The sequence below is a fragment of the Pseudomonas sp. MLB6B genome, from assembly GCF_054508135.1.
Map to the genome: position 1 here is coordinate 1,146,913 of NZ_CP199313.1, position 225,727 is coordinate 1,372,639.

The 225,727-nt window shown below is 62.4% G+C and carries 209 protein-coding genes, 7 tRNA genes, 3 rRNA genes, 3 pseudogenes and 1 riboswitch (2 of these 223 running past the window's edge); of the genes and pseudogenes, 139 read left to right on the top strand and 83 right to left on the bottom strand.

What is annotated here, in order from left to right:
• Positions 1-51: the 5' end (the start) of a betaine-aldehyde dehydrogenase gene (betB, locus tag ACSMEV_RS04850; protein WP_459207476.1), read on the bottom strand. It extends 1,422 nt beyond the left edge of the window; only the first 51 of its 1,473 coding nucleotides appear in the window; the start codon lies at positions 49-51; the stop codon falls past the left edge of the window.
• A gap of 30 nt (positions 52-81) precedes the next feature.
• Complete coding sequence (betI, locus tag ACSMEV_RS04855; protein WP_459207477.1) at positions 82-747, bottom strand: transcriptional regulator BetI; 666 nt, start codon at positions 745-747, stop codon at positions 82-84.
• A 424-nt stretch (positions 748-1,171) separates the two neighbouring features.
• Between betI and ACSMEV_RS04860 the strand changes: the two genes are divergently transcribed.
• The gene (locus tag ACSMEV_RS04860; RefSeq protein WP_459207478.1) at positions 1,172-3,175 is read left to right on the top strand and encodes a BCCT family transporter; all 2,004 of its coding nucleotides are present in this window, start codon (positions 1,172-1,174) and stop codon (positions 3,173-3,175) included.
• A 138-nt stretch (positions 3,176-3,313) separates the two neighbouring features.
• Positions 3,314-7,954: a dermonecrotic toxin domain-containing protein gene (locus ACSMEV_RS04865; protein WP_459207479.1), complete on the top strand. Its 4,641-nt coding sequence runs from the start codon at positions 3,314-3,316 to the stop codon at positions 7,952-7,954.
• A gap of 15 nt (positions 7,955-7,969) precedes the next feature.
• Here the strand turns inward: ACSMEV_RS04865 and ACSMEV_RS04870 are convergent, their stop codons facing one another.
• The 4 genes from ACSMEV_RS04870 to gpmI all read right to left on the bottom strand — a co-directional run bounded on the left by ACSMEV_RS04870 (position 7,970) and on the right by gpmI (position 13,162).
• Positions 7,970-8,743 (bottom strand): divergent polysaccharide deacetylase family protein, encoded by a 774-nt coding sequence (locus ACSMEV_RS04870; RefSeq protein WP_459207480.1) that lies wholly within the window; start codon positions 8,741-8,743, stop codon positions 7,970-7,972.
• 7 nt (positions 8,744-8,750) lie between these two features.
• Entirely contained in the window at positions 8,751-10,076 is a 1,326-nt protein-coding gene (locus ACSMEV_RS04875; RefSeq protein ID WP_459207481.1) for a S41 family peptidase, read from the bottom strand.
• A gap of 95 nt (positions 10,077-10,171) precedes the next feature.
• A complete protein-coding gene (locus ACSMEV_RS04880; RefSeq protein WP_459207482.1) occupies positions 10,172-11,503 on the bottom strand; it encodes a murein hydrolase activator EnvC family protein in 1,332 nt (443 codons plus the stop codon).
• Positions 11,504-11,626: 123 nt separating this feature from the next.
• Entirely contained in the window at positions 11,627-13,162 is a 1,536-nt protein-coding gene (gpmI, locus tag ACSMEV_RS04885; RefSeq protein ID WP_459207483.1) for a 2,3-bisphosphoglycerate-independent phosphoglycerate mutase, read from the bottom strand.
• A gap of 205 nt (positions 13,163-13,367) precedes the next feature.
• Here gpmI and ACSMEV_RS04890 point away from each other — a divergent pair, with 205 nt between their 5' ends.
• Genes ACSMEV_RS04890 through secB form a run of 3 tightly spaced genes read left to right on the top strand, consistent with a single transcriptional unit; the run spans position 13,368 to position 14,565 of the window.
• Complete coding sequence (locus ACSMEV_RS04890; protein WP_459207484.1) at positions 13,368-13,781, top strand: rhodanese-like domain-containing protein; 414 nt, start codon at positions 13,368-13,370, stop codon at positions 13,779-13,781.
• Between the two features lie 2 nt (positions 13,782-13,783).
• Entirely contained in the window at positions 13,784-14,038 is a 255-nt protein-coding gene (gene grxC, locus ACSMEV_RS04895) for a glutaredoxin 3 (protein ID WP_296269097.1), read from the top strand.
• Positions 14,039-14,079: 41 nt separating this feature from the next.
• Complete coding sequence (secB, locus tag ACSMEV_RS04900; RefSeq protein WP_296269096.1) at positions 14,080-14,565, top strand: protein-export chaperone SecB; 486 nt, start codon at positions 14,080-14,082, stop codon at positions 14,563-14,565.
• A 57-nt stretch (positions 14,566-14,622) separates the two neighbouring features.
• On the opposite strand, the gene trmL is transcribed toward secB, so the two are convergent.
• Positions 14,623-15,078: a tRNA (uridine(34)/cytosine(34)/5-carboxymethylaminomethyluridine(34)-2'-O)-methyltransferase TrmL gene (gene trmL / locus ACSMEV_RS04905; RefSeq protein ID WP_459207485.1), complete on the bottom strand. Its 456-nt coding sequence runs from the start codon at positions 15,076-15,078 to the stop codon at positions 14,623-14,625.
• On the opposite strand from trmL, the gene ACSMEV_RS04910 reads away from it, so the two are divergent.
• Positions 15,077-15,520: a hypothetical protein gene (locus ACSMEV_RS04910; protein WP_459207486.1), complete on the top strand. Its 444-nt coding sequence runs from the start codon at positions 15,077-15,079 to the stop codon at positions 15,518-15,520. The two genes, trmL and ACSMEV_RS04910, sit on opposite strands and share 2 nt — an antisense overlap.
• Positions 15,521-15,709: 189 nt before the next feature.
• Here the strand turns inward: ACSMEV_RS04910 and ACSMEV_RS04915 are convergent, their stop codons facing one another.
• The 5 genes from ACSMEV_RS04915 to ACSMEV_RS04935 all read right to left on the bottom strand — a co-directional run bounded on the left by ACSMEV_RS04915 (position 15,710) and on the right by ACSMEV_RS04935 (position 20,734).
• Positions 15,710-16,501, bottom strand: coding sequence for a carbon-nitrogen hydrolase family protein (locus ACSMEV_RS04915; protein ID WP_459207487.1), 792 nt, complete (start codon positions 16,499-16,501; stop codon positions 15,710-15,712).
• 13 nt (positions 16,502-16,514) lie between these two features.
• The gene (locus ACSMEV_RS04920) at positions 16,515-18,197 is read right to left on the bottom strand and encodes a flavin monoamine oxidase family protein (protein WP_459207488.1); all 1,683 of its coding nucleotides are present in this window, start codon (positions 18,195-18,197) and stop codon (positions 16,515-16,517) included.
• A gap of 238 nt (positions 18,198-18,435) precedes the next feature.
• Positions 18,436-18,897, bottom strand: coding sequence for an Lrp/AsnC family transcriptional regulator (locus tag ACSMEV_RS04925; protein ID WP_459207489.1), 462 nt, complete (start codon positions 18,895-18,897; stop codon positions 18,436-18,438).
• Positions 18,898-19,040: 143 nt separating this feature from the next.
• Positions 19,041-19,835, bottom strand: a complete 795-nt coding sequence (locus ACSMEV_RS04930; RefSeq protein WP_459207490.1) for an OBAP family protein — start codon at positions 19,833-19,835, stop codon at positions 19,041-19,043.
• 131 nt (positions 19,836-19,966) lie between these two features.
• Positions 19,967-20,734 (bottom strand): NAD(P)-binding domain-containing protein, encoded by a 768-nt coding sequence (locus tag ACSMEV_RS04935; protein ID WP_459207491.1) that lies wholly within the window; start codon positions 20,732-20,734, stop codon positions 19,967-19,969.
• A gap of 195 nt (positions 20,735-20,929) precedes the next feature.
• Here ACSMEV_RS04935 and ACSMEV_RS04940 point away from each other — a divergent pair, with 195 nt between their 5' ends.
• From ACSMEV_RS04940 to ACSMEV_RS04950, 3 genes are all read left to right on the top strand, one after another.
• Complete coding sequence (locus ACSMEV_RS04940; RefSeq protein ID WP_459207492.1) at positions 20,930-21,430, top strand: sigma-70 family RNA polymerase sigma factor; 501 nt, start codon at positions 20,930-20,932, stop codon at positions 21,428-21,430.
• Positions 21,427-22,416 carry a FecR family protein gene (locus ACSMEV_RS04945; protein ID WP_459207493.1) on the top strand — a complete coding sequence of 330 codons (990 nt, stop codon included), beginning with the start codon at positions 21,427-21,429 and terminating at the stop codon, positions 22,414-22,416. The genes ACSMEV_RS04940 and ACSMEV_RS04945 overlap by 4 nt, the downstream gene beginning before the upstream one ends.
• 78 nt (positions 22,417-22,494) lie before the next feature.
• A complete protein-coding gene (locus ACSMEV_RS04950) occupies positions 22,495-25,014 on the top strand; it encodes a TonB-dependent siderophore receptor (RefSeq protein ID WP_459207494.1) in 2,520 nt (839 codons plus the stop codon).
• A gap of 5 nt (positions 25,015-25,019) precedes the next feature.
• On the opposite strand, the gene ACSMEV_RS04955 is transcribed toward ACSMEV_RS04950, so the two are convergent.
• Positions 25,020-25,745 carry an SMI1/KNR4 family protein gene (locus ACSMEV_RS04955; protein ID WP_459207495.1) on the bottom strand — a complete coding sequence of 242 codons (726 nt, stop codon included), beginning with the start codon at positions 25,743-25,745 and terminating at the stop codon, positions 25,020-25,022.
• A 480-nt stretch (positions 25,746-26,225) separates the two neighbouring features.
• Between ACSMEV_RS04955 and ACSMEV_RS04960 the strand changes: the two genes are divergently transcribed.
• The 4 genes from ACSMEV_RS04960 to ACSMEV_RS04975 all read left to right on the top strand — a co-directional run bounded on the left by ACSMEV_RS04960 (position 26,226) and on the right by ACSMEV_RS04975 (position 29,570).
• Positions 26,226-26,678 carry a hypothetical protein gene (locus ACSMEV_RS04960; RefSeq protein WP_459207496.1) on the top strand — a complete coding sequence of 151 codons (453 nt, stop codon included), beginning with the start codon at positions 26,226-26,228 and terminating at the stop codon, positions 26,676-26,678.
• Complete coding sequence (locus ACSMEV_RS04965) at positions 26,675-27,286, top strand: Nmad2 family putative nucleotide modification protein (protein WP_459207497.1); 612 nt, start codon at positions 26,675-26,677, stop codon at positions 27,284-27,286. The genes ACSMEV_RS04960 and ACSMEV_RS04965 overlap by 4 nt, the downstream gene beginning before the upstream one ends.
• 399 nt (positions 27,287-27,685) lie before the next feature.
• The gene (locus ACSMEV_RS04970; RefSeq protein ID WP_459207498.1) at positions 27,686-28,891 is read left to right on the top strand and encodes a nucleoside triphosphate pyrophosphohydrolase family protein; all 1,206 of its coding nucleotides are present in this window, start codon (positions 27,686-27,688) and stop codon (positions 28,889-28,891) included.
• Positions 28,892-28,895: 4 nt separating this feature from the next.
• Complete coding sequence (locus tag ACSMEV_RS04975; protein WP_459207499.1) at positions 28,896-29,570, top strand: uracil-DNA glycosylase; 675 nt, start codon at positions 28,896-28,898, stop codon at positions 29,568-29,570.
• Between the two features lie 209 nt (positions 29,571-29,779).
• On the opposite strand, the gene ACSMEV_RS04980 is transcribed toward ACSMEV_RS04975, so the two are convergent.
• The gene (locus tag ACSMEV_RS04980; protein ID WP_459207500.1) at positions 29,780-30,760 is read right to left on the bottom strand and encodes an IS5 family transposase; all 981 of its coding nucleotides are present in this window, start codon (positions 30,758-30,760) and stop codon (positions 29,780-29,782) included.
• A 65-nt stretch (positions 30,761-30,825) separates the two neighbouring features.
• Complete coding sequence (locus ACSMEV_RS04985; RefSeq protein ID WP_459207501.1) at positions 30,826-31,296, bottom strand: GIY-YIG nuclease family protein; 471 nt, start codon at positions 31,294-31,296, stop codon at positions 30,826-30,828.
• A 652-nt stretch (positions 31,297-31,948) separates the two neighbouring features.
• On the opposite strand from ACSMEV_RS04985, the gene ACSMEV_RS04990 reads away from it, so the two are divergent.
• The gene (locus ACSMEV_RS04990; RefSeq protein WP_459207502.1) at positions 31,949-32,914 is read left to right on the top strand and encodes a tetratricopeptide repeat protein; all 966 of its coding nucleotides are present in this window, start codon (positions 31,949-31,951) and stop codon (positions 32,912-32,914) included.
• 130 nt (positions 32,915-33,044) lie between these two features.
• Here the strand turns inward: ACSMEV_RS04990 and ACSMEV_RS04995 are convergent.
• From ACSMEV_RS04995 to rpsU, 5 genes are all read right to left on the bottom strand, one after another.
• A tRNA-Ile gene (locus tag ACSMEV_RS04995) sits at positions 33,045-33,121 on the bottom strand.
• 16 nt (positions 33,122-33,137) lie between these two features.
• Positions 33,138-36,884, bottom strand: coding sequence for a bifunctional diguanylate cyclase/phosphodiesterase (locus ACSMEV_RS05000; protein ID WP_459207503.1), 3,747 nt, complete (start codon positions 36,882-36,884; stop codon positions 33,138-33,140).
• 172 nt (positions 36,885-37,056) lie between these two features.
• Positions 37,057-38,910: an RNA polymerase sigma factor RpoD gene (gene rpoD / locus ACSMEV_RS05005; RefSeq protein WP_459207504.1), complete on the bottom strand. Its 1,854-nt coding sequence runs from the start codon at positions 38,908-38,910 to the stop codon at positions 37,057-37,059.
• 67 nt (positions 38,911-38,977) lie between these two features.
• Positions 38,978-40,975 carry a DNA primase gene (gene dnaG, locus ACSMEV_RS05010; protein WP_459207505.1) on the bottom strand — a complete coding sequence of 666 codons (1,998 nt, stop codon included), beginning with the start codon at positions 40,973-40,975 and terminating at the stop codon, positions 38,978-38,980.
• A gap of 296 nt (positions 40,976-41,271) precedes the next feature.
• Entirely contained in the window at positions 41,272-41,487 is a 216-nt protein-coding gene (gene rpsU, locus ACSMEV_RS05015; RefSeq protein WP_002551877.1) for a 30S ribosomal protein S21, read from the bottom strand.
• A gap of 203 nt (positions 41,488-41,690) precedes the next feature.
• Between rpsU and tsaD the strand changes: the two genes are divergently transcribed.
• On the top strand, positions 41,691-42,716 hold the full coding sequence (gene tsaD / locus ACSMEV_RS05020) for a tRNA (adenosine(37)-N6)-threonylcarbamoyltransferase complex transferase subunit TsaD (protein WP_459207506.1): 1,026 nt from the start codon (positions 41,691-41,693) through the stop codon (positions 42,714-42,716).
• Positions 42,717-42,747: 31 nt separating this feature from the next.
• On the opposite strand, the gene plsY is transcribed toward tsaD, so the two are convergent.
• Positions 42,748-43,317 carry a glycerol-3-phosphate 1-O-acyltransferase PlsY gene (gene plsY, locus ACSMEV_RS05025; protein ID WP_459207507.1) on the bottom strand — a complete coding sequence of 190 codons (570 nt, stop codon included), beginning with the start codon at positions 43,315-43,317 and terminating at the stop codon, positions 42,748-42,750.
• 74 nt (positions 43,318-43,391) lie between these two features.
• On the opposite strand from plsY, the gene folB reads away from it, so the two are divergent.
• The gene (gene folB, locus ACSMEV_RS05030) at positions 43,392-43,748 is read left to right on the top strand and encodes a dihydroneopterin aldolase (RefSeq protein WP_296269076.1); all 357 of its coding nucleotides are present in this window, start codon (positions 43,392-43,394) and stop codon (positions 43,746-43,748) included.
• Positions 43,739-44,248, top strand: coding sequence for a 2-amino-4-hydroxy-6-hydroxymethyldihydropteridine diphosphokinase (gene folK / locus ACSMEV_RS05035; protein ID WP_459207508.1), 510 nt, complete (start codon positions 43,739-43,741; stop codon positions 44,246-44,248). The genes folB and folK overlap by 10 nt, the downstream gene beginning before the upstream one ends.
• Positions 44,249-44,293: 45 nt before the next feature.
• On the opposite strand, the gene ACSMEV_RS05040 is transcribed toward folK, so the two are convergent.
• The 11 genes from ACSMEV_RS05040 to ACSMEV_RS05090 all read right to left on the bottom strand — a co-directional run bounded on the left by ACSMEV_RS05040 (position 44,294) and on the right by ACSMEV_RS05090 (position 58,385).
• Positions 44,294-45,532 carry a multifunctional CCA addition/repair protein gene (locus ACSMEV_RS05040; RefSeq protein ID WP_459207509.1) on the bottom strand — a complete coding sequence of 413 codons (1,239 nt, stop codon included), beginning with the start codon at positions 45,530-45,532 and terminating at the stop codon, positions 44,294-44,296.
• Positions 45,533-45,591: 59 nt separating this feature from the next.
• Positions 45,592-47,157: a SpoVR family protein gene (locus ACSMEV_RS05045; protein ID WP_459207510.1), complete on the bottom strand. Its 1,566-nt coding sequence runs from the start codon at positions 47,155-47,157 to the stop codon at positions 45,592-45,594.
• Positions 47,154-48,428, bottom strand: a complete 1,275-nt coding sequence (locus ACSMEV_RS05050; RefSeq protein WP_459207511.1) for a YeaH/YhbH family protein — start codon at positions 48,426-48,428, stop codon at positions 47,154-47,156. Before ACSMEV_RS05050 ends, ACSMEV_RS05045 begins: the two co-directional genes overlap by 4 nt.
• A 139-nt stretch (positions 48,429-48,567) precedes the next feature.
• Positions 48,568-50,490, bottom strand: a complete 1,923-nt coding sequence (locus ACSMEV_RS05055; protein ID WP_459207512.1) for a PrkA family serine protein kinase — start codon at positions 50,488-50,490, stop codon at positions 48,568-48,570.
• Between the two features lie 280 nt (positions 50,491-50,770).
• Positions 50,771-51,100 carry a thiosulfate sulfurtransferase GlpE gene (gene glpE / locus ACSMEV_RS05060; RefSeq protein WP_459207513.1) on the bottom strand — a complete coding sequence of 110 codons (330 nt, stop codon included), beginning with the start codon at positions 51,098-51,100 and terminating at the stop codon, positions 50,771-50,773.
• Positions 51,101-51,111: 11 nt separating this feature from the next.
• Positions 51,112-51,978 carry a symmetrical bis(5'-nucleosyl)-tetraphosphatase gene (locus tag ACSMEV_RS05065; RefSeq protein WP_459207514.1) on the bottom strand — a complete coding sequence of 289 codons (867 nt, stop codon included), beginning with the start codon at positions 51,976-51,978 and terminating at the stop codon, positions 51,112-51,114.
• On the bottom strand, positions 51,978-52,358 hold the full coding sequence (apaG, locus tag ACSMEV_RS05070) for a Co2+/Mg2+ efflux protein ApaG (protein WP_459207515.1): 381 nt from the start codon (positions 52,356-52,358) through the stop codon (positions 51,978-51,980). The genes ACSMEV_RS05065 and apaG overlap by 1 nt, the downstream gene beginning before the upstream one ends.
• Positions 52,359-52,479: 121 nt before the next feature.
• Entirely contained in the window at positions 52,480-53,286 is an 807-nt protein-coding gene (gene rsmA / locus ACSMEV_RS05075) for a 16S rRNA (adenine(1518)-N(6)/adenine(1519)-N(6))-dimethyltransferase RsmA (RefSeq protein ID WP_459207516.1), read from the bottom strand.
• Entirely contained in the window at positions 53,283-54,272 is a 990-nt protein-coding gene (pdxA, locus tag ACSMEV_RS05080; protein ID WP_459207517.1) for a 4-hydroxythreonine-4-phosphate dehydrogenase PdxA, read from the bottom strand. Before pdxA ends, rsmA begins: the two co-directional genes overlap by 4 nt.
• Positions 54,269-55,588 (bottom strand): peptidylprolyl isomerase, encoded by a 1,320-nt coding sequence (locus ACSMEV_RS05085; protein WP_459207518.1) that lies wholly within the window; start codon positions 55,586-55,588, stop codon positions 54,269-54,271. The genes pdxA and ACSMEV_RS05085 overlap by 4 nt, the downstream gene beginning before the upstream one ends.
• The gene (locus ACSMEV_RS05090) at positions 55,569-58,385 is read right to left on the bottom strand and encodes an LPS-assembly protein LptD (protein ID WP_459207519.1); all 2,817 of its coding nucleotides are present in this window, start codon (positions 58,383-58,385) and stop codon (positions 55,569-55,571) included. Before ACSMEV_RS05090 ends, ACSMEV_RS05085 begins: the two co-directional genes overlap by 20 nt.
• 131 nt (positions 58,386-58,516) lie before the next feature.
• On the opposite strand from ACSMEV_RS05090, the gene ACSMEV_RS05095 reads away from it, so the two are divergent.
• Genes ACSMEV_RS05095 through ACSMEV_RS05105 form a run of 3 tightly spaced genes read left to right on the top strand, consistent with a single transcriptional unit; the run spans position 58,517 to position 60,980 of the window.
• Positions 58,517-59,536 carry an aminoglycoside phosphotransferase family protein gene (locus ACSMEV_RS05095; protein WP_459207520.1) on the top strand — a complete coding sequence of 340 codons (1,020 nt, stop codon included), beginning with the start codon at positions 58,517-58,519 and terminating at the stop codon, positions 59,534-59,536.
• On the top strand, positions 59,533-60,204 hold the full coding sequence (gene murU, locus ACSMEV_RS05100; protein ID WP_459207521.1) for an N-acetylmuramate alpha-1-phosphate uridylyltransferase MurU: 672 nt from the start codon (positions 59,533-59,535) through the stop codon (positions 60,202-60,204). Before ACSMEV_RS05095 ends, murU begins: the two co-directional genes overlap by 4 nt.
• 2 nt (positions 60,205-60,206) lie before the next feature.
• Positions 60,207-60,980, top strand: a complete 774-nt coding sequence (locus tag ACSMEV_RS05105; RefSeq protein ID WP_459207522.1) for a TerB family tellurite resistance protein — start codon at positions 60,207-60,209, stop codon at positions 60,978-60,980.
• Between the two features lie 110 nt (positions 60,981-61,090).
• Here ACSMEV_RS05105 and ACSMEV_RS05110 read toward each other — a convergent pair whose 3' ends face one another.
• A complete protein-coding gene (locus ACSMEV_RS05110; RefSeq protein ID WP_459207523.1) occupies positions 61,091-62,098 on the bottom strand; it encodes an alpha/beta hydrolase family protein in 1,008 nt (335 codons plus the stop codon).
• Between the two features lie 98 nt (positions 62,099-62,196).
• Between ACSMEV_RS05110 and ACSMEV_RS05115 the strand changes: the two genes are divergently transcribed.
• From ACSMEV_RS05115 to trpE, 9 genes are all read left to right on the top strand, one after another.
• Positions 62,197-64,590, top strand: a complete 2,394-nt coding sequence (locus ACSMEV_RS05115) for a PAS domain-containing sensor histidine kinase (protein ID WP_459207524.1) — start codon at positions 62,197-62,199, stop codon at positions 64,588-64,590.
• A complete protein-coding gene (locus ACSMEV_RS05120) occupies positions 64,587-65,216 on the top strand; it encodes a response regulator (RefSeq protein WP_459207525.1) in 630 nt (209 codons plus the stop codon). Before ACSMEV_RS05115 ends, ACSMEV_RS05120 begins: the two co-directional genes overlap by 4 nt.
• 184 nt (positions 65,217-65,400) lie before the next feature.
• On the top strand, positions 65,401-66,525 hold the full coding sequence (locus ACSMEV_RS05125; RefSeq protein ID WP_459207526.1) for an ABC transporter ATP-binding protein: 1,125 nt from the start codon (positions 65,401-65,403) through the stop codon (positions 66,523-66,525).
• Positions 66,526-66,565: 40 nt separating this feature from the next.
• A complete protein-coding gene (locus tag ACSMEV_RS05130) occupies positions 66,566-67,600 on the top strand; it encodes an ABC transporter substrate-binding protein (protein ID WP_413049161.1) in 1,035 nt (344 codons plus the stop codon).
• Positions 67,601-67,663: 63 nt separating this feature from the next.
• On the top strand, positions 67,664-68,911 hold the full coding sequence (locus ACSMEV_RS05135) for an ABC transporter permease (protein WP_459207527.1): 1,248 nt from the start codon (positions 67,664-67,666) through the stop codon (positions 68,909-68,911).
• Between the two features lie 12 nt (positions 68,912-68,923).
• The gene (locus ACSMEV_RS05140; protein WP_296269055.1) at positions 68,924-69,751 is read left to right on the top strand and encodes an ABC transporter permease; all 828 of its coding nucleotides are present in this window, start codon (positions 68,924-68,926) and stop codon (positions 69,749-69,751) included.
• A gap of 131 nt (positions 69,752-69,882) precedes the next feature.
• Positions 69,883-70,557: a ribulose-phosphate 3-epimerase gene (gene rpe, locus ACSMEV_RS05145; protein ID WP_296269054.1), complete on the top strand. Its 675-nt coding sequence runs from the start codon at positions 69,883-69,885 to the stop codon at positions 70,555-70,557.
• Complete coding sequence (locus ACSMEV_RS05150; RefSeq protein WP_459207528.1) at positions 70,554-71,372, top strand: phosphoglycolate phosphatase; 819 nt, start codon at positions 70,554-70,556, stop codon at positions 71,370-71,372. The genes rpe and ACSMEV_RS05150 overlap by 4 nt, the downstream gene beginning before the upstream one ends.
• 71 nt (positions 71,373-71,443) lie before the next feature.
• Complete coding sequence (gene trpE, locus ACSMEV_RS05155; RefSeq protein WP_459207529.1) at positions 71,444-72,925, top strand: anthranilate synthase component I; 1,482 nt, start codon at positions 71,444-71,446, stop codon at positions 72,923-72,925.
• A 60-nt stretch (positions 72,926-72,985) separates the two neighbouring features.
• Here the strand turns inward: trpE and estP are convergent.
• Positions 72,986-74,892, bottom strand: a pseudogene (gene estP / locus ACSMEV_RS05160) (esterase EstP).
• Between the two features lie 84 nt (positions 74,893-74,976).
• Entirely contained in the window at positions 74,977-75,282 is a 306-nt protein-coding gene (locus ACSMEV_RS05165) for a hypothetical protein (protein WP_459208395.1), read from the bottom strand.
• Here ACSMEV_RS05165 and ACSMEV_RS05170 point away from each other — a divergent pair.
• Genes ACSMEV_RS05170 through ACSMEV_RS05185 form a run of 4 tightly spaced genes read left to right on the top strand, consistent with a single transcriptional unit; the run spans position 75,263 to position 78,487 of the window.
• Complete coding sequence (locus ACSMEV_RS05170) at positions 75,263-75,856, top strand: aminodeoxychorismate/anthranilate synthase component II (protein ID WP_459207530.1); 594 nt, start codon at positions 75,263-75,265, stop codon at positions 75,854-75,856. The genes ACSMEV_RS05165 and ACSMEV_RS05170 overlap by 20 nt on opposite strands.
• 16 nt (positions 75,857-75,872) lie before the next feature.
• On the top strand, positions 75,873-76,922 hold the full coding sequence (trpD, locus tag ACSMEV_RS05175; protein WP_459207531.1) for an anthranilate phosphoribosyltransferase: 1,050 nt from the start codon (positions 75,873-75,875) through the stop codon (positions 76,920-76,922).
• Positions 76,919-77,752 carry an indole-3-glycerol phosphate synthase TrpC gene (gene trpC / locus ACSMEV_RS05180; protein WP_459207532.1) on the top strand — a complete coding sequence of 278 codons (834 nt, stop codon included), beginning with the start codon at positions 76,919-76,921 and terminating at the stop codon, positions 77,750-77,752. Before trpD ends, trpC begins: the two co-directional genes overlap by 4 nt.
• A gap of 30 nt (positions 77,753-77,782) precedes the next feature.
• Positions 77,783-78,487 carry a lipoate--protein ligase family protein gene (locus ACSMEV_RS05185; RefSeq protein WP_459207533.1) on the top strand — a complete coding sequence of 235 codons (705 nt, stop codon included), beginning with the start codon at positions 77,783-77,785 and terminating at the stop codon, positions 78,485-78,487.
• Here the strand turns inward: ACSMEV_RS05185 and crp are convergent.
• A complete protein-coding gene (crp, locus tag ACSMEV_RS05190; RefSeq protein ID WP_459207534.1) occupies positions 78,484-79,128 on the bottom strand; it encodes a cAMP-activated global transcriptional regulator CRP in 645 nt (214 codons plus the stop codon). The genes ACSMEV_RS05185 and crp overlap by 4 nt on opposite strands.
• A gap of 184 nt (positions 79,129-79,312) precedes the next feature.
• Between crp and ACSMEV_RS05195 the strand changes: the two genes are divergently transcribed.
• Positions 79,313-79,735 (top strand): OsmC family protein, encoded by a 423-nt coding sequence (locus ACSMEV_RS05195; RefSeq protein WP_459207535.1) that lies wholly within the window; start codon positions 79,313-79,315, stop codon positions 79,733-79,735.
• A 47-nt stretch (positions 79,736-79,782) separates the two neighbouring features.
• Here the strand turns inward: ACSMEV_RS05195 and ACSMEV_RS05200 are convergent, their stop codons facing one another.
• From ACSMEV_RS05200 to hemJ, 5 genes are all read right to left on the bottom strand, one after another.
• On the bottom strand, positions 79,783-80,826 hold the full coding sequence (locus ACSMEV_RS05200; protein ID WP_459207536.1) for a DUF2157 domain-containing protein: 1,044 nt from the start codon (positions 80,824-80,826) through the stop codon (positions 79,783-79,785).
• Between the two features lie 23 nt (positions 80,827-80,849).
• Positions 80,850-81,497, bottom strand: a complete 648-nt coding sequence (gene coq7 / locus ACSMEV_RS05205; RefSeq protein ID WP_459207537.1) for a 2-polyprenyl-3-methyl-6-methoxy-1,4-benzoquinone monooxygenase — start codon at positions 81,495-81,497, stop codon at positions 80,850-80,852.
• 94 nt (positions 81,498-81,591) lie between these two features.
• On the bottom strand, positions 81,592-81,930 hold the full coding sequence (locus ACSMEV_RS05210; RefSeq protein WP_313740977.1) for a histidine triad nucleotide-binding protein: 339 nt from the start codon (positions 81,928-81,930) through the stop codon (positions 81,592-81,594).
• 78 nt (positions 81,931-82,008) lie between these two features.
• On the bottom strand, positions 82,009-82,791 hold the full coding sequence (locus ACSMEV_RS05215) for an SDR family NAD(P)-dependent oxidoreductase (RefSeq protein ID WP_459207538.1): 783 nt from the start codon (positions 82,789-82,791) through the stop codon (positions 82,009-82,011).
• 80 nt (positions 82,792-82,871) lie between these two features.
• Positions 82,872-83,294: a protoporphyrinogen oxidase HemJ gene (gene hemJ, locus ACSMEV_RS05220; protein WP_459208292.1), complete on the bottom strand. Its 423-nt coding sequence runs from the start codon at positions 83,292-83,294 to the stop codon at positions 82,872-82,874.
• Positions 83,295-83,439: 145 nt separating this feature from the next.
• Here hemJ and argC point away from each other — a divergent pair, with 145 nt between their 5' ends.
• Both argC and erpA read left to right on the top strand, forming a co-directional pair.
• Positions 83,440-84,474 carry an N-acetyl-gamma-glutamyl-phosphate reductase gene (gene argC / locus ACSMEV_RS05225; RefSeq protein WP_459207539.1) on the top strand — a complete coding sequence of 345 codons (1,035 nt, stop codon included), beginning with the start codon at positions 83,440-83,442 and terminating at the stop codon, positions 84,472-84,474.
• 149 nt (positions 84,475-84,623) lie between these two features.
• Positions 84,624-84,974: an iron-sulfur cluster insertion protein ErpA gene (gene erpA, locus ACSMEV_RS05230; protein WP_296269039.1), complete on the top strand. Its 351-nt coding sequence runs from the start codon at positions 84,624-84,626 to the stop codon at positions 84,972-84,974.
• Between the two features lie 61 nt (positions 84,975-85,035).
• Here erpA and ACSMEV_RS05235 read toward each other — a convergent pair whose 3' ends face one another.
• The gene (locus ACSMEV_RS05235) at positions 85,036-86,127 is read right to left on the bottom strand and encodes an anhydro-N-acetylmuramic acid kinase (RefSeq protein ID WP_459207540.1); all 1,092 of its coding nucleotides are present in this window, start codon (positions 86,125-86,127) and stop codon (positions 85,036-85,038) included.
• Positions 86,128-86,130: 3 nt separating this feature from the next.
• Complete coding sequence (locus ACSMEV_RS05240; protein WP_459207541.1) at positions 86,131-87,540, bottom strand: peptidoglycan DD-metalloendopeptidase family protein; 1,410 nt, start codon at positions 87,538-87,540, stop codon at positions 86,131-86,133.
• Positions 87,541-87,751: 211 nt separating this feature from the next.
• Between ACSMEV_RS05240 and tyrS the strand changes: the two genes are divergently transcribed.
• The 55 genes from tyrS (at position 87,752) to bfr (ending at position 130,215) form a co-directional block, all read left to right on the top strand.
• The gene (tyrS, locus tag ACSMEV_RS05245; protein WP_459207542.1) at positions 87,752-88,945 is read left to right on the top strand and encodes a tyrosine--tRNA ligase; all 1,194 of its coding nucleotides are present in this window, start codon (positions 87,752-87,754) and stop codon (positions 88,943-88,945) included.
• A gap of 566 nt (positions 88,946-89,511) precedes the next feature.
• A 16S ribosomal RNA gene (locus ACSMEV_RS05250) occupies positions 89,512-91,048 on the top strand.
• Positions 91,049-91,134: 86 nt separating this feature from the next.
• Positions 91,135-91,211 (top strand) — tRNA-Ile (locus ACSMEV_RS05255).
• Between the two features lie 31 nt (positions 91,212-91,242).
• Positions 91,243-91,318: transfer RNA gene (locus tag ACSMEV_RS05260), tRNA-Ala, on the top strand.
• Positions 91,319-91,575: 257 nt separating this feature from the next.
• A 23S ribosomal RNA gene (locus tag ACSMEV_RS05265) occupies positions 91,576-94,468 on the top strand.
• 125 nt (positions 94,469-94,593) lie between these two features.
• Positions 94,594-94,709, top strand: a 5S ribosomal RNA gene (gene rrf, locus ACSMEV_RS05270).
• Together the 16S, 23S and 5S rRNA genes with 2 tRNA genes alongside form the textbook arrangement of a ribosomal RNA operon.
• 149 nt (positions 94,710-94,858) lie before the next feature.
• Positions 94,859-95,818, top strand: a complete 960-nt coding sequence (gene birA / locus ACSMEV_RS05275; RefSeq protein WP_459207543.1) for a bifunctional biotin--[acetyl-CoA-carboxylase] ligase/biotin operon repressor BirA — start codon at positions 94,859-94,861, stop codon at positions 95,816-95,818.
• Positions 95,808-96,560: a pantothenate kinase gene (locus ACSMEV_RS05280; protein ID WP_459207544.1), complete on the top strand. Its 753-nt coding sequence runs from the start codon at positions 95,808-95,810 to the stop codon at positions 96,558-96,560. Before birA ends, ACSMEV_RS05280 begins: the two co-directional genes overlap by 11 nt.
• Positions 96,561-96,567: 7 nt before the next feature.
• Complete coding sequence (locus ACSMEV_RS05285; protein WP_459207545.1) at positions 96,568-96,993, top strand: hypothetical protein; 426 nt, start codon at positions 96,568-96,570, stop codon at positions 96,991-96,993.
• A gap of 144 nt (positions 96,994-97,137) precedes the next feature.
• A tRNA-Tyr gene (locus ACSMEV_RS05290) sits at positions 97,138-97,222 on the top strand.
• Between the two features lie 22 nt (positions 97,223-97,244).
• Positions 97,245-97,318, top strand: a tRNA-Gly gene (locus ACSMEV_RS05295).
• Between the two features lie 23 nt (positions 97,319-97,341).
• Positions 97,342-97,417: transfer RNA gene (locus ACSMEV_RS05300), tRNA-Thr, on the top strand.
• Between the two features lie 193 nt (positions 97,418-97,610).
• Positions 97,611-97,686, top strand: a tRNA-Trp gene (locus ACSMEV_RS05305).
• Positions 97,687-97,730: 44 nt separating this feature from the next.
• A complete protein-coding gene (gene secE / locus ACSMEV_RS05310) occupies positions 97,731-98,099 on the top strand; it encodes a preprotein translocase subunit SecE (protein WP_459207546.1) in 369 nt (122 codons plus the stop codon).
• A 9-nt stretch (positions 98,100-98,108) separates the two neighbouring features.
• Positions 98,109-98,642, top strand: a complete 534-nt coding sequence (gene nusG, locus ACSMEV_RS05315) for a transcription termination/antitermination protein NusG (RefSeq protein ID WP_296269191.1) — start codon at positions 98,109-98,111, stop codon at positions 98,640-98,642.
• A 119-nt stretch (positions 98,643-98,761) separates the two neighbouring features.
• Positions 98,762-99,193: a 50S ribosomal protein L11 gene (rplK, locus tag ACSMEV_RS05320; protein WP_028633698.1), complete on the top strand. Its 432-nt coding sequence runs from the start codon at positions 98,762-98,764 to the stop codon at positions 99,191-99,193.
• Positions 99,193-99,888 carry a 50S ribosomal protein L1 gene (gene rplA, locus ACSMEV_RS05325; RefSeq protein WP_296269192.1) on the top strand — a complete coding sequence of 232 codons (696 nt, stop codon included), beginning with the start codon at positions 99,193-99,195 and terminating at the stop codon, positions 99,886-99,888. Before rplK ends, rplA begins: the two co-directional genes overlap by 1 nt.
• A gap of 201 nt (positions 99,889-100,089) precedes the next feature.
• The gene (rplJ, locus tag ACSMEV_RS05330; protein ID WP_296269193.1) at positions 100,090-100,590 is read left to right on the top strand and encodes a 50S ribosomal protein L10; all 501 of its coding nucleotides are present in this window, start codon (positions 100,090-100,092) and stop codon (positions 100,588-100,590) included.
• A 78-nt stretch (positions 100,591-100,668) separates the two neighbouring features.
• Positions 100,669-101,034, top strand: a complete 366-nt coding sequence (gene rplL / locus ACSMEV_RS05335) for a 50S ribosomal protein L7/L12 (RefSeq protein WP_296269194.1) — start codon at positions 100,669-100,671, stop codon at positions 101,032-101,034.
• 220 nt (positions 101,035-101,254) lie between these two features.
• The gene (gene rpoB, locus ACSMEV_RS05340; RefSeq protein ID WP_313740365.1) at positions 101,255-105,328 is read left to right on the top strand and encodes a DNA-directed RNA polymerase subunit beta; all 4,074 of its coding nucleotides are present in this window, start codon (positions 101,255-101,257) and stop codon (positions 105,326-105,328) included.
• Positions 105,329-105,392: 64 nt separating this feature from the next.
• A complete protein-coding gene (rpoC, locus tag ACSMEV_RS05345; protein ID WP_296269196.1) occupies positions 105,393-109,592 on the top strand; it encodes a DNA-directed RNA polymerase subunit beta' in 4,200 nt (1,399 codons plus the stop codon).
• Positions 109,593-109,802: 210 nt separating this feature from the next.
• Entirely contained in the window at positions 109,803-110,174 is a 372-nt protein-coding gene (rpsL, locus tag ACSMEV_RS05350) for a 30S ribosomal protein S12 (RefSeq protein ID WP_003257088.1), read from the top strand.
• 106 nt (positions 110,175-110,280) lie between these two features.
• Positions 110,281-110,751, top strand: a complete 471-nt coding sequence (rpsG, locus tag ACSMEV_RS05355) for a 30S ribosomal protein S7 (protein WP_003246741.1) — start codon at positions 110,281-110,283, stop codon at positions 110,749-110,751.
• 30 nt (positions 110,752-110,781) lie between these two features.
• Entirely contained in the window at positions 110,782-112,926 is a 2,145-nt protein-coding gene (gene fusA / locus ACSMEV_RS05360) for an elongation factor G (RefSeq protein WP_459207547.1), read from the top strand.
• Between the two features lie 27 nt (positions 112,927-112,953).
• On the top strand, positions 112,954-114,147 hold the full coding sequence (gene tuf, locus ACSMEV_RS05365) for an elongation factor Tu (RefSeq protein ID WP_313740364.1): 1,194 nt from the start codon (positions 112,954-112,956) through the stop codon (positions 114,145-114,147).
• A gap of 141 nt (positions 114,148-114,288) precedes the next feature.
• Positions 114,289-114,600 (top strand): 30S ribosomal protein S10, encoded by a 312-nt coding sequence (gene rpsJ, locus ACSMEV_RS05370; protein WP_003186070.1) that lies wholly within the window; start codon positions 114,289-114,291, stop codon positions 114,598-114,600.
• Positions 114,601-114,680: 80 nt separating this feature from the next.
• Positions 114,681-115,316 carry a 50S ribosomal protein L3 gene (gene rplC, locus ACSMEV_RS05375; RefSeq protein ID WP_296269199.1) on the top strand — a complete coding sequence of 212 codons (636 nt, stop codon included), beginning with the start codon at positions 114,681-114,683 and terminating at the stop codon, positions 115,314-115,316.
• Positions 115,317-115,328: 12 nt separating this feature from the next.
• Positions 115,329-115,931, top strand: a complete 603-nt coding sequence (gene rplD, locus ACSMEV_RS05380) for a 50S ribosomal protein L4 (protein ID WP_296269200.1) — start codon at positions 115,329-115,331, stop codon at positions 115,929-115,931.
• Positions 115,928-116,227: a 50S ribosomal protein L23 gene (gene rplW / locus ACSMEV_RS05385; RefSeq protein ID WP_296269201.1), complete on the top strand. Its 300-nt coding sequence runs from the start codon at positions 115,928-115,930 to the stop codon at positions 116,225-116,227. The genes rplD and rplW overlap by 4 nt, the downstream gene beginning before the upstream one ends.
• Positions 116,228-116,241: 14 nt before the next feature.
• A complete protein-coding gene (gene rplB, locus ACSMEV_RS05390; RefSeq protein WP_296269202.1) occupies positions 116,242-117,066 on the top strand; it encodes a 50S ribosomal protein L2 in 825 nt (274 codons plus the stop codon).
• A 16-nt stretch (positions 117,067-117,082) separates the two neighbouring features.
• Positions 117,083-117,358, top strand: a complete 276-nt coding sequence (gene rpsS, locus ACSMEV_RS05395) for a 30S ribosomal protein S19 (RefSeq protein ID WP_013789761.1) — start codon at positions 117,083-117,085, stop codon at positions 117,356-117,358.
• A gap of 11 nt (positions 117,359-117,369) precedes the next feature.
• Positions 117,370-117,702 (top strand): 50S ribosomal protein L22, encoded by a 333-nt coding sequence (gene rplV, locus ACSMEV_RS05400; protein ID WP_003103908.1) that lies wholly within the window; start codon positions 117,370-117,372, stop codon positions 117,700-117,702.
• A gap of 13 nt (positions 117,703-117,715) precedes the next feature.
• Positions 117,716-118,402, top strand: a complete 687-nt coding sequence (gene rpsC, locus ACSMEV_RS05405; protein ID WP_003255481.1) for a 30S ribosomal protein S3 — start codon at positions 117,716-117,718, stop codon at positions 118,400-118,402.
• Positions 118,403-118,414: 12 nt separating this feature from the next.
• Entirely contained in the window at positions 118,415-118,828 is a 414-nt protein-coding gene (gene rplP, locus ACSMEV_RS05410; protein ID WP_009397508.1) for a 50S ribosomal protein L16, read from the top strand.
• Positions 118,828-119,019 (top strand): 50S ribosomal protein L29, encoded by a 192-nt coding sequence (gene rpmC / locus ACSMEV_RS05415; RefSeq protein WP_002555481.1) that lies wholly within the window; start codon positions 118,828-118,830, stop codon positions 119,017-119,019. The genes rplP and rpmC overlap by 1 nt, the downstream gene beginning before the upstream one ends.
• A gap of 2 nt (positions 119,020-119,021) precedes the next feature.
• A complete protein-coding gene (gene rpsQ / locus ACSMEV_RS05420) occupies positions 119,022-119,288 on the top strand; it encodes a 30S ribosomal protein S17 (protein ID WP_023534981.1) in 267 nt (88 codons plus the stop codon).
• Positions 119,289-119,311: 23 nt separating this feature from the next.
• On the top strand, positions 119,312-119,680 hold the full coding sequence (gene rplN / locus ACSMEV_RS05425) for a 50S ribosomal protein L14 (protein WP_011063774.1): 369 nt from the start codon (positions 119,312-119,314) through the stop codon (positions 119,678-119,680).
• Between the two features lie 11 nt (positions 119,681-119,691).
• Positions 119,692-120,006 carry a 50S ribosomal protein L24 gene (rplX, locus tag ACSMEV_RS05430; protein ID WP_003255476.1) on the top strand — a complete coding sequence of 105 codons (315 nt, stop codon included), beginning with the start codon at positions 119,692-119,694 and terminating at the stop codon, positions 120,004-120,006.
• 20 nt (positions 120,007-120,026) lie between these two features.
• Positions 120,027-120,566: a 50S ribosomal protein L5 gene (gene rplE / locus ACSMEV_RS05435; RefSeq protein WP_296269203.1), complete on the top strand. Its 540-nt coding sequence runs from the start codon at positions 120,027-120,029 to the stop codon at positions 120,564-120,566.
• 13 nt (positions 120,567-120,579) lie between these two features.
• Positions 120,580-120,885, top strand: coding sequence for a 30S ribosomal protein S14 (gene rpsN, locus ACSMEV_RS05440; RefSeq protein WP_296269204.1), 306 nt, complete (start codon positions 120,580-120,582; stop codon positions 120,883-120,885).
• Between the two features lie 209 nt (positions 120,886-121,094).
• Positions 121,095-121,487, top strand: coding sequence for a 30S ribosomal protein S8 (rpsH, locus tag ACSMEV_RS05445; RefSeq protein WP_296269205.1), 393 nt, complete (start codon positions 121,095-121,097; stop codon positions 121,485-121,487).
• Between the two features lie 12 nt (positions 121,488-121,499).
• Positions 121,500-122,033, top strand: a complete 534-nt coding sequence (gene rplF, locus ACSMEV_RS05450) for a 50S ribosomal protein L6 (RefSeq protein ID WP_060478898.1) — start codon at positions 121,500-121,502, stop codon at positions 122,031-122,033.
• 10 nt (positions 122,034-122,043) lie between these two features.
• Positions 122,044-122,394: a 50S ribosomal protein L18 gene (gene rplR / locus ACSMEV_RS05455; protein ID WP_003255467.1), complete on the top strand. Its 351-nt coding sequence runs from the start codon at positions 122,044-122,046 to the stop codon at positions 122,392-122,394.
• A 3-nt stretch (positions 122,395-122,397) separates the two neighbouring features.
• Positions 122,398-122,898 carry a 30S ribosomal protein S5 gene (gene rpsE, locus ACSMEV_RS05460; protein WP_003255465.1) on the top strand — a complete coding sequence of 167 codons (501 nt, stop codon included), beginning with the start codon at positions 122,398-122,400 and terminating at the stop codon, positions 122,896-122,898.
• A 2-nt stretch (positions 122,899-122,900) separates the two neighbouring features.
• Positions 122,901-123,077, top strand: coding sequence for a 50S ribosomal protein L30 (gene rpmD, locus ACSMEV_RS05465; protein ID WP_029614570.1), 177 nt, complete (start codon positions 122,901-122,903; stop codon positions 123,075-123,077).
• 3 nt (positions 123,078-123,080) lie between these two features.
• Positions 123,081-123,515 (top strand): 50S ribosomal protein L15, encoded by a 435-nt coding sequence (gene rplO / locus ACSMEV_RS05470; RefSeq protein WP_043192539.1) that lies wholly within the window; start codon positions 123,081-123,083, stop codon positions 123,513-123,515.
• Entirely contained in the window at positions 123,516-124,847 is a 1,332-nt protein-coding gene (secY, locus tag ACSMEV_RS05475; RefSeq protein ID WP_028695413.1) for a preprotein translocase subunit SecY, read from the top strand.
• Between the two features lie 27 nt (positions 124,848-124,874).
• A complete protein-coding gene (rpmJ, locus tag ACSMEV_RS05480) occupies positions 124,875-124,991 on the top strand; it encodes a 50S ribosomal protein L36 (RefSeq protein WP_002555468.1) in 117 nt (38 codons plus the stop codon).
• A gap of 130 nt (positions 124,992-125,121) precedes the next feature.
• Positions 125,122-125,478, top strand: a complete 357-nt coding sequence (gene rpsM / locus ACSMEV_RS05485) for a 30S ribosomal protein S13 (protein ID WP_003255457.1) — start codon at positions 125,122-125,124, stop codon at positions 125,476-125,478.
• 18 nt (positions 125,479-125,496) lie between these two features.
• Positions 125,497-125,886, top strand: a complete 390-nt coding sequence (rpsK, locus tag ACSMEV_RS05490; protein ID WP_003255454.1) for a 30S ribosomal protein S11 — start codon at positions 125,497-125,499, stop codon at positions 125,884-125,886.
• A 15-nt stretch (positions 125,887-125,901) separates the two neighbouring features.
• Positions 125,902-126,522 carry a 30S ribosomal protein S4 gene (gene rpsD / locus ACSMEV_RS05495; RefSeq protein ID WP_028695415.1) on the top strand — a complete coding sequence of 207 codons (621 nt, stop codon included), beginning with the start codon at positions 125,902-125,904 and terminating at the stop codon, positions 126,520-126,522.
• Positions 126,523-126,544: 22 nt separating this feature from the next.
• Positions 126,545-127,546, top strand: a complete 1,002-nt coding sequence (locus ACSMEV_RS05500) for a DNA-directed RNA polymerase subunit alpha (RefSeq protein WP_296269207.1) — start codon at positions 126,545-126,547, stop codon at positions 127,544-127,546.
• Between the two features lie 42 nt (positions 127,547-127,588).
• A complete protein-coding gene (gene rplQ, locus ACSMEV_RS05505) occupies positions 127,589-127,975 on the top strand; it encodes a 50S ribosomal protein L17 (RefSeq protein ID WP_028695417.1) in 387 nt (128 codons plus the stop codon).
• 172 nt (positions 127,976-128,147) lie between these two features.
• A complete protein-coding gene (locus ACSMEV_RS05510) occupies positions 128,148-129,587 on the top strand; it encodes a catalase (RefSeq protein WP_459207548.1) in 1,440 nt (479 codons plus the stop codon).
• A 163-nt stretch (positions 129,588-129,750) separates the two neighbouring features.
• Entirely contained in the window at positions 129,751-130,215 is a 465-nt protein-coding gene (gene bfr / locus ACSMEV_RS05515; RefSeq protein WP_296269209.1) for a bacterioferritin, read from the top strand.
• A 72-nt stretch (positions 130,216-130,287) separates the two neighbouring features.
• Here the strand turns inward: bfr and uvrA are convergent, their stop codons facing one another.
• Positions 130,288-133,122 (bottom strand): excinuclease ABC subunit UvrA, encoded by a 2,835-nt coding sequence (gene uvrA / locus ACSMEV_RS05520; protein WP_459207549.1) that lies wholly within the window; start codon positions 133,120-133,122, stop codon positions 130,288-130,290.
• Between the two features lie 129 nt (positions 133,123-133,251).
• Here uvrA and ACSMEV_RS05525 point away from each other — a divergent pair, with 129 nt between their 5' ends.
• Complete coding sequence (locus ACSMEV_RS05525) at positions 133,252-134,643, top strand: MFS transporter (protein ID WP_459207550.1); 1,392 nt, start codon at positions 133,252-133,254, stop codon at positions 134,641-134,643.
• A gap of 9 nt (positions 134,644-134,652) precedes the next feature.
• Positions 134,653-135,219, top strand: coding sequence for a single-stranded DNA-binding protein (locus tag ACSMEV_RS05530; RefSeq protein ID WP_413045560.1), 567 nt, complete (start codon positions 134,653-134,655; stop codon positions 135,217-135,219).
• Between the two features lie 219 nt (positions 135,220-135,438).
• On the opposite strand, the gene ACSMEV_RS05535 is transcribed toward ACSMEV_RS05530, so the two are convergent.
• Positions 135,439-135,942: a hypothetical protein gene (locus ACSMEV_RS05535; protein WP_459207551.1), complete on the bottom strand. Its 504-nt coding sequence runs from the start codon at positions 135,940-135,942 to the stop codon at positions 135,439-135,441.
• A 4-nt stretch (positions 135,943-135,946) separates the two neighbouring features.
• Positions 135,947-136,135, bottom strand: a complete 189-nt coding sequence (locus ACSMEV_RS05540) for a hypothetical protein (protein ID WP_459207552.1) — start codon at positions 136,133-136,135, stop codon at positions 135,947-135,949.
• 161 nt (positions 136,136-136,296) lie between these two features.
• Here ACSMEV_RS05540 and ACSMEV_RS05545 point away from each other — a divergent pair, with 161 nt between their 5' ends.
• Both ACSMEV_RS05545 and ACSMEV_RS05550 read left to right on the top strand, forming a co-directional pair.
• Positions 136,297-137,190 carry a LysR substrate-binding domain-containing protein gene (locus ACSMEV_RS05545; protein WP_459207553.1) on the top strand — a complete coding sequence of 298 codons (894 nt, stop codon included), beginning with the start codon at positions 136,297-136,299 and terminating at the stop codon, positions 137,188-137,190.
• Positions 137,191-137,286: 96 nt separating this feature from the next.
• Entirely contained in the window at positions 137,287-137,991 is a 705-nt protein-coding gene (locus tag ACSMEV_RS05550; RefSeq protein ID WP_459207554.1) for an SDR family oxidoreductase, read from the top strand.
• Positions 137,992-138,116: 125 nt separating this feature from the next.
• Here ACSMEV_RS05550 and ACSMEV_RS05555 read toward each other — a convergent pair whose 3' ends face one another.
• Positions 138,117-139,106, bottom strand: a complete 990-nt coding sequence (locus ACSMEV_RS05555) for an asparaginase (protein WP_459207555.1) — start codon at positions 139,104-139,106, stop codon at positions 138,117-138,119.
• Between the two features lie 142 nt (positions 139,107-139,248).
• A complete protein-coding gene (locus ACSMEV_RS05560) occupies positions 139,249-140,691 on the bottom strand; it encodes an alanine/glycine:cation symporter family protein (protein WP_459207556.1) in 1,443 nt (480 codons plus the stop codon).
• On the opposite strand from ACSMEV_RS05560, the gene ACSMEV_RS05565 reads away from it, so the two are divergent.
• From ACSMEV_RS05565 to ACSMEV_RS05580, 4 genes are all read left to right on the top strand, one after another.
• The gene (locus ACSMEV_RS05565; protein WP_296269217.1) at positions 140,690-140,875 is read left to right on the top strand and encodes a hypothetical protein; all 186 of its coding nucleotides are present in this window, start codon (positions 140,690-140,692) and stop codon (positions 140,873-140,875) included. The genes ACSMEV_RS05560 and ACSMEV_RS05565 overlap by 2 nt on opposite strands.
• Complete coding sequence (locus ACSMEV_RS05570; protein WP_459207557.1) at positions 140,868-141,686, top strand: XRE family transcriptional regulator; 819 nt, start codon at positions 140,868-140,870, stop codon at positions 141,684-141,686. Before ACSMEV_RS05565 ends, ACSMEV_RS05570 begins: the two co-directional genes overlap by 8 nt.
• 188 nt (positions 141,687-141,874) lie before the next feature.
• Positions 141,875-142,759: a sugar nucleotide-binding protein gene (locus ACSMEV_RS05575; RefSeq protein ID WP_459207558.1), complete on the top strand. Its 885-nt coding sequence runs from the start codon at positions 141,875-141,877 to the stop codon at positions 142,757-142,759.
• Positions 142,752-143,684, top strand: coding sequence for an NAD-dependent epimerase/dehydratase family protein (locus ACSMEV_RS05580; protein ID WP_459207559.1), 933 nt, complete (start codon positions 142,752-142,754; stop codon positions 143,682-143,684). The genes ACSMEV_RS05575 and ACSMEV_RS05580 overlap by 8 nt, the downstream gene beginning before the upstream one ends.
• A gap of 73 nt (positions 143,685-143,757) precedes the next feature.
• Here ACSMEV_RS05580 and ACSMEV_RS05585 read toward each other — a convergent pair whose 3' ends face one another.
• The 5 genes from ACSMEV_RS05585 to ACSMEV_RS05605 all read right to left on the bottom strand — a co-directional run bounded on the left by ACSMEV_RS05585 (position 143,758) and on the right by ACSMEV_RS05605 (position 147,672).
• Positions 143,758-144,441, bottom strand: a complete 684-nt coding sequence (locus ACSMEV_RS05585; protein ID WP_459207560.1) for an OmpW/AlkL family protein — start codon at positions 144,439-144,441, stop codon at positions 143,758-143,760.
• Between the two features lie 104 nt (positions 144,442-144,545).
• Positions 144,546-145,115 carry a DUF3299 domain-containing protein gene (locus ACSMEV_RS05590; RefSeq protein ID WP_459207561.1) on the bottom strand — a complete coding sequence of 190 codons (570 nt, stop codon included), beginning with the start codon at positions 145,113-145,115 and terminating at the stop codon, positions 144,546-144,548.
• Positions 145,112-146,377 carry an ABC transporter permease gene (locus ACSMEV_RS05595; RefSeq protein WP_459207562.1) on the bottom strand — a complete coding sequence of 422 codons (1,266 nt, stop codon included), beginning with the start codon at positions 146,375-146,377 and terminating at the stop codon, positions 145,112-145,114. Before ACSMEV_RS05595 ends, ACSMEV_RS05590 begins: the two co-directional genes overlap by 4 nt.
• Positions 146,377-147,087, bottom strand: a complete 711-nt coding sequence (locus tag ACSMEV_RS05600) for an ABC transporter ATP-binding protein (protein WP_459207563.1) — start codon at positions 147,085-147,087, stop codon at positions 146,377-146,379. Before ACSMEV_RS05600 ends, ACSMEV_RS05595 begins: the two co-directional genes overlap by 1 nt.
• Entirely contained in the window at positions 147,088-147,672 is a 585-nt protein-coding gene (locus ACSMEV_RS05605) for a DUF2796 domain-containing protein (RefSeq protein ID WP_459207564.1), read from the bottom strand.
• Between the two features lie 131 nt (positions 147,673-147,803).
• Between ACSMEV_RS05605 and ACSMEV_RS05610 the strand changes: the two genes are divergently transcribed.
• Positions 147,804-148,169, top strand: coding sequence for a hypothetical protein (locus ACSMEV_RS05610; protein ID WP_459207565.1), 366 nt, complete (start codon positions 147,804-147,806; stop codon positions 148,167-148,169).
• A gap of 84 nt (positions 148,170-148,253) precedes the next feature.
• Here the strand turns inward: ACSMEV_RS05610 and trxA are convergent, their stop codons facing one another.
• From trxA to ACSMEV_RS05625, 3 genes are read right to left on the bottom strand one after another with little or no spacing between them, the layout of a single operon-like run.
• Positions 148,254-149,129: a thioredoxin gene (gene trxA / locus ACSMEV_RS05615; protein WP_459208293.1), complete on the bottom strand. Its 876-nt coding sequence runs from the start codon at positions 149,127-149,129 to the stop codon at positions 148,254-148,256.
• A 29-nt stretch (positions 149,130-149,158) separates the two neighbouring features.
• Entirely contained in the window at positions 149,159-149,818 is a 660-nt protein-coding gene (locus tag ACSMEV_RS05620; RefSeq protein ID WP_459207566.1) for a class I SAM-dependent methyltransferase, read from the bottom strand.
• A 1-nt stretch (position 149,819) separates the two neighbouring features.
• The gene (locus ACSMEV_RS05625; RefSeq protein WP_459207567.1) at positions 149,820-150,275 is read right to left on the bottom strand and encodes a YbaY family lipoprotein; all 456 of its coding nucleotides are present in this window, start codon (positions 150,273-150,275) and stop codon (positions 149,820-149,822) included.
• Between the two features lie 106 nt (positions 150,276-150,381).
• Between ACSMEV_RS05625 and nrdR the strand changes: the two genes are divergently transcribed.
• The 10 genes from nrdR (at position 150,382) to ACSMEV_RS05675 (ending at position 158,501) form a co-directional block, all read left to right on the top strand.
• Complete coding sequence (nrdR, locus tag ACSMEV_RS05630; RefSeq protein ID WP_413045543.1) at positions 150,382-150,846, top strand: transcriptional regulator NrdR; 465 nt, start codon at positions 150,382-150,384, stop codon at positions 150,844-150,846.
• A 2-nt stretch (positions 150,847-150,848) separates the two neighbouring features.
• Positions 150,849-151,979 (top strand): bifunctional diaminohydroxyphosphoribosylaminopyrimidine deaminase/5-amino-6-(5-phosphoribosylamino)uracil reductase RibD, encoded by a 1,131-nt coding sequence (gene ribD / locus ACSMEV_RS05635; protein ID WP_459207568.1) that lies wholly within the window; start codon positions 150,849-150,851, stop codon positions 151,977-151,979.
• Between the two features lie 43 nt (positions 151,980-152,022).
• Positions 152,023-152,688, top strand: a complete 666-nt coding sequence (locus tag ACSMEV_RS05640; protein WP_459207569.1) for a riboflavin synthase — start codon at positions 152,023-152,025, stop codon at positions 152,686-152,688.
• Positions 152,689-152,711: 23 nt separating this feature from the next.
• On the top strand, positions 152,712-153,803 hold the full coding sequence (gene ribBA / locus ACSMEV_RS05645) for a bifunctional 3,4-dihydroxy-2-butanone-4-phosphate synthase/GTP cyclohydrolase II (protein ID WP_459207570.1): 1,092 nt from the start codon (positions 152,712-152,714) through the stop codon (positions 153,801-153,803).
• Between the two features lie 91 nt (positions 153,804-153,894).
• Positions 153,895-154,371 (top strand): 6,7-dimethyl-8-ribityllumazine synthase, encoded by a 477-nt coding sequence (gene ribH, locus ACSMEV_RS05650; protein WP_313740934.1) that lies wholly within the window; start codon positions 153,895-153,897, stop codon positions 154,369-154,371.
• A complete protein-coding gene (gene nusB / locus ACSMEV_RS05655) occupies positions 154,368-154,868 on the top strand; it encodes a transcription antitermination factor NusB (protein ID WP_459207571.1) in 501 nt (166 codons plus the stop codon). Before ribH ends, nusB begins: the two co-directional genes overlap by 4 nt.
• An 18-nt stretch (positions 154,869-154,886) precedes the next feature.
• A complete protein-coding gene (gene thiL / locus ACSMEV_RS05660; RefSeq protein WP_459207572.1) occupies positions 154,887-155,852 on the top strand; it encodes a thiamine-phosphate kinase in 966 nt (321 codons plus the stop codon).
• A 283-nt stretch (positions 155,853-156,135) separates the two neighbouring features.
• Positions 156,136-156,876 (top strand): substrate-binding periplasmic protein, encoded by a 741-nt coding sequence (locus ACSMEV_RS05665; protein WP_459207573.1) that lies wholly within the window; start codon positions 156,136-156,138, stop codon positions 156,874-156,876.
• A gap of 90 nt (positions 156,877-156,966) precedes the next feature.
• Positions 156,967-157,584, top strand: a complete 618-nt coding sequence (gene ribA / locus ACSMEV_RS05670) for a GTP cyclohydrolase II (RefSeq protein ID WP_296269238.1) — start codon at positions 156,967-156,969, stop codon at positions 157,582-157,584.
• A gap of 98 nt (positions 157,585-157,682) precedes the next feature.
• Entirely contained in the window at positions 157,683-158,501 is an 819-nt protein-coding gene (locus ACSMEV_RS05675; protein WP_459207574.1) for a cobalamin-binding protein, read from the top strand.
• A 312-nt stretch (positions 158,502-158,813) separates the two neighbouring features.
• Here ACSMEV_RS05675 and dxs read toward each other — a convergent pair whose 3' ends face one another.
• The 5 genes from dxs to pobA all read right to left on the bottom strand — a co-directional run bounded on the left by dxs (position 158,814) and on the right by pobA (position 164,451).
• Entirely contained in the window at positions 158,814-160,709 is a 1,896-nt protein-coding gene (gene dxs / locus ACSMEV_RS05680; RefSeq protein ID WP_459207575.1) for a 1-deoxy-D-xylulose-5-phosphate synthase, read from the bottom strand.
• Positions 160,710-160,872: 163 nt separating this feature from the next.
• Positions 160,873-161,760, bottom strand: coding sequence for a farnesyl diphosphate synthase (locus ACSMEV_RS05685; protein WP_459207576.1), 888 nt, complete (start codon positions 161,758-161,760; stop codon positions 160,873-160,875).
• Positions 161,757-162,002: an exodeoxyribonuclease VII small subunit gene (locus ACSMEV_RS05690; protein ID WP_296269242.1), complete on the bottom strand. Its 246-nt coding sequence runs from the start codon at positions 162,000-162,002 to the stop codon at positions 161,757-161,759. The genes ACSMEV_RS05685 and ACSMEV_RS05690 overlap by 4 nt, the downstream gene beginning before the upstream one ends.
• A gap of 323 nt (positions 162,003-162,325) precedes the next feature.
• Entirely contained in the window at positions 162,326-162,967 is a 642-nt protein-coding gene (ribB, locus tag ACSMEV_RS05695) for a 3,4-dihydroxy-2-butanone-4-phosphate synthase (protein ID WP_413045531.1), read from the bottom strand.
• Between the two features lie 79 nt (positions 162,968-163,046).
• A riboswitch (FMN riboswitch) is annotated at positions 163,047-163,188 on the bottom strand.
• 78 nt (positions 163,189-163,266) lie between these two features.
• Positions 163,267-164,451: a 4-hydroxybenzoate 3-monooxygenase gene (pobA, locus tag ACSMEV_RS05700; protein WP_459207577.1), complete on the bottom strand. Its 1,185-nt coding sequence runs from the start codon at positions 164,449-164,451 to the stop codon at positions 163,267-163,269.
• A 125-nt stretch (positions 164,452-164,576) separates the two neighbouring features.
• Here pobA and ACSMEV_RS05705 point away from each other — a divergent pair, with 125 nt between their 5' ends.
• From ACSMEV_RS05705 to ACSMEV_RS05770, 14 genes are all read left to right on the top strand, one after another.
• Positions 164,577-165,452, top strand: a complete 876-nt coding sequence (locus tag ACSMEV_RS05705; RefSeq protein ID WP_459207578.1) for a helix-turn-helix domain-containing protein — start codon at positions 164,577-164,579, stop codon at positions 165,450-165,452.
• A gap of 210 nt (positions 165,453-165,662) precedes the next feature.
• Complete coding sequence (locus ACSMEV_RS05710; protein WP_459207579.1) at positions 165,663-166,646, top strand: DUF1852 domain-containing protein; 984 nt, start codon at positions 165,663-165,665, stop codon at positions 166,644-166,646.
• Positions 166,647-166,674: 28 nt separating this feature from the next.
• On the top strand, positions 166,675-167,703 hold the full coding sequence (locus ACSMEV_RS05715) for a methionine synthase (RefSeq protein ID WP_459207580.1): 1,029 nt from the start codon (positions 166,675-166,677) through the stop codon (positions 167,701-167,703).
• A 198-nt stretch (positions 167,704-167,901) separates the two neighbouring features.
• Positions 167,902-168,345 carry a hypothetical protein gene (locus ACSMEV_RS05720; RefSeq protein ID WP_459207581.1) on the top strand — a complete coding sequence of 148 codons (444 nt, stop codon included), beginning with the start codon at positions 167,902-167,904 and terminating at the stop codon, positions 168,343-168,345.
• Between the two features lie 118 nt (positions 168,346-168,463).
• Entirely contained in the window at positions 168,464-168,748 is a 285-nt protein-coding gene (locus tag ACSMEV_RS05725) for a hypothetical protein (RefSeq protein ID WP_459207582.1), read from the top strand.
• 295 nt (positions 168,749-169,043) lie between these two features.
• Positions 169,044-169,589: a fimbrial protein gene (locus ACSMEV_RS05730; protein WP_296269255.1), complete on the top strand. Its 546-nt coding sequence runs from the start codon at positions 169,044-169,046 to the stop codon at positions 169,587-169,589.
• An 86-nt stretch (positions 169,590-169,675) separates the two neighbouring features.
• Complete coding sequence (locus ACSMEV_RS05735) at positions 169,676-170,431, top strand: fimbrial biogenesis chaperone (protein WP_459207583.1); 756 nt, start codon at positions 169,676-169,678, stop codon at positions 170,429-170,431.
• On the top strand, positions 170,415-173,006 hold the full coding sequence (locus ACSMEV_RS05740; protein WP_459207584.1) for a fimbria/pilus outer membrane usher protein: 2,592 nt from the start codon (positions 170,415-170,417) through the stop codon (positions 173,004-173,006). Before ACSMEV_RS05735 ends, ACSMEV_RS05740 begins: the two co-directional genes overlap by 17 nt.
• Positions 173,003-174,355, top strand: a complete 1,353-nt coding sequence (locus ACSMEV_RS05745; RefSeq protein WP_459207585.1) for a fimbrial protein — start codon at positions 173,003-173,005, stop codon at positions 174,353-174,355. The genes ACSMEV_RS05740 and ACSMEV_RS05745 overlap by 4 nt, the downstream gene beginning before the upstream one ends.
• The gene (locus tag ACSMEV_RS05750; RefSeq protein ID WP_459207586.1) at positions 174,345-175,064 is read left to right on the top strand and encodes a fimbrial biogenesis chaperone; all 720 of its coding nucleotides are present in this window, start codon (positions 174,345-174,347) and stop codon (positions 175,062-175,064) included. The genes ACSMEV_RS05745 and ACSMEV_RS05750 overlap by 11 nt, the downstream gene beginning before the upstream one ends.
• Positions 175,065-175,146: 82 nt before the next feature.
• The gene (locus ACSMEV_RS05755) at positions 175,147-177,981 is read left to right on the top strand and encodes an ATP-binding protein (protein ID WP_459207587.1); all 2,835 of its coding nucleotides are present in this window, start codon (positions 175,147-175,149) and stop codon (positions 177,979-177,981) included.
• Positions 177,978-179,177: an EAL domain-containing response regulator gene (locus tag ACSMEV_RS05760; RefSeq protein ID WP_459207588.1), complete on the top strand. Its 1,200-nt coding sequence runs from the start codon at positions 177,978-177,980 to the stop codon at positions 179,175-179,177. The genes ACSMEV_RS05755 and ACSMEV_RS05760 overlap by 4 nt, the downstream gene beginning before the upstream one ends.
• Positions 179,178-179,286: 109 nt before the next feature.
• On the top strand, positions 179,287-182,211 hold the full coding sequence (locus ACSMEV_RS05765) for a hybrid sensor histidine kinase/response regulator (RefSeq protein ID WP_459207589.1): 2,925 nt from the start codon (positions 179,287-179,289) through the stop codon (positions 182,209-182,211).
• A gap of 14 nt (positions 182,212-182,225) precedes the next feature.
• The gene (locus tag ACSMEV_RS05770) at positions 182,226-182,873 is read left to right on the top strand and encodes a response regulator (RefSeq protein ID WP_459208294.1); all 648 of its coding nucleotides are present in this window, start codon (positions 182,226-182,228) and stop codon (positions 182,871-182,873) included.
• Between the two features lie 91 nt (positions 182,874-182,964).
• Here the strand turns inward: ACSMEV_RS05770 and ACSMEV_RS05775 are convergent, their stop codons facing one another.
• The 17 genes from ACSMEV_RS05775 to exaC all read right to left on the bottom strand — a co-directional run bounded on the left by ACSMEV_RS05775 (position 182,965) and on the right by exaC (position 207,476).
• Positions 182,965-183,798: a hypothetical protein gene (locus ACSMEV_RS05775; RefSeq protein WP_459207590.1), complete on the bottom strand. Its 834-nt coding sequence runs from the start codon at positions 183,796-183,798 to the stop codon at positions 182,965-182,967.
• Between the two features lie 55 nt (positions 183,799-183,853).
• Positions 183,854-185,686: a hypothetical protein gene (locus ACSMEV_RS05780; protein WP_459207591.1), complete on the bottom strand. Its 1,833-nt coding sequence runs from the start codon at positions 185,684-185,686 to the stop codon at positions 183,854-183,856.
• A gap of 12 nt (positions 185,687-185,698) precedes the next feature.
• The gene (locus ACSMEV_RS05785) at positions 185,699-187,267 is read right to left on the bottom strand and encodes an OmpA family protein (RefSeq protein ID WP_459207592.1); all 1,569 of its coding nucleotides are present in this window, start codon (positions 187,265-187,267) and stop codon (positions 185,699-185,701) included.
• A 491-nt stretch (positions 187,268-187,758) separates the two neighbouring features.
• Positions 187,759-189,483, bottom strand: a complete 1,725-nt coding sequence (gene poxB, locus ACSMEV_RS05790) for a ubiquinone-dependent pyruvate dehydrogenase (protein ID WP_459207593.1) — start codon at positions 189,481-189,483, stop codon at positions 187,759-187,761.
• Positions 189,484-189,700: 217 nt separating this feature from the next.
• Positions 189,701-191,674, bottom strand: coding sequence for a methyl-accepting chemotaxis protein (locus ACSMEV_RS05795; protein WP_459207594.1), 1,974 nt, complete (start codon positions 191,672-191,674; stop codon positions 189,701-189,703).
• Positions 191,675-192,383: 709 nt separating this feature from the next.
• Positions 192,384-193,237, bottom strand: a protein-coding gene (locus ACSMEV_RS05800) for an IS5 family transposase (RefSeq protein ID WP_459207595.1) whose coding sequence is annotated in 2 segments (ribosomal slippage) — positions 192,384-192,883 and positions 192,883-193,237 — 855 coding nt in all. Because the reading frame shifts where the segments join, the coding sequence is not laid out codon by codon here.
• Positions 193,238-193,303: 66 nt separating this feature from the next.
• Positions 193,304-193,819, bottom strand: coding sequence for a DUF1643 domain-containing protein (locus ACSMEV_RS05805; protein ID WP_459207596.1), 516 nt, complete (start codon positions 193,817-193,819; stop codon positions 193,304-193,306).
• 43 nt (positions 193,820-193,862) lie between these two features.
• The gene (locus ACSMEV_RS05810) at positions 193,863-194,789 is read right to left on the bottom strand and encodes a DUF5655 domain-containing protein (protein ID WP_459207597.1); all 927 of its coding nucleotides are present in this window, start codon (positions 194,787-194,789) and stop codon (positions 193,863-193,865) included.
• A gap of 152 nt (positions 194,790-194,941) precedes the next feature.
• Complete coding sequence (locus ACSMEV_RS05815) at positions 194,942-198,424, bottom strand: class I SAM-dependent DNA methyltransferase (RefSeq protein WP_459207598.1); 3,483 nt, start codon at positions 198,422-198,424, stop codon at positions 194,942-194,944.
• A 408-nt stretch (positions 198,425-198,832) separates the two neighbouring features.
• On the bottom strand, positions 198,833-199,534 hold the full coding sequence (locus tag ACSMEV_RS05820) for a LexA family transcriptional regulator (protein ID WP_459207599.1): 702 nt from the start codon (positions 199,532-199,534) through the stop codon (positions 198,833-198,835).
• A gap of 189 nt (positions 199,535-199,723) precedes the next feature.
• Positions 199,724-200,251 (bottom strand): inorganic diphosphatase, encoded by a 528-nt coding sequence (ppa, locus tag ACSMEV_RS05825; RefSeq protein ID WP_296269267.1) that lies wholly within the window; start codon positions 200,249-200,251, stop codon positions 199,724-199,726.
• 92 nt (positions 200,252-200,343) lie between these two features.
• The gene (locus ACSMEV_RS05830) at positions 200,344-201,159 is read right to left on the bottom strand and encodes a M90 family metallopeptidase (protein WP_459207600.1); all 816 of its coding nucleotides are present in this window, start codon (positions 201,157-201,159) and stop codon (positions 200,344-200,346) included.
• A gap of 9 nt (positions 201,160-201,168) precedes the next feature.
• Positions 201,169-201,816 carry a DedA family protein gene (locus ACSMEV_RS05835; protein WP_459207601.1) on the bottom strand — a complete coding sequence of 216 codons (648 nt, stop codon included), beginning with the start codon at positions 201,814-201,816 and terminating at the stop codon, positions 201,169-201,171.
• A gap of 186 nt (positions 201,817-202,002) precedes the next feature.
• On the bottom strand, positions 202,003-202,863 hold the full coding sequence (eutC, locus tag ACSMEV_RS05840) for an ethanolamine ammonia-lyase subunit EutC (protein WP_459207602.1): 861 nt from the start codon (positions 202,861-202,863) through the stop codon (positions 202,003-202,005).
• A 9-nt stretch (positions 202,864-202,872) separates the two neighbouring features.
• A complete protein-coding gene (locus ACSMEV_RS05845; RefSeq protein WP_459207603.1) occupies positions 202,873-204,267 on the bottom strand; it encodes an ethanolamine ammonia-lyase subunit EutB in 1,395 nt (464 codons plus the stop codon).
• Between the two features lie 48 nt (positions 204,268-204,315).
• Positions 204,316-205,764: an ethanolamine permease gene (eat, locus tag ACSMEV_RS05850; RefSeq protein ID WP_459207604.1), complete on the bottom strand. Its 1,449-nt coding sequence runs from the start codon at positions 205,762-205,764 to the stop codon at positions 204,316-204,318.
• 191 nt (positions 205,765-205,955) lie between these two features.
• On the bottom strand, positions 205,956-207,476 hold the full coding sequence (exaC, locus tag ACSMEV_RS05855) for an acetaldehyde dehydrogenase ExaC (RefSeq protein WP_296269273.1): 1,521 nt from the start codon (positions 207,474-207,476) through the stop codon (positions 205,956-205,958).
• Positions 207,477-207,742: 266 nt separating this feature from the next.
• Here exaC and ACSMEV_RS05860 point away from each other — a divergent pair, with 266 nt between their 5' ends.
• The 4 genes from ACSMEV_RS05860 to ACSMEV_RS05875 all read left to right on the top strand — a co-directional run bounded on the left by ACSMEV_RS05860 (position 207,743) and on the right by ACSMEV_RS05875 (position 211,994).
• A complete protein-coding gene (locus ACSMEV_RS05860; RefSeq protein WP_459207605.1) occupies positions 207,743-209,674 on the top strand; it encodes a sigma-54-dependent Fis family transcriptional regulator in 1,932 nt (643 codons plus the stop codon).
• 66 nt (positions 209,675-209,740) lie between these two features.
• Entirely contained in the window at positions 209,741-211,090 is a 1,350-nt protein-coding gene (gene mpl / locus ACSMEV_RS05865) for a UDP-N-acetylmuramate:L-alanyl-gamma-D-glutamyl-meso-diaminopimelate ligase (protein WP_459207606.1), read from the top strand.
• Positions 211,087-211,716: a flavin prenyltransferase UbiX gene (gene ubiX, locus ACSMEV_RS05870; protein WP_413045494.1), complete on the top strand. Its 630-nt coding sequence runs from the start codon at positions 211,087-211,089 to the stop codon at positions 211,714-211,716. Before mpl ends, ubiX begins: the two co-directional genes overlap by 4 nt.
• On the top strand, positions 211,713-211,994 hold the full coding sequence (locus ACSMEV_RS05875) for a YceK/YidQ family lipoprotein (RefSeq protein ID WP_459207607.1): 282 nt from the start codon (positions 211,713-211,715) through the stop codon (positions 211,992-211,994). The genes ubiX and ACSMEV_RS05875 overlap by 4 nt, the downstream gene beginning before the upstream one ends.
• A gap of 5 nt (positions 211,995-211,999) precedes the next feature.
• Here the strand turns inward: ACSMEV_RS05875 and ACSMEV_RS05880 are convergent, their stop codons facing one another.
• The 3 genes and pseudogenes from ACSMEV_RS05880 to ACSMEV_RS05890 all read right to left on the bottom strand — a co-directional run.
• Positions 212,000-212,641: an oxidoreductase gene (locus ACSMEV_RS05880; protein WP_459207608.1), complete on the bottom strand. Its 642-nt coding sequence runs from the start codon at positions 212,639-212,641 to the stop codon at positions 212,000-212,002.
• Between the two features lie 43 nt (positions 212,642-212,684).
• Positions 212,685-213,374, bottom strand: a pseudogene (locus ACSMEV_RS05885) (C13 family peptidase); the annotation flags it as partial.
• A gap of 96 nt (positions 213,375-213,470) precedes the next feature.
• Positions 213,471-214,451 (bottom strand): annotated as a pseudogene (locus ACSMEV_RS05890) (MORN repeat-containing protein); the annotation flags it as partial.
• A 267-nt stretch (positions 214,452-214,718) separates the two neighbouring features.
• Here ACSMEV_RS05890 and ACSMEV_RS05895 point away from each other — a divergent pair.
• Genes ACSMEV_RS05895 through ACSMEV_RS05905 form a run of 3 tightly spaced genes read left to right on the top strand, consistent with a single transcriptional unit; the run spans position 214,719 to position 216,394 of the window.
• The gene (locus ACSMEV_RS05895; RefSeq protein ID WP_459207609.1) at positions 214,719-215,081 is read left to right on the top strand and encodes a CidA/LrgA family protein; all 363 of its coding nucleotides are present in this window, start codon (positions 214,719-214,721) and stop codon (positions 215,079-215,081) included.
• Positions 215,078-215,794, top strand: coding sequence for an LrgB family protein (locus ACSMEV_RS05900; RefSeq protein WP_459207610.1), 717 nt, complete (start codon positions 215,078-215,080; stop codon positions 215,792-215,794). Before ACSMEV_RS05895 ends, ACSMEV_RS05900 begins: the two co-directional genes overlap by 4 nt.
• 9 nt (positions 215,795-215,803) lie before the next feature.
• Complete coding sequence (locus ACSMEV_RS05905; protein ID WP_459207611.1) at positions 215,804-216,394, top strand: LON peptidase substrate-binding domain-containing protein; 591 nt, start codon at positions 215,804-215,806, stop codon at positions 216,392-216,394.
• Between the two features lie 28 nt (positions 216,395-216,422).
• Here the strand turns inward: ACSMEV_RS05905 and ACSMEV_RS05910 are convergent, their stop codons facing one another.
• Positions 216,423-217,739, bottom strand: a complete 1,317-nt coding sequence (locus ACSMEV_RS05910; protein ID WP_459207612.1) for a bifunctional DedA family/phosphatase PAP2 family protein — start codon at positions 217,737-217,739, stop codon at positions 216,423-216,425.
• 18 nt (positions 217,740-217,757) lie between these two features.
• A complete protein-coding gene (locus ACSMEV_RS05915) occupies positions 217,758-218,453 on the bottom strand; it encodes a DNA-3-methyladenine glycosylase (RefSeq protein ID WP_459207613.1) in 696 nt (231 codons plus the stop codon).
• Positions 218,454-218,758: 305 nt separating this feature from the next.
• Between ACSMEV_RS05915 and ACSMEV_RS05920 the strand changes: the two genes are divergently transcribed.
• The 8 genes in view from ACSMEV_RS05920 to ACSMEV_RS05955 are tightly spaced (at most 43 nt apart) and all read left to right on the top strand, a layout consistent with a single transcriptional unit that may run on beyond the window.
• Positions 218,759-220,030 (top strand): glutamate-5-semialdehyde dehydrogenase, encoded by a 1,272-nt coding sequence (locus ACSMEV_RS05920; RefSeq protein WP_459207614.1) that lies wholly within the window; start codon positions 218,759-218,761, stop codon positions 220,028-220,030.
• A 1-nt stretch (position 220,031) separates the two neighbouring features.
• A complete protein-coding gene (nadD, locus tag ACSMEV_RS05925) occupies positions 220,032-220,691 on the top strand; it encodes a nicotinate-nucleotide adenylyltransferase (protein WP_459207615.1) in 660 nt (219 codons plus the stop codon).
• Positions 220,692-220,734: 43 nt separating this feature from the next.
• Positions 220,735-221,157 (top strand): ribosome silencing factor, encoded by a 423-nt coding sequence (gene rsfS, locus ACSMEV_RS05930; RefSeq protein WP_296269286.1) that lies wholly within the window; start codon positions 220,735-220,737, stop codon positions 221,155-221,157.
• 9 nt (positions 221,158-221,166) lie between these two features.
• Positions 221,167-221,634: a 23S rRNA (pseudouridine(1915)-N(3))-methyltransferase RlmH gene (gene rlmH, locus ACSMEV_RS05935; RefSeq protein WP_028695508.1), complete on the top strand. Its 468-nt coding sequence runs from the start codon at positions 221,167-221,169 to the stop codon at positions 221,632-221,634.
• Between the two features lie 16 nt (positions 221,635-221,650).
• Entirely contained in the window at positions 221,651-223,543 is a 1,893-nt protein-coding gene (gene mrdA / locus ACSMEV_RS05940; RefSeq protein WP_459207616.1) for a penicillin-binding protein 2, read from the top strand.
• A 38-nt stretch (positions 223,544-223,581) separates the two neighbouring features.
• Positions 223,582-224,685, top strand: a complete 1,104-nt coding sequence (rodA, locus tag ACSMEV_RS05945; RefSeq protein WP_296269390.1) for a rod shape-determining protein RodA — start codon at positions 223,582-223,584, stop codon at positions 224,683-224,685.
• A gap of 17 nt (positions 224,686-224,702) precedes the next feature.
• Positions 224,703-225,713, top strand: coding sequence for a lytic murein transglycosylase B (gene mltB, locus ACSMEV_RS05950; RefSeq protein ID WP_459207617.1), 1,011 nt, complete (start codon positions 224,703-224,705; stop codon positions 225,711-225,713).
• On the top strand, positions 225,714-225,727 hold the start of the coding sequence (locus ACSMEV_RS05955) for a septal ring lytic transglycosylase RlpA family protein (protein ID WP_459207618.1). 1,000 nt of this gene lie beyond the right edge of the window; only the first 14 of its 1,014 coding nucleotides appear in the window; it begins with the start codon at positions 225,714-225,716; the stop codon falls past the right edge of the window.

Consider the following 225,727-nt stretch of genomic DNA (forward strand, 5'->3'; position numbering starts at 1 on the left):
GTCCACGTAACCGCCGTCGATGTAGAGTTTTTGCGTTCCGAAACGGGCCATAGTGTCCTCGCAAGTGCAGTTTGAATGTGGCTATGCGCGTCGCGCCTGTGCCGATTGGGCAGTGGTCGTGCGCGCTTGTTCAGAAACTCGGGCGTCGTTGCCCGTGGGTCGCTGCTTAGCCAGTTGTAGATCCATGTATTCGTAAGCGATGCGTACCGCTTGGTCGGTGTCGAAAGCGTCACCCGACAGCGCGCCGCGCAACCACAGACCGTCGATCAACGCTGCCAGGCCGCGGGCCGCGCTACGCGCCTGGTCGGCCGGTAGCGCGCGGCGGAACTGGTAGCACAGGTTGGAATACAGGCGGTGGTCGTTGATCCGCTGCAACCTGTGCAAAGACGGCTGATGCATGCTGGAGGCCCAGAAGGCCAACCAGGTTTTCATTGCCGGGCCGGTGACCTGGCTGGCGTCGAAGTTGCCTTCGATGATCACTTGCAGCTGGGCACGGGGACTGGTGTCGGTCAGTGCCTGGCGCCGGGCGATCACGCCATCGTTGAGCATGTTCATGATGTGTCGCATGGTCGCTGCGATCAGGCCGTTCTTGTCCCGAAAGTAGTGACTGATGATACCGTTCGACACGCCGGCCAGGCGGGCAATCAGCGCAATGCTGGCATCTCCCAGGCCTACTTGATCGACCGCTTGCAGCGTGGCGTCGATCAATTGCTGACGGCGAATGGGTTGCATACCGACCTTGGGCATCGTGCGTTCTCCTCAGGCCTGGCGAGCGGACGAGCAGCGTCCGACTCGGCGAAGGCCAGTCTATTTTGTTTTGATTGAACGTTCAATCAATAAAGAATAAGCTCTGCGACAATTTGTGCCATTGACAGCATTTAAGCGGCTCTTGGCGGCGCAGATTGCGTACCTCAGAAAAGCGTGGAACCCCCGGAAAAAAAGGCGTTGACGGGCGAGAGCGATGGCAGGGACAGATTCCGCCGCAGACTGCGACAGCCATGCGGCCAGCCTTCGCAGCGGAGGCCGAGCCTGTGTTTTTTGCAACGATTCGAACCGGGTACACGATTTCCAAGGTGCTTTTATAACACCTGAAGCAGTAGGGCTATTGCACCAATTGCTCGGGAAAAGACTGATTAGCCTCCACTGCCGCACCCCCTGGAGCCTTCGTGCAATGAGTTCTGCCTCCCTTACCCAAGCCCCCGCCGAGAGGGTCCGGGTCAACCGCGTGGTGTTCTGCACCTCGGCGCTGTTGATCCTCGTCCTGACCGCCCTGCTGATCGCCGCGCCCGATGTCGCCGGCCGCGTGCTGGGCGTCGCCCAGTCATGGCTGACCCGTACGTTCGGCTGGTATTACATGCTGGTCATCTGCAGTTACCTGGTGTTCGTCATCTACCTGGCGTTTTCCGATTTCGGCAAGCTCAAGCTCGGTGGCAAGGACGACACGCCCGATTTCAGCTACGGCGCCTGGGCCGGCATGCTGTTTTCCTCCGGCATCGGCATTTCGCTGCTGTACTTCGGCGCCTCCGAGCCGCTGGACCACTACTTCAACCCGCCCGAAGGCACCTCGGCCAGCCTGGCCGCCGCGCGCGAGGGGCTGCAACTGACCTTCCTGCACTGGGGCCTGCACGGCTGGGCGATCTACGCCCTGGTGGGCCTGGCCGTGGGTTACTTCGCCTATCGCCACAACCAGCCGCTGGCACTGCGCTCGGCGCTGTACCCGCTGGTGGGCGAGCGCTGGGTCAAGGGCGCTGGTGGCAACGCCGTGGACATCTTCGGCATGTTCGTCACTCTGCTGGGCCTGGTGACCAACCTGGGCATCGGCGCGATGCAAGTGGCTTCGGGGCTGGAATACCTGTTCGGCATGGACCACAGCAAGACCAACCTGCTGGTGGTGATCCTGACCATGGCCTCGGTCGCCACCGTGGCGGCCGTCTCGGGTGTGGAAAACGGCATTCGCCGCCTGTCCAACCTGAACATCTGCCTGTTCAGCGGCCTGCTGATCTTCGTCCTGCTGGGTGGCGAGACCCTGCACCTGCTCAACGCCTTCGTGCAGAACATGGGCGACTACCTCAACGGTTTCGTGCTCAAGACCTTCGACCTCTACGTCTATGAGGGCGCCGGCGACAAGTCCGAGCGCTGGCTGGGCCTGTGGACAGTGTTCTATTGGGCCTGGTGGATTTCCTGGGGCCCGTTCGTGGGCATGTTCATCGCCCGTATCTCCAAGGGCCGCACGGTACGCCAGCTGGTCTGCGGCGTGCTGCTGATCCCTCTGGGCTTCACCCTGGCGTGGCTGTCGATCTTCGGCAACACCGCGTTGGACCTGGTGATGAACCATGGCGCGGTGGAGTTGGGCAAGACGGCGGTCGAGCAGCCGTCGATGGCGATCTACCAGCTGCTCGAATACTTCCCAGCGGCGAAAATCGTCATCGGTGTGGCCATCTTCGTCGGCTTCGTGCTGTTCCTCACACCGGCCGACTCCGGCGCGGTGATGATGGCCAACCTGTCGTGCAAGGGCGGCAAGGTCGACGAAGACGCGCCGCATTGGATGGTGGTGTTCTGGTCGGTCGTGATCACCCTGGTGACCATCGGCCTGCTGCTGGCGGGTAACTTCGAAGCCATGCAGACCATGGTGGTGCTGGCCGGGCTGCCATTCTCTGTGGTGCTGGTGCTGTTCATGTTCGGTCTGCACAAGGCCATGAAACAGGACATGGCCACCGAGCAGGAACGTGCCGAGCTGGCCGCCCGCGGCCGACGCGGCTTCAGCGAACGGCTCACCCAGTTGGAACTGCAACCGACCCAGGCCGTGGTCCAGCGGTTCATGGACAGGAAGGTCAGCCCGGCGCTGCGCGAGGCGGCTGAGCTGCTGCGCTCGCAGGGCTTCGAGGTGGAAAGCCGTCTGGGCCAATCGCGCGACATGATGGGGCTGCGCGTGCTCATGGAAGAAGGCAACCCGTTCGTCTACGAAGTGAGCCTGGACGGTTACCTCGCCGCGCCCAGCGAAGCGCCGGTGGAAGGTGAGGCCGATGTGCGCCAGCGCTTCTACCGCGCCGAGGTGTACCTGCACGACGGCAGCCAGGAATACGACCTGATGGGCTTTACCCCCGAGCAGATCGTACGCGACGTGCTCGACCAGTTCGAAAGCCACCGCCAGGTATTGGCGCGCGTGTACAGCTGACGATCGCCATGGCCCGCTCGTCCGAGCGGGCTTTGGCGCGTGGGTCCGGCGATTGCCCACCTGCGCGTGTCTTATATACCGCTGACTGGCGGGATGCGTTTCGTAGCCTGTGTCGCTTCTTTCGACGGAGCCGTACACATGCCCCTCCCAACGAACGTTGCATTCGATTACCGAAGCGCCGTGGCTGCCGAGTTCGCCGCGCGCCCCTCCATGCGCCAACTGCTGGCCCACCAGGCACTGAGCGTACTCAGCCAAGCCCATCAAACCGTGGCGGCAGCCGCTATGCCTGACGCAGAGTCGCTCATTCTGGTGATTCCCCAGCATCAGCACTGGGTACAGCGGCCTCTCGTCGAATCGTTGTTCGAGGCGATGCGGCAAGGCACCTCATTGCAGGCCTTGGGTATCGAGGGTGGTGAGTTTCTGGTTGCGGCGAAGCCCGACTGCCCGTTCAAGGACTCCGAAGGCAACGTGCTCGACGAGGCCGTCGCCATCGGCCCGCAATTGCCAGCGCTCGACGCCGTGCTGCAAGCGCTCGTCGACACCTTCGTCCAGGCGCAACTCGATTACTGGACGGCACCCAGTAGCCTGGGCGAGAACCGTGACCGCTGGTTGCAACTGATGATCAAGTCGGCGCTGCTGCAGAACCTGCCGCTGCAAGCGCTCGATGCCCAACAAATGGCTTGCATCCAAGGCATGCTCAAAGGTGGCGCAGGAAGACCCAGCGTTTTTGCGCTCGAGGTCGAGCTGGAATGCGAGGGGGAAAAGCAGCGCGTGCTTTCTCCCAACCTGTTGCTCCAAGCCGAGTACGACGAGCGCCTGATTCTGTTGTGGTGTGCTCCGTCCAGTCGAGTGCACGCGTTCGATGCCTACGACACCTTTGCCCGAGGGGTGCGCGACGAATTGGCCGAACGGTATCGTTTTGATGCTCTGACCTTGCATCGCTATGAGCTCGAAGGCGATCCCTTCGCGCAACAGAGCGCGTTCGTTCTCGAAGGCATCGTGCAGGCCATTCACCGTGCACAGGATTGGCGAACCGCCGATGTCGCGGCCATCGACGCACTGTTTACGCAACTGAGCGACCCTGCGCCCTTATTCATCGAGGGGTATGCCGTCGCATCCTCCCACACGCTGACCGTACCGCCTGGCTTGCGCGCCGTGAAAGAGGCAGACAGTTTCGCGTGCCAGGAGGCGCTGTTCGAACTGGCGTTGGCCCAGGCCGAGTCTGCGGGGCTCACCTCGCGTGATGCAGTCCAGAGCCTGCAGGACTATGCCCGCCAACAATTGCGCCAGGCGTTGCTGGACGACCATCCGGACGATGCCAATTATTTTCCTGACGATCTTTTGTTGACCCTGCGCCTCGTCTATGGAGTCCCAGGCGGGGGAGGCATAGGGCCGGGCGATGGCGTCATCGAGACGACTGAAATGACCTTGACCGAGTACGCCGTCGGGCGCCTGGGCGCGTTCGAGCAGGCCTCGCTCAGCGCCATTCGCCATCGCGACGACCAACTGATCATGCCGTGGTTGACGTTGGCGTATGTGCAGGATCTGGTCGATCGGGTCGATATCGGCGGGCACCCGGCTCATGTGGCGCGCGTCATGGATGCCCCCCACGGAAAGAGCGAGCGCATTGCCTGCTTCGCACGTGAGTGGCGCAGTGCTTTGCTGTTCAGTGCGCTCGCGGCGAGGTTGGCAGGCACCCTTGAGGCATCGGCCTTGCAATGCGTCATCGATTATTGCCGTGGCCAGGTCGATGCCGACGACCCGGCGATAACCCTCATGCCCTTGGCCTTCAAGCCCGATCCGGAAAACGATGAGGTCGATGAGGTGCGTGGCATGTACGTGCTGCTCTCATCCGAGCCTGCCTGCGTGCTGTTGTACCGGCCTCTTCATGCGCAGGCGCCGTTGATGGCATTCGCCAGTCTGGAGGCGTTGAGGCTGGCGATCAGCGTGTCGGGTCCGTTGCAGGCGAGCGTCCTGGACTGGCTTCCAGACCGCGCGCGACGCATTTATGACAATGGTGGGTTCCTCGAGCCGCATCGGTTGACCCCCATCCTCGACGAGGCCGGGTTCCTCTTGCCCGTCAAACCGGTCGAGTTGCACATCGCACCTTGGACGAGCGATGTGGACGGCCGGCTGTATACGGCCAATCGCGACCTGATAGTGGCGTTGGCAAGCAGAGCGTCGGTCTCGACTGCACAAAGGCGTTGGTCTCGCTTGGTGCAAGGGGCCTGGTTGCTATTCGACGTGGTCAGCCTGACGCTGCGGGGGCCGGTTGCAACGATTGCCTGGCTGGTGCAGGGCATTGCAGCGTTGGACAAGGATCTGCCTGTGCTCACGCAAGGTACCGCCTTCGAACGCTCGGCCGCAGTCGTCGACCTGATCATCAATTTGAGTTTGGGCATCGCGCATGCCAGGTTGCCTGCCGAGGCGCCCGCCGAGAGTCCTGCCATCGCGTCGTCGGCCCCTAGCGATCCTCTGGCCAGGCCTGCGTTTGCGTGGCCGTACAGCGAGGCGGTACCCGCGCCGACGCGGGTCGAACCCTTGCAAGCGTTGGCGACGAGGCCCCAGACGTGCCTTGCGTTCTCCTGGCGCGGCGCTCAAGGCTACAACGTGCTGACGGAGGCGCAGCGTGCTCAGCTAGCGCGCTTGCAGGCGACCGTCGATCTGCAGGGCGCACCTGGGCAAGGAGGGCTGCACCAGATCGAAGGGCAGTACTACGTATCGATGCAGGGCGATAGCTACCGCGTAGAGGTGTCGGAAGAGGGCGTGCGTATCGTCGGTGCGCAGGGTGAAAAGGGACCCTGGCTGGAAAGGCGCTTCGGTGCCTGGCGCCTCGACATGGCACTGCGTCTGCGCGGTGGGATGCCCAAAAGCCGGATCGAACTCAGACGCGAAGAGAATCGCGCACGCTTGAGCGCGCTCAAGGATCAGGATGAGCACCTCACGGCGCAGCACAACGAACAGTCCGTAACGTTCAACAGACGCCGCAAATTCTTGGCGGACAAGGAAGCTCAAGTTCTCGAGTTGGAAGCGCTCGAACACCCCGATGAATTGCAGGTGAGCGAGTTGACCATGCTCAGGACACTGCGCAAGCGCATCAAGCAGACGGTCGTCTATGACTTGAAAGGGCTGATCGATACGGCTCTGGCGCATGATCGACTGATGACCCAAATCTTCGACCTTCGACATGCCAATGCCAGCTTGGATGAAGCTGTCAGGACCCAGCGCCAAGCCATACGGCAGGAGCTGATCGAATACTGCAAAACGTTTTATAACGAAATGGCAGCACTGATTAACGAGGAAAGCGCGCAGGAGCTCAGCGACATGGTCGCTGTCCTGCCGGAGAGCGAGCAAGAGATAGACCAATACAAGCGTCTGTGCGAGGCGCTGGAAAACGTCGTGAAATGGGAGGCCGATCTCATCGAGGTAGCCTTGCACTTCGACCGACTTCTGGAGGCTACGCTCGACGACTCGACCATCACCTTCCATGATCCTGAAACCGAAGTTGTGATGGACAAAGTTGCCTACCTCAAAGAGATCGTCGAGAAGCGCAGGATCAATGCCATCGATCTGGAATTCCGTATGCTGATGGACCTGGGCGAGCTGAGCATAGATCGCTTGGCGGGCGGCGACGAAGACACCCTCAGAACGATACGTGCTCACTTGGCCGGCGAGGCGATGCAAAGCGCGGGGGCGGCCCACGGCGATCTGGCCGGTAGCGAATTGAGCACGGATGAGCGGATCAGCGTGTTGACCGGTGTACTGGAAGCCTATGAAGAAACAGCGGCATCAGTGGATTACCTGATCAGCACGGCGCCCGTGAGCATTCGAAGCGACAAGCTGCAACAGTACGGCCAGGTGTTGAGCAGGCTCAAGTCGCTGGCCGAGCAGACGTTGGAGCAGACGGTGCGCGAGCAGGAGCTGTCCGCGCCTCCTGTGCGCGCCCGCGCTGTCTATGCCAGCCGAGGCGGCAAGCGCCGAGTGGTCAAGACCCAGCGCGGGCGCAGCGTGGTCGGTACCGAGGTCGAGATCGACGGCGTGCCGGTGCTTCAGCAGCGCGACAGCCGTAACGACCAGGTGATCAAGACGTTCAAGCGACAAGGTTCGCAGTGGCTGGAAGACGTGAAAAGCAGTGAGCCGCCTGCAGAGCCCGTACAGAAGCCAGAAGCCTTGCGCCGACGCGGACAGAAATTGCTCGACGAAGTCGAGTCCGTGATCCGGTTGGCCCGTCAGTACGTCAAGTCGGACGAGCCTCAAGGGTTGTCTTCGATCATCGACCTGCATGTCGAAAAACTCGTGGACGTTCAAGCCAAATTGCCTCGCACCGATCAGGACCAGGGGCTGCACGCGGCGCTGACCGATGGCATCGAACGCCTGCAGGCCACCTGTCAGGATCTGTTGGTCGGCCTTTATCTGGCCACCAGCCATCCCACGGCGGCGAGCCTCAGGTTTCTGGTCGAGCATGACGCCGTGCGTGTCGAGCGCGCCGGGCCGCGAAAGCGGCTATCGGAGCATGACTACCTGGAGGTCTACGAAATTCGACGCGCACCCGTCGCCGGCCAGGTGAGGGGTATCGGATTGTGGGAGGCGCACTTCCATTATCCGGATGCGACAGTACCGGGGGCTGCGTTCAGCAAAGGGCACTTGAAGCTATGGTCTCAGCGCAAACTGGGGCGTGAAGCGCAATTGCGCGCGGCTGCCACGGGCCGGGATTTGTTGGCAATCTACAGAGGCGACGTGAAGCCTGAGGACGTCGCAGGCCTGATTCCATTCGAATAAAGCGTTACCGCCAAGTCACCGACCTGGATAGACACCATGCCGACCATGGGCCGGCATGGCCAGGTTGCTGCGCTGTCCGATCATCTGATGGATATCGATCCATTCCACACCCTGATGCTTGAGCGAGGGCAGCGCACGCTCGAGCACCTCGAGGGTTTGCGGGTAGGGATGGCCGATCACCACCACCGATCCTTGCTTGCGCGCCAGTTCGACGGCCACGTGCAGCTGCCCGGCGATGGCCTCCGGGGTGCGCACATCGTCCAGAAACACATCCCGCGACACGTTGGCCAAGCCGATTTCCTGGGCTTTGGCCGCCGCCACCGTCGCCGCGCTGGTACGGCTATCGACGAAGAACAGGCCGCGCTGTTGCAGCTCGCCCATCAGCCAGGCCATGGGCGCAGGCTGGGCGGTCATGCGGCTACCCATGTGGTTGTTGACCCCGGCGGCGAACGGCACCTTCAGCAAGGCGGCATTCAAGCGCTCGGCCAGGGTGGCGATGGGCAGTTCCGGATGCCAGGCGTACGGGCCGGTGGCCGGGTCCATCGGCATGTGCAGGATCACGGTCTTTCCGGCCTTGTGCGCCTGGCGGGCGAAATCGCTGGCATGGGGCGTGTCGGGCATGATCGCCAGGGTCACCGGGCCGGGCAGGGCCAGGGTGCGGCTGTCGCGTTCGGTGTTTTGGCCGAGGTCGTCGATGATCAGGCTCAGGTAGGCTTTGGACGGCTGGGCCGACGCTGTGGAAGCGACGCCGGCCAGCAGGCAGAACAGGGCGGTGGGCAGAAAACGCATGGGGCCGTCAGTTGCGCTTGGTGACGTTCAGCCCCTTGAGCAGGCTCAAGGCCTGGCTCAATTGGAAGTCGCCGTCTTGCGGGCGCTCCTTGCCGGCCGTGCGCGGCGTGGCCACGGTCGGCCGGTCGGCGCCGCCGTTGCCGTTGCCCAGGTGGCCCTTGAGGTCGGCTTCCTTGAGGTTCTCGCTGTCGTCGTCGGCGGTGAGCTTGCCCGAGCGTACTTCGATGTCCGGCACGATACCTTGGGCTTGGATCGAACGCCCGTTGGGGGTGTAGTACAGCGCAGTGGTGAGCTTCAGCGCGCGGTCGTTGTTCAGCGGCAGCACGGTCTGCACCGAGCCCTTGCCGAAGCTGTCGGTGCCCATCAGTACGCCGCGTTTCTGGTCTTGCAGGGCGCCGGCGACGATCTCCGAGGCCGAGGCGCTGCCGCCGTTGATCAGCACTACCAGCGGTACGCCCTCGCTGGCATCGGCCGGATCGGCGGAGAAGCGCAGCTCGGAGTTGGCGATACGGCCTTTGGTGTAGACGATCAAACCCTTCGTCAGGAAGTGGTCGGCCACTTCCACGGCCGACTGCAACACGCCACCGGGGTTGTTGCGCAGGTCCAGCACCAGGCCCTGGAGCTTCTTGCCGTTGTCCTTGCGCAGCTTGGCCAGGGCCTTGGCGACTTCTTCGCCGGTCTTGACCTGGAACTGGGTGATGCGGATATAGCCGTAGCCACTTTCCAGCAGTTGGCTCTTGACGCTTTTGACCTGGATCACGGCGCGCGCCAGGGTCACGTCGAAGGGATTGCTGCCATCGCGGATCAGCGACAGGGTGATCTTCTGGCCGATCTTGCCGCGCATCTTGTCCACGGCTTCGGACATGCTCTGGCCGCGGGTCGGCGCACCGTTGATCTTGACGATCAGATCGCCCGCCTGGATGCCCGCACGCGAGGCCGGGGTTTCGTCGATGGGCGACACCACCTTCAGGAAGCCGTCGTCCATGCCTACTTCGATGCCCAGGCCGCCGAACTCGCCGCTGGTGCTTTCCTGCAACTCCTGGAAGTCTTCCGGGCCCAGGTAGGCCGAGTGCGGGTCGAGGTTGCTGAGCATGCCCTTGATGGCGTTTTCCAGCAGGGTCTTGTCATCCACGGGTTCGACGTAGGCGGCCTTGATGCGGTCCATCACCTCGGCGAACGTGCGCAGTTCGTCCAGCGGCAGCGGCGCGTTGGCGGTCACCTCCGTGGCCGGCACCGCAGTGCCCGGGGCAGGCTGCGCGGCCGAGGCCAAAGGGGCGCCGACGACCAAGGCGATGGTCAGGGCCAACTGGGTGAGGCGGGGCGAGTGCAGCATGTCGAACGAACTCCTGATCCTGGTCCTTGTGACGCTCCGCTGGGAGCCTTTGGGGCAGCCTGTGCGAGCGCCACGTCGTATAGACGCAAACGAGCTTAACCGCGACACCACTGCGACGGATCGGCAGGGCGACCTTGCTGGCGGATGGCGAAATACAGACCGGCACTTTCCTGGCCGCCGCTGTCGCCAACGGTGGAAACGGCCTCACCGGCCTTCACGATGTCTCCGGCATGCTTCAACAGACTCTGGTTATGGCCGTACAGGCTCAGGTAACCGTTGCCGTGGTCGAGGATGACCAGTAGCCCGGCACCGCGCAACCAGTCGGCGAACACCACGCGGCCACCATGCACCGCCCGCACCTGGGTACCGGGCGAGGCGCCGATCAACACCCCGTCCCATTTGGCGCGCGCATCGTTGCCGCGCGCATCGCCGAAGCGTGCCAGTAGTCGACCATTGACCGGCCAAGGAAGTTTTCCGCGGGCCGCAGAAAAAGCCCCGCCATAGCTGGCGCCATCGCTCGACACCACTGGCCCCAGTGGTTGCCGCGGGCGGGCGGGGGCTTCCTCGACCGGCTCCGGCTCCGGCTCGCTGCGGGCCGCATCGCGGGCCTTCTCGGCCTCGGCCCGGGCCAGGGCTTCCTGCTGCCGGCGCTTTTGCGCCTCCTGCTCGGCCAACAGCGCCCGCTGCCGCGCTTCTTCGGCCTCGCGGGCCTGGCGAGCGAGGGTCTCCTCGATGGTCTTGAGCACCTGGTTGAGGTCGGCCTGGTCCTGCTGGCGCGCCTGCAAGGCCTGGTTGCGCTGCTTGAGGTCGCCGTTGATCTTGGCCAGCACTTGCTGGCGCTCGCTGCGCACCGCTTCGAGGTCGTGCTTGCGGCTGTCGAGGTTGCCGCGCTCGGCCAGCAACTGTGCCTGCTGGCGCGAGATGTCCTGCTCGACGCCGGCCAGCTGGCTCAAGGTCTGGTTGAAGGCGCGCAACTGCTCCAGGCGCGCCTTGCTCAGGTAGTCGTAGTAGGTGAGGGTGCGGGCGAACTTCTCGGGGTTCTGCTGGTTGAGCAGCAGCTTGAGGTATTCCTCTCGACCGCTCTGGTAGGCGGCACGGGCCTGGATGGCGATCAGCCGCTGCTGTTCAACGCGGGCGCTCTGGAGTTTTTTTTTCTCTTTATCGAGGCGCTCCAGCTCGCCTTCGGTCTTTTTTAGTTGCTGTTGCAGGGCCTCCACCTGCTTCTCCAGCGTACCGATTTGGGTTTCGGTGGTTTGCAGGTCTTTCTGCACACCGGCCTTTTCCGCCTGGACCTTACCGAGCGCGCTCTGCAGCTCGGCGATGTCCTTGCGGGTGGCTTCCAGTTGTTGCTGGGTCTGCGCGCGCTCGTCGGCAAAGGCCGGACTGAGCAGGCACGACAAGGCGAGGGGAAGGAGTGCACGGAGCATGGGGAAGGCGTACCAGGTTGGAGAACGACCTAGTATGCCCGCCCATGCCAGCAAAAAAAACGCCCCGCCGGATTTACGGCAGGGCGTTGGCCAGCAATGCCCGACATTGGGCCCGGCTCGCCGTCAGGCGTCGAGCAGGATCGAAGTGCCGGTCATCTCTTTGGGGATGTCCATGCCCAGCAAGGTCAGCATGGTCGGGGCCACGTCGGCCAGCACGCCACCTTCGCGCACCTTGAGCGGACGCTTGCCGATATAGATGAACGGCACGGGTTCTGTGGTGTGCGCCGTGTGCGCCTGGCCGGTGGACTCGTCTTCCATCTGCTCGACGTTGCCATGGTCGGCGGTCAGCAGCGCCTCGCCGCCCACCTTCTCCAGCGCATCGACCAAGCGTCCGACGCAGGTGTCCAGCGCTTCCACAGCCTTGACCGCCGCGTCGAACACGCCGGTGTGGCCGACCATGTCACCGTTGGCGTAGTTGACCACGATCACGTCGAAGCGCTGTTGCTCGATGGCTTCGACGATGCGGTCGGTCACTTCGGGTGCGTTCATTTCCGGCTGCAAGTCATAGGTGGCGACTTTGGGCGACGGAATGAGGATGCGCTCTTCGCCTTCGAACGGCTCTTCGCGCCCGCCGGAGAAGAAGAAGGTGACGTGCGCGTACTTCTCGGTCTCGGCGATGCGCAGCTGGGTCTTGCCGTGCTTGGCCAGGTACTCGCCCAGCACGTTGTTCAGGCTGGCCGGGCCGAAGGCGGCCGGTGCCGGAATTTTTGCCGAATATTGGGTCAGGCCGATGAAGGCCGCCACCTTGGGCAGGCGCGCGCGCGGGAACTCGTTGAAGTCCGGCTCCACGAACACCCGCGACAGTTCACGGGCGCGGTCGGCGCGGAAGTTCATGAACACCACCGCGTCGCCGTCTTCGACCGTCACCGGCGCGCCGATGCGCGTGGCCTTGACGAATTCGTCGCTCTCGTCGCGGGCATAGGCTGCCTGCAAACCGGCCACGGCGCTGTCGGCGCTGTAGTCGGCGGTGCTGTCGACGATCAGGTTGTAGGCGGCGCTGACGCGGTCCCAGCGGTTGTCGCGGTCCATGGCGAAGTAGCGGCCGATGAGGCTGGCGATGCGGCCCTTGCCGAGCTTGGCGAAGGTGGCGTCGAGCAGCTCAAGGGAGGCCTGGGCGCTGCGCGGTGGGGTGTCGCGGCCGTCGAGGAAGGCGTGCAGGTAGATCTTCTCGGCGCCGCGCTGGGCGGCCAGCTCGGCCATGGCGACCAGGTGGTCCTGATGGCTGTGTACGCCGCCGTCCGACAGCAAGCCGAGAATGTGCACTGCCTTGCCGGCGCCAACGGCCTTGTCCACCGCGCCGGTGAGCACCGGGTTGCTGAAGAACTCGCCGTCGCGAATGGCCTTGGTCACGCGGGTGAAGTCCTGGTACACCACGCGGCCGGCGCCGAGGTTCATGTGCCCGACTTCAGAGTTGCCCATCTGCCCGTCGGGCAGGCCGACGTCCATGCCCGAACCTGAGATCAGGCCGTGCGGCTGGGTGGCACGCAGGCGGTCGTAGACCGGCGTCTTGGCGGCGGCAATGGCGTTGTATTCAGGGCTTTCGCTATGACCGAAACCATCGAGGATGATCAGGACCAGGGGTTTGGGCGTGCTCGTCATCAATCCTACTCACGGTTGCTTGAAGGTGATAAAGACCCGCATTTTAGGGCAAATCTCCCACTGACTGCGAATAATCCTCCGGCTGGTCAGGCAGGGCGCCGACAGGCTGCTCGGCGAAGCGTGCCGCCGCCTGCCGGCCGGGCTGTGGCGGGTGCGGGGCGGTGTGTATACTGGCCGGCATTTTCACTCGCTTGGAACAGCCCTGATGGTTGAGAAACTGCTTCAATTTGCCTCAGAAAACCTTCTTTTGGTCACCGTCTTCGTTGTTCTGCTGGTGCTGCTGTTGCTCAACGAACTGCGTCGCGGCGGCAAGAGCCTGAGCACCGGCCAGCTGACCGCGCTGGTCAACGCCGACAAGGCCGTGGTGGTCGATGTGCGCACCAACAAGGAATACGCCGGTGGCCACATCGTCGGCGCCGTGAACATTCCCCACGACAAACTGCTGGGCCGCACTGCGGAGCTGGAAAAGCACAAGGGCAAGACCTTGATCCTGGTCGATGCCATGGGTCAGCAGGCCGGTACCCTGTGCCGCGAGCTGCTCAAGTCCGGCTTCGACGCCGCCCGCCTGAGCGGCGGAGTGTCCAGCTGGAAAGCCGACAACCTGCCATTGGTGAAGTGACCATGAAGAGCGTCATCGTCTACTCCAGCGACTATTGCCCCTATTGCATGCGGGCCAAGCACCTGCTGCAGAGCAAGGGTGTGGCCTTCGAGGAGATCCGCGTCGACGGCAAACCGCAGCTGCGCGCCGAAATGAGCCAGAAGGCCGGCCGCACTTCGGTTCCGCAGATCTGGATCGGCGCCACGCACGTGGGCGGTTGCGATGAGCTGCATGCCCTGGAGCGCGCCGGCAAGCTCGACGCCTTGCTGCAATCCTGACTTCACGTCTCGTTCAATTTCACTGGAAAAAAGGACCCGTCATGACCGAACAACAGAACACCGGCGCTGCCGCCGAAGACACCTCCCCGCAGTTCTCCATGCAGCGCATCTACGTGCGTGACCTGTCGTTCGAGGCTCCGAAAAGCCCGGCGATCTTCCGTCAGCAGTGGGAACCGAGCGTCGGCCTGGACTTGAACACCAAGCAGAAAGCCCTGGACGGCGACTTCCACGAAGTCGTGCTGACCCTGTCGGTCACCGTCAAGAACGGCGAAGAAGTGGCGTTCATCGCCGAAGTGCAGCAGGCCGGTATCTTCCTGATCAAGAACCTCGACGCCGCTTCCATGAGCCACACCCTCGGCGCGTTCTGCCCGAACATCCTGTTCCCGTACGCTCGCGAAACCCTGGACAGCCTGGTCACCCGTGGCTCGTTCCCGGCCCTGATGCTCTCGCCGGTGAACTTCGACGCGCTGTACGCGCAAGAAATGCAGCGCATGCAAGAAGCTGGCGAAGCGCCTTCGCTGCAATAAGCGAAAGCGGGTCCGCCCGAGTAGGAGCGCCATCCTGGCTGCTCCTACCTCCCTTCCTCAGGCAAAACCCTGTTGCCGCCACGCCTCGTAAACCGTCACCGCTACCGTATCGGACAGATTCAAGCTGCGACAGCCCGCACGCATGGGCAGGCGCAAGCGCTGTTCGGGCGGCAGGCTGTCCAGCACCTCGGCTGGCAGTCCACGGCTTTCCGGGCCGAACACGAAGGCATCGCCTGGCTGATACGCCACCTCGTGGAACGGGCGCGACGCCTTGGTGGTGAACGCGAACAGCCGCGGTTGTCCAAGGCTTTCCAGGCATGCTTGAAGGCTGGTGTGGCGCTGCAAGGTCGCATATTCGTGGTAGTCCAGCCCGGCTCGACGCAGGCGCTTGTCGTCCAGCTCGAAACCCAAGGGCTCGATCAGGTGCAGGTGGCAGCCGCTGTTGGCGCACAGGCGGATGATGTTGCCCGTGTTCGGCGGGATCTCAGGTTGAAAGAGGATGACGTGAAACATGCACGGCTCCAGGCAGGCACAGGAAAATGACGCGCATTCTACCCTCGAACCGGACCCACGTCCGAAGGCGCGGCGGCACATGCTGCTGGCACTGGCGTTGTTCGGCACCTTGGTGGGGCTGATGATCGGCCGCCTCACCACGCCCACCCCCAGCACGCTGGAGCGAATCGAGGTAGTCGACGGTGGTCTGGACCTGTGGTTCGACAACGAACCCAAGCTGCATGGGGAAACCGTTCAGGGTACGGTGGCGCTGCTGTTCGATGCGCGGGGCAAGCCCGCACGGGGCCAGCTGCGCCTGGCCGGAAAGCCGGTCGGTTGGCGTGTGCAGCACAGTGACAAGGGCTTGTTGCTGACGGTGGTGGCCGCGCGCCCTCTGCGCGGTGACTGGACTGGCGCAGAGGACGCGGGACGCTGGCGGGTGCAGGTGAAACTGCACGAATAAAAGAGGGGATATCTCGGCCTGCCTGTACCAAGGTCCCCGAAACTGGAGGTACCAAGGTTATTGCAGGTGTCGTGCCAAGTTGTGATACGCCGTATAAACAGGATGTTTACCGGGTTTCATGCGCTTTCAGCCACTTTCCAGGCTTCCCTATGGTGCAGTCGGCACAGGATCGGTGCACGCAGCTGCTGGTTACCCCCTTACGCGTAGATCACGCCGCAGATCATCGAGATAGGGATAGGCCGCCCGGCCATGCAGTAGCTGTTCGCGATCGATATCGGCCAGCAATTGGCAGGGCGCTCGCCCGCCCATGGCCAGCAAGCTACCGTCGGGGCCGACGACGCTGCTCTGCCCGCAATAGGCGATGTCGTCTTCCTTCCCGCAGTAGTTGGCGTAGGCCAGGTAGCACTGGTTTTCCTGGGCCCTGGCCCGCACGGTGACCTGGCAGATGAAGTCGTAGGGCGCCATGTTGGCCGTGGGTACCAGAATCAGCTCGGCCCCGGCCAGCGCCAGGTGCCGGGAATTTTCCGGAAACTCGATGTCGTAGCAGATCAGCAGGCCGAGCTTCCAGCCGTGCAGCTCGACGATCGGGCAAGGCGCGTCGCCGGCGCTGAACTGGGCACGGTCCAATTCACCGAACAAATGGGTCTTGCGGTAATTGACCAGGCGCTGGCCTGTGGCATCGATCAGCTGCACGCTGTTGTACACGCGGCCATCGGTACCGCGCTCGGCGTAGCCGTAGACCACGGCGAGGGCATGGGCCTGGCAGAGCCGGGCTATGGCCTGGGCCGAGGGGCCGTCGGCGGTCTCGGCCAAACGCTCCACCGCCATACGGCCGATGGCGTAGCCGCTGAGAAACATTTCCGGACCCACCAGCAATTGCGCGCCACAGGCTGCGGCGCGCTGCATCTGCTCGCCCAGGCGTTGCAGGTTGCCTGAGACGTCCAGAGGCTGCGGGGTGGTTTGTAGAACGGCGATACGCATGTTGGCTCCTGGATCAGTCGGGCAGGGCAATCGGGCCGATTTCATGGAACACGTCGCCCGGCCCTGGGTTCTCGCTGTGGGTCTGCCCGCCGTAATGGGCGAGGATGCCCCACACCGCGTTCAACGACGTCTGTACCGCGCCTTCGACCCAAGCCGGTGTCCACGACACGTCATCCCCGGCGAGGAAGATGCCGCGCTGCTCGCTGGGCAGGTCGGCCTGCATGAAGTGCGCGTACATGCGCTGGTTGTAGCGGTAGTGCCCAGGCAGCGCGCCTTTGAAAGCACCGAGGAAATACGGATCGGCTTCCCAGGAAATGCTGATCGGGTCGCCGATGATGTGTCCGGCGATGTCGGTGCGTGGGTAGATCTTCTTCAGGGCTTCCAGCGCCAGTTGCACACGCTTTTCGGTGGGATGCGGCAGCATCTTCAGCGCATCGCTCATCCAGGCGTAGGACAGGCAGATGACCCCGGGTTTGTCGTCGCCGTTGTCGAACAGGTAAGTGCCGCGGGTCAGGCGGTCGGTAAGGGTCATGCTCATCAGGTCGCGGCCGGTGTCCGGGTCTTTGTCCTTCCAGAACGGCCGGTCGACCATGACGAAGGTTTTCGAGGCCTGCATGTAGCGCGTGCGGTCCAGGGCCATCCACAGCTTTTGCGAGAACAGCGCTTCTTCGCAGTCGATCTGTGTGGTTAGCAGCCAGCTCTGGCAGGTGACCAGCACCGCCGCGTAGTGCCGGGCATTGCCCCAACTGTCGGTCACCGCCAGCAGGCCGTCGGCGGCGCGAGCGATGCGCTTGACCCCACTGCGCGGCGCGCCGCCATGCAGGGCGCTGAGGCTGGTGCCGCTGGGCCAGTGCGCGCACCGCTCCGGCACGTGCCGCCAGAGCCCCTGCGGCACCTGCTCGACGCCACCGACCACCAAATGTTGATGGTCGTCGCAATTGGTCATCACCACACGGAAGATTTCCAGCATCGAATTGGGAAAGTCCGAGTCCCAGCCGCCGGTACCGAAGCCGACCTGGCCGAACACCTCGCGGTGCAGGAAGCTCAACTTGGCGAAGGATTTCGAGGTGGCGACGAAGTCGTAGAAGGTGCGGTCGTCCCACAGCGGCACGAGTTGGTCCCACAGCTGTTTGAGCCGCGGCACGTCACGGTCGCGAATGGCCTGCTGGATGTCGCCGAAGCTGGCCCGCTCCTCCAGCGCGTCGGCCCAGGCCTCGGCCACTTCGTTGAACAGGGCGGGCAGGTCGGCGGCGTTCTGCGCGTAGTAGGTCTGCCCCTCCAGATCGATGACCGTGCTGCCGGAGGCCGGCGTCAGCGGGTTGGGGAACGGACGCGTCTCCAGCCCCAACTTGTCGACATAGTGGTAGAAGGCCGTGGACGACACCGGAAAGCGCATCCCCCCCAGTTCGGCGACGATGCCGTCGGTGCCGTTGAAGGCTTGCGAACGTAGGCGCCCGCCCAGTTTGGAGGCCTCGTAGACCACGGGTTTCAAACCCAGCTTCATCAACTCGTAGGCCGCGACCAAGCCAGCGATACCCGCACCGACGATCGCCACCTCCTCGCCGTGCCGTTCGGCCGGAATGCTCCCCAACCCTGCCGGGTGCTCCAACCAATCGTCGAACGCGAACGGGAAGTCCGGGCCGAAGATGGTGATGGGGGCCTTGCCGTCAGCGGGGTGGCGGTTGTGCTTGTTCATGACCTGACCTTACCGGTGGGGCTGCGCGGGACGGAGCCTGAGTATAGGAAGTGCATCCAAAGTGACCAGGTGCCGGGGTTCGCTTCCGTGTGTAGGAAGCATTGCCTCCGGACCCGCGGCCTGGAAGATGCCTGAGGGTCAGTTTAGAGAGGGCAACGCTCGTAGATAAGACGCAATTCGTCAGCGTTTCGCCCAGTTTTCGAACAAAACGACGAAGCCTACGGAGCTTTCGGCGAAGTCAGCGTCGCTCGCTGCGATCGAGCTTGTTGCTGAGGATGATCGAGGTGGTGGTCTTTTCGACCCCTTCCACCCCACCGATCAGGTCCAACGACCGGTCGAGCTGCTCGGGCGAGTCGGTGCGCAGCCAGGCCACGTAATCGAACTCTCCGCTCACCGCACACAGCTGCTGCACTTGGCCCATGGCGCTCAGGCGCTTGACCACGTCCTTGCCCGAACGTGGACGCACCTTGATGCCGACGTAGGCCTGCAAGCCGCCTTCGAGCAAACCTTGCCCGAGGCGCACGCCATAACCGGTGATGAACTGGGCCTTCTCCAGGCGGGCCAGGCGCGAGTTCACCGTGGTGCGCGCAATGCCCAGCTCCCGCGCCAAGGTAGCGACGCTGGCGCGGGCGTTGATTTGCAGCAGCGAAATCAAGTGACGGTCGGTGTCATCCAACGTGACGGGGCGTGCAGGTGACATGGCGAGTCTCTATAGGCGGGGAAAGCAGACTAGCTATCGGCAACGGCGGTCGGCAAGCCCGAGACTCTTAGTTAGACCTGCCGACATCCGTGGCGCTGGGCCGTCTTGCTACCTACGCAAGCATGGCACTCGGCGTAGCGCCTTCACTGGCTCGAACGGCTATTCCTCTGTTCGGGCGTCGAAGTGGCAGGTTGGTGCAAGTGGCCACCGGTCGGGTCCTCGATCTGGTACGCCTTGCCGTGTCGTCCGCCGTCGGCAGCGGGATCGGGGCGGGGGATGGCGATGTCCGCGCGTTGCTGTCTGGTCTTCGCGGTGTCGATGCCCAGCCGCGCGTTACGCTGCTCGACCATCGCTGCGTCCGCCTGGCCATCGGCGGTGAAGCCCATCATCAGTTGCGGCACGCCCACCGGCAGGTTCTTGTCCTGGTCGGTATGCCAGGTGTGCCAGGTCTTGCCGTAGGTATGCGCCAGGCGCTCCATCAACGCATGCTCCGCAGGCGCCGGAATCCCCGGCGCGACCAATTGGCCCGAGGACACTTCGTAGCCGTGGCTGTGCCACAAGGCTTTCTCTTTGGTTGGCAAACCGGCGAACAGCTTCTCGTCGATGATGTACTCCACACCCATGATCTTCGCGTCCTCACGGTTGCCGTCGAAGATGACGCACTGGATCACGTCCTCGTTGAGGATCGAGCAGTAGTGGTGCGCTTCCATCTGCACGTGCGGATGGCCATTGTAGAAGTGGAAGCCGTCGAGGTAGGCGTTGATCTTGGAAATCGGCGTCTTGGCCTGCAAGGTGGCGGCGCCGGCTTCGAGCAGTTGGGTCTTGGCGGATTCGGGACGGCCCGGCGCGTCGACCGCCGATTCGGTTTTCGGCGCGGCGCAGCCCCCGATCAGGGCGCAGGCGAGGGGAAGGGCGGCAAGCAGGTGAGGCGGGCGCATGGCGGTGGTCTCTTGGCGTGTGTGCTGCAGAGGACCACCTCGCCCAGGTGCCTGTTCAGCGTGTATGGGGGGGAAGGGGCATAGAGGTGCCAAGCCCGTCACAGTCTTCGAACGAATCGATTCGAATGGGCTCAACCGTCGCGCCCGAGCGTGAGCAGTACGCTGTCGAACGCCGCCGTCCAAGGGGCAGACACCTGTCGCTCACGAAGCACATCCAGCCCTTGTCGGGTGAAGGTGCCAGGCGTAGCGATGGCGTCTCCCAGCGCTTGGAGGTCCGTATCCGGGGCGTGGCGGGCACTGGCGAGGCAATCCTGCAGGTTGCTCAACACCAATTGCCTGGCCTGCGCGTGCGGCAGGCCCTGTTCGACGAACCAGCGCTGCAGGTCTTGCAGCCAGAAGTAGAACCAGCCGTTCATGCAGGCTGCGACGGTGGCTGCTTCGAAGGCGCTTTCCGCTTGCAGCGCGATGAGCGTGCCCAAGGGCGCCAGCAGTTGCCGGGCAGCCTCGTTGTCGGGGTAGGTCACGACGGTCGTGGCGTTGATTTCGGCCGCGTAGGACAGCATGGCCCTGACGATGGTGGCTTCGGGAAAGTGCCGAGCCAGCGTGCTCGACGGCATGCCCGCCACCAGCGAGATCAGCGTCTGGTCGGCGCCTAGCGACACTTCGCCAGCCAACTGCGCGACGACGTCCGGACGCACGCCCAGTATCAGCACGCTCGACCGCTCGACCACCGTTTGATTGTCGGGCATTACCCGGCAATCGAACCCGTCGCGCAGCGCCGATGCGCGTTGCCGATTGCGTGGGGAGAGATGAATGGCGCCGGTATGACCGCCATGACGTAGACCGCGTACGACTTTCTCCGTCAGTTCGCCTACGCCCAGGATGCCTATGCTCTGCATGCTCGCTCCGTGTCTTTGGGGGAAGGTGGGCAGTGTGGCATAGCTGCGCTTGGCAAATAGACCGATCAGACACCCGCGGTTTGCGACTAGGCGAAAGCGATACCGGCATCTCTATCCGCATCACGATTGCAAATCCCCTGGCACTTGCCCACAATGCGACCAATTATCATTTACGCAGCGCTCGGACGCGCCCTAATGTCTTCCCATCACCCGAGCTTGACCACCCTCTACGTCGACCATCACCGCTGGCTGCAGGCCTGGTTGCACAGCAAGCTGGACAACGCCGCCGACGCGGCCGACCTCGTCCAGGACACCTTCATCCGCCTGCTCAACCGTCGCGAGCGGCTGGAGCTGAAAACCCCTCGCGCCTTCCTGCGCACCGTCGCCAAGGGCCTGGTGATCGACCATTGGCGGCGTGGTGAAATCGAGCGTGCCTACCTGGAAGCCCTGGCCCTGCGGCCGGAGCTAGAGTCGCCTTCGCCCGAATCCCGCGAGCTCATCCTCGAATTGCTCGAAAGCATCGCGCGCATGCTCGACGGCTTGAAACCCAAGGTGCGGCAGGCATTTCTGCTGGCGCAATGCGAAGGCCTGTCCCATCAGCAGATCGCCGCGCGGATGGGCGTTTCGCTGCGGTCGGTGGAGCGCTACGTCGCCGATGCGCTGTACCACTGCTACCTGCTGCGATACGGCGCATGAACCGTGCCCCGAGGGCCGAGGCGCCTTGCGAGACGGTGGTCAGGCAGGCCATCCAGTGGTCGTTGCGCTTGCAGGTCCACCCGCGCGATTCGCGGCTCTACCAGCAATGCCAGCATTGGCGGGCGCAGACGGACGAGCATGAGCGGGCCTGGCAGCGGGTACAGGCGCTCAACGGTGAGTTGAACGCGCAATTCGCGGCGCTGCCCGCGCCCGCCGTGGCGGTCGAAGCGCTGGAGCAGAGCCGGCAGCGGCTGGACCGACGCCAGGCTTTGAAGCTGTTGTCGGGCGTGGCAGTGCTCGGTTCCACTGCCTGGTTCGCCCGCGACCTGTCGCCCGTGCAGGCATGGCGCGCCGACTACGCCACGGGTGTCGGCGAGCGCGGCAGCTTCCGCCTGGCCGACGGCACCCGGCTGCAACTCAACACCGACAGCGCGGTGGACCAGCACTTCACCGCTCGCCACCGCTCGATCAGCCTCACACGTGGGGAGATTCAGCTGGAGACCGAGCCCCGGCCATCGGCCGACAACCGGTGGCCGTTGCAGGTGCGTAGCGAGCACGGCGTGTTCGAAACCTTGGGCGGGCGGTTCGTGCTGCGCCAGGGCAAGGACCAGACCCGGTTGAGCGTGACGGCTGGGCAAGTGCTGATCCGCCCGTTCAACGCCAACCCGATCGAAGTCCACCCCGGCCAGGATTACCGAATCAGCGCCACGCGAGTGCTGCGCGTGGCGCAGCCGGACATGGACGCGGCCGCCTGGGTCGACGGCCTGATCGTCACCCGCGGCATGCGCTTGCACGACTTCCTGGCCGAGGTGGCGCGCTACCGCCGGGGGCGTGTGGCTTGCACCGACGACATCGCCGACCTGCGGCTGTCCGGCGTGTTTCGCCTGCAGGATACGGACAAGCTACTGGCCGTCCTGGCGCAGACGCTGCCCGTGCGCGTGGAGTACCGCACGCGCTGGTGGGTCACCCTGCGGCGCCAGGCCTGATCTTTTTTGGCGGGTTTTGCGCAGTCGTCCGGCTAAGAGGGAATCACCCCCTCGACTCCACCCCTTACGGAACTCCCGATGACCCGGCAACTGACCTCTTCCCAAGCGCGCTCGTCCGTCGACCGCGCCGGCGCACGACGCAACCGTCTGAGCAGTGCGGTTCGGCTCGCGACCCTGACCACGGCGCTGGGCGTCGGCGTCCTGTCTGCGCAGAGCCAGGCCCAGGAAACCACGGCCGTCGCCGCCAGCACGCGGGCCTATGCCATTGCACCCGCACCGCTGGGCGAGGCGCTGAACCAGTTCGCACGCCAGGCGGGGATCACCCTGTCGGTCACCCCACAGCAGACGACCGGCGCGCAGTCCCCCGGTTTGCAGGGTCAGTACTCGGTCGAGCAGGCCCTGGCGCTGCTGCTGAGCGGCAGCGGTCTGCAGGCCGTGGCCACCGACACGGGCAGTTACGTGCTGCGCCCTGCGCAGGAGGGCGACGTCTTGTCCCTGTCGGCGACGGATGTACGCGGCTTCACCCTGGGTAACGCCCTGGGCAGCGTCGACGGCTACACCGCGACCCACAGCCAGGTGGCGACCAAGACCAGTACCGCGCTGGTGGAAACCTCGCAATCGGTCTCGGTCGTGACCCGCCAGCAGATGGACGACCAAGGCGCACAGACCGTCGCCCAGACCATGCGCTACACCCCCGGTGTGCTGACCAACCCCTACGGCGCCACCCACCGCTACGACTACGTGGCCATGCGCGGCTTCAACGACGGCGCGGTGGACAACATCTATCTCGACGGTCTGAAGTCGATGGGCGACAGCGGCACCTTCAGCACCATGCAGGTCGATCCGTACTTCCTCGAGCGCGTCGACATCCTCAAAGGCCCGTCGTCGGTGCTCTATGGGCGCAGCTCCCCCGGCGGCCTGGTGGCGCTGACCAGCAAGAAGCCGCTGTACACGCCGTACCACCAGATCCAGGCCACCGTAGGCACCCAGGGCCAACGCGGCATGGGCTTCGACTTCAGCGGGCCGGTCGATGACGACAAACGCATTGCCTACCGTCTGATCGGCCTGGCAGACAAATCCGACACGCAATTCGACCACGTCGAGGAAAAGCGCTACGCCATCTCGCCTACCGTCAGCATCGACTTTTCCGAAGACACCTCGTTGACGTTGCAGGCCTACCTCCAGCACGACCCGGAGGGTGGCTACCATGGCGGCGTACCGGCCGACGGCAGCCTGCACCAGCGCAACGGCCGGCGCATTTCCGAGCACTTCTTCGATGGCGAGCCGAACGTCGATGGCTACAGCCGGGACCAGCAGTCCTTCAGCTACCAGTTCGAGCACCGCTTCAACGATGTCTTCACGGCCCGTCAGAACTTTCGCTATCAAGACTCGAAAGTCGAGCTCGACCAGATCTACGGCTATGGCTGGACCACACCGACCAGCAACGAGCTGAACCGCTACTACTCGGGCGGCAAAGAGCGCCTGCACGCCTTCATCGTCGACAACATGCTGCAAGCCGACTTCTTCACCGGCAGTGCCAAGCACACGCTGCTGCTGGGCGCCGACTACCAGCGGCGCAAGACGGTGGTGGACTGGAGCAGCGGCGCGGTCGCCTCGCTCGATGCCTTCGATCCGGTCTACGGCAAAGACGCGATCGACTACTACAGCCCTACCAGCTACCTGCGCCGCCTGGAGCAGACCGGGGTCTATGCCCAGGACCTGATCGAATGGGACCAATGGCGCTTCTCCCTGGGCCTGCGCAACGACTGGGTCACCACCTCGGACGAGAACCGCATCGCCGAGTTCGGGCGTCCGGAAGGCACCGAAATCGAGGACAAGCGCACCAAGACCACTGGCCGCGCCGGCGTGCTCTATCTGTTCGAAAACGGCATTGCGCCCTACCTGAGCTATTCGGAGTCCTTCAACCCCAATTCCTACTCCGACAATACCGGCAGCCCGCTGGCGCCTACCGACGGCACGCAGTGGGAAGCCGGGATCAAGTACCAGCCGCCGGGCACGGACGATCTGTTCACCGCCTCGGTATTCCACATCGAGCAGGAAAACCTGGCCTCCAAACTGCCGCAAGAGAACTTCTACCGCCCCGTTGGCGCCGTGCGTTCCCAAGGGCTGGAACTCGAAGCGCACATGCAGGTGACCGACAGCTTCAAACTGCTGGGCAGTTACACCCTGACCGACATCGAGTATTCGAAGTCGATGCCCAGCACTTTCAGTACGGCCGGCAACGTCATCGACAACAAGGGCAATTCGCCGACCCAGGCGCCGAAGCATATGGCTTCGTTGTGGGGCGACTACGCGTTTAACAGCGGCGCGCTGGACGGTCTGCGGGTCGGCGGTGGGGTGCGGTATGTCGGGTACAGCTGGGCCGACGCCGAGAACACCATGAAGGTGCCGTCGTACACGTTGTTCGACGCGTCGGTGGGCTACGACTTGGGCAAGGTGGGGCTCAAAGGTGTGGATGTGCGGGTCAATGCCAACAACCTGACGAACGAATCCTACGTCGCCTCGTGCGCAAGCCTGAGCTATTGCTACCTGGGTGAAGAGCGCAATGTGAATGCGACGGTGAGTTACCAGTTCTAAGGGGGTTAGGGCTGCGTCTTCTGGAATCGGGTTCGTGCGCCTAGCGCGTTGAGCCGTTCTTCCAGAGTCCGCAGCCGTTTGCGCACGCCGCTCGCTGCTTTCAGCGGCGGCGTGTCGGCGAGCGCCAGGGTTTCTTTTAGCGGTATGCCCAGGTGTTTGCTGACCAGCTGAACGACGCGCAGTTTCTGTGGGCCGAGGTCGGTGACAGTCAGATCGCCTGACTCGAAATCGCTCGGGTCGTAGGGGGGAGGGTCGAGCGATCGCTCTTCCTCCAGGTCCGCAGGTTGCTTGCGCGCGTCGATGACCTCTTCCCAGAACGCATTCGCAGGGCCGGTTTCGGCTTCGATCAAGGTTTGCCATTGGCCGGCGTCTGGCGTGTCTGCCAGTGCCTGCAACAGCCGGGCAAAGGTCTCCAAACTCGGCGCGATCTCCAGCGCATCCCAACGTCCGGCGCCATGCGGGGCGTAATAGACCGGGTAGCCGCGGTCGGCCTGGTCTGCGGCGATGAAGATGGGGTCGTCGAGCCCGGTTTGGGCGATGGCGTACCAATCGGGATGCCATGCGCCGTCCGCTTCGCTTACCAGGCTTTCGCCGGTGTGGCCGTGGGTGCGTATGCCTACCTGGAAGACTTCCAGGGTGTCGAAGTGCGCATAGCGCGTGGGCAGGAGCAGGTCGCCTACGACGATGGGGTGGGCCAGGAAGGTGTGCAGTAAGGGGGTAAAGCGTGGCATGGCGTCGGGTTCTGGCCAGGTTTTAGTCTTTATCCTATTAAGGGAGTCTTGGGGCTGCAATGACGGATACAGGCAGCAAAGCCGGCTCGCATATGGGGTGGACTACCCGCTGCCGAAGGTGCTTTGTGCAGAAACGCAAAAAGCTGCGCAATGCACGGCTTTCAACAAGATGGTGGGCCAACAAGGATTCCAATTATGGGCATTTTCTGCCAAACGGTCGGTCTTCGCTTGTGGCAAATTGGCATCATGTTGTAGATTCAGTAAGCCAATGTGCTGGAGCGAACGAAACCAAGTGGTGTTTGGTCAACACGCCCGTCAACCTTGCCGATCAGTGTACGGAGATGTGTCAATCGGTGCGGTTGACATTTCGTAGGCCAGGTGATGTCGAAATGTAGACGGGGTACGTTGGCAATTACCGTCGAGCGCTTTGGCAAGACGATATTTTCAAATTTTAAATTTGAGTCATAAAAAGGAAAATTTATGTCTAACGCGAAGGCATGCGTTGTGTTTACTACTGGGCTAGAAAATGAGGCTTCGCAAATTTTTTCTCAGCTTACCGCCGAAGGCTTCAAAGTATGTACGGCTGGGGCTGATCAAGAAATTGTGGAAGCCGCTCAGTCTGGGGGGGCTAGCCTCCCTGAAGCTGTAAAAAACTGCATCGATAGTGCGGCAATTTGTGTGTTTTTAATACCTAAAGAAGATCATGATGGCTTGACGGCTGCCGCTGGTTATGCTGGCGGTTCGGGTAAGGCGATCGTCGCTGTTGTTGAAGACATCAATTTCATCCCCCAGATATTTGATGATCTAGCTAGCTCTATCGTTTGTGTGGGTAGTCCTCAGTTAGCCGATGTTATTAAAGGGAAGCCGGTGTGGGAAAGTCCGAATGGATCTGCTGATGGGAAACGCGTTATTCCCAGGATCAAATGCCAATGAACGATATTCCTAGAGTCTATTCCTATAAGCTTTCCAGAGATTACGGATTCGCGCCAAATCCATTTCATGGCATATGCACTCTTGCGACATGCAAGCCTCAAATCAGAAAAGGCGCGCAGGTTGGTGACATAGTAGTTGGCTGCGGAAGCAAAGAACTGAAGATGCTAGGGAAGATCATCTTTGCTATGCGGATTTCTGAGAAACTGACTTTTCAGGAATACTGGAATGATCCTAGATTTTCCGTAAAAAAAGCCAATTTTTTCTCTAGCAATGCCGCAGCGTACGGGGACAATATCTATCATATGGGGGATGATGGCTGGATCCAAGAGGATTCTCATCACAGTTATGAGGGTGGGATAGTGAACAAAGGCAATCTAGAAAGAGATATTGGTTCGGACAATGTCTTAGTCGGTACGGATTTTGTTTACTGGGGTTCGAATGCTCCCGTAATGCCCCTTAATTTACGAGATCTGGATGGCGATGATTTACTTCCTAATGGTAGGAATTTCCGGTCAATTTTTTCAGAAAAATTCAGAGCTGAAGTAGTAGCCTGGTTTGATTCCTTGCCAAAGAGAGGGAACTTAGGTCGTCCTGCATCTTGGCGGTAAGTTCTTGAAATCTGGGCTCTGTCTGGAGATTCCGAACACTCGTCCATGCTGCGTTGGAAACTGTTGGGGTGCCCAAGTAGGCGCTTTCAACAGTTTTTCCTGGGCCGCCACTGGCCTTGCCTGACCCTCATTCCATGGGTTATCAGACAGCGTGTAGGGTAGATGTATAATGGATTGATGTGAGTTACTTTCAGCTAAGGTGAATGAAAGAGCATACCGCGGGATATTATTGTTTTATGTGATTTTTAATATTGCATGGATTTACCCTTAGCCATTTTTTGTTCTGTTAATGTTGTGTGTCGCGCTTTCGTCACGAGAGATAGTTTTATCAGTGCAAAAGAGAGGTGGTTTTGGGAAGTGTTGCAAGTGTATTGTAAATAATGGATAAAAGGAATTTCCATGTCAAAGCCTGTTCCTCAAGCTGTACCCGTCTCACTTTTCGATTACGAAGTCAAAGCTTTATTAACTAACCAGTTTCAACAGGATGAAAGCGGTTTTCAGAAAATCGTATTTGGCTATTTTGGAGAGATTGGCGGGTTGTTATCAGCCCTTAAAAAGTCTGTGAGAGACAAACTCGCATCTACCGAGACAGAGCTGGCTGGGGAAGAGCTAGGTGATGCTTTGTGGTATCTCGTCAACGTTGCGGGATTTCTGAAGGTAGATGCCAATAGCATGGGTGATCAATGTATCAGGTTGCTGCGCACAAAATATGGCGAGTCCGAACAAGATCCCGTACACCCTGTTACCTTCCGGCACATCGATAGTTTGATGGAGATTCGCAGAGTACCAGCATCCATAAGTCGATCATTCCAGCTAGGTAACTTGGCATATCACGCTGGTGCCATGGCTAAAACGACTTTGTCGGAATACCAGTTGATGAGCCCTCAAGCCCGCGCCCAAGGTATGGGGCTGCACCTCGCCGAGCTTGCTATAGCATGCGCCAGCTTTGATCTAAGGCTTGAAGATGTAGCACGCTCCAACCTTGCAAAGATTCATAGCCGGTGGCCTGGGGAAGAAGGTAAATATCCCAATCCGTTTGATGCTGATTATCCTCAGCATGAGCAGTTCCCTCCTACCCTTGAAATAACTTTCATCGAAAGAGGTACCCGCGAAAAGGGACATGTAGTTCAAAGTCTCAACGGTGTGTTCATAGGTGATCGCCTTACGGACAATAGCAACGAACCCGATGACTATCGATTTCACGACGTTTTCCATCTTGCCTACTTGGCTTTTCTGGGTTGGTCTCCAGTACTTCGGGGACTACTGAAACGTAAGCGCAAATCGAATTCTAGAACAGACGAGAACGAAGATGGCGCCCGGGCGATGATCATTGAAGAAGGGATCGCTACTTGGATTTTTAATCATGCAAATCACCAGAGCTCTTATGCCGACGATCGGCAGCGTGGCCTGGATTATGGCGTCCTGAAGCAGATTTGCAGCATGGTGCAGGGCTACGAGGTGGAAAAATGTCAAATCTGGCAGTGGGAAAAGGCTATAGTGGCCGGCTTTGAAATTTTCCGAAAGCTGCAAGAGAACCGTGGAGGCACCGTTGTGGTCGATGTGCTTAAACACACCATGGATTTTATCCCCCCTATCAAGAACTGATCCTATGACTCCTACAGCTTTTGTGAACGCCTTGTCCGAGCTTAAGCTAGACAATGTTTTCAATCCATACGCCGACACCTGCCCAGTCCACGACCGCACCGATGCGGCATCCTCACGCCGACGCAATCTCCGAGGCTACCTTACGGCGGCGCTAGACATTGGTGTGGATACAATTTGGATGGGGCGAGATTTAGGTTACCGCGGTGGCCGCCGAACCGGCCTTGCTTTGACGGACGAATACCACCTGCCCGAGATGGCGCATCGCTATCCGGGTTCGAATTTCAAGCAGGCAACGCTAGGCCCGGCTGTTGCTGAGCGTACTGCCTCTGAAATCTGGTCAGTATTGCGTTCCGTCGCACTGCCACCACTATTGTGGAATGTTTTTCCGTTCCATCCCCATGAGCCAGGTAGCCCGTTTACTAACCGTAAATTTACTGCCAAGGAGCTTCAAGCCGTCGCGAGACTGAATGAAGTATTAATCAAGTGGCTCAAAGTCCGTAGGGTAGTTGCGATCGGTCAGGACGCTTTTAATTACGCAAATCGCTTTGGAGTTGAAGTCGTTGCTATTCGCCACCCTAGCTATGGCGGGATCAAAGATTTTCGTAATGGTATGAGTGCTCTCTACGATATACCAATCGAAATCTTGAATGCTAAGCAGCATCAAAGCTCTTTGTTTTAACTGGTCTGGGACACTCTTGGAATATCGACATAGCCAGGTTTTTTCTGAAGGTCGCTTTAGCTGAAATGACGCACTATGGTGTTAGGGATGCCCCGAACAACTTACCGCGCGGCAGCGATAATTCAAAAATCCGCTCAGCAATCGGCGCTTTTCACTGAAAATAACCTAATGCAGCCTGCGCTGAGGGCATTCTCGCCCGATTCTCCGTGTTAAGCGCGCAACTCACCCATACCCATCAGCTGTTTTCGAACCATCCACAGATTCGACAGGGCGAACAGCGTGGTCAACTGAGCTGTATTTTTCACCAGCCCGCGAAAGCGCACTTTCACGTAACCAAATTGACGCTTGATCACCCGAAACGGGTGCTCGACCTTGGCCCGTGTCTGAGCTTTGCAGTACTCGATCTTGCGCTTGGCCTTGTAGAGCACGCTGCGCTTATTGAGCCTGGAATACGTGCTGCGCCGCGCCGCGATTTGCCCGATGAACTCACGATTTTCATGCTCTTCACGCTTCTCAATACCGGTGTACCCAGCGTCTGCGTAAACCGCATTTTCTTCGCCATGCAACAGCGCGGCGACCTGCATGACATCGGCCACATTGGCCGCCGTGCCATGAACATGATGAACCAGTCCCGACTGGGCATCGGCGCCGATATGCGCCTTCATGCCGAAGAAGTATTGGTTACCTTTCTTGGTCTGATGCATCTCGGGATCGCGCTTTCCTTCCTCGTTCTTGGTCGAGCAAGGGGCGTGAGTGATGGTGGCATCGACGATGGTGCCTGGGCGCAGAGGCAGGCCCTTCTCTTGCAGATAACCGTTGATGACCGCAAGGATTGCAGGCGCCAGTTGATGCTTTTCCAGCAGGTGCCGGAAGTTCATGATCGTGGTGTCTTCAGGTATCGGAGCGCTCAAGGTCAGGCGTGCAAACTGGCGCATGGGCGTGATTTCGTTGAGCGCTTCTTCCATGGCCGGGTCGCTCAGGGAGAACCAGTTTTGCAGCAGATGAATGCGCAGCATGGTGTCCAGAGGATAAGGTTTTCTACCGCCGCCGGTTTTGGGGTAGAACGGCTCGATCAGGCCCAGTAGACCTGCCCAAGACACGACCTGATCCATCTCGGCGAGGAAGCGTTCACGGCGTGTCTGCTTGCGCTTGCCGGCATATTCGAAATCGGAAAAGCTCATCTGGCTCATGAGCGGCTCGAATCAGGTGGTCAGGCGATTTTCGCATACCTGGGACTTGTTCGGAGAATCCCTAGCTATGTGTTCCTTCGCCGCGTAAGCGGGAAGACAAATGGCTTTTCTTGAGTTAAATTTATTTCGTTCAGCTTGTATTTAAATCTAATGTTGCTACAACTAAATCTTTGAATTAGATTTTTCACTTCAGTATCGCTTAGTTCGTAGTCCCAGGGCTTGATTATAGAGCCACCCCTGACTTTTTCGAAACCATACTTTTGCCCCAGGGCTACGGTGATAGTATTTTCTATCTCTGTAACCCACGCGCAATCTCCAATTGATCTAAAGGCTGCGTGCAAATGAGTTGCTTTTCTCTTTCCCGTAAGGCCGCTTTCCATATATTTGAAAGCGCCCTTTTTCTTTAACGTGGAATAAGGGCTTTTCTTGCCATGACTTCGCAGCCTTGATCTCAATCCCTTAGCTGTGCCCACGTACCATGAGTTCAATTCAAGCTTCAAAATATAAATATACCAATTTCTAATTTCTTCACTCATTTCTCAGAGTCAAATTGTGCATAACGATTAAGCTAATTTGGCTGAGACACTACTCGATTCACACTGAGCGTGTCTATCGCGCGTGGATTACGCCGTACGGCAGGAATATGTTTGCTGAGGTCGAAGAGCCTTATGCGAGCGTCTACCGGGGCAAGGGATAGCCCAAAGCGTCCGCTTATGGCCGAGAGCTGTCATCCGTGAAAGCAAGCCTTCGACGAATTCTTAGCTATGGCTATAGGCGGTTATCGAGGCACTCTCTGTCGAGTTGCATCGACTTATCGAATACCTACAGAGGTTGCCCAACGTATGGATGAAACGATGGTTCGGTCTGTTGCCCTGCCGTGCCTGCATGTCAGCAAAGGTACCTTGGAGATATTGAAGTAGCTCGCCCTGGTATTGATGATTGGCGATCTGCACGCGGGAGTAACTGATAGGGTAGAACGGCGCGCATCGCTGGCGCTCTTTTCATCCACCCGCGATGCTGCTGCGTCCGCTGCGCAACGCCGCTGATGCTCAGGGCACGCGCCAGTGCGTCGTGCCGCTGCAACCTGGGTATGGCTGGTATGGTTCGAACCTGCCCAGCAGAGCCATTGCCTTGTTGGCTTCCATACACGCCTTTAAAATGGCCGGCCCTCACAAGGTAGGAAGCACCATGTGGTTCATGAAGAAAAAAACGCTCAGTGACGAGCAGGCGACTGCGCTCCATGAGCAGGCCTGGACGGCGTTTCGCGCGCAGGATCTGGACACCGCGCAGAAGTGCTTCCAGGACCTTGCCAAGGCGTGTCCCGCCGACGCTCGCTGGATGAATGGCATCGGTGCGGTGAATTTGGCGCGTGAGGAGCGCGCCGATGCCCGTCGACACTTCCAGATGGCCGCCGATCGTGACTACCCCGGCAGCCACTACAACCTTGGCATCATGGCCTACCAGGACGGTAACAACGACGTCGCCCGCCGACACTTTCAGAGGGCTGCCGAGCACGATTACCCAGGCAGCCACTACAACCTCGGCAGTTTGGCCTTCCATGAGGGTGATCACGACACCGCCCGCCACCACTTCCAGAAAGCCGCCGAGTCGGATTGCCCGCGCAGCCACTTCTACCTTGGCAGCATGGCCTACCAGGATGGCGATCACGATGCCGCCGTCGAGCACCTCAACAACGCCGTGCGCCACGATCATCCGGAGGCGCTGAACCTGCTCGGCGACGTCCATCTGGATGCCGAGCGCTACCCGCAGGCTGAGCAGGCCTACCGGCGCGCGGCCGAGTTGGGCAATGTCGACGGCTACAACAATCTTGGCCTGCTGTACTTGCAGCTCGAAGACTATCAGCAGGCCAAGCAGGCGTTGTTGCAGGCCCTGGAATCCGACCACGTCTTCGCCCAGCACAACCTGGCTGTGGCCTATCATCGCCTGGGCGAGCTCGAGGCGGCCGAGCGCTGGTACCTGATCTCCTTCTCTCTGCACGGCAACTTGCAGTCGCTGGAGAACCTTGGGCACGTATATGGCGACAGTGGGCGTGAGGTCGAGGGCCAGGCGCTGGTCACGGCCTCCAACAAGCTCTGCGAGGAGCAGCCTCTCAACGATTACGAGCAGGCGTTGATCGAACGGTTGCTGGCCTGAGCCACGATGACCTTGCGCAGAATGCTCAACGACTCTTGAGAGAGGCGCTGGGGTACAGCAGCATAGGACTGTGTCTGAGGTGTGCCCACCAGAAACGCAAAAGCCGCGCAATGCGCGGCTTTCGACAAGTTGGTGGGCCCACACGGACTCGAACCGTGGACCAAAGGATTATGAGTCCTCTGCTCTAACCAACTGAGCTATAGGCCCTCAGAAGGAGGCCGGATTATAACGAGGGATCACCCTCACTGCCATCCGAAAGATCCGAAAGTGCTATACGAAGAAACACTCCCTCGAATTCCCGTGCCGGCAACGGCAGGCTGACGATGTACCCCTGGATCTGCTCGCACCCCTCGGCCGCCAGGAACTGTTGCTGGGCCTGGGTCTCCACGCCCTCGGCGATGATGGTCAACTGCATGCTGCGCCCTAGGGCGATGATGGCGCGGGCGATGGCGGCGTCGTGGGCGTCTTCGGGCAGGCCGCGGATGAAGGATTGGTCGATCTTGAGGATGTCCAACGGCAGGCGCTTGAGGTAGCTCAGCGAAGAGTAGCCCGTGCCGAAATCGTCGATGGCCAGTTGCACACCCAGCTGCTTGAGCTGGTCGAGCACGGCCAGGGCCTCTTCGGCCTGGCTCATGATGAAGTTTTCGGTGATCTCCAACTGCAGGTCGCCGGCATCGAGCTGGTAGGTGTGCAGCAGTTGCTCGATGCGTTTGGCCAGGTTGGGTTGGCGCAGCTGGGCGCCGGCCAGGTTGACGGACAGCGGCCCGAACGCCTGGTACTGGCTTTTCCATTGCTGCATCTGCTTGCAGGCTTGCTCGAGCACCCAGTCGCCGATCTGCAAAATGCTGCCGTTGTCTTCGGCCAGGTTGATGAAGTGCTCGGGCGGTACTTCGCCGAAGACCGGGTGGTTCCAGCGTACCAATGCTTCGGCGCCGACCAAGGCTTGAGTCTTGAGGCTGAGCTTGGGTTGATAGCACAGGCTCAGCTCGTTGCGTTCGATGGCGCGGCGCAGCTCGTGCTCCAAAGCGATGCGCTCGTTCGCCTGGGCGGTAAGGTCGCTGGTATAGGCTTCGACGCGGTTGCGGCCCTTGGCCTTGGAACGGTACATGGCCGCGTCGGCATTGCGGATCAGGCTCGCGACGTCGGTGCCGTCCTGTGGGTACAGGCTGATGCCGATGCTGGCACTGGTGAAGAACTCGTGTTCGCCTGCCTGGAATGGTGCGACGAAACACGCCAGCAGCTTGCCGGCGATGGTACTCGCGTCGCTGGGGCGGTGCAGGCCCGGCAGCAGGATGATGAACTCGTCGCCGCCCAGTCGCGCCACGGTGTCGACGTCGCGCACCTGCTCCTTGAGCCGATGGGCGATCCCCTTGAGCAACAAGTCGCCCACGGGATGGCCGAGGCTGTCGTTGATGTGCTTGAAACGGTCGAGATCGAGGAACAGCACCGCACCTTGGCGGCTGGTGCCATTGGCGTCGGCGAGGGCGATTTGCAGGCGGTTTTCGAACAGGGCGCGGTTGGGCAGGCCGGTGAGCGGGTCGTGGTGGGCCTGGTAGTCGAGCTTGGCCTGGGCGTGCTTGAGGCTGGAGATGTCGGCGAACACCGATACGAAATGGGTGATCTCGCGCTCGTGGTTGCGCACCACGCTGATGGTGACCCAGCCGGGGTACATCTCGCCGTTCTTGCGCCGGTTGTAGATCTCGCCCTGCCAATGGCCTTCGGCGGTGAGTTGATGCCACATAGCGGCATAGAAGGCGCTGTCGTGATGCCCGGAGGCCAGCAGCCGCGGTGTCTGGCCCAATGCCTCGATCTCGCTGTAACCGGTGATCTCGCTGAACGCCCGGTTGACCGCGCTGATGTGCTGGTCGGTGTCGGTGATCAGCACGGCTTCGGCCGTATTTTCGAATACGGTGGCGGCCAGTTGCAGCTTTTCCTGCATCAGGTGGCGCTCGGTGATGTCGCGGGCGATGGTCAGCATGCAGTCGACGCCGGCGATCGGCAACGGTCTGACCGACAGCTCGCACAAGCGAATCTGGCCGTCGCTACGGCGGATCAGACAGCTGAAGTCGCGTACGAAACCGTCGCGCTTGAGCAGCTCGACGAGCCGATGGCGCTCTTCCAGGTCGGCCCAGATGTTCAGGTCCACGGCTCTCTGGCTGCGTTGTTTAGGGTTGAGGTCGTAACCTGTCAGGCGGCAGAAGCCTTCGTTCGCCTCGATCATCAGGCCATCGCTCTGCCTCGACAGCAGCAGGCCATCAGGCGATGCATGGAACGCCTTGGCGAACTTTTCCTCGGAGGTTTGCAATTGTTGCTGGGTCTGCTTCAGCTGGCTGATGTCGCGTACGGCCACGACCAAGGCCAAGACGCCGTCGAGGTCGAAGGTCTCGGCGGACGTCAGACCGGTGAAGCGCTGGCCATCGCTGCGCAGAAAGGTCATTTCCAGATTGCGAATTCCGCCATGGTGCAGGCGCTCCAACAGCCCCGGGGCGTTGTCTTCGACCTCCCACAGGCCCAGCTCGGTGGCAGTGTGGCCGAGGACCTCGCTGCGCTTCAGACCGGTTTGCGTCTCGAAGGCCTCGTTGACCTCCAGCAGCCGACCATCGCTGTGGCGGGCGATGACCAGGATGTCGGGGCATTGCTCGAACACCGAGGCGAACTTCTGTTCCGAGAGCCGTAGGGCATGCTCGGTGCGCTTGGTCTCGCTGATGTCGATCATCAGGCCGCGCATCAGCGGGGCATGGCCCTGCCTGATCATGCTGACGATATTGCGCACCCACAGCGTGCGGCCATCGGCGCAGATCACTCGGTAGTCGAGGCTGTGGTGGCGGCTGGCTGCGGTTTCGCGCTCGCAATAGGACTGGGCGCGCAGAGCGTCGTCAGGATGCAGGATGCCGCGCCAGAACCCGGGTTTGAGCCAGTCCTTGAGCGGATAGCCCAACAGCCCTTCGGCATGGGGCGAAACGTAGCTGAACGTGAAGTCCTTGGCATTGGCTTCCCAGGCCACCGCCGAAAGGCTTTCGACCAAACTGCGGTAGTGGTACTCGCTGCTGCGCAGTTCCTGCTCCAGGGCCATGCGCCGGGATATTTCCGAACTCAGCCGGCGGTTGATGCGCATGGCCATGGCCAGCCCGGCGATGAGCAACAGCAGCGCCGGCAGGCCGTAGACCAATACGTCGTGCCACAGACTGCGCTGGTCGAGCACATCGGCCACCCAGCGACGTTGGATCTCGCTCACCTCGTTTGCGGAGAGGTCGGCCAGGACCTTGTCCAGGATCGTCACCAAAATCGCATTTTCCCGCGGCACCGCCATCGCCAGTTGGTAGCGATAGGGCGTTTGGCCGCTGATGTGCAGGCCATCGAGCTTGGTTTCGCGCAAGCTCCAGATGCTCGAGGCCAGATCGCTTACCACCGCATCCACCTGCCCGGTAGCCAAGGCCTGCAAGACCGAATTGACGTTGGGCAGGGTCACCAGGTTCAAGTCCGGATGGTGGGTGCGCAGCAGTTCGTGGGGGGCGTAGTCTTCCACTACGGCGACCTTCAAGCCATACAGGTCGTGCAGGGTGCGCGGCTGCGGGCCGCCTTTGCGCGCCAGGATGACGATGGGAAAGTCCAGATAGGGACGGGTGAACGACAGGTACTCCTGACGCTCGGGTGTGGACATGATGGCTGCGAGCAGGTCGACGCGCTGGGTGCGGGCCTGGTCGAGCATGTGTGTCCAGTCGCCAGATGCGACAGGCTGCATGGCGACGCGCAGGCGCCGTTGGATCAGCTCGACGTAGTCGGCCGACAGGCCTTGGAACGGGCCTTCGCCGCTGCGGAATTCGAAAGGCGGCCAGGCACCATCACCACCCAGGCGCAACTGCGGATGGGCCCTGAGCCAGGCGTTTTCTTCTTTGGTAAGGGTGAGGGCGCCGGCAGTTGCCGTCCAGGTGGCAAGAAACAGTGTGAGCAGGGCCAGCGACAAACGCATGAAGGGGTCTCGATCCAGGAACATGTCAATCGAGTGTAGACCGGCATTGCGGGTGCGCTCGGCTACGGGGAATTTCGCTTGGCGGGAGGTGTTGCTAGGGGTAAAAGCTGCGATTTAGACGTGCTGCTGCATAAGGGCCAAAAAAAACCCCGGCCTGGGCCGGGGTTGATCGTCACTCGTCGAGGAAGGAGCGCAGATGCTCGCTCCGCGTCGGGTGGCGCAGCTTGCGCAGCGCTTTGGCTTCTATCTGACGGATACGCTCGCGGGTTACATCGAACTGTTTGCCGACCTCCTCGAGGGTGTGGTCGGTGTTCATGTCGATACCGAAACGCATGCGCAGCACCTTGGCTTCGCGCGCGGTCAGCCCGGACAATACGTCACGGGTGGCCTCTTTCAAGCTTTCGACCGTGGCGACATCGATCGGGGACTGCATGGTCGAGTCCTCGATGAAGTCACCCAGGTGGGAGTCTTCGTCGTCGCCGATCGGCGTTTCCATGGAGATCGGCTCTTTGGCGATCTTCAAGACCTTGCGGATCTTGTCCTCAGGCATCTCCATACGCTCGCCCAGTTCTTCCGGCGTCGGCTCGCGACCCATTTCCTGCAACATCTGCCGGGAAATACGGTTGAGCTTGTTGATCGTTTCGATCATGTGCACCGGAATACGGATGGTGCGCGCCTGGTCGGCGATGGAGCGAGTGATCGCCTGACGAATCCACCAGGTGGCGTAGGTCGAGAACTTGTAGCCACGGCGGTATTCGAACTTGTCCACCGCTTTCATCAAACCGATGTTGCCTTCCTGGATCAGGTCGAGGAATTGCAGGCCGCGGTTGGTGTATTTCTTGGCGATGGAGATGACCAGACGCAGGTTCGCCTCGACCATTTCCTTCTTGGCGCGGCGTGCCTTGGCTTCGCCAATGGACATGCGGCGGTTGATGTCTTTGATTTCGGCAACGCTCAGACCGGTCTCTTGTTCGAGGTCGATCAACTTTTGCTGGCAAGCCACGATAGCCGCGTTTTTCTCACCCAGGGCCGCAGCCCATTTGGTGCTGCGCTTGGAGAGGTCACCGCTCCAAGTCTGGTCGGTTTCATTGCTGGGGAACAGGCGCAGGAAGTCGGCACGCGGCATGCGGGCATCACGCACGCACAACTGCATGATTGCGCGTTCTTGCGCGCGCAGACGCTCCAGGGCGCTACGAACACGCTCGACCAGAGCTTCGAACTGCTTGGGCACCAGCTTGATCGGCATGAACAGCTCGGCCAGCGCGGCCATGGCGGCCAAGCTGTCCTTGTGCGCACGGCCGTGCTTCTTCAGCACCTTGAGCGTGGCGTCGCGCTGTTCGGCGACCGCGCCGAAACGCTGACGGGCCAACTCTGGATCGGGACCGCTCTCGACTTCGTCTTCGCTGTCGTCGCCGTTATCGTCGCCGTCTTCTTCCTCGTCGCCTTCCTGCTTGGCCGCAGCCGGCTTGGCGCCTGGGATCGGCACTTCGTCGTTGGGCGAGGCGATGTTGTCGTCGGGGTCGATGTAGCCGCTGAAGACGTCGGACAAACGGCCCGCGTCGGTGGTGACACGCTCGTATTCGCTGAGAATGTGATCGACGGTGCCCGGGAAGTGGGCAATGGCGCCCATGACTTCACGAATACCTTCCTCGATGCGCTTGGCGATTTCGATTTCGCCTTCGCGGGTCAGCAGTTCGACGGTGCCCATTTCGCGCATGTACATGCGCACCGGGTCGGTCGTACGGCCGATATCGGTTTCAACGGCCGCCAACGCTGCCGCAGCTTCTTCGGCCGCGGCTTCGTCGGTGTCGGCTTCGGCCAACAAAAGGGCATCCGCATCCGGAGCACTCTCGAATACGTTGATCCCCATGTCGTTGATCATGCGGATGATGTCTTCCACCTGTTCCGGATCTGAAATATCCTCCGGCAGGTGGTCGTTGACCTCCGCGTAAGTCAGGTAGCCCTGCTCACGACCGCGGGTGATCAACTCTTTGATACGAGACTGCTGTTGCGCTTTTCCGGACATAACACCCTATCCACTGAAGGTCTTGGCGGGCAAAAAACAAGCCGGGGATTATACCCGAGCAAGGACCTCACGCGCCAGTTGAGGTCGGGGTTTGTGCTGGAACATGACGGATGAGCAGGGCGACCAGTTCGGTTTTTTCCTCGCTCGACAGCGCAGGCCCATGGCCGCTATCGCTTAGACGCGCCTTTTTCATCAGATGTTCAAGCCTTCGCTCGCGCTGACGAGCGGACAAGCTGGTTATGGTGTCGATGAACTGTTGTTCAAGGTTTTCGCCGTCAATCAACCACTCCTTTTCGGCCAGGGCCCGCAGCAATCGGCCCTGATCGGTGCCATGCCAGCGTGCGATGAGTTGCATCGAGCTTAGTCGAGGATTCTTCTGCGCCGCTTCGATCAGGGCCACGAGCAACTGGCTGTAGACATGTTCTTCGTCGGCGAAGTGGCTGGCGTTCTCGACCTTGCCGGCCAGCAATGGATGGTGCAGCAGGGTGCGCAGTGCTGACAGGGTGGGCGGTTCCACGGGTGCCGGCACCCGCGGCGGCGGCTCGCGGCGGTCGTCGCGCTGCCAGGGCTTGCCGCCTTTTTTCCACGGTTTGTCTTGCCACTGTTTCTTGCCTTGGCTTTTGTGTGCGCCCCACGCGGGTTGTTCCTGATGGCCGACGTAGTGCTCGACGTGCGGCATGTCGCCGTAGTCGGGAGTAAAGGTGGCCATGGCATCGTAGTCGTAGCCAGGGTCGTAGTCGGGCGCGCTGGCGGGCGGTGCTTTCTGTGCCAGTTGCTCGACTTGCTGCGGGTCGAGGCCGGTGATCTCGCGCAGCCGGTTGCGCATCAGCTGACGCAAGTTGGCGCCCGGCACCTGTTCGATCAACGGTGCTGCCAGAGTGGCCAAATGCGCCTTGCCTTCCAGCGAGCGCGGGTCGGCTTCGTTGCTCAGTTGCTCGAAGAAATAGTCGGCGAGCGGTTGCGCATGTTGGTTGATGCGGGCGTGGAAGGCATCGGTGCCTTCGGCGCGGACCAGGGTATCGGGGTCTTCGCCTTCGGGCAGGAACAGGAAGCGCGCCCGGCGGCCATCCTGCAGGCTCGGTAGAGCCGATTCCAACGCCCGCCAGGCCGCCTTGCGCCCGGCTTGGTCACCGTCGAAGCAGAACAGCACGCTGGGTACCACTCGGTACAGGCGCTTCAAGTGCTCTTCGCTGGTCGCGGTGCCGAGGGTGGCCACCGCGTTGCGCAGGCCTTGCTGGGCCAGGGCGATGACGTCCATGTAGCCTTCGACGACGATGATCTCGTCGAGGTTGCGGTTGTGCTTGCGCGCCTCGTACAGCCCGTACAGCTCCTGGCCCTTGTGGAACACCGGGGTTTCCGGCGAGTTCAGGTATTTGGGCTTGTCGTCGCCCAGCACTCGGCCACCGAACGCGATGACCCGGCCGCGGCTGTCGCGGATCGGGAAGATTACCCGGTCGCGGAAGCGATCGTAGCGCTTGCCGCTCTCGGCGTTCTCGATCAACAGGCCGGCATCGATCATCACCTTTTGCTGCAAGGTGTCAGCGCCCAGGTGCTTGAGCAGGTTGTCCCAGCCGGGTGGGGCGAAACCCAGGCCGAAGTCGCGGGCGATCTCGCCGGACAGGCCGCGGCCTTTGAGGTACTCGACCGCAGACTTGCGCGTCGGATGGTTGCGCAGCGCCTGGCGGAAGAACTCGGCGGCCGCTTCGAGCAGCGGGTACAGCGGCGAGTCGGTCGGTTGGCGCGGCTTCTGGTTGCGCCGGCCTTCCTCGCGCGGAATCTCCATGCCGGCCGCGCGGGCCAGTTCCTCGACCGCCTGGGGGAAGTCCAGGTTGTCGTGGTCCATGATGAAGCCGAGCGCGTTGCCGCCGGCGCCGCAGCCGAAGCAGTAGTAGAACTGCTTGTCGGGGCTGACGGTGAAGGAGGGGCTTTTCTCCTTGTGGAACGGGCAGCAGGCGGACAGGTTCTTGCCGGTCTTCTTCAACTGCACGCGCGAGCTCACCACATCGACGATGTCGGTGCGGTTGAGGAGGTCATCGATGAAGCTCTGCGGAATCAGCCCGGCCATGGCGGTCTCGTCATCTGGCGACTGGCAAGTTTAGACGCTCGCGCGCAAACGCAATGTGGCGGCCAGTGATGAAAAAGATAAGGAATGCGGGTTGGAACGTGCGCGTGGGTAGCCTCGAAAGGCTCGTCAGTAAAACGTGCACCACTGGTCAAGGACCAGGCCTGACGAATATCGCGAAGTGCCCATGGCTTGTGCCGGGGCGCCCGGAGCGCATGGCTCAGGGATTGAAACCACAACTGCCATTAGCCCGGCGCGATGGCCGGGCTTTGGCAGAAGCTTTGCAACGTGCGGCTGTATTAATACAGACGAACGGCGCGGCGCTGTTCGCGCTGGACCTTCTTGGCGTGACGCTTTACAGCGGCGGCAGCTTTACGCTTACGCTCCGAAGTCGGCTTCTCGTAGAACTCGCGGCTGCGAACTTCAGCCAATACACCGGCTTTTTCGCAGGAGCGCTTGAAGCGACGCAGAGCTACGTCGAAGGGTTCGTTCTCTTTAACTTTGACGGCTGGCATCCAGGGCTACCTTATTCATTACCGGGGTAGACGGACTCCTGGCAAAACAAAGGTGTGCTGGAGAACGTCGGTTTTCAAGGGTTGCGGATGTTACCCCGTCGCCAGCAGGAATGCAAAGCCTCTGATCGAAAACCGCTGGTCGGTACTTGGCGCGGCGACTATCATGCGCCGCTTCGAATTCAGCCTCCACAAGGCACGCACCCATGTTAGTACTGGGCTTGGAAACATCCTGCGACGAGACTGGCGTCGCATTATATGACAGCGAGCGCGGTTTGTTGGCCGATGCCCTGTTCAGCCAGATCGATCTGCACCGCGTCTACGGCGGCGTAGTGCCGGAATTGGCCTCGCGCGACCACGTCAAGCGCATGCTGCCGCTGATCCGCGAAGTCCTGGCCAGCGCCGGGCGCGCGCCTGGCGACATCGACGCCATCGCCTACACCGCAGGCCCGGGCCTGGTCGGTGCCCTGCTGGTGGGGGCGTCCTGCGCGCAGGCACTGGCCTTCGCCTGGGATATTCCGGCCCTGGGCGTGCACCACATGGAGGGCCATCTGCTGGCGCCGATGCTCGAAGCGCAGCCGCCGGCGTTTCCGTTCGTCGCTTTGTTGGTGTCGGGGGGGCATACCCAGCTGGTTCGGGTCGACGGCATCGGCCGATACCAGCTGCTGGGCGAGAGCCTGGACGACGCCGCGGGCGAGGCGTTCGACAAGACCGCCAAGCTCATCGGCCTCAACTACCCAGGCGGCCCGGAAATCGCTCGCCTGGCCGAGCAGGGCGTGCCGGGGCGCTTCAAGTTTCCGCGGCCCATGACCGACCGGCCCGGGCTGGAATTCAGCTTCAGCGGTTTGAAGACCTCGACCCTCACCGCCTGGCAGCAGTGCTGCGCCGCAGGCGACGACACCGAGCAGACCCGCTGCGACATTTCCCTGGCGTTCCAGCAGGCCGTGGTCGACACCCTGACCATCAAATGCAAGCGTGCCCTGCAACAGACCGGCCTCAAGCGTCTGGTCATCGCTGGCGGCGTGAGCGCCAACAAGGCGCTGCGGGCATCGCTCGAAGACATGCTGGCGAGCCTCAAGGGTGACGTCTATTACGCACGTCCGCAGTTCTGTACCGACAACGGCGCGATGATCGCCTATGCCGGTTGCCAGCGTTTGCTCGCCGGGCAGCGCCAGGACTTGGCGATCAGTGTGCAGGCCCGTTGGCCGATGGAGCAGTTGCCGGCGATCTGAGCCTGCGTGAGGGCTGTGTGAGCTCTGGGCTTTAGAAGTGCCGCTCGCGCCCGGCCCACAGGTCGCGCAGGTTGTTGCGGTGGCTCCAGACGATCAGCAGGGTAAGCAGCGTGACCGGCAGTAAGGCGTCGGCCTGGCGCCAAGCCAGGAGCGGCAAGGTCAACGGGGTGGCGATCAGCGCCGCCAGGGAGCTGGTGCGGCTCAGGTGCAGCGTGAGCGACCAGATCCCGATCGCCAGCAGGGCGGCCGGCGGGTATACCACCATCAACATGCCGGCGGCAGTGGCCACGCCCTTGCCGCCATGGAAGCGGAAATACAACGGGAACACATGGCCGACCACGGCACACAGGCCGATCCAGGCTTGCGCTTGCAGGTCGAGGCCGGCCAGCTTGGCCAGCAGCACCGGTACACTGCCCTTGCACAGGTCGCCCAACAGGGTCAGGATCGCCATTCGGCGGCCCGCCAGGCGCAGCATGTTGGTGGCGCCTGCGTTGCCGGAGCCGCTCGAGCGCGGGTCAGGGCTGCCCGCCCGTCGGCTGAGGACGATGGCGAAGGACAGTGAGCCGAGCAGGTAGGCAAACAGTGCCAATGACCAAAACATGCTAACTATTCCGGGCGAGAACGCCCCGATTCTAACGGCGCCAGTCGCCCTTGTCGTGCTGTGGAGAGAAGTGCTTGGACAGAGTGTTCATCGAAGGCCTGGAAGTCGATACCGTCATCGGCGCCTATGACTGGGAGCGCGACATTCGGCAATGCCTGCGCCTGGACCTGCGCTTCGCCTGGGACAACCGCCCCGCCGCAGCCGACGACGACCTGAGCCTGACGCTCGACTACGCCACCGTCACGGCGCGTATCCAGGCATTCGCCGAGCAGGCGCGTTTCGAACTGGTGGAAACCTTCGCCGAGCGCCTGGCGGCGGCTTTGATGCAGGAATTCGGCATCACCTGGATGAGCCTGAAGGTGACCAAGCCGGGTGCGATACCGGCGGCCCGTGGCGGTGTTGGCGTGGAGATCGAGCGCGGATGTCTCTGAGCACGGTATACCTGGGGCTGGGCAGCAACATCGAGCGCGAGCGCCATCTATGCGCAGGGCTCGACGCGCTGGCCGGGCTGCTGAGCGACATGCGCTGTTCGGCCGCTTTCGAAAGCGATCCGGTAGGCATCAAGAGCGGCCCTTTCATCAACCTGGTGGTCACTGGCCAAACGACGCTGCCGTTGCTCGAACTCGATCGGCGCCTGAAATTCATCGAGGCCGACAACGGTCGCTATGCTGCCGATCGCAAGGGCCTGCCGCTGGACATTGACGTGTTGATGTTTCGCGACTGGCACGGCACTTTCGATGGCCTGGTACTGCCTCGGGCCGAGATTCTCAAGAACGCCTTCGTGCTCTGGCCCTTGGCGCTGCTCGCCCCCGACCTGCAGCACCCGCTGGCCGGCAAAAGCATGGCGCAGCTGTGGCAAGAGGCCGATATTCGGCAGGTGCTTGCCCCAGTGCCATTCGAGTGGCGCGGTAAGCAACTCACTGCCCTGTGACGAGCGGCGGCCCGGCCCGGCGTAGGGAGGGCCGAGTGCCAGGCATCAGCCGTTCGAAGCCATGCGCGCCGCTTTGAACGCTTTCAGCGCATTCAGCCGCTCGCGCTTGATTGCATCGCCCAAGGCCTTGCCGGCCAGTCCCTGACCGATGAGGTGCTGCGCGCTGGCAGCGCGGGCGACCTTGGCCGCTTCGCGCAGGTACTCGGCCTGTGGATAAGATCGATTTTCCAAACCCAGTCGGCCGCGAGCGTCCATTTCGCATGCGGCGATGAAGTCTTCGAAGCGCTGTGGGCGTCGGCACACATCGAATTTTTGCAGCAGCTCCAACAGCGTGTCCGGCCGCAGCTCCAGCGCGCGATGGCCATGGGTGTGGTATTCCCCGACCAGCAGCGCCAGTTCCTGGCACTCTTTCGGCGCCTTGAAGCGCTGGTTGACCGCCTTGATCAGCTTCACACCTCGGTGTTCGTGGGCGATGTGCCGCGGCCATTGTTCCTGGGGCGTGGTGCCCTTGCCCAGGTCGTGCAGCAGGCAGGCCCAGCGCACGTTCAGCGGTTGATCGTGCAGCGCGGCCTGTTGTAACACCGCCAGGGTATGCACGCCGCTGTCGATTTCCGGGTGATGGGCTTCGGGCTGCGGCACGCCGAACAGCGCATCGACTTCCGGCACCAGCTGCGCGAGCGCGCCGCAGTCGCGCAACACCTGGATGAACACCTGCGGCTGTGCCTCCATCAGGGCGCGTTCGATTTCCTTCCAACTGCGCTCGGCGGTCAGCGCTTGCAGTTCGCCCGACTCGCTGATCTGGCGCATCAGCTCCAGCGTTTCTTCGGCGACGCGAAAGCCCAGAGGCGCATAGCGGGCGGCGAATCGCGCCACGCGCAGCACACGCAAAGGGTCTTCGGCGAAGGCAGGGGATACGTGGCGCAGCAGCTTGGCTTGCAGGTCGCGTTGCCCGTGGTAGGGGTCGTAGAGGTTGCCCTGGGGGTCTTCGGCCATGGCGTTGATGGTCAGGTCACGACGGATCAAGTCCTGCTCCAGCGTCACCTCAGGGCTGGCGTGAAAGGTGAACCCGCCATAGCCGCGGCCGCTCTTGCGCTCGGTGCGGGCCAGGGCGTACTCCTCGTTGGTCTTGGGGTGCAGGAATACCGGGAAGTCGGCGCCTACTGGGCGATAGCCTTGCTCGTGCATCTGTTCGACGGTGGCACCCACCACCACCCAATCGACATCGCTCACGGCGAGGCCGAGCAAACGGTCGCGTACCGCGCCGCCAACTTTGTAAATTTGCATAAACGTCTCCAGTGCAGGCTCACAGCATACCTTGTGGGCCTGCGCCGGCGAACGTCGTCTCAGGGATGGCGGGCGGCCATGTCCAGGCGCCCATAGTCGTGGACTTCGCCGTGTTCGCTGCGCGGCGGCATGTGATGGGTTTTCATCACCTGTTCGCCTTGTACGGTTTCCAGGTGCACGTCGAAGCCCCACAACCGGTGCAGGTGGCGCATGACCTCTTCGGTGGAATCGCCTAGAGGCTTGCGGTTGTGCTGTTGATGGCGCAGGGTCAGCGAGCGGTCGCCGCGGCGGTCGATGCTCCAGATCTGAACGTTCGGCTCGCGGTTGCCCAGGTTGTACTGGGCCGCCAGTTGTTCGCGGATCGTTCGATAACCCGATTCGTCATGGATGGCCGGCACCAGCAGTTCGTCGCGCTGGTCGTCGTCGAGAATGCTGAACAGTTTCAGGTCGCGCATCACCTTGGGCGACAGGTACTGCAGGATGAAGCTTTCGTCCTTGAAGCTGCTCATGGCGAACTTCAGGGTGGACAGCCAGTCGCTGCCGGCGATTTCCGGGAACCAATGGCGATCCTCGTCGGTGGGATGCTCGCACATGCGGCGGATGTCGGTGTACATGGCAAAACCCAGCGCGTACGGGTTGATGCCACTGTAATAAGGGCTATCGAAGCCGGGCTGGAACACTACGCTGGTGTGCGACTGCAAGAACTCCATCATGAAGCCGTCGGTCACCAGGCCTTCGTCATAGAGATCGTTCATCAATGTGTAGTGCCAGAAGGTGGCCCACCCCTCGTTCATCACTTGCGTTTGGCGCTGTGGATAGAAGTACTGCGCGATCTTACGCACGATACGCACCACCTCGCGCTGCCAGGGTTCGAGCAGTGGCGCGTGCTTTTCGATGAAGTAGAGAATGTTTTCCTGCGGCTCTGCGGGAAAACGTGCGAAGTCTCTGTCGTCGCCTTTGCCTGCACTTTTCGGGATGGTGCGCCACAGGTCGTTGATTTGCCGTTGCAGGTATTCTTCGCGCTCGGTCTGGCGCCGACGCTCCTCCTCGGCCGAGATGGGGTAGGGCCGTTTGTAGCGGTCGACGCCATAGTTCATAAGGGCGTGGCACGAGTCGATCAGGTCTTCCACGGCATCGATGCCGTGGCGTTCCTCGCACTGGCTGATGTACTGCTTGGCGAACACCAGGTAGTCGATGATCGAAGTGGCGTCGGTCCAGGTGCGGAACAGGTAGTTGCCTTTGAAAAAGCTGTTGTGCCCGTAGCAGGCGTGGGCGATCACCAAGGCCTGCATGCACATGGTGTTCTCTTCCATCAGGTAGGCGATGCACGGGTCGGAGTTGATCACGATCTCGTACGCCAGCCCCATCTGGCCACGTGTGTAGGACTTCTCGGTGCTGAGGAACTGTTTGCCGTAGGACCAGTGGTGATAACCCAAGGGCATGCCCACCGAGGCATAGGCGTCCATCATCTGCTCGGCAGTGATCACCTCGATCTGATTGGGGTAGGTGTCCAGCGCATAGCGCGCGGCCAGACGGCTGATCTCCCTGTCGTAGGTCTGGATCAGCTCGAACGTCCACTCGGAACCGGTGGAGAGGGGTTGGCGTCGCTGGGCTCTGGCGGTCATGTGGCTAACCTGCGCTGGAAGAGTTCACGGAAGACCGGGTAGATGTCACCGGCCGAGACCAGTTGCTGTTGGGCGAACGTGTCGGGGAAGGCTTCGCCCATGCGCTCGTACTCGTACCACAGCGCCTGATGTTCGCGCGGGGTGATCTCGACGTAAGTGTAGTACTGCACATGGGGCATGATCTGCTTGGCCAGGATGTCGCGGCAGATGGGGGAATCGTCGTTCCAGTTGTCGCCGTCCGAGGCTTGGGCGGCATAGATGTTCCAGTCGTTGGTGGGGTAGCGCTCGGCCATGATCTCCTGCATCAGCTTGAGGGCGCTCGACACGATGGTGCCGCCGGTTTCCCGGGAGTAGAAGAACTCTTCTTCGTCCACCTCGCGGGCGCTGGTGTGGTGGCGGATGAACACTACGTCGATGCGGTCGTAGTTACGCTTGAGGAACAGGTACAGCAGGATGAAGAAACGCTTGGCGATGTCCTTGGTGGCTTGGGTCATGGAGCCGGAGACGTCCATCAGGCAGAACATCACCGCTTTGGAACTGGGGTTGGGCTGCTTGACCAGCAGGTTGTACTTGAGGTCGAAGGTGTCGAGGAAGGGCAGACGGTTGATGCGCGCCCGCAGCCGCTCGATTTCGGCCTCGACCGCTTGGATGTCGGTGAAGTTGGCCGGCTCCTCCACTTTGAGGCGGGCAAGCTCGGCTTCGGCCTTGCGCAACGCCGCACGGCTGCTGCCGGTCAGCGCGATGCGCCGGGAATGGGCCGAGCGCAAGGTGCGCACGATGTTGATGCGTGACGGATTGCCTTCGCTGCTGACTCCTGCACGTACGGTCTTGAAGGTATCAGTGCCGTTGAGGTGACGCTTGACCAGATTGGGCAGTTCCAGGTCTTCGAACATGAATTCGAGAAACTCTTCCTGGGTGATCTGGAAGACGAACTCGTCCATGCCTTCGCCGGAATTGCCCGCCTTGCCGGGGCCGCCACCGCCACCACCGCCGCCCTTGGGCCGGGCGATCTGTTCACCCGCCGTGAACTCCTTGTTGCCTGGATGCACGACGGTTTGCTTGCCACCACGGCCGTGGTGCAGCACCGGCTCGTCGATGTCGCGGCCGGGGATGCTGATCTGTTCGCCGTGCTCCATGTCGGTGATGGAACGCCTGCCAACGGCCTCTTCCACCGCCTTCTTGATGTGGTCACGGTAACGCCGCAAGAAGCGCTGGCGATTGACCGTGCTCTTGTTCTTGCCGTTCAGGCGTCGGTCGATTACATAGCTCATGGTTCCTCCGGTCGCTGGGAGCAGCTGCAAGCCATAAGCCTGGCGCTGCAAGCAAGAGCAGCTAGCATTGCGCCAAGCATTGGCACCGGGCTGGCGCCCGGTGCCAATGCTTGGCAGCCGAAGCTCGCCACTTGCCGCCTTATTGCGATTTCCTGACCCGCAGGTACCATTCCGACAGCAGACGTACCTGCTTATCGGTATAGCCACGTTCCACCATCCGCGTGACGAAGTCGTTGTGCTTTTTCTGGTCCTCTTTGCTCGCTTTGGCATTGAAGCTGATGACCGGTAGCAAGTCTTCGGTGTTGGAGAACATCTTCTTCTCGATCACCACCCGCAGCTTCTCGTAGCTCAGCCAGCTGGGATTTTTGCCGTTGTTGTTGGCGCGTGCGCGCAACACGAAGTTGACGATTTCGTTGCGGAAGTCTTTCGGGTTGCTGATGCCTGCCGGCTTCTCGATCTTCTCCAGCTCCTCATTGAGGGCCACGCGGTTGAGGATTTCTCCGGTTTCCGGGTCGCGGTATTCCTGGTCCTGGATCCAGAAGTCGGCGTACAGCACATAGCGGTCGAAGATGTTCTGGCCGTACTCGCTGTAGGACTCCAGGTAAGCGGTCTGGATTTCCTTGCCGATGAACTCGATATAGCGCGGCGCCAGGTATTCCTTGAGGAAACGCAGATAGCGCTCGCGGGTCTCGGCAGGGAACTGTTCTTGCTCGATCTGCTGCTCCAGCACATACAGCAGGTGCACAGGGTTGGCCGCCACTTCGTGCGGATCGAAGTTGAAGACCTTGGACAGGATCTTGAAAGCGAAACGCGTGGACAGGCCGTTCATGCCTTCGTCGACGCCGGCAGCGTCGCGGTATTCCTGGATCGACTTGGCCTTGGGGTCGGTATCCTTGAGGTTTTCACCGTCATACACCCGCATCTTCGAGTAGATGTTGGAGTTTTCCGGTTCCTTGAGCCGTGACAGCGAAGTGAACTGCGCCAGCATCTTCAGTGTGTCCGGTGCGCAATGGGCTTTGGCCAGCGAACTGCCGGCAAGCAGTTTGTCGTAGATCCTGATTTCGTCGCTGACCCGCAGGCAGTACGGTACTTTGACGATGTAAATCCGGTCGATGAACGCCTCGTTGTTCTTGTTGTTGCGGAAGGTATGCCATTCCGATTCGTTGGAGTGCGCCAGCAGAATCCCGGTATAGGGAATCGCGCCCAAGCCTTCGGTGCTGTTGTAGTTGCCTTCCTGAGTGGCCGTGAGCAAGGGGTGCAGTACCTTGATCGGCGCCTTGAACATCTCGACGAATTCCATCAACCCCTGGTTGGCTCGGCACAGCGCGCCCGAGTAGCTGTAGGCGTCGGCGTCGTTCTGTGGGAATTCTTCGAGCTTGCGGATATCGACCTTGCCCACCAGCGCCGAGATGTCCTGATTGTTCTCGTCGCCCGGTTCGGTTTTGGCGATGGCGATCTGATTGAGGATCGAGGGGTAGAGTTTCACCACGCGGAATTTGGAAATATCGCCGCCGAATTCCTGCAGGCGCTTGGTGGCCCAAGGCGACATGATGGTGCTCAGGTAGCGCCGGCTGATGCCATATTCCTCTTCAAGGATGTTGCCGTCTTCGCTGGCGTTGAACAGTCCCAAGGGCGACTCGAAGACCGGCGAGCCCTTGATGGCATAGAAGGGTTCTTTTTCCATCAGTTGTTTGAGCTTTTCGGCCAGAGACGATTTGCCGCCGCCGACAGGGCCAAGCAAGTAGAGGATCTGCTTCCTTTCTTCCAGGCCTTGAGCGGCATGTCGGAAGTAGGACACGATCTGGTCGATGCACTCTTCCATGCCATGGAAGTCGGCGAATGCGGGATAGCGGCGAATCACCTTGTTGGAAAAGATGCGCGATAACCTGGAGTTGGTCGAGGTGTCGATCAATTCCGGTTCACCGATAGCCGTCAAAAGCCGTTCGGCTGCCGAGGCGTAGGCACGGCGGTCTTCCTTGCACAACTCGAGGTACTCCTGAAGCGAGAGTTCCTCCTGTCGCGTCGACTCGAAACGCTGTTGGAAATGGCTAAAAATGCTCATGACGTCACCTCGCTCGATACGTGGAGCCGACGTCGGATCACTCAGCTGATGCTGGCATGCAAACGGTGCTACCGATTGCCGTTATCCCCCCAGAACACCTTTGTAACGCTGCCGATGACCCGCGCGCCGGTGTACCGGCTCTCCCCTGTTTGGATGGCCTGAGCTTAAGGATAGTTGGTTCTGCGCAAGGTCAAGGACGGAAGGAAAAGATCGTCTCTTGCAATGGCCTCTGTAGAGGCGCAAGCCCGCGGCCAGCGCGGGCTGTAGGAACTATGAAAAATTATTCCGATTGGCCCTGGGCGACATCCTCGGGATAGGTGCCGCGCCACAGCTCGAAACCGCCGTCAAGGCTGTAGACGTCGGAGAATCCCTGCTGGATCAGGTAGGCCGCCGCGCTCTGGCTGGAGTTGCCGTGATAGCAGACCACTAGGGTCGGGGCATCGAGGTCGGCCTGGCGTATGAAGTCGGCGACCGAGTGGTTGTCCAGGTGCTGGGCCCCCTGGATATGCCCGCCAGCGAAGGCTTGTGGATCGCGGATATCGACCACCACGGCGCCTTGTTCACGCAAGGCTTGGGCTTGCTCGGGTGGGATGCGCTTGAACTCGCTCATGGATGTCTCCTTCAGGGCTGGGCTATAGGGGTGGCAGGGACGGCCGCAGTGCGCAGTGCCCCGCCTTCGGTGCAATCGCAACGGTGGTATTCGCCGCTGTCGAGGTTGTACAGGGTCATGGCTCCGCCCCAGACGCAGCCGGTGTCCAGCGCGATCACGCCAGGCTCGCTGACCCGTCCTTCGAGCGCGGCCCAGTGGCCGAAGATGATGTCGACGTGCCGTGACCGACGGCCTTTATGGGCGAACCAGGGTTTGTATCCCTTGGGCGCGTCGTCCAGGCCTTCCTTGCTCTTGAGGTCGAGCTTGCCTTCGGCCGTGCAGAAACGCATGCGGGTGAAGTAGTTGGTGATCGCCCGCAGGCGCTCCACGCCGGTCAGGCGCTTGCTCCACTTGTTCGGCTCGTTGCCGTACATGCCGTCGAGGAAAGGTTTCAAACGTTCGTCGTCGCGCAGCACCTGCTCGACCTCGGCGGCCAGTTCCAGCGCCGTGCCCAGGGTCCATTGCGGGGGGATGCCGGCATGCACCATGGCCACACCGCGCGGCTCGTCGTAATGCAGCAGTTTCTGCTGGCGCAACCAGCCCATCAATTGCTCGGCGTCTGGCGCTTCGAGCACTTCGCGCAGGGTGTCGCCTTTCTTCAGTCGATCGATGTTGTGCCAGGCCGCCAGCAAGTGCAGGTCGTGGTTGCCGAGCACGCAGACCAGCGAGTCGCGCAGACTGTAGAGAAAGCGCAAGGTCTCCAGCGATTCGGGGCCGCGGTTGACCAGGTCGCCGACCAGCCACAGATGGTCGACCGCAGGGTCGAACTTCACGCGCTGCAACAGGCACTTGAGCGGTTGCAAACAGCCTTGCAGGTCGCCGACCGCGTACACCGCCATCAGTGCAGCGCCCCAGGCACGGCCAGGCGGAACGGCGCGATCGCGGCTTCGAACTGCGTGCCGTCGTCGGCCAGCATCTGGTAGCTGCCCTGCATGGTGCCGACACGTGTGGCGATCACCGAACCGCTGCTGTAGGTATGGGAACCACCGGGCGCAATGGAAGGCTGCTGGCCAACGACGCCGGCGCCGCGCACTTCCTCGACCTCGCCATCGCCATTGGTGATCAACCAATGACGGGAGAGCAGGGTAGCGGCCACGCTGCCGGTGTTCTGCACGGTGATGGTATAGGCGAAGGCGAAGCGCAGAGCGTCGGGGTCGGATTGGTCTTTGAGGTAACGGGTCACGACGCTGACGTCGATCTGGTAACGGGGATCGGACATGCAAGGGCCTTGGGCAGAGGAAAGCGGCGACGGCGATGGTTGCAGTCTAGGGCATTGGTGGGTGTACCGACCAGTCGATGGGCCGACCGGTACACCTGATGGGGGTAGCCTACCGTCGCGCTCAGGCGCCGGCTTGCTGGTCGGCCAACTGATCGGCCAGGCGCACGAAGGCGCTCAGGTCGAGCTGCTCGGGGCGCAGGCTGCCATCCACGCCTGCGGCTTCGATGGCGGCGTTGTCGAGCAGTCCCTTGAGGGTGTTGCGCAGGGTCTTGCGGCGCTGGTTGAAGGCCTCACGGACCACACGCTCGAGCAGGGCAGGGTCCTTGGCCGGGTGCGGTGGCGTCGCGTGCGGTACCAGGCGAACGATGGCCGAGTCCACTTTGGGCGGAGGGTTGAACGCGCCGGGGCCGACGTTGAACAGGTGTTCGACCCGGCAGTGGTACTGCACCATGATCGACAACCGCCCCCAGTCGCCGCCGCCTGGGCCGGCGGCCATGCGTTCGACCACTTCCTTCTGCAGCATGAAGTGCATGTCGCGGATCAGGTGGGCGTGGGCCAACAGGTGGAAGATCAGCGGCGTGGAGATGTTGTAGGGCAGGTTGCCGACCACCTTCAGGCTGCGCTCGGGCACCTGCAACTGGTTGAAGTCGAACTTCAACGCATCGCCCTGGTGCAGGCGGAAGTTGTCGCAGTCGCGGAACTTGTGCTGCAGGATCGGCACCAGGTCCTTGTCCAGCTCGACGACGTCCAGGTGCGCGCCGCTGTTGAGCAGGCCCTCGGTGAGGGCGCCTTGGCCCGGGCCGATTTCCAGCAGGTGTTCGCCTGGTTTGGCATGGATGGCGCGCAGAATGCGGTCGATGACGCCAGCGTCGTGCAGGAAGTTTTGCCCGAAGCGCTTGCGCGCCCGGTGTTGGTAATGCTCGTTCATGGTCGGTTCTCGGCCATCTGGTAGGCGGTTTCCAGCGCGACGCGCAGGCTACCGGTGTCGACGCGGCCGGTGCCGGCGAGGTCCAGCGCGGTGCCGTGGTCGACCGACGTGCGTACGATCGGCAGGCCCAGCGTGACGTTCACCGCAGCGCCGAAGCCCTTGTACTTGAGCACGGGCAAGCCTTGGTCGTGGTACATCGCCAGCACCGCGTCGCAGTGCTCCAGATATTTGGGGGTAAACAGGGTATCGGCCGGCAGCGGGCCGCGCAGGTCCAGGCCTTCGCTGCGCAGGCGCTCCAGCGCGGGTTCGATGATGTCGATTTCTTCGCGGCCCAGGTGGCCGCTTTCCCCGGCATGGGGGTTGAGGCCGCAAACCAGGATTCGCGGCTGGGCGATGCCGAACTTATTACGCAGGTCGTCGTGCAGGATACGCGTGACCCGCTCCAGCCGCTCGGCGGTGATGGCGTCGGCCACTTCGCGCAATGGCAGGTGCGTGGTCACCAGCGCGACCCGCAGGTTACCGGTGGCGAGCATCATCACCACTTGCGCGGTGTGGGTCAGCTCGGCCAGGAACTCGGTATGGCCGGAAAAGGCGACGCCTCCTTCGTTGATCACGCCCTTATGAACAGGCGCGGTGACCATGCCGGCAAAGTCGCCGTTCAGGCAGCCCTTGCCAGCGCGCGTCAGGGTTTCCAGCACGAAGGCTGCATTGGCCTTGTCGAGCTTGCCAGCTACCGCAGGATGGGCCAGGGGGGTGTGCCAGACGTAGAGGCTGCCCGCCGGTGCAGGCGCGTCCGGCCACTGCCCGGGTGCCACTGAATGCAGGTCGATCGCCAGCCCCAGCTGCGTGGCCCGCTCGGCGAGCAGGTCACGGTCGGTAATGGCGATCAGAGGGTAGGGCTGGGCCTGCGTGGCGAGTAGCAGGCACAGGTCAGGACCTATGCCAGCCGGCTCGCCCGGGGTGAGCGCGAAGCGCAGTGGCTTCACTGCGTGGCCTGGTCAGCGCCAGGCAGTTTGATCTCAACGTAGGCTTCGTCGCGAATCTGGCGCAGCCAGGTTTGCAGCTCTTCGTCGTACTTGCGGTTGCGCAGCACGCTCAGGGCTTGTTGCTCACGTGCCTGCTCGGTGCTGTCGGTGGCGCGACGGCCCAGTACTTCCAGCACGTGCCAGCCGTATTGGGTACGGAACGGACGGGTCACCACGCCTTGCTCGGCGGAGGCCATCTGCTCGCGGAACTCGGGCACCAGGCTGTTCGGATCGACCCAATTCAGGTCGCCACCGTTGAGCGCCGAACCCGGATCTTCCGAGAAGCTTTTCGCCAGTTCGGCGAAGTCTTCGCCGTTCTTGATGCGCTCGTAAAGACGTTCGGCCAATTGCTCGGTCGCCGCGTCGCTACGGATTTCGGTAGGTTTGATCAGGATGTGGCGCACGTGAACTTCGTCGCGCAGCACGTTGGCGGTACCGCCGCGCTTCTCCTCGAGCTTGAGGATGATGAAGCCATTGGGAATGCGAATGGGCTGGGTGATATCACCCGTGCTCATGCTGCCCAGCAGCTTGGCGAAGTCCGGTGGCAGTTGTCCGGCTTTACGCCAGCCCATCTCGCCGCCTTCCAAGGCGTTTTCGCTGGCCGATTGGGAAATCGCCATCTGACCGAAGTCCGCGCCTTGGCGCAGTTTCTGGTACACATCGCCAGCCTTGCGCGCGGCCGCTTGGATAGTGTCGGAATTGGCGCTTTCGGGCGTGGGGATGAGGATGTTGGCCAGTCGGTACTCTTCCGACAGCTGCATCTTGCCCATGTCCGAGGCAAGGAAGTTCTTCACTTCCTGCTCCGATACCTGAATACGTTCGGCGACCCGGCGCTGGCGCACGCGGCTGATGATCATCTCGCGCTTGACCTGCTCGCGCGCGTCGTCGAACGACAGGCCGTCGCGCGAGAGCGCGGCGCGGAACTGGTCCAGCGACATGCCATTGCGCTGGGCGATGGTGCCGATGGCCTGGTTCAATTCTTCGTCGGTGATGCGAATGCCGGAACGCTCGCCCAGTTGCAGTTGCAGGTTCTCGACGATCAGTCGTTCGAGCACCTGCTGCTGCAGCGCGCTGGCCGGCGGTACACCGGCGCCGCGCTTGGCGATGGTCTGTTGGACTTCGCGAGTACGCTGGTCCAGCTGGCTCTGCATGACCACGTCGTTGTCGACGATGGCCACCACACGGTCCAGAGGCTGTACGGCGGCATGCACCGCGCCACTCAGCATTGCGACGCCCAGCAGCGCTGGGCGGAGGCGATCAAAAAGCTTGTTCTTCACGTTCGCGGTAACCTTGAATGCCTTGGTCGAGGAAGGATTCGACTTTCTTGCCAGCTACGCTGCCGAGGCCCTTGAGGACGACTTGCAGGAAGATGCCGTGGTCACCCTTCTCGTTTTGTGGGGCCGCCTGGCTGTAATCGTCGAAGTCGAGCCAGTAACGGTTGATCAAGCGCAGTTTCCAGCAGCAGTTGTCGTACTCGAAACCACCCATAGCTTCCAGGGTGCGGTTGCGGTTGTAGTCGTGCTGCCAGCGGGCGATGACGCTCCACTGCGGGACGATCGGCCAGATGACCGAGAAGTCGTGCTGCTGGATCTTGTAGTAGTCCTTGACGTAGTTCGCATCGCCCGGATTGCCATAATCGCCGCCGCCCACTTTCCAGGTGCCGGTCGAGGAGTCGAAGACGACCTGGTCGTTGCGGTAGCGGTAACCGAGGTTGACGATCTTGTTCGGCTCGTCTTCGGGCTGGTAGTGGAACATCGCACTACCCGAACGGGTGCTGTGGCTGTCCGGATCCCAGTTGAAGTCGGAGTTGAAGCGCCAATCGCGGTTGAAGCGGTAGCCGTAGACCAGAGCGTAAGGCGAAACGTCCGAGGTGCTGTCCTGACGATCGCGGTAGTCGATACCCGGCAGTTGCACTTCGCGGTCCTTGAAGTACAGGGCCTGGCCGATGCTGAAGGTCTGGCGCTCGAAGCCGTTGTCCTCGATCCAGCGGGTGGTCACGCCCAGCGACAGCTTGTTCTCGTCGCCGATGCGGTCGGTGCCGGAGAAACGGTTGTCGCGGAACAGCGAGTCGTAGCTGAACAGGGTTTCCGAGGTGTCGAAGATCGGAATGTCTTTCTGGTCTTCCTTGGGCACGTACAGGTAGTACATGCGCGGCTCGAGGGTCTGGCGGTAGTTGGTGCCGAACATCGAGGTGTTGCGGTCGAAGTACAGGCCGCTGTCGACGCTCAGGATCGGGATCGAGCGGTCGATCGAGCTGCTGTAGCTGCCGTAGCCTGCTTGCGAAGATTGCGCCAGCGCCTGAGCCTTGCCTTGGCTGTCCAGATCCAGATCGTACTGGGTATAGACGTATTTCAGCTTGGGCGTGATATAGCCGTAGCTGTTTTCCATCGGCAGGCTCATGGACGGCGCGAGGTTCAACCGCGTACCGTTGGCCCGTGCGATGCCTGTGATGTTTTCATCGATGCGCTTTCCAGGGTATCCGGCATCACCCGCGCTCAAATCGAGGAAGCCGTCTTTGTTGCGAACGAGACCATCTTTCAAATCTCGCTCGAACCGCACCGCTTCTGTCTCGTAATCGAAATTCAAACCACCCGGCTGGAACGGCAGCGTGCCATTCAGAGTGATCTGCGGCAGACGGTCGTAAGGCGTGATCTGCGAAATAGTCGCCATCTCATAGGCATGCGCATTCAACCGCGCCGTGTAGCTGTCGCCACGGTAGGTCAACGCGCCTTGCTGATCGAGGATGTCCTTGCTCTCGACGCCGATCTGATCGGATTCCAGGTCCTGGAAGTAGAACGGGTCGCTGATGTCGGTGTAGTTCACCTCGGTCATCAGGCGTTCGTTCAGACCGCCCTTGTGCTGCCAGTTGACCATCCAGCGGCGGTCCTGGTAGTCGGTCTGGTCCTTGCGCTCGTCGCTGCGGTCGTTCAGGTAACCGCCGCCGAACTGGCCTTCGCTCGATTCGGTGAGGTAGCGGAACTCGCCTTCCATCAACATGCCGCGCTTGGTCATGTAGCGCGGGTACAACGTGGCATCGTAGTTCGGCGCCAGGTTGAAGTAGTACGGGGTAACCAGCGTGAAACCGGAGTCGCTGCTGGTGCTGAACGACGGTGGCAGGAAGCCAGACTGGCGACGGTCGTCGATGGGGAAGTAGATATAAGGTGTGTAGAACACCGGAATATCCTTGACCCGCAGGGTGACGTTGGTCGCGGTGCCGAAGCCGGTGGCCGGGTTCAGCGTGATGTTGTTGCCCTTGAGCTGCCAGGCGTTGCTGCCCGGTTCACAGGTGGTGTAGGTACCGTCTTTGAGCCGGATGATGGCGTCTTCGGCTCGCTTGGCGTACAGCGCGCTGCCGCGGATGTGCGACTTGTGCATCACGTACTCGGCGTTGTCGACCTTGGCCGCGCCCGTGTCGAGCTGCACTTCGGCCTGGTCACCGACCACCAATGAGCCGTTGTCGCGCAGCTTGACGTTGCCCTTGAGCTCGCCGCGGTTCTCGGTCTGGTACAGGTTGGCCTCGTCGGCCTGCAGCTGCATGCTGCCCTGGCGCATGACCACATCGCCGGCCAGGGTAGCGACCTGTTGCTCCTGCTGGTAGCGGGAGACCTTGGCGTTGAGGTAGGTCGGCGACTCGTCCTTGGGCGTGGTGTCGTTCATGCCTGGACGGGTGGGCTCGACGTAGGCGCCGCCGCAATACGGGCCGGTTTCGGCCAGCTGTGCGGGGGTGAGCTTGTCGCGCGGGACCCAGTCGAGGTGGCTGTAGTCGGCGCTGCGCGACTTCAGGCCGCGGCCCTTGGCCTCGGTCACCAGCACGGGTTTGTCCTGGGCGGCGTCGCTGCTTTGCGCGACGTCGCCTTGGTCACCGGCGGCTTGCGCGGCGCCCTTGTGCACAGGCCGTGGGGGGAGGTTGTCTTTGGCTTGCGGCTTGCAGTCCCAGCCACCCGAGGCGGACACTTGGCAGGCGAACTGCTCGGCAGCCATCACCTGCGGCGCGGCCAGGGGTTGCAGGGCCAACAGGCCGCCGGTCACCAGCAACGGAAACTTTCTACGAAACGCGGGGGATTTCAATGCCATCTTATTAGTCCGGGCTTCCTGCGTGCCATCTGCCCGCGTGTGGGGGCCGCACGCCTCTCGATGGTCTGAAAAAGATGCTGGATAATAAAGCATGACCCGCTTGACGGCTAGGGCCGTCGGAGACCCATGTAATGCCCGAACACGATGTACGCCTGCAACACCTGACCGAGTGGCTGAATGAGCAGCTGCCGATCCTCTTCGCGCACAATGGCTGGGGCGCCGTCCCCGCCGGAACATTGACCGCAGCCAGCAGCGACGCCAGCTTCCGCCGTTACTTCCGTTGGCAGGGCGGCGAGCGCAGCCTGGTGGTCATGGACGCTCCGCCCCCTCAGGAAAACTGCCAACCGTTCGTCGATATCGACCGGTTGCTGGGCGAAGCCGGCATCAACGTGCCGCGCATCCACGCCCAGGACATCGCCCGCGGTTTTCTGCTGCTGAGCGACCTTGGGCGCCAGACCTACCTGGACGTGATCGATGCGGACAACGCCGACAGGCTGTTCGGCGACGCCATCGAAGCATTGCTGGCCTTCCAGCGGATGCCTGCCCAGGCGCCCCTGCCTCACTATGACGACGCACTGCTGCGCCGCGAGGTCGAGCTGTTCCCGCAGTGGTACGTCGGCCACGAACTCAAACTGACCCTGACCCCAGCCCAGCAGGCGGTCTGGCAGCAGGTCAGCCAGCAGCTGATCGACAGCGCCCTGGCGCAGCCCAAGGTCTTCGTGCACCGCGACTACATGCCGCGCAACCTCATGCTCAGCACGCCCAACCCTGGCGTGCTGGACTTCCAGGACGCGGTTTACGGCCCGGTCACCTATGACATCACCTGCCTGTTCAAGGACGCTTTCGTCAGTTGGCCGCAGGCGCGGGTCGACGCCTGGCTGCGCAGCTACTGGACTCAAGCGCGGGCGGCGGGCATTCCGGTCCAGACCGACTTCGACGCTTTCCAGCGCGCCAGCGACCTGATGGGCGTGCAACGCCATCTCAAGGTGATCGGCATCTTCTCGCGCATCTGCCACCGCGACGGCAAGCCGCGCTACCTTGCCGACGTGCCGCGCTTCTTCGCCTATATAAAGGAAGTGATCGAACGCCGGCCGGAGCTCGCCGACCTGGGCCAGTTGATCGACGAGCTACAGGCCGAGGCCCGTCCATGAAGGCCATGATCCTGGCCGCCGGCAAGGGCGAGCGGATGCGGCCGCTGACCTTGCACACGCCCAAACCCCTGGTGCCGGTGGCCGGACGACCGCTGATCGAATATCACCTGCGCGCCTTGGCGGGCGCAGGTTTCACCGAGGTGGTGATCAACCATGCCTGGCTGGGCCAGCAGATCGAGGACCACCTGGGCGACGGCAGCCGTTTCGGCCTGCGCATCCACTATTCGCCCGAGGGCGAGCCGCTGGAAACCGGGGGCGGCATCTTCCAGGCGCTGCCGTTGCTGGGCACCGAGCCGTTCGTGCTGATCAACGGCGATATCTGCACCGACTACGACTTCACTGCCCTGCGCCGGCCCTTGCCCGGCCTTGCGCACCTGGTGTTGGTCGATAACCCCGGCCACCACGGACGCGGCGATTTCCGTCTACTCGACGGCCAGGTGCAGGATGGCGACGAGCACGCCGGCAACCTGACCTTCAGCGGCATTTCCGTGCTCGACCCGGCGTTGTTCGAAGGTTGCCGGCCGGGGGCCTTCAAACTGGCGCCGCTGCTGCGCCGGGCGATGGGGCAGGGGCGCGTGAGCGGCGAGCATCATCGTGGGCGCTGGGTCGACGTCGGCACTCCGGAGCGTCTGGCCGAAGCCGAACGCTTGATCACCGGGCAGCCTTGAGCATGTGGTGGCCAAGCACGTTGCTGGGCGCAGGCGCCGGCTTTGCCGTGGCGAACATTCCAGGCGCCTTGTTGGGCGGGCTGCTCGGTCAGGCCCTGGACCGGCGCCTGCGCGTGCGCTGCTGGGCCGATCTGGTCGACCGCTTGCGCGGCCATGGGCCGCTGGGCGACGAAGAGCTGCTGTTCGTTTTGCTCGGCCGGATAGCCAAGAGTGAAGGGCGCGTCGAGCCAAGCCATGTGCGCCAGGCTCGCGATGAAATGCAGCGGTTGAACCTGTCGGAGCCAGCGCGGCTGCGGGCGATCGAAGCGTTCAACCGCGGCAAGGCCGGCAAGGACCGCTTGGGCCATCACCTGCGACGGATCAAGCAGCAGGCCCATGCCAGCGAAGGCACGGTACGCGCCTGCTGGCGCATGGTCTGGGCCGACGGCAAAGCCGGGCGGCGCGAGCAGGCATTGCTGGCCGACTGGGGCGCGCAGCTGGGGCTTGGGCGTTTGCAGGTACAGGCCCTGGCCCGCGATTACGCACCCGACACCGCGCGACCTGGCCCGGCTGAAAAGCCGGCCCTGACCTACGCGGCCGCGCTGCGCCTGCTGGGCGTGACCGCTGGCAGCGAACCGAGGGCCATCAAGCAAGCCTATCGACGGCTGCTCAGCCAGCACCACCCCGACAAGCTGCAAGGTCAGGGCGCCAGCACCGCCCAGGTACGCGTCGCCACCGAGCGTACCCGCGAGCTGCATCTGGCCTATGCGGTGGTGCGTAAGCGCCATGGGCTTTAAGAGCGCAGCGGCGTGTCAGATGAGCGCATCGACCGCTTATGCGGCGTTCACCGAGGACGGCGACCTTCGCCCGACGGGCGCGAATCGCCGAACCCGCAATCCCTTCGCGTTCATGGCGACCCGCTCAACCACCCCTTGACCCGCCTGAACACCTGCTCCTGCTGCGCCGCACCGTCACCGGGCGCGGCGATCAGCGACAGTTGCCGATAGGGGCTGTCCTTGACCCGCTTGGTGGCCTGCAAGCGCTGCTCGGCTGCGCGTTTGTCCTGATCGCGAATGGCGTAATAGATGTCGGCGGTGGGCACCTTCAGCGTCGGCAACAGGCTTTGCAGCGTGTCGTCGACGCGCGCTGGCGTCTGCGCGGCAACCATCACCAGCTTCTGCACTTCGGCAGGCTGCTGTTCGCTGATGAAGCGTGCCGCCCAGTAGGCGCCGCTGCCGTGCCCGAGCAGTACGATGGTTTGCGCGTTCTGCGACTGGGCGTAGGCGATCGCCGCCTTCAAGCGGGCGAAGATGCGTTCGGCGTCGGCCTGCGAATGCTGGTCGCCCGCCTGCGCCGCGTCGCTGCTCTCGGCGCTGTCGGGCTCGGGCGAGGTGGCTTGGGCGACATTGGCGTTGGCGTCGTCCGGCGTGTCCTTGGCCGGTGCGGTCTGCCCGTCGGCAGGCGCAGGCGTGGGGCTCGGCGTTTCTGCACGTGCATGTGGCCGTTCGGCGACCAGGTCGGGCAGCGTCACGCTCAGGCTGTGCCAGCCGCTGTCGGGCAGCTTGCGGCGCAGCGGGCCGACGCCATTGGGCCAGTCCGCGCTTTCGCCCGCACCGGGCACGATGATCACCGCGCCTTTGGGGTCGGGGTCGTTGGCCGGTTTCCACAAGGCCAGGAAGCTGTCGCTGCCGGCTTCCAGCGTACGCTGTTCGTCCTTGGGCACCAGGCGCTGCAAGGCCTGGGCTTCGTCCGCGCTGCGATCGGCCAGGGGCGGCCTGGGCGCGGGCGCGGTGGCCGACGTCGCCGGGGCAGCCTCGGACGCTGCCGGCGCCGGTTCATCGGCGGCATGCGCGACGGGCGATAGTGCGGCAACCAGGCAAAAGGCCACCAGCGACGGACGATAAAGTGAGAACATCGGCTTACCCAGCGTCAGAATGTTCTCCGCAGACTAATGGTATTTTCCTTCCCAGGCCACGCATGATGGCCACCCCTTTGCCTGGATGCGCGTTAGCGATGAATCCCGTTCGTTGGCTGTTGATGCTCTGCTGCTGGTGCCTGCTCAGCGGTGCGGCTGTGGCGCAGACGCCGTCGGTGACCTTGGAGCCGGCGCAGCGCCAGTGGCTCGACGCCCACCGCAGCCTGCGCGTGGGCCTGGTGCTGCAAGCGCCCTATGCCCAGTTCGACCGCCGTCTACAACAGTTGTATGGGGCCAACGTCGAGCTGGTTACTTGGCTGGCGCAGGCCTTGCGCCTGGACCTCACCTGGCGCAACTTCCCAGACCAGGCAGCGCTGGAGCGGGCCTTGCAAGCGGGCGAGATCGACTTCGCCCCCGGCCTGACCCAGACCCAGGCCAGCTTGCGCAGGTGGCTGTTCAGCGACCCCTACATGCGCGTTCCGCAACGCGTGGTCGGCCTGCGTACCGGCGCAGTGGCAGTAGAGCTGGAGCGCCTGGGCGTCGATGAGCGGGTGGCGGTGCGCATGCCCAGCGCGCTGGCCGACTACCTGCGCAGCAACTATCCCCAACTCAACCTGCAAGGCGTGCCCAACGAACGCACGGCCTTGCAGTGGACGGTGGGCGGGCAAACCGCCTACGCAGTGCTCGACGAAGCGCAGCTGAGCCGGCTGTCGCGCGAAAGCGAGTTCGCCGACCTGGCGGTGGTCGGCGACATCGGTCTGCCGCAACTGCTGCGCATCGGTTCGCGCCCCGATTGGCCGCTGTTGGCCGAGGTGTTGCAGCGCGGCGTGCAGGCCATGCCCGGCAAGACGCTGGAGCAGATCCATCAGCGCTGGTTGCAGCCCAAGTACCCGCGCTTCGCCGAATCCGCCGGCTTCTGGCAGAACCTGGCCTTGCTGCTGAGCGTGCTGCTGATGTGCGCCGTGGCCATCCTGGTCTGGCAACGCCGCCAGCAGCGCCAGCTCGAGCGGCACCTGCTGGCGACCCGCGAGAAACTCACCGAGCGGCAGTTGCGCGAAGAATCCCTGCGCCTGAGCCAGTTTTCCCTCGACCAGAGCGCCATCGGCATTCTCTGGGTCAACTGGGACAGCCATGTGCGCTACGCCAACCGGGCCGCCGAGCGCATGCTCGGCTACCGCGAAGGCGAACTGCTGGAGCGGCCGTTGATCGACATCGAGCCGAGCCTGCACATGGACCGTTGGCTGGAGGTGTGGAAGCGCGCCCGCAGCGGTGACGACATCGAACACGTCGAGAGCCACTGCCAGCGGGTCGACGGTACGTTGCTGCCGGTCGACCTGTCGATGTCGTTCCTGCGCTTTCGCGATGGCGAGTATCTGGTGGTGTTCCTCACCGACGTCACCGAGCGGCGCCGCGCCCTGGCCGCCCTGCGCGAAAGCGAGGCGCGCCTGAAGGGCATCGCCGGCAACGTGCCCGGCCTGGTCTTTCGCCTGGAGCGCGACCCCAGCGAAGGTCGCCTGGAGTTTCCCTACATCAGCGAAGGCAGCCTAACGCTGGTCGGCTATTCGCCGGCCAGCCTGCAGCACCCGGACATGGGCCTGCGCGGACTGGTCCACCCCGACGACCGCGCCGACTACCACCGCGTGCAGGACCTGGCCTTGGCCAACGACCGGGATTGGTCATGGCAGGGCCGCATCCTCACCCGCGAGGGCGAGCGGCGCTGGGCCGACATCAAGGCCAGCAGCCGGCACCTGGGCGACGGCCGGGTGGTGTGGGACGGCGTGGTCTGGGACATCACCCAGAGCAAGCATGCCGAACAGGCGCTGGAGCGCTCTCAGGAACAGTTGCGCGAGCTGTCGGCGCACCTGGAAAGCGTGCGTGAAGAAGAAAAGGCGCGCATCGCCCGCGAGGTGCATGATGAGCTGGGGCAGATGCTGACGGTGCTCAAGCTCGAGGTCTCGATGTGCGAACTGGCCTACGCCGAACTCGATCCGGGCCTGCACGAGCGGCTGTCGAGCATGAAACGCCTGATCGCCCAGTTGTTCCAACTGGTGCGCGATGTGGCCACGGCGTTGCGCCCGCCGATTCTCGATGCCGGCATCGCCTCGGCCATCGAATGGCAAGCGCGCCGCTTCGAGGCGCGCACGCAGATTCCCTGCCTGGTGCGGGTGCCCGAATCCCTGCCGGTCTTGAGCGACGCCAAGGCCACCGGCTTGTTTCGGGTATTGCAGGAAGCCCTGACCAACGTCATGCGCCACGCCCAGGCGCACACGGTGCAGATCGAACTGGTGCACGAGCATCCGTTGCTACGCATGACCGTGATCGACGACGGCGTGGGTTTCCGCCCAGACGCTTCGCGACCGACCTCGTTCGGCTTGGTCGGCATGCGTGAGCGGGCCTTGATGCTGGGCGGCAGCATGACCTTGGACAGCGAACCCGGCGAAGGCACCAGCCTGAGCGTGGCCATTGCAGTGGAACAGGAGGAGCGCGCGTGATTCGAGTAGTGGTGGCCGAAGACCACACCATCGTCCGGGAAGGCATCAAGCAACTGATCGGCCTAGCTCGCGACATGCAAGTGGTGGGCGAGGCGGGCAATGGCGAGCAGGCGCTCGAGACCCTGCGCGGTACGCCGTGCGAAGTGGTCTTGCTGGACATTTCCATGCCCGGCGTCAGCGGTCTGGAAGCGATCGCACGGATTCGCGCGCTGAACGACCCGCCGGCGATCCTCATGTTGTCCATGCATGACGAGGCGCAGATGGCCGCCCGGGCGCTGAAAGCCGGTGCGGCAGGGTATGCGACCAAGGACAGCGACCCGGCGCTGCTGCTCACCGCCATTCGCCGCGTGGCGACCGGCGGGCGCTACATCGATCCGGCACTGGCCGATCGGATGATCTTCGAAGTCGGCCTGACCGATTCGCGGCCGCTGCACACCTTGCTCTCGGAGCGTGAGTTTTCGGTGTTCGAGCGCCTGGCGCAGGGCGCCAACGTCAACGACATCGCCCAGCAACTGGCGCTGTCGAGCAAGACCATCAGCACCCACAAAGCGCGGCTGATGCAGAAGCTGCAAGTGCATTCGCTGGCCGAATTGGTGAAGTACGCCTTGGCGCACAAGCTGCTTTGATCGTCCGCAACGGGGCGCAGCTGGCGCCTCCCACGGCATATCCAAACACGACAAGCGTGTAGGGATTGCCCTACACGCAATCTTCCATTCGGATGATGGCATTCTCTCAGCACCGCCGATTTTCCTCGCTCCACACCTCCACTAGCCTGTGCTCACGGCAGTCATCCAATAAAAAGGTGCAGGTATGAGTGAGGTGAATTCGAGCGGCGCGGTCGGCGAGACGCTGGTCAGCTTTCGCGGCGTACAGAAGAGCTACGACGGCGAAGCGCTGATCGTCAAGAATCTCAACCTGGACATCCGCAAAGGCGAATTCCTCACCTTGCTCGGCCCGTCCGGTTCCGGCAAGACCACCAGCCTGATGATGCTGGCCGGTTTCGAAACGCCCACCGCCGGTGAAATCCAGCTCGCCGGGCGCTCGATCAACAACGTGCCGCCGCATAAGCGCGACATCGGCATGGTGTTCCAGAACTACGCGCTGTTCCCGCACATGACCGTGGCCGAAAACCTCGCCTTCCCCTTGAGCGTGCGCAACCTGAGCAAGACCGACATCAGCGAGCGGGTCAAGCGCGTGCTCAACATGGTGCAGCTCGACAGCTTCGCCAAGCGCTACCCCGGCCAGCTCTCTGGCGGCCAGCAGCAGCGTGTGGCCCTGGCCCGGGCATTGGTGTTCGAACCCCAGCTGGTGCTGATGGACGAACCCCTCGGCGCCCTCGACAAGCAGCTGCGCGAACACATGCAGATGGAAATCAAGCACATCCACCAGCGCCTGGGCGTGACCGTGGTCTACGTGACCCACGACCAGGGCGAGGCGTTGACCATGTCCGACCGCGTGGCGGTGTTCCACCAGGGCGAGATCCAGCAGATCGCCGACCCGCGCACCCTCTACGAAGCGCCGAGCAACACCTTCGTCGCCAACTTCATCGGCGAGAACAACCGCCTCAACGGCACCTTGCTGCAACGCGACGGTGAACGTTGCCACGTGCAGCTCGGCCGTGGCGAGCGGGTCGAGGCGCTGGCGGTGAACGTCGGCCAGCCGGGCGAGCCGGTGACCTTGTCGATCCGCCCGGAGCGGGTACGCCTCAATGGCCACAGCGAACAGTGCGCCAACCGCTTTTCGGGCCGCGTGGCCGAATTCATCTATTTGGGCGACCACGTACGGGTGCGCCTGGAGGTGTGCGGCAAGACCGATTTCTTCGTCAAGCAGCCGATCGCCGAGCTCGATCCGAGTCTGGCCGTGGGCGATGTGGTTCCGCTGGGTTGGGCGGTCGAGCACGCGCGAGCCTTGGACCCTGTCGCCCAAGCCCATTGAAGGTGTCTGTCACCAACGTCCTACCGTGGAGAGAACAATAATGCACAAGCAGTTGAAACTGACCGCCCTGGCACTGGGCCTGACCCTCGCCGGCCAGGCCATGGCCGCCGACCTCACCGTGGTGTCCTTCGGCGGCGCCAACAAGGCCGCGCAGGTCAAAGCCTTCTACGAACCATGGGAAAAGGCTGGCAAGGGCAAGATCGTCGCCGGCGAGTACAACGGCGAGATGGCCAAGATCAAGGCCATGGTCGACACCAAGAGCGTGTCGTGGAACCTGGTCGAGGTGGAATCGCCGGAACTGGCCCGTGGCTGCGACGAGGGCATGTTCGAAGAACTCGATCCGGCCTTGTTCGGTAACGAATCCGACTATGTGAAAGGCGCTATCCAGCCTTGCGGCGTCGGCTTCTTCGTCTGGTCCACGGTGCTGGCCTACAACGCCGACAAGCTCAAGACCGCACCGACCAGCTGGGCCGATTTCTGGGATACGAAGAAATTTCCGGGCAAGCGCGGCCTGCGCAAGGGCGCCAAGTACACCCTGGAATTCGCCCTGATGGCCGACGGCGTAGCGCCCAAGGATGTCTACAGCGTGCTGGGCACCCAGGAGGGTGTGGACCGCGCCTTCAAGAAGCTCGACGAGCTCAAGCCGAGCATCCAGTGGTGGGAAGCCGGCGCCCAACCGCCACAGTTCCTGGCCTCCGGCGACGTGGTCATGAGTTCGGCCTACAACGGCCGCATCGCTGCGGTGCAGAAAGAAAGCAATCTCAAGGTGGTGTTCAACGGCGGTATCTACGACTTCGACGCCTGGGCCATCCCCAAGGGTGCGAAGAATGCCGAGGAGGCGAAGAAGTTCATCGCCTACACCCTGCAGCCTGAACAGCAAAAGGTGTACTCCGAGAACATCGCCTATGGCCCGGCCAACGGCAAGGCGGTCGACCTGCTGTCGGCCGAGGTGAAGCAGAACATGCCCACCACGCCGGAGAACATCGCCAATCAGGTGCAGATCGATGTGGCCTTCTGGGCCGACAACAGCGAACAGCTGGAGCAACGTTTCAACGCTTGGGCTGCGAAGAAGTAATTCGCGCTGTGGGAGCGCCGGCTCGGCCGGCGCACCTGGTTTTTCCTGATTCCGGAGTCCGTCATGGCCATTGCAGTGCCCCTCAATGAAGGCGCAGGTCCCAACCTCAAGCAGCGCCTGAAGCATGCCGAGCGGGTCAACCGCTGGAAGGCGCAGGTGTTGATCGCACCGCTGGCGCTGTTCCTCCTGCTGGTGTTCCTGGTGCCCATCGCGGCACTGCTGTACAAGAGCGTCGGCAACCCGGAAGTGGTTGGCGGTCTGCCGCGCACGGTGCAGGCCATCGAGCAGTGGGACGGCGCCAGCCTGCCGGGCGAAGACGTCTACCGCGCCCTCAGCCAGGACCTGGCCGAAGCGCGCAAGAACCAGACCTTGGGCGACCTGTCCAAGCGCCTGAACATGGAGCTGGCCGGCTACCGCAGCCTGCTGGCCAAGACCGCGCGTGCGTTGCCGCTCAAGAGCGAGCCCACCTCCTATAAAGAAGCCTTGCAGGGCATCGACGAGCGCTGGGGCGACCCCGCCTACTGGCAGGCGATCCGCCGCAACACCAGCAGCGTGACCTCGTTCTATCTGCTGGCCTCGGTCGACCACCGTATCGACGACCTGGGCGAGCTGGCCAAGACTTCGCCCGACCAAGCCATCTACCTGGATATCTTCGCCCGCACCCTGTGGATGGGCGTGGTGATCACCGGCATCTGCCTGCTGCTGGCCTACCCATTGGCGTACCTGCTGGCCAACCTGCCGACGCGGCAGAGCAACCTGCTGATGATCCTGGTGCTGCTGCCGTTCTGGACCTCGATTCTGGTGCGCGTCGCCGCGTGGATCGTATTGCTGCAATCGGGCGGCCTGATCAACAGCGCGCTGATGGCGCTGGGCATCATCGACCAGCCGTTGGAGTTGGTGTTCAACCGCACCGGGGTGTACATCTCGATGGTGCACATCCTGTTGCCGTTCATGATCCTGCCGCTGTACAGCGTGATGAAGGGTATTTCGCCGAGCTACATGCGTGCGGCCATTTCCCTGGGTTGCCACCCGTTCGCCAGTTTCTGGCGCGTGTACTTCCCGCAGACCTATGCCGGGGTCGGCGCCGGCTGCCTGCTGGTGTTCATCCTGGCCATCGGCTACTACATCACCCCGGCGCTGCTCGGCAGCCCCAACGACCAGATGGTCAGCTACTTCGTGGCCTTCTACACCAACACCAGCATCAACTGGGGCATGGCGACCGCGCTGGGCGGCCTGCTGTTGCTGGCCACCGTGCTGCTGTACCTGATCTATAGCTGGCTGGTCGGCGCCAGCCGCCTGCGCCTGAGCTGAGGAGCGTTCGTCATGCTGAGCCCTTACATGTCGCCCGTGGAGCGGGCGTGGTTCTACGGCCTGCGCATTCTCTGCGGCCTGGTCCTGTTGTTCCTGGTGTTGCCGGTGCTGGTGATCGTGCCGCTGTCGTTCAACAGCGGCAGCTTCCTGGTGTACCCGCTGCAAGGTTTCTCGTTGCAGTGGTACCAGGACTTCTTCGGCTCGGCCGAGTGGATGCGCGCCTTGAAGAACAGCGTCATCGTCGCGCCGGCGGCCACGGTACTGGCCATGGTCTTCGGCACTCTGGCGGCGATCGGCCTGACCCGTGGCGATTTCCCCGGCAAGTCGCTGGTGATGGCCCTGGTGATTTCGCCGATGGTGGTGCCGGTGGTGATCATCGGCGTGGCCAGCTACCTGTTCTTCGCCCCGCTCGGGCTGGGCAACAGCTTCCTGTCGCTGATCCTGGTGCATGCGGTGCTCGGTGTGCCGTTCGTGATCATCACCGTGTCGGCCACGTTGCAGGGTTTCAACCACAACCTGGTGCGCGCTGCGGCCAGCCTCGGTGCCTCGCCGCTGACCGCGTTCCGCCGGGTGACCCTGCCGCTGATCGCGCCGGGGGTGATTTCCGGGGCGCTGTTCGCCTTCGCCACCTCGTTCGACGAAGTGGTGGTGACCCTGTTCCTCGCCGGCCCCGAGCAGGCGACCTTGCCTCGGCAGATGTTCAGCGGCATCCGCGAGAACCTCAGCCCCACCATCGCCGCGGCAGCGACCTTGCTGATCGCCTTTTCGGTGGTGCTCTTGCTGACCCTGGAATGGCTGCGCGGGCGTAGCGAGAAGCTACGCACCCAACAGCCGGGCTGACCACATCTACAAGGGAGCTGGCGCTTGCCTGCTCCCAATTGCCTCGGCCGATGCGGATTGATACCAATCAGCGCCGAAGCATTTCCCTGAGTTACAATGCGCGCCACCGTGATTCCACCAACAGGTGCGCCATGCAGCCCTACGCTATTGCCCCCTCCATCCTTTCCGCCGATTTCGCTCGTCTGGGCGAGGAAGTCGACAACGTACTGGCCAGCGGCGCCGACATCGTCCACTTCGATGTGATGGACAACCACTACGTCCCCAATCTCACCATCGGCCCGATGGTCTGCTCGGCCCTGCGCAAGCATGGCGTCACCGCGCCGATCGACGTGCACCTGATGGTCAGCCCGGTCGACCGCATCATCGGCGACTTCATCGAGGCCGGCGCCACCTTCATCACCTTTCACCCCGAAGCCACCCAGCACATCGACCGTTCCCTGCAGTTGATCAAGGACGGCGGCTGCAAGGCCGGCCTGGTATTCAACCCGGCCACCAGCCTGGACGCGCTCAAGTACGTGATGGACAAGATCGACATGGTCCTGCTGATGAGCGTCAACCCAGGCTTCGGCGGGCAGAAATTCATTCCCGGCACCCTCGACAAGCTGCGCGAGGCGCGTGCCTTGATCGACGCCAGCGGGCGCGACATCCGCCTGGAGATCGACGGCGGCGTCAACGTCAACAACATCCGTGAAATCGCCGCCGCCGGCGCCGACACCTTCGTCGCCGGGTCGGCCATCTTCAACGCCCCCGACTACCGCGAAGTGATCGACAAGATGCGCGCCGAACTGGCCCTGGCGCGCCCATGAGCGGCTTCGAGCAGCTGTTCCCAGGCACGCTGCCCCGGCTGGTGATGTTCGACCTCGACGGCACCCTGGTCGACTCGGTACCGGACCTGGCCAGCGCCGTGGACCACATGCTGCTCGAACTGGGCCGCCCGCCGGCGGGCCTCGAATCGGTCCGCCAGTGGGTCGGCAACGGCGCCCCGATACTGGTGCGCCGGGCGCTGGCCGGCAGCATCGAGCACGCCTCGGTCGACGACGAGCTGGCCGAGCGGGGTCTGGCGCTGTTCATGGAGGCCTACGCCCGCAGCCATGCGCTGACGCAGGTCTACCCCGGCGTGCGCGATACCCTGCGCTGGCTGCGCGCCCACGACGTGCCGATGGCGTTGATCACCAACAAGCCCGAGCGTTTCGTGGCGCCGCTGCTCGACCAGATGAAGCTGGGCGAATTCTTCAAGTGGATCATCGGCGGCGATACCCTGCCGCAGAAGAAGCCCGATCCGGCCGCACTGCTGTTCGTCATGCAGATGGCCGGCGTCAGCCCGCAGCAGGCGTTGTTCGTCGGTGACTCGCGCAGCGACGTGCAGGCCGCCAAGGCCGCGAACGTCCCCTGCGCGGCGCTCACCTACGGGTACAACCATGGCCGCCCGATCAGCGAAGAAGCGCCGAGCCTGGTGCTCGACGACCTGCGCCTCCTGATCCCCGGTTGCGTCGTCACAGCCACTGGGATAACGTTGCCCGACCTCAAACCGTCCAAGCACAGAGAGCCTCCCGTGGTGGTCACCGGCAAATTCTGGATGAAAGTCATCAAGGCCCTGGCCCGCTGGCGCTGGCGCGCCTGACGCCCCCGCCGACACCTGTCGGCCCGCCCGTTCGCCTTCATCCATTGCTGTCCGCCCCCTTGAGGCTACCCATGACCCGCGAAGACTTCCTGCGCCTGGCCGCTGCCGGCTACAACCGCATTCCCCTGGCCTGCGAAACCCTGGCCGACTTCGATACGCCGCTGTCGATCTATCTCAAGCTCGCCGACCAACCCAACACCTACCTGCTTGAATCTGTCCAAGGTGGCGAGAAGTGGGGCCGTTACTCCATGATCGGCCTGCCGTCGCGCACCGTGCTGCGCGTGCACGGCTATCGGGTGAGCATTCTGGAAGACGGCGTCGAGGTGGAACAGCATGAGGTCGAAGACCCGCTGGCCTTCGTCGAAACCTTCAAGGACCGCTACCAGGTCGCCGACATTGCCGGTCTGCCACGCTTCAATGGCGGCCTGGTCGGCTACTTCGGCTACGACTGCGTGCGCTATGTGGAAAAACGCTTGGGCGCCTGCCCCAATCCCGACCCACTGGGGGTGCCCGACATCCTGCTGATGGTGTCGGACGCAGTGGTGGTGTTCGACAACCTGGCTGGCAAGATGCACGCCATCGTGCTGGTGGACCCGGCCGACGAACAGGCCTACGACCTCGGCCAGGCCCGCCTGCAAGCCTTGCTGGCCACGCTGCGCGAGTCGATCGCGCCGCGCCGCGGCCTGGACCTCTCGGCCTTGCCGGCCGCCGATCCGCAGTTCCGTTCCAGCTTCACCCAAGGTGACTACGAGCGCGCAGTCGATACCATCAAGCAGTACATCCTCGCTGGCGACTGCATGCAGGTGGTGCCATCGCAGCGCATGTCGATCGACTTCCAGGCCGCGCCCATCGACCTGTACCGCGCGCTGCGCTGCTTCAACCCGACGCCCTACATGTATTTCTTCAACTTCGGCGACTTCCACGTGGTGGGCAGCTCGCCGGAAGTGCTGGTGCGGGTCGAAGACGAACTGGTCACCGTGCGCCCCATCGCCGGCACGCGCCCGCGCGGTGCCAACGAAGAAGCCGACCGCGCCCTGGAAGACGACCTGCTGTCGGATCACAAGGAAATCGCCGAGCACCTGATGCTGATCGACCTGGGCCGCAACGACGTGGGCCGGGTTTCGGCCACCGGCAGCGTGCGCCTGACCGAGAAGATGGTGATCGAGCGCTATTCCAACGTGATGCACATCGTGTCCAACGTCACCGGTCGCCTGCGCGAGGGCTTGACGGCGATGGACGCCCTGCGTGCGATCCTGCCGGCCGGTACCTTGTCGGGAGCGCCGAAGATCCGCGCCATGGAGATCATCGACGAGCTGGAGCCGGTCAAGCGCGGCGTGTACGGCGGGGCGGTGGGCTATTTCGCCTGGAACGGCAACATGGACACGGCCATCGCCATCCGCACGGCGGTGATCAAGAACGGCGAGCTGCACGTGCAGGCCGGTGGCGGCATCGTCGCCGACTCGGTGCCGGCGTTGGAGTGGGAAGAAACGCTGAATAAGCGTCGGGCGATGTTCCGCGCCGTGGCTCTTGCCGAGCAGACGCCTAACGTCTGACCCGTTCGGGATGAAAAGACGGCGCTCACGATGAGCGCCGTCTTTCGTTGTGGCGGGGTGTCAGAAGTCCAAGCTCAGCGCCAGGCCCACCCCTTGTTGCGTCACGGCATCGCTCTTGCGCCAATCGTAGTTGCCGCGCAGGGTCAGGCCCGGTGTCAGGGCCTGGCTTAGCCCCAAGCTGGCGCGGGTCAGGTTGCTGTCCGGGCGGTAGCCGGTCAGGGTGAAGTCATTGCCGGGCAGGCTGGCCAGGTGCAGCGTCACGTCCTGCTGGTCGTTCTCGAATTCGTGCTCGCGGGCCACTTCGGCGAACAGCCGGGTGGTCGGCGCCACTTGCAGGCTGCCGCGCAAGCCCGCGCCGAGGCGGCGCGAAGTGCGTTCCTGGTCGTCTACGCCGAGGGCCGTGGCACGTTGGCTGCGCTCCTCATAGCCATCGACCTTGACCCGTGCGTAGTCGGCGCTCAGGAACGGCGACAGCTGCCAGCGGCTTTCGACCGGTGCCAGGTCGAAGCCCACCCGACCGGTCACCGCCCAAGCCTCGCCATCGGTGTCACTTTTCTCGCTGCGTTCGTTCACGCCCAAGGCGAAGGTACGTTTGAGGTCGCCATAGTCCAGATGCCCGGCGGTCAAGGCGGCATCGGCCCACCAGCGGTTCTGGCGAAACTCGGCGAAGGCGCTGGCCAGGTAGCTGTCCAGGCGATAGGTCGAGTCTTGGGCGCCGGCTTCCAGCTTCTGCCGGTACACGCCACCGGCCAGGCCCACGCGCCAAGTCTCGTTCAGGCGATAGCTGCCGCCCACGGTCAGGTTGTAACCACGGCCATCGCCTTTGGCGGCGCTGCGCTGGCCGTCGAAGTCCAGATCCTGCGCACCGGTGGCGACGATGGCCTGCCATTGGCCGATGCCCTGCCAGGGCGTCTGCCATTGCGCGCGCAGCTCGTCTTGCTGGGCGCGGATACCGGCGTGGGCCATTTCCGGCAACAGGGTGAGTTCCCATGGGGCGGCGAGAATCGAGTAACCGTAGTCGGCGATCAACTGTTGGCCGGCGATGGTGGGGTGGACCGAATCGTTGAACAGCAGCTTGGTCGGGTCGGGTCGGGTGTGGTGCCGTCTATGCCGTAACGCGGGTTTTGTGTGCAGCCGTCGCCGCTGTAGCAGGTGGCGATCAGGTTCTGGTCTGTCGCCAGGCCGAACTCGCCGGGATTGGCGAGCGCTTCCTTGAGCAGGGCAGGGACGTTCAGCGGGATGATCTCGGCATCGATCTGCCGCAATTGCGCTACCAACGCTTGGTTGAACACCCCGGACAACTGCGACAGCGGGCCTTGCATCGGCGTACCGGCATAGTTCGGCGTTTGCCCCAGATCGGGCAGCAGCCACACCATCATGTAGCGGGCGCCGCCTTGTTGCAGCGCTTGGGCGCTGGCCGCCAGGCGTGTGCCGGCCGCCGCGGCGCCGGCGGGGCTGGTGACCAGGCCTTGCAGGAAGTCGTTGCCACCGCCGGTGAGGTAGTACAGCGCGTTCGGATCGGCGCGCAGGCCGTTGGCCAGGTAGCCGGGGCGCTCGCGCAGCACCAGGCCGGCGAAGTCTTTGCCAGGCGGAATCACCAGTTCCGAGGTGTCGGTGATCGAGTCGAGCACCTGCTGGGTGGTGTAGCCGCCTACGGCCCAGTTGTTGCCGTCCGGCAGCCGATTGATCTTGTTGTACAGCGATGTGGAGGGGCCGAGTTCGCTGGCGCCAATGCCCAGCTTGCTGCCGAGGATCATCGGCGACACGGGCGCGTAGGCACCGCTGGCTTCGCGGTTGGTGAAGCGCAGGCCGGTCGCTTGTCCGGTCGTGTCGGGAAACTGCCCGGCGTCGCTCAGGCTGTCGCCGAAGACCATCAACGTGGAGTAGGGGGTGGGTGCCGCCATGGCCTGACTGCCGGCCAGCACCAACAGGCCCAGCAGCGTTCGCAGGAAAGGAGGTTTGCGCATGTGTGGATTCCGCTTCGTTGTTGTTATTGGATCGAGCCGGTCGAACATAGCAAATCCGCACATCGGGGTAATTCAACACTTCGTTTACCAGGCGTTGCGGCCTTGTTGCGCCCGCTCCGCCGGTAGGCTACTGTGCGATCTCGAATGAGCGAGACCTATCCCGTGTTGATCGTCAGCAAACTCTTGATGCGCGTTATCAAGGCCCACGCCCGTTGGCGTTGGCGCGCCTGACTCTATCCCCTGCCGGTTCGCCCGGCCCGTTTCCGATTGCTTCTCCGATGTGTCGATCACTGCCCAGGCAAATGGCCTGCGGCTGTGCCCGATCTCGAAGCACATATCCAAAGTCAGTGGAATCAAGAGGTTCAGCCCGATGTTACTGATGATCGACAACTACGACTCCTTTACCTACAACGTCGTCCAATACCTGGGCGAACTCGGTGCCGAGGTCAAGGTCATTCGCAACGACGAAATGACCCTGGCCCAGATCGAGGCGCTCGCCCCCGAACGCATCGTCGTCTCGCCAGGACCGTGCACGCCCAGCGAGGCCGGGGTTTCCATCGAAGCCATCCTGCATTTTGCCGGCAAGCTGCCGATTCTGGGCGTGTGCCTGGGTCACCAGTCCATCGGCCAGGCCTTCGGCGGCGATGTAGTGCGCGCGCGCCAGGTCATGCACGGCAAGACCAGCCCGGTGCATCACCACGACCAGGGCGTGTTCGCCGGTCTCAACAACCCTCTCACCGTGACCCGCTACCACTCGCTGGTGGTCAAGCGCAACACCCTGCCCGACTGCCTGGAAGTGACGGCCTGGACGGCGCTGGAGGACGGCTCGATCGATGAAATCATGGGCCTGCGTCACAAGACCCTGAACATCGAAGGTGTACAGTTCCATCCCGAGTCGATCCTGACCGAGCAGGGTCACGAACTGTTCGCCAACTTCCTCAAGCAGACCGGCGGCCGCCGTTAAGGACAACCCAGTGAGCATGGACATCAAAACCGCGTTGAATCGTATCGCCAGCCACCTGGACCTGAGCACTGCGGAAATGAGCGACGTCATGCGCCAGATCATGACCGGGCAGTGCAACGAGGCGCAGATCAGTGCCTTCATGATGGGCATGCGCATGAAAAGCGAAAGCATCGACGAGATCGTCGGTGCCGTGACGGTGATGCGCGAGCTGGCCAGCAAGGTCGAACTCAAGACCCTCGATGGCGTGGTCGACATCGTCGGCACCGGTGGCGACGGCGCGAACATCTTCAATGTCTCCACCGCCTCGGCGTTCGTCCTGGCCGCGGCCGGTTGCACGGTCGCCAAACACGGCAACCGCGCCGTGTCGGGCAAGAGCGGCAGCGCCGACCTGTTGGAGGCGGCCGGCATCTACCTCGACCTGACCCCGGTCCAGGTGGCGCGCTGCATCGACAGCCTGGGCATCGGCTTCATGTTCGCCCAGAGCCATCACTCGGCGATGAGGCATGCCGCCGGTCCACGTCGTGACTTGGGCCTGCGCACGTTGTTCAACATGCTCGGCCCGCTTACGAATCCGGCTGGCGTCAAGCATCAGGTGGTCGGAGTGTTCAACCAGCAGCTGTGCCGTCCGCTGGCCGAAGTGCTGCAGCGCTTGGGCAGCACCCATGTGCTGGTGGTGCATTCCAAGGATGGCCTCGACGAGTTCAGCTTGGCCGCGCCGACCTTCGTCGCCGAATTGAAGCGCGGTGAAATCAGCGAGTACTGGGTCGAACCTGAAGACCTCGGCATCCAGAGCCAGAGCCTGCATGGCCTGGCTGTCGACACCCCGGCGGCCTCGCTGGCGCTGATCCGCGACGCCCTGGGGCGGCGCAAGAGCGAGAGCGCGCAGAAGGCGGCGGAAATGATCGCCCTCAACGCCGGCGCCGCGCTGTACGCCGCCGACCATGCGCCGAGTCTCAAGACCGGCGTCGAGATGGCGCACGATGTGCTGTACACGGGGCTGGCCTGGGAGAAGATGCAGGAACTCGGCGCGTTTACGGCGGTATTCAAGGTGGAGAACCAAGCATGAGCCTACCCACGGTGTTGGAAAAGATCATCGCCCGCAAGGTCGAGGAAGTGGCCGAGCGCAGCGCGCGCGTCAGCCTGGCGCAACAGTTGGAGCTGGCCAAGGCGGCCGATGCGCCGCGCGGTTTCGCCCAGGCGCTGATCGAGCAGGCCAAGCGCAAGCAGCCGGCGGTCATTGCCGAGATCAAGAAGGCCTCGCCAAGCAAAGGTGTGATCCGCGAGCATTTCGTGCCCGCAGAGATCGCCGCCAGCTATGAGAAGGGCGGCGCCACGTGCCTGTCGGTGCTGACCGACATCGACTACTTCCAGGGCGCCGACGCTTACCTGCAACAGGCCCGCGCGGCATGCGGCCTGCCGGTGATCCGCAAGGACTTCATGGTCGACCCTTATCAGATCGTCGAAGCCCGCGCGCTCGGCGCCGACTGCGTGCTGCTGATCGTCGCCGCATTGGACGATGCGCGCATGGTCGAACTGGCCGCCACGGCCAAGGACGTCGGGCTAGACGTGCTCGTGGAAGTGCACGACAACGCCGAACTGGAGCGCGCCCTGACCCTGCTCGATACCCCGCTGGTGGGGGTCAACAACCGTAACCTGCATACCTTCGAGGTCAGCCTCGAGACCACCCTCGAACTGCTGCCGCGCATTCCTCGCGATCGCCTGGCCATCACCGAGAGCGGCATCCTCAACCGCGCCGATGTCGAATTGATGGAAATCAACGAGGTGTATGGCTTCCTGGTCGGTGAGGCCTTTATGCGCGCCGAGCAACCGGGGCTGGAACTGCAACGCCTGTTCTTCCCCGGCCGCCCGGTGCAGAGCACCCAGGCCCTGGACTGATCACCGACGATGGCTGACGGCGAGCGCGACATGGCCCACCCCGTGATGGCGTTTGCCGTCGAGCAAGGCCTCCAGGCCGAGCAGGATCTCCTGGCGGCAGTCTGCCGCGGCGAGCAGGAAACGGCGTTGCTGTTCTGGCAGCCCACCGACCGCGCATTGGTCATGCCCCGGCGCATGAGCCGGCTGCCCGGTTTCACCGACGCCAGTGCCGCGTCGGCCGCCAGCGGCTGGCCCGTGCTGTTGCGTGAAACCGGCGGCGAACCGGTGCCGCAATCGAGCGCCACGGTAAACATCGCATTGGTCTACGCCGCGCCGCGTAGCGAGGGCGACCATGGGCGTATCGAGTTGGCCTACCAGCGGTTGTGCGAACCTCTGTGCCAGGCGCTGCGCGCCTGGGGTGGGGAGGCGTCGCTGGGCGAGATCGCCGGCGCCTTCTGCGACGGCCGCTACAACGTCAACCTCAACGGCCGCAAACTGGTCGGCACCGCCCAGCGCTGGCGCCAGGGCTTGGGCGGCAAGCGTCCGGTGGTGTTGGTTCATGGCGCGTTGCTGCTGGAAAACGAGCGTGAATCGATGGTCGCTGCGGTCAACCGTTTCAACATCGCGTGCCAGCTCGACCAACGTTGCCGCGCCGACAGCCACATCGCCCTGCGCGAAGTAGTGCCACACCTTCCTGTGTTCGAACCGCTGGCGCAGACCTACGCGCAGTTGCTCGCGGCCATTCCCCGGGACTAGCGGGTGCCGTAGACCACCATGGTCTTGCCCTTGACGCTGACCAGGTTGCGTTCTTCCAGGTCTTTGAGCACGCGACCGACCATTTCCCGTGAACAACCGACGATGCGACCGATTTCCTGACGGGTGATCTTGATCTGCATGCCGTCGGGATGGGTCATGGCATCGGGTTGCTTGCACAGGTCCAGCAGGCAGCGGGCCACGCGTCCGGTAACATCGAAAAAGGCCAGGTCGCCGACCTTGCGCGTAGTGTCGCGCAGTCGTTGGGCGATTTGCCCGCCAAGCGCGTAAAGAATGTCCGGTTCCTGACGCGCCAGCTCGCGAAAACGCTCGTAGCTGATTTCCGCCACCTCACACTCGCTTTTGGCCCGTACCCACGCGCTGCGCTGGCGCGACTGGCCGGTGCTTTCGAACAGGCCCAGCTCCCCGAAAAAATCGCCGCTGTTGAGGTAGGCAATGATCATCTCCCGTCCTTCTTCGTCTTCGATCAGGACCGTGACCGAACCCTTGACGATGTAAGCCAACGAGTCTGCCGTGTCACCCGCGCAGATGATGTTGCTCTTGGCCGGATAACGGCGGCGCTGGCAGTGCACCAGCAGTTTGTCGATGTTCTTGATCTTGGCGGAAAGCGCGGACGCGACCATCACGAAATCCTGTTCGGTGAAGCAAAGGGGGAAAGAAAAAAGGATTACTGGCATGTGCCGGTGATTTGGCGCCAGATTATCAGACACTTCCTACAGCAACGCCAGAAATCCCCACATCGCTTTTCCGTTGCCCGGACAAGGTCTAAGCTGGCAGCCTTTTTCCAAGCTTCCTGGAGTTTCACAGATGAAGGCACGCATCCAATGGGCCGGTGACGCCATGTTCCTCGGCGAATCGGGCAGTGGCCACGTAGTGGTCATGGACGGCCCACCCGAGGCCGGTGGCCGTAATTTGGGCGTACGTCCCATGGAAATGCTGTTGCTGGGCCTGGGGGGCTGTAGCAGCTTCGACGTGGTGAGCATCTTGAAGAAGTCGCGCCAGGCGGTGGAAAGCTGCGAAGCGTTTCTCGAAGCCGAACGCGCCGACGAGGACCCTAAGGTCTTCACCAAGATTCATCTGCGTTTCGTGGTCAAGGGGCGCGGGCTGAAAGAAGCGCAGGTCAAGCGTGCGGTCGAGCTGTCGGCAGAAAAGTACTGCTCGGCGTCGATCATGCTGGACCGTGCTGGTGTGGAAATTACCCACGACTACGAAATCGTCGAACTGGGCTGAGCTCCGCTTGAAGGCGTGGCTTATGCGGCCACGCCTTCGACCTGCCCTCAGCGCCGCAGCGCGGGAAGAGCCTGTTGCACCCAGCCTGGCAAGCGATCGCGCAGCTGTTCGGTGAGCCGCTCGCGACGCTTCTGATAGGCAAGGCCACCCGCAATCACGCCCAGGCCGAGCAGCGTCAGCACCAGAGGGAACAGCAGCGAGTCGGCGAACACGTCATGGGCCAGGTAACCCAGATACAGCGCTACGCCCAAGGCGCCGAAGGTCATGAAAACCGGCCGACGCAGCAGCAGTGCCAGCGCCATCAGCACCAGGTTGATCAGGCAGTAGCCGAACTTGCTCAGCTCGGAGCCGCTGTCCAGTGCGGTCAGTCCGCCCCAGAAGGCCAGCAGGCCTGCCAGGTAGCTCCAATGGGCATAGTCGTCACGGGTTCTTCCATCGACCAGCACCGACACCAGCAACAATGCCAGCCCGAACCAGAGCGAAACCTCATTGCGTTGCGTCCAGTCCAGTTCAGGGCTGTACAGGTAGGCGCTGAGGTCCATGGACATGAACCACAACGCCAGCGCCATGGGCATCACGATGAATGGGAAGGGCACCGCGCGCAACATCAACAGGCCTGCGACCACCGTGCTGGCTTCCATCAGCAGCCATTGGCCGCGCACGTAGCGGTAGTAGTCGGGATAGGCTGCCATCCCTTCGGTGAACGGCCAGAATCCGGTGACTCGCTGCAAAGCGAACACTGCTAAAGGCACGATGCTGACCGCTACGGCGGCCAGGGCGCCTGCGGCGATTGACTGGTCTTGGCGCTGCAAGGCCAAGGCGAGAGCGGTGAGCGAAACGACGTAAAGAGAGCTGATCGCCAGGAGCGCGCCATCACCGATGCTCATCCAGGCGACGGTGAGCAGCCAGCCCATGGCCGCCATGATCAGCACCGCTCCACCATAGAAGGCCGCGTGAGCCGACTGAAAGCTCGGTCGAGCAGTGCCGCCCTGTGCGTTCAGGAAGGTCAACAAGGCCTGGTCCTGGCCGGGCTGGAGAACCCCGGCCTCGACCGCGCGGGCCAGGTCATCGGCATCGAAGCGCTGCTGCATGGCGTGGCCCCCTGCGGTAGCCGTCAGATCCGGTAAGTGCTCTTGGTCATGACCTTGGCCAGCAGGCTCATGCCCAAGCGCACCGGCGCCGGGAAGCGGTAACCGCCGGCATCCAAAGCAGCTTCGGCGTGGTGTTCCTCGTCCGAGCGCATCTGCTCGAGAATGGCACGGGATTTGGCGTCTTCGACAGGGAGTTGCTGCAAGTGCTCGTCCAGGTGCTTGCAGACCTGCCGCTCGGTGGCCGCGACGAAGCCCAGGCTGACCTTGTCGCTGACCAGCCCGGCGAAGGCACCGATACCGAACGACATGCCGTAGAACAACGGGTTGAGCACACTGGGGTGGCTGTTCAGCTGGCGGATGCGCTGCTCGCACCAGGCCAGGTGGTCGATCTCTTCCTCGGCCGCATGCTCCATGGCGCGTCGCACCTGCGGCAGCTTGGCGGTCAGGGCCTGACCTTGATAGAGGGCCTGGGCGCAGACTTCACCGGTGTGGTTGATGCGCATCAGCCCGGCGATGTGGCGGCTTTGACGGTCGTCGAGCTCGACGTTCGGTTGCACGATCGCCGGCGACGGGCGGGAAGGTTGGCCGCTGAAGGGTAGCAAAGTACGCATGGCCGTGTCGGCCTGCAGCAACAAGCGGTCGAGCGGCGAGTAGTGACGTTCGGTAGCCATCGGGCACCTCCGCAAAAGTGTGCCCAACAGTCTACCTCAAACGTGGGAAAGGCGATTGCCCAGGGTCATCTCCCTGACGCTCGCCTTGTCGGCCTCAGCCTGGGGGCCAATTCATCTGGCGCTGACCCAGCACATGCAAGTGGATGTGGTAGACGGTCTGGCCACCCAGTTCGTTGCAGTTCATCACCACGCGGAAACCTTCCTCGCAACCCAGCTCGATGGCCAGGCGCTGGGCGGTGAACAGAATATGCCCGGCCAGCCCCTTGTCCTCTTCGGTCAGGTCGTTGAGGGTGCGAATGGGCTTTTTCGGGATGACCAGAAAATGCACCGGGGCCTTGGGGTCGATGTCGTGAAAAGCCAGCACCTGATCATCTTCGTAGATGATCCTGGCCGGAATTTCCCGGTTGATGATCTTGGTGAAAATCGTGTCCACGACGCTGCTCCATGATGGTGGGGTTGGCGGGGGAGTGTACCCAGCCAGACGCCTGCCGCCCATCACTCCTGCAATCGGCTAACGCAGACCGGAAGGGCAGTAGCGCCGGTGCAGCATGCCGGCCAGCTTGCGCGTCAGCCAACGCGGCAACAGGCGCGGCATGAAGGCCAGCCAGCGGTTGCGGCGTCCGGGCATGATCAACGCGTGGTTCTTGTCCAAGGCACGCACGGTGAACAAGGCCACTTCTTCGGGGGAAAGGCAGCGTGTGCTGCCTTCGAGGCGTTCGATAGGCCGCTGCGCCGAACGCACCGGCCCGGGGCACAGCAGCGAAACTTTGATGCCCGTGCGTTTGAGCTCCTCGCGCAACGCTTCGGTGAAGCTCATCACGTAGGCTTTGCTCGCTGCATAGGCGGCCATCCACGGGCCTGGGGCGATCCCGGCCAAGCCGGCGACATTGAGAATCTGCCCGCCGCCATGCACGGCCATCAGGTTGCCCACCGCGTGGCACAGGCGGCTTAGGGCCAGCACGTTGACCTCCAGCAGATCCTGCTCGTCGGCCCACTCATGCGCGAGGAACGGGCCGTAGGTGCGCAGCCCGGCGCAATTGACCAGCAGGTCGATGCGCCGCTCGCCCTCTTCCAGTTCCAATACGAATCCGGAAAGACGCAGCGGCTGGCTCAAGTCGCAGGCCCGGAACAGAACTTCCACACCGAAGCGTTGGGTGAGCTCGAGGGCGACCGCTTCGAGCGGCTCGCGCTGCCGCGCCACCAGGATCAGATTGCGCCCACGCCGCGCCAAGGCTTCCGCCAGCGCCAGGCCAAGGCCGCTGGACGCTCCGGTGATCATGGCGTAACGGGTCATGCAGCGCTCCTGGGGCGGCTAGGGGGCGCTAGTGTACAGCGTGCCCCCCGCAGTGCCACGGCCTGTTTCGCCAAAGCCGGTCAAAACGGTTTGACCACCACCAGCGCGACGATGAGCAGCAGCAACAGTACCGGCACTTCGTTGAACCAACGGTAGAAGACATGCGTGCGCGTGTTGGTGCCGGCGGCGAAACGTTTGCGCTGCGCACCGCAGACATGGTGGTAGCCGGTCAACAGCAGCACCAGGGTCAGTTTGGCGTGCATCCAGCCCTGGCCGAGCCAGCCTGGCGTGAGGTAGAGCATCCAGATACCGAAGACGAAAGTCGCGATCATCGCCGGGTTCATGATGCCGCGGTAGAGCTTGCGCTCCATGGTGACGAAGCGGTCGTGGCTGATGCTGTCGGTGCTTTGCGCGTGGTACACGAACAACCGGGGCAGGTAGAACAGGCCGGCGAACCAGCAGACCACGCTGACGATGTGCAGCGCTTTGATCCAGAGATACAGCATGGGAAGGCTTCCTTCAGGTTTTCACGGTGCGCAGATAGTAGTAGCCCTGTATCGCCAAGCGTTAATCGAGTGTTGTGGCAGGCGTGTGTGACCCCTATCATCGAAGGCTTTCCAGTGGCTTCGTTGATAAGGGGCAAGCGTCATGATCAAGGTCGGTATCGTCGGCGGCACGGGTTACACCGGTGTCGAACTGCTGCGTCTGCTGGCGCAACACCCGCAAGCCGAGGTGGTTGTCATCACCTCGCGATCGGAAGCGGGCACGTCGGTGGCCGACATGTATCCGAACCTGCGCGGCCACTACGACGAGCTGCGATTCACCGTGCCTGACAGCCAGACATTGGGCGCCTGCGACGTGGTCTTCTTCGCCACCCCCCATGGGGTCGCTCACGCCTTGGCCGGCGAGCTGCTGGCCGCCGGCACCAAGATCATCGACCTGTCGGCCGACTTCCGTTTGCAAGATCCCGTCGAGTGGGCCAAATGGTACGGCCAACCCCATGGCGCTCCGCAGCTGCTCACCGATGCCGTGTACGGCCTGCCGGAAGTCAACCGCGAAAAAATCCGCCAGGCACGTTTGATCGCGGTGCCGGGCTGCTACCCAACCGCCACGCAACTAGGTTTTCTGCCTCTGCTCGAAGCCGGTGTGGTCGATGCCAAGCGTCTGATCGCCGATTGCAAGTCGGGTGTCAGCGGGGCCGGACGCGGCGCGGCGGTCGGTTCGCTGTTCTCCGAGGCAGGCGAGAACATGAAGGCTTATGCGGTCAAAGGCCATCGCCATTTGCCGGAAATCAGCCAAGGTCTGCGCCTGGCGGCGGGTGGCGACGTCGGGCTGACGTTCGTACCGCACTTGACGCCCATGATCCGCGGCATCCACTCAACGCTCTACGCCACACTGCTGGATACCTCGGTCGATCTGCAGGCACTGTACGAGAAACGCTATGCCGACGAGCCGTTCGTCGACGTCATGCCGGCCGGTAGCCACCCCGAAACCCGTAGCGTGCGCGGTGCCAACGTCTGCCGCATCGCCGTGCACCGTCCTCAGGGCGGCGACTTGGCCGTGGTGCTGTCGGTGATCGACAACCTGGTCAAAGGCGCTTCCGGTCAAGCCGTGCAGAACCTCAACATCCTCTTCGGGCTGGACGAGCGCCTGGGCTTGAGCCATGCCGGCATGCTGCCGTAACCGATCCGAGCGCCCGGCCTGCCCCGTGCAGGCTGGACGAAGGACAGGATATTGCGCCCCCGTCAGGACAATTGTTGACCAATTTTCTCGGAGAAGCGGATAATACGCGCCATCGAGTTTTGTTACGGCGTCCTGCCGGGAGAATCTACATGAGCGTCGAAACCTTCACTCCTACGGGTCTGGAATTCACCCATGGTGCTGCGCACAAGGTGAAGACCCTGGTCAGCGAAGAGGGCAATGATCGGCTGAAGCTGCGCGTGTTCGTCACGGGCGGTGGTTGCTCGGGCTTTCAGTACGGGTTCACGTTCGATGAGGACGTGGCCGAAGACGACACCATCGTCGAGCGTGAGGGCGTGTCGCTGGTAGTCGATTCCATGAGCTTCCAGTATCTGGCAGGTGCCGAGGTCGACTATCAGGAGGGGCTGGAGGGTTCGCGCTTCGTGATCAAGAACCCCAATGCGACTACTACCTGTGGCTGCGGTTCGTCGTTCTCCATCTGAAGCACTGGCCGATACGAAAACGCCGCGCATTTGCGCGGCGTTTTCATTTTCGGTGTACGCCTCAGGCGGGGTAGATGGCGCCCAGCACCCTCAAGCCTTTGGCCGCCGTCACGCTAGGGCGGTTGCCGGGCAGGCCTTGCAGGCAGCAATGCGCCAGCCAGGCGAAAGCCATGGCTTCCACCCAATCCGGGTGCACGCCGTAGGCTTCGGTGCTGTGCACTTGGGCCGAAGGTTGCAACGCTGCCAATCTACGCATCAGCGCGCCGTTGCGCGCACCGCCCCCACAGACCAATAGTTTCTGCGTGCCGGGCTGTGCGGTGTCCAGCGCTTCGCAAATGCTGCGGGCGGTGAGTTCGAGCAGCGTGGCCTGGACGGTTTCGTCCGACAAGCTTGGCAAGGCACTCAGATGGCGGTCGAGCCACGCCAGGTTGAACACTTCGCGACCTGTGCTCTTGGGGCCGGCACCTGCGAAGAAAGGGTCCGCCAGCAGCGAGTCCAGCAAGGTCTGGTCCACGCGGCCGGAAGCTGCCCAAGCGCCGTCGGCATCGTAGCTGGCGCCGCGCTTGCGTTGAATCCAGGCGTCGAGCAAGACGTTGCCCGGCCCGCAATCGAAACCTTTGACCGGCTGGTCTTGGGCGAGCAGGGTGACGTTGCTGAAACCGCCCACGTTGAGTACGGCAAGTCGTTCACCGAGATGGCCGAACAGCGTTTCATGGAAGGCTGGTACGAGCGGCGCGCCTTGCCCGCCCGCCGCCACGTCGCGCCGCCTGAAGTCGGCGACCACGCTGATGCCGCTGAGCTCGGCCAGCAGCGCCGGGTTGCCGATCTGCACGGTGAAGCCACGGGCAGGCTCGTGACGTACGGTCTGACCGTGGCTGCCGATGGCCGTAATTGCCGCAGGCGCCAGCTGTTGCGCCGCCAGCAATTGGGCTATGCCTTCGGCGGCCAGACGTGCCCAGCGATTTTCCGCCAAGGCCGAACGGGCGATTTCATCTGGGCCGCTGGCGCACAGCTGCAACAGGTCACTGCGAAGATCTGCAGGCATGGGCAGATAGTGCGTGGCGAGCAGCCGGGGCTGCTCGTCCTGCTCGATCAAGGCGATGTCCAGCCCATCCAGGCTGGTACCAGACATCACACCTATATAGCGCGCCATGGGTCAGCGCTTGTTCGAGGCGAGCATGGTGGCTTTTTCCTGATCCATGCGAGCGATCAGAGGTTGGCTCTGCTGCAGGAAGCGCTGGCGTTCGGCCTTGGCGATGGGCTCCGACATCGGCACTTTCTGGCTGAGCGGGTCGACGTGCACGCCGTTGACCTGGAACTCATAGTGCAGATGCGGGCCGGTGGAGAGACCGGTGGTGCCAATGTAGCCGATGACCTGACCCTGCTTGACCGTACCGCCGGTTTTCACACCCTTGGCGAAGCCCTGCATGTGGCCGTAGAGGGTTTGGTACTTGTTGCCATGGGCAAGGATGATGGTGTTGCCGTAACCGCCGCGACGACCAGCCAGTACGACCTTGCCATCGCCAGCCGCCTTGATCGGCGTACCGCGTGGCGCGGCATAGTCGACGCCTTTGTGAGCGCGGATCTTGTTCAGGATCGGGTGCTTGCGGCCTGCCGAGAAGCGCGAGCTGATGCGGGCGAAGTCGACCGGCGTACGGATGAAGGCCTTGCGCAGGCTGTTGCCATCGGCGGTGTAATAGCTGGTGTTGCCTTGTTTGTTGGTGTAGCGCACGGCGGTGTAGGTCTTGCCGCGGTTGGTGAAGCGCGCCGAGAGGATGTTGCCGGTACCGACGACCTTACCGTCCATGACCTTCTGCTCGTAGACCACGTCGAATTCGTCTCCCTGGCGGATGTCCTGAGCAAAGTCGATGTCGTAGCCCAGCACGCGCGCCATGTCCATGGTCATGTTGTGCGACAGCCCGGCGCGTTGGGCCGAGGCGGCGAGCGAGCTTTTGATCACGCCGTGGGCGTAGGCGGTACGCATGACTGGCTTGCTGATTTCACGGCTGAAGCTGTAGCCCTTGTCCGAGCGGGTGAGGCGAATGCTTTCCAGGTTGCTGACCTTGCTGTGCAAGCTGACCAGCTGGCCGTCCTTGTCCAGTTCGAACTGCAGGATTTGCCCGTGTTTGAGTTGGCTGAACTGTTTCGCCTGTTTGTTGCTGGCCAGCAGGTCATGCACGGCGTTTGCGGGCAGGCCGACCTTGGCGAACAACGTGGACAGGGTGTCGCCCTTGGTGACTGCCACTTCGCGGTGGCCCGGCAGGGCTGGTTTCTTCTCGACGGCAGGTTGCGCGGCCTGTTTGGTCTGCGCCTGGGCAGGGGTGTCGATTTGTGCGAATGGCGAGCTGGTGGTTTGCTCGGTTTGCGCTATCGGGGTGTCGGTGGCGCTGTCCTTGAGTGCGTCGGTAGGGTTGTCCAGCTCGAGGTTGAGGGTGGTTCGCTTGGCTTCCACTTCGCTGGAAGGGAATACCAGCAGAGCGAGACTCAGGAGCGCGGCAAGGCCGCTGGCGGCGAGTAGGTGAATCTTTGGATACAGCCGAGGCGCCTTTGGATTGTTTTTGGTCATAAGGGTGCTTTGAAAAAAGGTGAAAAGGAAAAGATGAATGACATTATGAAGATGAAATAACTGTATAAAATATAACCAAATTCATCTGCGCGCAAGGGCGCGTAGACGCTACGGGACGTTCACTAAGTCACAAGATTTTGCAAAACTTGTATTTGACGGCCGATCTTGTATGGTTGGCTCCCTTTGAACCCTGAGCCTTGCGGATCTGTTTATGAAGTCGGTGGAAGAGCAGCTGGCGCTTATCAAGCGTGGTACGGAAGAGGTACTGGTCGAATCTGAGCTGGTCGAGAAGCTCAAGCGGGGCGAGCCTCTGCGTATCAAGGCGGGGTTCGATCCCACCGCGCCCGATCTGCACCTTGGCCATACGGTCTTGATCAACAAGCTTCGCCAGTTCCAGGAATTGGGCCATCAGGTCATTTTCCTGATCGGTGACTTCACCGGCATGATCGGCGATCCAAGTGGCAAGAGCGCGACGCGCCCGCCGCTCACGCGTGAGCAGGTGCTGGACAATGCCGAAACCTATAAGCAGCAGGTGTTCAAGATCCTCGACCCTGCCAAGACCGAGGTGGCCTTCAACTCCACGTGGATGGACAAGCTGACGCCGGCCGACTTCATCCGCCTGGCTTCGCAGTACACCGTGGCGCGCATGCTCGAGCGCGACGATTTCGACAAGCGTTATACCAGCAATCAGCCGATCGCCATCCATGAGTTCCTGTACCCCCTGGTGCAGGGCTACGACTCGGTTGCATTGAAGGCCGACGTTGAGCTGGGTGGCACCGACCAGAAATTCAATCTGCTGATGGGGCGCGAGTTGCAGCGCGCGTACGGGCAGGAGGCTCAGAGCGTGGTGACCCTGCCATTGCTCGAAGGGCTGGACGGCGTGAAGAAGATGTCCAAGTCGCTTGGCAACTACGTGGGCATCCAGGAAGCGCCGGGTGTGATGTACAGCAAGCTGGTGTCGATTCCCGACACTCTGATGTGGCGATACTTCGAGCTGCTCAGCTTCCGCAGCATGGAAGAGATCGAGCGGTTGCGGGCCGACGTGGAGGCGGGCGCCAACCCGCGTGACGTGAAGATCAAGCTGGCCGAGGAAATCGTCGCTCGCTTCCATGGAGAAGAAGCTGCCGCCAATGCGCATCGTGCGGCCGGCAATCGTATGAAGGATGGTGAGCTGCCGGAAGATCTGCCGGAAGTGGTGCTGGAAGTGGGCGAAGACATGCCTATTGCCGCCGTCCTTAATAAAGCAGGGCTGGTGAAGAACTCGGCGGCGGCACGTGATCTGCTAGCGGCAGGTACCGTGAAGGTCGACGGCGAGGTTGTCGATCGCAGCTTCGTGTTCGCTCAGGGCTCTACCCATGTTTGCCAAGCGGGTAAAAAAGCATTCGCGCGGATCGTCCTTAAATAGAAGCACCTTGGTTTGCAGTGATTGCATAAAGGAGGCGAAGCCTCCTTTATGCATTTAAGGGCATGCGAAAACTATTTTGAAATAAGCCCTTGACGCTTCCTCAGATCTCTTTATACTGCGCACCAATTCCGGGGCAAACGGAGCGGAAAACTCCTTGAGATTCAATGAGTTGAACGTTTTCTGAAGGCTGGAAGCGCTTCGATCTTCTGATCGGCAGCGGTGAAAAAGGCAGTTGACAGCAGGTTGTAACGCTGTATGATTCGCCTCCCGCTACGAGAGATCGCAGCGAGCCAAGTGGTTGAAGTTGAACGAGATTCTCGCAAAACACTTCAAAATAAACACTTGACAGACACTGAGGACAGCGTAGAATGCGCGCCTCGGTTGAGACGAAAGGCTCAACCAACCGCTCTTTAACAATTTGAATCAAGCAATTCGTGTGGGTGCTTGTGAGTACGGACTGATAGTCACCAAGATTATCAGCATCACAAGTGACCATGCGAGAAATCACATAGTCATTTGAGATTGCTGAGCCAAGTTTAGGGTTTCTTAAAAACCCAAGCAGTATTGAACTGAAGAGTTTGATCATGGCTCAGATTGAACGCTGGCGGCAGGCCTAACACATGCAAGTCGAGCGGATGAGAAGAGCTTGCTCTTCGATTCAGCGGCGGACGGGTGAGTAATGCCTAGGAATCTGCCTGGTAGTGGGGGACAACGTTTCGAAAGGAACGCTAATACCGCATACGTCCTACGGGAGAAAGCAGGGGACCTTCGGGCCTTGCGCTATCAGATGAGCCTAGGTCGGATTAGCTTGTTGGTGAGGTAATGGCTCACCAAGGCGACGATCCGTAACTGGTCTGAGAGGATGATCAGTCACACTGGAACTGAGACACGGTCCAGACTCCTACGGGAGGCAGCAGTGGGGAATATTGGACAATGGGCGAAAGCCTGATCCAGCCATGCCGCGTGTGTGAAGAAGGTCTTCGGATTGTAAAGCACTTTAAGTTGGGAGGAAGGGCAGTCAGCGAATACCTGGTTGTTTTGACGTTACCGACAGAATAAGCACCGGCTAACTCTGTGCCAGCAGCCGCGGTAATACAGAGGGTGCAAGCGTTAATCGGAATTACTGGGCGTAAAGCGCGCGTAGGTGGTTTGTTAAGTTGGATGTGAAATCCCCGGGCTCAACCTGGGAACTGCATCCAAAACTGGCAAGCTAGAGTATGGTAGAGGGTGGTGGAATTTCCTGTGTAGCGGTGAAATGCGTAGATATAGGAAGGAACACCAGTGGCGAAGGCGACCACCTGGACTGATACTGACACTGAGGTGCGAAAGCGTGGGGAGCAAACAGGATTAGATACCCTGGTAGTCCACGCCGTAAACGATGTCAACTAGCCGTTGGAATCCTTGAGATTTTAGTGGCGCAGCTAACGCATTAAGTTGACCGCCTGGGGAGTACGGCCGCAAGGTTAAAACTCAAATGAATTGACGGGGGCCCGCACAAGCGGTGGAGCATGTGGTTTAATTCGAAGCAACGCGAAGAACCTTACCAGGCCTTGACATGCAGAGAACTTTCCAGAGATGGATTGGTGCCTTCGGGAACTCTGACACAGGTGCTGCATGGCTGTCGTCAGCTCGTGTCGTGAGATGTTGGGTTAAGTCCCGTAACGAGCGCAACCCTTGTCCTTAGTTACCAGCACATCATGGTGGGCACTCTAAGGAGACTGCCGGTGACAAACCGGAGGAAGGTGGGGATGACGTCAAGTCATCATGGCCCTTACGGCCTGGGCTACACACGTGCTACAATGGTCGGTACAGAGGGTTGCCAAGCCGCGAGGTGGAGCTAATCTCACAAAACCGATCGTAGTCCGGATCGCAGTCTGCAACTCGACTGCGTGAAGTCGGAATCGCTAGTAATCGTGAATCAGAATGTCACGGTGAATACGTTCCCGGGCCTTGTACACACCGCCCGTCACACCATGGGAGTGGGTTGCACCAGAAGTAGCTAGTCTAACCTTCGGGAGGACGGTTACCACGGTGTGATTCATGACTGGGGTGAAGTCGTAACAAGGTAGCCGTAGGGGAACCTGCGGCTGGATCACCTCCTTAATCGACGACATCAGCCTGCTGATGAGCTCCCACACGAATTGCTTGATTCATTGTACGAAGACGATGCTGTAACGCGACCCTGTTATAGGTCTGTAGCTCAGTTGGTTAGAGCGCACCCCTGATAAGGGTGAGGTCGGCAGTTCAAATCTGCCCAGACCTACCATTTCATGGTGCGGCTAGACGCTACGACACACGGGGCCATAGCTCAGCTGGGAGAGCGCCTGCCTTGCACGCAGGAGGTCAGCGGTTCGATCCCGCTTGGCTCCACCACCTTTTAGCATCGTTTGCCTGTTCAGAACTTAGAAATGAACATTCCACTCACGGTTTGAGTGCGCTGAATGTTGATTTCTGACTTTTGTCAGATCGTTCTTTAAAAATTCGGATATGTGATAGAAATAGACTGATGGCCACTTTCACTGGTGGTGATCAGGCTAAGGTAAAATTTGTGAGTTCTGCGCGTAAGCGCAAATTGCGAATTTTCGGCGAATGTCGTCTTCACAGTATAACCAGATTGCTTGGGGTTATATGGTCAAGTGAAGAAGCGCATACGGTGGATGCCTTGGCAGTCAGAGGCGATGAAAGACGTGGTAGCCTGCGAAAAGCTTTGGGGAGTCGGCAAACAGACTGTGATCCAGAGATCTCTGAATGGGGGAACCCAGCCAGCACAAGCTGGTTATCTTGTACTGAATACATAGGTGCAAGAGGCGAACCAGGGGAACTGAAACATCTAAGTACCCTGAGGAAAAGAAATCAACCGAGATTCCCTTAGTAGTGGCGAGCGAACGGGGACCAGCCCTTAAGTTGGTTTGAGATTAGTGGAACGCTCTGGAAAGTGCGGCCATAGTGGGTGATAGCCCCGTACACGAAAATCTCTTGTCAATGAAATCGAGTAGGACGGAGCACGAGAAACTTTGTCTGAATATGGGGGGACCATCCTCCAAGGCTAAATACTACTGACTGACCGATAGTGAACCAGTACCGTGAGGGAAAGGCGAAAAGAACCCCGGAGAGGGGAGTGAAATAGATCCTGAAACCGTATGCGTACAAGCAGTGGGAGCCTACTTTGTTAGGTGACTGCGTACCTTTTGTATAATGGGTCAGCGACTTATATTCAGTGGCGAGCTTAACCGAATAGGGGAGGCGTAGCGAAAGCGAGTCTTAATAGGGCGTTTAGTCGCTGGGTATAGACCCGAAACCGGGCGATCTATCCATGGGCAGGTTGAAGGTTAGGTAACACTGACTGGAGGACCGAACCGACTACCGTTGAAAAGTTAGCGGATGACCTGTGGATCGGAGTGAAAGGCTAATCAAGCTCGGAGATAGCTGGTTCTCCTCGAAAGCTATTTAGGTAGCGCCTCATGTATCACTGTAGGGGGTAGAGCACTGTTTCGGCTAGGGGGTCATCCCGACTTACCAAACCGATGCAAACTCCGAATACCTACAAGTGCCGAGCATGGGAGACACACGGCGGGTGCTAACGTCCGTCGTGAAAAGGGAAACAACCCAGACCGTCAGCTAAGGTCCCAAAATCCTGGTTAAGTGGGAAACGATGTGGGAAGGCTTAGACAGCTAGGAGGTTGGCTTAGAAGCAGCCACCCTTTAAAGAAAGCGTAATAGCTCACTAGTCGAGTCGGCCTGCGCGGAAGATGTAACGGGGCTCAAACCAGGTACCGAAGCTACGGGTATCACCTCTTGGTGATGCGGTAGAGGAGCGTTCTGTAAGCCTGTGAAGGTGAGTTGAGAAGCTTGCTGGAGGTATCAGAAGTGCGAATGCTGACATGAGTAACGACAATGCGAGTGAAAAACTCGCACGCCGAAAGACCAAGGTTTCCTGCGCAACGTTAATCGACGCAGGGTTAGTCGGTCCCTAAGGCGAGGCTGAAAAGCGTAGTCGATGGAAAACAGGTTAATATTCCTGTACTTGCGATTGTTGCGATGGAGGGACGGAGAAGGCTAGGCCAGCTTGGCGTTGGTTGTCCAAGTTTAAGGTGGTAGGCTGAGATCTTAGGCAAATCCGGGATCTCAAGGCCGAGAGCTGATGACGAGTTGCCTTTAGGCGACGAAGTGGTTGATGCCATGCTTCCAAGAAAAGCTCCTAAGCTTCAGACAATCGGGAACCGTACCCCAAACCGACACAGGTGGTTGGGTAGAGAATACCAAGGCGCTTGAGAGAACTCGGGTGAAGGAACTAGGCAAAATGGCACCGTAACTTCGGGAGAAGGTGCGCCGGTGAGGGTGAAGGACTTGCTCCGTAAGCTCATGCCGGTCGAAGATACCAGGCCGCTGCGACTGTTTATTAAAAACACAGCACTCTGCAAACACGAAAGTGGACGTATAGGGTGTGACGCCTGCCCGGTGCCGGAAGGTTAATTGATGGGGTTAGCGCAAGCGAAGCTCTTGATCGAAGCCCCGGTAAACGGCGGCCGTAACTATAACGGTCCTAAGGTAGCGAAATTCCTTGTCGGGTAAGTTCCGACCTGCACGAATGGCGTAACGATGGCGGCGCTGTCTCCACCCGAGACTCAGTGAAATTGAAATCGCTGTGAAGATGCAGTGTATCCGCGGCTAGACGGAAAGACCCCGTGAACCTTTACTATAGCTTTGCACTGGACTTTGAATTTGCTTGTGTAGGATAGGTGGGAGGCTTTGAAGTGGGGACGCCAGTCCTCATGGAGCCATCCTTGAAATACCACCCTGGCAACTTTGAGGTTCTAACTCAGGTCCGTCATCCGGATCGAGGACAGTGTATGGTGGGTAGTTTGACTGGGGCGGTCTCCTCCCAAAGAGTAACGGAGGAGTACGAAGGTGCGCTCAGACCGGTCGGAAATCGGTCGTAGAGTATAAAGGCAAAAGCGCGCTTGACTGCGAGACCCACACGTCGAGCAGGTACGAAAGTAGGTCTTAGTGATCCGGTGGTTCTGTATGGAAGGGCCATCGCTCAACGGATAAAAGGTACTCCGGGGATAACAGGCTGATACCGCCCAAGAGTTCATATCGACGGCGGTGTTTGGCACCTCGATGTCGGCTCATCACATCCTGGGGCTGAAGCCGGTCCCAAGGGTATGGCTGTTCGCCATTTAAAGTGGTACGCGAGCTGGGTTTAGAACGTCGTGAGACAGTTCGGTCCCTATCTGCCGTGGACGTTTGAGATTTGAGAGGGGCTGCTCCTAGTACGAGAGGACCGGAGTGGACGAACCTCTGGTGTTCCGGTTGTCACGCCAGTGGCATTGCCGGGTAGCTATGTTCGGAAGAGATAACCGCTGAAAGCATCTAAGCGGGAAACTTGCCTCAAGATGAGATCTCACTGGGATCTTGAATCCCCTAAAGGGCCGTCGAAGACTACGACGTTGATAGGTTGGGTGTGTAAGCGCTGTGAGGCGTTGAGCTAACCAATACTAATTGCCCGTGAGGCTTGACCATATAACACCCAAGCAATCTGCCAAGCGCAGGTTGGGTGGAAGACGCATCGACGAAGATTCGCACACAAATCATCACATATCCGAATTGGCTGGCACGTCGGCAACGACGAACCGGCAACCGAATTTCTTGACGACCATAGAGCATTGGAACCACCTGATCCCATCCCGAACTCAGCAGTGAAACGATGCATCGCCGATGGTAGTGTGGGGTTTCCCCATGTGAGAGTAGGTCATCGTCAAGATTCATTTCGCAAAACCCCTATCTGCACATGCAGGTAGGGGTTTTGTCTTTTCTGCGCGTGTGAATGAGCGCTCATCCCGATGCCGTTGTTCCTATGCATTTTTTCAGGGCGTGGCTATCATGCCAGCCTCATTCAAAATCGAGACTGGCATGCTGAAGTTGTTGAACCTTCTCAAGGATGGCCGCTTCCACTCAGGCGAAGAACTGGGCGCCGCCTTGGGGGTGAGTCGCAGCGCTGTCTGGAAGCAATTGCAGAGCCTGCAGTCCGAATGCAGCCTGACCATCCACAAAGTACGCGGCCGGGGCTACCAGCTCTCGGCGCCCTTGCAATTACTCGATTCTCAAGCCATTGGCGCGCATGGTCAGGCGCCGCAATGGCCCGTGTTCGTGTACGAAACTATCGATTCGACCAACGCTGAAGCATTGCGTTTGATCGGACAAGGGCGCTCGGCGCCTTTCCTGGTCGTAGCGGAAAGCCAGACCGCAGGGCGTGGCCGTCGCGGCAGGCAGTGGGTTAGCCCCTTCGCCGAAAACCTCTACTACAGCCTGGTGTTGCGTATAGATGGCGGCATGCGCCAGCTTGAAGGGCTCAGCTTAGTGGTCGGCCTAGCGGTGATGCGTTCGCTAGAGGCGCTGGGTGTACGGGATATCGGTCTGAAATGGCCGAACGATGTGCTGGTTCGTGACCAGAAAGTCGCTGGAATTCTGCTCGAGCTGATAGGTGATCCAGCGGATATCTGTCATGTCGTCATGGGCATAGGCATCAACGTGAACATGCAAGCTAATACCGAGGTCGATCAGCGCTGGACCTCGGTAAAGCGCGAAACCGGTAAAGGCGTTGATCGCAATCACCTGGTGGCGATACTGGGTAGGCAATTGAGTCAAGAGCTGGAACGGCATCGCCAGCATGGGTTCGCTGTCTTTCGAGAGGAGTGGGAGCAAGCCCACGTTTGGCAGGGTCGAGAGGCCTCGCTGATAGCGGGTAGCACTCGTACCGACGGAATTGTCCGCGGTATCGATGCGCAAGGCGGCCTGCGGCTTGAAGTTGATGGCGTTGAAAAGAGCTTCAGCGGTGGTGAGCTCAGTCTGAGGTTGCGTAATGATTCTTGAGCTCGATTGCGGTAACAGCTTCATAAAGTGGCGAGTCATAGCTGCCACGGATGCATCGATCATAAGCGGCGGGATCGCTGACTCGGACGAGCAGCTCTTGCAGGCTCTCGCCACCAGCCACCCTGAGATACGGCTGGTGGCATGCCGAATGGTCAGCGTTCGCAGCGAGGAGGAAACGGCAGCGCTGAGCACCGCGTTGCGGCAAACCTTCGGCGTAGAAGTACAAGTCGCAGCGCCAGCTAGAAAACTCGCAGGCGTGCGTAATGGTTATGAGGAATACCAGCGTCTGGGCATGGATCGGTGGTTGGCGATTTTAGGTGGCTTCCATCTGGCTGGCAGAGCATGCCTGATCATCGACTTCGGCACTGCAGCCAAGGCGGATTTCGTCGCGGCGGATGGTGAGCATTTGGGCGGCTACATATGCCCAGGCATGCCGCTGATGCGCAGCCAATTACGTACCCATACCCGGCGGATACGCTATGACGACGCTTCGGCGGAACGTGCGATGGCCAGCCTGGCGCCGGGCACTTCTACGGTCGAAGCCGTAGAGCGTGGCTGCGTGATGATGTTGCAAGGCTTCGCGCGTTCCCAGATAGACCAAGCCATAGCGTTGTGGGGAGAGGACTTCACTGTATTTCTCACCGGCGGCGATGCGCCCTTGGCAAAAAGCGCTGCCCCTCGGGCTCGTATCGTATCTGACCTGGTGTTCGTTGGGCTCGCGCTTGCCTGTCCCATGCATTGAGGTGTCTATGCGCTGGTTATTCATGCTGTTGCTTGTACTCAACATCGGCTATTTCGCCTGGCATCGATACGAGGCGCCGTTACGAGTCAAAGACGTCACGCCTTTATCGCTATATAAAGGCGGGCAGCAGGAAATCCGTCTGATACGCGAGGCCGGCGTAGGGCAGGCAGTGCGCAAGCGAGACGAGTGCTTGGTGATCGGTGGACTGCAGAGTGAGGAACTGCTGGAGTCGCTGCGCCAGCGCCTGATCAGCCTGGATATCTCTACTCAAAGCATACCGCGCGGACTTCCAGGAGAAGCCGGTCACTGGCTGCAGGTAGAGGTCCAGAGCGAACGTTTGCTGGATCAACCGGTGCTCTTGAGTCTTTCCAAGGATTTCAAAGACTTAAAACATAAAATTATTTTATGTGGGGGGGTTGCAAGTGCTGGTTAGCTTGATAGAATGGCGCCCGCTTCGCAGGGAACACCACTCAGGTGGTTGAACCGGAAGCTGCTGTCGAATGAGCTAACCTCAAGATTTAAATGAGAAAAAGCTTGACAGCAGGACGGCAAGAGTTGAAAATGCCGCCCACGCTCAGGAGGGGTTCCCGAGCGGCCAAAGGGATCAGACTGTAAATCTGACGTCTTCGACTTCGAAGGTTCGAATCCTTCCCCCTCCACCATTTTGCGAGAGCTGCAAGCTCCGCGGGTATAGTTTAGTGGTAGAACCTCAGCCTTCCAAGCTGATGATGCGGGTTCGATTCCCGCTACCCGCTCCAAGTTTGCTGTTTTCAATGTGTTTGCTCTTGTAGCTCAGTTGGTAGAGCACACCCTTGGTAAGGGTGAGGTCAGCGGTTCAAGTCCGCTCAAGAGCTCCATATAGACAAAGGCAGATATGAAAATATCTGCCTTTGTTTTATCAGGAAGATCGAATTCGCTTTCTGGTAAAAGCGCCAGCAGTCAACGATTCGCAAGGTTGGCGGTGCGCAGGGCGGGCAGCAAAAACGCCCTAACAAGTGGTTGATTTCCCAAGATCAGATCGGCATAATGCGCCGCCTGATACAGCGTTAAAGGTCAGTAGCTCAATTGGCAGAGCGACGGTCTCCAAAACCGTAGGTTGGGGGTTCGATTCCCTCCTGACCTGCCATTCACCTCGGCGTGATTGGCTTTCTTCTTACAGGATCCTCCTCGATGACTCCCAAAACTGAAGCCCAAGAAACACGTTTCGATCTGTTCAAGTGGCTGGCTGTCGTGGCTTTGGTTGTCGTTGGTGTGGTGGGTAACCAGTATTACTCCGCAGCGCCAATCCTGTATCGCGTACTCGCATTGCTCGCTCTGGCTGCTGTAGCAGGCTTCGTTGCCCTGCAGACGGCGAAGGGCAAGTCGTTCTTTGCGCTCGCGAAGGAAGCTCGCACCGAGATCCGTAAAGTCGTGTGGCCAACCCGCCAAGAAACCATGCAGACCACGTTGATCGTTGTGGTCGTAGTGCTGGTCATGGCGTTGCTGTTGTGGGGTCTCGATTCCCTGCTCGGCTGGTTGGTTTCCTTGGTTGTTGGTTAAGGGTGTCCCGTGGCTAAGCGTTGGTACGTCGTGCATGCTTACTCGGGTTACGAGAAGCATGTAATGCGCTCCCTGATTGAGCGTGTGAAGCTTGCTGGCATGGAAGACGTTTTTGGCGAAATCCTGGTTCCTACCGAGGAAGTCGTCGAAATGCGCAATGGCCAGAAGCGCAAGAGCGAACGAAAATTCTTCCCTGGCTATGTATTGGTCCAGATGGAGATGAGCGAAGGCACTTGGCACCTTGTCAAAGACACGCCTCGCGTAATGGGTTTCATCGGCGGTACCGCAGACAAACCTGCGCCTATCACCGATAAAGAGGCTGAAGCGATCCTGCGCCGCGTTGCGGACGGTAGCGCCAAGCCCAAGCCTAAGACGTTGTTCGAGCCAGGTGAGACCGTGCGTGTCACCGATGGCCCGTTTGCCGACTTTACCGGTAACGTCGAAGAAGTTAACTACGAAAAGAGCAGGCTGCAGGTTGCAGTGCTCATTTTCGGTCGCTCTACTCCGGTAGAGCTCGAGTTCGGCCAGGTCGAGAAGGTCTAGCAGAACGACGCATCCCATACCCCGCAGCCCTATGTGCTGCGGGGTTTTGTCGTCACTGGGATAAAACGCAAGTCATCCGGGGAGCCATCTGGCGTTCGTACCCGATTTTGGAGTAGCTCATGGCTAAGAAGATTCAGGCTTACATCAAGCTGCAAGTAAAGGCCGGCCAGGCCAACCCAAGCCCGCCCGTTGGTCCAGCTCTGGGTCAGCACGGCGTGAACATCATGGAATTCTGCAAGGCCTTCAACGCCCGTACTCAGGGTCAAGAAGCCGGCCTGCCGACTCCCGTGATCATCACCGTCTACAGCGACCGTAGCTTCACCTTCGAAACCAAGAGCACCCCTGCCTCGGTTCTTCTGAAGAAAGCTGCCGGCCTGACCAGCGGTTCGGCTCGTCCGAACACCGTTAAAGTCGGTACCGTGACCCGTGCTCAGCTGGAAGAGATCGCCAAAACCAAACAGGCCGATCTGACTTCTGCTGACTTGGACGCTGCCGTGCGCACCATCGCCGGCTCTGCCCGCAGCATGGGCCTGAACGTGGAGGGTGTGTAATGGCTAAGCTGACCAAGCGCCAAAAAGCTATCGCTTCGAAAGTCGAAGCTGGCAAGAGCTACAGCTTCGAAGACGCCGCCGCTCTGCTGGCTGAGCTGTCTGCTGTCAAGTTCACCGAGTCGTTCGACATCGCTGTCAACCTTGGCGTTGACCCGCGTAAATCCGACCAGGTCGTTCGTAGCGCTACCGTGCTGCCACACGGCACTGGCAAGACCGTACGCGTTGCTGTCTTCACCCAGGGTCCAGCTGCCGAGGCCGCTCTGGCTGCCGGCGCTGACCGTGTAGGTATGGACGATCTGGCTGCCGAAATGAAAGGCGGCGACCTGAACTATGACGTCGTCATCGCATCGCCCGATGCCATGCGCGTTGTAGGTCAGCTGGGTCAGGTTCTGGGTCCTCGCGGCCTGATGCCTAACCCGAAAGTCGGTACCGTGACCCCAGACGTAGCCACCGCGGTTAAAAACGCCAAGGCTGGTCAGGTTCGCTACCGTACCGACAAGAACGGTATCATCCACACTTCCGTCGGCAAGGTTGGCTTCGAAGCCATCAAGCTGAAGGAAAACGTTGAAGCCCTGATCGCCGACCTGAAGCGTATCAAGCCAGCTTCTTCGAAAGGTATCTACGTCAAGCGCGTTACCCTGAGCACCACCATGGGTCCAGGCCTGGTCATCGACCAAGGTTCGCTCGACGTATAAGCGACAATGCCGGCATGGTTTGACCGTGCCGGTAGCAAGAGATTGGGGTCCCTGCCTGGCGGGGGCTATCCAAGACCGTAGGCGACGCAAGTCTTAAACCTCCAGCCTACGCAGATGGTGCTCCCGGTTCGTTATCGAATCAGACACCAAAACGACATCCGGCTCCGGCCAGATGAAACGGTTAAAACCAGGAGTAAACCCGTGGCAATTAAACTCGAAGACAAGAAGGCCATCGTCGCTGAAGTCAACGAGGCTGCCAAAGTCGCTCTGTCTGCTGTCGTGGCTGATGCCCGTGGCGTGACTGTAAGCGCAATGACCGGACTCCGTAAAGAGGCCCGTGAAGCCGGCGTCTACGTACGTGTCGTACGTAACACCCTGCTCAAGCGCGCCGTTGCCGATACTGAATTCAGCATCCTCAACGACGCCTTCACTGGCCCTACCCTGATCGCATTCTCCAACGAACACCCGGGCGCTGCTGCTCGTCTGTTCAAAGAATTCGCCAAGGGTCAGGACAAGTTCGAGATCAAGGCAGCTGCGTTTGACGGCAATTTCATTGCCGCCAACCAGATCGACGTGTTGGCTACCTTGCCGACCCGTGACGAAGCTATCGCTAAGCTGATGAGCGTGATCCAAGGCGCTACCAGCAAGCTGGCTCGTACATTGGCAGCCGTTCGCGACCAGAAAGAAGCTGCTGCGGCCTAAGCCTGCGCATCTGCTTTCAAAATCATACGTTTAATTTGATGGCTGCGTAGGCTGTCACCCCAATACAGGATTTAAGTCATGTCCCTGACTAACGAGCAAATCATCGAAGCAATCGGCCAGAAAACCGTTCTGGAAGTTGTTGAGCTGATCAAAGCAATGGAAGAAACCTTCGGCGTTACCGCTGCTGTCGCCGCTGCTGGCCCAGCTGCTGCCGCTGCCGTCGTTGAAGAGCAAACCGAGTTCAACGTCGTTCTGCTGGAAGCTGGCGACAAGAAGGTCAACGTGATCAAGGCAGTTCGTGAACTGACCGGTCTGGGCCTGAAAGAAGCCAAAGAGAAAGTAGACACCGCTCCTCAGGTCGTTGCTGAAGGCGTTTCGAAAGAAGCCGCTGAAGACGCCAAGAAGAAGCTGGAAGAAGCTGGCGCTAAAGTCGAGCTGAAGTAATTTCGACTGTGCGACTCCAGCCTGAGCGTTAAGCGAAGGCTGATGGCTGGTGGCTTAGGCCACCGGCCTTTTTCCGTTATTGGTGGTCGATTGTTTTCGACCCCGGTAACGCGCGGTAAACACCCATAGTGGGTGGCGCAAACCACGGGGTTTGCACGATTTTCTGGCTGCTCCCGCCGGGAGAAGCCAAACAAGCAGGTGACCAAGCTGGGGAACGCTGATGGCTTACTCATATACTGAGAAAAAACGTATCCGCAAGGACTTTAGCAAGTTGCCGGACGTCATGGATGTGCCTTACCTCCTGGCCATCCAGCTGGATTCGTATCGCGAATTCCTGCAAGCGGGAGCATCCAAGGATCAGTTCCGCGACATAGGCTTGCACGCGGCTTTCAAATCGGTATTCCCGATCATCAGCTACTCCGGCAATGCTGCCCTGGAGTACGTAGGCTATCGCCTGGGCGAACCAGCCTTCGATGTCAAGGAATGCGTGCTTCGCGGTGTGACCTTCGCAGTGCCACTGCGGGTCAAGGTGCGCCTGATCATCTTCGACAAAGAATCGTCGAACAAAGCGATCAAGGACATCAAAGAGCAAGAAGTCTACATGGGTGAAATCCCCCTGATGACTGAGAACGGTACCTTCGTTATCAACGGTACCGAGCGTGTAATCGTTTCCCAGCTGCACCGTTCGCCCGGCGTGTTCTTCGACCACGACCGTGGCAAGACCCACAGCTCCGGCAAACTGCTGTACTCCGCCCGTATCATTCCTTACCGTGGTTCGTGGCTGGACTTCGAGTTCGATCCGAAAGACTGCGTATTCGTCCGGATCGACCGTCGCCGCAAACTGCCGGCATCGGTACTGCTGCGCGCGCTGGGTTACGGCACCGAGGAAATCCTCGATACCTTCTACACCACCAACGTTTTCCACGTGTCGGGCGAGCAGCTCAGCCTGGAGCTGGTGCCTCAGCGCCTGCGTGGTGAAGTCGCCGCGATGGACATCCACGACGAGAACGGCAAAGTCATCGTCGAGCAGGGTCGTCGCATCACCGCCCGTCACGTCAACCAGCTGGAAAAGGCTGGCGTGAAAGAGCTGGCTGTTCCGATGGAATACGTCCTGGGCCGCACCACGGCCAAGGCCATCGTGCATCCGGCTACCGGTGAAATCATCGCCGAGTGCAACACCGAGCTGACCACCGACCTGCTGGTCAAGGTCGCCAAGGCTCAGGTAGTGCGCATCGAGACGCTGTACACCAACGACATCGACTGCGGCCCGTTCATCGCCGATACCCTGAAGATCGACACCACCGGCAACCAACTGGAAGCGCTGGTCGAGATCTACCGGATGATGCGTCCTGGCGAACCGCCAACCAAGGATGCCGCCGAAACCCTGTTCAACAACCTGTTCTTCAGTGCCGAGCGCTACGACCTGTCTGGCGTAGGCCGCATGAAGTTCAACCGTCGTATCGGTCGTACCGAGATCGAAGGTTCGGGCGTGCTGAGCAAGGAAGACATCGTCGAGGTGCTCAAGACCCTCGTCGACATCCGTAACGGCAAAGGCATCGTCGATGACATCGACCACTTGGGTAACCGTCGCGTCCGCTGCGTAGGCGAGATGGCCGAGAACCAGTTCCGTGTTGGCCTGGTGCGCGTCGAGCGTGCGGTCAAGGAGCGTCTGTCGATGGCTGAAAGCGAAGGCTTGATGCCGCAGGACCTGATCAACGCCAAGCCGGTCGCGGCCGCGGTGAAAGAGTTCTTCGGTTCCAGCCAGCTGTCGCAGTTCATGGACCAGAACAACCCGCTCTCCGAGATCACCCACAAGCGCCGCGTCTCCGCGCTTGGCCCGGGCGGTCTGACCCGTGAGCGTGCAGGCTTCGAAGTCCGTGACGTACACCCGACTCACTACGGCCGCGTGTGCCCGATCGAGACCCCTGAAGGTCCGAACATCGGTCTGATCAACTCCCTGGCGGCCTATGCCCGCACCAACCAGTACGGCTTCCTGGAAAGCCCGTACCGTGTGGTGAAGGAAGGCGTAGTCAGCGATGACATCGTGTTCCTGTCGGCTATCGAAGAGGCTGATCACGTGATCGCCCAGGCTTCGGCCGCGATGAACGAGAACAAGCAGCTGATCGACGAACTGGTCGCTGTGCGTCACCTGAACGAGTTCACCGTCAAGGCGCCGGAAGACGTCACCCTGATGGACGTCTCGCCCAAGCAGGTTGTCTCGGTCGCCGCGTCGCTGATCCCGTTCCTCGAGCACGACGACGCCAACCGTGCGTTGATGGGTTCGAACATGCAGCGTCAGGCCGTACCCACCCTGCGCGCCGACAAGCCGCTGGTAGGTACCGGCATGGAGCGCAACGTTGCGCGTGACTCCGGCGTTTGCGTCGTGGCACGTCGTGGCGGTGTGATCGACTCGGTCGATGCCAGCCGTATCGTGGTCCGTGTTGCCGACGACGAAGTCGAGCCGGGCGAAGCCGGTGTCGACATCTACAACCTGACCAAGTACACCCGCTCGAACCAGAACACCTGCATCAACCAGCGTCCGCTGGTGAGCAAAGGTGATCGGGTCCGTCGCAGCGACATCATGGCCGATGGTCCGTCCACCGACATGGGTGAGCTGGCACTGGGTCAGAACATGCGCATCGCCTTCATGGCGTGGAACGGCTTCAACTTCGAAGACTCCATCTGCCTGTCCGAGCGCGTCGTTCAAGAAGACCGCTTCACCACGATCCACATCCAGGAACTGACCTGTGTGGCGCGTGACACCAAGCTTGGCCCAGAGGAAATCACTGCGGACATCCCGAACGTGGGTGAAGCCGCACTGAACAAGCTGGACGAAGCCGGTATCGTTTACGTAGGTGCTGAAGTTGGCGCCGGCGACATTCTGGTCGGCAAGGTCACTCCGAAAGGCGAGACCCAACTGACGCCAGAAGAAAAACTGCTGCGCGCGATCTTCGGTGAGAAGGCCAGCGACGTCAAAGACACCTCCCTGCGCGTACCGACCGGTACCAAAGGCACGGTCATCGACGTACAGGTGTTCACCCGTGATGGCGTCGAGCGCGACAGCCGTGCGCTGTCGATCGAGAAGATGCAGCTCGACGAGATCCGCAAGGACCTCAACGAAGAGTTCCGCATCGTCGAAGGCGCGACTTTCGAACGTCTGCGTTCGGCCCTCAACGGTCAGTCCGTCGATGGCGGCGCTGGCCTGAAGAAAGGCACCGTGATCAGCGATGAAGTCCTCGACGGCCTCGAGCGCGGTCAGTGGTTCAAGCTGCGCATGGCAGAAGACGCCCTGAACGAACAGCTGGAAAAAGCCCAGGCTTACATCGTCGACCGCCGTCGTCTGCTGGACGACAAGTTCGAAGACAAGAAGCGCAAGCTGCAGCAAGGCGATGACCTGGCTCCAGGCGTGCTGAAGATCGTCAAGGTTTACCTGGCCATCCGTCGCCGCATCCAGCCAGGCGACAAGATGGCCGGTCGTCACGGTAACAAAGGTGTAGTCTCGGTCATCATGCCGGTCGAAGACATGCCGCATGACGCCAACGGTACGCCGGTCGACGTCGTGCTCAACCCGTTGGGCGTACCTTCGCGTATGAACGTCGGGCAGATCCTCGAAACCCACCTGGGCCTCGCAGCCAAGGGCTTGGGCGAGAAGATCGATCGCATGCTCGAAGAGCAGCGCAAGGCCGCAGAGCTGCGTGGCTTCCTGACCGAGATCTACAACGAGATCGGCGGTCGTCAGGAAAACCTCGACGAGTTCTCGGACGAAGAGATCATCGCCCTGGCGAACAACCTGAAGAAAGGTGTGCCAATGGCCACGCCAGTCTTCGACGGTGCCAAGGAAAGCGAGATCAAGGCCATGCTGAAGCTGGCAGACCTGCCGGAAAGCGGCCAGATGCAGTTGTTCGACGGCCGTACCGGTAACAAGTTCGAGCGTCCGGTGACCGTTGGTTACATGTACATGCTCAAGCTGAACCACTTGGTGGACGACAAGATGCACGCGCGTTCCACTGGTTCCTATAGCCTGGTCACCCAGCAGCCGCTCGGTGGTAAGGCGCAGTTCGGTGGTCAGCGTTTCGGGGAGATGGAGGTCTGGGCGCTGGAAGCCTATGGCGCCGCCTACACCCTGCAAGAAATGCTCACAGTGAAGTCGGACGACGTGAACGGCCGTACCAAGATGTACAAGAACATCGTGGATGGCGATCACCGTATGGAGCCGGGCATGCCCGAGTCCTTCAACGTGTTGATCAAAGAGATCCGTTCGCTCGGTATCGATATCGATCTGGAAACCGAATAACACGTGACGCGAGGGGAGCGGGGCTGGTAATCGCCCGCTTCCTGCTCCGCCAGGAGGAAAGGCCTTGAAAGACCTACTGAATTTGCTGAAAAACCAGGGTCAAGTCGAAGAGTTCGACGCCATCCGTATCGGTCTGGCGTCGCCTGAAATGATCCGTTCGTGGTCGTTCGGTGAAGTCAAAAAGCCGGAAACCATCAACTACCGTACGTTCAAACCCGAGCGTGACGGCCTGTTCTGCGCCAAGATCTTTGGCCCAGTCAAGGACTACGAGTGCCTGTGCGGTAAGTACAAGCGCCTCAAGCACCGCGGTGTCATCTGCGAGAAGTGCGGCGTCGAAGTCGCGCTGGCCAAGGTTCGTCGTGAGCGCATGGCGCACATCGAACTGGCTTCGCCGGTCGCCCACATCTGGTTCCTGAAGTCGCTGCCGTCCCGTATCGGCCTGCTGATGGACATGACCCTGCGTGACATCGAGCGCGTGCTCTATTTCGAGAGCTACGTCGTCATCGATCCGGGCATGACCACGCTGGAAAAAGGTCAGCTGCTCAACGACGAGCAATACTTCGAAGCACTGGAAGAGTTCGGTGACGACTTCGACGCCCGCATGGGTGCCGAGGCTGTCCGCGAGCTGCTGCACGCCATTGACCTGGAGCACGAGATCGGCCGCCTGCGTGAAGAGATTCCGCAGACCAACTCGGAAACCAAGATCAAGAAGCTGTCCAAGCGCCTCAAGCTGATGGAAGCCTTCCAAGGCTCGGGCAACCTGCCTGAGTGGATGGTCCTGACCGTGCTGCCCGTGCTGCCGCCGGACCTGCGTCCGCTGGTACCGCTGGATGGCGGCCGCTTCGCGACCTCCGACCTGAACGACCTGTATCGTCGGGTGATCAACCGTAACAACCGTCTCAAGCGCCTGCTCGATCTGTCGGCGCCGGACATCATCGTGCGCAACGAAAAGCGCATGCTGCAGGAAGCGGTCGACGCCCTGCTGGACAACGGCCGTCGCGGTCGCGCCATCACCGGCTCGAACAAGCGTCCGCTGAAGTCCCTGGCCGACATGATCAAAGGTAAGCAAGGTCGTTTCCGTCAGAACTTGCTCGGTAAGCGTGTGGACTACTCCGGCCGTTCGGTAATTACCGTAGGTCCGACCCTGCGTCTGCACCAGTGCGGTCTGCCGAAGAAGATGGCCCTCGAGCTGTTCAAACCGTTCATTTTCGGCAAGCTGGAAATGCGTGGTCTGGCGACCACCATCAAGGCCGCCAAGAAGATGGTCGAGCGCGAGCTGCCGGAGGTCTGGGACGTCCTGGCCGAAGTCATCCGCGAACACCCCGTACTGCTCAACCGTGCACCGACCCTGCACCGTCTCGGCATCCAGGCGTTCGAGCCCGTGCTGATCGAAGGCAAGGCGATCCAGCTGCACCCGTTGGTCTGTGCCGCGTACAACGCCGACTTCGACGGTGACCAGATGGCCGTACACGTGCCGCTGACTCTGGAAGCCCAGCTCGAAGCGCGCGCGTTGATGATGTCGACCAACAATATCCTGTCGCCCGCCAACGGTGAGCCGATCATCGTGCCGTCGCAGGACGTTGTACTGGGTCTGTACTACATGACCCGTGAAGCCATCAACGCCAAAGGCGAAGGTCGCGTATTCGCCGACCTGCAGGAAGTCGACCGCGTGTTCCGCGCCGGCGAAGCTGCCCTGCACGCCAAGATCAAGGTGCGTATCAACGAAACCGTGCGTGAGCGCGACGGTTCCGAGGTCAAGAACACCCGTATCGTCGACACCACCGTCGGCCGTGCGCTGCTGTTCCAGGTCGTCCCGGCAGGTCTGCCGTACGACGTGGTCAACCAGCCGATGAAGAAGAAGGCGATCTCCAAGCTGATCAACCAGTGCTACCGCGTGGTTGGTTTGAAAGAGACCGTGATCTTCGCTGACCAACTGATGTACACCGGTTTCGCCTACTCGACCATTTCCGGCGTCTCCATCGGCGTTAACGACTTCGTTATCCCGGACGAGAAAGCTCGCATCATCGGTACCGCTACCGACGAAGTGAAGGAAATCGAGAGCCAGTACGCCTCCGGCCTGGTCACCCAGGGCGAGAAGTACAACAAGGTCATCGACTTGTGGTCCAAGGCGAACGACGAAGTGTCCAAGGCGATGATGGCCAACCTCTCGAAAGAGAAGGTCATCGACCGTCACGGCGACGAAGTCGACCAGGAGTCCTTCAACTCCATGTACATGATGGCTGACTCGGGTGCGCGGGGTTCCGCAGCACAGATCCGTCAGTTGGCCGGTATGCGTGGTCTGATGGCCAAGCCGGACGGCTCCATCATCGAAACGCCGATCACCGCGAACTTCCGTGAAGGTCTGAGCGTACTGCAGTACTTCATCTCGACTCACGGTGCTCGTAAAGGTCTGGCGGATACCGCGTTGAAAACCGCGAACTCCGGTTACCTGACCCGTCGTCTGGTCGACGTCGCCCAGGATCTGGTCGTAACCGAGATCGACTGCGGTACCGAACACGGTCTGCTGATGACGCCGCACATCGAAGGCGGTGACGTCGTCGAGCCGTTGGGTGAGCGCGTACTGGGTCGCGTCATTGCGCGCGACGTATTCAAGCCGGGTACCGAAGACGTGGTCGTGCCGGCAGGCACCTTGGTCGACGAGCAGTGGGTCGAATTCATCGAGCTCAACAGCATCGACGAAGTGATCGTGCGTTCGCCGATCAGCTGCGAAACCCGCTACGGCATCTGCGCCAAGTGCTACGGTCGCGATCTGGCCCGTGGTCACCAGGTGAACATCGGTGAGGCCGTGGGCGTCATCGCCGCACAGTCGATCGGTGAGCCGGGTACCCAGCTGACCATGCGTACCTTCCACATCGGTGGTGCTGCAAGCCGGACCTCGGCTGCCGACAGCGTCCAGGTGAAGAATGGTGGTGTGGTACGTCTGCACAACCTCAAGCAGGTCGAGCGCGCCGATGGCAACCTGGTTGCCGTATCGCGTTCCGGCGAGCTGGCCATTGCCGACGAATTCGGCCGTGAGCGTGAGCGCTACAAGCTGCCTTACGGTGCCGTGATTTCGGTCAAGGAAGGTGACAAGGTCGATGCTGGCGCGATCGTCGCCAAGTGGGACCCGCACACCCACCCGATCGTGACCGAGCTGAAAGGTACCGTGACCTTCGTGGGCATGGAAGAAAACATCACCATCAAGCGTCAGACCGACGAACTGACCGGCCTGACCAACATCGAAGTTCTGGACGTCAAGGATCGCCCTGCCTCCGGCAAGGAAATCCGTCCAGCGATCAAGATGGTCGATGCCAACGGCAAGGACCTGTACCTGCCAGGTACCGACGTACCGGCACAGTACTTCCTGCCAGCCAACGCCTTGGTCGGTGTGGCTGACGGTGCGCAAATCGCAGTGGGTGACGTTCTGGCACGTATTCCTCAGGAAACGTCGAAGACCCGTGACATCACCGGTGGTCTGCCACGTGTTGCCGACTTGTTCGAAGCGCGTCGTCCGAAAGAAGCGTCGATCCTCGCAGAGGTCAGCGGTACCATCGCGTTCGGTAAGGAGACCAAGGGCAAGCGTCGTCTGGTCATCACTCCGACCGACGGTAGCGATCCGTATGAAGAGCTGATTCCGAAGTGGCGCCACCTGAACGTCTTCGAAGGCGAACAGGTCAACCGCGGCGAAGTCATCTCGGACGGCCCGAGCGACCCGCACGACATCCTGCGTCTGCTGGGCGTCAGTGCACTGGCCAAATACATCGTCAACGAGATCCAGGACGTCTACCGCCTGCAAGGCGTGAAGATCAACGACAAGCACATCGAGACCATCCTGCGTCAGATGCTGCGTAAAGTTGAGATCGCCGAGTCGGGTGATTCGACCTTCATCAAAGGCGACCAGATGGAGTTGACCCAGGTACTGGTAGAGAACGAGCGTCTGGCTGGCGAAGACAAGTTCATCTCCAAGTTCTCGCGCGTACTGCTGGGTATCACCAAGGCCTCGCTGTCGACCGAATCGTTCATCTCCGCGGCTTCCTTCCAGGAAACCACGCGCGTGCTGACCGAAGCGGCCGTCACTGGCAAGCGTGACTACCTGCGCGGTCTGAAAGAGAACGTGGTCGTGGGTCGTCTGATCCCGGCGGGTACCGGCCTGGCCTACCACAGCGAGCGTAAGCGTCGCCGTGATGCCGACAAGCCACTGCGCGTAAGCGCCAGTGAAGTGGAAGCAGCTCTGACCGAAGCGCTGAATTCCAGCGGCAACTGAGTCGAAGGCGGGGCCTCGCCCCTCCTTCCCACGTCCCGGTGACACGAAATGTCACCGATGACCGGGCAGGAGGGGCGAGGCCTTTGTCTTGACTGGCCGCAAGATCCTCTTTAGACTTTTGTACCCTTAAATTTGGTGAGGCTCCGTCTCGCCAATTTTTGGCTTTCTTGCAAGACAATAGCGTCGCAAGACAATCAGTGGAGCTAGTAGATGGCAACTATCAACCAGCTGGTACGTCAGCCGCGTAAGCGTACCGTCGAGAAATCCGACGTACCTGCGCTGCAGAACTGCCCGCAGCGTCGTGGCGTGTGCACTCGTGTGTACACCACCACGCCGAAAAAACCTAACTCGGCACTGCGTAAAGTATGCCGTGTGCGCCTGACCAACGGTTTCGAGGTTTCCTCGTACATCGGCGGTGAAGGCCACAACCTGCAAGAGCACAGCGTCGTCCTGATTCGTGGCGGCCGTGTAAAAGACTTGCCAGGTGTGCGTTACCACACCGTTCGCGGCTCTCTGGATACTTCGGGCGTTAAAGGCCGTAACCAGGGTCGTTCGAAATACGGTACCAAGCGTCCGAAGTAATCGGCCGTTTGCAGACAATCATTTTTTTGAGTCGATAAGAGTAAGGTCGGGCAGGGGTCGAAGACCCGCGTCCCGGGCTAACCTGAAGACCGTTTGAGGGCTTATCATGCCAAGACGTCGTGTAGCAGCAAAACGTGAGATTCTGGACGATCCTAAATACGGATCCCAAATCCTCGCCAAGTTCATGAACCACGTGATGGAAAGCGGCAAGAAGGCTGTAGCCGAGCGCATCGTTTACGGTGCCCTGGATACTGTCAAAGCACGCAAGAACAGCGACCCCCTGGAAATCTTCGAGAAAGCTCTCGACGCCATCGCTCCGCTGGTCGAAGTAAAGTCCCGCCGTGTAGGCGGTGCCACTTACCAGGTCCCGGTTGAAGTTCGTCCGTCCCGTCGTAACGCGCTGGCAATGCGCTGGCTCGTAGACTACGCCCGCAAGCGCGGCGAGAAGTCCATGGCCCTGCGTTTGGCCGGTGAGCTGCTGGATGCCGCTGAAGGCAAAGGTGCTGCAGTCAAGAAGCGTGAAGACGTGCACCGCATGGCCGAAGCCAACAAGGCGTTCTCGCACTACCGCTTCTAATTCAAGCATTACACTTTTTGCGAGGGCTTTATGGCTCGTACTACAGCAATCAACCGCTACCGTAACATTGGTATTTGCGCGCACGTCGATGCGGGCAAAACTACCACTACCGAGCGGATCCTGTTCTACACGGGTTTGAGCCACAAGATGGGCGAGGTGCATGATGGCGCCGCGACCACCGACTGGATGGTGCAGGAGCAGGAGCGGGGTATCACCATTACCTCCGCTGCCGTTACCACCTTCTGGAAAGGCTCCGTTGGTCAGTACGACAACTACCGCGTAAACGTCATCGATACCCCCGGCCACGTTGACTTCACCATTGAAGTAGAGCGTTCGCTGCGTGTACTCGACGGCGCGGTCGTCGTATTCTGCGGCACCTCCGGCGTTGAGCCGCAGTCCGAAACCGTATGGCGTCAGGCCAACAAGTACGGCGTTCCACGTATCGTCTACGTGAACAAGATGGACCGTGCCGGTGCCAACTTCCTGCGCGTCGTAGGTCAGATCAAGAACCGTCTGGGTCACACCCCGGTTCCTATTCAGCTGGCCATCGGTTCGGAAGATAACTTCCAGGGTCAGGTCGACCTGATCAAGATGAAGGCTATCTACTGGAACGACGACGACAAGGGCACCACCTATCGTGAGGAAGAAATTCCTGCCGATATGCTGGAGCTGGCTGAAGAGTGGCGCAACAACATGGTTGAAGCCGCCGCCGAAGCCAACGAAGAACTGATGAACAAGTACCTTGAAGGAGGTGAGCTGACCGTCGACGAAATCAAGGCAGGTCTGCGTGCGCGCACCCTGGCCAGCGAAATCGTTCCCGCTGTCTGCGGTTCGTCGTTCAAGAACAAGGGTGTTCCCCTGGTTCTCGACGCCGTCATCGAGTTCCTGCCTGCGCCGACCGAGATCCCTGCAATCCAGGGCATCAACCCGGACGACAAGGATCTGGATAAAGAAGATCCGGCCATTCGTAAAGACGAGCGTCACGCTGACGACAACGAGCCGTTCTCGGCTCTGGCGTTCAAGATCGCGACTGACCCGTTCGTCGGCACGCTGACCTTCGTTCGCGTCTACTCCGGCGTACTGAGCTCCGGTGACTCGGTCATCAACTCGGTCAAAGGCAAGAAAGAGCGCGTTGGTCGTATGGTGCAGATGCACGCCAACCAGCGTGAAGAGATCAAGGAAGTGCGCGCTGGCGACATCGCCGCCCTGATCGGCATGAAAGACGTGACCACGGGCGAAACCCTGTGCAACGCCGACAAGCCAATCATCCTCGAGCGTATGGACTTCCCAGAGCCGGTCATCTCCCTGTCCGTCGAGCCGAAAACCAAGGCCGACCAAGAGAAGATGGGCATCGCTCTCGGTAAGCTGGCCCAGGAAGACCCGTCGTTCCGCGTCAAGACCGACGAAGAAACCGGCCAGACCATCATCTCCGGTATGGGTGAGCTGCACCTGGACATCCTCGTTGACCGCATGAAGCGTGAATTCAACGTCGAAGCCAACATCGGTAAGCCTCAGGTTTCGTACCGCGAGAAGATCACCAAGTCCAACGTCGAGATCGAAGGCAAATTCGTTCGTCAGTCGGGTGGTCGTGGTCAGTTCGGTCACTGCTGGATCCGTTTCTCGGAGCCGGAAGTCGATGCGAAAGGCAACATTACCGAAGGTCTGGAATTCAAGAACGAAGTCGTTGGTGGTGTGATTCCTAAGGAATTCATCGCCCCGATCCAGAAAGGTATCGAAGAGCAGATGAAAAACGGCGTCGTTGCCGGTTATCCTCTGATCGGCCTCAAGGCCACGGTATTCGACGGTTCGTACCACGACGTCGACTCCAACGAAATGGCGTTCAAAATCGCTGCTTCCATGGCAACCAAGCAACTGGCCCAAAAGGGCGGTGGCGTGGTACTGGAGCCGATCATGAAGGTCGAAGTTGTAACCCCGGAAGACTACCTGGGTGACGTGATGGGTGACCTGAACCGTCGTCGTGGTCTGGTACAGGGTATGGATGAGTCGGTCTCCGGCCGCGTCGTCCGCGCTGAAGTTCCGCTCGGAGAGATGTTCGGTTACGCGACCGACGTTCGTTCCATGTCTCAGGGTCGCGCAAGCTACTCCATGGAATTCTCCAAATACGCCGAAGCTCCGTCGAACATCGTCGAAGCACTCGTTAAAAAACAAGGCTAATCCCCTTTAGGCAAGAGGTTCACTGTCGTGGCTAAAGAAAAATTTGATCGTTCCCTTCCGCACGTTAACGTTGGCACCATCGGCCACGTTGACCACGGTAAAACTACCCTGACCGCAGCTCTGACCCGCGTCTGCTCCGAAGTTTTCGGTTCGGCTGCCGTTGAGTTCGACAAAATCGACTCGGCTCCAGAAGAAAAAGCGCGCGGTATCACCATCAACACCGCTCACGTCGAATACAACTCGACCATTCGTCACTACGCTCACGTCGACTGCCCAGGTCACGCTGACTACGTGAAGAACATGATCACCGGTGCTGCCCAGATGGACGGCGCGATCCTGGTTTGCTCGGCCGCCGATGGTCCGATGCCACAAACCCGTGAGCACATCCTGCTGTCCCGTCAGGTTGGCGTTCCGTACATCGTGGTCTTCCTGAACAAGGCTGACCTGGTAGACGACGCTGAGCTGCTGGAACTGGTCGAGATGGAAGTTCGTGACCTGCTGTCCACCTATGACTTCCCAGGCGACGATACCCCGATCATCATCGGTTCGGCTCGTATGGCGCTGGAAGGCAAAGACGACAACGAAATGGGCACCACCGCTGTCAAGAAGCTGGTTGAGACCCTGGACAGCTACATCCCAGAGCCAGAGCGCGCTATCGACAAGCCGTTCCTGATGCCGATCGAAGACGTGTTCTCGATCTCGGGTCGTGGCACCGTGGTAACCGGCCGTATCGAGCGTGGCATCGTCCGCGTTCAAGACGCCCTGGAAATCGTTGGTCTGCGTGACACCACCACCACCACCTGCACCGGCGTTGAGATGTTCCGCAAGCTGCTGGACGAAGGTCGTGCTGGCGAGAACTGCGGCGTTCTGCTGCGTGGTACCAAGCGTGACGACGTTGAGCGTGGCCAGGTTCTGGTCAAGCCAGGTTCGGTCAAGCCGCACACCAAGTTCACCGCAGAAGTCTACGTTCTGTCGAAAGAAGAAGGCGGTCGTCACACTCCGTTCTTCAAAGGCTACCGTCCTCAGTTCTACTTCCGTACCACTGACGTGACCGGTAACTGCGAACTGCCGGAAGGCGTTGAAATGGTAATGCCAGGTGACAACATCCAGATGACTGTCACTCTGATCAAAACCATCGCAATGGAAGACGGCCTGCGTTTCGCCATCCGTGAAGGCGGTCGTACCGTCGGCGCCGGCGTCGTAGCCAAAATCATCGAGTAATCACTCGACCGATTGAAAAAGCCCCCGCTCAGCGGGGGCTTTTTTTATTGGGTTGACACTAAATGGGGGCGTCTATAGAATCACGCCTCCTTTTAGCGGGCCTATTGCGCCCGTTGGGAACAGCCTGGAGTCTGAAATCCAATGCAAAATCAGCAAATCCGTATCAGGTTGAAGGCTTTCGACCATCGCCTGATCGACCAATCCACCCAGGAAATCGTGGAAACCGCGAAACGTACTGGTGCACAAGTGCGTGGTCCTATTCCACTGCCTACCCGTAAAGAGCGTTTCACCGTTCTGGTTTCCCCGCACGTCAACAAAGACGCGCGTGACCAGTACGAGATTCGCACTCATAAGCGTGTTCTGGACATCGTCCAGCCAACGGATAAAACCGTTGACGCGCTGATGAAGCTTGATCTTGCGGCAGGTGTGGAAGTACAGATCAGCCTCGGCTAAGACTTCGGTCTTGTCCGTGTAACGCTCTGAAATGGGCGGCCATAGCGGGTGAAAGCCCCGTACACTCATGAGGTTACAACATGACTATTGGTGTAGTCGGTCGTAAATGCGGCATGACCCGCGTTTTCACCGAAGAAGGTGTCTCCATTCCGGTCACGGTCATTGAGATCGAACCGAATCGCGTCACCCAGTTCAAGACTGAAGAAACCGATGGCTACCGTGCAGTGCAAGTCACTGTCGGCGAGCGTCGCGCCTCGCGCGTGACCGCAGCTCAAGCCGGTCACTTCGCCAAAGCAAACGTTGCCGCTGGTCGCGGTGTCTGGGAGTTCCGTCTTGAAGAAGGCGAGTTCCAGGCTGGCGACTCGATCAAAGCTGAACTCTTCACTGCAGGCCAGCTGGTAGACGTAACTGGTCAGTCGAAAGGTAAAGGCTTCGCCGGTACCATCAAGCGCTGGAACTTCCGTGGTCAGGACAATACCCACGGTAACTCCGTGTCGCACCGTGTCCCAGGTTCCATCGGCCAGTGCCAGACTCCTGGTCGTGTGTTCAAGGGCAAGAAAATGTCCGGTCACATGGGCGCCGAGCGCGTGACTGTGCAGTCCCTGGAAGTTGTTCGCGTAGACGTTGAGCGCAACCTGCTGCTCGTCAAAGGTGCCGTTCCAGGCGCTACTGGCGGCGACGTGGTTGTACGTTCGGCTGTCAAGGCTCGCGGTTAAGGGGAAACTGACATGCAACTTAATGTAAATGACGCTCAGGCGATCGAAGTTTCCGAACTGACCTTCGGTGGCGAATTCAACGAGACGCTGGTACACCAAGCAGTCGTGGCCTACATGGCCGGCGGCCGTCAAGGCACCAAGCAGCAGAAGACTCGTTCCGACGTTTCCGGTGGCGGTAAGCGCCCATGGCGTCAGAAGGGTACTGGCCGTGCTCGTGCCGGTACTTCGCGTGGTCCAATCTGGCGCGGCGGTGGTGTCACCTTCGCAGCTCGCCCTCAAGATCACTCGCAAAAGCTCAACAAGAAGATGTATCGCGCTGCTCTGCGCTCCATCCTCGCTGAGCTGGTACGTAGCGATCGTCTGGTCGTGGTTCAGGACTTCGCTGTCGAAGCTCCGAAAACCAAAGACCTGCTGAACAAGCTGAACGGCATGGGTCTGAACGACGTACTGATCGTTTCCGACGATGTTGATCAGAACCTGTACCTGGCTGCCCGTAACCTGCCGCACGTCGACGTACGTGACGTTCAAGGTTCCGATCCGGTCAGTCTGATCGCATACGAGAAAGTGTTGATCACTGTCTCGGCCGTGAAGAAATTCGAGGAGCTGCTGGGATGAACCAGGAACGCGTATTCAAAGTCCTCCTTGGCCCGCACGTTTCCGAGAAGGCTACCGTTCTGGCTGAGAAGAAAGGCCAGTTCGTATTCAAGGTTGCTACCGATGCAACCAAGCTGGAAATCAAGAAAGCTGTCGAAGGCCTGTTCAACGTAAAAGTTGAAAACGTGTCGACTGTCAACGTTCTGGGTAAAACCAAGCGTACCGCACGTGGTCTGGGCAAGCGTAATGACTGGAAGAAGGCGATCGTCTCCCTTCAAGCCGGCCAAGATCTCGATTTCAGCAGCAGTGCTGAGTAAGGAAGGGGTGCATCATGGCAATCGTTAAATGCAAACCGACTTCCCCTGGCCGCCGTTTCGTGGTCAAGGTGGTCAACAAGGAGCTGCATAAAGGCGCTCCTCACGCACCGCTGCTCGAGAAGAAATCGAAGTCTGGTGGTCGTAACAACAATGGCCGCATCACCACGCGTCACGTCGGTGGTGGTCATAAGCAGCACTACCGTATGGTCGACTTCCGTCGCAACGACAAAGATGGCATCCCTGCCACTGTCGAGCGTATCGAATACGATCCAAACCGTACTGCTCACATCGCCCTTCTGTGCTACGCAGATGGCGAGCGTCGCTACATCATCGCGCCGAAAGGTGTGAGTGCAGGCGACCAGCTGATCGCAGGTGCCCTGGCCCCAATCAAGGCCGGCAACTCGCTGCAGCTGCGCAACATTCCAGTTGGTAGCACCATTCATGGTGTCGAACTGAAGCCTGGCAAAGGTGCCCAGATCGCTCGTTCCGCTGGTGCTTCGGCACAGCTGATCGCTCGTGACGGTGTCTACGTGACCCTGCGTCTTCGTTCTGGTGAGATGCGTAAAGTACTGGCCGAGTGCCGTGCGACCCTGGGCGAAGTCTCGAACTCCGAGCACAGCCTGCGTTCGCTGGGTAAAGCTGGTGCCAAACGCTGGCGTGGCGTTCGCCCAACCGTTCGTGGTGTTGCCATGAACCCGGTTGACCACCCGCATGGTGGTGGTGAAGGTCGTACCTCCGGTGGTCGTCATCCGGTATCGCCATGGGGCTTCCCAACCAAGGGTGCGAAAACCCGTGGTAATAAGCGTACCGACAATATGATCGTCCGTCGTCGCAAGTAACTAGAGGGATACGACAGTGCCACGTTCTCTGAAAAAAGGTCCTTTCATCGATCTTCACCTGTTGAAGAAGGTCGAAGTGGCGGCGGAAAAGAACGATCGCAAACCGGTGAAAACCTGGTCGCGCCGTTCGATGATCCTGCCACAAATGGTCGGTCTGACCATCGCTGTACACAACGGTCGTCAACACGTCCCCGTTCTGGTGAACGAAGACATGGTCGGCCACAAACTGGGCGAGTTCGCCGGTACCCGCACTTATCGTGGGCACGTGGCTGACAAGAAAGCCAAGCGTTAAGGGGTTAGGAAATGGAAGTAGCCGCTAAGTTGTCGGGCGCTCGAATCTCCGCCCAGAAAGCCCGCTTGGTCGCCGACCAGATCCGCGGGAAGAAGGTGGGCGAAGCGCTCAACCTGTTGGCCTTCAGCAGCAAAAAAGCCGCTGAAATCATGAAGAAAGTCCTCGAGTCGGCCGTAGCCAACGCCGAACACAACGAAGGCGCAGACGTTGATGACCTGAAGGTCTCCACCGTTTTCGTCAACGAAGGGCGTTCGCTGAAGCGCATCATGCCGCGTGCCAAAGGCCGCGCTGATCGCATCGTCAAGCGGTCTTGCCATATCACTGTCAAGGTTGCGGACAAGTAACGGAGTCGATCAGATGGGTCAGAAAGTACATCCCACTGGCATTCGCCTGGGAATCGTCAAGGAGCACACCTCCGTCTGGTACGCAGACGGTGCTACTTACGCAGATTACCTGTTGAAGGATCTGAAAACACGTGAGTACCTCCAAGACAAATTAAAAAGCGCGTCCGTAAGCCGTATCGATATCCATCGTCCGGCCCAAACTGCACGCATCACCATCCACACCGCTCGTCCCGGTATCGTTATCGGTAAGAAGGGTGAGGATGTCGAGAAGCTGCGTCAGGACCTGACCAAGCAGATGGGTGTGCCTGTGCACATCAACATCGAAGAGATCCGCAAGCCGGAACTCGACGCCATGCTGGTTGCGCAAAGCGTAGCTCAGCAGCTGGAGCGCCGCGTTATGTTCCGTCGCGCCATGAAGCGCGCCGTTCAGAACGCCATGCGTATTGGTGCCAAGGGCATCAAGATCCAGGTGAGCGGTCGTCTCGGCGGTGCCGAGATCGCACGTACCGAGTGGTATCGCGAAGGTCGTGTGCCTCTGCACACCCTGCGTGCCGATATCGACTACAACACCTACGAAGCTCACACCACCTACGGTGTGATCGGTGTGAAGGTTTGGATCTTCAAAGGCGAAGTTATTGGTGGTCGCCAAGAAGAGCTGAAACCACAAGCACCAGCGCCTCGTAAAAAAGCTGCTAAGTAAGGGGTACGCCAAATGTTGCAACCTAAGCGTACAAAATTCCGCAAGCAGATGACTGGCCACAACCGTGGTCTGGCACTGCGCGGTAGCAAAGTCAGCTTCGGCGAGTTCGCCCTGAAAGCTGTTGCTCGCGGTCGTCTTACCGCCCGTCAGATCGAGTCCGCGCGTCGTGCGCTGACCCGTCACGTGAAACGTGGCGGCAAGATCTGGATCCGTGTCTTCCCGGACAAGCCTGTTACCAAGAAGCCTCTCGAGGTTCGTATGGGTAAAGGTAAGGGTTCCGTGGAGTACTGGGTTGCCCAGATCCAACCAGGCAAAGTCCTGTACGAGATCGAGGGTGTTTCTGAAGAGCTGGCGCGCGAAGCATTCGCCCTGGCTGCTGCAAAGCTGCCTCTCGCCACCTCCTTTGTTAAGCGGACGGTGATGTGATGAAAGCGAATGAACTTCGTGAAAAATCGGCACAGCAGCTGAACGAGCAACTGCTCGGCCTGCTGCGCGACCAGTTCAATCTGCGCATGCAGAAAGCAACTGGCCAGTTGGGGCAGTCGCACCTGCTCTCGCAAGTTAAGCGTGACATCGCTCGCGTGAAAACTGTGCTCAACCAGCAGGCAGGTAAGTGATCATGGCTGAAGCTGAAAAAACCGTCCGTACGCTGACTGGCCGTGTCGTCAGCGACAAAATGGACAAGACCATCACCGTATTGATCGAGCGTCGCGTCAAGCACCCGATCTACGGTAAATACGTTAAGCGTTCGACTAAGCTGCACGCGCACGACGAAACCAACCAGTGCAAGATCGGCGACAAGGTTTCGATCACCGAAACGCGTCCGCTGGCCAAGACCAAGTCCTGGGCACTGGTTGAAGTCCTCGAACGCGCTGTTGAAGTCTAAGGGCTAGGGGTCGGAGAAATTTTATGATTCAGACTCAATCCATGCTCGATGTGGCCGATAACAGCGGCGCTCGTCGCGTCATGTGCATCAAGGTGCTCGGCGGTTCCCACCGCCGTTACGCCGGCATCGGTGACATCATCAAGGTTACCGTCAAGGAAGCGATTCCTCGCGGTAAGGTCAAAAAAGGCCAAGTGATGACTGCCGTTGTTGTCCGTACCCGTCACGGTGTACGTCGCGCTGACGGTTCCATCATTCGTTTCGACGGTAACGCTGCTGTTCTGCTGAACAACAAGCAAGAGCCGATCGGCACTCGCATCTTCGGGCCAGTGACCCGTGAACTTCGCAACGAGAAGTTCATGAAGATCGTCTCGCTCGCCCCTGAAGTGCTCTAAGGAGATCCGACATGCAAAAGATTCGTCGTGACGACGAGATCATCGTGATCGCCGGCAAAGACAAAGGTAAGCGCGGTAAGGTGCTGAAGGTACTCGCTGACGACCGTCTGGTCATCGGCGGGGTCAACCTGGTCAAGCGTCATACCAAGCCTAACCCGATGGCGGGCGTACAAGGCGGTATCGTCGAGAAAGAAGCGCCTCTGCACGCTTCCAACGTTGCCATCTTCAATGGCGAAACCAACAAAGCTGACCGCGTTGGTTTCAAGGTTGAAGACGGTAAGAAAATTCGTGTCTTCAAGTCGACCCAAAAAGCGGTTGATGCTTGAACACTGCTAGGTAGAAGACCATGGCACGACTGAAAGAGATTTACCGGAACGAAATCGCTCCCAAGCTTAAGGATGAACTTAAGCTTTCGAACGTGATGGAAGTTCCACGCGTTACCAAAATCACCCTGAACATGGGTCTGGGCGAAGCGGTCGGTGACAAGAAAGTCATCGAGCACGCTGTTGCCGACCTGGAAAAGATCACTGGTCAAAAGCCAGTCGTGACGTTCGCTCGCAAATCCATCGCTGGCTTCAAAGTCCGCGAAGGATGGCCGATCGGTGTCAAGGTGACTCTGCGTAGCGACCGTATGTACGAGTTCCTGGACCGCCTGCTGGCGATCTCCCTGCCACGTGTCCGCGACTTCCGCGGCCTCAATGCCAAGTCCTTCGATGGTCGCGGCAACTACAGCATGGGCGTGAAAGAGCAGATCATCTTCCCGGAAATCGATTACGACAAGATCGATGCTCTGCGCGGTTTGGACATTACCCTGACCACCACTGCTCGTTCGGATGACGAAGGCCGCGCTCTGCTGCGTGCATTCAAATTCCCGTTCCGCAACTGATTGGAGTAGGAAAATGGCCAAGAAGAGCATGAAAAACCGCGAGCTGAAGCGTCAGCTCACGGTAGCTAAGTTCGCCAAAAAGCGTGCTGAACTGAAAGCGACCATCGTCGACCTGAACGCTTCCCCGGAAGACCGTTTCGCCGCCGTTGTCGCTCTGCAGAAGCAACCACGCGACGCAAGCGCTGCGCGCCTGCGTAACCGCTGCCGCCTGACCGGTCGTCCGCACGGTGTATACCGTAAGTTCGGCCTGTCCCGTAACAAGCTGCGCGAAGCTGCAATGCGCGGTGACGTACCGGGTCTGGTCAAGGCCAGCTGGTAAGCTCGGTAAGTCAGAACACCGCGTCGGAGGGGTAACCTTCCGACCGCCGGTGACGCTGCAACGAAACAAGCCCCTTCATGGGGCTTGTTTCGTTTTTGTCTTGTGTCTAGAATGACCGGCTCACCTGGGTCCGGGCCTTTTGCCCTGCCTGCTCAGGTGGTTGTGATAGCCGCAAGGCTAATAATTCTTGTATCAGGAGCATCTAGCCCATGAGTATGCAGGACCCGTTAGCGGACATGCTAACTCGCATCCGTAATGCCCAGATGGCTGAGAAGTCAGTCGTGAGCATGCCTTCTTCGACGTTGAAGGTTGCGGTTGCCAAAGTTCTGAAGGACGAAGGTTACATTGCTGGCTACGAAGTCAGCGCTGAAGCCAAGCCTTCTCTCTCCCTTGAACTGAAGTACTTCGAAGGCCGTCCGGTCATCGAGGAACTGAAGCGCTCCAGCCGTCCAGGCCTGCGCCAGTACAAATCCGTTTCTGATCTGCCGAAAGTTCGTGGCGGTCTGGGCGTATCCATCGTCTCCACCAACAAGGGTGTGATGACGGATCGTGCTGCGCGGGCTGCCGGTGTCGGCGGCGAAGTGCTCTGCACTGTGTTCTAAGGGGGGATAGGCATGTCTCGCGTCGCTAAGAACCCCGTTAAGCTGCCATCGGGCGTCGAAGTCAAATTCGCCGGTCAGCAGCTTTCGGTGAAGGGTGCCAAGGGCACTCTCGAACTGAACGTTCACTCGTCTGTTGAAGTTACCGAAGAATCTGGTGAGCTGCGTTTCGTCGCTCGCAACGGTGATCAGCAAGCTCGCGCCATGGCCGGTACTACCCGTGCTCTGGTGAACAACATGGTCCAAGGCGTAAGCCAAGGCTTCGAGCGTAAGCTCCAGCTGGTCGGTGTTGGTTACAAGGCCCAGGCAAAAGGCACCGTCCTGAACCTGGCCCTGGGCTTCTCGCACCCAGTGGACTACGAACTTCCAGCCGGCATCACCGCTGAAACCCCAAGCCAGACCGACATCCTGATCAAGGGTATCGACAAGCAGCTGGTGGGTCAGGTGGCCGCTGAAATCCGCGGTTTCCGTCCGCCAGAGCCGTACAAAGGCAAAGGTGTGCGTTACGCGGACGAAGTAGTCCGTCGTAAAGAAGCCAAGAAGAAGTAGGGCCTAGCAAATGACCGACAAAAAAGTTATTCGACTGCGTCGCGCTCGCAAAGCACGCCTGAAAATGCACGAACTCGAAGTCGTGCGCCTCTGCGTGTTCCGTTCGTCGCAGCACATCTATGCCCAAGTCATTTCGGCAGACGGCAGCAAGGTTCTGGCAAGCGCCTCGACCTTGGACAAAGACCTGCGTGATGGCGCCACTGGCAACATCGACGCGGCCACTAAGGTTGGCAAGCTGGTCGCTGAGCGTGCGAAAGCCGCTGGTGTATCTCAAGTTGCCTTTGACCGTTCCGGCTTCAAGTACCATGGCCGCGTCAAAGCGCTGGCTGATGCTGCTCGTGAAGGCGGGCTGGAGTTCTAAGTTATGGCAAATAACGATCAAAAGCGCGACGAAGGCTACATCGAGAAGCTGGTTCAAGTTAACCGCGTAGCCAAAACCGTCAAAGGCGGCCGTATCTTCACCTTTACCGCGCTGACCGTGGTAGGTGATGGCAAGGGCCGTGTTGGTTTCGGCCGTGGCAAATCGCGCGAAGTACCTGCTGCGATCCAGAAAGCCATGGAAGCTGCTCGTCGCAACATGATTCAGGTCGACCTGAAAGGCACCACCCTGCAGTACGCCACCAAGGCCGCCCACGGCGCCTCGAAGGTCTACATGCAGCCTGCCTCGGAAGGTACCGGTATCATCGCCGGCGGCGCTATGCGTGCCGTCCTGGAAGTTGCTGGCGTTCAGAACGTTCTGGCCAAGTGCTACGGTTCGACCAACCCAGTGAACGTGGTCTACGCCACCTTCAAGGGTCTGAAAGCCATGCAATCTCCTGAATCCATTGCTGCCAAGCGCGGCAAGAGCGTCGAGGAGATCTTCTGATCATGGCTACCGTTAAAGTAACGCTGATCAAAAGCACCGCCGGCCGCCTGCCTAACCACATTCTGTGCGTTAAAGGCCTGGGTCTGCGTCGCATCGGTCACACCGTAGAAGTCCAAGATACTCCCGAAAACCGCGGGATGATCAACAAGGCTTACTACATGCTGCGCGTTGAGGGTTAATCGATGAAACTCAATGATCTGAGTCCAGCGCCGGGTTCCCGTCGCGAGAAGCATCGTCCGGGTCGTGGTATCGGTAGCGGTCTGGGTAAGACTGGCGGCCGCGGCCACAAAGGTCAGACCTCCCGTTCCGGTGGCACCATTGCTCCAGGCTTCGAGGGTGGCCAACAGCCGCTGCACCGTCGCCTGCCGAAGTTCGGTTTCGTTTCCCTGAAAGCCATGGACCGCGCCGAAGTGCGTCTGTCCGAGCTGGCCAAAGTGGAAGGCGACATCGTCTCCGTGCAATCCTTGAAGGATGCCAACGTGATCAACCAGAACGTACAGCGTGTGAAAATCATGCTGTCTGGCGAAGTCACCCGTGCAGTCACCATCAAGGGTATCGCAGCCACCAAAGGTGCGCGTGCGGCTATCGAAGCAGCTGGCGGCAAGTTCGAGGAATAAATGGCTAAGCAAGGTGCTCTCTCTTCGCTCGGTAAGGGCGGGATGTCGGAACTCTGGGCTCGTCTGCGCTTTCTGTTTCTGGCGATCATCGTCTACCGGATCGGCGCGCATATCCCGGTGCCTGGCATCAATCCCGACCGTCTGGCGGATCTGTTTCGGCAGAATGAGGGGACCATTCTTAGCTTGTTCAACATGTTTTCCGGTGGTGCGCTGGAGCGCATGAGCATTTTTGCACTGGGGATCATGCCGTACATTTCGGCATCGATCATCATGCAGCTCATGACCGCTGTCAGCCCACAGCTGGAGCAGTTGAAGAAGGAAGGTGAAGCTGGCCGTCGCAAGATCAGCCAGTACACCCGCTACCTCACTGTAATCCTGGCATTGGTTCAAGCGATTGGCATGTCCATTGGCTTGGCCAACCAGGGCGTGGCGTTTTCTGTTGGCCTTGGCTTCCATGTCGTCGCCGTCTCCACCTTCGTGGCAGGCGCGATGTTCATGATGTGGCTGGGCGAGCAGATCACCGAGCGCGGTGTGGGCAACGGTATCTCGATGTTGATCTTCGCAGGTATCGTTGCCGGTCTTCCGAGAGCAATCGGGCAGTCTTTCGAGTCTGCGCGTACCGGCGATATCAACATTTTCGCCTTGGTCGCAATCGGATTGCTGGCAGTAGCGATCATCGGTTTTGTGGTGTTCATTGAGCGTGGTCAGCGTCGTATCGCCGTTCACTATGCCAAGCGTCAGCAGGGCCGCAAGGTCTTCGCTGCGCAGACCAGCCACTTGCCGCTCAAGGTGAACATGGCAGGGGTCATCCCAGCCATCTTCGCCAGCAGCATTCTGCTGTTCCCGGCTTCGCTGGGTGCCTGGTTCGGTCAGTCCGAAGGTATGGGCTGGCTGCAAGACATCTCGCAGTCGATCGCTCCTGGTCAGCCGTTGAACATCTTGCTGTTTAGTGCAGGGATCATTTTCTTCTGCTTCTTCTACACAGCGCTGATGTTCAATCCGAAAGACGTAGCGGAAAACCTGAAGAAGTCCGGTGCCTTTATTCCGGGTATCCGTCCGGGCGAACAGTCGGCTCGCTACATTGATGGCGTGCTGACCCGTTTGACCATGTTCGGTGCTCTATACATGATGGCCGTATGCCTGCTGCCCCAGTTCCTGGTCGTAGCTGCAAACGTGCCGTTCTACCTTGGCGGGACCTCGTTGCTGATTGTGGTAGTGGTTGTGATGGACTTCATGTCCCAAGTACAATCGCACCTCGTTTCGCACCAGTACGAATCCCTGATGAAGAAAGCCAACCTGAAAGGCTACGGTGGCAGCAGTCTGCTGCGCTGATACGCCCCTAAGGTCGAGGAGTCGGTAATGAAAGTTCGTGCATCGGTGAAAAAGCTGTGCCGTAACTGCAAGATTATTCGCCGCGAAGGTGTCGTGCGCGTGATCTGCAGCGCGGAACCGCGTCACAAACAGCGCCAAGGCTGAGTGTGATTGTGCTTTAAGCCCAGCAGCTAGTGCGCTGCTGGGTTGATTAATCGTTTCTACAGCGATATTATCTCGCGCCCTATTTCTTGGCTTCCGGGGCGTAGGTAGCTGTCAATTGGAGTCCCACTGAATGGCCCGTATTGCAGGCGTCAACATTCCAGATAACAAGCATACTGTTATCTCGCTGACCTACATCTATGGTGTCGGTCGCACCACTGCACAGAAAATCTGTGCAGACGCTGGCGTAAACCCAGCCGCAAAGATCAAGGATCTGAGCGACGAGCAAATCGAAACCCTGCGTGGCGAAGTCGCGAAGTTCACCACCGAAGGTGACCTGCGTCGTGACATCAACATGAAGATCAAGCGCTTGATGGACCTGGGCTGCTACCGCGGTCTGCGCCATCGTAAAGGTCTGCCGGTTCGCGGTCAGCGTACCAAGACCAACGCACGCACCCGTAAGGGCCCGCGTAAGCCGATCCGCAAGTAACCGCCCAGGAATATAGACATGGCAAAACCTGCTGCTCGTCCTCGTAAGAAAGTCAAAAAGACAGTGGTTGATGGCATCGCCCACATCCATGCGTCTTTCAACAACACTATCGTGACCATCACCGACCGTCAGGGCAATGCATTGTCCTGGGCGACTTCCGGTGGTTCCGGTTTCCGTGGTTCGCGCAAATCCACTCCGTTCGCAGCTCAGATCGCTGCCGAACGTGCTGGTCAAGCTGCGCTGGAATACGGTCTTAAGAACCTCGACGTCAACGTCAAGGGTCCAGGTCCAGGTCGTGAGTCCGCCGTTCGTGCTTTGAACAGCTGCGGCTACAAGATCGCCAGCATCACCGACGTGACGCCAATCCCGCATAACGGGTGCCGTCCGCCGAAGAAGCGTCGCGTGTAATCAGGAGACAGATAAATGGCACGTTACATTGGTCCAAAATGCAAACTGTCTCGCCGTGAAGGCACTGACCTGTTCCTGAAGAGCGGCGTTCGCGCTCTGGAATCGAAGTGCAACATCGAAGCAGCCCCAGGTATCCACGGCCAGCGCCGTGGCCGTCAGTCCGACTACGGTACCCAGCTGCGCGAGAAACAAAAAGTCCGTCGTATCTACGGTGTTCTGGAGCGTCAGTTCCGCGGTTACTACCAAGCGGCAGCCTCGAAAAAAGGCGCCACTGGTGAGAACCTGCTGCAACTGCTCGAGTGCCGTCTGGATAACGTCGTCTACCGTATGGGCTTCGGTTCTACCCGTTCCGAGTCCCGCCAGCTGGTTTCGCACAAAGCGATCAGCGTCAACGGTAAGACTGTGAACATTCCATCCTACCAAGTTCGTCCGGGTGACGTGGTCTCGGTTCGCGAGAAATCGCTGAGCCAGCTGCGCATTGTTCAAGCCCTTGAACTGTGCGCCCAGCGTGGCCGAGTTGAGTGGGTCGACGTGGATGCTGCTAAAAAGTCGGGCGTTTTCAAGAACGTTCCTGCTCGCAGCGACCTGTCCGCCGACATCAACGAAAACCTGATTGTCGAGCTCTACTCCAAGTAAGGGCTAGAAAATAGGTGCATCCATGCAGATTTCGGTAAATGAGTTCCTGACACCCCGCCACATCGATGTGCAGGTTGTCAGTCCTACCCGCGCTAAGATTACGCTCGAGCCTCTCGAGCGTGGTTTCGGCCATACCCTGGGCAACGCGCTGCGCCGCATCCTGTTGTCCTCCATGCCTGGCTGTGCAGTAGTCGAGGCCGAGATCGAGGGCGTGCTCCACGAGTACTCCGCGATCGAAGGTGTACAGGAAGATGTCATTGAAATCCTGTTGAACCTGAAAGGCCTGGCTATCAAGCTGCACGGTCGTGACGAAGTTACGCTGACCTTGTCGAAAAAGGGTTCGGGGGTGGTTACCGCTGCCGATATTCAGCTGGATCATGATGTCGAGATCGTCAATCCCGATCACGTAATCGCGAACCTGGCGTCCAACGGCGCCTTGAACATGAAGCTCACCGTAGCTCGTGGTCGCGGTTACGAGCCGGCCGACTCCCGTCAAACCGACGAAGACGAAAGCCGCAGCATTGGCCGTTTGCAGCTGGACGCTTCGTTCAGCCCGGTGCGTCGTATCGCCTATGTGGTCGAGAACGCCCGTGTTGAACAGCGTACCAACCTGGACAAGCTGGTCATCGATCTGGAAACCAACGGTACCCTGGATCCTGAAGAGGCCATTCGCCGCGCCGCAACCATCCTGCAACAGCAGCTGGCTGCGTTCGTCGATCTCAAAGGTGACAGTGAGCCGGTAGTGGTTGAGCAGGAAGACGAGATCGATCCGATCCTGCTGCGCCCGGTAGACGACCTTGAACTGACCGTACGTTCGGCCAACTGCCTGAAGGCGGAGAACATCTACTACATCGGCGACCTGATTCAGCGTACCGAAGTAGAGCTGTTGAAAACTCCTAACCTCGGCAAGAAGTCCCTGACCGAAATCAAGGACGTGCTGGCTTCGCGTGGTCTGTCTCTCGGCATGCGCCTCGACAACTGGCCGCCTGCAAGTCTTAAGAAAGACGACAAGGCGACTGCCTGATCGTCGTAACCACCGAACGTAGTGTTTGGTAAGGAATGAATCATGCGTCATCGTAAAAGTGGACGTCACCTGAGCCGTACCAGCTCTCACCGTAAAGCTATGTTCCAGAACATGGCGGTGTCGCTGTTCGAGCACGAGCTGATCAAAACTACCCTGCCGAAAGCCAAAGAACTGCGTCGCGTTGCCGAGCCGCTGATCACCCTGGCCAAGGAAGACAGCGTTGCCAACCGTCGTCTGGCCTTCGACCGTACTCGTTCGAAAGCCATCGTTGGCAAACTGTTCAACGATCTGGGCAAGCGCTACGCCACCCGTCAAGGCGGCTACCTGCGCATCCTCAAGTGCGGTTTCCGCGCTGGCGACAACGCGCCAATGGCGTACGTCGAGCTGGTTGATCGTCCTGTCGGCGGCGCTGTAGAAGCTGCTGAATAAGACGTCAGTCTGATCACGAAAGAACCGGACCTAGTGTCCGGTTTTTTTGCGCCTGGAATATTGTCGAAGGCTATCGATACCAAAGCATCAATCAATTAGAGCAATAGACCGTTGGTCGGCATACTTCTCGCCAAGCCACACCGTTGGCAACGCCATTCGTTCAGGAGAGCCCATGACCACGATCCTCACTACCGCCAGCGGCGCACCCGTCGCCGACAACCAAAACTCTCGCTCCGCTGGCCCACGTGGGCCATTGATGCTGGACGACTTTCACCTGATCGAAAAGCTCGCCCACTTCAACCGCGAAAACATCCCTGAGCGCCGTGTGCATGCCAAGGGCTCTGGTGCCTACGGCACCTTCACCGTCACTCGCGATATCAGCGCCTACACAAGTGCGCGCATGTTCGAACAGGTCGGCAAGCAAACCGACACCTTCCTGCGCTTTTCCACGGTCGGTGGCGAGCGCGGCTCGGCCGATACGGAACGCGACCCCCGTGGCTTCGCCCTCAAGTTCTATACCGAAGAAGGTAATTGGGACATCGTCGGCAATAACACCCCGGTGTTCTTCATCCGTGACCCACTGAAGTTTCCCGATTTCATCCACACCCAAAAGCGCCACCCCCAGACCAACCTGAAGAATGCGCAGATGATGTGGGATTTCTGGTCGCACTCGCCTGAAGCCCTGCACCAGGTCACCATCCTGTTCTCGGACCGGGGCATCCCCGACGGCTACCGGCACATGCACGGCTTTGGCAGCCACACTTACAGCTTGGTGAATGCTCAGGGGCAACGCACCTGGGTCAAATGGCACTTCAAGACCCAGCAAGGCATCAAGAACCTGTCCGTGGCCGATGCCGCACGTCTGGCCGGTACCGATCCCGACTATGCCCAGCGTGATCTGTTCGAGGCCATCGAGCGTGGCGACTATCCAAAGTGGACCGCCTGCATTCAGGTCATGAGCGAAGCGCAAGCGGCCAACCGCGAAGAGAACCCGTTCGACGTGACCAAGACCTGGTCGCAAAAGGAATTCCCGCTGATCGAAGTCGGCGTGCTGGAGCTCAATCGCAACCCGCTCAACTACTTCGCCGAAGTCGAACAAGCCACTTTCGGGCCGAGCAACATGGTGCCCGGGGTAGGGCTTTCGCCCGACCGTATGCTGCAAGGCCGCGTGTTCGCCTATGCCGACGCGCATCGTTATCGTGTAGGGACCAATCACCAGCAATTGCCGGTCAACGCTCCACGCTGCGCCGTGCACAGCTACCAGCGTGATGGCGCCATGGCCCAGGGCACGTATGGAGCGGCACCGAACTATGAGCCCAACAGCTACAGCGACGCACCCAAGCAGTCTGCGCGCCATGCGGAGCCGGCGCTGCCGCTCAGTGGTGCGGCTGACCGCCATGACCACCGCGTCGATGGTGATTACTTCAGCCACGCGGGTGCGCTGTTCCGCTTGATGAGCAGCGAGCAACAGGCGCTGTTGGTCAACAATATCGCCGGCAGCATGGCCGGTGTGAGCGACGATGTTGTCGAACGCCAATTGGCCTACTTCTACGAAGCGGACCCACAATACGGCGAAGGGATCGTCAGGGCGTTGGGGCGTAATCTCGCCTAACTCTTAATGCTAAGAAGAACCGCCCTCATTTGGGCGGTTTTTCAATGAATATCACTACTGTTTGCCGACTTTTTTGCAAGGATCTTCCTCTTTTTCAGTGACCTCCAACGGATCGTGGTTCACACTATGTGCATACCGCTATGACTCAGGGAGTATCACGTCGATGTTAGGTCACCCGGACGTAATCGATTATCTCAACACGTTGCTGACGGGCGAACTGGCAGCACGCGATCAGTATTTCATCCACTCGCGCATGTACGAAGACTGGGGTCTGTCCAAGCTCTACGAGCGCATCAATCATGAGATGGAAGAAGAGGCACAACACGCCGACGCGCTCATGCGCCGTATCCTGATGCTCGAAGGCACGCCGCGCATGCGCCCGGACGACCTGGACGTGGGTACCACGGTGCCGGAGATGATCGCTGCCGATCTGCGTCTGGAATACAAAGTCCGCGCCGCATTGTGCAAAGGCATCGAGCTGTGCGAACTGCACCAGGACTACATCAGTCGCGACATCCTGCGCGTGCAGTTGGCCGATACCGAAGAAGACCACACCTACTGGTTGGAAAAGCAGCAAGGCCTGATCAAATCCATCGGCTTGCAGAACTATCTGCAATCGCAGATGTGATGGCCACTGCGCAAACATGAAAAAGCCCCGCCAGGTCGACTTGGCGGGGCTTTTTGTTTGGCTGCCTGAAACTTATGCCTTATCGCGTTCCAGCAAGGGTTTCAAGTAATGCCCGGTATAGGACTGTTTCGCCTTGGCCAGTTCTTCCGGTGTACCGCTGGCAATGATCTGCCCACCTTTGGAGCCCCCTTCAGGACCCAGATCCACCAGCCAGTCAGCCGTCTTGATCACATCCAGGTTGTGCTCGATCACCACCACGGTATTGCCGTGGTCGCGCAGACGATGCAGTACATCGAGCAGTTGTTGTATGTCCGCGAAGTGCAGTCCAGTGGTGGGTTCGTCGAGGATGTACAGCGTCTTGCCGGTGTCGCGCTTGGACAGCTCGCGCGACAGCTTCACCCGCTGCGCCTCGCCCCCCGAAAGCGTTGTAGCCGACTGCCCCAGCTTGATATAGGACAAGCCCACGTCCATCAGCGTCTGTAGCTTGCGCGCCAGGGCGGGGACGGCGTCAAAGAAGCCGCGCGCCTCTTCGATGGTCATCTCCAGCACTTCATGGATGTTCTTGCCCTTGTACTTCACTTCCAGCGTTTCGCGGTTGTAGCGCTTGCTCTTGCACACGTCGCATGGCACGTACACGTCGGGCAGGAAGTGCATTTCCACCTTGATCAGACCGTCACCCTGGCAAGCCTCGCAACGACCGCCTTTGACGTTGAAGGAGAAACGCCCTGGCCCATAGCCGCGCGAGCGCGATTCCGGCACCCCGGAGAACAGCTCACGGATGGGCGTGAACAGCCCAGTATAGGTGGCTGGGTTGGAGCGGGGCGTGCGGCCGATGGGGCTCTGGTCGATGTCGACCACTTTATCCAGGTGCTGCAGGCCGTCCATGCTGGTGTGCGCAGCGGCCTCCAGGCTAGTGGTGCCATTGAGTGCGGTGGCCGCCAGCGGATAAAGCGTGTTGTTGATCAGGGTCGACTTACCCGATCCCGAAACGCCGGTCACACACGTCAGCAGACCGATCGGCAATTCCAGATCGACGTTCTGCAAATTGTTGCCACGCGCGCCCTTTAGCTTGAGCGACAGCTTCTTGTTGCGCGGCGTACGCTTGGCCGGCACGACGATCTTCTTACGCCCAGACAGGTATTTGCCTGTCAGTGAATCCGGATGCGCCATGACTTCGTCAGGCGTGCCCTCGGCGACAATGGCGCCACCATGGACGCCGGCACCCGGGCCGATATCGACCACGTAGTCCGCCAGGCGGATGGCATCTTCGTCGTGCTCGACCACGATCACGGTGTTGCCCAGATCGCGCAGGTGGTTGAGCGTACCCAGCAGACGGTCATTGTCGCGCTGGTGCAGGCCGATGGAGGGCTCGTCGAGGATGTACATCACACCTACCAGGCCCGCGCCGATCTGGCTGGCCAGACGGATACGCTGCGCCTCGCCGCCGGAGAGAGTTTCGGCGCTGCGGTCCAAGGTCAAATAGTCGAGGCCGACGTTGACCAGGAACTGCAAGCGCTCGCAGATCTCCTTGAGGATTTTCGAGGCGATCTCGCCACGGCGCCCAGTCAGCGTCAGCTGGTCGAAGTAACCACTGGCATCGCCGATCGGCATGTTGGTGACCGCAGGCAGGGTCTTTTCGCCTACCCATACATGCCGCGCCTCACGGCGCAGGCGCGTGCCGCGGCAATCGGGGCAGGGCTGGGTGCCGAGGAACTTGGCCAGCTCTTCGCGCACGGTCGACGATTCGGTCTCGCGATAGCGCCGCTCCAGGTTCGGCACGATGCCTTCGAAGGGGTGCGAGCGCTTGACGATGTCGCCCCGGTCGTTGAGGTACTTGAAATCGACGTTCTGTTTACCGCTGCCTTGCAGGATGACCTTCTGGTGGTCGGCCGACAGCTCGCCGAACGGCTTGTCCAAACTGAAGCCGTACTGCTTGGACAGTGAGCCGAGCATCTGGAAGTAGTAGACGTTGCGCCTGTCCCAACCACGGATCGCGCCTTCGGCCAGGGTCAGCTCGCCGTTGACCAAGCGCTTGATGTCGAAGAACTGCTTGACCCCCAGGCCGTCGCAGGTCGGGCAGGCGCCGGCCGGGTTGTTGAAGGAGAACAGCTTGGGTTCCAGTTCGCTGATGGCATGGCCGCAGATCGGGCAGGCGAAGCGTGCCGAGAAGATGGTCTCTTCGCCACCCTCTTCGTCCATGGGCGCGATCAGCGCGATGCCATCGGCCATCCTCAGCGCGGTCTCGAACGACTCGGCCAGACGCTGTTGCAGATCGCTGCGCACCTTGAAACGGTCGATCACCACATCGATGCTGTGCTTCTTCTGCTTGTCGAGCTTGGGCACTTCGTCGAGTTCGTACAACTTGCCGTTGATGCGGGCGCGCACGAAGCCTTGCGCCCGCAGCTCGTCGAACACGGCCAGATGCTCACCCTTGCGCTCGCGCACCACCGGTGCGAGCAGCATCAGCTTGGTGCCCTCGGGTTGCTCGAGCACCAGGTCGACCATCTGGCTGACGGTCTGGGCTTCCAGCGGGATGTCGTGGTCCGGGCAGCGCGGCGTACCGACGCGGGCGTAGAGCAGGCGCAGGTAGTCGTAGATCTCGGTGATGGTGCCGACGGTGGAGCGAGGGTTGTGCGAGGTGGATTTCTGTTCGATGGAAATGGCCGGCGACAGACCTTCGATGGTATCGACGTCGGGCTTTTCCATCATCGACAGGAACTGCCGCGCGTAGGCCGAAAGCGACTCCACGTAGCGGCGTTGTCCCTCGGCGTAGAGGGTGTCGAAGGCCAGTGAGGACTTGCCGGAACCGGACAGCCCGGTAATGACGATGAGCTTGTCCCGTGGAAGGGTCAGATCAATATTTTTCAGGTTGTGGGTACGTGCCCCACGGATCAGGATTTTGTCCACTGCAGCCTCGCTTGGCGGGCATAAACGAAAAAGTATACGGCCCTCTGCCATCACGCGGCAAAGCGTCGCGTATATGCCCATAAGCGGTCCGACTGATAGAATCGCCGCCGGTTCACACGAGGTTTATCCATGCACGACACCCATAGCGAACGCATGAGTGGCACTGAAACGCGCGCCGCAGGCGGGCTTGCCCTGGTCTTCGCCTTTCGCATGCTGGGCATGTTCATGGTGCTGCCGGTGTTGGCGACCTACGGGATGGACCTGGCGGGCGCCACGCCGGCGCTGATCGGCCTGGCCATCGGCGCCTACGGCCTGACCCAGGCGGTGCTGCAGATCCCGTTCGGGATGATTTCCGACCGCATCGGCCGTCGCCCGGTGATCTACCTCGGCCTTTTGGTGTTCGCCCTGGGCAGCGTGCTGGCGGCGCAGGCCGACTCCATCTGGGGCGTGATCCTGGGGCGGGTGCTGCAAGGCGCGGGAGCGATTTCCGCGGCGGTCATGGCACTGCTGTCCGACCTGACCCGCGAGCAACACCGCACCAAGGCCATGGCCATGATCGGCATGAGCATCGGCCTGTCGTTCGCCGTGGCGATGGTCGTCGGCCCGCTGCTGACAAGTGCCTTCGGCCTGTCAGGCCTTTTCCTCGCCACAGGGGCGCTGGCGGTGGTCGGGCTGGCCATCGTGGCCTTCGTCGTGCCGAGTGCGCACAGCACGCTTTCGCACCGCGAATCAGGCGTCGCCCGCCAGGCCCTGGGCCCCACGCTGCGCCATCCGGACCTGCTGCGGCTGGACCTGAGCATCTTCGTCCTGCACGCCATCCTCATGGCCAGTTTCATCGCCTTGCCGCTGGCCTACGTCGGTGCAGGACTGCCCAAGGAAGAGCACTGGTGGGTATACCTGACCGCCTTGCTCATTTCATTTTTCGCAATGGTGCCGTTCATCATCTACGGCGAGAAGAAGCGCAAGATGAAGCGCGTGTTGCTTGGGGCGGTCGGTGTGCTGCTGCTGGTGGAGGTGTTCTTCTGGCAATGGGCTGACAACTTGCGCGGACTGGTCATCGGCACCGTGATATTCTTTACGGCGTTCAACCTGCTCGAGGCGTCGCTGCCTTCCCTGGTCAGCAAGGTGTCGCCTGCGGGCGGCAAAGGCACGGCCATGGGGGTGTATTCCACCAGTCAGTTCCTCGGCGCGGCGCTGGGCGGCATTCTCGGTGGCTGGTTGTACCAGCACGGCGGCTTGAGCGTGGTGTTCCTCGGATGCGCAGCGTTGTGCGTGGTATGGCTGGTGGGCACCGTGGGCATGAACGAGCCGCCCTACGTGACCAGCCTGCGCCTGCCGCTGACGCCCGAGGCGATGCGTGACGCCGGGTTGGCTGAACGCCTCATGGCTGTGCCGGGTGTGACCGACGCCGTGGTGGTGGCAGACGAAGCTGCCATCTACATCAAACTGGATACGAAAATTTTGGATCGCACGACCTTGGAACGGCTGGTCAACCCAGCTTCATCGGCGTGCGAAGCCTAGGAGAACGTTATGGCCCGTGGGGTTAACAAAGTCATTCTGGTCGGCACCTGCGGCCAGGATCCCGAAGTCCGCTACCTGCCCAACGGTAACGCCGTGACCAACCTGAGCCTGGCCACCAGCGAGCAGTGGACCGACAAGCAGTCCGGGCAGAAGGTCGAGCGTACCGAGTGGCACCGTGTGTCGCTGTTCGGCAAGGTCGCCGAGATCGCCGGCGAATACCTGCGCAAGGGTTCGCAGTGCTACATCGAAGGCAAGCTGCAGACCCGCGAGTGGGAAAAGGACGGCATCAAGCGTTACACCACCGAAATCATCGTCGACATCAACGGCACCATGCAGCTGCTGGGCGGCCGTCCGCAGAACCAGCAGGGCGGCAACGACGGTTACAACCAAGGTGGTGGTCAGCAGCAGTACAACCAGGACAACGGCCAGCAGCAATACAACCAGGCGCCACGCCAGCAGGCCCAGCGCCCGCAGCAGGCACCACAGCGTCCTCAGCAGCAACAGCAGCAGCCGGCGCAACAGCAACAGCAGCCGGCGGCGGATTTCGACAGTTTCGATGACGATATTCCGTTCTGAAGTGTAGGTTCTTCAGAAGCGTAAATATTGGAAGCGAAGCCATTGATTTGGCTTCGCTTTTTTATTGTTTCCACAATAAAGAATCAAGTCTTGAGCTCGAGTGCTTGGCTTCAGGGACTTTATGAATTCAGGTGACATGATTCCAGCGTGCGTCATCTCGCGACAGCTTTTACAAAGTGAGCCAACCGACTAAGTGGTTAGGGTCAGGCGCTGCTTTCGCTACGGATTCGGTTCAGAGCCGCCGGAGTCGGCATCCACAATGCTGACGTTGAAAATCTGTTCAATGACTTGTCTTGGTCCTTGATTAAGGCTCCACGTGAAGATAACCAAAACGCCCAGTAACAACACAAATATAACTGAGGCAACCACTCCCTGAGAAACACCAAGCCAAAAGCTTGGTCTGTAACGTTTTATTTCACTCGTAAGCTTCGCGTCGTAATATTTTTCAAGCTCTTCAGCTCTGGTTTCCAATGTAATGGTGAGGAAGTCCTGAGCCAGCTTATCCGCTTGATTACGGTATGCCTGGAGCTGAAATTCCGAGTTGCTCACCTCATGGAAATGAGACAGGTCTGCGTCAGTAGGCGCTCGTCCATGACGGGCCTCGAAGCTTTTGACGAATTCAATCTTTTGCCGCTTATAGAGAGAGTATGCAATTATTCCGAGGATATCGTCCTCGTTCTTCACCAGTTCCGTATAGATGAAGTTATAACTTCCTTTTTCCACGCCCTTATGCCTTTCGGAGTCGAGCCGAGGCGGCTTCAAAGGCTGATCTTATTTCGTCTGCGCTTTGATAATTACTATAGATGATATCCCCTACTTCCAGCGGAAGTTCGCTGCGCAGGCTACCTTTACGTCTGGCGAGCTTGGAGTTGGCCTCTGCTACAAGCTTTCTCGAGAAAAAAACTTTGAATTTCATAAGGCGGCTCCTCAAAAACCTGAAAAGAATCATAGCAGTAACCTCCCTCACAGGCCATGTGGCCGGAGCCGTCACTGAGGGCGCTGTGATACTGCCCGTAAAAAGACAGGCAGTGTGCGAAACTCACTTCCACTCAACGCATACGCCAAGTGCACACCCCCATGCCCAACGGTTTCCCCACCCTCCCACCGCTCAACGCTTTGCGCATCTTCGAAGTGGTCGCCCGTCACCTCAACTTCCGCCTGGCCGCCGAAGAAATCGGCGTTACGCAGGCAGCCGTGGCCCAGCAGATCAGAGGCTTGGAAGCCCATCTGGCCGTGCGTTTGTTCGAGCGCCTGCCACGGGGCCTGGCGCTGACCGATGCCGGGCGCGCCTACAGCGGCAGCGTGCGCAGCGCCTTGTCGATGATCGACGAGGCCACCCGCCTGCTCAAACCCGAGCCGCTGCATGTCACCGTCAGCGTTACCCCGAGCTTCGCTTCGAAATGGCTGATCCCTCGGCTGGGCAGCTTTGCCCAATGCCACCCCGAGATCGACCTGCGCGTGCTGGCGACCGAGCGGCTTTCGCATTTCCAGACCGATGGGGTCGACCTTGCCGTACGTTATGGGGTGCCCGGCTTCGGCCCGGGTTTGCACGTGGAGCGGTTGTTCGAACAGCACATCGTCGCGGTGGCGAGCCCGATGCTGTTCCACGACAAGGCCATGCCCGACCGTTTCGACGACCTGCAAGGCTTTGCCCTGCTGCATGACGCCCACGACCATTGGCCGGCCTTCATTGCAAAGCTGTTCCCGCAGCATGCGTCGCTCACGACCAAACACATGCGTTTCAATCAAGCGTCCCTGGCGATCGAGGCTGCGGTCGGTGGGCAGGGTATCGCTCTTGCCACCGCAGCGTTCGTGGCCGAAGACATTGCGGCGGGTCGGCTGGTGCAGGTGTTCGCGCAACGACTTGGCCTCGAGCAGGGCTTCTACCTGGTCTGGCCGTACAAATCGCGCAACGCGTCGGTGCTGCAACAAGTGACGCGATGGCTCAAGGCTCAGGCAGGCAGTAGCTGAGCTATCGTCTCGGCATATCCTGGCTGTCTCCCTCATAGCAACCCGCGCTGCTACCGTCACTCCATCTGAACGAACACAGTCCTGGAGGCAGCAAACATGACGGTAGGAAAAGTAGCGATCATCACCGCCGGCGGTAGCGGCATGGGCGCAGCGGCGGCGCGGCGTTTGGCTGCCGATGGCTTCAAAGTGGGCATCCTGTCGTCGTCGGGCAAAGGCGAGGCGCTGGCCCACGAACTGGGCGGCATCGGCGTCACCGGCAGCAACCAGTCGACCGCCGACCTGCAACGCCTGGTCGATGCGGTGATGGCCCAATGGGGCCGCATCGACGTGCTGGTCAACAGCGCCGGCCACGGCCCGCGTGCGCCGATCCTGGAGATCAGCGACGAGGACTGGCATGTCGGCATGGATACCTACCTGCTCAACGTCATCCGCCCCACGCGGCTGGTGGCGCCGATCATGCAGCGGCAGAAGGGCGGCGCCATCATCAACATCTCCAGCGCCTGGACCTTCGAGCCCAACGCGCTGTTCCCCACCTCGGCCGTGTTCCGCGCAGGCCTGGCGGCCTTCAGCAAGATCTTCGCCGATCACTTCGCCGCCGATAACGTGCGCATCAACAGCGTGCTGCCCGGCTGGATCGACAGCCTGCCGGCGACCGAAGAACGTCGCGACAGCGTGCCGCTCAAGCGCTACGGGACGAGCGAGGAAGTCGCGGCGACCATCGCCTTCCTGGCCAGCGAGGGTGCGGCCTACATCACCGGGCAGAACCTCAAGGTCGATGGCGGCGTTACGCATAGCATCTGAAGCATGGCTGAAACGCGGTTTGCTCGGCAGCGCACCTGCCATAGGCCATGCAAAGTCAAACGGCGCCTGCTACGGGGGAAGCAGGCGCCGTTGGCGTTTGCACAGGGCAGGATCATCCCACCCGATCAGGCACGCTCGCCGCACAGATCCAGTTGGAACCAGTGCGCAGCCGTCTCCCTGTCCAGCCCCGCACCTAGCAAGCCGAACAGCTTGCCCAGCGCCGCCTCGCGGGTCATGCCGCCGCCGCTGAGCAGCCCGGCATCACGCAGGCGGCTGCCGGCCGCATAGGTGTCGAACACTACCGAACCCTCGGGGCACTGGCTGATGGCGACCACCAGCACACCCTGCTGGCGCGCCGTGTGCAGCGCGTCGAGCAGCGCCAGGTCGTCGGACGGCCCGGTGCCGCTGCCGTAGCACTCCAGCACCAGCCCACGGATGCCGCTGGCCAGCAGCCCGTGCAGGAGCTCGGCGCCAAGACCGGGAAACACTGGCAGTACCGCAAGCTTCACCGGCTGGCGCACCTGACGATAGCTCAGCGTGGCGGGCGGTTCGGCGGCGCGCTCGCCCTGGCGATGGCGGGCCGGCGCGGTGAACGCGTCGAACGCCTCGCTGCGCAGCTTCGAGGCTCGGCAGCCGTGCAGCAACTGGCCGTGGAAGAACAGCTGCACGCCATTCTCCAAACCCTGCTCGAACTGGCGCAGGGCGCCGATCAGATTGTCCCAGGCGTCGCTGTCCGGCGTGCCGGCCGGCAGCATGGAGCCGGTCAGCAGCACCGGCACCGGCAGGCCCAGCAGCAGGAACGACAGGGCCGCGGCGCTGTAGGCCAGGGTGTCGGTCCCGTGCAGCACCAGCACGCCGTCGTGGCCGTCACGCTCGACCCCTTCGACGATGGCCTCGCGCATGGCCAGCCAGTTGACCTGCTGCATGTTGGCGCTGTCGATCAGCGGGTCGAGCTCGCGCAGCGCCCAGCGCAATTGCGGGGCATCGCCGCAGTGGGCCAGATGGTCGCGCATGCGCGCTTCGAAACCGCCGGCCGGAGCCAGGCCCTCGGGGGTTTCCAGCATGCCGATGGTGCCACCGGTGTAGAGGACGAGAAGGTTGTTGACTGCACGCATGGCGCATTCCTTAGCGAGATCGGACTCGAGCGCAGCCCATTCCGGCGGCGATCCGGCGCGGCTGGGCGCTGGACCGTCGGGCGGGTGCATTGGGGACGAAGCTTACGTCAGCCGCCCGCGGACGGGGCGGCTGGCACAGGGCTCAGCGCAGGGGGTGCGCTTGGCCGACCGTGGTATCGGTGGCGACGGTCTGTTGCGGGTTGGCGGGCCAGGCGGCGCGGTCCAGGTCCAGGTCGGCAAACTGGCTGGAATCGAACACCGGCTGCTTGACGCCGGCGCGGCGCTGGGCGTCGTAGTCGCGCATCACCCGCAGGCCGACCTTGAACAGCAGGGTCAGGGCGATCAGGTTGACGAACGCCAGGCAGGTCATGGTGATGTCGGCGAAGGCGAACACGGTCGACAGGTCTTGTGTCGAGCCCCAGATCACCAGCACCAGCACCAGCGCGCGGAAGCCCATCAGCACGGCGCGGTTGCGGGTCAGGAACTGCAGGCTGTTCTCGCCCAGGTAGTAGTTGTAGAGGATGCAGGTGAAGACGAACAGCGACAGCGCGACGCTGACGAAGATGCGGCCCCAGTCACCGACCACGGCGGCCAGCGAGTTCTGCGTCAGCACGATGCCGTCGCCTTCGAAGCCCGGGGTGTAGAAGCCCGAGAGCAGGATCAGCAGGGCGGTGCAGGTGCAGATCACGAAGGTGTCGAGGAACACGCTGAACGCCTGCACCACGCCTTGTGCGCCAGGGTGCTTGACGGCGGCCACGGCGGCCACGTTCGGGGCGCTGCCCAGACCGGCTTCGTTGGCGAACACGCCACGCTTGACGCCCATGACGATGGCGCTGCCCAGCAGGCCGCCGAAGGCAGGGTCCAGGCCGAAGGCGCTCTTGAAGATGGTTTCCAGCATGGCCGGCACGTGTTCGATCTGCGTGCCGATCACGTAGAGGGTCACGCCGATGTAGGCCATGGTCTTGATCGGCACCAGCAGGTCCGACACCGAAGCGATGCGCTTGATACCGCCGATGAAGGTGATGGCCAGCAGCACGGCCAGCACGATGCCCGTGTGGGTCGGCTCGAAGGCGAAGGCGTTTTGCAGCGAGTGGGTCACGGTGTAGGACTGCAAGCCGATGAAGGCGAAGCCGTAGGTGACCAGCAGCAGCAGCGAGAAGACGATCGCCATGCCCTTGAATTTCAGGCCGTGCAGGATGTAGTACGCCGGGCCGCCGCGGTACAGGCCATCGCCGTCGGCACGCTTGTAGACCTGGGCCAGGGTGCACTCGAAGAAGCTGCTGGCCATGCCGACCAGGGCGGTGACCCACATCCAGAACACCGCGCCTGGGCCGCCCAGGGTCACGGCGATACCGACGCCTGCGATGTTGCCGGCGCCGACGCGGCCGGCGAGGCTGAGCATCAAGGCCTGGAACGAGCTGAGTTGGCCTGCCTGGCCGCGAAGGGATTCCTTGAAGACCCCGAACATGTGGCCGAAGTGACGGAACTGCACGAACCGCGAGCGGATCGTGAAGTAGCTACCCAGGCCGACGATGAGCACGATGAGAAGCTTCCCCGAGAGGAAATCGTTGAGTGCTTCGAGCATGAAAAGAACCTCGATTCTTATTTTTCGCGTTGGACACCAGCAGGCCGCCCAGGGGCAGCGCTACTCAATGGGGCGCATGGTTGGCTATGACAAGAAGGGTTACAATTTCGCGGCTTGGTCCGAATTGATGCGACTTGATGCTATACTGGCGCGCTTCGCATCAGATGGAACCCGCCATGAGTGAGCACTTCGCCCTCAATCTCAAGCTGGCGTGCAGCCATTACCGCTCTATTTCCGAGGTTTGCCGGAAATTGACGATGAATCGCGCGCAGTTCAACAAGTACCTCAGCGGGCAGAGCCATCCGACGAGCTACAACCTCAAACGCATCGGCGACTTCTTCGGCGTCGAGGACTACGAACTGGGTCTGCCGCCCGAGCAGTTCGCCCGGCTGATCGGCGCGCGCAACGGCGCCGACGCCCAGAGTGCGCAAGGCGACCCGATCGCCGAACTGTTCCAGCCTTTGCACGAGCACGGCGGCAACCTGTCGCGCTATTGCGGCTACTACTTCGAATACGCCAACTGCATGTCGGTGCCGGGCATGATCCTGCTGTCGCTGGTGCACCTGCGCGAAGAGCGCGGGCGTTTTCTGTTCGAGCGTCAGGAGCGCCAGGAGCGCACCAGCAGCAGCAACGTGCAGGCCGAAGACTGGGTACGTTGCCGCTACCTGGGAGCAGCGTTCCAACTGCAAGACCGGTTGTTTCTGGTCGACTACGAGTCGCTCACCTTCAACGAAATCAGCCAGACCATCCTGATTCCCAGCTTCAAGAGCCGGGTGACGCGTCTCAATGGCCTCAAGACCGGGGTCTCCAGCGGCGACCGGCGCAACCCGGCCTGCACCCGCGTGGTCTGGGAATACCTGGGCGAAGACATCAACCGTATCAATGCCTACCGGCAGGTGAAGCTGTACCAGCCGGACGACCCGCGCATCGACGACGACGTGCGCGAACGGCTCAGCGTCGGGCCGATCAGCCATGGATTGTTCGAAATCGAATGATGCACCCGCAGCAAGCACGTCGGCATCAAACATCGGCGCTCATGCTGGACACGACAGGCGCAATTTCCAGCAGTGGCGGGCATCGGCCTTGATCGTGACGGCAATCGCCGGCACCGGGGGTTGTACTTCCCTGGATGGACACCTCACAATGTTCGCTTACCTTTCATCTGTTCGGATCTGCTGACTCTATGCGAATGCGCTTGATGCTGTTGGGTGGTGGCAATGCCCTTGGGCAAGCGTTGATTCGTCTCGGGGCCGAGGACAACATCGGGTTCCTGGCGCCGCGCCCCCCAGACCAGGGCTGGGATGCCGCCAGCCTGACGCAACTGCTCGACGACCACCGCCCCGACGCGCTGGTCAACCTGGCCTACTACTTCGACTGGTTCCAGGCCGAGGCCGTCAGCGACGAACGCTTGGCGCAGCAGGAACGGGGCGTGGAACGCCTGGCGCAACTGTGCCAGCACCATCAGATCACCTTGGTGCAACCGTCCAGCTATCGGGTGTTCGACGGCTCGCGCGCCACGGCCTATAGCGAAAAGGACGATCCCATCCCCCTGGGCCAACGTGGCCAGGCGCTGTGGCGCATCGAGCAGAGCGTGCGCGCCGCTTGCCCGCAACACGTGCTGCTGCGCTTCGGCTGGCTGCTGGACGAAAGTGTCGATGGCCTGCTGGGGCGTTTTCTGACCCGCGCCGAGCAGCACCGGGAACTGTTCCTGGCCGACGATCGCCGCGGCAATCCGACCCCGGTGGACGACGCGGCGCGGGTGATCCTTTCGGTGCTCAAGCAGCTCGATTGCGCATCGCCGTTGTGGGGCACCTACCACTACGCCGGTAACGAGGCCACCACGCCGCTGGTGCTTGGCCAGGCCATCCTCGCCGAGGCCGCGCAGCGTCACCCGCTCGCCGTGCAGGCGCCGACCGCCCAAGCCCACGCCGCCAGCGCCGACGCTAGCGAAGAACCGCAAAACGCGGTGCTGGCCTGCAAGAAGATTCTGCATACCTTCGGCATCAAGCCGCGCGCCTGGCGCTCCGGTCTGCCACCTCTACTGGAGCGCTTCTACCGAAATGCCTGATGCTCCCATTCTGATTACCGGCGGTGCCGGCTTCATCGGCTCGCACCTGTGCGACGCCTTGCTCGAGGGCGGCCATCGCGTGCGCATTCTCGATGACTTCTCCACCGGCAAGCGCAGCAACCTGCAAGTACAGCACCCGCACCTGGAGCTGATCGAAGGCGATGTGGCCGATGCGGGGCTGCTGCTGCGCGCTGCGGCCGGTTGCGCCGCGGTGGTACACCTGGCCGCCGTGGCCTCGGTGCAAGCGTCGGTCGACGATCCGGTGAAGACCCACCAGAGCAACTTCATCGGCACCCTGAACGTCTGCGAAGCCATGCGCGTGCACGGCATCCGTCGGGTACTGTACGCCTCCAGCGCGGCGGTGTACGGCAACAACGGCGAAGGCCAGGCCATCGGCGAAGACACGCCCAAAGCGCCTTTGACGCCCTATGCCGTGGACAAGCTGGCTGGCGAGCAGTACTTGGACTTCTACCGCCGCCAGCATGGTTTCGAGCCAGTGGTGCTGCGTTTCTTCAACATCTTCGGGCCGCGCCAGGATCCGTCCTCGCCGTATTCCGGGGTCATCAGCATCTTCGCCGAGCGTTCGCTGCATCAGCAGCCGATCACGCTGTTCGGCGATGGCGAGCAGACCCGCGACTTCCTTTACGTGGGCGATCTGGTACGGGTGATGGTGCAGGCGCTGATGCAGCCGGCGGTGCAAGAAGGGGCGGTGAACATCGGCCTCAATCAAGCTACGTCGCTGAATCGATTGTTGGCAGCGCTCGAAGAGGTCATCGGCAGCTTGCCGCCAGTCAGCCATCGGGCGGCACGTGCAGGCGACATTCGCCACTCACGGGCAGACAACACGCGCCTGCTGCAACGCTTCGCCCTCGACCGGCCCACGGCATTGGTGGACGGCCTGCGCCAGCTACTCGGCAAGGCCTGACACGCGCCCTGGCCGAAACGACGACGCCCCACGCCTGGCAGACCAGGGAGGGGCGTCGTGCTGTAAGGGTCGGTCAGAACTTGTAGCCCAGGCCCACCATGTACACCCAAGGGTCGACTTCCAGGTTGACCTTGGTGGTGCCCACGCCCAGGGCGCTTGGGCCGTCGATGGTGGCCTTGGTGTTGATGTCGACGTACCAGACGGCGGCGTTGAACAGCAGGTTGTCGGTCAGCATGTAGTCCATACCCACTTGCCCGGCCAGGCCGATGGAGTCTTGCAGCTTCATGTTGCTGAAGCCTTGCTGCTTGCGCGTGCCGCTCAGCTCTTCGTCGAAGAACAGCGTGTAGTTCACGCCGATGCCCGCGTAGGGCTGGAACTTCGAAGAGGGTTCCATGGGGTAGTACTGCAGCGACAGGGTCGGTGGCAGTTGCTTGATGTCGGCCAGCTTGCCGTCCAGGCCAGCACCCAGGCCCTTGACGCCCACAGTGTGCTGGAAAGGCGTAGCGGCCAGCAGCTCGACGCCGACGTGATCGGTAAGCATGTAGGCGAAGGCCAGGCCCAGTTGGGTGTCGCTGTTCAAGGTGGCCTTGGTGCCGGAGACCCGGGCGCCGTCGAGCTTGATTTCGCCGCTGTCTTCGTTGGGCGCGGTGGTGATGGCGCCGGCGCGCAGGATGAAATCGCCAGCCTGGTGGGCGCTGGCCACCGGCGCTGCCAATGCCAGGGCAACGAGCGAGGCGCCGAGCAAGGACTTGTTCATGGGTGCTCCGAAAGGACGTGAGAAAAGAGTGGCGCCATGTTACGGAGCGGCTCTAGCCCAAGGTTTGACACAGCTCAACGAAACGGCGGTGTCCGGGAACCTTCTCACTTCAATTCGTACGCGTAGATTTTCTCGGCCTCCATCTGGTAGCCCGATGCTGCCAGTTCGCTGGTGGAGTGGGCCACCTTGAGCGTGCCCTCGATCCAATAGGGCTGGTAGAGGTCCTCCACGCGCACGCCCATTTCGCTGAAGATGTGCACGATCTGGTTTGCCGGCGGCGGTGGCACGTGGATGCACGCGCCGTAGTAGGGCACCAGCAGAAACTCGGTGGTGCGGCCTTCTTCGCTGACTTCCAGCGGCACGATGTAGCCCGGCAGTTTGATCGCCTGGCCGTCGAGCGCTTGTACCACTGGCGCGTCCGGCGCCGGTTGCTGCGCGGCAGGCGCCGATTCGGCCGACAGCGCGTCGCTCAGTTGCGACAGGTCGTGCAGCGGCGCCAGTTGCGGCTCGATGACCGGCGCGCCTTCGGGAATCAGCGCCGGCCAGTCCAGTTCGCGCGGCTCGCCCGCCCAGGCCGTGCTGACCAACACCACCAGCAGCAACAAGCACAGGCGCGCAGCTGATAGCCGCAACGGCCCACAGGGCCTGGCACACACAGCGGTCGAGCGTGTCATAGATGGATCGACAGGCCGTCGGCCAGCGACTGCCGGTAGGCACGCCAGGCCGGCACGCTGCCCATCAGCAGGGCGGCGCCGAGGATGATCGCCAGCAGGTTCCACTCGTGCGCGCTGGGCCAGGCCAGCGGCAGGTACAGGCCGTAATTGGCCTGCACGTAGCCCTGGGCCAGGGCGATGGCGGCGTACAGCAGGCCAAGCCCGGCCGCGATCCCCGCCACGGCCAGGGCCAGCGCCTCGAGTACCAGCAGGCCCGCCACGTGCCAGGGGCGGGCGCCCACCGAACGCAGGATCGCCATTTCCCGGCGGCGCTCGTTGAGGCTGGTGAGGATGGCGGTGAGCATGCCGATCAGCCCGGTCAGCACCACGAACAGCGAGACCACGAACAGCGCCTGCTCGGCCGTGCCCATCAAGCTCCACAGCTCCTGCAGCGCCACCCCCGGCAGAATCGCCAGCAGCGGCTCGCTACGAAACTCGTTGATCTCCCGTTGCAGGCTGAACGTAGCGATTTTGTTGTTCAGCCCGAGCATGAATGCCGTGATGGCCTTGGGCTGCAAGTCCATGCTCCGCGCCTGCTCGGCACTGACCCGCCCGGCGCCGCGTGCCGGCACGCCGTTGTGCCAGTCGACGTGGATCGCTTCCATGCCGGCCAGACCGATGTGCAACGTGCGATCGACCGGTGTGCCGGTGCGTTTGAGGATGCCGACCACGGTGAAGGGCTTGTCGTCATGCTTGACCAGGCTCACCGCGGCGATGCCGTGGGCCAGTACCAGCTGGTCGCCCAGTTTGTAATGCAACGCTTCGGCCACTTCGGCGCCTAGCACCACCTCGAACGGGTCGTCGGCGAAGGCACGGCCGTCGGCCAGTTGCAGGTGCTGGCGGTGGCCGTAGTGGTAATGCTCAAAATAGGCCTGGCTGGTGCCCATCACCCGGTAGCCGCGGTGCGAATCGCCCAGGGAAATGGGAATGGCCCACTTCACGCGGCGGTCGTTGGCGTAGTGCTCGAAGCTGTCCCAGCGGATGTTGTTGGTGGCGTTGCCGATGCGGAACACCGAGTACAGCAGCAGGTTCACCGAGCCGGAGCGGGCGCCGACGATCAGGTCGGTGCCGCTGATGGTGCTGGCGAAACTGGCGCGCGCCTCGGTGCGCACCCGTTCCACAGCCAGCAGCAGGCACACCGACAAGGCGATGGCGAAGGCGGTGAGCAGGGCGGTGAAGCGCCGGTTGGCCAGGCTGGCCAGGGCAAGACGAAGCAGGTACATCAAGCCTCCTGGGGCGTGCTGGCGCGGTTGAGGTCGGCAAGCGACAGGCGACGGTCGAACAGCGTGGCCAGGCTTTGGTCGTGGCTGACGAACAACAGGCTGGCGCCGGCGCTGCGGCACTCTTCGAACAACAGGTGCAGGAAGCTTACCCGGGTGTCGGCGTCCAGCGCGGAGGTGGGTTCGTCGGCGATCACCAGCTCCGGCTGGCCAATCAACGCCCGGGCAGCCGCCACACGCTGTTGCTGGCCGATCGACAACGTGTCGGCGCGGCGCGCCTGCAAGGTCGGGTCGGCCAAGCCCAGGTGGCTCAGCAGCGTCGCTGCCGCCAGGGCGATGCTGCCGTGGCGCTGGCTGGCGCGCTGCGCCCGGCTGGCGGAGAAGCGGCAGGGCAGCTCGACGTTTTCCCGCACCGAGAGGAACGGCAGCAGGTTGAACTGTTGGAAGATGTAGCCGGTGTGGTCCACCCGGAAACGATCCCGCGCGCCCTGGCCCAGCTCGCCCAGGTCCTGGCCGAGCAGGCGCACGCTGCCGTGCTGCGGCCGGCTGACGCCGCCGAGCAGGCCTAGCAACGTGGTCTTGCCGCTGCCGCTCGGGCCTTTGAGGAACAGCGTCTCACCGGCCTGCAGTTGGAAGTGCGGGATGTCCAATAGCGTCGGTTGGCCCGGCCAGGCGAAACGCAAGTCGCTCAGTTCGATCAGCGCCTGGCTCATTCAGAAGACGACCACGGCCTTGCCAGGGGTGGTTTCCACACCTTTCTGGCCGTTCGGGCCGATCAGTTGCACGTTGACCTTCTGGGTTTGCGGGAAGGTCTTGAACAGCGGGCCGAGGTCGAGCTGGGCAAGCTTGGCCGGCGTGGCGCAGGTGAACTGATAATGCGCGTGCACATCGGCGTGCTGATGGCCGTGCTCGTGCTCGTCGCCATCATCGTCATCGTCGGGGTGAGCCGCATCGCCGAACAGGGGGCTTTCCAGCTCTTGGCTGTCGACCGTGCAACCGGCAGCCTGAGCCAGGCCGAACAGCTTCAGCGGCTGGTCCAGTTGCTGGCGGGCGGCGGCGACCTTGGCCTTGTCGGCGTCACTGGCGGCGGCATGTTCGAAACCGACGACGTTCATGGCCGGGCTGTCCAGTTCCAGCTCCAGAGTGTTGCCGTCGAGCACCGCGTTGAGCTTGGCGACACCGTGCTCATGCGTACCGAGAGTGCCGTGGGCGTGGTCATGGTCATGTTCGTCGTGGGCATGGGCCACCACGGCCAGGGGCAGCAGGGCGAAGGGCAGGGCGAGCAGCAGACGACGCATGGACGGACTCCGGGACCGGGCTGAAAGATTTCGTAATGTTATAACAAGTTTTATTTGGGAGGCCAGCCTTCGTGGCGCAGGTTTCATGTTGCGGTAGCATGCCGACACTGACTTGATAGCGAGAGTAGCGCGTGAGAATTCGTGGACAGATTGGTGATTGGCCGGTGGACTTGACCATCGAGTTGGAACCTGAGGAATGGGCGCAGTTGGGGGGGCGTGGCGATGTCGCACCGAGCGACGTCAGCCCGGCACCGGCGCCTGCGAAGCCGCTGGCACCGGTGGTTCGGGACGACGAGCCTTTGCGCGCGGCCTGCGACCTGTTGCGTGCGGCGGGGCGATTGGAAGGGCCGGAACTGTTGGATCGGCTGGAAAGCCTGACCGGCAGCTTCGCCGCCGCCAAGCGCTTGCTGGTGCGACTCCGGCACAGCGCACAGGTGCGGGTGGTCAGCGAAGGCGACGCGCCGGTCTACGTATGGGATACGCCAACGGTACCGTGAAGTGCCATGCGGTAAACCGATGAAAGCTTCGCGAAGCGAGGCATGGACGAGGCGCGAACGCCTGCGCCCATACCTTCTGGAGCCTCAATACATCGCAGCGAACAACTTGCTGCGGTACATGCCCACCAAAGGGTGGGCATTGCCCAGCAGATCGAACACCTGCAGCAAGGTCTTGTGCGGCAAGCCTTCGCCGTAGCTGCGGTTGCGCTGGAACAGTTTCAGCAGGCCATCGAGCGCCGCTTCGTACTGCTGGCGTGCCAGTTGCTGGATGCAAAGCTGATAAGCCGCTTCGTCGTCGCCCGGGTTCTGCGCCAGACGGCTTTTCAGTTCGGCGGCCTCCGGCAGGCTGGCGGCCTGGCGCAGGAAGGTCAGTTGCGCCTTGGCACCGGCCAGGGCGGCCTTGTGCTCGTCGGACTTGACCGCATCGAGCACCGTCTCGGCTTCGCCCAGCTCACCGCGCTCGGCCAGACAGCGCGCGTAGAGGATCAGCGCCGCGACATTGCCGTTGTCTTCGGTGAGCACGTGTTTGAGCAGCGCCTCGGCCTCGCCGAAGCGGCTCTCGGCGAACAGCGCCTCGGCCTGTTCGAGCGGGGACGCCGAGGCGGGAGCGGGCAATTGCACGTGTGGTTCGAGCAAGGCGCGAATGGCCGACTCCGGTTGCGCACCGGCGAAGCCGTCGACCGGCTGGCCGTCTTTGAACAGCACCACGGTCGGCAGGCTGCGGATACCGAACTGGGCAACGATCTGCTGCTCGACGTCGCAGTTGACCTTGGCCAACAGCAGTTCGCCCTGATACTCCTCGGCGATCTTCGCCAGCATCGGCATCAGGGCCTTGCAGGGCGCGCACCACTCGGCCCAGAAATCCACCAGCACCGGTTTGTGGAAGGAGTTCTCGATCACCGACTGCTGGAAGTCGGCATCGGTGGCATCGAAGATGTACGGAATGTCGGTAGCGCTCATCATGATTCTCGCAAGGCGGTGTGGCGCCACTATAAAGGCTGGCGTGTCGCGTGGTACAGGCTGACCCGGCGGAATTCGTGGGGCTCGGCCAGGTCGGGCAGGGTTAGGGCGTGCAGCACCCCAAGAGAGCGGTACAGCGGGTGGTCGAAGTCGCGCACCCGCGAGTCGGCGACCAGCGCCTGGCGCCCGCGGCTGAGGAATTGGTCGAGCAATGGCAGGTTGGCGCGGTCGTAGAGCACGTCGGCCACCAGGACCAGATCGAAGCGGTCAGCCTCGGCGAAAAAATCCTCGCTGTAACCCAGAGTCACATCGTTGAGCCGGGCATTGGCGCGGCAGGCCTGCAAGGCCAGCGGATCGAGGTCGCAAGCCACTACCTCACGGGCGCCGGCACGCGCCGCGGCGATGCCGGCGACACCGGAACCGGCGCCGAAATCCAGCACGCGCTTGCCGCGTACCCAGTGCGGCTCGGCTGCCAAGTGGCGGGCCAGGGCCAAGCCGCTGGCCCAGCAGAAGCTCCAGTAGGGCGGCTCTTCGAGGATGCGCCGGGTTTCGTCGGGGCTGAAGGCGCGGTCCATGTTGCGTTCGTCGAGCAGCCACAGGCGCAGGTCGGTGCCCGGCAGGGGCGCGGCTCGCAAACGGGCTTCGCCGATCAATGCGCTCAAGGCGTCCTGTAGCGCTTGCACCGGCAAATCAAGGCGCCTTTTCGAAGCGCAGCGGGCCGGTGGCCTGGGTCTGAGCCTGGGTGATGCGCAAGGAGGCCATGTGCAGAATCAGTTGGCCCGACTGGCTGGCGCGGCCACGCAGCTCGACCCGCGCATTGGCGGGGAAGGCTTCGGGGTTGAAGCGCAGCTGGTAGGGCAGCGGCTGGCCGGTGCCGGTCAAGGTGCTGTTGGCCAACAGACGCTGTGGACGACCTTTCTCGTCGATCACCAGCAGGGCCAGCTCGACCTCGGCGCCGCGCGGGATGTCCATCAGCGAACCGCTGAGCTCGCGCTGGTAGCTGGGCAATGGGCCGAGCGCTTCGGGCAGCTTCTGCGCGACTTTCGCCGGTGGGGTGGCGGGAGCCTGGACAGGCTTTGGTTTGTCGCTGCCGCACGCAGCGAGCAAGGCGGCGCAGCACAGCACGATGAGCGCACGAGGGTGCATGGGGAAATCCTTCAGGGGGCAGATTGGCCTGATGGTAACCCCTTTGGCTTGTCTTGCCAGTGGGATGCGCTACCATGAGGGCCCCTTTTTTCTGTTGCCTGCCACCATGCACTGTCCCTTTTGCGGTGCCAACGACACCAAGGTCATCGATTCGCGTCTGGTCGCCGAAGGTGAGCAAGTGCGCCGTCGCCGTGAATGCCTGGCCTGCGGCGAGCGTTTCACCACCTTCGAAACCGCCGAGCTGGTCCTGCCCCGGCTGATCAAGCAGGACGGCACTCGCCAGCCCTTCGACGAAGACAAACTACGCGCCGGCGTGCAGCGCGCCCTGGAAAAACGCCCGGTCAGCGTCGAGCGGTTGGAGGCGGCGCTCGCGCACATCAAGCACAGGCTGCGCGCCACCGGCGAGCGCGAGGTGAAGTCGTTGGTGGTGGGCGAACTGGTGATGGCCGAGTTGCGCAAGCTCGACGAAGTCGCCTACATCCGCTTCGCCTCCGTCTACCGACGCTTCCAGGACCTGGACGAGTTCCGCGAAGAACTCGACCGCCTGGCCCGCGAACCCGCCAAAGAGTGAGCATGCCCAGCCAGAACCCCGCCCTCGACGCCCAGTACATGGCGCGTGCCGTTGAACTGGCCCGCAAGGGCCTGTACAGCACCCACCCCAACCCCCGCGTGGGCTGCGTGATCGCGCGCGACGGCCAGGTGGTCGGCGAAGGCTGGCACGTGCGCGCCGGCGAGCCACATGCCGAAGTGCATGCGTTGCGCCAGGCCGGCGACAAGGCCCGTGGCGCCTGCGCCTACGTCACCCTCGAACCCTGCAGCCACCACGGGCGCACGCCGCCGTGCGCCGAGGCGCTGGTGAAGGCGGGAGTGGCCCGTGTGGTCGCCGCCATGCAAGACCCCAACCCGCAAGTTGCTGGCCGTGGCCTGGCGCGTCTGGCGGCGGCCGGCATCGACGTCGCCAGTGGCGTGCTGGAAAGCGAGGCGCGGGCGCTCAACCCCGGCTTTCTCAAGCGCATGGAACACGGACTGCCCTACGTGCGCGCCAAGCTGGCCATGAGCCTGGACGGGCGCACCGCCATGGCCAGCGGCGAGAGCCAGTGGATCACCGGCCCCGCAGCGCGCGCCGAAGTGCAGCGCCTGCGCGCGCGTTCCAGCGTAGTGCTCAGCAGCGCGCAGAGCGTGCTGGCCGACGGCGCGCGGATGACCGTGCGCGGTAGCGAACTGGGCCTGGCCCCCGAGCTCACGGCCCTGGCCGAATCGCGTCCGCCCCTGCGCGTGCTGATCGACGGGCGCCTGCGCCTGCCGCTTGAGGCGCCGTTCTTCCAGGTCGGTCCGGCCTTGGTCGTGACCGCCGCTGAAGACGATCCGCGCTACGCCGCCGCCGGCCACGAACTGCTGCGCCTACCGGGCCAGGACGGCCGGGTCGAACTGGCCGACGTGCTCCCGGCGCTGGCCGCGCGCGGCGTCAACGAAGTGCTGCTCGAAGCCGGCCCGCGTCTGGTCGGCGCCTTCGCCCAGCTTGGCCTGATCGACGAATACCGCCTGTTCGTCGCCGCCACCTTTCTCGGCTCCAGCGCGCGACCTTTGCTGGATTGGCCGCTGAAGACCATGGCCGAGGCGCCGCGGCTGAAAATCACCGGCATGCGCGCGGTGGGCGACGACTGGTGCGTCACCGCCGTGCCGCAGCGCGCCAGCGACGTATAATGCCCGGCTTGCCCCGTGCAGCCCCGTTCCCGAGGAAGACACCATGTTCACCGGCATCATCGAATCGATCGGCACCATCCGCAGCCTGACCCCCAAAGGCGGTGACGTGCGGGTCTACGTACAGACCGGCAAGCTCGACCTGGGCGACGTCAAGCTCGGCGACAGCATCGCGGTCAACGGCGTGTGCCTGACCGCCGTGGAGCTGCCGGGCGACGGCTTCTGGGCCGACGTCAGCCGCGAAACCCTCGATTGCACCGCGTTCGTCGACCTGAAGGCCGGCAGCCGCGTCAACCTGGAAAAGGCCCTGACGCCCACCACCCGCCTGGGTGGGCACCTGGTCAGCGGCCACGTCGACGGCGTCGGCGAGATCGTCTCGCGCAGCGATAACGCCCGCGCCATCCAGTTCCGCGTACGCGCGCCCAAGGATCTGGCCAAGTACATCGCCCACAAGGGATCGATCACCGTCGACGGCACCAGCCTGACGGTCAACGAGGTCGATGGCGCCGAGTTCGAGCTGACCATCGTCCCGCACACCCTGTCCGAAACCATCATGGCCGACTACCGCGCAGGGCGTCGGATCAACCTCGAGGTCGACCTGCTGGCCCGTTACCTGGAGCGCCTGCTGCTGGGCGACAAGGCGGCCGAGCCGAACAAGGGCAGTGGCATCACCGAAAGCTTCCTGGCCGCCAACGGCTTCTTGAAATCCTGAATGAATTGAGAAGGGGGTGCCGCGTGGCGCTCAACAGCATCGAAGAACTGGTCGAGGACATCCGCCAGGGCAAAATGGTCATCCTCATGGACGACGAAGACCGCGAGAACGAAGGCGACATCATCATGGCGGCCGAGTGCTGCCAGGCCGAGCACATCAACTTCATGGCCAAGCACGCCCGCGGCCTCATCTGCATGCCGATGACCCGCGAGCGCTGCGAAACCCTCAAGCTGCCATTGATGGCGCCGCGCAACGGCTCGGGCTTCGGCACCAAGTTCACCGTGTCGATCGAGGCCGCCGAGGGCGTCACCACCGGCATCTCCGCCGCCGACCGCGCGCGTACCGTGCAGGCCGCGGCCGCCCGCGACGCCAAGGCCGACGACATCGTCAGCCCCGGCCACATCTTCCCGCTGATGGCCCAACCCGGCGGCACCCTGGCCCGCGCCGGGCACACCGAAGCCGCCTGCGACCTGGCGCGCATGGCCGGCTTCGAACCGAGCGGGGTGATCTGCGAGGTGATGAACGACGACGGCACCATGTCCCGTCGCGCCGAGCTGGAGCTGTTCGCCGCCGAGCACAACATCAAGATCGGCACCATCGCCGACCTGATCCACTACCGCATGATCCACGAGCGCACCGTGCAGCGCGTCGCCGAGCAGGCGATGGACACCGAGTTGGGCGCGTTCAACCTGGTCACCTACCGTGACGCGGTCGAGGGCGACGTGCACATGGCCCTGACCCTGGGCGAGATCCGCGCCGAGGAACCGACCCTGGTGCGCGTGCACAACATGGACCCATTGCGCGACCTGCTGCTGGTCAAGAGCCCCGGGCGCTGGAGCCTGCGCGCGGCGATGGGCGCGGTGGCCGAGGCCGGCAGCGGCGTGGTGCTGCTGCTCGGCCACCCGCTCGATGGCGACCTGTTGCTGGCGCACATCCGCGAAGCGGCAGGCGAAGCGCAGCTCAAGGCGCCCACCACCTACAGCACCGTCGGCGCCGGTTCGCAGATCCTGCGCGACCTGGGCGTGCGCAAGATGCGCCTGATGAGTTCGCCGCTGAAGTTCAATGCGATATCCGGATTCGATCTGGAAGTTGTAGAATACGTGCCCTCCGAGTAATCCCAGGTGCCGCCAACGGCCTGACGCTCGAGTCCGAACCCTGCCGAGGCCGCCCCTGTGCGGCCTCGCTATTGAATATGAGATTCCCGGAATGAACCTGAAGACCATCGAAGGTACTTTCATCGCCCCCAAAGGTCGCTATGCCTTGGTGGTTGGCCGCTTCAACAGCTTCGTCGTCGAAAGCCTGGTCAGCGGCGCCGTCGACGCCCTGGTTCGCCATGGTGTGAGCGAGAGCGACATCACCCTCATCCGCGCACCTGGCGCCTTCGAAATCCCGCTGGTGGCGCAGAAGGTCGCCCAGCAGGGCGAGTACGACGCCATCGTCGCCCTGGGCGCCGTGATTCGTGGCGGCACCCCGCACTTCGAATACGTCGCTGGCGAATGCACCAAGGGCCTGGCCCAGGTGTCGATGGAGTTCGGCGTACCGGTCGCCTTCGGCGTGCTGACCGTCGATTCGATCGAGCAAGCCATCGAGCGTTCCGGCACCAAAGCCGGCAACAAAGGCGCCGAAGCGGCCCTCTCGGCCCTGGAAATGGTGAGTCTGCTGGCGCAGCTGGAGGCCAAGTGATTAGCGACGACAGCGATCGTTTCAACCCGCGCGATCCGCAGCCTGCCGATGCCGGCAAGCCCTCCAAGAGCAGCAAACGCCGCGAAGCCCGCAAGCTCGCGACCCAGGCGCTGTACCAGTGGCACATGGCCAAGCACTCGCTGAACGAAATCGAAGCGCAGTTCCGCGTCGACAACGATTTCGCCGACATCGACGGCGCCTATTTCCGCGAAATCCTGCATGGGGTTCCGGCGATTCGCGACGAGATCGATCAGGCCCTGGCGCCTTGCCTGGACCTGTCCCTGGAAGAGCTCGACCCGGTCGAACTGGCCGTGCTGCGCTTGTCCACTTGGGAGTTCATCAAGCGCGTCGACGTGCCGTACCGTGTGGTGATCAACGAGGGTGTGGAGCTGGCCAAGGTCTTCGGCGCCACCGACGGCCACAAGTTCGTCAACGGTGTGCTCGACAAGCTGGCGCCCAGCCTGCGCGAAGCCGAAGTCAAGGCCAACAAGCGCTGATCCTGGCGCCGGCGTGCCATGGGTGAGTTCGAGCTGATCAACCATTACTTCGCCGCCGCGCCCTGTGCGCAAGGCGGTGAAGGCGTGGCCTTGGGCATCGGCGACGACTGCGCGCTGCTCGACCTGCCGCAGGGCGAGCAACTGGCGGTGTCCACCGACACCCTGGTCGCCGGCGTGCACTTTCCCGTGGCGTGCGACCCCTTTCTTCTCGGTCAGCGCTCGCTGGCCGTCGCGGCCAGCGACCTGGCGGCCATGGGCGCGCAGCCCGTGGCCTTCACCCTGGCGTTGACCCTGCCCGACGTTGGCGCGGCCTGGCTCAAAGGCTATGCCGAGGGCCTGCAACGCATGGCCGAGCAGTGCGGCCTGAGCCTGATCGGCGGCGACACTACGCGTGGCCCACTGAGCCTGACCCTGACCGTATTCGGCCGTGTCCCGGCAGGCCAGGCCCTGCGCCGCAGTGGCGCGCAGCCGGGCGACCTGCTGTGCGTCGGCGGCGCGTTGGGCGATGCAGCCGGTGCGCTGCCCCTGGTGCTCGGCACGCGCCAGGCGGGCGAACCCATCGCAGCGCCGCTGTTGGCGCGCTACTGGTCGCCGGCCCCGCAGTTCGACCTGGGCTTGCGTCTGCGCGGGCGTGCCAGCGCCGCGCTGGATATCTCCGACGGGCTGCTGGCCGACTGCGGGCATATCGCCAAGGCATCGGCGGTGGCGCTGGACATCGAACTCGCCAATGTGCCGGTGTCCGCCGCGCTGGTCGCGTTGCTCGGCCAGGACGGCGCGTTGCAAGCGGCGCTCAGCGGGGGCGACGACTACGTCTTGGCCTTCACCCTGCCGCCGGCGCACCTCGCCGCGCTGGCCCATGCCGGCGAAACGGTGCATGTGATCGGGCGCGTACGGGCCGGGCAAGGCGTCAGCGTGCGCGATGCCCAGGGCTACGACGTGACGCCAGCGCAACGCGGCTACCAGCATTTCCCGCAGACTCCATGAGCAGGCGATCGCCTGCAACAGGTGCCGACGCAGTACGTAGCGCTCTCGATTTGGCGCGCGACTCGGTCTGCCAGTCTGACCGACAAACCCCATGAGTAGGTACAGCCCTCTGCCCTGGGATAGCCTCGTCAGCGTGTTCGCCTGTGCACGGATGCAAGCGCTGGGTCAGAGGCTTGCCTAGGCTGTGAAGGTAAGCCCCCTATCCGGTGCGCGCCGCCGTCGATGCGCAACCGGTGGTATCGCGTCGTTCGGCGCGCCGTTTAGCTCGTAAGGAATCGAAACGATGGTCATGAAAACTGCCCTGCTGGCCCTGGGGCTGCTCCTGAGCGGTGCAGCCGTCGCCGCGCAGGTCCCGGCGCAGGTGCGTCTGGTCAGCGAGCAGTGGCAGGACTATACCGAGGCGGACGGCACGGGCCTGGCCTGGGACGTTCTGCGCCAGGTCTTCGAGCCGGCCGGGGTGCGGATGGTGGCGCAGAGCGCGCCCTACAGCCGGGCCATCGGCTTGGTCAGGCGCGGCGAAGCCGATGCCTGGGTCGGCTCCTACCAGAACGAGAACCCCGACAACCTCTACCCGCGTTGGCACTTCGACATCGACCATATCTACGCCCTGGGCCTTGCAAAAGGGCCAGTACCCACGGCGGCCACCCTCGGCCACTATCGCCTGGCCTGGGTGCGTGGCTACGACTACGCCCGTTACCTGCCCGGCGTCAGCGACGGCCGTGAAGTGCAGCGCCGTGAGGGCATCCTGCCAATGCTCGAACACGACAGGGTGGACTTCTACATCGACGCCCTTACCGAAATCGACTACGTGATCGGCCAGTCCGACCAGCCGCAACGCTTCCGTCGCACCCACGTCGCCGAGCTGCCCCTGTACCTGGCCTTTGCCGACACTGACGTCGGGCAAGCCTTGCGCGACCTGTTCGATCGGCGCATGGAGCAGATGGTGCGCAGTGGCGAGCTGAAAGCGATCTTCGAGCGGTGGCGGCAGCCCTATCCGTTTACCGCCAACGACCAGGCGCAGTGAGTACCGCTGGGTTCAGCCTACGCACAGGCGCGGGGTCTGCTGATACAATCGCGCAATGTGAAACCTCAAGTTACCAATCAGGAGCACAACGTGCCCGTCGTCTTTGTTGCCGCCTCTAAACTCCCGACGCCCTTTGCAACCTTCACCATGCATGGCTTTCTCGATGAAGCCACCGGCCGCGAACACGTGGTGCTGAGCCTGGGTGACATTGCCGATGGTCAGCCGGTGTTGGGGCGCTTGCACTCCGAGTGCCTGACGGGAGATGCCTTGTTCAGCCAGCGCTGCGACTGCGGTTCGCAGCTCGAAGCCGCGCTGCAGGCCATCGCCCGTGAAGGCCGCGGCGTGTTGCTGTACCTGCGTCAGGAAGGCCGTGGCATCGGCTTGCTGAACAAGATCCGCGCCTATGAGTTGCAAGACGGCGGCGCCGACACCGTGGAGGCCAACGAACGCCTGGGCTTCGCCGCCGACCAGCGCGACTACGCCATGTGCCTGCCGATGCTCGAGCACTTGGGCGTCACGTCCTTGCGCTTGATGACCAACAACCCGCGCAAGGTCAAAGCCCTCACCGGCATGAACATTCGCGTCAGCGAGCGCGTACCGCTGCACACCGGGCACAATCCGCACAACTCCCATTACCTGGCCACCAAGGCGGGCAAGTTGGGGCACATGATGGGCGACGAGCACCAGGGCGAAGTACCGCAGGCGTGAGCCTGGCAGGCCCTTGCCGCGTGCCTGTCGTTCGGGTATGCCCTGTTCGGAGAGCGCTCGGCCGTTCACCACGACACACCGACAAGGCGCTGGGCTGAATGCGGGGTCTGTGGCTGGGCCTGCTGCTTTGTTCAGGGCTGGCGCTCGCCGACGCGCCGCTGCGCGTGGTGAGCCTGGCGCCGTCGATGACCGACGTCATGCTCGAACTAGACGCCCAAGACCTGCTGGTCGGTGTGCTCGACGGTAACGAGCGACCCGAGGCGGTACGCCACCTGCCGACGGTCGGACGCTACGGGCAGCTCGACCTGGAGCGCCTGCTCAGCCTCCAGCCCGATCTCCTGCTGCTCTGGCCCGGCGCCGTGCCGGCCGCCCAGCGCAAACAGTTGGACGGCCTGGGCATCGCCAGTTTCAGCAGTGACCCGCATACCCTCGACCAGTTGATCGAACGGATCGAAGCGCTTGCCACACGCATCGGCCGCGCCGAAGCCGGGCGGCGCCATGCCGCCGCACTGCGCCAGCGGCTCCAGGCCCTGCGTACGCAGTACGCACGGGCAACGCCGCTGCAGGTGTTCTACCAAGTGTGGGATTCGCCGCTGTACACCCTTGGCGGTCAGCAGATCGTCAGCGATGCGCTGAGCGTATGCGGGGCACGCAACGTCTTCGCCGACCTGCCGCAGCCGGCCCCGCTGGTCAGCGTCGAGTCGGTGGTGCAGCGCAACCCGCAGGTGATTCTGGTCGGCGAGCCGCGCCAACTTGCCGCCTGGCAGGCGTGGCCGCAATTGGATGCCGTGGCTGCTGGGCGTGTGAAGGTGGTGCCGGACAAGGGTCTCGAGCGACCCAGCGGGCAGATGATCGAGGCGACGGCACGGCTGTGCGCTGTGTTGGAGGCTACAGCGCCGGCGCTCAGACAGCGCTGAACAGGAAGGAGCGGCCGGTTCGGCGCTCCGACCAGCTGCGATAGCTCGGCGTGCCAAAGCGTCGCTTTCACGAATTGGCCTGTTTCCACTGTAGGAGCGGCTTGAGCCGCGATGGCCGGCAGCGCCGGCCCAATGGCCTCGATCCAGGCCGCACAGGATGAACGCGGCGCCTAGAACGGGCCGCGTTGCGGCCCATCGCGGCTGATCGGAGCGCCGAACCGGCCGCTCCTACAGCCACAACATTCCAGACCTTCCATCAGTGCGCGCCCGAATCAGGCCGTTGGTCGATGGCAAGCGAAAGACTGTTGGCCCCTACAAACCCAGCTTGGTCAACCGCGCGCGGATCGAGGCTTCGATACCGGCCGCGTCCAGTCCGCACTCGGCGAGCATCTGCGCAGGTTTGGCGTGTTCCACGTAGGTGTCCGGCAAGCCCAATTGCAGCAGCGACTTGAGCACCGCTTCGCGAGCCAACAGCTCACCGACGGCCGAGCCTGCGCCGCCCATGACGGCGTTCTCTTCGATCGTCACCAGCAGTTCGTGGCTGGCGGCCAGTTCCAGCACCAGCGCCTCGTCCAATGGTTTGACGAAACGCATGTCGACCACCGTGGCGTCCAGCGTCTCGGCCACTTGCAGGGCCTCGGCCAGCTGCACGCCGAAAGCCAGCAGCGCCACCTTGCTGCCCTGGCGACGGACCACGCCCTTGCCGATCTCGATGGGTCGCAGCTCGGTGGAGATCGGCGCGTTCGGGCCGGTGCCACGGGGGTAGCGCACCGCAGCCGGGCCATTGAAGTGGTGGCCGGTGGTGAGCATCGCGCGCAGTTCGTTCTCGTCGCTCGGCGTCATCACCAGCATGCCGGGGATGCAGCGCAGGTAGGACAGATCGAAGCTGCCGGCATGGGTCGGGCCGTCTTCGCCCACCAGGCCGGCGCGGTCGATGGCGAACAGCACGTCAAGGTTCTGCACCGCGACGTCGTGGATCAACTGGTCGTAGGCGCGCTGCAGGAACGTGGAATAGATCGCTACCACCGGCTTGCTGCCTTCGCAGGCCATGCCGGCGGCGAAGGTCACCGCGTGCTGCTCGGCGATGGCCACGTCGAAGTAGCGCTCCGGGTAGCGTTCGCTGAAGGCCACCAAATCCGAGCCTTCCTTCATGGCCGGGGTGATGCCGACCAGGCGTGGGTCGGCGTCCGCCATGTCGCACAGCCATTGGCCGAACACGCTGGAGTATTTCGGGCCGCTGACGGCCTTGGGCGCGACCGGCTGGTCCACCGGTTCCAGCTTGGTGATGGCGTGGTAGACGATCGGGTCCACCTCGGCAGGCGCGAAGCCCTTGCCCTTCTTGGTCACCACGTGCAGGAACTGCGGGCCCTTGAGGTCGCGCATGTTGCGCAGGGTGGCGATCAGCGTGGGCAGGTCGTGGCCGTCGATGGGGCCGATGTAGTTCCAGCCCAACTCCTCGAACAGCGTGCCGGGCACCAGCATACCCTTGGCGTATTCCTCGGTGCGGCGGGCGATTTCCCAGGCGCCCGGCAGGCGCGACAGCACTTTCTTGCTGCCCTCGCGCATGCTGGCGTAGGTGCGGCTGGAGAGGATCTTGGCCAGGTAGTTGGACAGGCCGCCGACGTTGCGCGAAATCGACATGTCGTTGTCGTTGAGGATGACCAGCATGTCGGCGTCGACTTCCGGCGCGTGGTTCAGCGCCTCGAAGGCCATGCCGGCGGTCAGCGCGCCGTCGCCGATCACGGCGATCGACTTGCGCTCTTCACCCTGCTGGCGGGCAGCGATGGCCATGCCCAGCGCGGCGCTGATGGAGGTGCTGGAGTGACCTACACCGAAGGTGTCGTAGACGCTTTCGGTACGACGCGGGAAGGCGGCCAGGCCGTCTTTCTGCCGCAGGCTGAGCATCTGCTGGCGGCGACCGGTGAGGATCTTGTGCGGATACGCCTGATGGCCGACGTCCCACACCAGGCGGTCGTCGGGGGTATTGAAGACGTAGTGCAGGGCGATGGTCAGCTCGATGACGCCCAGGCCTGCACCGAAGTGCCCGCCAGTCTGGCCCACGCTATAGAGCAGTTCCTGGCGCAACTCGTCGGCCAGGGTCTCCAGGTCGGCTTCGGCCAGGCGGCGCAGGCCGTCGGGCGTGTCGGCGCGGTCGAGCAGCGGCGTGACCGGGCGTTCGCGGGGAATCTCTTGAAACGTCGTGGGCATCAGGCGAGTCGTTATAGGTTCGAAGACGTGGCAGTTTACCCCATCGGAGGAAAAGCTGCCCATGGACTGGGCGACGCCAGTCCGCTAAAGCGGGCCGGCGCCGGCCTGTAGCTGGCCAGCGATGACGGGGTGCGATCGGTTGCTCGCGGCGATGGAGCGTTCGTCAGTGACGGCGCTCGACGATGTAGCGTGCGAGGGCCCGCAGCGGCTCGGCAGATTCGCCCAGCCCTTGCACTGCGACCAGCGCCTGGTCGCGCAGTTCGATGGCGAAGGCTTTGGCGGCGTCCAGGCCGAGCAGGGCGGGGTAGGTCGGTTTGTCGCGGGCGATGTCGGCGCCCTGGCGCTTGCCGAGGGTGGCCGTATCGCTTTCCACGTCGAGGATGTCGTCCTGCACCTGGAAAGCCAGGCCCACTGCACGGGCATAGATTTGCAGCGCCTCGAGCTGGGCCGGCTGTGCGCGGCCGCTGGCCAGGGCGCCGAGGCGCACGCTGGCTTCGATCAGGGCGCCGGTCTTGTGCCGATGCATGAAGGCCAGGGCGTGCTGGTCGAGGATCAGGCCTACCGAACCGAGGTCGATGGCCTGGCCGCCGACCATGCCTGCCGGGCCGGCGGCGCTGGCCAAGGTCTGCACCATGCTCAGGCGCAGCGCTTCGCTCTGCGTGCTCAGGTGCGGGTCGAGCAGGGCAGTGAAGGCCAGGCTCTGCAGGCCGTCGCCGGCGAGAATCGCGCAGGCTTCGTCGAACGCCTTGTGGGTGGTCGGCTGGCCGCGGCGCAGGTCGTCGTCGTCCATGGCCGGCAGGTCGTCGTGCACCAGCGAGTAGGCATGAATCAGCTCGACCGCGCAGGCCGCGCCGTTGGCCGCTTCGGCCGGCGCGCCCAGGGCTTCGCAAGCGGCGTAGGCCAGCAGCGGGCGGACCCGTTTGCCGCCGTTCATGACGCTGTAGCGCATGGCCGCGTAGAGGCGTTGCAGTTCCGGGGACGGGGCGTCGAACAGCGGTTGCAGAGCGGCATCGACCCGCGCCTGACAGGTGGCCTGGTAGGCCGCGATCATGCTTCGGGCTCCGGGTCGAAGGGGCGTGCCTTCAGCTCGCCGTCGCGCTCGAGCAGGATCTGCACTTTCTGCTCGGCCTGGGCCAGGGCGTCCTGGCAATCGCGGGTCAGGCCGATGCCTTTCTCGAAGGCCGCCAGCGAGTCTTCCAGCGAAAGCTCTTCGTTTTCCAGGCGTTCGACCAGGGTTTGCAGCTCGGCGAGGGAGTGTTCGAAATCGATGGAGGCTTTCTTGCGGGGGGCCATGGCGACGGTCTCGGTGGCGATGTCTATAACGGCGGGACACTAGCAGAGCGGGGCGGGGCTAGCAAATGGCTACTTGTCAGACCCGGACGCGCCCGGGCGCCGAGGGCTTGTTCGGTTTCCCTGCAAGACCTGCTCGGCCTTCGAGCGCCCTGATACCTGAGAGGCCGAGGCGTCGATTGCAGAAGCTGTGCCGAAGGCGGTGCCAGACCGCACGCCTCGGCGCTGGCTCGGCACGACACCGAGCCAAGGACTCGCTCAAGGCGCCAGCGCCGAATGCTGGCGCCCTACCGGCCCGGCCGAAACGCCACCGAGCCCGCTCGCGCTCACACGGCCAACGCTTCGCGCGCGCTCATGGCCTTGCGGTACTGCGCCAGCTCTTCGATGGTCAATACCGGCAGCTGGTACTGGCGGGCGTAGGTACGCACCTGTTCGCCGCGAGCCATGCTGCCGTCCGGGTTCATCAGTTCGCAAAGCACCGCCGCCGGGCGCAGGCCGGCCAGCCGCGCCAGGTCCACCGAGCCTTCGGTGTGGCCGCGACGGGTCAGCACGCCGCCGTTGCGCGCGCGCAGCGGGAAGACGTGGCCGGGGCTGACGATGCGCCGGTCGCCTGGGGTGGAGTCCAGCGCTGCCTGGATGGTGGTGATGCGGTCCTGGGCCGAGACGCCGGTGCTGACGCCTTCGGCGGCTTCGATGGTGACGGTGAAGCCGGTGCCGTGGCGGGCCTGGTTGTTGGCCACCATGGGCGCCAGCTCCAAGGCATCGACCGTGGCTTCGTCCAGGCACAGGCAGACGATGCCGCTGCAGTCGCGGATCATCATGGCCATGCTCGACAGCGAGAGGTTTTCGGCGGCGGCGATGATGTCCGCTTCGTCCTCGCGGTCGTCGTCGTCGAGCAGCAGCACGGGCAGGCCGGCCTGGAAGGCGGCGATGGCGGCCGCGACGTTGGGGAATTGCGGGGTGGACATGGAAACGCTCCTCGTAACAGATCGATGAACGTCTCGGGGCGAACACAATGCGCGTGCAGGCACCCACCGGGGCACCTGGCTACGCCTTCTTTCATCCGGACTATGACCGTCGGCTCTGGAGTCGCACCAGATCTGCTGACCTCCGACCGGGTCGGAGCGCTCGCGGGCTCATCTTTCGATTTACCGCCGGTGGGGACTTGCACCCCGCCCTGAAGACCCGGCCAGCATACAGGCAAGGGTAGGTCCCTTGGCAACCGCCGGCGTCTACGACGTTGGTTGGGCAAGGGGCCACGGGCGCCTCATTCGATCGGCTCGTAGGGCAGCCCCACGTAGTTCTCGGCAATGCTCTGGCGCCCCGCCGGCGAGCCGACGAAATAGTCCAGCTCGGCCTGCTGCATGCGCTGGCCGAAGGCGTCCGTGTCGGGGAAACGGTGCAGGAGGCGGGTCATCCACCAGGAAAATCGCTCGGCCTTCCAGACCCGCTTCAGGCAGACCGCCGAATAACGTTGCAGCAGGTCGCGGCGGCCCTCGCCGTAGACCTTGCGCAGGATGTTGAACAAGGTGCTGACGTCGCTGGCCGCCAGGTTCAGGCCCTTGGCGCCGGTCGGCGGCACGATGTGCGCCGCGTCGCCGACCAGGAACAGCTCGCCGTATTGCATGGGCTCGACCACGAAGCTGCGCAGCGGGGCGATGCTCTTCTCGATGGACGGGCCGGTCACCAGCCGGGCGGCGATGGGCGCCGGCAGGCGGCGCTTGAGCTCGGCCCAGAAACGCTCGTCGGACCAGTCCTCGACCCGCTCTTCGTGGCCCACCTGGATGTAATAGCGGGTGCGCGTGGGCGAACGCAGGCTGCACAGGGCGAAGCCCCGCTCGTGGCTGGCATACACCAGCTCAGGATTGACCGGCGGGGTGTCGGCCAGCACGCCCAGCCAGCCGAAGGGATAGACCCGTTCGAAGGTCTTCAGCACGCCTTCGGGAATGGAGCGACGCGACACCCCGTGGTAACCGTCGCAGCCGGCGATCAGCTCGCAGTCCAGGCGCATCGGCTGGCCAGCGTGGGTGAAGGTGACGTAGGGCTTGCCGCTCTTGAGGCCATGCACGGCCACCTCGCTCGCGGCGTAAAAGGTAGGCGCCGCAGTGGCGGCGCGGGCCTGCATGAGGTCGCGGGTGACTTCGGTCTGGCCGTAGATCATCACGCGCTTGCCACCCGTGAGCGGCGGCAGGTCGATGTGCGCCAGGCGGCCGTCGAAGGCCAGGTCGAAACCGTCGTGGGGCAGGCCTTCGCGATCCATGCGCGCGCCCACGCCGGCTTCACGCAGCAGGTCGACCGTGCCCTGTTCCAGCACGCCCGCGCGGATGCGGCCGAGCACATGCTCGGCGCTTTGGCGTTCGATGATGACGTTGTCGATGCCGGCCCGTTGCAGCAGTTGGCCGAGCAGCAGGCCCGAGGGGCCGGCGCCGATGATGGCGATCTTGGTGTGCATTGTTGTTATCCTCACGGGCACTGCGGCCCAGGGTTTTTTTATCGAGCGTCTGCATTTTTGGCGGGTGGCGCGCAGGAAAGAAGGCAATTTCCGTGTACGTTCCTGGACTTTTCGAGGGGTGCGCCATGGCCCAGGCCGCGCTGTCGGTACCGATCTTCAAGCTGTACGGCGAAACCGCCTGGCCGACCCCGGACTTGCTGCACTGCGAGTCGATCCCCGCCAGGAGCCGCTTGCACGACTGGCAGATCAAGACCCATCGCCACGCGGACCTGGTCCAGTTCCTGTATGTGCAGGCGGGCGAGGCGCGGGTGTCGATCGAAGGCCAGGCGCGCCAGCTCGGCCCCGGCACCCTGCAAGTGGTGCCAGTGATGAGCATCCATGGTTTCCGCTTTTCCGAAGACATTCAGGGCTGCATCCTCAGCCTCGCCAAGCCGGCCCTCGAGGCCATGGGCGCCGGCGTGCAAGGCCAGCCGTTCGACCGCCCAGGCGCGTATGCGGCCGGGGCCGATCGCGCTTACCTGGACGACCTCTTCGCGCGGCTGCTGGACGAATACGCCGTGCCACGCGTCGAGCGCGAGCTGATGCTGCACGCCCTGCTCGGCGCACTGCTGGTGTGGATCGCCCGCCGCGCCGGCGGACAGCCGCAGCAGGTGGCGAGCGCGCAGAGCCGCGGGCAGCAGCACCTAGCGCAGTTTGACAGGCTGATCGAGCAGCACTTCAAGGCGCACCGCCCCATCGACTTCTACGCCCAGGCCATCGGCGTCAGCACCGCCCACCTCAATGCCCTGTGCCGACGATGGGCCGGGCAATCGGCGCTGCGACGGCTCAACCAACGCCTGACCCTCGAAGCCAAGCGCAACCTGGTCTACACCGCTATGACCGTCAGCGAGGTCGCCGACAGCCTGGGCTTCAGCGAACCTGCGTATTTTTCACGTTTCTTCAAGCGTGAGACCGGATTTACGCCCCAAGGCTTGCGCTTGCAGCGCCGCGAGCAGCGCTGAACATAGGCTGCCGCAGCCAGCCCGAGGGAAGGGCAGTGAAGCGTGAACTTGAATCCTGCTAAAGATCCTTTGAAAAACGCTCATTAGTCGCCGTCGTCACCCCTCCCTAAACTGGCCCCCTATCAGGAACGGTGTTTCTACCCACGCGGCAACCGCCAGGCGACCGGGTAGGCACTGAACGTTCTCAACGCATCAGGGTGCCGGACCGACATGGCCAACGACTTCGCCTTCACCATCAAGCGCATTCGCTTCGACGAGCACTACTCGCCCGCGGCCAACACGCGGATCACCACCAACTTCGCCAACCTGGCCCGCGGCGAACGTCGCCAGGCCAACCTGCGCAACACCTTGCAGATGATCGACAACCGCTTCAACGCCCTGGCCCATTGGGACAACCCCAATGCCGACCGTTACGCGGTGGAGCTGGACATCGTATCGGTGGCGATGCAAGTGGCGGCGTCGGGCGTCGAGGGGCAGGGCGCCGCGCTGCCGCTGATCGAAATGCTCAAGACCACCGTGCTCGACCGGCAGACCGGCGAGCGCATCGACGGCATCGTCGGCAACAATTTCTCGTCCTACATGCGCGACTACGATTTCAGCGTGCGCCTGCCGCAGCGTGCCGACGCAACCGAGGCTCCGGCGCAGTTCGGCGAGCTGCATGGCAAGCTGTTCAAGTGCTTCGTCAATTCGGCGGACTACAAGGCCCATTTCGGCAAACCGCCGGTCATCTGCCTGAGCGTGTCCAGCAGCAAGACCTACCAGCGCAGCGAAAACCACCACCCGGTATTGGGTTACGAGTACGTGCAGAGCGCGCACTCGTTGACCGATGACTACTTCGCCAAGATGGGCTTGCAGGTGCGCTACTTCATGCCCGCCAACAGCGTCGCGCCCCTGGCGTTCTATTTCGCCGGCGACTTGCTGGCCGACTACACCGCCCTGGAACTGATCAGCACCATCAGCACCATGGACACTTTCCAGAAGATCTATCGGCCCGAGATCTACAACGCCAATTCGGCAGCCGGCAAACGCTACCAGCCCAGCCTGCAGCACGAAGACTACTCGCTGACGCGCATCGTCTACGACCGCGAAGAGCGCAGCCGCCTGGCCCTGGAACAGGGCCGCTTCGCCGAAGAACATTTCATCAAGCCCTACGGCGCCCTGCTCGAGCAGTGGTCCGCCGCCCATGCGCTTTGACACGCCCCGAATACAAGGTTATCGCCCGATGAACAAGCTGCTTCCCACGTCCACCGCCGGCAGTCTGCCCAAACCCGCCTGGCTGGCAGAACCCGAAACCCTCTGGTCGCCCTGGAAACTGCAAGACGCCGAGCTGATCGAGGGCAAGCAGGACGCGCTGCGCCTGGCCCTGCACGAACAACGGCAAGCGGGCATCGACATCGTCAGCGACGGCGAGCAGACCCGCCAGCACTTCGTCACCACGTTCATCGAGCACCTGGACGGCGTCGACTTCGAGCGTCGCGAAACCGTGCGCATCCGTGATCGCTACGATGCCAGCGTGCCCACCGTGGTGGGTGCGGTGAGCCGGCAGAAGCCGGTGTTCGTCGAGGACGCCAAGTTCCTGCGGGCGCAGACCGACCAGCCGGTCAAGTGGGCGCTGCCCGGCCCCATGACCATGATCGACACGCTGTACGACAACCACTACAAGAGCCGCGAAAAGCTCGCCTGGGAGTTCGCCAAGATCCTCAACCAGGAAGCCCGCGAGCTGGAAGCGGCGGGGGTCGACATCATTCAGTTCGACGAACCGGCGTTCAATGTGTTCTTCGACGACGTCAACGACTGGGGCGTCGCCACTCTGGAACGCGCCATCGAAGGCCTCAAGTGCGAAACCGCCGTGCACATCTGCTATGGCTACGGCATCAAGGCCAATACCGACTGGAAGAAGACCCTGGGTTCGGAATGGCGGCAGTATGAAGAGGCCTTCCCCAAGTTGCAGCAATCGAGCATCGACATCGTTTCGCTGGAGTGCCACAACTCCCACGTACCGATGGAGCTGATCGAGCTGATCCGCGGCAAGAAGGTGATGGTGGGCGCCATCGACGTGGCCAACCACACCGTCGAAACCCCCGAGCAAGTGGCCGACACGCTGCGCAAGGCCTTGCAGTTCGTCGATGCCGACAAGCTCTACCCGTGCACCAACTGCGGCATGGCGCCGTTGCCGCGCCATGTGGCCAACGGCAAATTGCGCGCGTTGAGCGCGGGGGCGGAGATCGTTCGTCGGGAGCTGACGCGCTGAGCGTGATGCGTGGGCCGCTGTCCTTCCTTCATACGGACGGCGGCCGTGAAGGGGCTTGGCCATTGCCGAACAGTTCACAACTCCAGCCATCGGGTTGTGATCCCCAAGCGCTTTGTTGTGAACCACGGCCAAGGCGCTTGGCACCCCGGCACACGCCTCGTTTAATGCAGCCCATCTGACTTTCGAGGATCGAAGCACATGTTGACCTACCGCAAATGGGCCGCCGCCCTGATCGCCTCCCTGGCCCTGTTGAGCAGCCTGGCCCACGCCGAAGATCGCCCACCGGTGGCCGACAAGGTCGTGGCCTACGCTGGCGAGCACGGCGTGAAGGTCTGGACCCTGCGCATCGGCGAGCGTAGCGCCAACGAAGCGCTGGTGCAGGTCGAGGGCGTGGACAACGACTGGAACATGCGCATCCAGAAGATGAAGGTCGAGAAAACCGATAAGCGTACCTCCTACTTCACCACCGTCGACGGCAAACCGTTCGCAGCCTTGCTCATCCAGGGCCCGGACAGCTGGAGCCCCAGCGAGCTGTACCTGCCGGGTGAGTCGCAGGTGATCAGGCTCGCGTACTCGGACGGCTTGTCGGAAGCGGGGAATGCGCAGGCGTTTTTGACCGATTATCTGAATCAGAAAGAGTGATCGCCCGGCGATTGACGCGCTGATGGGCGTTCCTGCCGAGTAGGTAATGCTGCCGTGTCCGGTTGTTCGGGCACGGCAGTTTTCGTTACGGACCGGATGTTTTCGGAGAAGCGAGGCGATGGGCCAGGATTTGATTCGTCACTTTTTAGCGGTCTTCTTCACAGAAGAAGCCGGTTTAACGGAAGCACAAGCCATCGAAGGTTTTCTAGCGGCGCTGGCCGCCAGCGGCAGAAAGGAAGAGTTGCATTGCGATCTGATCGACATGTTCGAAGATGAGGACACCGCTTGGCGAACACTGCTGTGGAACGGGGAGTATCAGGTGAAAGCCTTCGCGTGCGAGGCACAGGCCAAAGCCTATGTCAGAACGATACTGTGGGAACCATTGTTCTGGCCGCAGCGGTGATCACCGCCTAGCGGGTCAGCGTGTTACGGAACGTTCGGCAGGGGCTGCACCATCCTGTCGCCCTGTGCGCGTCAGCCGTCGAGCTGATCGACAGTCCCTGGCCATTGGTTTTACACCTGCGCAAGCGGTGGGCCACAGGCAGCCAACAGTGAACGTAAACAGGCCCTTGTCGCTACAAGGGCACGGGCCTGCTGCAACCCGCTAGTGGCCCTTTGAGATCTGTCTTAAATACCCCGCTGCCGGGAAATCGCATCCTGTGTGCATCTACTCACCCAGAGCACACCAGGAGCCTGACATGACCCTTCGCGCCACTGCATTCGCCTTCGCGGCCTTCATCGCCGCCTCTGGCCACGCTTGGGCCGCCAACACCATCAACTTCAGCGGTGAAGTCACCGACCAGACCTGCTCGGCGGTCGTGGACGGCAACACCGACCCGACCGTGGTGCTGCAAAGCGTTCCGGTCAGCGCCTTGAACGGCACGGTTGGCAAGACTGCGGGCGAAACCAGCTTCACGCTGCGCTTGACCGGTTGCGTGGCCCCGACCAGCACCAGCGAGCACTTCACCGCCGTCTTCCAGGCCACCAACCCCACCAGCGCCGGCAACCTGACCAACACCGCCAGTGGCGGCGCCAGCGGCGTGGCGCTGCAAATGCTCGCGGCCCCCGGCGGCACCAAGCTGGACCTGGCGGGCAACGCCGCCGTGGAAGCCGGCGACATCGTCCTGGCCAGCGGCCAGAGCAGCGCCAGCCACGACTACGCGGTGCAGTACGTGGCCGAAGCCGCCACCGTCACGCCCGGCCCGGTACTGGGCTCGGTCACCTACACCCTGCGCTACGAGTGACCGCTCGGCACCGCGCACGGTGCCGGCCCCCTTTCGAACCCGACCGCTGCGTCTCCAGACGCGGCGGCCCCACCTGGCGACGACCGATGAACACGCTCTCCCTGCATCCACTGCGCGCTGCGGCGGCCACGCTTGCCTTGCTGTTGGGCGTGGCCGGCCTGCCTGCGGCCCACGCCAGCGTCGTGGTCACGGGCACCCGGGTGATCTACCCCGGCGATGCCCGCGAGAAGACCCTGCAACTGACCAACGAAGACGCCTTCCCGAACGTCGTGCAAGCCTGGGTCGACATCGACGACCCGGCGTCCAGCCCCGACACGGCCGATGCGCCGTTCATGGTCAACCCACCCGTGTCGCGCATGGCGCCCGGCAGCGGGCAGAGCTTGCGCCTGGTCTACACCGGAAGCGGTCTGGCGCAGGACCGCGAGTCGCTGTTCCATCTGAACGTGTTGCAGATTCCGCCGCGCAACATGGCCAACGCCGACCGCAACCAGATGCTGCTGATGCTGCGCAATCGGCTCAAGCTGTTCTATCGCCCGGCCGGCATCGCCGGCAGCGTCGATGCGCTGCCCGAGCAGTTGCACTTCCAGCTGCGTCAAGAAGGCGGGCGGTGGTACGTCGAAGTCAGGAACGACAGCGGCTTCCATGCCTCCTTCGGCAGCGCGGCATTGCACATGGGCGAGCGCACGCTGGTGCTCGACGCCAAGATGGTGCCGCCGATGAGCAGCGTACGCTGGGCACCTTCACCCCTGGTGGCACTGCCGGCCGGCACGCCGCACTTGCACGCGCAGCTGATCAACGATTTCGGCGCGCGTATCGATATCCGCCATGATCTGCCGCGTTGAGTGCCATCCTTCCTGGCCACGGCACCTGCTGCTGGGCGGTGTCGCGCTGTTGCAGGCGGGGTTGGCCGGTGCGCAGCCTGTGTACCAGTTCGACGACGACCTGTTGATGGGGTCGAGTCTGGCCGGTGGGCAACTGACGCGTTTCAACCGCGCCGATCGAGTCGATCCGGGGCGCTACCACGTCGACCTGTACGTCAACGGCCGCTCCGCGCACCGCGGTGAGGTCGAGTTTCGTGAGCAGCGCGGTACCGTGCAGCCCTGCCTGAGCGAGCGCTTGCTCGACCACACCCTGGGCGTGAAAGCCAAGGCCCACGCCAAGCCCGACGCTTGCGTCGACCTGGCCGCGCGGCTGCCGGGTGCGACCTATACCTTCGACAGTGCCCGCCTGCGCCTGGACCTGTCGATTCCCCAGGCCTTGCTAGACCTCAAGCCGCAGGGCTATGTCGACCCACAGGAGTGGGATGCCGGGAGCAGCATGGCGTTCGTCAACTACGACGCCAACCTGTACCGCTCGCGTTACCAGACCGCAGGCAGCGGCCAGTCCGACTACGGCTACCTGGGGCTCAACGGTGGCCTCAACCTGGGGCTGTGGCGGCTGCGCCACCAGTCCAACTACACCTATTCGCGCTACGGCGGCACGGCCACCCAGAGCTGGAACCCTGTGCGCACCTATGCCCAGCGCGCCGTCCCAGGGCTGCGCAGCGAGCTGACCCTGGGCGACAGCTTCACCGAAGGCAACCTGTTCGGCAGCGCCGCCTACCGCGGGCTGCGCCTGGCGAGCGACGACCGCATGCTGCCCGATTCGCAGCGTCAGTACGCGCCACAGGTGCGCGGTACGGCCAGGGGCAACGCGCGCGTGGTGATCAGCCAGAACGGCCAGAAAATCCACGAAACCACGGTGGCGCCCGGTCCTTTCCTGATCGACGACCTCTACGGCACGGCCTACGACGGCGATCTGGACGTTCAGGTGATCGAGGCCGACGGCAGCGTGTCGCGCTTCACCGTGCCCTTCGCCGCCGTACCCGAGTCGATCCGCCCCGGCCTGTCGCGCTATTCGGCGACCTTCGGCCAGGTGCGGCAGGACGAGCGCAACCAAGGCGCTTTCGGCGAGCTGACCTACCAGCGCGGCCTGAGCAATGCGCTTTCGGCCAACCTCGGCGCCCGCGTCGCCGAAGACTACCTGGCGGTGCTGGGCGGTGGTGTATGGGCCACCCGTCAGGGCGCCTTCGGTCTGAACAGCACCTTCTCCAGCGCCACGGTCGAGAACCACCAGCGCAAGCAGGGCTGGCGCGTGGGCGTGAACTACAGCCGCACCTTCCAACCCACCCAGACCACCCTGACCTTGGCCGGCTATCGCTATTCCACTGAAGGCTACCGCGACCTGACCGACGCGCTCGGCGCGCGCCGCGCCGACGAGCAGGGGCAGGACTGGAACTCCAACAGCTTCAAGCAGCGCAACCAATTGACCTTGCTGGTCAACCAGAGCCTGGGCGACTACGGCAACCTGTACCTGTCCGGTTCGTCCAGCGACTACTACGACGGCAAAAGCCGCGACACGCAGCTGCAGTTCGGCTATTCCAACACCTGGCGGCAACTGAGCTACAGCCTGGCCTACTCGCGCCAGCAGACCACCTGGTACCGCGATACCGAGCGCCACTTCGACCCGGCACTGCCGCCCGACCTGAGCGAGCAGCACGGCAGTACCCGCAACAATGCGCTGACCCTCACGCTGTCGATGCCACTCGGCGCGTCCAGCCGGGCGCCGAACCTCACTTCGATGGTCGCCAGCCGCTCTGGCGACAGCCGCGGCAGCAGTTACCAGACGGGCCTGAACGGCACCCTCGGGCAAGACCGCAGCACCAGCTACGCCATTGCCGCCAGCCGCGACAGCGACGCACAGGGCAGCAACTGGAACGGCAACCTGCAGCAGCAGACCGCCCTGGCCACCCTCAATGCGGGCTACTCGCAAAGCGACAGCTACCGCCAGCTCAACGGCGGCCTGCGCGGCGCAGCGGTGGTGCATGGCGGCGGAATCACCCTGGGGCCTTACGTCGGCGATACCTTCGCCCTGGTCGAAGCCAAAGGGGCCAGCGGCGCGGCGATCCGCGGCGGGCAGGGCGCCCGCGTGGACCGCAACGGCTACGCCGTCGTGCCGTCGCTTTCCGCGTACCGCTACAACCCCATCGGGCTGGACCCGAAGGGGATCGACGAGGACGCCGAGCTGCTGGAGACCGAGCGCAAGGTCGCGCCCTATGCCGGCGCCGCCGTGCGCGTGCGCTTCAAGACCCTCACCGGCCACCCGTTGCTGATCCAGGCGCGGTTGGGCGACGGCTCGCCCTTACCCCTGGGCGCTGAGGTGTTCGACGACCAAGGCGTCAACGTCGGCATGGTCGGGCAGGGCAGCCAGGTGTATGCCCGCGCCCAGGGCGACCAGGGCCAACTGGACGTGCGCTGGGGCGAGCGCCGCGAAGACGGGTGCCGCCTGGCCTACGACCTCACCGCACAGGCCTCCTCTGCGCAACAGGCGCTGCGGCGCCTGCGCGCCATCTGCACACCTTTGGGACATGAACCATGAAACGCGCGCTGCGGCTGTTGCCGCTGATCCTCCTACCGCTCGGCCACGACGCGTGGGCCACCTGCTACCGCGTCACCACGGTCGGTTCGGCGACCACCACCGACCTGGCGTCGATCCGGCCGGGCGAAGGGACCGCCAGTGCCTGGATCGGCGCCTGCACGGGGGCCTGCAACGGCTCGATGGGGTTGCCCAGCGTCGTCAACGTCAGCGATCCGGGATTTCTGCCCTACCCGAGCCTGATCGCCAGTGCGGTCGCGCCTTTCACCCAGTACGGTGCCCCAGCCGGTTACGACCCTGAGCAGGTGCTGTTTCGCTGCGCCGCCAGCGACCCGGTCTACGAGATGTTTTCCACCAACGGCGACGACGTCTACAGCGGTTGGTTCCAGGGCGGCGACAGCGTCGGCAACTCCATCGGCCTGCAAGCGGCCTATCGCACGGCCTGGCCCAACGTGCTGCTGCGCTTGACCCATCTGGAAAGCGGGCAGTACTTCACCGATGTCTGGCGCGAGCGTCGCCTGACCGGGCTCGACATCGACTCGCGCGGCTACCAGCTGGTCAAGGCGAAGAACCTCAGCGCCGTGCGCGCCGAGCTGTTCAGCGCGCCCATCGACCCTACCTACAACTACTACAGCGCCACGGCTCCGTCGCAGTTGTACGGCTACCCGGAACCTGCGGCCTACATCGCCATCAAGGGCCCGGGCCTGAGCTACCCCACCGTGGGCCAGACCCACTACGGCAACTGGGCGGGCTGGTACGGCAACTGGCCCGGTTCGCTGGCGCTGTTCAACAAGGTCACGCTCAAGCGCTTTCCCACCTGTGCGGTGACCACCGTCACGCCGTACGTGGTGTTTCCGAGCATGTCGTTGAACGAGGCGAACGCCGGCGGTAGCCGCGAGCTGCCGTTCCAGGTGTCGTTCAAATGCCAGAGCGGTGTCGCCAATGGCACGACGGTCAATGCCACGGCGCTGGGGATCAAGGTGTCTACCGGCGCTTTGGCCGCTTCTTCCGCACTGGGGTTGCTGAACGCACAAGGTGGGCTGTCCTATCTGGTCTCCGACCGTTACGGGCAGTCTGGCATGGCCAAGGGGGTCGGCATCCGTCTGCTGCGCGACGGCAGCCCGATGACCCTCTTGGCCAACGAAGACTCGGCCAACGGCAGCGCCGCCCAGGCCCGCGGCTGGTACCCGGCCATCGGCGCCAGCGCCAACCAGACGGCCAACGCGAGCGGCGTCGCGTACTACACCGAAACCTTTCGCGCGCGCCTGGAAAAGCTCAAGGTCGGCACCCAGCCCGCCGTCACGCCGGGCCGCATCGAAGCGACCGCGCAGGTGGTCATCCGTGTCCAGTAAGCGCCTGGGTGGTGCGCTCATGGCGCTGCTGATGCTGGCGAGCGCCGACGCCTGGGCAGGCGTCACGGCCGAACGCACCCGGCTCGTCCTCATCGAGGGGCAGCGCGAAGCGTCCCTGGCGCTGGTCAACCAGAACGCCTACCCGGTGATCGTGCAGACCTGGATCGACGACGGCGCGCTGGAGGCCGAGCCCGATACCGCCGAGGCGCCTTTCATGCCCTTGCCTGCGGTGTTCCGCCTGGAGGCCGGGCAGCAACGCAGTGTGCGGGTGTTGGCCACCGGCCAAGCCCTGCCCGGCGACCGCGAATCCTTGTTCTGGCTGAACCTCTACGAGATTCCGCCGCAGGACAAGACCGAGCTGGCCGAGGGCCAAGCGCGCCTGACGGTGACCCTGCGCACGCAAATGAAGGTCATCTATCGCCCCAAAGCGCTCGAAGCCGATGCCGAACGAGCGCCCGAAGGCTTGCGTTTCACCTGGGCCGGGGACCGTGTGCAGGTGGACAACCCGACGCCGTACTGCATCACCCTGGCCGGCGTCAGCGTGCGCCACGGCGCGGGGCTCACGCCGCTGCCCGGCGAGACGCTGGCGCCTTTTTCCCAGCACCGGTTCGCGGTACAGGCGCCGCGCTTGGCGCGTGGCGATCAGGTGGAGTACCGATGGATCGACGATGGCGGCAATACCCAAGCGGCCACCGCGAGGCTGCGTTGAGCGCCATTGGCCGCGCTCGCGGGCAGGCACTTTTAAGATCCGTCTTATTCAGCCGCCGCCTTGGCCTCCCTAGGCTGCGTCGATGAACGTCGCCCGCCTGCTTCCCGCCGCCCACCGCAACCTCTCGACGCCGCTGACCGCGCGTACGTTGTTGCGGCTGTTCGCCTTCACCCTGGTGGCCGGTGTGTGCATCGGCGCCTACAGCTACCTGCGCCTGACCCTCAACCAGGAGATTTCACTGCACCGGCGCTACATGAACGAAGCGGTGTTCGATGCGCAGAGCTTTTTCGTCAGCCGCCAGACCCTGCTCAAGAGCCTGGGCCTCTCGACCGTGCGCCAACCGGACCCGGTGCAGGCCAAGATCAACAATGTGCCGGAGGAGGAGGTGCACTTGCGTTTGGGCAATGGCCGGGAGATCTGGAGCCTGTGGCTGACACGGCGGCTGCTCGACCACCTGAGCGCCAGCCAGGTCAACCTGCTCTACATCCCCCATGCCCGCGACGGGCGGGTGCAGCGTCTGTTCACCTCGGTTTCGGCGGGCGTAGCGGTATCCGCCACCGGGGCGATCGCGCAAGGGGTGCTGCAGCGGGTCCGCGAGGCCGACGACGACCCCGCCCAAGCGGAACTGTGGCTGACCGATTCAGGCCGGCTGGATTCGCCGTTGTACGTTTTCATCCGCATGGACGAGCGCGACCTGACGTCCGGCTGGCTGGGACTGGAGGTGGAAGGGCCCGACTTGATCAAGGCCCTGCAACACAAACAGGCCGGCGACTTCAAGCTGCTCGACGGCAACGGCCAGCTCATCGTCAGCAACGCCTTGCAGCGCCACCCGTCCGCCTTGTTGTCGAGCGACCTGCACGAGACCCACAGCTTCGGCTGGGAAGGGGGGCACTGGCTGCCCGAGCGCCTGACCATCCGCAAGCAGCTGGACTATTCGGGTTGGCAGATCGTCTACAGCCTGCAACTGCGCTCCTTGCTGCCGGCGCTGGCCATGCCGTTCGCCATCGCCGTGTTCGGTTGTCTGCTGACGACGCTGCTGATGGCCTGGTGGGTGCGGCGCATCGAACAGCGGCTCATCGCGCCGACTGCCGCGCGCATCGAAGCGCTGGTCGACAGCGAAGCGTTCTGCAGCGCCGTGATCCGTGTCGCGCCCGTGGCCCTGTGCGTGCTGCGCCGCAGCGACGGCGCCGTGGTCCTGGAAAATCCGCTGTCCGCGCAGTGGCTGGGGCAGGGCGAAGAACGCACGCGCCTGTGCCATGCCTGGGTGGACCGCGCCTTCGTGCTGGGCACCAGCAAGGGCACCACCGAGGAACAGCAAATGGCCGATGGCCGCCACCTGTACCTCAGTTACGCCGCCACCCGTTACCACGGTGAAGAGGTGCTCATCTGCGCCTTCAGCGACATCACCGAGCGCAAGTCCACCGAGTTGGCCTTGCAGCAGGCGCGTACCCTGGCCGATGCCGCCAACGAAGCCAAGACCCTTTTCCTCGCGACCATGAGCCACGAGATCCGCACGCCGCTGTACGGCGTGCTCGCCACCCTCGAACTGCTGGGGCGCACACCGCTCGATGACCGCCAGCGCGGCTACCTCGATGCCATCGAAGGCTCCTCGGCCACGCTGTTGCAGTTGATTTGCGACGTGCTCGAAGTGTCGAAGATCGAGGCCGGGCAACTGGCCCTGGAGCTGAGCGCGTTCTCGCCTCTGGAACTGACCGAGGACGTCATCCACAGCTATGCCGGCGCGGCGCACACCAAAGGTCTGCAACTGTTCGGCTTCCTGGAACCCGAGGTGCCGGTGCAGGTGATGGGCGATGCCACGCGTACGCGACAGGTGCTGGGAAACCTGCTGAGCAACGCCGTCAAGTTCACCGCCAGCGGGCGCATCGTGGTGCGCCTGGGCGTGGTCGTGCACGACCAGCGGCAGGTGTTGCGCTGGCAGGTGCTGGACACTGGCGAAGGCATTCCCGCCGCCGACCAGGCGCATCTGTTCGAACCCTTCTTCCAGAGCGGCGGGCGCACCAACGTAGTGGCCGGCACGGGGTTGGGCCTGTCGATCTGCAAGCGCCTGGTGGATCTGATGGACGGTTCCTTGCGGGTCTTCAGCGAGCCGGGGCTGGGCAGCAGCTTCGCCTTCAGCCTGCCGCTGGAAGCCATCGCCGAGCACAAGCAGCACACCTGGGTCGAGCCGTTGCACGACGAGTGGGTCTACGTCCATTGCGCTGTCGCCCAGGTGGCCGAACACGCTGCCGCTTGGCTGCGCCGCTGGGGCGCCCGCGCGCAGGTGGGCGTGCCCGACATGGCGCAGGTGCCCAGCGACGCCGTGCTGGTGGAACTGGGCATCGGCCCATCCATGCAGACCCTGTGGCCGCAATGGCCGGGCAAGTGCGTGCTGGTCTGCGCGGACAGCCACGGCCTGGTCAAGGTGTCGGAGCGGCGCTGGCACGTCGGGCTCAACAGCTTGCGCGCGCTGAACCAGGCGGTGGCCCAGGCGCAAGGCAGGCCGCCTGTACTCAGTGCCGGCGTGTCTGCCGCGCCGCGCGAGACGCGCCTGGACCTGCGTCTGCTGGTCGCCGAAGACAACGTGATCAACCAGTTGATCCTGCGCGACCAGCTCGAAGAACTCGGCTGCCATGTGGTGCTCGCCCGCGACGGCGTCGAGGCGCTGGCGCGCTGGCAGGAGGCGCCGTTCGACGTGGTCCTCACCGACGTCAACATGCCGCGCATGAACGGCTACGAACTGACCGAGCGTCTGCGCCAACTCGGATGCCGGGCGCCCATCGTCGGCGCCACCGCCAACGCCATGCTCGACGAAGCCGAGCGCTGCCTGGGCGCCGGCATGGATCAGTTCCTGGTCAAACCTTTCACGCTGCACGCGCTGTACCAGTGCCTGCAGCCCTACCAACGGAGCGCGATGTGACGGTCTATCGGGTTCTCATCGTCGAGGACCATCCCTTCCAATCCCGCTTGCTGGCGGCCTTGTTCGAAAGCGTGGGTGGCTTCGTCGTCGACGTCGCCTGGGATGGCGCTTCGGCTCTGCAACGCTTGGCGGCCGCGCCCGTCGACCTGCTGCTCACTGACCTGATGATGCCGCACATGGACGGTATACAGCTGATCCAGGCCCTGGCGCGCGTGCCTTGCCCGCCCGCGCTGGCGCTGATGAGCGCGGCCTCCCGGCGCATGCTGACCGGCGCCGGGCAAGTGGCCAAGAACCTGGGCTTGAGCGTAGTGGCCCTGCTGCCCAAGCCCCTGGACGAGCGCAACCTCGTCGAACTGCGCGAAAGCCTCGACGAGCGTGCCGAGCAGGCCCGGGCGTTTCGCACGCGGCCTACCGGTTGCCGGGCTGCCAGCACACTCGCCAGGGCGTTGGGCAACGGGGAGATCCAAGCCTGGTTCCAACCGAAAAAGGCCCTGCACGACGGTGGCATCGTCGGTGCCGAAGCCCTGGTGCGTTGGGTGCATCCGGCCGAGGGGCTGCTGATGCCGCGTGACTTTCTCGGCGATATCGAACGCGCCGAACTGGAAGTGCAACTGCTCACGCGCATGCTCGCGCACACCCTCACGGCACAGGCGCAGTGGGCCAGGATCGGCTACCCGCTGCCGGTGTCGATCAACCTGCCCACCCACCTGCTGGACCACGACGGCCTGATCGAGCGCTTGCTCGCCCAGGTGCGCTTGAGCCAAGCAGAACCCAGGCACATCACCTTCGAGCTGACCGAAACCTCCACCACACAGCATTCGAGTAACTACTACGCCGGTGCATGCCGCTTGCGCATGATGGGCTTCGGCTTGGCCCAGGACGATTTCGGCAAGGGCTACAGCTCCTACTTCAACCTGGTCTCCACGCCCTTCACGGAGCTGAAGATCGACCGCTCGCTGGTACACGGCTGCGCTGACGACACTCAGCAGGCCTCGGCGGTGCTGAGCATCGTGGAGTTGGGGCGCGAGCTGAACATGGTGACGGTGGCCGAAGGGGTGGAAACCTGCGCCGAACTGGACGTGCTGCGGCGCATGCAGTGCGACCACGTACAAGGATTCATCGTCTCGCCGGCCATCACCGCAGATGAAATCGTCACGCTGATCAGCGTGGAGCGTCCGCGATCGGTGTTATTGTAGATTTTTCCGCTAAAACGTTTCAGCTTTGAAGATGCTGCCCAGGTAGGGCGCTCGATGCGAGGACTTAACGCATCCGCTTCGCCATTCCACGATCAGGGCAACCGCATTCATGAAACACGCCAGTCTACGCCTGGATAAATTGGCGAAAAGCTCCCAACGCCTCAATAAAGCCTTGCTGCTGCTCAGTGGCTTGTTGCTGCTGCTGTCGAGCACCTGTTACTGGGCCACCTCGCGTTTGCTCGAGTCCGAGCAGCAGCGTGCGGCGTTCCACTTCGCCCGCATGCTCGAAATCGTCACCGAGCACGAGACCTTTCTGCGTGCCGTGTCGGGCATGGATGCGGCCCAGGCGTCTGCGGCCTCGCCGGTCCTGATCGCCGAGTCGCAGCAGGCGGGCCAGCGCACCTTGCTCAAAGCGCGCGCCTCCGAGCTGGCCTTGCCATTCTCCCTGGCCTACCAAGACACGCTCAAGCCGGGCGATCTGCACAGCGCCTTGGCCTGGGGCGCACGATTGGCCAATTACTTCGGCGATTTCTGGGCCGGTTCGTCCAACGTCTCGCCGCAGTTGTTCGTGCTGGCGCCCGAGGATCAGGCCAGTCTGGCCGTGCCTGCGGTCGGCCACCGTCGCCAGCACCTGCAATTGCCTGCGCCGCAATTCGAGCGTGTCGTCAGCCAGCTCCAGCAACTGACCGCCCGCCGACCTGGCCTGGTCGATCCGCGTGTGCACTGGGTCCGCGCCCCGGCGCGGCTGTATGAGGGCAACCACGCCATCGTGGCGGTGACGCGCCTGGACCCCAGGCGTGTCCTGCCCGGCGCTGCCGCGCGCGGCGACTTGGCCCTGGCCGCCGTGGTGGATACCTCGCGCGTGGACGAGTTCGATCGGGTGCTGCAGCTTTCGGTGCACAACCAGTTCACCCTGATTTCGCCGGAGGGCGAAACGGTGATGGGCGAGGCCAGCGATGTGGAACTCGCGCCCGTGGGTCTGAGCTTCGACAAGCACAGCCTGCGCTTCAAGATGGTCTCGGCCGGCGACGAGCGCTGGACCGGTCTGTACGCGATCACCTACCAGGAATTTCTGCGCTACGCGAAATGGCCACTGCTGGGCCTGGGCCTGACGGTCGTCGTCGCCGTGCTGGTCGCGCTGTGGATCAACCGCTGGTATCGCACGCGCATCGTCCTCCCGGCGCGACGCGCGCAAGACCGTCTGTTCGAAAGCGAAGCCTTCAACCGCAGCATGTTGCACAACGCGCCCGTGGGGTTGTTCGTGGTGGGCCGCAGCGATTTCCAGTTGCTGCTGGAAAACGAGCGTGCGGCCGAACTCGGCGGGACCGAAACCGTCACCCGCCTGCTGGTCGAGCACCACGGCGATCAGGCGCCGGGTGAGATGACGCTGCTGCTTCCGGGCCGTTACCTGCAAGTGGTGGTGGTCGCCACCCGCTACGAGGGGCAGGACGTGTTCCTTTGCGGCTGCAACGACATCACCCAGCAGGTGGCCGAGCAACTGCTGCTCAACCAGGCCCATCGCCAGGCGACCGCCGCCAACGAAGCCAAGACCGTGTTCCTCGCCACCATGAGCCACGAGATCCGCACGCCGCTGTATGGCGTGCTCGGCAACCTGGAACTGCTGGCCCTGACCGAGATGAGCGAGCGCCAGCGTCAGTACCTGGACGTTATCCAGAGCTCGTCGACGGTGTTGTTCCAGCTCATCAGCAACGTGCTCGACGTGTCCAAGATCGAGTCCGGGCAAATGGCGCTGGAGGTGGCCGCCTTCGACCCCGCGCAACTGGTCGAGGAAGCGGTCTTGGCCTTCACCGCCACCGCGCACAACAAAGGCCTGGAGATCGAGGCCGAGGTCGACCCGAGCGTGCCGAGGCAGATCGAAGGCGATGCCGTGCGCATCCGGCAGATCCTGCACAACCTGCTGAACAACGCGATCAAGTTCACCGAGTCGGGGCGCGTGCGCTTGCGCCTCATGGTGCAGGGCCGCACCGACCACCACGTGGCCCTGCAATGGCAGGTCACCGACACCGGCGTGGGGGTGCCCGAGGCGGCTCTGGGCGAGCTGTTCAAGCCGTTCTACCAAGTAGCGGCCGGGCAGGGCGGGTGTGGCGCGGGGCTGGGGCTGTCGATCTGCTCGCGCTTGAGCGAACTGATGGGCGGCAGCATGCGCGCCGTCAGCGAACCCGGCTTGGGCAGCAGTTTTTCCCTGCTGATCAGCATGCCCGTGGTCGATACGCCTAGCCCTGCGGAGGCTGCGCCGCTGGCGTGGTCGGGTACCGACGAGCCCTGCCTGAACGTGCGCGTGCTGGTGGCCGAAGACAACCCGGTCAGCCAGGCGGTGATGCGCGAGCAGCTCGAAGCGCTCGGCGCTCGACCCACCGTGGCGCGGGACGGGCAGCATGCCTTGCAGATCTGGCACGCGCAGCCCTTCGACCTGGTGATCACCGACATCAACATGCCGCGCCTGAGCGGCTACGAGCTGGCGCGGACCTTGCGCGCCCAGGGTGCCAGCGTGCCGATCATCGGCGTGACCGCCAATGCCCTGCGTGAAGAAGGGCAACGTTGCCTGGCGGTGGGCATGAACGCCTGGGTGGTCAAGCCCTTGAGCCTGGGCATGTTGCGCCAGGCCTTGCTGTCGCACTGCAAGCGTCGCAATCCCCTGGCGCCGATCACGCCGCCCGCGCCCACGCCTGTGGCGGTCGACGAATCGGGCCTGGACACCCAGGGCTGGATCGAGCTGTCCCCGCAGATGCGCCAATTGATGGGCGAAACCCTGCTGGCCGACATCGCCCAGCTCGAACAAGGTGTGCAGCACGCCGACTCGCTGGCGTTGCAGCAACGTCTGCACAGGCTGTGCGGCTCGCTCGCGACCGTCAACGCCCAGCCGCTCTACCGCACCTGCCAGCACCTGGAAAACACCTTGCATGACGCCCCTCTGACCGACGCCCTGGCCAAGGACATCGACGCGCTGTGCACACGCCTGCTCGCTGTCGCCCGACGCCTGTTGGACCCTTCCCCATCGAGCCCCCGCCCATGAACCAAGCCTTGAACATGCGCCAACTGAACGTCGTCCTCGCCGACGACCACCCCATCGTGCTGCTGGGCGTGCGTGAGATCGTCCAGCGCGATCGGCGCTACTGCGTGGTCGGTCAGGCGGTCAGCTCGTCCGAGCTGATCGAGCAATTGCACGCGCACCGGCCCGAGGTGTTGATCACCGACTTCAACATGCCGGGCGATGCGACCTATGGCGACGGCCTGAAGCTGATCGAATACGTCCTGCGCCACTTCCCCGCGACCCAGGTGCTGGTGCTGACGATGATCTCCAACAGCCTCATCCTGTCGCGTCTGCATGAGCTGGGTGTGGCCGGTGTGATCCAGAAGAACCACCTGCACGACGAAATCGAAAAGGCCCTGAGCGCCATCGGCGCGCAACGCCGTTACCAGAGCCCGGCGCCCGAAGCGAGCTCGGTGGTCCGCCACCGCGAGCAGGTCGAGGCGCGCTTCGCGCAACTGTCGCCGCGCGAGGTGGAAGTGCTGCGGCTGTTCGTCGGTGGCCTCAGCGTCAGCGACATCGCCCGGCACCTGTCGCGCAGCAACAAGACCGTCAGCGCGCAGAAGGTGTCGGCCATGCGCAAGCTGGAGGTGGAGACGGACCAGGCGTTGCTGACGTATTGCATCGAGGCGCGGTTGTTTCAATAGGCCGCGTCATCTGATGCCTGTCAAAGGATGCCGGCAAGCCCCGTTCGCAAGGTCGAACAGGGCGTCGCGCAGCGCCTGACCCGTCGCTCGTCTACTCGACGGCCGACGTCAGCTCAGGATTGCCAAAGCCTGCGAGCGTGGCGTTCGACTCCTTGAAGTAGGTGCTCCAGAACTGTTCCAGATTCTGGATCATCTTGCCGCTGCGGTAGCCATTCTTCGCGGTGGTCGGGATGAAGGCTGCGCCGTGCACGTAGACGCGCGCGCCGCTGAAATCGCCCAGCAAGTGTTGCTTCTCGACCTTGGCGATTTCGACCTTCGGATCGATCTGACGGATGCCATTGGCCTGGTAGAAGCTGGCGAAATCGCTGTACTCCAGCATGTCGGACATCACCAGTACGACATGCTCGTCGACGCCTTCGGCCTTGGCCATGTCTTCGCCCACGGCCTTGAGGCTGAACAGGATTTCACTGCGCGGAATGTCCGAACTCGACTTGCCCATGGTGGCGGCGAAGGCCTTGCCGAAGCCCTTGAACAGCTGCGCGGGTTGGTTCTTCAGGCAGGACTGGAATTTACGCGCAGCCATCATCGGTACGCTGCCCAACACCTTTTCGTCGATCGGCCGCTCCAATTCGCCGGCATAACGCAAGCGGGTGTAGTGGCCTTCGAGGTAGGCGCTGAAGGCGTACAGACGAATCTTGTCGCCTGGCTGCATGAAGCGCTTGATGTGGCCCCAGGCCGTGCGTTGCAGGTCTTGGGTCAGGGGGGTGGTCTGGTCCACGACCACGGTCAGCATGCGGCCGGACGGCGCCGTGCGGAACTCGTCGATGCGGGCTTGGGCGTAGCAGCTGGGCACGTCGTTGCGCTCGGCCGCCAGCAGCGCGGTGGGCGCCAGCAGTAGCGCCAGCGCCAGGCTCTTGAAGTTCATGGTGCCTCCGGAAATGGGGTAGGCGGCTGCGCGAGGACGCAGCCGCTCGGTCGGGCTAGACGCTTTGCTTGACCATCAGTTGCAGGCGGCGAGCGCGCTTGATGGTGTCGAGGTCGGTGCCTTTGGTGGTGGCCACGAAGGCCAGGTCGTCCTCGTGGAACTCGGTCAGGTCACCGAACTGGTGCGGGTCGAAACCACTGGCTGCTGGCGCTGCGGGCGCGGCTGCCACAGGTACCACCGGCGGCGCGGGCGGCGCCTGCACGACGGCCAGCACCGGCTGGGTTTCGACGGGCACGTTCACTTGCACGGCCACGGTAGGTGCCGGTGCCGCCGTCGCCACGACCGGTGCCAGGAAGGTTTTCGCCACGCTGCGGAACGTATCGCGAAGTTGGAACAGGGCCGGGTCGTCGATCTGGTTCAGGCGTGGCAATGCGACGCGAATGATTTCATCGATCCGCGCAGCGTCGTTGTTGGCGATCGCAGCGTTCAGGTCGGCGGTGGACTTCTTGATGTAGTTTTCCAATACCGCCCGGCTGTCTTTACCGAGCTGATCGGCAATGGCTTTCTGGTCGGCCCAGGCCTTGCCCGCATCCTGCTCTTCGATGAAGCGGTTGAAGGTGCGGCGCACGTTGTCCGTGCGTAGTGCCTCGCGATCGCCGCCTTTGACGCGGAACCGTGCCAACTGCAGCGCCTGCAGCTTGCCGAGGGCCGATTGGGCGTCGTTGGCGACGCTGCGGGCCTTGGCCTGATGGTAACGCGTGAACTCGCTGGCGCTGGAGAACTTGTGCACCAACTCCCAGGCCTTGCGCGAGTAAGTGCCGGCGAAACCGTAGGTGTAGGCCAGGAAGGTCGAGGTGAACTGGATGAAAATGAACAGCGCGCTCAATACCGCGAAGGTCACGAGGCTGGCGCGGTGCAGCGCATCGATCTGGTCCTGGGCAGATTTGCCGGCGGTATCGTTGGCGATGGACTGCATCTCGCTCGGCAGGGGGAAGTCGTCCTCGCTGCTGGCCGGGAAATCGTCGGCGCCTTGCGAGACGGCCGGCGGGTTGGCGATCAGTTCGGCTTCCTGCGCGTTGAGGGTCTCGGTCCGCACCCAGAACGCCGCGACGGCCAGGATGACGATGAATAGGGCATAGCCGATCACGATGCCGTAGCGCTTGGCCGGCATGGCGCCGTCCTGCGGCACCTTCACACGGTTGAGCATGCGCTGGTACTCGGGGCGCTCATCGTCGATGTAGGTATTGTCGATGGTCACGATGTCACGCGAGATCATGTCGCCATCGGCGCCTGCGTGGCGCAGTTCCTCGTAGCCCATGATCTTGCTGACGATGTTGTTGAGGTAGAGCTGACGGCCCGCGAACTCGGACAGGAACACACCGATGATCGAGATCACCAGGCCGATGCCGAATGCGCCCGCCACTGCGGTATCGGGGGTGGCGAGCGTCAGCGCGAAGGGCGCGAGCGCGTAGCCGAACGCCGTGGCCTCGATCAGCATCAGGACGATGATGATCGCCCACATGGCGAAGCCCTTTTCCTTGCGGTTGTCCTCGCCGATCTTGCCCAGGTAGTCCTGGCAGCGCTTGAAATGCGCTTCGGACGGCTGGTGGTCGCGGTAGTAGGTTTCGTATTTCAGGTTCAGTTGGTTTTCCGACTCGTAGAAGCCGACGGCGTCAGGGTTCTTCGGCGTCGGCTGCTCCTTGGAGCCCGGATTCTTGACCCAGTGCGCCAGGTAGCCGACCCAGGGGACGTTGATGCGCGCCTTCATCAGGGCGTAGCGCACCTCGTACCAGTGGATGATGATCGGGATGGCCAGGAACGTCAGCAGGACGATGGGCAGGACGACATGCCAGTAGTTGGCGAAAAACGTCTGGATGGTTTCGAGCATGGATACTTCTCCTTAGCCGCGCTTCTGCGGTCGGAACTGCGCCACATAGGCGTCACCCTGTTTCGGGTAGTAGATTTCGCCGGCCACCGCGTTGCCTGCGCGTTTGTCGAACACGATGTCCATGCAGGACACCGGGGCGCGCTTCTGGTCGAGCGCGAACACGCGGTAGAGCACCTGGGTCTCGCCTTCGTAGGTGTTGGCGACCGACTTGAAGGTGGCCGAGTCCTGCTTGTCGGCCGTACCGACGTTCGAGGTGAACTGCATGAGCGGGGCCCCGGCGGCCGCACCGGTGCCGCGCAGCACCGCAACCGGGCCTACGGCGGCCACGTGGCCGTTGACTTTGCTTGCCCACACGCCGCCGTTGAGGCCCGGCAGGAAGTCGATGGTCGAGTAGTCCTTCAGCGCGGTGCCGGTGGCCAGGTTCTTCACTTCGCCCTGGATCCGCGGCAGGTCACCCACGCACGAGGTGGCAGGCGCGTCGGCATATGCCGGGGTGATCAGGGAAAAGGTCGAGCGCTTGGGCTGAATGCTCGACGCCAGCATCGAGGTGGTCGTGGTGACGGGCTTACCGCCAAAATCGATACCGCCTTTGCCTGCCAGTTGCACCACGGTCTCTGGCGCTGCGGCGGTGGAAGTGGCGGGGGCCTTCTCGCTGACCGCTGGGGCGGGCGCCTTGGCAGGTGTGCTCGCTGGCCGTTTCGCTGTGGTGGCGACGCGCGGGGTCTTGGCTGCGGTGTCAGGCTTTGCGGTGGCTTTTTTGGCCTTGGGCTTGGCCGTGCCGTTGGACGCGACGGCGGTGCCGTGGGTCAGGTACTTGGCGCTGGAGCGCTCGTCACGCACGCGTTGCGCCAGGACCTGCTCGTTGTCGACTTCGACGATCTCGACCCGGCGGTTCTTCGCCCGGCCGGCATCGGTGGCGTTGTCTGCCACAGGCCGTGCGGAGCCCGCACCCTGGAAGAAGATGTCCTGCTTGGGAACGCCAATCGCGGCCATCATGTCGGCGACGGTTTGGGCGCGTTGCTCGGACAGCCTCTGATTGATCTCGGCACCGCCCGAAGCGTCGGTATGGCCGACCACCAGGAGCTTCTTGGCGGGCGTTCCGCGCTGAGTGGCGGCGCGATCGCGGGCGAACTCCTGCGCCATCACGCTCAGTTTGCGGTAGCCCTCGCTGGTAAGCGTCGCCGAGCCCGAAGGGAACATTTCGGCGACTTCGATCTGGGCCTCCACGCCGACGGATTTCGTCCGGCCGCGGGCATCGACCATCTGCACTTCCCGCACGTCGGCGGTCAGGCCCTGTTGGGCCGCCACCGCCTTCAGACGATCGACGCGCTGCTTGTACGCATACAGACCCGCACAGCCCACCGCTCCGCCAGCGACGGCGCCGGTGGCAATCTGTTTGCCGTTGCCACCGGCGGCCGCGACGATGGCGCCGACGGCGAGCGAACCGATGACGGCGCCGGCACCACAGGCAAACCCGTCGGAGCGGTCGCCCAGGGTCTTGTCGATCGTCGCGCACCCACTCAGGCCCACGGCGATCGCCGTGGCGAGCACTGTGCGCTGCATTGTTTTCGTGTTCAGCATTCCCTTCCTCTTCCTTCGGCCCAAACCGGGCGAATACCAGCGTTTGCGCTGAAACGGTCGCAGCGTCGGCCATGATTTTCGTGTGTGGATGGCGCCGCGACGGCGTCATCGGACGTTCATGCTCTGGAGGCACCGGCCGAATCGACCCTGCGCAGCCGATTCGCTCAAGGCGTGATCGAGTGCGTGCGTACGACAGGAGGGGAGGTAGAAAGCGACTCCATGCTCTGTGCTATGCGCCGTCCAGGGCGGTACGTGGCAGTTTGCTACCTTACTGTTTCAGTAACCGGATGTGAATAAGTACGTCAGAACATCGAGAGGCCAGCCTCCAGACGTCAGGCGTCGACCTCAGGCCGAATGAGCGTGGGGATTCTACGCGTAACTTGGGCGCGATGTTTCTGTCTTTGCAGGGGCTGTGCGAACGCCTCAACGCAAAGGCCCGCAGACGCTGCCTGCGGGCCGAAAGGCCGGTCGCACACCGGCCGGCGAGGCCGCTAGCGCAGCAGATTGGTCTTGGCCAAGTCGAACACCTCGTCACCGCGCCCGCTCATCACCGCCTTGAGCATGTACAGGCTGAAGCCCTTGGCCTGCTCCAGCTTGATCGTCGGGGGCATGACCAGCTCCTGGGTGGCGGTGACCACGTCCACCAGCACCGGGCCATCGTGCGCCAGGGCGCGGCGCAGGGCGTCTTCCAGGTCTTCCGAGCGCTCCACACGAATGCCCAGGATGCCCATGGCGTTGGACATGGCGGCGAAATCGGGGTTGCGCAACTCGGTGCCGGTGTCGAGGTAGCCCGCCGCTTTCATTTCCATCGCAACGAAGCCCAACGAGGCATTGTTGAACACCACCACTTTCACCGGCAGTCGCAGCTGCGAAAGGGAGATGAAATCGCCCATCAACATGCTGAAACCGCCGTCGCCGCTCATGGAGATGACCTGACGGCCCGGGAAGGCCGCCTGCGCACCCATGGCCTGTGGCATGGCATTGGCCATCGAGCCGTGGTTGAACGAACCGACCAGGCGACGCTGCCCGTTCATCTTCAGGTAGCGGGCCGCCCAGACGGTGGGCGAACCGACGTCGGCGGTGAAGATCGCATCTTCGCTGGCCAGCTCGCTGAGCAGGCGTGTGACGTATTGCGGATGGATCGGCCGGTCGCCCTTGGATGGCACCGCCAGATCGTCCAGGCCCTGGCGGGCCTTGCCGTAGGCTTTCAGCGCGTCGTCGAGGAAGCGCCGGTCGGTCTTGCGCGTCAGGCGTGGCAGCAGGGCATCGAGGGTTTCGCCGACGTCGGCGGCGATGCCCAGCGACAGCGTGGCGCGGCGGCCCAGCGCCTGCGGGTCGCGGTCGACCTGCACGATCTTGGCGTCGCTCGGGAAGAACTGCCGGTAGGGGAAGTCGGTGCCCAGCATCACCAGAGTCTCGCAGTCCATCATCGCGTGGTAGCCGGAGCTGAAGCCGATCAGGCCCGTCATGCCGACGTCGAAGGGGTTGTCCCACTCCACGTGTTCCTTGCCGCGCAGCGCATGCACCACCGGCGCGCCAAGCGCATCGGCCAAGGCCACCACGTGGTCATGCGCACCCGCGCAGCCGCTGCCACACAGCAGGGTCACCTTGTGGCTGTCTTGCAGCAGGTCGGTCAGGCGCTGGAGGTCGGCTTCGGCGGGCAGGATGCGTGGCTGCTGCAAGGCAGGCCACGCCGCCGGCTTTTCCTCGACCTCCAGCAGCGACACGTCACCGGGAATCACCACCACCGCCACGCCGCGGTTGAGGATCGCCGAGCGCATGGCGCGGTGCAGCACCTGCGGCATCTGCGCCGGGTTGCTGACCAGCTCGATGAAGTGGCTGCATTCCTTGAACAGTTCCTGCGGATGGGTTTCCTGGAAGTAGTTCAGGCCGATCTCCGTAGAGGGGATCTGCGCGGCGATGGCCAGCACCGGCACCCGGTTGCGGTGGCAATCGAACAGGCCGTTGATCAAGTGCAGGTTGCCCGGCCCGCAGCTGCCGGCGCACACCGTCAGCTCGCCCGTCACCGCCGCCTCGGCCCCGGCGGCGAAGGCCGCGACTTCCTCGTGGCGCACGTGCATCCACTCGATGCTGTCCATGCTGCGCAGGGCGTCGGTCAGGCCGTTGAGGCTGTCACCGGTGAGGCCCCAGATACGTTTGATGCCAGCTTGTTCGAGGGTGGAGGCCAATTGCTGGGCCATGTTGATCTTTGCCATGAAAACTCCAGGTGCGAATGTGAGCGATGGAGTAGTGACAGGCAGGCGGCAGGGGCTGTTCGTTTTTGTGCGTGAACGAATCGTCATGTGGCGTGGCACGTCCGTGGCTGCGCCGCAAAACCCGTGCGTACGCCGAGGGCTGCCTTCGCTCCGCCCGTCGAGCGCGAAGCGGCCGGCCCCTAGCGCGTCCACACACGCGCAGGTCTCGCAGGGTTTGTCAGTCCACCTTGAACCGCCCCACCAGCCGCTGCTGCTGCTCGGCCAGGCGCGCCAGTTCGCGGCTGGTGGAGGCCGTCTGCTCGGCCCCGGCGCTTACCTGGATCACCAGCATGCTGATGTCGTTGACGTTGCGATGGATCTCCTCGGCGACCTGGCTCTGCTGTTCGGCCGCCGACGCCACCTGGATGTTGCTGTCGCTGATGTTGGCCATGCCATCGGTGATCTGTTCGAGCAGTTCCCCTGCGCGCACGATGTTCCTCGCGCCTTCCTGGGCCTTGCCCAAGGTTTCCTGCATGGACAATGACGCCCGCTCGGAGCCCGATTGCAGGTTGGCGATCATGTTCTGGATGCTGACGGTGGAGTCCTGGGTCTTCTGCGCCAGATTGCGCACTTCGTCGGCCACCACGGCAAAGCCCCGGCCTTGCTCACCCGCACGCGCTGCTTCGATCGCGGCGTTCAGGGCCAGCAGGTTGGTCTGCTCGGCCACCCCACGGATGACGTCGAGCACCGAGGAGATCGAATCGCTCTCACCCTTGAGTTCGTCGATGATGGTCGCCGTCTGTGCCGCCTGCACTTCCAGCCCCTTGATCAGGCCGATGGTGTTGCCGATCTCGGTCTTGCCCTGCACGGTGCTGGCATTGACGCGCTGCGACATGCTGGCAGCGTCGGTGGTGCTGCGCGCCACGTCCTTGACCGTCGAGCTCATCTCGCTGATGGCGGTGACCACCTGATCGGTGCCCTGGCGTTGCTGCGCCACGTTGTTGCTGGTCTGCAGTGCTACCGCCGACGATTGCTCCGCCGCCGTGGCGACCTGCGCCGTGGCACTGCCGATCTCGGCGATCACCTCGCCGATCTGCATGACCATATTGTCCAGGTTGCGCGCGATCTCGCCGAACTCGTCCTTGCCGGTGTACTGGGTGCGGGCCGTCAGGTCACGGGTGGCCAGCGCCACCAGCGTGCGGTTCACATCCACCACCGCCACACGGATGTTGCGGATGATCAGCGACGCCAGCCACAACACCACGATCAGCATCAACACCACCATGGCGCCGGCCAGGTACATGCTGTGCTCGGCAGTGCTGCGCTGCGCGTCCGTCAGGCCCACCACGGTCTGCCCCAGCTCCGCCTCGACCTTGGCCATCATGTCGATACGGGTGGTGGCGAGGTTGAACCAGTCCTCCGGCTTGATGTTCAGCGGCTCGCCCAGGGGCGTGTCGAAGCCGAGTTTCTGCAGGCGCGCCACTTCCAGCGAGGCGGGCTGCTGCAATACGTCATCGAGCTTGGCTTTGAATTCGGCCGGCGCCCAGCGCTGGAAGGCCTCGAAGTAGCCGGAGAACTCGCCCATGTTACGGCTGAAGCGCGACAGCAGCGGCGCATCGAAGCGGTTCTGGTTGAACGCCAGCCCCAGCAGCACCCGCTCGCGGCCCGAGCGCTCCTTCATGTCCGCGAACTGGTTGAGCGAACTCAGGGCGCGCAGGATCTCCGGTTCTTCGATACTGGTTTCCAGCGTGTAGGAAAAGCCGATCAGGTTCTTGATCAAGTCGGTGAAGCGCGCACCGGACTCGACGTTGTTGATGGCCAACGTGTCGACGCTGCGGCGCAGGTCGGCCAGGTCGTTCAGCGCACGCAGCATCTTGTCCGGCGCAGGCAGCCCCGTCAGCGACTGGGCGCGCATCGCGCTCACCGTCTGGTCGGTTTCACCGCGCAGGCTGTGCAGTTTGTCCTGCATGGTCTTGCCGCCGCTGCCCAGAAACACGCCGCTGGCGCCGCGCTCACGCTGGATGGTGGTGACCACATCGCTCAATTTTCTGGCCGCGTTGGTGGCGTTCACGGCGCGGTTCATTTCGCTCAGGGTTTCGCGCTTGTCCGCGACATAAATACCTGCGAAGACCAGGAAGCCCAGGAGGGGAAATACCAGGATCAGTAACAGCTTTGCACTCAAAGGGGCATTTTTCAGCACGGCAGGCCTCATCAATTTTACGGTAGGTACAGCAACCTCGGGCGCACGTTCTGGAAGATCGACGTTTGATAGGCCGAAGCGAGTTTACAGAGGCCTGCCATGGCCGTTGGAATGTGTCCGTTTGAATGATTTCGGCTGCAATGGGCCAAGCTTGATGGGGCCGGTGCAACTTTATTTTGCTCCGGGGGTGGTATTCAAAGCGTCTGCCGTTGAAATCACAAACATGTTGAATCCGCGCGGCCGACGGCGACACTGACGATGAATAATAGTTCTTCAGGTTTTTCGCGTTTTCTTGAGAACCCTCAATCCCGCCCACGATCCTACCGGGCCTGAGTCTCCATGAGGACTTCGGGAGAGCGCTACAGGAGGTGGAGCGTTAATGAGTGGAAAGTTGAAGAATTCCATTTCAACGTAGGGGTTATGTCTACCTGGCATAAACGTATCTCCAACTTGGAAGCCTGAGCTGAAAGTCGATGCCCCTTAGGATCAAGAACGTAGCGTTATATGCCCCGGACTTTGTTCGGAAAAGTAGTGTTGGCTGCACAATAGGCTGCAGATAATTCACCGATTAAATGCTTTCGACGAAAAACCGCAGGACTTGAAACTGCGGGCGTGATCAGTTGGCCGCTATAGGCCAAGAGCCGAGGATTTGGGTCGTTGCTTTACCTATGGACGCTTACTGTCTACCCACCTCCTTCCCTTAACGTTGGCAGGAGACACTCTAGGGTTTGTCTGAAAAGTCAGCCCGTAAGCACTTTTCGATGCAAGCCAGCGTGACCATGGCTTTGAAGCTGCTCGCCAGCTTGTCGTATCGGGTACAGATCCGACGTTTTTCCTTGAGCCAACTGAACAGCCGTTCGATCACGTTGCGCTTTTTATGATGCGGCCTGTCGAACAGTCGAGGCAGGCCCGGCCGAGGTTTGCGATGCATCTTGCGCAAGGGAATGATCGGCTGCATGCCGTAACGATCACAGTACTGACGCAGCATCTGGCTGTCATAGCCCTTGTCGGCCAGTACATATCGGCAGCGCTTACGCGGACGACTCCTGCCACCTGGCAGGCTGATCTGCTCCAGTAACGGCATGAAGTAGCGCGAGTCGGCTTCTTCACCGGGCGACAGCATGACCGTCAGCGGAAAGCCGTTGCTATCGCAGGCGAGATGAATCTTGGTGGTCAGTCCGCCTCGGCTACGGCCGAGACAGTGGTGGTGCGGTTCCTGCGAGCCCCTTTTTTTCCAGCACCGCTGGCTGCTCGGGTGGCTCGGATGGATGTCGAATCGATCATCCAGGTATCCAGGTCGATAAAGCCGTCTTCACGCAAGCGAAGGTGTAAATGGCGCAAAACCTGCTCGAAAGTGCCGTCGTCACGCCATTGCCGGAAGCGTTGGTAAACGGTTTTCCAAGGCCCAAAGCGCTCTGGAAGATCACGCCATTTGGCGCCTGAGCACAAAATCCAGAAGATGCCGTTGAGCATCTGACGGTCGTCGCGCCTTGGACGCCCCATGCGCTGAGGAGGGGAAACGATGGCTTCGATCATTGCCCAGCGTTCGGATGAGATTTCATAACGGCCTGCCATGACGGCCCTCCCAGCAACCAGAGGGGGACATTTTAGCCAAAGCGACTTTTCAGACAAACCCTAAATTCAAAGACCACTACAACCCTCATCAAAAGCTCGTACTGGCCGGGGAAAGTTTTCGGGATTGATGCGGGATGGGTGTAGGTAGCCACCGCCTTTATTTGGGCGTAGACAGTACAGATTTGCTGACGGCACATTGCGTATAAAATCGGGCAATCGTGCCTCATGCTTGTTTCCACAGGCGAGGACAACGATAGATACTTCGGCAAAGACCCTCTGAACAAATTGCTCATTGAGGCTATCGGCCTCGCTGTTGCGGATCACACCGGAAGGGTCCGTAGAGTAGTTTGGATACAAATTCAAAATGTAGAAGCCACCCCAGCCCCAGTTAGCAGCCAAGTTGCCGCACTTAAAAACAGTGGTGTCGTTTCGAATTTCGTCAGCTTTCGAAGGATTTGCGCACAGAAAAGCACCGATTGGCAAGCACTCATCCCATACACGACTAAGCACGAATCGATGTTTGCCACAGTCGGATCTGATCACTGTCGACTTGGTGGTTGAGCGGCATTCGATGGTCTTCATTACTTTCTCAGTCAATTTTTGAGCTCACGGAAAGCCCTAAGATCTAGTTCTCTTGATAACTTCGCTCAATCAATGCCTTGGCCCTTTCCAAGTCATCTTGGGTGCGCAGGCTCAATTCCAAGTCGCCGGTACCCCAGTGTCCGATAGCTCGTACATCACGGCTGAAGTCCTCCATTAGTTCGACCGAATCTGGATTGAGCTTGAGGTAAAGCTGCAGCCGTTTAGATTGAACTACTACGCTCGCAAAGTTCTTCAGGCGGCGGAAAGCCAGGTAGAGCTTGAGAGGCTTCTCTTGCACATCATCGCCGAGGGAATGCAAGTAGCTAGTCGTCTGCTCGAAGAGTGCAGCGATTTCCGCTGGAGCTTGGGCTAGTTGTTCCTGCCAAGTCTTATCCTTACTGATAGATGCCGGTTTATCTGCGCTACTATCCATAGGCTTAGTTGTAGCGGAGGTGTCTGCCACGCTCACCACATTGACCAGTTCTAGCAGAAGTAGATCATCTCCAAATAGCTTATAGCGGATAAGCTCGATGTTGCGTTGAATCAGCTGTACGGCATGCTGGTCGTAGCGGGTGAAGTCTGCAGCTATACATAACAGTCGCGTGCCGCTCCACTCAATTTGATCGGCTGCATCCTTACCCAGTTTTTCCATCACCAGCCAGCGGAATTCGGCCTGATGGTCCAGTAGCCAGTCGAGATAGAATAACCCTTGATTGATCACGTTTTCGTTGCTATGGCGCTTATATTCGACGATTACTGGACAGCTGTTTTCGTCGAGGCCCAGAGAGTCTATACGGCCTTTGTGAGTTTTGCCGGTGGTGTACTCGGTCGCAATAAAGCGTACTCCGAGAAAAGTTTCCATCTGGGCTTCTATAAGGCTTTGAAGCTGTTTTTCAACAGCAACTGCTCGACCGGGTAGCTCATGAGCATCACCAGTTGTACCCATCCGGAAGAGTTGAATATCGCTCATGCCCCATCCTTTGTTAGTGATCCGCGCCAAAATTAAGCTGTGTTAGGCGCGGATCTATCAATACCTTTGGAAGCTATCACCATTAAATGTATACAGAGCTTCGGTGCAGGCAAGTAGTTATCGTGCGCAAAACTTAGCGCAAGTGCTAAGGGTTAGCTTGCAAGTCGATAGCAATCGCCTTCCAAATGAACCATCCCAAGTTCCTCTAAAGCTGCTAGTGCCTCAAGAATAAGCGGTGATGTTTTTTTCGGAGCTGTAAAGTGTGTGGTGATAGTCTCTGCCGTCATAGGTTCGGTGCTCAATGTTTTGCGTACAGCAGCAATTTGCTCTCGCATACTCTTAGGCCAAGCAATTTTCTTGGTTTTTGCCGGTAGAGCAGTAATTTCGACTTCGTCCTCGTCCTCGTCTTCCAGTTCTGTTTCAGCTTGTTCCAGCGAATCTTTACCGGCGGGATGCTGATAGTCCGGCCGCAGCCATTGGACTTGGCCGCGGTTCTCCTCATCGGAACGATAAGTGTTGAGTTCTGCTAGGCGTTGCAGAAGTTCCTCCTCCGCTTCGGCCTGAGCTTCCGACTTGTCCGGCAATGGTGTAGTCGCGCCGGGGAGACCGACCAGCTTTTCGGCTAGATCATTCCAGCCGTAGGCAGCGAACACCGCTCTGTCGAGGTTGTCGTGAAGTTCACGCAGCACAGATACCAGGCCCTGGGAATGAATGATTTTGTCCTTATTACTCAGCTCTTCATTGGCCCGTAGTTTCTCTAACACATTATACATGCCGGTCATGGTCAGTTCGGGGTTTGCCGCTTGTTGGCGACGGCGGTGAGCGTTTAATTGCTCGGCCAATTCACGGATAACCGACTGTTGCGCAGGTGTGGCGTGGGGGAAGGGGAAGGTTTCGAAGCAGCGAGTTTTGTTATAGCGGGGATCATTGCCCACGCCAAGCCTGCCACCTGCTGCAAGCGCCCAAGCCACATGCAGGCGACTGGAAAGTACGCCAAGAAAATACGCATCACTAAGGCCGAACGTTACTAGAGTACTGTCGGGCGCATCCTCTGATGGTACCCATGCAAAGTAACGGTGCTTTGCTGATTCAATCGTAGCTATGTATCTAGATAGGCCATAAGTAAACTTTCGGAAAATCGGCCTGGGGTGCCCAATAACCCACCAATAATGTTGGAATTTTTTGTTTCTATTTTGCTCCCGCAGTGGCTTAACTCGATCCAATAGGTACTGGTAGGTGCTTGCATAAAATTCCTTTACATCCTCCAGTTCCACCCCAAAAAAATCTACCACATAGAGGCCACGCCGTTGGCCAGCTAGATCTCGACCACTTAGGTAGGGGCGAATATATCTTTCAATTCCAGCAATGCTGCCCAAGCCTAAAGTCTTGGCCGTAGACTTATTTACCTGGAAGGGCTTGCCAATCGTTTTGAATCCTACGGCACAAAGTTTTTTGTTTGCCGATAGGCTGACCGCTTTGGTCAGGTCGACGCCGATTTTTAAATCAGCATGCACCTTACCGCTCACAGTTGTTACCCGGTCGACCAGATCCTCGTCGGAAGGCTGTCCTTTGTCGTGTTCCTTGGTAACTAAAAGCACATTAGCTTCGTAGTAACCGGCTTTCGCTGCTGTCATGGCTATTCGGACTGCTGCTCCATCGACGGTATCAACCCAAGGATGGTCAGGAATAGCGAAGGTAAGAGAAAGTGGTGTTTTTTCGTTATTCAAAAACGGTTCGAGTACACGGCGGTTATAAGTTTGGCGAATGGAATTAGACGTGATGAATCCAAATGCCTTGATTTCGCCAGCGATAACTAAGCTCGCCGCGTGATGCCACCAGCGAAGAACGAAGTCGGTAGCTTGTGGAACTTCAGGCCAAGCAACCTGAATTGCATCGACATAACCATCTCCTAGAGCATCTCGCATCAACTTAGCCCCAATGAATGGCGGGTTGCCAATGATGTAATCTGCTCGTGGCCACTCTGTTTTACGTGGGTTTAAATAGCGATACTGTTCGGTCTGCGCAGACTCGTCGGGAATTTCTTCTTTGGTAATATGGCTTTTTTTGTAGGTCACTCCATCCCAGTGTGTGATGGGCTTGCCAGCCTCATCAGTGATTAGCTCAACAGAGTCGTAGGTGATCAGCGCATCACGGTGCTCGATATTATGAAAATCCCGTAATACCGGCTCTGGTGGGTTGACCTTTCCATAGGTGCGGAAGTGCCATTGGAGGTATCCGATCCATAGCACCATTTCGGCAATTTTGGCTGCACGTGGATTAATCTCAATTCCTATAAACTGGTGAGGGTCTACAGTTAGTCCCTCCAGTTCAAAGGAGCCAGATTTCACGAGGCTACCAAGCACTTCCAGTACCTCACCCTCAAGTCGCTTCATGTGTTCAAGGGTTACATATAGAAAGTTACCGCTACCACAAGCCGGGTCAAGCACGCGAGTCTGGCAGAGTTGGTGGTGGAATTTGCGGATCTCGGCGATCGCTTCTTTAGTTTTACGTTGCTGTTTGTACGTCAGGGCTGCGGCTTGGACTTCTGCCCACTCAGCACGCAGTGGCTCGATGATGGTCGGTAGCACTAGGCGCTCAACGTAGGCACGTGGAGTGTAATGTGCACCGAGCTTGTGGCGCTCGCGCGGATTGAGGGCGCGCTCCAGCAGGGTGCCAAAAATGGCCGGCTCAACATAATGCCATTCAGCCTTCGAGGCAGCGGTCAGCAGTTTGACTTGTTGAGCGTTAAGCTCAATGACATGAGCATCGGCAAATAACCCACCGTTGAAGCGAAGCACCTCGGCATCTAGAGCTGGCGCAAAACCGCCGGTGTTCATTGTCTGCCAGAGACTCCGTAGCTGCCGGCAAAACGACTCGGGTTTGGCCTGTAAATTCTGGAGTAGCTCAGTAAAGCAACGCTCCGGAAGCAACCCAACATCTTCTGAGAACATGGTAAACAGGCAGCGCATCAGGAAGCTAGCGACCTGCTCGGCAGGGTGGCCGCTGTCCTCAAGGGATTTGGCAAGTGTAGCGAGCTGACCTGCTATGTCGCGCGTGATTTTCCCCGCATAGCGTGTAGGATCAAGCTTCTGAGGATCAAGCCAAGCTTTCTTCAGAAGCTCTCTTGTTTCAACGTCGCGCAGTTTCTCTAGAGGGATCTTGTGAGTTCGTGGGTCCGGGAAAGCAACGTAATTTCCACCGGATCGGCTGAACTCGGAGTAAAGCGCAAAGGACTTACCGACATCGACAATGATGATAAATGGTGGGCGACCTTCCTCGGGGGGAAGGGAGCGGGCGTAGTTCTCTGCCTGCTTTAGGGCTTTGGTGATAGATGCGTCCCAGCCGTCGCTACCGGTCTGCTTACCGGTGTCTTTGCCTTCTAGGATGAAGCAGCCACGCTTGTAGAGATCGATCCGACGATTAGACTTGCCTCCGTCTGCGAACAGTTCGGTCACACTTCGCTCGAAAATGTAGGCATTGTCGCCTCGCTCTGCGCGCGCGGGCTGTGGCTGTGGCAGATCTAGTAGAGTGCAAAGCTCGGTGAGGAACATCTGAAGATTGGCAGTTTCATTACCTCCTCGGCTGTCACTACCACCCCATCGCTCGATGTAAGCCTCTACCTTTTTTTCGATCACGCTAGCTCTCCCTTTCGGCGACAAAAACCGGGAGTCTAATGGATAAAGACAGAGTGATGGCACATTGTTGAGCGGACCGAGATTGTTGATGAGAGAACTACAGGCATTTCAGTATGGGCTGAGGTATGGGCTGAAAACCCTCGAATTATGAGGGCCTTGTTTTTAAAGGATTTTTTGAATTAAAAAGCCGGCTTGTGGCCGGCTTCTCGAGGGCAGTCTTGGCTCGTTTTTGACAAGCCGCAACCGCCTTGAACGGTATGACCTCGACGGGCCATGAAAGGAAAGAACAGTCGCCGCAAGGGCCCTGTTCCACCCGCTGCACCGCGTCGTGTGCGGCCAGGGGCAAAAAGTGTCGCCAAGGATACAAGCCCGCACCCCAATTGCCCAGCACAAACTACCCCGGCCGTTTCACCGTGGTCGTTGCTGGCGCAGGTGCGAGTACCAGAACACCCAACCGAACACGTACAGGTCCTGGGCGCGGCGCTGGGCGGGGGAGAAGCGTTCGGTGGGGTAGTTGAGGCGGTCGTGGCTGTGCAGGCTGAGCACGTCGCGGTCGCCCAGGCTCAGTTGGTGGATGCGCAGGCGGCCATTGTGCAGCAGGGCGTAGGTTTCGCCTTCCACCACCCGGGTGCAACTGCGGTCGACGGCCAGCAGGGCATTGCGCGGGATCACGGGGGTCATGTTGTGCGCGGGCATCGCCATGCACACCACGTCGCGCGGTGCGATGCCCAGGGCGTCCAGGGCCTGCTGCGGCAGCAGTACCTGGTGCGCGGTCACCGGTTTGAGCAGGCCGGCGTCGAGCCGGTGCAGGGAGAAGCGCGTCTGCGCGCCGTCGGCGGCCAGCAGCAACGCGGCCTGCCGGACTTGGCCGAGCACGGTGGCGCGCGGGCGCAGGATGGGGTCGGGGTGCTTGGGGCCTTCGCCGCACCTGAGCCAGCGGCGGTGCACGCAGAACAGGTCGGCGATCTCGTCCATGCGTGCCATGGGCACGCCGCGTTTGAACCAGTTGTTGATGTGTTGCGGCGAGACGTTGCGCTGGGCGGCAAAGTCGGACGGGGTCAATTTGCACTCCTGCAGAAGTGCCTTCAAACGATCACCGGAATTGTTCATTGGAACAGTCTAGCGGCGCGGCCGTATGCGAAACATCAACAGGACGTTGAGCGGATCGAGAACCGCGTAGGGCGTCTGTAAGACGGCGGTGTAGGACGTTGTAGTCCGGATTCTAAAAGCCCTGCGACAAGGTCCATTCTGCGGGTATAAAAAAACCCTGCCGAGGCAGGGTTTTCCGGTGCGGCGCTATCAGCCCTTGTAGGCTTCGACCGACTTGGTGATCGCGGCGCGGGCGGCATCGGCGCCGTCCCAGCCTTCGATCTTGACCCACTTGCCCTTCTCCAGGTCCTTGTAGTTGGCGAAGAAGTGCTCGATCTGCTGGATCAGCAGCGCCGGCAGGTCGGTGTATTCCTTCACGTCGACATACAGCTGCGACAGCTTGTCGTGCGGGACGGCGATGACTTTGGCGTCGCCGCCGCCGTCGTCGGTCATGTTCAGGATGCCGACCGGACGGGCGCGGATCACCGAGCCTGGGGCGACCGGGTAAGGGGTCACGACCAGCACGTCGAGGGGGTCGCCGTCGTCGGCCAGGGTGTTGGGGATGAAGCCGTAGTTGGCCGGGTAGAACATCGGGGTGGCCATGAAACGGTCGACGAACAGGGTGTCGCTGTCCTTGTCGATTTCGTATTTGATCGGCGCGTGGTTGGCCGGGATCTCGATGGCGACGTAGATGTCGTTCGGCAGGTCTTTACCGGCCGGAATCTTGCTGTAGCTCATTGGGCAAAGCCCCCCTGTTAGGACCGAAAAAGTGGCGGCGATTATAGGCACATTCCACAAGGGCATGCCATGTCCGGCGGGGTGGCGTGGCCTCAGGTGGGCTCGGGCCCATAGGCGGGGTCTTCGGCCTGCAGGCGTTGCAGACGCTCCAGCGGCGATTGCCGATAGAACAGTGCCAGTTGTCGGTAGACCTCGGGGTAGGCCTGGGCGAGCAGGTCGGGCGCGCTGAAGAAGTACTCGCTGGTGACGGCGAAGAACTCGGCGGGGTTTTCCGCAGCGTAGGGATCGATGGCAGTTTCGGCGTCAGGGTCGGCGTCGAGCTGGCGGTTGAGGTCGTCGAAGGCCGTCTGCATGGCGCGGGCCCAGTCGCCGACGACCATGCCGCGGTGCAGCGGCGGCAGGCCGTTGGCGTCGCCATTGAGCATGTCGAGCTTGTGCGCCAGCTCGTGGACGACCAGGTTGTAGGCGTCCCAGCCACCGCTGGCGAGCACCCCCGGCCAGGCCATGATCACCGGCCCCTGTTGCCAGGCTTCGCCGCTGTGCTCGCCGTTCCACACGTGCTCCACGCCGCTGCCGTCGCGGTGGCGCTGCGGGCTCTGGAAGTCGTCGGGGTAGAGGATCAGCTCGTGGAAGTCCTGGTACCAGTCGTGCTCGCCCAGGTGCAGCAGCGGCAGTTGCGCCTGGGCGGCGAGGAACAGGCGCTCGGCATCGTCGAGTTCGACGCCCGGCAGCAGGGTCAGGTGCTTGTCGTGCAGGAACAATACGCTGGCTTCGCGCAGCCAGCGGTCTTCATCGGCGCCGATGCCGTCGAGCATCGGCAGACGTTCGCGCACCCGCTGCCACAGGGCCGCGTCCACCGGGTAGCGGGCCAGGGTGCGGCGTCGGCGCCAGGCGCTGAACGACCACATGGGCGCGCCTCAATGGGCCTTGGCGGCGCGTCCGAAACGGCTGCGCAGCAGGCCCAGGATCATCGGGATCAGCGACAGCAGAATGATACCGACCACCATCAGCGACAGGTGCTGCTTGATGAACGGCACGTTGCCGAAGAAGTAGCCCAGGGTCACCAGGCTGCCGACCCACAGCACCGAACCGGCCACGCTGAACGCCAGGAAACGCAGGTACTGCATGTGCGCGATGCCGGCCACGAAGGGGGCGAAGGTGCGCAGGATCGGCAGGAAGCGCGCCAACGTCACGGTCTTGCCGCCGTGGCGGGCATAGAACTCGTGGGTTTTTTGCAGGTAGTCGCGGCGGAAGATCTTCGACGTGGGGTTGCGGAACAATCGCTCGCCTGCCGTGCGGCCAATGACGTAGTTGGTGCTGTCGCCCAGGATCGCTGCCATGATCAGCAGACCTGCGAGCAGCACCGGGTCCATGCCGCCGCCGGCGGCCACGGCGCCGGCGATGAACAGCAGGGAGTCGCCGGGCAGGAACGGCATCACCACCAGGCCCGTTTCGCAGAAGATCACCGCGAACAGGATGGCGTAGATCCACGGACCGTAGTTGGAGACCAGCACGTCGAGGTAGTAGTCGAGATGCAGAATGAGGTCCAGCGGATTGAATTCCATGTACAGCACCTGTGTTCGGGTCCCGCGGCGACGGCGAGCGACGACGGACTGCGCGCTGGTGGCGAGCGTCCTTGCCTGAGAGGGTGGGTAAAATTTCGTACGTAGTAGGCACGGCATTATACGGGCAACTTCGGAAAGTGCCCGTGGAGTTTGTAGCGGGGGATTACCGGGTACTTTTACCCTGCCTCAATCGCTGCCAAGCAGGAAATTCCCGGTTTTCTTGTCGGCCGTCTCATCGCCGATGCTCTGCACTTCGGCTTCGTCCTTCAGCGTGACCCCCGACAGCTGCCGTCGGCACGCCTCGCGCATCAGGTACAGCAGGCGGTGGGCGGCCATGCCGTAGCTCAGGCCTTCCAGGCGCACGTTGGAGATGCAGTTGCGCGCCGCATCGGTCAGGCCGACGCGGGGCGCGTAGGTGAAGTACACCCCCAGGCTGTCGGGCGAGCTGAGCCCCGGTCGCTCGCCGATCAGCATCACCGTCATGCGCGCGCCGAGCAGTTGCCCCACTTCGTCGGCCACCGCCACCCGCCCTTGCTCGACCAGCACCACCGGCGCGCGGCCCCAGCCCTCGGCCGCGGCCTGTTCGTCGAAACGCTTGAGCAGGGCAGCGCTGTGGCGGTGCACGGCCAGGGCCGACAAACCATCGGCGATGACGATGGCCAGGTCGACGCCGCCCGGGTGTCGTTCGGCGTGCTCGCGCAAGCGGGCGGCCGAGTCCTCGGCCAGGCGCCGGCCGAGGTCGGGGCGTTGCAGGTATTCGTGGCGATCGCTCGCCGCGCTGTGCAGCAGCAGGGTTTCGTGGCCAGCACCGTGCAGTTGCTGGCTCAGGGCGTCGTGGTCGAACGGCAGGTGCACCGCGTCGCGCGCCTGGGCGTGGGCGAACTGGAAGTCGAGCTGGGCGGCGGTGGGCAGGCTGGTGCCGGTGCGGCCCAGGGCGATGCGCGCAGGCGTCAGGGTGCGCAGGGCAAGCCAGGGGTTGTCCAAGGCGGGAGCGGAGGTCGGGTCGCAGGCCGCGTCTGTGGCGGGTTCGAGCGTGGAACGGTCCATGGTCACCTCTCAGGCCAGTTGCGCCAGCACCTGGCGGAATGCCGGCGGCAGGTTGTCGCCGAATCGCACCCGGCCATCGGCCTGGGTGAAGATTCCGGTGCGTTCGAGCCAGGCCTCGAATTCCGGCCCGGGCCGCAGCCCCAGGGTTTGCCGCGCGTAGAGCGCGTCGTGGAACGAGGTGGTCTGGTAGTTGAGCATGATGTCGTCCGAGCCCGGAATGCCCATGATGAAGTTGATGCCGGCCACGCCCAGCAGGGTCAGCAGGGTGTCCATGTCGTCCTGGTCGGCTTCGGCGTGGTTGGTGTAGCAGATGTCGCAGCCCATCGGCACGCCGAGTAGCTTGCCGCAGAAGTGGTCTTCCAGACCGGCGCGGATGATCTGCTTGCCGTTGTACAGGTATTCCGGGCCGATGAAGCCGACCACGGTGTTGACCAGGAACGGCTTGAAATGCCGAGCCACGGCGTAGGCGCGGGTCTCGCAGGTCTGCTGGTCGACGCCATGGTGGGCGTTGGCCGACAGCGCGCTGCCCTGGCCGGTCTCGAAATACATGAGGTTCTGCCCGGCCGTGCCGCGTTTGAGCGACAGCCCCGCCTCGTAGCCCTCCTGCAACACATTGAGGTTGACCCCGAAGCTGGCGTTGGCCGCCTCGGTGCCGGCGATGGACTGGAACACCAGGTCCAGCGGCACGCCGCGGTTGATCGCCTCGATGGAGGTGGTGACGTGGGTGAGCACGCAGGCCTGGGTCGGAATCTGATAGCGCTCGATCACCGCATCCAGCATCTCCAGCAATGCGCAGATCGAGGCGGTGCTATCGGTGGCCGGGTTGATGCCGATCATGGCATCGCCGTTGCCGTACAGCAGGCCGTCGAGAATGCTCGCGGCGATGCCGGCCGGCTCGTCGGTGGGGTGGTTGGGTTGCAGGCGGGTCGACAGGCGCCCGCGCAAGCCCATGGTGCCGCGGAACGCGGTGACCACGCGGATCTTTTGCGCCACCAAGACCAGGTCCTGCACGCGCATGATCTTCGACACCGCCGCCGCCATTTCCGGCGTCAGCCCCGGTGCCAGGGCGCGCAGGCTGTGCTCGTCGGCCGCCTCGCTGAGCAGCCAGTCGCGCAGGCCGCCCACGGTCAGGTGGCTGACCGGGGCAAAGGCGGCGGCGTCATGGCTGTCGACGATCAGCCGGGTGACTTCGTCGTCTTCGTAGGGAATCAACGCTTCGTTGAGGAATTCGCGCAGCGGGATGTCGGCCAGGGCCATCTGCGCCGCCACGCGCTCGCCGTCTTTGCTCGCCGCCACCCCGGCCAGGACGTCGCCCGAGCGTGCCGGGCTGGCCTTGGCCATCACCTCCTTGAGGCTGTCGAAGCGGTAGAGCAGGTGGCCGATGCTGTGTACGTAACGTGCCATACAGGTTCTCCAGAGCGCCGCGGTGTCACCCGCGGCGCGGCTCGGCGATCAGTGCAGGGCCTCTTCGGCGTCCTGGATCGCGGCGAATTCTTCTTCCGGCGTGCCGGCCACCAGGTGGTGGCGGCTGTAGAAGGCGAAGTAGGCGATCAACACTCCATAGATCACGGCGGCGCCGATCACCACCCGCGGATCGACCAAGAACCCCGCCACCACGGCGATGCAGGCCAGCACCAGGGCCACGCCCGAAGTGAAGATGCCACCGGGCGTGCGGTACGGACGGGCCATCTTCGGCCGGCGGATGCGCAGGGTGATGTGCGCGGCCATCATCAATACGTACGACAGCGTAGCGCCGAACACCGCCACCAGGATCAGCAGGTCGCCCTGGCCAGTCAGCGACAGGGCGAAGCCGACCAGGCCAGGGATCACCAGGGCCAGCACCGGGGCCTTGCTCTTGTTGGTCTGCGACAGCTTGCGCGGTAGGTAGCCGGCGCGCGACAAGGCGAAGATCTGTCGCGAATAGGCGTAGATGATCGAGAAGAAGCTGGCGATCAGGCCAGCCAGGCCCACCAGGTTGACGAAAGCGCCCATCCAGGTCGAACCGCCGTAGGCCTTGGCCAGGGCTTCGACCAGCGGGTTGCCCGAGGCCTTGAGCGCTTCGGAACCGGCCGCGCCTGGGCCGATGATCAGGATCAGCAGGGCGAAGGCCAGCAGCACCAACATCGCGCCGATCAGGCCACGGGGCAGGTCGCGTTTGGGGTTCTTGGTTTCTTCGGCGGCCAGCGGCACGCCCTCGACCGCCAGGAAGAACCAGATCGCATAGGGAATCGCCGCCCATACGCCGACGTAGCCCAGGGGCAGGAAGCTGCTGGCACCGACGGCGTCGGTCGGGGCGATGTCGAACAGGTTGGCTGCATCAAAATGGGGCACCATGCTCACCAGGAACACCACCAAAGCGATCGCGGCCACGGCGGTGATGGCGAACATCAGCTTCAAGGCCTCGCCTACCCCCAGGATGTGGATGCCGATGAAGACGATGTAGAAGGCCAGGTAGATCATCCAGCCGCCGATGCCGAACAGCGACTCGCAATAGGCCCCGATGAACACCGCGATGGCGGCGGGGGCGATGGAGTATTCGATGAGGATCGCCGTGCCGGTGAGGAAGCCGCCCCAGGGGCCGAAGGCACTGCGCGCGAAACCGTAGCCGCCGCCGGCGGTAGGGATCATCGACGACAGCTCGGCCAGCGAGAAGCACATGCACAGGTACATCGTGGCCATCAGCAGGGTGGCCAGGAACATGCCGCCCCAGCCGCCTTGGGCCAGGCCGAAGTTCCAGCCGGCGTAGTCGCCGGAGATGACGTACGCCACCCCCAGGCCCACCAGCAGCACCCAGCCGGCGGCGCCCTTTTTCAGTTCGCGTTGCTGGAAATAGTCTGAGCCGACGTTCTCGAAGTCGACCGAAGGGTTGGCCGGCACAGGGCCGGAGTGATCGCTTGGCATAGTGTTCACCTGTTGTTTTTTTGGTTGGCCGCTGAAACGGTCGGCCGTGTGGTGATGTGCGTTGCAGGAAGCGAGCCAGAGCGGTTGCGGGGGTGCCCGTCTGGCTTGAAAAAGGTTGGTGGGGAATCGGGAGTGGAGCTTTCGCGGGCGAACCGACCGGTATTGGGTTCGCCCGCGAAACGTTCAGCCGATCAGAAGAACCCCAGCGGATTGATGTCGTAGCTCACCAGCAGGTTCTTGGTCTGCTGGTAGTGGTCGAGCATCATCTTGTGGGTCTCGCGGCCCACGCCCGACTTCTTGTAGCCGCCGAACGCGGCATGCGCCGGGTACAGGTGATAGCAGTTGGTCCACACGCGGCCGGCCTTGATGCCACGGCCCATGCGGTAGGCGCGGTTGATGTCGCGGGTCCAGACCCCGGCGCCGAGGCCGAACTCGGTGTCGTTGGCGATCGCCAGAGCTTCGGCTTCGTCCTTGAAGGTGGTGACGCTGACCACCGGGCCGAAGATCTCCTCCTGGAACACGCGCATCTTGTTGTTGCCCTTGAGCAGGGTCGGTTGGATGTAGTAGCCGGTCGACAGCGCGCCTTCGAGCCGTTCCACCTTGCCGCCAGTGAGCAGTTCGGCACCTTCTTCCTGGGCGATCTGCAGGTACTGCTGGATCTTCTCGAACTGCTGCTCGGAGGCCTGGGCGCCGACCATGGTCTCGGTGTCGAGCGGGTCGCCGCGCTTGATCTGCAGCACCTTCTTCATCACCACGTCCATGAACTGCGGGTAGATCGACTCCTGCACCAGCGCCCGCGACGGGCAGGTGCACACTTCGCCCTGGTTGAAGAAGGCCAGCACCAGGCCTTCGGCGGCCTTGTCGATGAAGCTCGGTTCGGCCTGCATGATGTCTTCGAAGTAGACGTTGGGCGATTTGCCACCCAGCTCCACGGTGGACGGAATGATGTTCTCGGCCGCGCACTTCATGATGTGCGAGCCCACCGGGGTGGAGCCGGTGAAGGCGATCTTGGCGATGCGCTTGCTGGTGGCCAGGGCCTCGCCGGCCTCACGGCCATAGCCTTGCACCACGTTGAGCACACCCTTGGGCAGCAGGTCGCCGATCAGCTCCATCAGCACGCTGATGCCCAGCGGCGTCTGCTCGGCGGGCTTGAGCACCACGCAGTTGCCGGCGGCCAGGGCCGGGGCCAGTTTCCAGGCGGCCATCAGCAACGGGAAGTTCCACGGGATGATCTGCCCGACCACGCCCAGCGGCTCGTGGATGTGGTAGGCGACAGTCTTCTCGTCGATCTCGGCGGCGCCGCCTTCCTGGGCGCGCAGGCAGCCGGCGAAATAGCGGAAGTGGTCGACGGCCAGGGGAATGTCGGCGTTCAGGGTTTCGCGGATCGGCTTGCCGTTGTCCCAGGTTTCGGTGATGGCCAGCAGCTCCAGGTTCTGCTCGATGCGGTCGGCGATGCGCAGCAGGACGTTGGAGCGTTCCTGCACCGAGGTGCGGCCCCAGGCGTCGGCGGCGGCATGGGCGGCGTCCAGCGCCTTGTCGATGTCCTTGGCGGTGGAGCGGGGGAATTCGGCGATGGGCTGGCCGTTGACCGGCGAGGTGTTGGTGAAGTGCTGGCCTTCGACCGGCGGGACGAACTCACCGCCGATGTAGTTGCCGTAGCGCGCCTTGAACGAGACCTTGGCGCCGTCGGTACCGGGATGTGCGTAACGCATGGTGTGTCTCCTGATCGATTTATGTTTGTGGAGGAGTGGCAAAGCGTAGAGCAAAGGTCGGGCCAGTGCCTGCGAGCCCAGGCGGTGCGCGGGTTTGTGAAGAATCGAACAGGGCCGACGCCAAGACGACGTAACGCAGGTGGCACGTTCGCCGTGACGTTTCGTATCGGTTTTGGCACGTTGCACGCGCCGGTGCCGCACGCCCCATTGCAAAGCCCGAGTCGCTGGAGGATGCTCGGGGAAATCCTTCTGTGCAGAAACACGCGATGAACAGCCGCTCGTTCAGCCGTCATGCCCGCCAAGTGCTCACCGTCGCCAACGGTCAACCCATGGGCGCGGGCAGTGACCCGTCGATCGCCCGCTCCTGGTTGCGCTGCCTGGAGGACTACCACCTCGACCCGGCCCTGGCCCAGGCACCTGCCGTGCTTGAGCACGCCCATGTGCAGCAGGGCCGCCAGCGCCTGGGCCAGGTGCTGGAAATCGCCGGTACGGAAATGCACAGCCTGCACCAGCAACTGAGCGGCGCCGGGCACGCGGTGCTGCTCACCGACGCCCAGGGCATCATCCTCAATTGCCTGACCGCGCCCACCGAACAGCGCATTTTCGAGCGCGCCGGGCTGTGGCTGGGCGCCGACTGGAGCGAGGCGCGCGAAGGCACCAACGGCATCGGCACCTGCCTGGTCGAGCGCCAGCCGCTGACCATCCATCAGGACGAACACTTTCGCGGGCGGCACACGGGGCTGACCTGCTCGTCGAGCCCGGTATTCGACCCCCAGGGCGACTTGCTGGCCGTGCTCGACGTCTCTTCGGCGCGCACCGACGTGTCGCGGCAGAGCCAGTTCCACACCATGGCGCTGGTCAACCTGTCGGCCAAGGTCATCGAGCGCTGCTACTTCCTGCGCCAGTTCGAGCACCTGTGGTTGCTGCGCTTTCATGTGCAGGCCGAATCGGTGGGCCTGTTCAGCGAAGGTTTGCTGGCGATCGACGGCGACGGCCGCATCCAGGCGGTCAACCAGGGTGCGCTTAACCTGATCGGCGCGCCGCGCAGCGGTTTGCTGGGGCAGTCGGTGGAGCGCTTCTTTGCCTGCCGCCTGGACGACCTGCTAGCCCGCGCCGCGCCCCAGGGCAGCGCGGTGTGGCCGCTGACGACCCACCAGGGGCGGGCCATGTTCGCCAGCCTGCGCGGCCAGCCAGCGCAGCCGGTGTGGACGGTGCCGGCCAGTGCGCCTTCTGTGCGCAAGCCTGCCGTGCAGGGCTGCTGGGTCGACCCAGCTCTGCAGGACGACTTCCGCCGTGCCGTGCGCGTGTTCCAGCGCGACGTACCGTTGCTGCTGTGCGGCGAAACCGGCTGCGGCAAGGAAGCCTTCGCCCAGGCCGTGCACCAGGCCAGCGACCGTCAGGGCCGGCCGTTCGTGGCGATCAACTGCGCGTCGATTCCGGAAAGCCTGATCGAGAGCGAGTTGTTCGGCTACCGCGGCGGCAGCTTCACCGGCGCGCGCAAGGAAGGCATGCGCGGCAAACTGTTGCAGGCCGACGGCGGCACCTTGCTGCTGGACGAGATCGGCGACATGCCCCTGGCCTTGCAAACCCGCTTGCTGCGGGTGCTGGAAGACCGTCAGGTGGTGCCCATCGGCGGCGAGCCAAGGCGTGTCGATGTGCGCATCATCAGCGCCACCCACCGCCATCTGCTGGAACGGGTCGAGCAGGGCAGTTTCCGGGAAGACCTGTACTACCGTCTCAACGGCCTGGAGATCGCCCTACCGGCCGTGCGCGAGCGCAGCGATCGGGGAGCGCTGCTGGACCTGTTGCTGGCCACCGAGGCGGCTGGGCAGGCCGTCGTCCTGGAGCCGGCCGCGCGTCAGGCGCTGCTCGATTTCGCCTGGCCGGGCAACGTGCGGCAGATGAAGAACGTGTTGCGCGCCGTGGTCGCCTTGAGCGAGCAGGGGCGCATCACCCTGGCCGATTTGCCGGCCGTGGTGCGCGGTGGCACAGGCGGCATCGCCTCAGCGCCAGCTGCGCCGATCGAGCGACCGTCGCCTGCCCTGGGCGGCGAACTGGACCTCGCCGAACGCAAGGCGCTGCTCGATCTGCTGCAAGCCCGGCGCTGGCACCTGACCCAGGTCGCCGAGCACTTGGGCATCAGCCGCAATACCCTGTACCGCAAGCTGCGCAAGCACGGCATCCGCCGCGCCGACTGAGCGAAACAGCGGGTGCGCTTTGCCTAGGGCTGGGCTACCCTGCCTCGACGTTTTGCGAGGTCGATCATGCACATTCATATTCTCGGTATTTGCGGCACTTTCATGGGCTCCCTGGCGGTACTGGCCAAGGCGCTCGGGCATCGCGTCACCGGCTCCGATGCCAACGTCTATCCGCCCATGAGCACCCAGCTCCAAGCCCAAGGCATCGAGCTGACCCAAGGCTACGACCCGGCGCAACTGCAACCGGCACCGGACCTGGTGGTGATCGGCAACGCCATGTCGCGCGGCAACCCGGCGGTGGAGTACGTGCTGAACAAGGGCCTGCCTTACGTGTCGGGGCCGCAGTGGCTGGCCGACCACGTGCTGCAAGGGCGCTGGGTACTGGCAGTGGCCGGCACCCACGGCAAGACCACCACCAGCAGCATGCTGGCTTGGGTCCTGGAACATGCCGGCATGAGCCCGGGCTTCCTGATCGGCGGCGTGCCGCAGAACTTCTCGGTCTCGGCGCGCCTGGGCGAAACCCCCTTCTTCGTGGTCGAAGCCGACGAGTACGACAGCGCCTTCTTCGACAAGCGCTCCAAGTTCGTGCACTACCACCCGCGCACCGCGATCCTCAACAACCTGGAATTCGACCACGCCGACATCTTCCCCGATCTGCAAGCCATCGAGCGGCAGTTCCACCACCTGGTACGCACCATCCCCAGCGAAGGCCTGGTCATCCACCCGACCCGCGAGCAAGCGCTGGCGCGGGTGATCGACATGGGGTGCTGGACCCCGGTGCAGACCACCGGCGAAGGCGGCCAGTGGCAGGCGCGCCTGCTCAGCGCCGACGGTTCGCGCTTCGAAGTGCTGTTCGACGGCCAGGTGCAAGGCACCGTGCAATGGCCACTGACCGGGCGGCACAACGTCGACAATGCGCTGGCCACCTTGGCCGCCGCGCGCCACGTGGGCGTGGCGCCGGCCTTGGGCATCGAAGGCTTGAGCGCCTTCAAGAACGTCAAACGGCGCATGGAAACCATCGCCGAGGTGCAAGGCGTCACTATCTATGACGACTTCGCCCACCACCCCACGGCCATCGCCACCACCCTCGACGGCCTGCGCAAACGGGTCGGCGCGGCGCCGGTCATCGCCATCATCGAGCCGCGCTCCAACTCCATGAAGCTCGGCGCGCACCGCGACGGCCTGCCGGAAAGCGTCGTCGATGCCGACCAGGTGATCTGGTACGCACCGGCCAACCTGGGCTGGGACTTGGCCGCCACCGCCGCCGAATGCCGCGTGCCTTCCGTGGTGGCCGACAGCCTCGAAGCGATCATCGAGCGGGTCAAGGGCCAGGCCCGCCCCGGCACCCACGTGGTGATCATGAGCAACGGCGGCTTTGGCGGCCTGCACCTGAAACTCGCCGAGGCCCTGCGATGAGCGGGCCGCAACGCGTCACCCTGGCCATGACCGGAGCCTCGGGCGCGCAATACGGCCTGCGCCTGCTCGATTGCCTGGTGCGCGAAGACCGCGAAGTGCATTTTCTGATCTCCAAGGCCGCGCAACTGGTGATGGCCACCGAAACCGACGTCGAGCTGCCGGCCAAGCCGCAGGCGGCGCAGGCGTTCCTCACCGAATACACCGGCGCCTCCGCCGGGCAGATTCGCGTGTACGGCAAGGAAGACTGGATGTCGCCCGTGGCCTCGGGCTCCGGCGCGCCAGCGGCGATGGTGGTGGTACCCTGTTCCACCGGCACCCTGTCGGCGATCGCCACCGGGGCATGTAACAACCTCATCGAGCGCGCCGCCGACGTGACCCTCAAGGAGCGCCGGCAACTGATCCTGGTGCCGCGCGAGGCGCCGTTCTCCACTATCCACCTGGAAAACATGCTCAAGCTGTCGAACATGGGCGCGGTGATCCTGCCGGCGGCACCGGGCTTCTACCACCAGCCGCAGACCATCGACGACCTGATCGACTTCGTCGTGGCGCGGATCCTCAACCTGTTGGACATCCCGCAAGACATGCTGCCGCGCTGGGGCGAGCACCATATCGGCAGCGATCTGTGAAGGCACTGCTGCTGGCCGGTGCCGTACTGCTGAGCGGTTGCGCCACGGTCGGCACGCTCAACGCCAAGCAGCCGGACGCACCGGTGGTCTACGCCGGCACGCGGCTGGACCTCTATGCCCTGAACGGCGGCTGCTGCGCCGAAGACCGCTTCGGCACCGCAGCGCCGGCTTGGCCGGGGCTGGACCTGCCCTTCAGTGCGTTGCTCGACACCCTGTTGCTGCCGCTGTCGGTGGCGACTGCACTGGGTGCGCAGTTCAACGCCACTGGCGGCTTGTAGCCCTTTTACTTGCCCAGGCGGCGCAGCTCGTCCGACTCCACCACCCGCACGCCATCCTGTTCTTCCAGTGCCAGGCGCCATAGCGCGCGGGCCAGGGCGCAGGCCTCGATGCCTTTGTACTTGCCGGGAATCAGGCGCGCCAAAGGCGCCGCCAGACGCTCGGCCAAGCGCTGGTTCAGGCGTTCACCCAGCAGCAGGGAAGGACGAGCGATGGTCAGTTGCGGCCAGCCCTGTTGCTTGAGGGCCTCTTCCATCTCGCCTTTGACGCGGTTGTAGAACACCGAAGAGCCGGTGTCGGCGCCGATCGCGCTGATCACCAGCAGATGCCGCGCGCCCAGCTCGCGTGCGCGTTGGCCGAAGGCGGCGACCAGTTCCAGGTCGACGGCGCGGAAGGCCGCTTCGGATCCTGCTTGCTTGATCGTGGTGCCCAGGCAGCAGAAGGCGATGTCGACGTTGCCGCTGAGCGTCGGCAGCAGGTCGGCGAGCTCGCCAAGGGGATTTTCCAGGTGTGCGTGCTCGGCCAGGGGGCGCCGTGTCGGGGCCAGGACGCGGCTGATTGTGGGTTCGCTGAGCAGGCGGTCGAGCAGGTGCTCGCCGGTCAGGCCGGTGGCGCCGGCGATCAGGACACGCTGGGGCGTCAGGTACATACGGTATCTCCCTGTTCGATGCAGAGGCGGCCCGTGGCCGCGCCTACAGATTCAATGCCTGCTCGGCTTGCTGACGCCGCAGGCGCTGCCAGTGTGCGATCACCCCCGAAGGCGCCCAGATCTGCGGTTCAGAGGCTTCGAAGCCTTCCCGGCGTTCTCGTTCGGCAACGCTGGCGCGAGCCAGTTCAAACGCCTGTTTCAGATCGTCGGTCTGGTTCAAGGCTTGAGCGAACAGGGCATCGCCGAAGTAGGTGAAGTCCGCCTCTTCGGAACAGCCGAACGACACCCGGTCGGCGCGTGCGGCGGTCATGATCAGCGTGCGTTCGTCCTTGAGCGGCGCGATGTAGCCGCCCGAATAACAAGCCGAAACCACGATCACCTTGTCGCGCTGCTTGAGCGGCGCCAGCACGCTGGCCAGCTCGTCGGCGGCCAGATCGGCCAATTGCAGGCGCGGTTGGTCGAGCACCAGTTGGTGGTCGGCGCTGCCATGGGTGGTGAGGTAGATGAACACCAGATCGTCGTTCGACGTGCGCTCGGCCAGCGCCTGCACCGCGCGGCGCAGGCTTTCGCGGGTGGCCATGGGCCGGGTCGCCATGCTGTCGCGGTGGTTGACCAGGGTGATCTGGCCGGTGGCGCCGAAGCGCACCTTGAGCAGGTTGCTGACGTAGTCGGCTTCGCGCAGGAACACGCTCTGTTGGCCGTCGCCGGCCACCACCAGGCTGTACAGCCCGGTAGTCGGCTTGGCCTGCCGCGTTTGCGGCGCCTGGCCGGGCTTCGAATGCTTGGCCGAGAGGCCCGACGCCACGCCGGGTTTCACACCTTGCGCCTGTGGCAGCCGCGCCAAGGCCTGGTCGAGCAGGGCGCCCTGGTTGAGCAGCGCCAGGTCCAGCGGGTCGGGCAGCAGGTGGCCGCGTTCGTCGCGCACGCGCACACCGTTGAACCAGACACCGGCTTCCACACGCCCGTCGGCGTAGGTCAGGCGACCCTCGCCGTGGTAGGTGTCGTTGTCGAAGGCGCCCTGGTACTGGCTGCCGTCGGGCAGTTGCAGATGGCCCTGGCCGGAGAAGCGCCAGTCGCGGAACTGCCCTTTGTAGTGGCTGCCGTCGGCACCGAGCAGCTCACCCTCGCCGGCCAGCGCGCCGTCCTTGAACGGGCCGATCCACACGTCGCCCTCGGCGTTCTCGTAGCGGCCGCGGCCTTCCAGACGGTTGTCCTTGAATTCGCCGATGTACTGCTCGCCCTCGACGCTGTCGAAGGTGCCGCTGCCTTGCAGCTGGCCGTCGACGAAGGTGCCGCTGAAGCGGTTGCCGCTGGCGTCGCTGCGCACCCCGGCGCCATTGGGCTTGCCGTGGCTGAACAGGCCCTGGTAGCGGCTGCCGTCGGCCATTTGCAGTTCGCCGGCGCCCTGGTACTGGTCGTCCGCGAACTGGCCGCGGTACGACTGGTCGTGCTGCTTGAGCGTGCCGTCACCGTCGCGCCGGCCCTGTTTGAAGGTGCCGCTGTAGTGGCTGTCGGGCGTGGTCAGTTCGCCCAGACCGTCGAACAGCCCCTGGACGAACTGGCCGCGGTAGACCTCGCCATGGCTGCCGTGCCATTCGCCGTCGCCGTGCCATTGGCCGTCGTGGAAACCACCCTGGTAGTAGCTGCCGTTGGGGTAGTCGATGCGTCCCTGGCCTTGCAGCAGGCCATTGACCACCTCGCCCCGGTAACGGCCGCCGTCGGGCAGGCGCGCGTCGGGCGGCGAGAGCGGCTCGCCCTCGCCGCAGGCCGCGAGCAGCAGGGTCAACGCAAGGGGCAGCAGTGGGCGCATGACGGAGTCCGGCTGGAAAATCGGCGAGTATGCCGCAGATTGCCTGCGCGCAGACAGCCATCGCACGTGCCGCGCATCGCCTTCGGACGAACAGCGCAGCGGCGCGGCACCGCGCGCCTGTCAGAAGCCGCTGACATTGCCCCTGGCGGTCTCCGAGGGCCTGCACGGCGGTATCGGGCCGGTCAAGGGAAGAAGTTTACGGCCACGGTCGGCCGATGCCGTCGGCTCGCGTGCGTATAATGGCCGCCTCGCTCGAAGGAGGTGCCTATGCTGTTGCGCGGATTGACTTGGTTGGTGCTGTTCCAGTTGCTGGGCACGGCGCTCAACCACCTGCTGCTGCCCATGTTGCCGGGGCCGATCATCGGTCTATTGCTGCTCCTGGTCTGGCTGATGGTCAGGGGTGAAGTCGGCCAACCGCTGAGCGAGGCATCGTCGAGCCTGCTGCGCTACCTGCCGCTGCTGCTGGTGCCGCCGGCGGTCGGCGTGATGGTCTACGCCAAGGACATCGCCGCCGACTTCTGGGCCATCGTCGGCGCGCTGGTGATCTCCTGCGTGCTGAGCCTGGTGCTGGCTGGCGTACTGATGCAGAAGCTCATCCACCGCCAGAGCACGCGCAAGGAGCAGCCATGACCCCCGACGTGCAGGGCGCCTGGACGGCCGTGGTGCACCACCCGCTGTTCGGCATCGGCATCACCCTGGGTGCCTACCAGCTGGCGGTCGCGGCCTACGAAAGAACCCGCTGGGTCTTCCTGCAACCGGTGCTGGTGTCGATGCTGCTGCTGATCGGCGTGCTGCTGTCGTGCGGCATTCAGTACAGCGAGTACCGCAAGAGCACCGAGATCCTCAACATCTTGCTGGGGCCGGCCACCGTGGCCCTGGCGGTGCCGCTGTACCTGAACCTGCGGCGCATCCGCCAGTTGTTCTGGCCGACCTTTACTACGCTGGTAGTCGGCGGCGTGTTCGCCACCCTGACGTGCGTGGCGTTGGGTTACGCCTTCGGCGCCGAGCACATGATCCTGATGACCATGGCGCCCAAGTCGGTGACCTCGCCCATCGCCATGCTCGTGGCCGAGCAGATCGGCGGTGTGGCGGCGCTGGCCGCGGTGTTCGTGCTGATCACCGGGGTGCTGGGCGCCATCGTCGGCCCGGCGCTGCTCGACCGCTTCGGCGTGACCCACCCCGAAGCCCGCGGCATGTCGCTGGGCATCACGGCGCACGCGGTGGGCACCTCGGTGGCGTTGCAGGAAAGCGATGAATGCGGCGCCTTCGCGGCGCTGGCGATGAGCCTGATGGGCGTGGCCACCGCGGTGCTCCTGCCGCTGGCGGTCAGCCTGGTGACCTGAGGACGCGACATGACGTTACCGCTGTTTCCGCTCAATACCGTGCTGTTTCCCGGCTGTCTGCTCGACCTGCAGATTTTCGAAGCACGCTACCTGGACATGATCGGCCGCTGCATGAAGCAGGGCGAAGGCTTCGGCGTGGTGTGCATCCTCGACGGCGAGCAGGTCGGCCACGCACCCACCGGTGTGGCGACGGTCGGCTGCGAGGCGGTGATCCGCGACTTCGTGCAGCAGGAAAACGGCCTGCTGGGCATTCGCGTCGAGGGTGCCCGACGCTTCCGACTGGGTGCGACCCAGGTGCTCAAGGACCAGTTGCTGGTCGGCGAAGTCGAATGGCTGGCCGAGCAGGCCGACAGTGCCTTGCTCGAACAGGACGACGATCTGCTGGCGCTGCTGCTGGCTTTGGGCGAGCACCCGATGGTCAAGTCCCTGGACATGCCCCAGGCGGTCGACGGCCGGCAGTCGCTGGCCAACCAGTTGGGGTATCTGCTGCCGTTTCTGGAAGAGGAAAAGCTCAGGTTGCTGGCCACCGACTCGCCCGCGCAGCGCCTGGATGGCATTCAGACGCTGCTCGAACAGTTGCAGGGCGAGGTGATCGGCTGAGGCCGACGGGCGCCTGGCGGCGCCCTTTTCAGTACTGGTAGCGCAGCAGCGCGGCAGGCAGGGCGTGGAAGGCGAAGAACGCCATCAGCGCTGCGCAGGCCGGCAGCACCAGCCACCACACCCGCACCGGCATGGCCGGCAGGGGCTCGCGGTTCTGCACCAGAGTCAGGGTCAGGGCGCACACGCAGCAGGCCAGCAGGGTGCCGGCGAGGATGTCGGTCGGCCAGTGCGCGCCGAGGTAGACCCGCGACAGGGCGATCGTCATGGCGGGCAAACAGCCCAGCAAGACCCAGGTCAGGCGCATGCGCGTCGGCTGACCGCGCCCGGCCAGGACCGCCAGCACCAGGAAGAAGGCGAACGAGGCCGAGCTGTGCCCGCTGGGCATGCTGTAGCTGGTCAGCGGTTCGGTGAGCACTTCGGGGCGCGCACGGGCGAACAGCCATTTCAGGCTGCCGTTGCCGACGGCGGTGCCGATCAGCGCGCAGCCGGCGAACAACGCATGGCGCCATTGCCGCACCAGCAGCAACAGCCCGGTCAGCAGGCCGCCGAGGAAGAACTGCGTGCGGAAATCGCCCAGCCGGGTGATCAGCACCACGGCGCCGTCCAGCGCCTGGCGGCGGTGTTCCTGGACCAGGGTCATCACGCCTTGGTCGAAGTCGTGTAGCCATGGCCAACCGACGAACACGGCGATCAGTGCCAGCAGGCACAACCCGCTGATCAGGCGGCTGCCGTGGCGGTGATCGCGGATGCTGCTGCTCAGGCTGACCACGATCAGCACGGCCAGGGTGCCGACGACGATACCGGCCTGGGGCCAGAAGTCTTCCGGCAGCGGCAGGCGGATGGCCGCGCCGGTCGCCCAGCCGGGCAGCAGATAGGCCACCGACCAACCGGCGGCGGCCACCAGGCTGACGGCGACGAAGCGCAGCAGCGGCATGTCGAACATGCCCGCGACCATCGGCAGCATCGGCCGCAGCGGCCCGATGAAGCGGCCTACCAGCAGGCTGGCGATGCCATAGCGCTTGAAATAGGTCTCGGCGCTGCCGATCCATTCGGGGTGGTGGCGTATCAGCGGCAAGCCGCGGATGTTCTGGTGGAAGTATTTGCCGATGGCGTAGGACAGCGCATCGCCGAGCAAGCCCCCGGCGAACCCCAGCAACAGGGTTTCCCCCAAGGTGAAGGCGCCGCTGCCGGCCAGCACCGCCACTGCGAACAGCAGCACGGTGCCGGGCACGATGATGCCGGCGATGGCCAAGCACTCGATGCAGGCGATGAGGAAGATGGCAATGCCCAGCCATTGTGGGTTGGCACTGAGCCAGGTGGTGAGGCTGTCGAGCCATTGGCCCATGATGTCAGTGTCCTTCGTTCAGGAGGGGAAAGCCTTGATGATGGAGAAGTCCTGCCCTTCGACTTGGCCCCGGCGCAGCGGGTTCCGCGTGCAGAAGCGGGCATAGGCGGCATCGACGAAGCGGTAGGGCAGGTGTTCGTCGCGGCCGTGGGGAATGCCCAGGCGCGCGGTCTGGATGATCTGCGGCACCGCGATGCCGCAATCTTCCACATAGAAACGCTGGGGGTCGAAGCGCTGGGCGTCCCAGTGCGGCACCTTCAGGCCCAGGGCACGGCAGAGCAGAGTCTGGCCGGCGCACAGGCGCCCGTCGGGGCGCGGGTTGCCGCTGGCGTCGGGGTTGTTCAGCTGCATGCGCGCCAGGCTGTTGGCGTCGCTCAGGGCGTCGGTCCAGGGGTAGGCCGACTTGATCAGCACGGCATTGCCCGGCCCGTGGGCGCTGAAGTTCAGCGAATCGCCGCCACGTGCGTAGTACATGTAGATGTGCCCGCCGTCGAGAAACAGCGCCTTGCGCTTTTCGGTGAAGCCCAGGGAAGCATGGCTGCCTTTGTCGCTGAGGTAATAGGCCTCGGTTTCGATGATCCGCGCGGCCAGCCACAGGTCGCCTTGGCGGTGGCGGATGACTTTGCCGAGCAGGTCCTTGGCCAGGGTCTGGGCGTCGCGGTCGAAGAAGCTGTCGGGCAAGGCCGAAGGCGGGTGGAGGGCTGGCGTCGTCATGGGGGATCGGCTTCCAGGCGAAAAGACCGGGATCATAGCAACGAATGACGGACCGCAGCGCTGGCCTTGTGCCTGTACTTGATCCAAGGCCATTGATCGCGCATCGGGCATGCCCCCGCAAACACGGGCTGTAGTGAGACGCCGAGACACTTACCAAGGCAAAATCGGACAATTCCGATACCTACCGTTACATCTTTCTGACCCTGCGGCTGTGACATTTACTACCATCCGCCTCCCACCGCTGGGCGTATACCGGCGCGCCCGCTATAATCAGCCGCTTTCCCCTTCGCCAAGACACCGAACCCATGACTGAGTCCGTTCTTGACTACATGACCCGCCTGGGTCGCGCCGCCCGCGAAGCCTCGCGGGTCATCGGCCGTGCCAGCACCGCGCAGAAGAACCGCGCCCTGCAGGCCGCCGCCGCGGCGCTGGACGCTGCCCGCGATGAGCTGACCGCCGCCAATGAGCAAGACCTGGCCGCTGGCCGCGCCAATGGTCTGGAGCCAGCGCTGCTCGACCGCCTGGCGCTGACCCCGGCGCGCATCGACGGCATGATCACCGGCCTGCGTCAGGTCGCTGCGCTGCCCGATCCGGTCGGGGCGATCCGCGACATGAGCTACCGGCCTTCGGGCATTCAGGTCGGCAAGATGCGCGTGCCCTTGGGCGTTGTGGGAATCATCTACGAGTCGCGCCCGAACGTGACCATCGACGCCGCCAGCCTGTGCCTGAAGTCGGGCAACGCGACCATCCTGCGCGGCGGCTCCGAAGCCATCCATTCCAACCGTGCCATCGCCCGCTGCATCCAGCGCGGCCTGGCCGACGCCGGTCTGCCGGCCGCGGTGGTGCAGGTGGTCGAGACCACCGACCGCGCGGCGGTCGGGGCGTTGATCAGCATGCCCGACTACGTCGACGTCATCGTGCCCCGTGGCGGGCGCAGCCTGATCGAACGCGTCAGCCGCGAGGCCCGCTTGCCGGTCATCAAGCACCTCGACGGCATCTGCCACGTGTACGTGGCCGAGCACGCCGAGCTGGCCAAGGCCCAGCGCATCGCCCTCAACGCCAAGACCTACCGCTACGGCATCTGCGGCGCCATGGAAACCCTGCTGGTCGACCAGCGCGTGGCCCAGGCCTTCCTGCCTGGCATGGCCGAAGCCCTGATCGAGAAGGGCGTGGAACTGCGCGGCTGCGAGCGGACCCGCGCCATCGTCGACGCCCAGCCGGCCAGCGAAGCGGACTGGCACACCGAGTACCTCGCGCCGATCCTGTCGATCCGCGTCGTCGACGGCTTCGACCAGGCCGTCGAGCACATCAACCATTACGGTTCGCACCACACCGACGCCATCGTCACCGAGCACCAGGGCCAGGCCCGACGTTTCATCACCGACGTCGATTCGGCCTCGGTGATGATCAACGCACCGACCTGCTTCGCCGACGGTTTCGAATACGGCCTGGGCGCGGAAATCGGCATCTCCACCGACAAGCTGCATGCCCGCGGCCCGGTCGGCCTGGAAGGCCTGACCTGCGAGAAATACGTGGTGATCGGCGACGGCCAACTGCGCGGCCAGGAGCCGAGCTGAATTGACCGCACCTTCGCCAGCCCGGCGCATCGGCATCCTGGGCGGAACCTTCGACCCCGTGCATATCGGCCACCTGCGCAGCGCGCTGGAAGTGGCCGAGCTGATGCGGCTGGACGAACTGCGCCTGCTGCCCAACGCCCGCCCGCCGCACCGCGACACACCGCAGGTGACGCCGCAAGACCGCCTGGCGATGGTGAGCCACGCGGTGGCCGGCACGGCGCAGCTGAGCGTCGATGCCCGCGAGCTGGCGCGCGACAAACCGTCGTACACCATCGACACGCTCGAATCGTTGCGCGCCGAACTCGCCGCCGACGACCAGCTGTTCCTGCTGCTGGGGTGGGACGCCTTCTGCGGCCTGCCGGGCTGGCACCGTTGGGAAGAGCTGCTGCAACACTGTCACATCCTGGTGCTGCAACGCCCGGATGCCGACGTCGAACCCCCTTTCGAGCTGCGCAACCTGCTGGCTGCGCGCTCCGCGAGCGATCCTACCGCCATGCCCGGCCCGGCGGGGCACATTTCGTTCGTCTGGCAGACCCCGCTCGCGGTGTCCGCTACGCAGATCCGACAGCTGCTGGCCAGCGGCAAGTCGGTGCGGTTCCTGGTGCCGGACGCAGTACTGGCCTACATAGAGGCGCACGACCTGTATCGTGCGTCTACCTGAAGGTGCCACGGGCACCTCACTCAACACGTTGAACGAGTTTGATATGACCAAGCAGAAAATCCATGGCGAAGCACTGGTCGAGCTGACCAAATCGGCGCTCGAAGACGTCAAGGCCCAAGACATCCAAGTGATCGACGTCCGCGACAAGCACAGCCTCACCGACTACATGATCATCGCCACCGGTACCTCCAACCGGCAGATCAACGCGATGCTGGAAAAGGTCCGCGAAGCGGTCAAGGCCAAGGGCGCGCAGCCCCTGGGCGAAGAAGGCAAGGGCGACAGCGACTGGGTGCTGCTCGACCTCAACGACGTCATCGTGCACATGATGACCGCCGCTGCCCGCCAGTTCTACGACTTGGAGCGTCTGTGGGTCGGCGCCGAGCAGAGCCGCGCCGCCGACGGCAAGCACCACAGCCCCGAGAACAGCACCCACGACTACTTCGAAAAGCTCAAGGACCGGGAATAGGTCGGCGCCATGCGTCTGCGCCTGATCGCGGTCGGTTCGCGCATGCCCAAGTGGGTCGAGGAAGGCTGGCACGAATACGCCAAGCGCCTGCCTGCGGAGATGGCGCTGGAGCTCGTGGAAATCCCGCTGAACACCCGCGGCAAGAACGCCGACGTGACCCGCCTGATCCGTCAGGAGGGTGACGCCATGCTGAGCAAGGTGCAGCCGGGCGAGCGCATCGTCACCCTCGAAGTGCACGGCAAACCCTGGAGCACCGAGCAGTTGGCGGGCGAACTCGACCGCTGGCGCCTCGATGCGCGCACCGTCAACCTGATGGTCGGCGGCCCCGAGGGGCTGGCCCCGCAGGTGTGCGCGCGGGCCGAACAGCGCTGGTCGCTGTCGCCGCTGACACTGCCGCACCCGTTGGTAAGGATACTGATCGGCGAACAGATCTACCGCGCCTGGACCGTGCTGTCCGGGCATCCCTACCATAAATAGCCTGTAAGCCTGACCGATGTCGCAGCCGATCCGCCTCAAGGACCACGAGAAAGACGCCCGTCTGGTGCGCAAGCGCGTCGTGGTCGGCGCCGTGGCGGTGACGTTGCTCATCTGCGTGCTGGTCGCGCGCCTGTACTTCCTGCAGGTCGTGCAGTACGACTACCACTCCACGCTGTCGGAGAACAATCGGGTGCACGTGCAGCCGATTCCACCCACCCGTGGGCTGATCTACGACCGCAACGGCGTGATCATCGCCGACAACCGGCCCAGCTTCAGCCTGAGCATGACCCGCGAGCGCGCCGGCAGCGACTGGCCGCAGGTGCTCGACGCCATCGTCGAAGTGCTGCAACTGAGCGAAGACGACCGCGTGCTGTTCGAAAAGCGCATGCGCCAGGGGCGTCGGCCGTTCGAGCCGGTGCCGATCCTGTTCGAACTGACCGAAGAGCAGATCGCCCGCGTGGCGGTGAACCAGTTCCGCCTGCCCGGCGTGGAAGTGGTGGCGCAACTGGTGCGGCACTATCCCCAGGGCGCGCATTTCGCCCATTCGGTGGGCTATGTGGGGCGGATCAACGAGAAAGAGCTCAAGACCCTCGATCCGGTCAACTATAGCGGCACCCACCACATCGGCAAGACCGGCATCGAGCGCTTCTACGAGAGCGCCCTGCATGGCCAGGTCGGCTACGAAGAAGTCGAGACCAATGCCCGCGGTCGCGTGCTGCGTGTGCTCAAGCGCACCGATCCCAAGCCCGGCAAGGACATCGTGCTGAGCCTGGACATCAAGCTGCAGGAGGCCGCCGAAGCGGCGCTGGGCGGGCGTCGCGGCGCCGTGGTGGCGCTCGACCCGCGTACCGGCGAGGTGCTGGCGATGGTCAGCCAGCCGAGCTTCGATCCCAACCTGTTCGTCACCGGCATCAGCTTCAAGGCCTACGCCGAGCTGCGCGACTCGATCGACCGGCCGCTGTTCAACCGCGTGCTGCGCGGGCTGTACCCGCCAGGTTCGACGATCAAGCCCGCCGTGGCCATCGCCGGCCTCGACAGCGGCGTGGTCAACGCCGGCAGCCGAGTGTTCGACCCCGGCTACTACCAACTGCCCAACTACGACCACAAGTACCGCAACTGGAACCGCAGTGGTGACGGCTGGGTCGATCTCGACACGGCGATAATGCGTTCCAACGACACCTACTTCTACGACCTGGCGCACAAGATGGGCATAGATCGCCTGTCGGCCTACATGAACAAGTTCGGTATCGGCCAGCGCGTGTCGCTGGACATGTTCGAGGAATCGGCCGGGCTCATGCCGTCGCGCGAATGGAAGCGCGCCACCCGCCGCCAGGCCTGGTTCCCTGGCGAAACGCTGATCCTCGGCATCGGCCAGGGGTACATGCAGGCCACCCCCCTGCAACTGGCCCAGGCCACCGCGCTGATCGCCAACAAGGGCGTGTGGAACCGTCCGCGCCTGGCCAAGACCATCGAAGGCGAGCCGCCGGTGGACGAAGAGCCGATGCCCGACATCGTCCTGCGCGACCCGTCCGACTGGAACAAGGTCACCCACGGCATGGAGCAGGTGATGCAGGGTGCGCGCGGCACCGCACGCAAGGCCGCGCTCGGCGCGCAGTACCGCATCGCCGGCAAGAGCGGCACCGCGCAGGTGGTGGCGATTCGCCAAGGCGAAAAATACGACCGCAACAAGCTCCAGGAGCGCCACCGCGACCATGCCCTGTTCGTCGCCTTCGCCCCGGCCGAAAAGCCCGAGATCGTGATCTCGGTGATGGTCGAGAACGGCGAGTCCGGGTCCGGTGTGGCCGCGCCCGTGGTGCGCCAGATCATGGACGCCTGGCTGCTCGATGAACATGGCCGGCTCAAATCCGCCGCCGTGCCTGCCACCGTTGCCGAGGAACCGGCCCCGTGATGAACAATTTCGACCGCATGCTCTCCAGCGAAGACGTGATGCGTCGCCGCGCGAGCTTTCTGCAGCGCATCCATATCGATGGGCCGCTGCTGCTGATTCTCCTGACCCTGGCCGCCGGCAGCCTGTTCGTGCTGTATTCGGCCAGCGGCAAGAACTGGGACCTGCTGCTCAAGCAGGCTTCTTCCTTCGGCCTGGGCCTGGTGTCGATGTTCGTCATCGCCCAGCTCGAACCGCGCTTCATGGCGCGCTGGGTGCCGCTGGCCTACCTGATGGGGGTGATGCTGCTGGTGGTGGTGGACGTCATGGGCCACAACGCCATGGGCGCCACGCGCTGGATCAACATTCCCGGGGTGATTCGCTTCCAGCCCTCGGAATTCATGAAGATCATCATGCCGGCGACCATCGCCTGGTACCTGGCCAAGCGCACCTTGCCGCCGCAGCTCAAGCACGTGCTGATCAGCCTGGTGCTGATCGGCGTGCCGTTCATCCTCATCGTACGCCAGCCCGACCTCGGCACCGCGTTGCTGATCCTGGCGTCCGGCGCCTTCGTGCTGTTCATGGGCGGGCTGCGTTGGCGCTGGATCGTCAGCGTGCTGGCCGCCGCGGTGCCGGTGGCGGTGGCGATGTGGTTCTTCGTCATGCACGACTACCAGAAGCAGCGTGTGCTGACCTTCCTCGACCCGGAAAGCGACCCGCTGGGCACCGGCTGGAACATCATCCAGTCCAAGGCCGCCATCGGCTCGGGCGGGGTGTTCGGCAAGGGTTGGCTGCTGGGCACCCAGTCGCACCTGGACTTCCTGCCTGAAAGCCACACCGACTTCATCATCGCCGTATTGGGCGAAGAATTCGGCCTGGTGGGCATCTGCATGCTGCTGATCATCTACCTGCTGCTGATCGGCCGTGGCCTGGTCATCACCGCCCAGGCGCAGACCCTGTACGGCAAGCTGCTGGCCGGCAGCCTGACCATGACGTTCTTCGTGTACGTGTTCGTCAATATCGGTATGGTGAGCGGCCTTCTGCCAGTAGTGGGCGTGCCGTTGCCCTTCATCAGCTACGGCGGAACTTCATTGGTGACGCTGCTGTCAGCGTTTGGCGTTTTGATGTCGATCCACACGCATCGCAAGTGGATCGCGCAGGTTTGAATAAGGTGAACAATTACATGCAAGTCGTGCGTGGCTGGGTGGCTCGTCAAATGCCGTGGATCGGCGCCCTGGGCCTGCTTGGCGCGGCCGCGCAGGTCACCGCCGGCGATTACGACGGTTCGCCGCAAGTGCAGGCGTTCGTCGCCGAGATGACCCGCGACCACGGCTTCGCCCCCGAGCAGTTGCAGGCGGTGTTCGCCGAGGTCGAGCGCAAGCAGTCGATCCTCGACGCCATTTCCCGGCCGGCCGAGCGCGTCAAGCCATGGAAGGACTACCGCCCGATGTTCCTCACCGACGCGCGCATCGCCCGTGGCGTGGACTTCTGGCGCCAGCACGAGGCCACCCTGGCCCGTGCCGAGCTGACCTTCGGCGTGCCGGCGCAGGTGATCGTGGCGATCATCGGCGTGGAAACCTTCTTCGGCCGCAACACCGGCAACTACCGGGTGATCGACGCGTTGTCGACCCTGGGCTTCGACTACCCGCCCCGCGCCGACTTCTTCCGCAAGGAACTGCGCGAGTATCTGCTGCTGGCCCGCGACCAGCAGGTCGACCCGCTCAGCCTCAAGGGCTCCTACGCCGGCGCCATGGGCCTACCGCAGTTCATGCCCAGCAGCTTCCGCGCCTATGCCGTGGACTTCGACGGCGATGGGCACATCAACATCTGGAACAACGCCGACGATGCCATCGGCAGCGTCGCCAGCTACTTCCAGCGTCATGGCTGGGTCGAGGGGGAAGCGGTGGTCAGCCGCGCCCAGGTCAGCGGTGCGCAGGCCGACCAGGGCCTGACCCAGGGCATCGAGCCGGCCAGCACGGTCGCTCAGTTGCGTGCCCTCGGCTGGTCGAGTCAAGATGCGCTGCCCGACGATCTGCCGGTCACGGCGTTCCGTCTGGAAGGCGAAAACGGCCCCGAATACTGGATGGGCCTGAAAAATTTCTACGCGATCACCCGCTACAACCGCAGCGTGATGTATGCCATGGCGGTGCATCAGTTGTCCGAGCAGCTGGTCAAGGCACGAGGCGTCAACTAAATGCGCGAATTCTT

What these genes read in the sequence shown, in the direction of transcription:
- betI (WP_459207477.1), bottom strand. Translation starts at nt 747, where the DNA reads ATGCCCAAGGTCGGTATGCAACCCATTCGCCGTCAGCAATTGATCGAC.
- ACSMEV_RS04860 (WP_459207478.1), top strand. Translation starts at nt 1,172, where the DNA reads ATGAGTTCTGCCTCCCTTACCCAAGCCCCCGCCGAGAGGGTCCGGGTC.
- ACSMEV_RS04865 (WP_459207479.1), top strand. Translation starts at nt 3,314, where the DNA reads ATGCCCCTCCCAACGAACGTTGCATTCGATTACCGAAGCGCCGTGGCT.
- ACSMEV_RS04870 (WP_459207480.1), bottom strand. Translation starts at nt 8,743, where the DNA reads ATGCGTTTTCTGCCCACCGCCCTGTTCTGCCTGCTGGCCGGCGTCGCT.
- ACSMEV_RS04875 (WP_459207481.1), bottom strand. Translation starts at nt 10,076, where the DNA reads ATGCTGCACTCGCCCCGCCTCACCCAGTTGGCCCTGACCATCGCCTTG.
- ACSMEV_RS04880 (WP_459207482.1), bottom strand. Translation starts at nt 11,503, where the DNA reads ATGCTCCGTGCACTCCTTCCCCTCGCCTTGTCGTGCCTGCTCAGTCCG.
- gpmI (WP_459207483.1), bottom strand. Translation starts at nt 13,162, where the DNA reads ATGACGAGCACGCCCAAACCCCTGGTCCTGATCATCCTCGATGGTTTC.
- ACSMEV_RS04890 (WP_459207484.1), top strand. Translation starts at nt 13,368, where the DNA reads ATGGTTGAGAAACTGCTTCAATTTGCCTCAGAAAACCTTCTTTTGGTC.
- grxC (WP_296269097.1), top strand. Translation starts at nt 13,784, where the DNA reads ATGAAGAGCGTCATCGTCTACTCCAGCGACTATTGCCCCTATTGCATG.
- secB (WP_296269096.1), top strand. Translation starts at nt 14,080, where the DNA reads ATGACCGAACAACAGAACACCGGCGCTGCCGCCGAAGACACCTCCCCG.
- ACSMEV_RS04910 (WP_459207486.1), top strand. Translation starts at nt 15,077, where the DNA reads ATGCACGGCTCCAGGCAGGCACAGGAAAATGACGCGCATTCTACCCTC.
- trmL (WP_459207485.1), bottom strand. Translation starts at nt 15,078, where the DNA reads ATGTTTCACGTCATCCTCTTTCAACCTGAGATCCCGCCGAACACGGGC.
- ACSMEV_RS04915 (WP_459207487.1), bottom strand. Translation starts at nt 16,501, where the DNA reads ATGCGTATCGCCGTTCTACAAACCACCCCGCAGCCTCTGGACGTCTCA.
- ACSMEV_RS04920 (WP_459207488.1), bottom strand. Translation starts at nt 18,197, where the DNA reads ATGAACAAGCACAACCGCCACCCCGCTGACGGCAAGGCCCCCATCACC.
- ACSMEV_RS04925 (WP_459207489.1), bottom strand. Translation starts at nt 18,897, where the DNA reads ATGTCACCTGCACGCCCCGTCACGTTGGATGACACCGACCGTCACTTG.
- ACSMEV_RS04930 (WP_459207490.1), bottom strand. Translation starts at nt 19,835, where the DNA reads ATGCGCCCGCCTCACCTGCTTGCCGCCCTTCCCCTCGCCTGCGCCCTG.
- ACSMEV_RS04935 (WP_459207491.1), bottom strand. Translation starts at nt 20,734, where the DNA reads ATGCAGAGCATAGGCATCCTGGGCGTAGGCGAACTGACGGAGAAAGTC.
- ACSMEV_RS04940 (WP_459207492.1), top strand. Translation starts at nt 20,930, where the DNA reads ATGTCTTCCCATCACCCGAGCTTGACCACCCTCTACGTCGACCATCAC.
- ACSMEV_RS04945 (WP_459207493.1), top strand. Translation starts at nt 21,427, where the DNA reads ATGAACCGTGCCCCGAGGGCCGAGGCGCCTTGCGAGACGGTGGTCAGG.
- ACSMEV_RS04950 (WP_459207494.1), top strand. Translation starts at nt 22,495, where the DNA reads ATGACCCGGCAACTGACCTCTTCCCAAGCGCGCTCGTCCGTCGACCGC.
- ACSMEV_RS04955 (WP_459207495.1), bottom strand. Translation starts at nt 25,745, where the DNA reads ATGCCACGCTTTACCCCCTTACTGCACACCTTCCTGGCCCACCCCATC.
- ACSMEV_RS04960 (WP_459207496.1), top strand. Translation starts at nt 26,226, where the DNA reads ATGTCTAACGCGAAGGCATGCGTTGTGTTTACTACTGGGCTAGAAAAT.
- ACSMEV_RS04965 (WP_459207497.1), top strand. Translation starts at nt 26,675, where the DNA reads ATGAACGATATTCCTAGAGTCTATTCCTATAAGCTTTCCAGAGATTAC.
- ACSMEV_RS04970 (WP_459207498.1), top strand. Translation starts at nt 27,686, where the DNA reads ATGTCAAAGCCTGTTCCTCAAGCTGTACCCGTCTCACTTTTCGATTAC.
- ACSMEV_RS04975 (WP_459207499.1), top strand. Translation starts at nt 28,896, where the DNA reads ATGACTCCTACAGCTTTTGTGAACGCCTTGTCCGAGCTTAAGCTAGAC.
- ACSMEV_RS04980 (WP_459207500.1), bottom strand. Translation starts at nt 30,760, where the DNA reads ATGAGCCAGATGAGCTTTTCCGATTTCGAATATGCCGGCAAGCGCAAG.
- ACSMEV_RS04985 (WP_459207501.1), bottom strand. Translation starts at nt 31,296, where the DNA reads ATGAGTGAAGAAATTAGAAATTGGTATATTTATATTTTGAAGCTTGAA.
- ACSMEV_RS04990 (WP_459207502.1), top strand. Translation starts at nt 31,949, where the DNA reads ATGTGGTTCATGAAGAAAAAAACGCTCAGTGACGAGCAGGCGACTGCG.
- ACSMEV_RS05000 (WP_459207503.1), bottom strand. Translation starts at nt 36,884, where the DNA reads ATGCGTTTGTCGCTGGCCCTGCTCACACTGTTTCTTGCCACCTGGACG.
- rpoD (WP_459207504.1), bottom strand. Translation starts at nt 38,910, where the DNA reads ATGTCCGGAAAAGCGCAACAGCAGTCTCGTATCAAAGAGTTGATCACC.
- dnaG (WP_459207505.1), bottom strand. Translation starts at nt 40,975, where the DNA reads ATGGCCGGGCTGATTCCGCAGAGCTTCATCGATGACCTCCTCAACCGC.
- rpsU (WP_002551877.1), bottom strand. Translation starts at nt 41,487, where the DNA reads ATGCCAGCCGTCAAAGTTAAAGAGAACGAACCCTTCGACGTAGCTCTG.
- tsaD (WP_459207506.1), top strand. Translation starts at nt 41,691, where the DNA reads ATGTTAGTACTGGGCTTGGAAACATCCTGCGACGAGACTGGCGTCGCA.
- plsY (WP_459207507.1), bottom strand. Translation starts at nt 43,317, where the DNA reads ATGTTTTGGTCATTGGCACTGTTTGCCTACCTGCTCGGCTCACTGTCC.
- folK (WP_459207508.1), top strand. Translation starts at nt 43,739, where the DNA reads ATGTCTCTGAGCACGGTATACCTGGGGCTGGGCAGCAACATCGAGCGC.
- ACSMEV_RS05040 (WP_459207509.1), bottom strand. Translation starts at nt 45,532, where the DNA reads ATGCAAATTTACAAAGTTGGCGGCGCGGTACGCGACCGTTTGCTCGGC.
- ACSMEV_RS05045 (WP_459207510.1), bottom strand. Translation starts at nt 47,157, where the DNA reads ATGACCGCCAGAGCCCAGCGACGCCAACCCCTCTCCACCGGTTCCGAG.
- ACSMEV_RS05050 (WP_459207511.1), bottom strand. Translation starts at nt 48,428, where the DNA reads ATGAGCTATGTAATCGACCGACGCCTGAACGGCAAGAACAAGAGCACG.
- ACSMEV_RS05055 (WP_459207512.1), bottom strand. Translation starts at nt 50,490, where the DNA reads ATGAGCATTTTTAGCCATTTCCAACAGCGTTTCGAGTCGACGCGACAG.
- glpE (WP_459207513.1), bottom strand. Translation starts at nt 51,100, where the DNA reads ATGAGCGAGTTCAAGCGCATCCCACCCGAGCAAGCCCAAGCCTTGCGT.
- ACSMEV_RS05065 (WP_459207514.1), bottom strand. Translation starts at nt 51,978, where the DNA reads ATGGCGGTGTACGCGGTCGGCGACCTGCAAGGCTGTTTGCAACCGCTC.
- apaG (WP_459207515.1), bottom strand. Translation starts at nt 52,358, where the DNA reads ATGTCCGATCCCCGTTACCAGATCGACGTCAGCGTCGTGACCCGTTAC.
- rsmA (WP_459207516.1), bottom strand. Translation starts at nt 53,286, where the DNA reads ATGAACGAGCATTACCAACACCGGGCGCGCAAGCGCTTCGGGCAAAAC.
- ACSMEV_RS05090 (WP_459207519.1), bottom strand. Translation starts at nt 58,385, where the DNA reads ATGGCATTGAAATCCCCCGCGTTTCGTAGAAAGTTTCCGTTGCTGGTG.
- ACSMEV_RS05095 (WP_459207520.1), top strand. Translation starts at nt 58,517, where the DNA reads ATGCCCGAACACGATGTACGCCTGCAACACCTGACCGAGTGGCTGAAT.
- murU (WP_459207521.1), top strand. Translation starts at nt 59,533, where the DNA reads ATGAAGGCCATGATCCTGGCCGCCGGCAAGGGCGAGCGGATGCGGCCG.
- ACSMEV_RS05105 (WP_459207522.1), top strand. Translation starts at nt 60,207, where the DNA reads ATGTGGTGGCCAAGCACGTTGCTGGGCGCAGGCGCCGGCTTTGCCGTG.
- ACSMEV_RS05110 (WP_459207523.1), bottom strand. Translation starts at nt 62,098, where the DNA reads ATGTTCTCACTTTATCGTCCGTCGCTGGTGGCCTTTTGCCTGGTTGCC.
- ACSMEV_RS05115 (WP_459207524.1), top strand. Translation starts at nt 62,197, where the DNA reads ATGAATCCCGTTCGTTGGCTGTTGATGCTCTGCTGCTGGTGCCTGCTC.
- ACSMEV_RS05125 (WP_459207526.1), top strand. Translation starts at nt 65,401, where the DNA reads ATGAGTGAGGTGAATTCGAGCGGCGCGGTCGGCGAGACGCTGGTCAGC.
- ACSMEV_RS05130 (WP_413049161.1), top strand. Translation starts at nt 66,566, where the DNA reads ATGCACAAGCAGTTGAAACTGACCGCCCTGGCACTGGGCCTGACCCTC.
- ACSMEV_RS05135 (WP_459207527.1), top strand. Translation starts at nt 67,664, where the DNA reads ATGGCCATTGCAGTGCCCCTCAATGAAGGCGCAGGTCCCAACCTCAAG.
- ACSMEV_RS05140 (WP_296269055.1), top strand. Translation starts at nt 68,924, where the DNA reads ATGCTGAGCCCTTACATGTCGCCCGTGGAGCGGGCGTGGTTCTACGGC.
- rpe (WP_296269054.1), top strand. Translation starts at nt 69,883, where the DNA reads ATGCAGCCCTACGCTATTGCCCCCTCCATCCTTTCCGCCGATTTCGCT.
- ACSMEV_RS05150 (WP_459207528.1), top strand. Translation starts at nt 70,554, where the DNA reads ATGAGCGGCTTCGAGCAGCTGTTCCCAGGCACGCTGCCCCGGCTGGTG.
- trpE (WP_459207529.1), top strand. Translation starts at nt 71,444, where the DNA reads ATGACCCGCGAAGACTTCCTGCGCCTGGCCGCTGCCGGCTACAACCGC.
- ACSMEV_RS05170 (WP_459207530.1), top strand. Translation starts at nt 75,263, where the DNA reads ATGTTACTGATGATCGACAACTACGACTCCTTTACCTACAACGTCGTC.
- trpD (WP_459207531.1), top strand. Translation starts at nt 75,873, where the DNA reads ATGGACATCAAAACCGCGTTGAATCGTATCGCCAGCCACCTGGACCTG.
- trpC (WP_459207532.1), top strand. Translation starts at nt 76,919, where the DNA reads ATGAGCCTACCCACGGTGTTGGAAAAGATCATCGCCCGCAAGGTCGAG.
- ACSMEV_RS05185 (WP_459207533.1), top strand. Translation starts at nt 77,783, where the DNA reads ATGGCCCACCCCGTGATGGCGTTTGCCGTCGAGCAAGGCCTCCAGGCC.
- crp (WP_459207534.1), bottom strand. Translation starts at nt 79,128, where the DNA reads ATGGTCGCGTCCGCGCTTTCCGCCAAGATCAAGAACATCGACAAACTG.
- ACSMEV_RS05195 (WP_459207535.1), top strand. Translation starts at nt 79,313, where the DNA reads ATGAAGGCACGCATCCAATGGGCCGGTGACGCCATGTTCCTCGGCGAA.
- ACSMEV_RS05200 (WP_459207536.1), bottom strand. Translation starts at nt 80,826, where the DNA reads ATGCAGCAGCGCTTCGATGCCGATGACCTGGCCCGCGCGGTCGAGGCC.
- coq7 (WP_459207537.1), bottom strand. Translation starts at nt 81,497, where the DNA reads ATGGCTACCGAACGTCACTACTCGCCGCTCGACCGCTTGTTGCTGCAG.
- ACSMEV_RS05215 (WP_459207538.1), bottom strand. Translation starts at nt 82,791, where the DNA reads ATGACCCGTTACGCCATGATCACCGGAGCGTCCAGCGGCCTTGGCCTG.
- argC (WP_459207539.1), top strand. Translation starts at nt 83,440, where the DNA reads ATGATCAAGGTCGGTATCGTCGGCGGCACGGGTTACACCGGTGTCGAA.
- erpA (WP_296269039.1), top strand. Translation starts at nt 84,624, where the DNA reads ATGAGCGTCGAAACCTTCACTCCTACGGGTCTGGAATTCACCCATGGT.
- ACSMEV_RS05235 (WP_459207540.1), bottom strand. Translation starts at nt 86,127, where the DNA reads ATGGCGCGCTATATAGGTGTGATGTCTGGTACCAGCCTGGATGGGCTG.
- ACSMEV_RS05240 (WP_459207541.1), bottom strand. Translation starts at nt 87,540, where the DNA reads ATGACCAAAAACAATCCAAAGGCGCCTCGGCTGTATCCAAAGATTCAC.
- tyrS (WP_459207542.1), top strand. Translation starts at nt 87,752, where the DNA reads ATGAAGTCGGTGGAAGAGCAGCTGGCGCTTATCAAGCGTGGTACGGAA.
- birA (WP_459207543.1), top strand. Translation starts at nt 94,859, where the DNA reads ATGCTGAAGTTGTTGAACCTTCTCAAGGATGGCCGCTTCCACTCAGGC.
- ACSMEV_RS05280 (WP_459207544.1), top strand. Translation starts at nt 95,808, where the DNA reads ATGATTCTTGAGCTCGATTGCGGTAACAGCTTCATAAAGTGGCGAGTC.
- ACSMEV_RS05285 (WP_459207545.1), top strand. Translation starts at nt 96,568, where the DNA reads ATGCGCTGGTTATTCATGCTGTTGCTTGTACTCAACATCGGCTATTTC.
- secE (WP_459207546.1), top strand. Translation starts at nt 97,731, where the DNA reads ATGACTCCCAAAACTGAAGCCCAAGAAACACGTTTCGATCTGTTCAAG.
- rplK (WP_028633698.1), top strand. Translation starts at nt 98,762, where the DNA reads ATGGCTAAGAAGATTCAGGCTTACATCAAGCTGCAAGTAAAGGCCGGC.
- rplA (WP_296269192.1), top strand. Translation starts at nt 99,193, where the DNA reads ATGGCTAAGCTGACCAAGCGCCAAAAAGCTATCGCTTCGAAAGTCGAA.
- rplL (WP_296269194.1), top strand. Translation starts at nt 100,669, where the DNA reads ATGTCCCTGACTAACGAGCAAATCATCGAAGCAATCGGCCAGAAAACC.
- rpoB (WP_313740365.1), top strand. Translation starts at nt 101,255, where the DNA reads ATGGCTTACTCATATACTGAGAAAAAACGTATCCGCAAGGACTTTAGC.
- rpsL (WP_003257088.1), top strand. Translation starts at nt 109,803, where the DNA reads ATGGCAACTATCAACCAGCTGGTACGTCAGCCGCGTAAGCGTACCGTC.
- rpsG (WP_003246741.1), top strand. Translation starts at nt 110,281, where the DNA reads ATGCCAAGACGTCGTGTAGCAGCAAAACGTGAGATTCTGGACGATCCT.
- fusA (WP_459207547.1), top strand. Translation starts at nt 110,782, where the DNA reads ATGGCTCGTACTACAGCAATCAACCGCTACCGTAACATTGGTATTTGC.
- rpsJ (WP_003186070.1), top strand. Translation starts at nt 114,289, where the DNA reads ATGCAAAATCAGCAAATCCGTATCAGGTTGAAGGCTTTCGACCATCGC.
- rplC (WP_296269199.1), top strand. Translation starts at nt 114,681, where the DNA reads ATGACTATTGGTGTAGTCGGTCGTAAATGCGGCATGACCCGCGTTTTC.
- rplD (WP_296269200.1), top strand. Translation starts at nt 115,329, where the DNA reads ATGCAACTTAATGTAAATGACGCTCAGGCGATCGAAGTTTCCGAACTG.
- rplW (WP_296269201.1), top strand. Translation starts at nt 115,928, where the DNA reads ATGAACCAGGAACGCGTATTCAAAGTCCTCCTTGGCCCGCACGTTTCC.
- rplB (WP_296269202.1), top strand. Translation starts at nt 116,242, where the DNA reads ATGGCAATCGTTAAATGCAAACCGACTTCCCCTGGCCGCCGTTTCGTG.
- rplV (WP_003103908.1), top strand. Translation starts at nt 117,370, where the DNA reads ATGGAAGTAGCCGCTAAGTTGTCGGGCGCTCGAATCTCCGCCCAGAAA.
- rpsC (WP_003255481.1), top strand. Translation starts at nt 117,716, where the DNA reads ATGGGTCAGAAAGTACATCCCACTGGCATTCGCCTGGGAATCGTCAAG.
- rplP (WP_009397508.1), top strand. Translation starts at nt 118,415, where the DNA reads ATGTTGCAACCTAAGCGTACAAAATTCCGCAAGCAGATGACTGGCCAC.
- rpmC (WP_002555481.1), top strand. Translation starts at nt 118,828, where the DNA reads ATGAAAGCGAATGAACTTCGTGAAAAATCGGCACAGCAGCTGAACGAG.
- rpsQ (WP_023534981.1), top strand. Translation starts at nt 119,022, where the DNA reads ATGGCTGAAGCTGAAAAAACCGTCCGTACGCTGACTGGCCGTGTCGTC.
- rplN (WP_011063774.1), top strand. Translation starts at nt 119,312, where the DNA reads ATGATTCAGACTCAATCCATGCTCGATGTGGCCGATAACAGCGGCGCT.
- rplX (WP_003255476.1), top strand. Translation starts at nt 119,692, where the DNA reads ATGCAAAAGATTCGTCGTGACGACGAGATCATCGTGATCGCCGGCAAA.
- rplE (WP_296269203.1), top strand. Translation starts at nt 120,027, where the DNA reads ATGGCACGACTGAAAGAGATTTACCGGAACGAAATCGCTCCCAAGCTT.
- rpsN (WP_296269204.1), top strand. Translation starts at nt 120,580, where the DNA reads ATGGCCAAGAAGAGCATGAAAAACCGCGAGCTGAAGCGTCAGCTCACG.
- rpsH (WP_296269205.1), top strand. Translation starts at nt 121,095, where the DNA reads ATGAGTATGCAGGACCCGTTAGCGGACATGCTAACTCGCATCCGTAAT.
- rplF (WP_060478898.1), top strand. Translation starts at nt 121,500, where the DNA reads ATGTCTCGCGTCGCTAAGAACCCCGTTAAGCTGCCATCGGGCGTCGAA.
- rplR (WP_003255467.1), top strand. Translation starts at nt 122,044, where the DNA reads ATGACCGACAAAAAAGTTATTCGACTGCGTCGCGCTCGCAAAGCACGC.
- rpsE (WP_003255465.1), top strand. Translation starts at nt 122,398, where the DNA reads ATGGCAAATAACGATCAAAAGCGCGACGAAGGCTACATCGAGAAGCTG.
- rpmD (WP_029614570.1), top strand. Translation starts at nt 122,901, where the DNA reads ATGGCTACCGTTAAAGTAACGCTGATCAAAAGCACCGCCGGCCGCCTG.
- rplO (WP_043192539.1), top strand. Translation starts at nt 123,081, where the DNA reads ATGAAACTCAATGATCTGAGTCCAGCGCCGGGTTCCCGTCGCGAGAAG.
- secY (WP_028695413.1), top strand. Translation starts at nt 123,516, where the DNA reads ATGGCTAAGCAAGGTGCTCTCTCTTCGCTCGGTAAGGGCGGGATGTCG.
- rpmJ (WP_002555468.1), top strand. Translation starts at nt 124,875, where the DNA reads ATGAAAGTTCGTGCATCGGTGAAAAAGCTGTGCCGTAACTGCAAGATT.
- rpsM (WP_003255457.1), top strand. Translation starts at nt 125,122, where the DNA reads ATGGCCCGTATTGCAGGCGTCAACATTCCAGATAACAAGCATACTGTT.
- rpsK (WP_003255454.1), top strand. Translation starts at nt 125,497, where the DNA reads ATGGCAAAACCTGCTGCTCGTCCTCGTAAGAAAGTCAAAAAGACAGTG.
- rpsD (WP_028695415.1), top strand. Translation starts at nt 125,902, where the DNA reads ATGGCACGTTACATTGGTCCAAAATGCAAACTGTCTCGCCGTGAAGGC.
- ACSMEV_RS05500 (WP_296269207.1), top strand. Translation starts at nt 126,545, where the DNA reads ATGCAGATTTCGGTAAATGAGTTCCTGACACCCCGCCACATCGATGTG.
- rplQ (WP_028695417.1), top strand. Translation starts at nt 127,589, where the DNA reads ATGCGTCATCGTAAAAGTGGACGTCACCTGAGCCGTACCAGCTCTCAC.
- ACSMEV_RS05510 (WP_459207548.1), top strand. Translation starts at nt 128,148, where the DNA reads ATGACCACGATCCTCACTACCGCCAGCGGCGCACCCGTCGCCGACAAC.
- bfr (WP_296269209.1), top strand. Translation starts at nt 129,751, where the DNA reads ATGTTAGGTCACCCGGACGTAATCGATTATCTCAACACGTTGCTGACG.
- ACSMEV_RS05525 (WP_459207550.1), top strand. Translation starts at nt 133,252, where the DNA reads ATGCACGACACCCATAGCGAACGCATGAGTGGCACTGAAACGCGCGCC.
- ACSMEV_RS05530 (WP_413045560.1), top strand. Translation starts at nt 134,653, where the DNA reads ATGGCCCGTGGGGTTAACAAAGTCATTCTGGTCGGCACCTGCGGCCAG.
- ACSMEV_RS05540 (WP_459207552.1), bottom strand. Translation starts at nt 136,135, where the DNA reads ATGAAATTCAAAGTTTTTTTCTCGAGAAAGCTTGTAGCAGAGGCCAAC.
- ACSMEV_RS05545 (WP_459207553.1), top strand. Translation starts at nt 136,297, where the DNA reads ATGCCCAACGGTTTCCCCACCCTCCCACCGCTCAACGCTTTGCGCATC.
- ACSMEV_RS05550 (WP_459207554.1), top strand. Translation starts at nt 137,287, where the DNA reads ATGACGGTAGGAAAAGTAGCGATCATCACCGCCGGCGGTAGCGGCATG.
- ACSMEV_RS05555 (WP_459207555.1), bottom strand. Translation starts at nt 139,106, where the DNA reads ATGCGTGCAGTCAACAACCTTCTCGTCCTCTACACCGGTGGCACCATC.
- ACSMEV_RS05565 (WP_296269217.1), top strand. Translation starts at nt 140,690, where the DNA reads ATGAAAAGAACCTCGATTCTTATTTTTCGCGTTGGACACCAGCAGGCC.
- ACSMEV_RS05560 (WP_459207556.1), bottom strand. Translation starts at nt 140,691, where the DNA reads ATGCTCGAAGCACTCAACGATTTCCTCTCGGGGAAGCTTCTCATCGTG.
- ACSMEV_RS05570 (WP_459207557.1), top strand. Translation starts at nt 140,868, where the DNA reads ATGAGTGAGCACTTCGCCCTCAATCTCAAGCTGGCGTGCAGCCATTAC.
- ACSMEV_RS05575 (WP_459207558.1), top strand. Translation starts at nt 141,875, where the DNA reads ATGCGAATGCGCTTGATGCTGTTGGGTGGTGGCAATGCCCTTGGGCAA.
- ACSMEV_RS05580 (WP_459207559.1), top strand. Translation starts at nt 142,752, where the DNA reads ATGCCTGATGCTCCCATTCTGATTACCGGCGGTGCCGGCTTCATCGGC.
- ACSMEV_RS05585 (WP_459207560.1), bottom strand. Translation starts at nt 144,441, where the DNA reads ATGAACAAGTCCTTGCTCGGCGCCTCGCTCGTTGCCCTGGCATTGGCA.
- ACSMEV_RS05590 (WP_459207561.1), bottom strand. Translation starts at nt 145,115, where the DNA reads ATGACACGCTCGACCGCTGTGTGTGCCAGGCCCTGTGGGCCGTTGCGG.
- ACSMEV_RS05595 (WP_459207562.1), bottom strand. Translation starts at nt 146,377, where the DNA reads ATGTACCTGCTTCGTCTTGCCCTGGCCAGCCTGGCCAACCGGCGCTTC.
- ACSMEV_RS05600 (WP_459207563.1), bottom strand. Translation starts at nt 147,087, where the DNA reads ATGAGCCAGGCGCTGATCGAACTGAGCGACTTGCGTTTCGCCTGGCCG.
- ACSMEV_RS05605 (WP_459207564.1), bottom strand. Translation starts at nt 147,672, where the DNA reads ATGCGTCGTCTGCTGCTCGCCCTGCCCTTCGCCCTGCTGCCCCTGGCC.
- trxA (WP_459208293.1), bottom strand. Translation starts at nt 149,129, where the DNA reads ATGAGCGCTACCGACATTCCGTACATCTTCGATGCCACCGATGCCGAC.
- ACSMEV_RS05625 (WP_459207567.1), bottom strand. Translation starts at nt 150,275, where the DNA reads ATGCACCCTCGTGCGCTCATCGTGCTGTGCTGCGCCGCCTTGCTCGCT.
- nrdR (WP_413045543.1), top strand. Translation starts at nt 150,382, where the DNA reads ATGCACTGTCCCTTTTGCGGTGCCAACGACACCAAGGTCATCGATTCG.
- ribD (WP_459207568.1), top strand. Translation starts at nt 150,849, where the DNA reads ATGCCCAGCCAGAACCCCGCCCTCGACGCCCAGTACATGGCGCGTGCC.
- ACSMEV_RS05640 (WP_459207569.1), top strand. Translation starts at nt 152,023, where the DNA reads ATGTTCACCGGCATCATCGAATCGATCGGCACCATCCGCAGCCTGACC.
- ribH (WP_313740934.1), top strand. Translation starts at nt 153,895, where the DNA reads ATGAACCTGAAGACCATCGAAGGTACTTTCATCGCCCCCAAAGGTCGC.
- thiL (WP_459207572.1), top strand. Translation starts at nt 154,887, where the DNA reads ATGGGTGAGTTCGAGCTGATCAACCATTACTTCGCCGCCGCGCCCTGT.
- ACSMEV_RS05665 (WP_459207573.1), top strand. Translation starts at nt 156,136, where the DNA reads ATGGTCATGAAAACTGCCCTGCTGGCCCTGGGGCTGCTCCTGAGCGGT.
- ACSMEV_RS05675 (WP_459207574.1), top strand. Translation starts at nt 157,683, where the DNA reads ATGCGGGGTCTGTGGCTGGGCCTGCTGCTTTGTTCAGGGCTGGCGCTC.
- dxs (WP_459207575.1), bottom strand. Translation starts at nt 160,709, where the DNA reads ATGCCCACGACGTTTCAAGAGATTCCCCGCGAACGCCCGGTCACGCCG.
- ACSMEV_RS05685 (WP_459207576.1), bottom strand. Translation starts at nt 161,760, where the DNA reads ATGATCGCGGCCTACCAGGCCACCTGTCAGGCGCGGGTCGATGCCGCT.
- ACSMEV_RS05690 (WP_296269242.1), bottom strand. Translation starts at nt 162,002, where the DNA reads ATGGCCCCCCGCAAGAAAGCCTCCATCGATTTCGAACACTCCCTCGCC.
- ribB (WP_413045531.1), bottom strand. Translation starts at nt 162,967, where the DNA reads ATGTCCACCCCGCAATTCCCCAACGTCGCGGCCGCCATCGCCGCCTTC.
- pobA (WP_459207577.1), bottom strand. Translation starts at nt 164,451, where the DNA reads ATGCACACCAAGATCGCCATCATCGGCGCCGGCCCCTCGGGCCTGCTG.
- ACSMEV_RS05705 (WP_459207578.1), top strand. Translation starts at nt 164,577, where the DNA reads ATGGCCCAGGCCGCGCTGTCGGTACCGATCTTCAAGCTGTACGGCGAA.
- ACSMEV_RS05710 (WP_459207579.1), top strand. Translation starts at nt 165,663, where the DNA reads ATGGCCAACGACTTCGCCTTCACCATCAAGCGCATTCGCTTCGACGAG.
- ACSMEV_RS05715 (WP_459207580.1), top strand. Translation starts at nt 166,675, where the DNA reads ATGAACAAGCTGCTTCCCACGTCCACCGCCGGCAGTCTGCCCAAACCC.
- ACSMEV_RS05720 (WP_459207581.1), top strand. Translation starts at nt 167,902, where the DNA reads ATGTTGACCTACCGCAAATGGGCCGCCGCCCTGATCGCCTCCCTGGCC.
- ACSMEV_RS05725 (WP_459207582.1), top strand. Translation starts at nt 168,464, where the DNA reads ATGGGCCAGGATTTGATTCGTCACTTTTTAGCGGTCTTCTTCACAGAA.
- ACSMEV_RS05730 (WP_296269255.1), top strand. Translation starts at nt 169,044, where the DNA reads ATGACCCTTCGCGCCACTGCATTCGCCTTCGCGGCCTTCATCGCCGCC.
- ACSMEV_RS05735 (WP_459207583.1), top strand. Translation starts at nt 169,676, where the DNA reads ATGAACACGCTCTCCCTGCATCCACTGCGCGCTGCGGCGGCCACGCTT.
- ACSMEV_RS05740 (WP_459207584.1), top strand. Translation starts at nt 170,415, where the DNA reads ATGATCTGCCGCGTTGAGTGCCATCCTTCCTGGCCACGGCACCTGCTG.
- ACSMEV_RS05745 (WP_459207585.1), top strand. Translation starts at nt 173,003, where the DNA reads ATGAAACGCGCGCTGCGGCTGTTGCCGCTGATCCTCCTACCGCTCGGC.
- ACSMEV_RS05755 (WP_459207587.1), top strand. Translation starts at nt 175,147, where the DNA reads ATGAACGTCGCCCGCCTGCTTCCCGCCGCCCACCGCAACCTCTCGACG.
- ACSMEV_RS05765 (WP_459207589.1), top strand. Translation starts at nt 179,287, where the DNA reads ATGAAACACGCCAGTCTACGCCTGGATAAATTGGCGAAAAGCTCCCAA.
- ACSMEV_RS05770 (WP_459208294.1), top strand. Translation starts at nt 182,226, where the DNA reads ATGCGCCAACTGAACGTCGTCCTCGCCGACGACCACCCCATCGTGCTG.
- ACSMEV_RS05775 (WP_459207590.1), bottom strand. Translation starts at nt 183,798, where the DNA reads ATGAACTTCAAGAGCCTGGCGCTGGCGCTACTGCTGGCGCCCACCGCG.
- ACSMEV_RS05780 (WP_459207591.1), bottom strand. Translation starts at nt 185,686, where the DNA reads ATGCTCGAAACCATCCAGACGTTTTTCGCCAACTACTGGCATGTCGTC.
- ACSMEV_RS05785 (WP_459207592.1), bottom strand. Translation starts at nt 187,267, where the DNA reads ATGCTGAACACGAAAACAATGCAGCGCACAGTGCTCGCCACGGCGATC.
- poxB (WP_459207593.1), bottom strand. Translation starts at nt 189,483, where the DNA reads ATGGCAAAGATCAACATGGCCCAGCAATTGGCCTCCACCCTCGAACAA.
- ACSMEV_RS05795 (WP_459207594.1), bottom strand. Translation starts at nt 191,674, where the DNA reads ATGAGGCCTGCCGTGCTGAAAAATGCCCCTTTGAGTGCAAAGCTGTTA.
- ACSMEV_RS05805 (WP_459207596.1), bottom strand. Translation starts at nt 193,819, where the DNA reads ATGAAGACCATCGAATGCCGCTCAACCACCAAGTCGACAGTGATCAGA.
- ACSMEV_RS05810 (WP_459207597.1), bottom strand. Translation starts at nt 194,789, where the DNA reads ATGAGCGATATTCAACTCTTCCGGATGGGTACAACTGGTGATGCTCAT.
- ACSMEV_RS05820 (WP_459207599.1), bottom strand. Translation starts at nt 199,534, where the DNA reads ATGAACAATTCCGGTGATCGTTTGAAGGCACTTCTGCAGGAGTGCAAA.
- ppa (WP_296269267.1), bottom strand. Translation starts at nt 200,251, where the DNA reads ATGAGCTACAGCAAGATTCCGGCCGGTAAAGACCTGCCGAACGACATC.
- ACSMEV_RS05830 (WP_459207600.1), bottom strand. Translation starts at nt 201,159, where the DNA reads ATGTGGTCGTTCAGCGCCTGGCGCCGACGCCGCACCCTGGCCCGCTAC.
- ACSMEV_RS05835 (WP_459207601.1), bottom strand. Translation starts at nt 201,816, where the DNA reads ATGGAATTCAATCCGCTGGACCTCATTCTGCATCTCGACTACTACCTC.
- eutC (WP_459207602.1), bottom strand. Translation starts at nt 202,863, where the DNA reads ATGGACCGTTCCACGCTCGAACCCGCCACAGACGCGGCCTGCGACCCG.
- ACSMEV_RS05845 (WP_459207603.1), bottom strand. Translation starts at nt 204,267, where the DNA reads ATGGCACGTTACGTACACAGCATCGGCCACCTGCTCTACCGCTTCGAC.
- eat (WP_459207604.1), bottom strand. Translation starts at nt 205,764, where the DNA reads ATGCCAAGCGATCACTCCGGCCCTGTGCCGGCCAACCCTTCGGTCGAC.
- exaC (WP_296269273.1), bottom strand. Translation starts at nt 207,476, where the DNA reads ATGCGTTACGCACATCCCGGTACCGACGGCGCCAAGGTCTCGTTCAAG.
- ACSMEV_RS05860 (WP_459207605.1), top strand. Translation starts at nt 207,743, where the DNA reads ATGAACAGCCGCTCGTTCAGCCGTCATGCCCGCCAAGTGCTCACCGTC.
- mpl (WP_459207606.1), top strand. Translation starts at nt 209,741, where the DNA reads ATGCACATTCATATTCTCGGTATTTGCGGCACTTTCATGGGCTCCCTG.
- ubiX (WP_413045494.1), top strand. Translation starts at nt 211,087, where the DNA reads ATGAGCGGGCCGCAACGCGTCACCCTGGCCATGACCGGAGCCTCGGGC.
- ACSMEV_RS05880 (WP_459207608.1), bottom strand. Translation starts at nt 212,641, where the DNA reads ATGTACCTGACGCCCCAGCGTGTCCTGATCGCCGGCGCCACCGGCCTG.
- ACSMEV_RS05895 (WP_459207609.1), top strand. Translation starts at nt 214,719, where the DNA reads ATGCTGTTGCGCGGATTGACTTGGTTGGTGCTGTTCCAGTTGCTGGGC.
- ACSMEV_RS05900 (WP_459207610.1), top strand. Translation starts at nt 215,078, where the DNA reads ATGACCCCCGACGTGCAGGGCGCCTGGACGGCCGTGGTGCACCACCCG.
- ACSMEV_RS05905 (WP_459207611.1), top strand. Translation starts at nt 215,804, where the DNA reads ATGACGTTACCGCTGTTTCCGCTCAATACCGTGCTGTTTCCCGGCTGT.
- ACSMEV_RS05910 (WP_459207612.1), bottom strand. Translation starts at nt 217,739, where the DNA reads ATGGGCCAATGGCTCGACAGCCTCACCACCTGGCTCAGTGCCAACCCA.
- ACSMEV_RS05915 (WP_459207613.1), bottom strand. Translation starts at nt 218,453, where the DNA reads ATGACGACGCCAGCCCTCCACCCGCCTTCGGCCTTGCCCGACAGCTTC.
- ACSMEV_RS05920 (WP_459207614.1), top strand. Translation starts at nt 218,759, where the DNA reads ATGACTGAGTCCGTTCTTGACTACATGACCCGCCTGGGTCGCGCCGCC.
- rsfS (WP_296269286.1), top strand. Translation starts at nt 220,735, where the DNA reads ATGACCAAGCAGAAAATCCATGGCGAAGCACTGGTCGAGCTGACCAAA.
- rlmH (WP_028695508.1), top strand. Translation starts at nt 221,167, where the DNA reads ATGCGTCTGCGCCTGATCGCGGTCGGTTCGCGCATGCCCAAGTGGGTC.
- mrdA (WP_459207616.1), top strand. Translation starts at nt 221,651, where the DNA reads ATGTCGCAGCCGATCCGCCTCAAGGACCACGAGAAAGACGCCCGTCTG.
- rodA (WP_296269390.1), top strand. Translation starts at nt 223,582, where the DNA reads ATGCGTCGCCGCGCGAGCTTTCTGCAGCGCATCCATATCGATGGGCCG.
- mltB (WP_459207617.1), top strand. Translation starts at nt 224,703, where the DNA reads ATGCAAGTCGTGCGTGGCTGGGTGGCTCGTCAAATGCCGTGGATCGGC.